Annotated in this window: 204 protein-coding genes, 13 tRNA genes and 7 pseudogenes (1 of these 224 running past the window's edge); 127 read left to right on the top strand and 97 right to left on the bottom strand. The window is 66.2% G+C overall.

The genetic code is table 11. The features are described from left to right. A pseudogene (locus tag PVZ77_RS20780) lies at positions 1-89 on the bottom strand (citrate/2-methylcitrate synthase); the annotation flags it as partial. Between the two features lie 71 nt (positions 90-160). Here PVZ77_RS20780 and csrA point away from each other — a divergent pair. From csrA to PVZ77_RS20840, 12 genes are all read left to right on the top strand, one after another. Beyond that, positions 161-346: a carbon storage regulator CsrA gene (gene csrA, locus PVZ77_RS20785; RefSeq protein WP_007159101.1), complete on the top strand. Its 186-nt coding sequence runs from the start codon at positions 161-163 to the stop codon at positions 344-346. 61 nt (positions 347-407) lie between these two features. Continuing rightward, a tRNA-Ser gene (locus tag PVZ77_RS20790) sits at positions 408-498 on the top strand. A gap of 106 nt (positions 499-604) precedes the next feature. Then, positions 605-681, top strand: a tRNA-Arg gene (locus PVZ77_RS20795). Positions 682-741: 60 nt separating this feature from the next. Next, positions 742-818, top strand: a tRNA-Arg gene (locus PVZ77_RS20800). Positions 819-960: 142 nt separating this feature from the next. Beyond that, on the top strand, positions 961-1,401 hold the full coding sequence (locus PVZ77_RS20805; protein WP_273809277.1) for an acyl-CoA thioesterase: 441 nt from the start codon (positions 961-963) through the stop codon (positions 1,399-1,401). Positions 1,402-1,403: 2 nt separating this feature from the next. Next, positions 1,404-2,402, top strand: coding sequence for a tRNA dihydrouridine synthase (locus PVZ77_RS20810; RefSeq protein ID WP_273809278.1), 999 nt, complete (start codon positions 1,404-1,406; stop codon positions 2,400-2,402). Between the two features lie 153 nt (positions 2,403-2,555). Beyond that, positions 2,556-4,559 (top strand): FUSC family protein, encoded by a 2,004-nt coding sequence (locus PVZ77_RS20815; protein WP_273809279.1) that lies wholly within the window; start codon positions 2,556-2,558, stop codon positions 4,557-4,559. After that, entirely contained in the window at positions 4,546-4,749 is a 204-nt protein-coding gene (locus tag PVZ77_RS20820) for a DUF1656 domain-containing protein (RefSeq protein ID WP_042135685.1), read from the top strand. Before PVZ77_RS20815 ends, PVZ77_RS20820 begins: the two co-directional genes overlap by 14 nt. Before the next feature lie 28 nt (positions 4,750-4,777). Then, positions 4,778-5,680 (top strand): efflux RND transporter periplasmic adaptor subunit, encoded by a 903-nt coding sequence (locus PVZ77_RS20825; RefSeq protein WP_273809281.1) that lies wholly within the window; start codon positions 4,778-4,780, stop codon positions 5,678-5,680. 96 nt (positions 5,681-5,776) lie between these two features. Further along, positions 5,777-6,088: a DUF485 domain-containing protein gene (locus PVZ77_RS20830; RefSeq protein ID WP_133859542.1), complete on the top strand. Its 312-nt coding sequence runs from the start codon at positions 5,777-5,779 to the stop codon at positions 6,086-6,088. Then, the gene (locus PVZ77_RS20835; protein WP_183630613.1) at positions 6,085-7,740 is read left to right on the top strand and encodes a cation acetate symporter; all 1,656 of its coding nucleotides are present in this window, start codon (positions 6,085-6,087) and stop codon (positions 7,738-7,740) included. The genes PVZ77_RS20830 and PVZ77_RS20835 overlap by 4 nt, the downstream gene beginning before the upstream one ends. Before the next feature lie 203 nt (positions 7,741-7,943). Next, on the top strand, positions 7,944-8,102 hold the full coding sequence (locus PVZ77_RS20840; RefSeq protein ID WP_007159093.1) for a DUF3309 family protein: 159 nt from the start codon (positions 7,944-7,946) through the stop codon (positions 8,100-8,102). Between the two features lie 157 nt (positions 8,103-8,259). On the opposite strand, the gene dacB is transcribed toward PVZ77_RS20840, so the two are convergent. The 4 genes from dacB to PVZ77_RS20860 form a co-directional block, all read right to left on the bottom strand. Beyond that, positions 8,260-9,723, bottom strand: coding sequence for a D-alanyl-D-alanine carboxypeptidase/D-alanyl-D-alanine endopeptidase (gene dacB, locus PVZ77_RS20845; RefSeq protein ID WP_273809282.1), 1,464 nt, complete (start codon positions 9,721-9,723; stop codon positions 8,260-8,262). A 169-nt stretch (positions 9,724-9,892) separates the two neighbouring features. Beyond that, entirely contained in the window at positions 9,893-10,042 is a 150-nt protein-coding gene (locus PVZ77_RS20850; RefSeq protein ID WP_017639713.1) for a hypothetical protein, read from the bottom strand. 26 nt (positions 10,043-10,068) lie between these two features. After that, the gene (locus tag PVZ77_RS20855; protein WP_273809283.1) at positions 10,069-10,725 is read right to left on the bottom strand and encodes a hypothetical protein; all 657 of its coding nucleotides are present in this window, start codon (positions 10,723-10,725) and stop codon (positions 10,069-10,071) included. A 106-nt stretch (positions 10,726-10,831) separates the two neighbouring features. After that, the gene (locus tag PVZ77_RS20860) at positions 10,832-11,041 is read right to left on the bottom strand and encodes a cold-shock protein (RefSeq protein WP_007159089.1); all 210 of its coding nucleotides are present in this window, start codon (positions 11,039-11,041) and stop codon (positions 10,832-10,834) included. A gap of 715 nt (positions 11,042-11,756) precedes the next feature. On the opposite strand from PVZ77_RS20860, the gene PVZ77_RS20865 reads away from it, so the two are divergent. Continuing rightward, positions 11,757-12,026, top strand: a complete 270-nt coding sequence (locus PVZ77_RS20865; RefSeq protein ID WP_273809285.1) for a hypothetical protein — start codon at positions 11,757-11,759, stop codon at positions 12,024-12,026. Positions 12,027-12,354: 328 nt separating this feature from the next. Continuing rightward, the gene (locus tag PVZ77_RS20870) at positions 12,355-13,206 is read left to right on the top strand and encodes a CvfB family protein (RefSeq protein WP_273809286.1); all 852 of its coding nucleotides are present in this window, start codon (positions 12,355-12,357) and stop codon (positions 13,204-13,206) included. Here the strand turns inward: PVZ77_RS20870 and PVZ77_RS20875 are convergent. The 6 genes from PVZ77_RS20875 to PVZ77_RS20900 form a co-directional block, all read right to left on the bottom strand. Then, the gene (locus tag PVZ77_RS20875) at positions 13,160-15,781 is read right to left on the bottom strand and encodes a ligase-associated DNA damage response DEXH box helicase (RefSeq protein ID WP_273809287.1); all 2,622 of its coding nucleotides are present in this window, start codon (positions 15,779-15,781) and stop codon (positions 13,160-13,162) included. The two genes, PVZ77_RS20870 and PVZ77_RS20875, sit on opposite strands and share 47 nt — an antisense overlap. An 11-nt stretch (positions 15,782-15,792) precedes the next feature. After that, positions 15,793-17,124 carry a deoxyguanosinetriphosphate triphosphohydrolase gene (locus tag PVZ77_RS20880; protein WP_273809288.1) on the bottom strand — a complete coding sequence of 444 codons (1,332 nt, stop codon included), beginning with the start codon at positions 17,122-17,124 and terminating at the stop codon, positions 15,793-15,795. Positions 17,125-17,218: 94 nt separating this feature from the next. Next, entirely contained in the window at positions 17,219-18,397 is a 1,179-nt protein-coding gene (locus tag PVZ77_RS20885) for an EAL domain-containing protein (RefSeq protein ID WP_273809290.1), read from the bottom strand. Between the two features lie 99 nt (positions 18,398-18,496). Beyond that, positions 18,497-18,838: a hypothetical protein gene (locus PVZ77_RS20890; RefSeq protein WP_187978890.1), complete on the bottom strand. Its 342-nt coding sequence runs from the start codon at positions 18,836-18,838 to the stop codon at positions 18,497-18,499. Further along, positions 18,835-19,227: a phage holin family protein gene (locus PVZ77_RS20895; protein ID WP_273809292.1), complete on the bottom strand. Its 393-nt coding sequence runs from the start codon at positions 19,225-19,227 to the stop codon at positions 18,835-18,837. The genes PVZ77_RS20890 and PVZ77_RS20895 overlap by 4 nt, the downstream gene beginning before the upstream one ends. Positions 19,228-19,242: 15 nt before the next feature. Next, a complete protein-coding gene (locus PVZ77_RS20900; protein ID WP_273809293.1) occupies positions 19,243-19,638 on the bottom strand; it encodes a DUF883 family protein in 396 nt (131 codons plus the stop codon). A 350-nt stretch (positions 19,639-19,988) separates the two neighbouring features. Here PVZ77_RS20900 and PVZ77_RS20905 point away from each other — a divergent pair, with 350 nt between their 5' ends. After that, a complete protein-coding gene (locus tag PVZ77_RS20905; RefSeq protein WP_007159080.1) occupies positions 19,989-20,276 on the top strand; it encodes a DUF3509 domain-containing protein in 288 nt (95 codons plus the stop codon). A 124-nt stretch (positions 20,277-20,400) separates the two neighbouring features. Here the strand turns inward: PVZ77_RS20905 and PVZ77_RS20910 are convergent, their stop codons facing one another. From PVZ77_RS20910 to PVZ77_RS20925, 4 genes are all read right to left on the bottom strand, one after another. Then, entirely contained in the window at positions 20,401-20,835 is a 435-nt protein-coding gene (locus PVZ77_RS20910) for a hypothetical protein (RefSeq protein ID WP_273809295.1), read from the bottom strand. Positions 20,836-20,850: 15 nt separating this feature from the next. Continuing rightward, positions 20,851-21,132 carry a DUF3509 domain-containing protein gene (locus tag PVZ77_RS20915; protein ID WP_064306571.1) on the bottom strand — a complete coding sequence of 94 codons (282 nt, stop codon included), beginning with the start codon at positions 21,130-21,132 and terminating at the stop codon, positions 20,851-20,853. 97 nt (positions 21,133-21,229) lie between these two features. After that, positions 21,230-22,108, bottom strand: a complete 879-nt coding sequence (gene rfbD, locus PVZ77_RS20920) for a dTDP-4-dehydrorhamnose reductase (protein ID WP_273809297.1) — start codon at positions 22,106-22,108, stop codon at positions 21,230-21,232. Positions 22,109-22,675: 567 nt separating this feature from the next. Further along, the gene (locus tag PVZ77_RS20925; protein ID WP_273809299.1) at positions 22,676-26,146 is read right to left on the bottom strand and encodes a hybrid sensor histidine kinase/response regulator; all 3,471 of its coding nucleotides are present in this window, start codon (positions 26,144-26,146) and stop codon (positions 22,676-22,678) included. A gap of 157 nt (positions 26,147-26,303) precedes the next feature. On the opposite strand from PVZ77_RS20925, the gene PVZ77_RS20930 reads away from it, so the two are divergent. Both PVZ77_RS20930 and PVZ77_RS20935 read left to right on the top strand, forming a co-directional pair. Beyond that, the gene (locus PVZ77_RS20930; RefSeq protein WP_027596845.1) at positions 26,304-26,870 is read left to right on the top strand and encodes a GNAT family N-acetyltransferase; all 567 of its coding nucleotides are present in this window, start codon (positions 26,304-26,306) and stop codon (positions 26,868-26,870) included. Positions 26,871-27,055: 185 nt separating this feature from the next. Beyond that, a complete protein-coding gene (locus PVZ77_RS20935) occupies positions 27,056-29,512 on the top strand; it encodes a putative bifunctional diguanylate cyclase/phosphodiesterase (RefSeq protein ID WP_273809301.1) in 2,457 nt (818 codons plus the stop codon). Here PVZ77_RS20935 and PVZ77_RS20940 read toward each other — a convergent pair. Both PVZ77_RS20940 and rdgC read right to left on the bottom strand, forming a co-directional pair. Continuing rightward, positions 29,462-30,403, bottom strand: a complete 942-nt coding sequence (locus PVZ77_RS20940) for a bile acid:sodium symporter family protein (protein WP_027602755.1) — start codon at positions 30,401-30,403, stop codon at positions 29,462-29,464. The genes PVZ77_RS20935 and PVZ77_RS20940 overlap by 51 nt on opposite strands. A 204-nt stretch (positions 30,404-30,607) precedes the next feature. Beyond that, positions 30,608-31,528, bottom strand: coding sequence for a recombination-associated protein RdgC (gene rdgC, locus PVZ77_RS20945; RefSeq protein ID WP_273809303.1), 921 nt, complete (start codon positions 31,526-31,528; stop codon positions 30,608-30,610). 211 nt (positions 31,529-31,739) lie between these two features. Between rdgC and PVZ77_RS20950 the strand changes: the two genes are divergently transcribed. Next, positions 31,740-31,815, top strand: a tRNA-Val gene (locus PVZ77_RS20950). A gap of 13 nt (positions 31,816-31,828) precedes the next feature. Next, positions 31,829-31,905, top strand: a tRNA-Asp gene (locus tag PVZ77_RS20955). A 303-nt stretch (positions 31,906-32,208) separates the two neighbouring features. On the opposite strand, the gene ydiJ is transcribed toward PVZ77_RS20955, so the two are convergent. After that, positions 32,209-35,238 carry a D-2-hydroxyglutarate dehydrogenase YdiJ gene (gene ydiJ, locus PVZ77_RS20960; protein WP_273809648.1) on the bottom strand — a complete coding sequence of 1,010 codons (3,030 nt, stop codon included), beginning with the start codon at positions 35,236-35,238 and terminating at the stop codon, positions 32,209-32,211. 151 nt (positions 35,239-35,389) lie between these two features. On the opposite strand from ydiJ, the gene PVZ77_RS20965 reads away from it, so the two are divergent. Together PVZ77_RS20965 and PVZ77_RS20970 are read left to right on the top strand one after the other, a co-directional pair. After that, positions 35,390-36,295 carry a LysR substrate-binding domain-containing protein gene (locus PVZ77_RS20965; protein ID WP_273809305.1) on the top strand — a complete coding sequence of 302 codons (906 nt, stop codon included), beginning with the start codon at positions 35,390-35,392 and terminating at the stop codon, positions 36,293-36,295. After that, positions 36,292-36,999 (top strand): GntR family transcriptional regulator, encoded by a 708-nt coding sequence (locus PVZ77_RS20970; RefSeq protein ID WP_273809307.1) that lies wholly within the window; start codon positions 36,292-36,294, stop codon positions 36,997-36,999. The genes PVZ77_RS20965 and PVZ77_RS20970 overlap by 4 nt, the downstream gene beginning before the upstream one ends. A gap of 62 nt (positions 37,000-37,061) precedes the next feature. Here the strand turns inward: PVZ77_RS20970 and PVZ77_RS20975 are convergent, their stop codons facing one another. Together PVZ77_RS20975 and PVZ77_RS20980 are read right to left on the bottom strand one after the other, a co-directional pair. Continuing rightward, entirely contained in the window at positions 37,062-38,015 is a 954-nt protein-coding gene (locus tag PVZ77_RS20975) for a PDR/VanB family oxidoreductase (protein ID WP_273809309.1), read from the bottom strand. Between the two features lie 10 nt (positions 38,016-38,025). Beyond that, the gene (locus tag PVZ77_RS20980) at positions 38,026-39,084 is read right to left on the bottom strand and encodes an aromatic ring-hydroxylating dioxygenase subunit alpha (protein ID WP_273809311.1); all 1,059 of its coding nucleotides are present in this window, start codon (positions 39,082-39,084) and stop codon (positions 38,026-38,028) included. Positions 39,085-39,350: 266 nt separating this feature from the next. On the opposite strand from PVZ77_RS20980, the gene PVZ77_RS20985 reads away from it, so the two are divergent. The 5 genes from PVZ77_RS20985 (at position 39,351) to PVZ77_RS21005 (ending at position 46,379) form a co-directional block, all read left to right on the top strand. Beyond that, positions 39,351-40,181, top strand: a complete 831-nt coding sequence (locus PVZ77_RS20985) for a p-hydroxycinnamoyl CoA hydratase/lyase (RefSeq protein WP_273809314.1) — start codon at positions 39,351-39,353, stop codon at positions 40,179-40,181. A gap of 40 nt (positions 40,182-40,221) precedes the next feature. Further along, positions 40,222-41,670, top strand: coding sequence for an aldehyde dehydrogenase (locus PVZ77_RS20990; protein WP_273809315.1), 1,449 nt, complete (start codon positions 40,222-40,224; stop codon positions 41,668-41,670). Positions 41,671-41,745: 75 nt separating this feature from the next. After that, a complete protein-coding gene (locus PVZ77_RS20995) occupies positions 41,746-43,614 on the top strand; it encodes a feruloyl-CoA synthase (protein ID WP_273809317.1) in 1,869 nt (622 codons plus the stop codon). A 433-nt stretch (positions 43,615-44,047) separates the two neighbouring features. Further along, positions 44,048-44,968 (top strand): SMP-30/gluconolactonase/LRE family protein, encoded by a 921-nt coding sequence (locus PVZ77_RS21000; protein ID WP_273809319.1) that lies wholly within the window; start codon positions 44,048-44,050, stop codon positions 44,966-44,968. 55 nt (positions 44,969-45,023) lie between these two features. Further along, positions 45,024-46,379: an MFS transporter gene (locus PVZ77_RS21005; protein ID WP_273809321.1), complete on the top strand. Its 1,356-nt coding sequence runs from the start codon at positions 45,024-45,026 to the stop codon at positions 46,377-46,379. A gap of 233 nt (positions 46,380-46,612) precedes the next feature. Here PVZ77_RS21005 and PVZ77_RS21010 read toward each other — a convergent pair whose 3' ends face one another. Continuing rightward, entirely contained in the window at positions 46,613-47,287 is a 675-nt protein-coding gene (locus PVZ77_RS21010) for an RraA family protein (protein WP_273809323.1), read from the bottom strand. 212 nt (positions 47,288-47,499) lie between these two features. Between PVZ77_RS21010 and PVZ77_RS21015 the strand changes: the two genes are divergently transcribed. The 3 genes from PVZ77_RS21015 to PVZ77_RS21025 all read left to right on the top strand — a co-directional run bounded on the left by PVZ77_RS21015 (position 47,500) and on the right by PVZ77_RS21025 (position 50,867). Beyond that, positions 47,500-48,477 carry a hydroxyacid dehydrogenase gene (locus PVZ77_RS21015; RefSeq protein ID WP_273809325.1) on the top strand — a complete coding sequence of 326 codons (978 nt, stop codon included), beginning with the start codon at positions 47,500-47,502 and terminating at the stop codon, positions 48,475-48,477. Positions 48,478-48,551: 74 nt separating this feature from the next. After that, a complete protein-coding gene (locus PVZ77_RS21020; RefSeq protein ID WP_273809326.1) occupies positions 48,552-49,883 on the top strand; it encodes an MFS transporter in 1,332 nt (443 codons plus the stop codon). A gap of 51 nt (positions 49,884-49,934) precedes the next feature. Further along, positions 49,935-50,867: an amidohydrolase family protein gene (locus tag PVZ77_RS21025; protein ID WP_273809327.1), complete on the top strand. Its 933-nt coding sequence runs from the start codon at positions 49,935-49,937 to the stop codon at positions 50,865-50,867. On the opposite strand, the gene PVZ77_RS21030 is transcribed toward PVZ77_RS21025, so the two are convergent. The 3 genes from PVZ77_RS21030 to PVZ77_RS21040 all read right to left on the bottom strand — a co-directional run bounded on the left by PVZ77_RS21030 (position 50,848) and on the right by PVZ77_RS21040 (position 54,127). After that, positions 50,848-51,570 carry an IclR family transcriptional regulator gene (locus PVZ77_RS21030; protein ID WP_273809328.1) on the bottom strand — a complete coding sequence of 241 codons (723 nt, stop codon included), beginning with the start codon at positions 51,568-51,570 and terminating at the stop codon, positions 50,848-50,850. The genes PVZ77_RS21025 and PVZ77_RS21030 overlap by 20 nt on opposite strands. A gap of 310 nt (positions 51,571-51,880) precedes the next feature. Beyond that, positions 51,881-52,345, bottom strand: a complete 465-nt coding sequence (locus PVZ77_RS21035; protein WP_187978910.1) for a MarR family winged helix-turn-helix transcriptional regulator — start codon at positions 52,343-52,345, stop codon at positions 51,881-51,883. A gap of 54 nt (positions 52,346-52,399) precedes the next feature. Then, positions 52,400-54,127 (bottom strand): sigma-54-dependent Fis family transcriptional regulator, encoded by a 1,728-nt coding sequence (locus PVZ77_RS21040; protein WP_273809330.1) that lies wholly within the window; start codon positions 54,125-54,127, stop codon positions 52,400-52,402. A 226-nt stretch (positions 54,128-54,353) separates the two neighbouring features. Between PVZ77_RS21040 and PVZ77_RS21045 the strand changes: the two genes are divergently transcribed. The 3 genes from PVZ77_RS21045 to PVZ77_RS21055 all read left to right on the top strand — a co-directional run bounded on the left by PVZ77_RS21045 (position 54,354) and on the right by PVZ77_RS21055 (position 57,826). Next, a complete protein-coding gene (locus tag PVZ77_RS21045) occupies positions 54,354-55,826 on the top strand; it encodes a benzaldehyde dehydrogenase (protein ID WP_273809332.1) in 1,473 nt (490 codons plus the stop codon). 215 nt (positions 55,827-56,041) lie between these two features. Beyond that, entirely contained in the window at positions 56,042-56,809 is a 768-nt protein-coding gene (locus tag PVZ77_RS21050; RefSeq protein WP_273809334.1) for a coniferyl-alcohol dehydrogenase, read from the top strand. Positions 56,810-56,881: 72 nt separating this feature from the next. After that, positions 56,882-57,826 (top strand): SphA family protein, encoded by a 945-nt coding sequence (locus PVZ77_RS21055; protein WP_273809335.1) that lies wholly within the window; start codon positions 56,882-56,884, stop codon positions 57,824-57,826. 181 nt (positions 57,827-58,007) lie between these two features. Here PVZ77_RS21055 and PVZ77_RS21060 read toward each other — a convergent pair whose 3' ends face one another. Further along, positions 58,008-58,493 (bottom strand): DUF4124 domain-containing protein, encoded by a 486-nt coding sequence (locus tag PVZ77_RS21060; protein WP_273809336.1) that lies wholly within the window; start codon positions 58,491-58,493, stop codon positions 58,008-58,010. Positions 58,494-58,935: 442 nt separating this feature from the next. Here PVZ77_RS21060 and imuA point away from each other — a divergent pair, with 442 nt between their 5' ends. From imuA to PVZ77_RS21075, 3 genes are read left to right on the top strand one after another with little or no spacing between them, the layout of a single operon-like run. After that, positions 58,936-59,550 (top strand): translesion DNA synthesis-associated protein ImuA, encoded by a 615-nt coding sequence (gene imuA / locus PVZ77_RS21065; RefSeq protein WP_263258725.1) that lies wholly within the window; start codon positions 58,936-58,938, stop codon positions 59,548-59,550. A 7-nt stretch (positions 59,551-59,557) separates the two neighbouring features. Then, positions 59,558-60,967 carry a Y-family DNA polymerase gene (locus tag PVZ77_RS21070; protein ID WP_273809338.1) on the top strand — a complete coding sequence of 470 codons (1,410 nt, stop codon included), beginning with the start codon at positions 59,558-59,560 and terminating at the stop codon, positions 60,965-60,967. After that, the gene (locus PVZ77_RS21075; RefSeq protein WP_273809649.1) at positions 60,964-64,038 is read left to right on the top strand and encodes an error-prone DNA polymerase; all 3,075 of its coding nucleotides are present in this window, start codon (positions 60,964-60,966) and stop codon (positions 64,036-64,038) included. Before PVZ77_RS21070 ends, PVZ77_RS21075 begins: the two co-directional genes overlap by 4 nt. 101 nt (positions 64,039-64,139) lie before the next feature. On the opposite strand, the gene PVZ77_RS21080 is transcribed toward PVZ77_RS21075, so the two are convergent. From PVZ77_RS21080 to PVZ77_RS21090, 3 genes are all read right to left on the bottom strand, one after another. Beyond that, positions 64,140-64,412: an HU family DNA-binding protein gene (locus PVZ77_RS21080; protein WP_007159052.1), complete on the bottom strand. Its 273-nt coding sequence runs from the start codon at positions 64,410-64,412 to the stop codon at positions 64,140-64,142. 412 nt (positions 64,413-64,824) lie between these two features. Beyond that, on the bottom strand, positions 64,825-65,196 hold the full coding sequence (locus PVZ77_RS21085; RefSeq protein WP_273809346.1) for a YkgJ family cysteine cluster protein: 372 nt from the start codon (positions 65,194-65,196) through the stop codon (positions 64,825-64,827). Between the two features lie 106 nt (positions 65,197-65,302). Beyond that, positions 65,303-66,211, bottom strand: a complete 909-nt coding sequence (locus tag PVZ77_RS21090) for a LysR family transcriptional regulator (protein WP_273809347.1) — start codon at positions 66,209-66,211, stop codon at positions 65,303-65,305. 102 nt (positions 66,212-66,313) lie between these two features. Here PVZ77_RS21090 and PVZ77_RS21095 point away from each other — a divergent pair, with 102 nt between their 5' ends. Both PVZ77_RS21095 and PVZ77_RS21100 read left to right on the top strand, forming a co-directional pair. Then, on the top strand, positions 66,314-66,712 hold the full coding sequence (locus tag PVZ77_RS21095) for a DoxX family protein (RefSeq protein ID WP_007159049.1): 399 nt from the start codon (positions 66,314-66,316) through the stop codon (positions 66,710-66,712). A 24-nt stretch (positions 66,713-66,736) separates the two neighbouring features. Then, positions 66,737-67,513: a DODA-type extradiol aromatic ring-opening family dioxygenase gene (locus PVZ77_RS21100; RefSeq protein WP_273809352.1), complete on the top strand. Its 777-nt coding sequence runs from the start codon at positions 66,737-66,739 to the stop codon at positions 67,511-67,513. 70 nt (positions 67,514-67,583) lie between these two features. Here the strand turns inward: PVZ77_RS21100 and PVZ77_RS21105 are convergent, their stop codons facing one another. Beyond that, positions 67,584-68,177, bottom strand: a complete 594-nt coding sequence (locus PVZ77_RS21105; RefSeq protein ID WP_273809353.1) for a Yip1 family protein — start codon at positions 68,175-68,177, stop codon at positions 67,584-67,586. 291 nt (positions 68,178-68,468) lie between these two features. Here PVZ77_RS21105 and hpxO point away from each other — a divergent pair, with 291 nt between their 5' ends. The 3 genes from hpxO to PVZ77_RS21120 all read left to right on the top strand — a co-directional run bounded on the left by hpxO (position 68,469) and on the right by PVZ77_RS21120 (position 71,545). Then, positions 68,469-69,626 (top strand): FAD-dependent urate hydroxylase HpxO, encoded by a 1,158-nt coding sequence (gene hpxO, locus PVZ77_RS21110; protein WP_273809355.1) that lies wholly within the window; start codon positions 68,469-68,471, stop codon positions 69,624-69,626. 75 nt (positions 69,627-69,701) lie between these two features. Then, a complete protein-coding gene (locus PVZ77_RS21115; protein WP_273809357.1) occupies positions 69,702-70,715 on the top strand; it encodes an ABC transporter substrate-binding protein in 1,014 nt (337 codons plus the stop codon). Between the two features lie 47 nt (positions 70,716-70,762). Beyond that, positions 70,763-71,545, top strand: coding sequence for a phosphate/phosphite/phosphonate ABC transporter substrate-binding protein (locus PVZ77_RS21120; protein ID WP_273809358.1), 783 nt, complete (start codon positions 70,763-70,765; stop codon positions 71,543-71,545). 201 nt (positions 71,546-71,746) lie between these two features. Here the strand turns inward: PVZ77_RS21120 and PVZ77_RS21125 are convergent, their stop codons facing one another. Next, positions 71,747-72,592 (bottom strand): MBL fold metallo-hydrolase, encoded by an 846-nt coding sequence (locus tag PVZ77_RS21125; RefSeq protein WP_273809360.1) that lies wholly within the window; start codon positions 72,590-72,592, stop codon positions 71,747-71,749. On the opposite strand from PVZ77_RS21125, the gene PVZ77_RS21130 reads away from it, so the two are divergent. The 6 genes from PVZ77_RS21130 (at position 72,591) to PVZ77_RS21155 (ending at position 77,279) form a co-directional block, all read left to right on the top strand. Continuing rightward, positions 72,591-73,346, top strand: a complete 756-nt coding sequence (locus PVZ77_RS21130) for a class I SAM-dependent methyltransferase (RefSeq protein WP_273809362.1) — start codon at positions 72,591-72,593, stop codon at positions 73,344-73,346. The two genes, PVZ77_RS21125 and PVZ77_RS21130, sit on opposite strands and share 2 nt — an antisense overlap. 87 nt (positions 73,347-73,433) lie before the next feature. Next, positions 73,434-74,393 (top strand): ABC transporter substrate-binding protein, encoded by a 960-nt coding sequence (locus PVZ77_RS21135; RefSeq protein ID WP_273809363.1) that lies wholly within the window; start codon positions 73,434-73,436, stop codon positions 74,391-74,393. A 1-nt stretch (position 74,394) separates the two neighbouring features. Beyond that, entirely contained in the window at positions 74,395-75,246 is an 852-nt protein-coding gene (locus PVZ77_RS21140; RefSeq protein ID WP_133859486.1) for an ABC transporter permease, read from the top strand. Then, positions 75,243-76,058 (top strand): quaternary amine ABC transporter ATP-binding protein, encoded by an 816-nt coding sequence (locus PVZ77_RS21145; protein WP_133859485.1) that lies wholly within the window; start codon positions 75,243-75,245, stop codon positions 76,056-76,058. Before PVZ77_RS21140 ends, PVZ77_RS21145 begins: the two co-directional genes overlap by 4 nt. 111 nt (positions 76,059-76,169) lie before the next feature. After that, entirely contained in the window at positions 76,170-76,922 is a 753-nt protein-coding gene (locus PVZ77_RS21150) for a TerC family protein (protein ID WP_007159038.1), read from the top strand. Between the two features lie 132 nt (positions 76,923-77,054). Continuing rightward, positions 77,055-77,279 carry a hypothetical protein gene (locus PVZ77_RS21155; protein ID WP_007159037.1) on the top strand — a complete coding sequence of 75 codons (225 nt, stop codon included), beginning with the start codon at positions 77,055-77,057 and terminating at the stop codon, positions 77,277-77,279. A 56-nt stretch (positions 77,280-77,335) separates the two neighbouring features. Here PVZ77_RS21155 and PVZ77_RS21160 read toward each other — a convergent pair whose 3' ends face one another. The 8 genes from PVZ77_RS21160 to PVZ77_RS21195 all read right to left on the bottom strand — a co-directional run bounded on the left by PVZ77_RS21160 (position 77,336) and on the right by PVZ77_RS21195 (position 86,330). Continuing rightward, the gene (locus PVZ77_RS21160; RefSeq protein ID WP_273809368.1) at positions 77,336-78,757 is read right to left on the bottom strand and encodes a short-chain fatty acid transporter; all 1,422 of its coding nucleotides are present in this window, start codon (positions 78,755-78,757) and stop codon (positions 77,336-77,338) included. Between the two features lie 154 nt (positions 78,758-78,911). After that, a complete protein-coding gene (locus PVZ77_RS21165; protein ID WP_273809369.1) occupies positions 78,912-80,093 on the bottom strand; it encodes an acetyl-CoA C-acetyltransferase in 1,182 nt (393 codons plus the stop codon). Between the two features lie 12 nt (positions 80,094-80,105). Continuing rightward, positions 80,106-80,732 (bottom strand): CoA transferase subunit B, encoded by a 627-nt coding sequence (locus PVZ77_RS21170; RefSeq protein ID WP_007162849.1) that lies wholly within the window; start codon positions 80,730-80,732, stop codon positions 80,106-80,108. Between the two features lies 1 nt (position 80,733). Beyond that, positions 80,734-81,435 carry a CoA transferase subunit A gene (locus PVZ77_RS21175; RefSeq protein ID WP_273809370.1) on the bottom strand — a complete coding sequence of 234 codons (702 nt, stop codon included), beginning with the start codon at positions 81,433-81,435 and terminating at the stop codon, positions 80,734-80,736. 19 nt (positions 81,436-81,454) lie between these two features. Beyond that, entirely contained in the window at positions 81,455-82,207 is a 753-nt protein-coding gene (locus tag PVZ77_RS21180) for a 3-hydroxybutyrate dehydrogenase (RefSeq protein WP_273809371.1), read from the bottom strand. Positions 82,208-82,217: 10 nt separating this feature from the next. Then, a complete protein-coding gene (locus tag PVZ77_RS21185) occupies positions 82,218-83,612 on the bottom strand; it encodes a GntP family permease (protein ID WP_158896688.1) in 1,395 nt (464 codons plus the stop codon). Positions 83,613-83,973: 361 nt separating this feature from the next. Next, on the bottom strand, positions 83,974-85,416 hold the full coding sequence (locus PVZ77_RS21190; protein ID WP_273809373.1) for a sigma-54 interaction domain-containing protein: 1,443 nt from the start codon (positions 85,414-85,416) through the stop codon (positions 83,974-83,976). Continuing rightward, complete coding sequence (locus PVZ77_RS21195) at positions 85,413-86,330, bottom strand: 3-hydroxyacyl-CoA dehydrogenase family protein (RefSeq protein ID WP_273809374.1); 918 nt, start codon at positions 86,328-86,330, stop codon at positions 85,413-85,415. Before PVZ77_RS21195 ends, PVZ77_RS21190 begins: the two co-directional genes overlap by 4 nt. A 198-nt stretch (positions 86,331-86,528) precedes the next feature. On the opposite strand from PVZ77_RS21195, the gene codB reads away from it, so the two are divergent. Then, positions 86,529-87,791, top strand: coding sequence for a cytosine permease (codB, locus tag PVZ77_RS21200; RefSeq protein WP_273809376.1), 1,263 nt, complete (start codon positions 86,529-86,531; stop codon positions 87,789-87,791). A gap of 10 nt (positions 87,792-87,801) precedes the next feature. Next, a complete protein-coding gene (gene codA / locus PVZ77_RS21205; protein ID WP_273809378.1) occupies positions 87,802-89,043 on the top strand; it encodes a cytosine deaminase in 1,242 nt (413 codons plus the stop codon). 247 nt (positions 89,044-89,290) lie between these two features. Here the strand turns inward: codA and PVZ77_RS21210 are convergent, their stop codons facing one another. From PVZ77_RS21210 to PVZ77_RS21225, 4 genes are all read right to left on the bottom strand, one after another. Continuing rightward, complete coding sequence (locus PVZ77_RS21210; protein ID WP_273809379.1) at positions 89,291-89,776, bottom strand: GNAT family N-acetyltransferase; 486 nt, start codon at positions 89,774-89,776, stop codon at positions 89,291-89,293. Positions 89,777-89,811: 35 nt separating this feature from the next. Beyond that, on the bottom strand, positions 89,812-91,914 hold the full coding sequence (locus PVZ77_RS21215; protein WP_273809381.1) for an ATP-binding protein: 2,103 nt from the start codon (positions 91,912-91,914) through the stop codon (positions 89,812-89,814). Then, complete coding sequence (locus tag PVZ77_RS21220; RefSeq protein WP_273809383.1) at positions 91,911-93,404, bottom strand: ATPase domain-containing protein; 1,494 nt, start codon at positions 93,402-93,404, stop codon at positions 91,911-91,913. The genes PVZ77_RS21215 and PVZ77_RS21220 overlap by 4 nt, the downstream gene beginning before the upstream one ends. A 256-nt stretch (positions 93,405-93,660) precedes the next feature. Continuing rightward, on the bottom strand, positions 93,661-95,274 hold the full coding sequence (locus PVZ77_RS21225; RefSeq protein ID WP_273809384.1) for a hybrid sensor histidine kinase/response regulator: 1,614 nt from the start codon (positions 95,272-95,274) through the stop codon (positions 93,661-93,663). A gap of 234 nt (positions 95,275-95,508) precedes the next feature. Here PVZ77_RS21225 and PVZ77_RS21230 point away from each other — a divergent pair, with 234 nt between their 5' ends. The 3 genes from PVZ77_RS21230 (at position 95,509) to PVZ77_RS21240 (ending at position 97,330) form a co-directional block, all read left to right on the top strand. Further along, a complete protein-coding gene (locus tag PVZ77_RS21230; protein ID WP_273809385.1) occupies positions 95,509-95,895 on the top strand; it encodes a response regulator in 387 nt (128 codons plus the stop codon). A gap of 217 nt (positions 95,896-96,112) precedes the next feature. Beyond that, complete coding sequence (locus PVZ77_RS21235) at positions 96,113-96,601, top strand: hypothetical protein (protein ID WP_273809387.1); 489 nt, start codon at positions 96,113-96,115, stop codon at positions 96,599-96,601. Positions 96,602-96,709: 108 nt separating this feature from the next. Further along, positions 96,710-97,330, top strand: coding sequence for a LysE family translocator (locus PVZ77_RS21240; RefSeq protein ID WP_273809388.1), 621 nt, complete (start codon positions 96,710-96,712; stop codon positions 97,328-97,330). A gap of 110 nt (positions 97,331-97,440) precedes the next feature. On the opposite strand, the gene PVZ77_RS21245 is transcribed toward PVZ77_RS21240, so the two are convergent. Further along, complete coding sequence (locus tag PVZ77_RS21245; protein ID WP_273809389.1) at positions 97,441-97,869, bottom strand: MerR family transcriptional regulator; 429 nt, start codon at positions 97,867-97,869, stop codon at positions 97,441-97,443. Between the two features lie 68 nt (positions 97,870-97,937). Between PVZ77_RS21245 and PVZ77_RS21250 the strand changes: the two genes are divergently transcribed. After that, entirely contained in the window at positions 97,938-98,714 is a 777-nt protein-coding gene (locus PVZ77_RS21250; RefSeq protein ID WP_273809390.1) for a cation transporter, read from the top strand. Between the two features lie 267 nt (positions 98,715-98,981). On the opposite strand, the gene PVZ77_RS21255 is transcribed toward PVZ77_RS21250, so the two are convergent. The 3 genes from PVZ77_RS21255 to mobA all read right to left on the bottom strand — a co-directional run bounded on the left by PVZ77_RS21255 (position 98,982) and on the right by mobA (position 100,041). Beyond that, positions 98,982-99,058, bottom strand: a tRNA-Pro gene (locus tag PVZ77_RS21255). Between the two features lie 76 nt (positions 99,059-99,134). Next, positions 99,135-99,356 carry a YgdI/YgdR family lipoprotein gene (locus tag PVZ77_RS21260; protein WP_059314378.1) on the bottom strand — a complete coding sequence of 74 codons (222 nt, stop codon included), beginning with the start codon at positions 99,354-99,356 and terminating at the stop codon, positions 99,135-99,137. A 109-nt stretch (positions 99,357-99,465) separates the two neighbouring features. Continuing rightward, positions 99,466-100,041, bottom strand: coding sequence for a molybdenum cofactor guanylyltransferase MobA (mobA, locus tag PVZ77_RS21265; RefSeq protein WP_273809393.1), 576 nt, complete (start codon positions 100,039-100,041; stop codon positions 99,466-99,468). A gap of 205 nt (positions 100,042-100,246) precedes the next feature. Between mobA and PVZ77_RS21270 the strand changes: the two genes are divergently transcribed. From PVZ77_RS21270 to PVZ77_RS21290, 5 genes are all read left to right on the top strand, one after another. Further along, a complete protein-coding gene (locus PVZ77_RS21270; RefSeq protein WP_273809394.1) occupies positions 100,247-100,738 on the top strand; it encodes a hypothetical protein in 492 nt (163 codons plus the stop codon). 233 nt (positions 100,739-100,971) lie between these two features. Then, positions 100,972-101,511 (top strand): molybdenum cofactor biosynthesis protein B, encoded by a 540-nt coding sequence (gene moaB / locus PVZ77_RS21275; RefSeq protein WP_007162868.1) that lies wholly within the window; start codon positions 100,972-100,974, stop codon positions 101,509-101,511. Beyond that, the gene (locus PVZ77_RS21280) at positions 101,508-102,704 is read left to right on the top strand and encodes a molybdopterin molybdotransferase MoeA (RefSeq protein ID WP_273809396.1); all 1,197 of its coding nucleotides are present in this window, start codon (positions 101,508-101,510) and stop codon (positions 102,702-102,704) included. The genes moaB and PVZ77_RS21280 overlap by 4 nt, the downstream gene beginning before the upstream one ends. 126 nt (positions 102,705-102,830) lie before the next feature. Then, entirely contained in the window at positions 102,831-103,775 is a 945-nt protein-coding gene (gene yegS, locus PVZ77_RS21285; protein ID WP_273809397.1) for a lipid kinase YegS, read from the top strand. 22 nt (positions 103,776-103,797) lie between these two features. After that, complete coding sequence (locus tag PVZ77_RS21290) at positions 103,798-104,325, top strand: sterol desaturase family protein (RefSeq protein ID WP_273809398.1); 528 nt, start codon at positions 103,798-103,800, stop codon at positions 104,323-104,325. Positions 104,326-104,364: 39 nt separating this feature from the next. Here the strand turns inward: PVZ77_RS21290 and PVZ77_RS21295 are convergent, their stop codons facing one another. The 6 genes from PVZ77_RS21295 to fni form a co-directional block, all read right to left on the bottom strand. Further along, positions 104,365-104,898, bottom strand: a complete 534-nt coding sequence (locus PVZ77_RS21295) for a gluconate 2-dehydrogenase subunit 3 family protein (protein ID WP_273809401.1) — start codon at positions 104,896-104,898, stop codon at positions 104,365-104,367. A gap of 172 nt (positions 104,899-105,070) precedes the next feature. Then, complete coding sequence (locus PVZ77_RS21300; protein WP_273809403.1) at positions 105,071-106,006, bottom strand: phytoene/squalene synthase family protein; 936 nt, start codon at positions 106,004-106,006, stop codon at positions 105,071-105,073. A gap of 2 nt (positions 106,007-106,008) precedes the next feature. After that, positions 106,009-107,505 (bottom strand): phytoene desaturase, encoded by a 1,497-nt coding sequence (locus tag PVZ77_RS21305; RefSeq protein WP_263258701.1) that lies wholly within the window; start codon positions 107,503-107,505, stop codon positions 106,009-106,011. Further along, entirely contained in the window at positions 107,502-108,695 is a 1,194-nt protein-coding gene (crtY, locus tag PVZ77_RS21310) for a lycopene beta-cyclase CrtY (RefSeq protein ID WP_273809406.1), read from the bottom strand. Before crtY ends, PVZ77_RS21305 begins: the two co-directional genes overlap by 4 nt. Beyond that, positions 108,658-109,953 carry a nucleotide disphospho-sugar-binding domain-containing protein gene (locus PVZ77_RS21315; RefSeq protein ID WP_273809408.1) on the bottom strand — a complete coding sequence of 432 codons (1,296 nt, stop codon included), beginning with the start codon at positions 109,951-109,953 and terminating at the stop codon, positions 108,658-108,660. The genes crtY and PVZ77_RS21315 overlap by 38 nt, the downstream gene beginning before the upstream one ends. Beyond that, the gene (gene fni, locus PVZ77_RS21320; RefSeq protein WP_273809410.1) at positions 109,953-111,002 is read right to left on the bottom strand and encodes a type 2 isopentenyl-diphosphate Delta-isomerase; all 1,050 of its coding nucleotides are present in this window, start codon (positions 111,000-111,002) and stop codon (positions 109,953-109,955) included. The genes PVZ77_RS21315 and fni overlap by 1 nt, the downstream gene beginning before the upstream one ends. 135 nt (positions 111,003-111,137) lie before the next feature. Here fni and PVZ77_RS21325 point away from each other — a divergent pair, with 135 nt between their 5' ends. Beyond that, positions 111,138-112,019: a polyprenyl synthetase family protein gene (locus PVZ77_RS21325; protein WP_273809411.1), complete on the top strand. Its 882-nt coding sequence runs from the start codon at positions 111,138-111,140 to the stop codon at positions 112,017-112,019. A gap of 67 nt (positions 112,020-112,086) precedes the next feature. After that, entirely contained in the window at positions 112,087-112,311 is a 225-nt protein-coding gene (locus PVZ77_RS21330) for a hypothetical protein (RefSeq protein WP_027602825.1), read from the top strand. An 18-nt stretch (positions 112,312-112,329) separates the two neighbouring features. On the opposite strand, the gene pdeM is transcribed toward PVZ77_RS21330, so the two are convergent. After that, positions 112,330-112,989, bottom strand: coding sequence for a ligase-associated DNA damage response endonuclease PdeM (gene pdeM / locus PVZ77_RS21335; RefSeq protein ID WP_273809412.1), 660 nt, complete (start codon positions 112,987-112,989; stop codon positions 112,330-112,332). Positions 112,990-113,330: 341 nt separating this feature from the next. Here pdeM and PVZ77_RS21340 point away from each other — a divergent pair, with 341 nt between their 5' ends. The 8 genes from PVZ77_RS21340 (at position 113,331) to PVZ77_RS21375 (ending at position 122,488) form a co-directional block, all read left to right on the top strand. Then, positions 113,331-113,594, top strand: a complete 264-nt coding sequence (locus PVZ77_RS21340) for a YeaC family protein (RefSeq protein ID WP_007162881.1) — start codon at positions 113,331-113,333, stop codon at positions 113,592-113,594. Between the two features lie 81 nt (positions 113,595-113,675). Continuing rightward, entirely contained in the window at positions 113,676-114,518 is an 843-nt protein-coding gene (locus tag PVZ77_RS21345) for a DUF2797 domain-containing protein (RefSeq protein WP_273809650.1), read from the top strand. Positions 114,519-114,529: 11 nt separating this feature from the next. After that, entirely contained in the window at positions 114,530-117,169 is a 2,640-nt protein-coding gene (gene pepN / locus PVZ77_RS21350) for an aminopeptidase N (RefSeq protein WP_273809415.1), read from the top strand. A gap of 316 nt (positions 117,170-117,485) precedes the next feature. After that, positions 117,486-118,094 carry a hypothetical protein gene (locus PVZ77_RS21355; protein WP_273809416.1) on the top strand — a complete coding sequence of 203 codons (609 nt, stop codon included), beginning with the start codon at positions 117,486-117,488 and terminating at the stop codon, positions 118,092-118,094. Positions 118,095-118,216: 122 nt separating this feature from the next. Beyond that, complete coding sequence (locus PVZ77_RS21360) at positions 118,217-118,804, top strand: LemA family protein (protein ID WP_273809417.1); 588 nt, start codon at positions 118,217-118,219, stop codon at positions 118,802-118,804. 4 nt (positions 118,805-118,808) lie between these two features. Beyond that, positions 118,809-120,668, top strand: a complete 1,860-nt coding sequence (locus PVZ77_RS21365) for a M48 family metalloprotease (RefSeq protein ID WP_273809419.1) — start codon at positions 118,809-118,811, stop codon at positions 120,666-120,668. A 68-nt stretch (positions 120,669-120,736) separates the two neighbouring features. Continuing rightward, the gene (locus PVZ77_RS21370) at positions 120,737-121,639 is read left to right on the top strand and encodes a response regulator (RefSeq protein WP_273809420.1); all 903 of its coding nucleotides are present in this window, start codon (positions 120,737-120,739) and stop codon (positions 121,637-121,639) included. Positions 121,640-121,642: 3 nt separating this feature from the next. After that, complete coding sequence (locus PVZ77_RS21375; RefSeq protein WP_273809421.1) at positions 121,643-122,488, top strand: hypothetical protein; 846 nt, start codon at positions 121,643-121,645, stop codon at positions 122,486-122,488. Here PVZ77_RS21375 and PVZ77_RS21380 read toward each other — a convergent pair. Further along, positions 122,476-123,666, bottom strand: coding sequence for a serine hydrolase domain-containing protein (locus PVZ77_RS21380; RefSeq protein WP_273809423.1), 1,191 nt, complete (start codon positions 123,664-123,666; stop codon positions 122,476-122,478). The genes PVZ77_RS21375 and PVZ77_RS21380 overlap by 13 nt on opposite strands. 59 nt (positions 123,667-123,725) lie before the next feature. On the opposite strand from PVZ77_RS21380, the gene PVZ77_RS21385 reads away from it, so the two are divergent. After that, on the top strand, positions 123,726-124,265 hold the full coding sequence (locus PVZ77_RS21385) for a peptide deformylase (RefSeq protein ID WP_273809424.1): 540 nt from the start codon (positions 123,726-123,728) through the stop codon (positions 124,263-124,265). Here PVZ77_RS21385 and PVZ77_RS21390 read toward each other — a convergent pair. Then, complete coding sequence (locus PVZ77_RS21390) at positions 124,262-124,900, bottom strand: DsbA family oxidoreductase (RefSeq protein WP_273809427.1); 639 nt, start codon at positions 124,898-124,900, stop codon at positions 124,262-124,264. The genes PVZ77_RS21385 and PVZ77_RS21390 overlap by 4 nt on opposite strands. Positions 124,901-125,184: 284 nt before the next feature. On the opposite strand from PVZ77_RS21390, the gene PVZ77_RS21395 reads away from it, so the two are divergent. Then, positions 125,185-126,123 (top strand): bestrophin family protein, encoded by a 939-nt coding sequence (locus tag PVZ77_RS21395; RefSeq protein WP_273809429.1) that lies wholly within the window; start codon positions 125,185-125,187, stop codon positions 126,121-126,123. Between the two features lie 42 nt (positions 126,124-126,165). Here PVZ77_RS21395 and cprA read toward each other — a convergent pair whose 3' ends face one another. After that, positions 126,166-127,317, bottom strand: a complete 1,152-nt coding sequence (gene cprA / locus PVZ77_RS21400) for a cationic peptide resistance protein CprA (RefSeq protein WP_273809431.1) — start codon at positions 127,315-127,317, stop codon at positions 126,166-126,168. A 139-nt stretch (positions 127,318-127,456) separates the two neighbouring features. Between cprA and PVZ77_RS21405 the strand changes: the two genes are divergently transcribed. The 13 genes from PVZ77_RS21405 to PVZ77_RS21465 all read left to right on the top strand — a co-directional run bounded on the left by PVZ77_RS21405 (position 127,457) and on the right by PVZ77_RS21465 (position 133,548). Further along, a complete protein-coding gene (locus PVZ77_RS21405; protein ID WP_273809433.1) occupies positions 127,457-127,696 on the top strand; it encodes a DUF2789 domain-containing protein in 240 nt (79 codons plus the stop codon). Between the two features lie 57 nt (positions 127,697-127,753). Further along, the gene (locus tag PVZ77_RS21410) at positions 127,754-127,885 is read left to right on the top strand and encodes a hypothetical protein (protein ID WP_007162893.1); all 132 of its coding nucleotides are present in this window, start codon (positions 127,754-127,756) and stop codon (positions 127,883-127,885) included. A gap of 187 nt (positions 127,886-128,072) precedes the next feature. Next, positions 128,073-129,062, top strand: coding sequence for a DctP family TRAP transporter solute-binding subunit (locus PVZ77_RS21415; RefSeq protein ID WP_273809436.1), 990 nt, complete (start codon positions 128,073-128,075; stop codon positions 129,060-129,062). A gap of 72 nt (positions 129,063-129,134) precedes the next feature. Next, the gene (locus tag PVZ77_RS21420; RefSeq protein WP_273809438.1) at positions 129,135-130,256 is read left to right on the top strand and encodes a beta-ketoacyl-ACP synthase III; all 1,122 of its coding nucleotides are present in this window, start codon (positions 129,135-129,137) and stop codon (positions 130,254-130,256) included. Positions 130,257-130,326: 70 nt separating this feature from the next. Continuing rightward, a complete protein-coding gene (locus PVZ77_RS21425) occupies positions 130,327-131,205 on the top strand; it encodes a ParB/Srx family N-terminal domain-containing protein (protein ID WP_273809440.1) in 879 nt (292 codons plus the stop codon). Between the two features lie 99 nt (positions 131,206-131,304). Next, positions 131,305-131,380 (top strand) — tRNA-Ala (locus tag PVZ77_RS21430). A 41-nt stretch (positions 131,381-131,421) separates the two neighbouring features. Continuing rightward, positions 131,422-131,497 (top strand) — tRNA-Glu (locus tag PVZ77_RS21435). Between the two features lie 39 nt (positions 131,498-131,536). After that, positions 131,537-131,612: transfer RNA gene (locus tag PVZ77_RS21440), tRNA-Ala, on the top strand. 34 nt (positions 131,613-131,646) lie between these two features. Next, positions 131,647-131,722, top strand: a tRNA-Glu gene (locus PVZ77_RS21445). A 40-nt stretch (positions 131,723-131,762) separates the two neighbouring features. After that, positions 131,763-131,838, top strand: a tRNA-Ala gene (locus PVZ77_RS21450). A 34-nt stretch (positions 131,839-131,872) separates the two neighbouring features. Next, positions 131,873-131,948 (top strand) — tRNA-Glu (locus tag PVZ77_RS21455). A 134-nt stretch (positions 131,949-132,082) separates the two neighbouring features. Further along, complete coding sequence (locus PVZ77_RS21460; protein WP_273809441.1) at positions 132,083-133,225, top strand: GNAT family N-acetyltransferase; 1,143 nt, start codon at positions 132,083-132,085, stop codon at positions 133,223-133,225. Beyond that, a complete protein-coding gene (locus PVZ77_RS21465; RefSeq protein WP_273809443.1) occupies positions 133,219-133,548 on the top strand; it encodes a YnfA family protein in 330 nt (109 codons plus the stop codon). The genes PVZ77_RS21460 and PVZ77_RS21465 overlap by 7 nt, the downstream gene beginning before the upstream one ends. Positions 133,549-133,563: 15 nt before the next feature. Here PVZ77_RS21465 and PVZ77_RS21470 read toward each other — a convergent pair whose 3' ends face one another. From PVZ77_RS21470 to PVZ77_RS21485, 4 genes are read right to left on the bottom strand one after another with little or no spacing between them, the layout of a single operon-like run. Further along, positions 133,564-133,794 carry a YheU family protein gene (locus PVZ77_RS21470; protein ID WP_273809445.1) on the bottom strand — a complete coding sequence of 77 codons (231 nt, stop codon included), beginning with the start codon at positions 133,792-133,794 and terminating at the stop codon, positions 133,564-133,566. 54 nt (positions 133,795-133,848) lie between these two features. Beyond that, on the bottom strand, positions 133,849-135,036 hold the full coding sequence (locus PVZ77_RS21475) for an osmoprotectant NAGGN system M42 family peptidase (RefSeq protein WP_017640298.1): 1,188 nt from the start codon (positions 135,034-135,036) through the stop codon (positions 133,849-133,851). Next, the gene (gene ngg, locus PVZ77_RS21480) at positions 135,033-136,772 is read right to left on the bottom strand and encodes an N-acetylglutaminylglutamine synthetase (protein ID WP_273809448.1); all 1,740 of its coding nucleotides are present in this window, start codon (positions 136,770-136,772) and stop codon (positions 135,033-135,035) included. The genes PVZ77_RS21475 and ngg overlap by 4 nt, the downstream gene beginning before the upstream one ends. Before the next feature lie 13 nt (positions 136,773-136,785). After that, entirely contained in the window at positions 136,786-138,558 is a 1,773-nt protein-coding gene (locus PVZ77_RS21485; RefSeq protein WP_273809450.1) for an N-acetylglutaminylglutamine amidotransferase, read from the bottom strand. Between the two features lie 397 nt (positions 138,559-138,955). Between PVZ77_RS21485 and PVZ77_RS21490 the strand changes: the two genes are divergently transcribed. Next, the gene (locus PVZ77_RS21490) at positions 138,956-139,216 is read left to right on the top strand and encodes a type B 50S ribosomal protein L31 (RefSeq protein ID WP_133859431.1); all 261 of its coding nucleotides are present in this window, start codon (positions 138,956-138,958) and stop codon (positions 139,214-139,216) included. A 24-nt stretch (positions 139,217-139,240) separates the two neighbouring features. Here the strand turns inward: PVZ77_RS21490 and metR are convergent, their stop codons facing one another. The 5 genes from metR to PVZ77_RS21515 form a co-directional block, all read right to left on the bottom strand. After that, the gene (gene metR, locus PVZ77_RS21495) at positions 139,241-140,158 is read right to left on the bottom strand and encodes a transcriptional regulator MetR (protein ID WP_273809453.1); all 918 of its coding nucleotides are present in this window, start codon (positions 140,156-140,158) and stop codon (positions 139,241-139,243) included. 150 nt (positions 140,159-140,308) lie between these two features. Next, positions 140,309-141,838 (bottom strand): glycerol-3-phosphate dehydrogenase, encoded by a 1,530-nt coding sequence (gene glpD, locus PVZ77_RS21500; protein WP_273809454.1) that lies wholly within the window; start codon positions 141,836-141,838, stop codon positions 140,309-140,311. 156 nt (positions 141,839-141,994) lie between these two features. Continuing rightward, positions 141,995-142,759: a DeoR/GlpR family DNA-binding transcription regulator gene (locus tag PVZ77_RS21505; RefSeq protein ID WP_273809455.1), complete on the bottom strand. Its 765-nt coding sequence runs from the start codon at positions 142,757-142,759 to the stop codon at positions 141,995-141,997. Between the two features lie 170 nt (positions 142,760-142,929). After that, entirely contained in the window at positions 142,930-144,438 is a 1,509-nt protein-coding gene (gene glpK, locus PVZ77_RS21510; RefSeq protein WP_027597604.1) for a glycerol kinase GlpK, read from the bottom strand. 30 nt (positions 144,439-144,468) lie between these two features. Next, positions 144,469-145,341 carry an MIP/aquaporin family protein gene (locus PVZ77_RS21515; RefSeq protein WP_273809456.1) on the bottom strand — a complete coding sequence of 291 codons (873 nt, stop codon included), beginning with the start codon at positions 145,339-145,341 and terminating at the stop codon, positions 144,469-144,471. Positions 145,342-145,637: 296 nt separating this feature from the next. Here PVZ77_RS21515 and PVZ77_RS21520 point away from each other — a divergent pair, with 296 nt between their 5' ends. Continuing rightward, positions 145,638-146,420, top strand: coding sequence for a PhzF family phenazine biosynthesis protein (locus PVZ77_RS21520; RefSeq protein ID WP_183630479.1), 783 nt, complete (start codon positions 145,638-145,640; stop codon positions 146,418-146,420). Between the two features lie 45 nt (positions 146,421-146,465). On the opposite strand, the gene argF is transcribed toward PVZ77_RS21520, so the two are convergent. Together argF and PVZ77_RS21530 are read right to left on the bottom strand one after the other, a co-directional pair. After that, positions 146,466-147,383: an ornithine carbamoyltransferase gene (gene argF / locus PVZ77_RS21525; protein ID WP_273809458.1), complete on the bottom strand. Its 918-nt coding sequence runs from the start codon at positions 147,381-147,383 to the stop codon at positions 146,466-146,468. A 191-nt stretch (positions 147,384-147,574) separates the two neighbouring features. Then, positions 147,575-147,979: a DUF3597 domain-containing protein gene (locus tag PVZ77_RS21530; protein ID WP_273809460.1), complete on the bottom strand. Its 405-nt coding sequence runs from the start codon at positions 147,977-147,979 to the stop codon at positions 147,575-147,577. 244 nt (positions 147,980-148,223) lie between these two features. Here PVZ77_RS21530 and grxD point away from each other — a divergent pair, with 244 nt between their 5' ends. Further along, a complete protein-coding gene (grxD, locus tag PVZ77_RS21535) occupies positions 148,224-148,550 on the top strand; it encodes a Grx4 family monothiol glutaredoxin (protein ID WP_017640308.1) in 327 nt (108 codons plus the stop codon). Positions 148,551-148,609: 59 nt separating this feature from the next. On the opposite strand, the gene bfr is transcribed toward grxD, so the two are convergent. From bfr to pyrC, 4 genes are all read right to left on the bottom strand, one after another. Beyond that, positions 148,610-149,089, bottom strand: a complete 480-nt coding sequence (gene bfr, locus PVZ77_RS21540) for a bacterioferritin (protein ID WP_133859422.1) — start codon at positions 149,087-149,089, stop codon at positions 148,610-148,612. 192 nt (positions 149,090-149,281) lie between these two features. Beyond that, a complete protein-coding gene (locus tag PVZ77_RS21545; protein WP_007162750.1) occupies positions 149,282-149,497 on the bottom strand; it encodes a bacterioferritin-associated ferredoxin in 216 nt (71 codons plus the stop codon). A 110-nt stretch (positions 149,498-149,607) separates the two neighbouring features. Continuing rightward, a complete protein-coding gene (gene rnt, locus PVZ77_RS21550; protein WP_405046278.1) occupies positions 149,608-150,279 on the bottom strand; it encodes a ribonuclease T in 672 nt (223 codons plus the stop codon). 2 nt (positions 150,280-150,281) lie between these two features. Beyond that, positions 150,282-151,325, bottom strand: coding sequence for a dihydroorotase (gene pyrC / locus PVZ77_RS21555; protein WP_273809462.1), 1,044 nt, complete (start codon positions 151,323-151,325; stop codon positions 150,282-150,284). Between the two features lie 141 nt (positions 151,326-151,466). Here pyrC and PVZ77_RS21560 point away from each other — a divergent pair, with 141 nt between their 5' ends. Beyond that, entirely contained in the window at positions 151,467-152,417 is a 951-nt protein-coding gene (locus tag PVZ77_RS21560; protein WP_273809464.1) for a flagellar protein MotY, read from the top strand. Between the two features lie 117 nt (positions 152,418-152,534). After that, the gene (locus tag PVZ77_RS21565) at positions 152,535-153,752 is read left to right on the top strand and encodes an argininosuccinate synthase (protein ID WP_273809466.1); all 1,218 of its coding nucleotides are present in this window, start codon (positions 152,535-152,537) and stop codon (positions 153,750-153,752) included. Positions 153,753-153,802: 50 nt separating this feature from the next. On the opposite strand, the gene PVZ77_RS21570 is transcribed toward PVZ77_RS21565, so the two are convergent. The 5 genes from PVZ77_RS21570 to PVZ77_RS21590 all read right to left on the bottom strand — a co-directional run bounded on the left by PVZ77_RS21570 (position 153,803) and on the right by PVZ77_RS21590 (position 159,340). After that, the gene (locus tag PVZ77_RS21570) at positions 153,803-153,985 is read right to left on the bottom strand and encodes a PA3496 family putative envelope integrity protein (RefSeq protein ID WP_273809468.1); all 183 of its coding nucleotides are present in this window, start codon (positions 153,983-153,985) and stop codon (positions 153,803-153,805) included. A gap of 141 nt (positions 153,986-154,126) precedes the next feature. Beyond that, complete coding sequence (nth, locus tag PVZ77_RS21575; RefSeq protein WP_133859417.1) at positions 154,127-154,765, bottom strand: endonuclease III; 639 nt, start codon at positions 154,763-154,765, stop codon at positions 154,127-154,129. Continuing rightward, positions 154,762-155,736 (bottom strand): RnfABCDGE type electron transport complex subunit B, encoded by a 975-nt coding sequence (locus PVZ77_RS21580; RefSeq protein ID WP_273809469.1) that lies wholly within the window; start codon positions 155,734-155,736, stop codon positions 154,762-154,764. The genes nth and PVZ77_RS21580 overlap by 4 nt, the downstream gene beginning before the upstream one ends. A gap of 192 nt (positions 155,737-155,928) precedes the next feature. Further along, positions 155,929-157,968, bottom strand: a complete 2,040-nt coding sequence (gene metG, locus PVZ77_RS21585) for a methionine--tRNA ligase (protein WP_273809471.1) — start codon at positions 157,966-157,968, stop codon at positions 155,929-155,931. 220 nt (positions 157,969-158,188) lie between these two features. Continuing rightward, positions 158,189-159,340 carry a M14 family metallopeptidase gene (locus tag PVZ77_RS21590; protein WP_273809472.1) on the bottom strand — a complete coding sequence of 384 codons (1,152 nt, stop codon included), beginning with the start codon at positions 159,338-159,340 and terminating at the stop codon, positions 158,189-158,191. A 122-nt stretch (positions 159,341-159,462) separates the two neighbouring features. Between PVZ77_RS21590 and apbC the strand changes: the two genes are divergently transcribed. From apbC to PVZ77_RS21615, 5 genes are all read left to right on the top strand, one after another. Next, a complete protein-coding gene (apbC, locus tag PVZ77_RS21595; RefSeq protein ID WP_093249286.1) occupies positions 159,463-160,557 on the top strand; it encodes an iron-sulfur cluster carrier protein ApbC in 1,095 nt (364 codons plus the stop codon). An 81-nt stretch (positions 160,558-160,638) separates the two neighbouring features. Continuing rightward, the gene (gene dcd, locus PVZ77_RS21600) at positions 160,639-161,205 is read left to right on the top strand and encodes a dCTP deaminase (protein ID WP_007162761.1); all 567 of its coding nucleotides are present in this window, start codon (positions 160,639-160,641) and stop codon (positions 161,203-161,205) included. 115 nt (positions 161,206-161,320) lie between these two features. Beyond that, positions 161,321-162,250: a chemotaxis protein CheV gene (locus PVZ77_RS21605; RefSeq protein WP_273809473.1), complete on the top strand. Its 930-nt coding sequence runs from the start codon at positions 161,321-161,323 to the stop codon at positions 162,248-162,250. Between the two features lie 72 nt (positions 162,251-162,322). Next, entirely contained in the window at positions 162,323-163,126 is an 804-nt protein-coding gene (locus PVZ77_RS21610; RefSeq protein WP_273809474.1) for an MOSC domain-containing protein, read from the top strand. Next, positions 163,123-164,013 carry a S66 peptidase family protein gene (locus PVZ77_RS21615; protein ID WP_273809475.1) on the top strand — a complete coding sequence of 297 codons (891 nt, stop codon included), beginning with the start codon at positions 163,123-163,125 and terminating at the stop codon, positions 164,011-164,013. The genes PVZ77_RS21610 and PVZ77_RS21615 overlap by 4 nt, the downstream gene beginning before the upstream one ends. 21 nt (positions 164,014-164,034) lie before the next feature. On the opposite strand, the gene PVZ77_RS21620 is transcribed toward PVZ77_RS21615, so the two are convergent. Beyond that, positions 164,035-165,888, bottom strand: a complete 1,854-nt coding sequence (locus PVZ77_RS21620; RefSeq protein WP_273809476.1) for a pyruvate kinase — start codon at positions 165,886-165,888, stop codon at positions 164,035-164,037. A gap of 212 nt (positions 165,889-166,100) precedes the next feature. On the opposite strand from PVZ77_RS21620, the gene nadA reads away from it, so the two are divergent. Beyond that, positions 166,101-167,159 carry a quinolinate synthase NadA gene (gene nadA / locus PVZ77_RS21625; RefSeq protein WP_273809651.1) on the top strand — a complete coding sequence of 353 codons (1,059 nt, stop codon included), beginning with the start codon at positions 166,101-166,103 and terminating at the stop codon, positions 167,157-167,159. Here the strand turns inward: nadA and PVZ77_RS21630 are convergent. Beyond that, positions 167,156-168,595: a M48 family metalloprotease gene (locus tag PVZ77_RS21630; RefSeq protein ID WP_273809477.1), complete on the bottom strand. Its 1,440-nt coding sequence runs from the start codon at positions 168,593-168,595 to the stop codon at positions 167,156-167,158. The two genes, nadA and PVZ77_RS21630, sit on opposite strands and share 4 nt — an antisense overlap. A 96-nt stretch (positions 168,596-168,691) precedes the next feature. On the opposite strand from PVZ77_RS21630, the gene PVZ77_RS21635 reads away from it, so the two are divergent. Next, complete coding sequence (locus PVZ77_RS21635) at positions 168,692-168,946, top strand: sulfurtransferase TusA family protein (RefSeq protein ID WP_273809478.1); 255 nt, start codon at positions 168,692-168,694, stop codon at positions 168,944-168,946. Here PVZ77_RS21635 and PVZ77_RS21640 read toward each other — a convergent pair whose 3' ends face one another. Both PVZ77_RS21640 and PVZ77_RS21645 read right to left on the bottom strand, forming a co-directional pair. Beyond that, on the bottom strand, positions 168,947-169,420 hold the full coding sequence (locus tag PVZ77_RS21640) for a peroxiredoxin (protein WP_273809479.1): 474 nt from the start codon (positions 169,418-169,420) through the stop codon (positions 168,947-168,949). It abuts the gene before it with no gap. A 22-nt stretch (positions 169,421-169,442) separates the two neighbouring features. Then, positions 169,443-170,003: a glycine cleavage system protein R gene (locus PVZ77_RS21645; protein WP_007162770.1), complete on the bottom strand. Its 561-nt coding sequence runs from the start codon at positions 170,001-170,003 to the stop codon at positions 169,443-169,445. Between the two features lie 245 nt (positions 170,004-170,248). On the opposite strand from PVZ77_RS21645, the gene dapA reads away from it, so the two are divergent. From dapA to PVZ77_RS21670, 5 genes are all read left to right on the top strand, one after another. Beyond that, positions 170,249-171,127, top strand: coding sequence for a 4-hydroxy-tetrahydrodipicolinate synthase (gene dapA / locus PVZ77_RS21650; RefSeq protein ID WP_017640330.1), 879 nt, complete (start codon positions 170,249-170,251; stop codon positions 171,125-171,127). Between the two features lie 14 nt (positions 171,128-171,141). Then, positions 171,142-172,326 carry an outer membrane protein assembly factor BamC gene (bamC, locus tag PVZ77_RS21655; protein ID WP_273809482.1) on the top strand — a complete coding sequence of 395 codons (1,185 nt, stop codon included), beginning with the start codon at positions 171,142-171,144 and terminating at the stop codon, positions 172,324-172,326. Next, positions 172,265-173,023 (top strand): MBL fold metallo-hydrolase, encoded by a 759-nt coding sequence (locus tag PVZ77_RS21660; RefSeq protein ID WP_273809483.1) that lies wholly within the window; start codon positions 172,265-172,267, stop codon positions 173,021-173,023. Before bamC ends, PVZ77_RS21660 begins: the two co-directional genes overlap by 62 nt. A gap of 157 nt (positions 173,024-173,180) precedes the next feature. After that, positions 173,181-173,891 carry a phosphoribosylaminoimidazolesuccinocarboxamide synthase gene (gene purC, locus PVZ77_RS21665; protein WP_273809484.1) on the top strand — a complete coding sequence of 237 codons (711 nt, stop codon included), beginning with the start codon at positions 173,181-173,183 and terminating at the stop codon, positions 173,889-173,891. An 80-nt stretch (positions 173,892-173,971) separates the two neighbouring features. Beyond that, positions 173,972-174,061, top strand: a tRNA-Ser gene (locus PVZ77_RS21670). A 59-nt stretch (positions 174,062-174,120) separates the two neighbouring features. Here the strand turns inward: PVZ77_RS21670 and PVZ77_RS21675 are convergent. After that, the gene (locus PVZ77_RS21675) at positions 174,121-174,396 is read right to left on the bottom strand and encodes a hypothetical protein (RefSeq protein ID WP_273809486.1); all 276 of its coding nucleotides are present in this window, start codon (positions 174,394-174,396) and stop codon (positions 174,121-174,123) included. A 547-nt stretch (positions 174,397-174,943) separates the two neighbouring features. Between PVZ77_RS21675 and PVZ77_RS21680 the strand changes: the two genes are divergently transcribed. Further along, positions 174,944-175,414 (top strand): hypothetical protein, encoded by a 471-nt coding sequence (locus PVZ77_RS21680; RefSeq protein WP_273809488.1) that lies wholly within the window; start codon positions 174,944-174,946, stop codon positions 175,412-175,414. 4 nt (positions 175,415-175,418) lie between these two features. On the opposite strand, the gene PVZ77_RS21685 is transcribed toward PVZ77_RS21680, so the two are convergent. From PVZ77_RS21685 to PVZ77_RS21700, 4 genes are all read right to left on the bottom strand, one after another. Beyond that, complete coding sequence (locus tag PVZ77_RS21685) at positions 175,419-175,625, bottom strand: carbon storage regulator (protein ID WP_178083868.1); 207 nt, start codon at positions 175,623-175,625, stop codon at positions 175,419-175,421. 113 nt (positions 175,626-175,738) lie between these two features. Continuing rightward, positions 175,739-175,975: a hypothetical protein gene (locus tag PVZ77_RS21690; protein ID WP_273809491.1), complete on the bottom strand. Its 237-nt coding sequence runs from the start codon at positions 175,973-175,975 to the stop codon at positions 175,739-175,741. Positions 175,976-176,416: 441 nt separating this feature from the next. Next, entirely contained in the window at positions 176,417-177,301 is an 885-nt protein-coding gene (rfbD, locus tag PVZ77_RS21695; RefSeq protein WP_273809493.1) for a dTDP-4-dehydrorhamnose reductase, read from the bottom strand. 253 nt (positions 177,302-177,554) lie between these two features. Then, a complete protein-coding gene (locus PVZ77_RS21700; RefSeq protein WP_273809495.1) occupies positions 177,555-178,379 on the bottom strand; it encodes a sigma-54-dependent transcriptional regulator in 825 nt (274 codons plus the stop codon). 246 nt (positions 178,380-178,625) lie between these two features. Here PVZ77_RS21700 and PVZ77_RS21705 point away from each other — a divergent pair, with 246 nt between their 5' ends. After that, a complete protein-coding gene (locus PVZ77_RS21705) occupies positions 178,626-179,018 on the top strand; it encodes a hypothetical protein (protein ID WP_273809497.1) in 393 nt (130 codons plus the stop codon). A 4-nt stretch (positions 179,019-179,022) separates the two neighbouring features. Here PVZ77_RS21705 and xth read toward each other — a convergent pair whose 3' ends face one another. Beyond that, the gene (gene xth, locus PVZ77_RS21710; RefSeq protein ID WP_273809499.1) at positions 179,023-179,811 is read right to left on the bottom strand and encodes an exodeoxyribonuclease III; all 789 of its coding nucleotides are present in this window, start codon (positions 179,809-179,811) and stop codon (positions 179,023-179,025) included. Between the two features lie 442 nt (positions 179,812-180,253). On the opposite strand from xth, the gene PVZ77_RS21715 reads away from it, so the two are divergent. Together PVZ77_RS21715 and PVZ77_RS21720 are read left to right on the top strand one after the other, a co-directional pair. After that, entirely contained in the window at positions 180,254-182,929 is a 2,676-nt protein-coding gene (locus PVZ77_RS21715) for a glycoside hydrolase family 5 protein (protein WP_273809501.1), read from the top strand. A 224-nt stretch (positions 182,930-183,153) separates the two neighbouring features. After that, on the top strand, positions 183,154-183,342 hold the full coding sequence (locus PVZ77_RS21720; RefSeq protein ID WP_273809502.1) for a hypothetical protein: 189 nt from the start codon (positions 183,154-183,156) through the stop codon (positions 183,340-183,342). Positions 183,343-183,355: 13 nt separating this feature from the next. Here PVZ77_RS21720 and PVZ77_RS21725 read toward each other — a convergent pair whose 3' ends face one another. From PVZ77_RS21725 to PVZ77_RS21740, 4 genes are all read right to left on the bottom strand, one after another. Continuing rightward, positions 183,356-183,697 carry an FKBP-type peptidyl-prolyl cis-trans isomerase gene (locus PVZ77_RS21725; RefSeq protein WP_027597627.1) on the bottom strand — a complete coding sequence of 114 codons (342 nt, stop codon included), beginning with the start codon at positions 183,695-183,697 and terminating at the stop codon, positions 183,356-183,358. 59 nt (positions 183,698-183,756) lie between these two features. Further along, the gene (locus PVZ77_RS21730; RefSeq protein WP_108581949.1) at positions 183,757-184,617 is read right to left on the bottom strand and encodes a pirin family protein; all 861 of its coding nucleotides are present in this window, start codon (positions 184,615-184,617) and stop codon (positions 183,757-183,759) included. 76 nt (positions 184,618-184,693) lie between these two features. Then, positions 184,694-185,779: a sigma-54 interaction domain-containing protein gene (locus tag PVZ77_RS21735; RefSeq protein ID WP_273809505.1), complete on the bottom strand. Its 1,086-nt coding sequence runs from the start codon at positions 185,777-185,779 to the stop codon at positions 184,694-184,696. A gap of 10 nt (positions 185,780-185,789) precedes the next feature. Then, the gene (locus PVZ77_RS21740; RefSeq protein ID WP_443218068.1) at positions 185,790-186,971 is read right to left on the bottom strand and encodes an acyl-CoA dehydrogenase family protein; all 1,182 of its coding nucleotides are present in this window, start codon (positions 186,969-186,971) and stop codon (positions 185,790-185,792) included. 286 nt (positions 186,972-187,257) lie between these two features. Between PVZ77_RS21740 and PVZ77_RS26185 the strand changes: the two are divergent. Further along, positions 187,258-187,944, top strand: a pseudogene (locus PVZ77_RS26185) (PAS domain-containing protein); the annotation flags it as partial. A gap of 144 nt (positions 187,945-188,088) precedes the next feature. Then, positions 188,089-188,484, top strand: a pseudogene (locus PVZ77_RS26190) (methyl-accepting chemotaxis protein); the annotation flags it as partial. A 57-nt stretch (positions 188,485-188,541) separates the two neighbouring features. Here the strand turns inward: PVZ77_RS26190 and PVZ77_RS21750 are convergent. Next, a complete protein-coding gene (locus PVZ77_RS21750) occupies positions 188,542-189,786 on the bottom strand; it encodes an acyl-CoA dehydrogenase family protein (protein ID WP_273809509.1) in 1,245 nt (414 codons plus the stop codon). Positions 189,787-189,972: 186 nt separating this feature from the next. Here PVZ77_RS21750 and PVZ77_RS21755 point away from each other — a divergent pair, with 186 nt between their 5' ends. The 3 genes from PVZ77_RS21755 to PVZ77_RS21765 all read left to right on the top strand — a co-directional run bounded on the left by PVZ77_RS21755 (position 189,973) and on the right by PVZ77_RS21765 (position 192,780). Beyond that, positions 189,973-190,977: a ribonuclease Z gene (locus tag PVZ77_RS21755; RefSeq protein WP_273809511.1), complete on the top strand. Its 1,005-nt coding sequence runs from the start codon at positions 189,973-189,975 to the stop codon at positions 190,975-190,977. A gap of 102 nt (positions 190,978-191,079) precedes the next feature. After that, on the top strand, positions 191,080-192,201 hold the full coding sequence (locus PVZ77_RS21760; protein WP_273809512.1) for a YncE family protein: 1,122 nt from the start codon (positions 191,080-191,082) through the stop codon (positions 192,199-192,201). A 108-nt stretch (positions 192,202-192,309) separates the two neighbouring features. Further along, positions 192,310-192,780 carry an MEKHLA domain-containing protein gene (locus tag PVZ77_RS21765; protein ID WP_273809514.1) on the top strand — a complete coding sequence of 157 codons (471 nt, stop codon included), beginning with the start codon at positions 192,310-192,312 and terminating at the stop codon, positions 192,778-192,780. Between the two features lie 176 nt (positions 192,781-192,956). On the opposite strand, the gene PVZ77_RS21770 is transcribed toward PVZ77_RS21765, so the two are convergent. From PVZ77_RS21770 to PVZ77_RS21785, 4 genes are all read right to left on the bottom strand, one after another. Continuing rightward, on the bottom strand, positions 192,957-193,625 hold the full coding sequence (locus PVZ77_RS21770) for a LutC/YkgG family protein (RefSeq protein WP_273809515.1): 669 nt from the start codon (positions 193,623-193,625) through the stop codon (positions 192,957-192,959). Continuing rightward, the gene (locus PVZ77_RS21775; protein WP_273809652.1) at positions 193,622-195,067 is read right to left on the bottom strand and encodes a LutB/LldF family L-lactate oxidation iron-sulfur protein; all 1,446 of its coding nucleotides are present in this window, start codon (positions 195,065-195,067) and stop codon (positions 193,622-193,624) included. The genes PVZ77_RS21770 and PVZ77_RS21775 overlap by 4 nt, the downstream gene beginning before the upstream one ends. A gap of 5 nt (positions 195,068-195,072) precedes the next feature. Continuing rightward, entirely contained in the window at positions 195,073-195,897 is an 825-nt protein-coding gene (locus tag PVZ77_RS21780; protein WP_273809516.1) for a (Fe-S)-binding protein, read from the bottom strand. 71 nt (positions 195,898-195,968) lie between these two features. After that, positions 195,969-197,663: a lactate permease LctP family transporter gene (locus PVZ77_RS21785; RefSeq protein WP_273809517.1), complete on the bottom strand. Its 1,695-nt coding sequence runs from the start codon at positions 197,661-197,663 to the stop codon at positions 195,969-195,971. 221 nt (positions 197,664-197,884) lie between these two features. Between PVZ77_RS21785 and PVZ77_RS21790 the strand changes: the two genes are divergently transcribed. The 16 genes and pseudogenes from PVZ77_RS21790 (at position 197,885) to PVZ77_RS21855 (ending at position 213,264) form a co-directional block, all read left to right on the top strand. After that, positions 197,885-198,652 (top strand): FCD domain-containing protein, encoded by a 768-nt coding sequence (locus tag PVZ77_RS21790; protein WP_187979011.1) that lies wholly within the window; start codon positions 197,885-197,887, stop codon positions 198,650-198,652. A 709-nt stretch (positions 198,653-199,361) separates the two neighbouring features. Beyond that, a pseudogene (locus tag PVZ77_RS26195) lies at positions 199,362-199,967 on the top strand (methyl-accepting chemotaxis protein); the annotation flags it as partial. 11 nt (positions 199,968-199,978) lie between these two features. Beyond that, positions 199,979-200,350, top strand: coding sequence for a response regulator (locus PVZ77_RS21800; RefSeq protein WP_133859381.1), 372 nt, complete (start codon positions 199,979-199,981; stop codon positions 200,348-200,350). A gap of 20 nt (positions 200,351-200,370) precedes the next feature. After that, positions 200,371-200,676, top strand: coding sequence for an STAS domain-containing protein (locus tag PVZ77_RS21805; RefSeq protein WP_058792877.1), 306 nt, complete (start codon positions 200,371-200,373; stop codon positions 200,674-200,676). Next, positions 200,673-202,844: a chemotaxis protein CheA gene (locus tag PVZ77_RS21810; protein WP_273809524.1), complete on the top strand. Its 2,172-nt coding sequence runs from the start codon at positions 200,673-200,675 to the stop codon at positions 202,842-202,844. The genes PVZ77_RS21805 and PVZ77_RS21810 overlap by 4 nt, the downstream gene beginning before the upstream one ends. A 21-nt stretch (positions 202,845-202,865) precedes the next feature. Then, positions 202,866-204,386: pseudogene (locus PVZ77_RS26200) on the top strand (MCP four helix bundle domain-containing protein); the annotation flags it as partial. A 57-nt stretch (positions 204,387-204,443) separates the two neighbouring features. After that, positions 204,444-205,301: pseudogene (locus PVZ77_RS26205) on the top strand (methyl-accepting chemotaxis protein); the annotation flags it as partial. A 47-nt stretch (positions 205,302-205,348) separates the two neighbouring features. After that, positions 205,349-206,599 (top strand): annotated as a pseudogene (locus PVZ77_RS26210) (MCP four helix bundle domain-containing protein); the annotation flags it as partial. Next, positions 206,591-207,523: a methyl-accepting chemotaxis protein gene (locus PVZ77_RS26215; protein ID WP_443218130.1), complete on the top strand. Its 933-nt coding sequence runs from the start codon at positions 206,591-206,593 to the stop codon at positions 207,521-207,523. The pseudogene PVZ77_RS26210 and the gene PVZ77_RS26215, both read left to right, overlap by 9 nt. Before the next feature lie 7 nt (positions 207,524-207,530). Next, positions 207,531-208,034, top strand: coding sequence for a chemotaxis protein CheW (locus PVZ77_RS21825; protein WP_133859377.1), 504 nt, complete (start codon positions 207,531-207,533; stop codon positions 208,032-208,034). 82 nt (positions 208,035-208,116) lie between these two features. After that, the gene (locus PVZ77_RS21830) at positions 208,117-209,772 is read left to right on the top strand and encodes a methyl-accepting chemotaxis protein (RefSeq protein ID WP_273809530.1); all 1,656 of its coding nucleotides are present in this window, start codon (positions 208,117-208,119) and stop codon (positions 209,770-209,772) included. Continuing rightward, positions 209,772-210,242, top strand: a complete 471-nt coding sequence (locus PVZ77_RS21835) for a chemotaxis protein CheW (protein ID WP_273809532.1) — start codon at positions 209,772-209,774, stop codon at positions 210,240-210,242. Before PVZ77_RS21830 ends, PVZ77_RS21835 begins: the two co-directional genes overlap by 1 nt. Before the next feature lie 10 nt (positions 210,243-210,252). Beyond that, on the top strand, positions 210,253-211,056 hold the full coding sequence (locus tag PVZ77_RS21840; protein WP_158889950.1) for a CheR family methyltransferase: 804 nt from the start codon (positions 210,253-210,255) through the stop codon (positions 211,054-211,056). A gap of 2 nt (positions 211,057-211,058) precedes the next feature. Beyond that, complete coding sequence (locus PVZ77_RS21845) at positions 211,059-211,568, top strand: chemotaxis protein CheD (RefSeq protein WP_273809535.1); 510 nt, start codon at positions 211,059-211,061, stop codon at positions 211,566-211,568. Further along, positions 211,565-212,635, top strand: a complete 1,071-nt coding sequence (locus PVZ77_RS21850) for a protein-glutamate methylesterase/protein-glutamine glutaminase (RefSeq protein WP_133859372.1) — start codon at positions 211,565-211,567, stop codon at positions 212,633-212,635. Before PVZ77_RS21845 ends, PVZ77_RS21850 begins: the two co-directional genes overlap by 4 nt. A 53-nt stretch (positions 212,636-212,688) precedes the next feature. Then, positions 212,689-213,264, top strand: a complete 576-nt coding sequence (locus tag PVZ77_RS21855) for a DUF1349 domain-containing protein (protein ID WP_273809537.1) — start codon at positions 212,689-212,691, stop codon at positions 213,262-213,264. Positions 213,265-213,279: 15 nt separating this feature from the next. On the opposite strand, the gene PVZ77_RS21860 is transcribed toward PVZ77_RS21855, so the two are convergent. Beyond that, positions 213,280-213,750: a MaoC family dehydratase gene (locus PVZ77_RS21860; protein WP_273809539.1), complete on the bottom strand. Its 471-nt coding sequence runs from the start codon at positions 213,748-213,750 to the stop codon at positions 213,280-213,282. 259 nt (positions 213,751-214,009) lie between these two features. On the opposite strand from PVZ77_RS21860, the gene PVZ77_RS21865 reads away from it, so the two are divergent. The 3 genes from PVZ77_RS21865 to hrpA all read left to right on the top strand — a co-directional run bounded on the left by PVZ77_RS21865 (position 214,010) and on the right by hrpA (position 220,933). Further along, positions 214,010-215,689 (top strand): long-chain fatty acid--CoA ligase, encoded by a 1,680-nt coding sequence (locus PVZ77_RS21865; RefSeq protein ID WP_273809541.1) that lies wholly within the window; start codon positions 214,010-214,012, stop codon positions 215,687-215,689. Between the two features lie 152 nt (positions 215,690-215,841). After that, positions 215,842-216,621: an SGNH/GDSL hydrolase family protein gene (locus PVZ77_RS21870; protein ID WP_273809543.1), complete on the top strand. Its 780-nt coding sequence runs from the start codon at positions 215,842-215,844 to the stop codon at positions 216,619-216,621. A gap of 286 nt (positions 216,622-216,907) precedes the next feature. Further along, a complete protein-coding gene (gene hrpA, locus PVZ77_RS21875; RefSeq protein WP_273809545.1) occupies positions 216,908-220,933 on the top strand; it encodes an ATP-dependent RNA helicase HrpA in 4,026 nt (1,341 codons plus the stop codon). Between the two features lie 234 nt (positions 220,934-221,167). Here the strand turns inward: hrpA and PVZ77_RS21880 are convergent, their stop codons facing one another. Then, a protein-coding gene (locus tag PVZ77_RS21880) for a DUF1206 domain-containing protein (RefSeq protein WP_273809547.1) crosses the window boundary here: on the bottom strand, positions 221,168-221,957 show its 3' portion. Its footprint extends 44 nt past the window's final position; the window shows 790 of its 834 coding nt (coding positions 45-834); its start codon lies beyond the right edge, outside the window; it ends in the stop codon at positions 221,168-221,170.

Consider the following 221,957-nt stretch of genomic DNA (forward strand, 5'->3'; position numbering starts at 1 on the left):
ATGGCGAAGATCACGGTGAACATGCTGGTCGGGATGCCGATCGCCTTGAGGATGATGCCGGAGTAGAAGTCCACGTTCGGGTAGAGGTTGTCTAGAGGGTCCATTCAGGGATCGTTTCGGTTCATACGTGCAGACTGAGTTAAAGCTTAAGGAGAATGGAATGCTTATTTTGACTCGTCGGGTTGGTGAGACCCTGATGGTGGGTGATGAAGTCACCGTGACGGTACTGGGAGTCAAGGGCAACCAGGTCCGCATCGGCGTCAATGCGCCCAAGGAAGTCGCGGTTCATCGCGAGGAAATCTACCAGCGCATCCAGAAGGAAAAGGACCAAGAACCAAACCACTGATTTTTTTTGAATTTTTCTCTTTGCAAACGGGCAAACCTTCGATATAGTTTCGCCCCGTTGCGGTGAGGTGGCCGAGTGGCCGAAGGCGCTCCCCTGCTAAGGGAGTACACCTCAAAAGGGTGTCGAGGGTTCGAATCCCTCCCTCACCGCCATTTGCTTCAAACTGGCTCCGCTGTACTGACCAATTGGTAAGTACCTGATAAACAAGCAAATTTGCTTGACACGTCAGAAACGGAAGCTAGAATACGCAGATTCAACGCACTCGTAGCTCAGCTGGATAGAGTACTCGGCTACGAACCGAGCGGTCGGAGGTTCGAATCCTCCCGAGTGCGCCAAATCGACGAAGCCTCTGGCTTCAGCAGTACCAGCGGTGTTCTGGCTAAACGCACCGAAACGCACTCGTAGCTCAGCTGGATAGAGTACTCGGCTACGAACCGAGCGGTCGGAGGTTCGAATCCTCCCGAGTGCGCCAAACATGAAGAAGGGCCTGCAGCGATGCAGGCCCTTTTTTATTGTCCGTGGATTCGTGCCAGTATCCGCGACCGATGACCTGACCAGTTTCGTATCCGGTCCGGCTTCCCGTCTTTCGACCTTGCCCGCGAGAGGGTCTTTTCATGCAGTGGGACAGACCGACTCCCCATCTCCTGCCGCTGCGCATCGGCGCCGAGCACATCGACGGCCTGGGCCATGCCAACAACGCCGTCTACGTCAGCTGGCTCGAACAGTGCGCCTGGCAGCACTCGGCGGCCCTGGGCCTGGATCTGGCCACCTTCCAGCGCCTGGATCGCGCCATGGCCGTGGTGCGCCACGAGATCGACTATCTCAGCAGCGGCTATCGAGACGATGAGCTGGTGCTGGGCACCTGGCTGGTGGATTGGGACCGCCGTCTGCGCATGACCCGGCAATTCCAGCTGCAGCGCCCCGCCGATGGTGTGACCCTGCTGCGCGCCCGGACGACCTTCGTCTGCATCGAGCTGTCCTCCGGCAAGCCCAGGCGCATGCCACCCGAATTCCTGGCCGGTTACGGCCAGGCGCTCCCCGGCGAGGACCTCTGACCATGGAGATCGCCCTGGCGCCCATGGAGGGCCTCGTCGACGGCATCCTGCGCGAACTGCTGACCGAGGTGGGTGGACTCGACTGGTGCGTGAGCGAATTCATCCGCGTCTGCGATCGCCTGCTGCCGGCGGCGGCCTTCGCCAAGCTGGCACCGGAACTGGAGGAGGGCGCGCGCACGCCATCCGGTACGCCCATGCGGGTGCAGCTGCTGGGCTCGGATCCGGCCTGCCTGGCCGATAACGCGGCCTTCGCCTGCACCCTGGGCGCGCCGGTGATCGATCTGAACTTCGGCTGCCCCGCCAAGACCGTCAACAAGTCCCGCGGCGGGGCGGTGCTGCTCAAGGAGCCGGAGCTGCTCAACCGGATCGTCGAGAGCGTGCGCCAGGCCGTTCCGGCGCACATTCCGGTCACCGCCAAGATGCGCCTGGGCTACGACAGCCCGAACAGCGCCCTGGCCTGCGCCGAGGCGCTGGCGGAGGGAGGCGCGGCGCAGCTGGTGGTCCATGCGCGGACCAAGGTCGAGGGCTATCGTCCGCCGGCGCACTGGGAGTGGGTGGCGCGGGTGGCTGACCGGGTGTCCGTGCCAGTGCTGGCCAATGGCGAGATCTGGACCCTGGACGACTACTGGCGCTGTCGCAGCGTCAGCGGTCAGGCCTCGGTCATGCTGGGGCGTGGTCTGGTTTCGCGGCCGGACCTGGCGCTGCAGATCGCCGCTGCCGTACGCGGAGAAGAGACCGTCCCGCAGAGCTGGGCCGAGATCCTGCCGCGGGTGCAGCGCTTCTGGAGCATGGCGCAACGCAAGCTGGCGCCGCGCTATGCCCCGGGCCGCCTCAAGCAGTGGCTCGGCATGCTGACGCGCAGCTATCCCGAGGCGGCGGCCCTGTTCGCCCAGGTGCGGCGCGAATCCGATTGCGCCCTGATCGACCGCTTGCTCGGCATGACCGGACAAAACCCGGCAAACCTTGATCTCGATCAAGAGCGGCGGCTGCAACTCGTCTAGTCTGCAGGCAGTGGTGACGACGGAGCGTCGTCGCTCGAGCACGCAAGGCACTTCAGGCGACCCCGGGTCGCCTTTTTTTCGTCCGGGATAACCGCTGGAACTTCGCCAGGGCCGCGCGGCCTATGCTGGATCTCCCGCAATCCAAGAGCCGACGTGCGTCTACCCTGGACGGTCTTTCTCGCTCCCACGCCGACGGCGCTCCTCTTTGCCGGCAAGACCCTGTTCGCCGCCGGACTGGCGCTCTGGCTGGCCTTTCGCTTCAGTCTCGAACAACCGGTCTGGGCCTGCATGACGGTGATGATCGTCTCCCAGCCGCTGTCCGGCATGGTGCTGGCCAAGGGATTGTTCCGCCTGCTCGGTACCCTCGTCGGCACCTGCATGGCGGTGGTGCTGATGGGCTTCTTCGCCCAGACGCCCTGGCTGTTCCTTCTCGCGCTGGCCGGCTGGATGGCGCTGTGCACGGCGGCCTCGACCCTGCTGCGCAATCACGTCGCCTATGGCTTCGTGCTGGCCGGCTATACGGTCGCCATCATCGGCCTGCCCGCCATCGCCCACCCGCTGACGGTGTTCGACCAGGCGGTGGCCCGCTGTACCGAGATCTGCCTGGGTATCGTCGTGGCCTCGGCGGTGAGTGCGCTGTTCTGGCCGCAACGAGTGGAGCAGAATCTGGCCGTCCAGGCACGCCGCACCTGGGAGCAGGGCGTGGCTGCCGCCCGGGCGGAACTGGCCGAGGCCCAGGATGCCACCCAGGGGCTGCTGGCCATGCTCGGTCAGGTGGTGGCGGTGGATGCCCAGCGCGATCACGCCTGGTTCGAAGGCCAGCGCGGCCGGCAGCGGGCCAGGGCGTTGCGGTTGCTGTCGCGGGACCTGCTCAGCCTGTTGCGCACCGCTCGCGGTGCCATGCGCCAGTGGCGTGGCCTCGACGAGCCGCGGAGGGCCGTCCTACAGCCCTGGCGCGACGAACTGCTGGTGACCCTGGCCGACCCCCAGACCCCGGCCCTGGAAGCCCTCCTGCAGCGTCTGCGAGAGGCTGCCGGCACCTCGCCGCAGCTCGACAACGACCAGCGCTACCTGCTGGCCCGTTTCGCCATCCTGCTGGACAAGATCCTGCTCGCCGGTCGCGCCCTGGACAGCGTCCATACGGCCCGGCTCAGCGCCGTGGCGCCCTCGGCGCTGGCCCGCCATCGCGATGTCCAGACCGCGCTGCTCTATGGCCTGCGCAGCGCCTGTGCGCTGCTGGCCGTGGGGGTGTTCTGGCTGGCCAGTGCCTGGCCGTCTGCCCCAGGCGCCATGCTGATGGCCGGCGTCATCTGCAGCCTGTTCGCCAATCGCGACAACGCCGCCGCCATCGGCCTCGGTTTCCTGCGGGGCATTCTCTATGCGGCGCCGGTCGCCATCCTGATCAGCCAGGTGCTGCTGCCGCAGATCAGCGGCTATCCGCTGCTGTGCCTGGTGCTGGGGGTGCCGCTGTTCTTTGCCGCCCTGGTGATGGCCGGGCCTCCGAGCGTGGTGGGGACAGCGACGGCCTTCGCCATCCATCTGCTGGTGCTGGTCTCGCCCAGCAACCACGGCCAGGTGGAGATGGGCGCCTTGCTCAACCAGCTGCAGAGTCTGCTGATCGGCGTCGGTTCGGCCGTGCTCATGTTCCGCCTGATCAGCCTGCGCACGCCACGGCGCACCAGTCGCCGGATCCTCGAGGCCACCACCTACGACCTGCAGCGGCTGACCACGGTCCCCTTGGCCAATGCCGAGACCTGGTTCGGCGGGCGGATGGCGGATCGCCTGCTGCTGCTGGCGCGGCATATCGAGCAGTTGTCGGCCAGCGAACGCGGCCGCTGGGAGCAGGGCCTGCTGGCGCTTGACCTGGGCAACGAGCTGCTGCACCTGCGTGCGTGCCTGGCAGGTGCGCAGGGCGAAGTGGCACGGGCGCGGGATGCCTTTCTCGGGCGCTTCGCCGAGCAACTGGCGGTGGGCTTCGGTGACCTGCAGCCGGGCGCGCTGGATACGGCGGCGGAGCGCCTGCGCCTGGCGCTGGGCCAGGCCCCCGACGATGAGCCGCATCGCCTGGCGCGCGGCGCCATCGGCCAGCTCCAGCAGACCTGGCGCAGCTGTTGTCTAGAGGCAGTAGTGGAGGAGGGCGCGGATGAATCTGCATGAATGGGCCATCGGCGGGGTCTATCTGGGGCCGCTGTTCGTCTATGGCGTGCTGGCGCTGCTGCTGACGGCGCTGTCGCTGTGGCTGCTGCAGCGCAGCGGCCTCGGCCGCCACCTGTGGCACAGCGCCCTGTTCGGCTGTGCGCTGTTCGTACTCTGGCTGGCCGGCCTTGTCGCTGTCCTGGCCACCTGAGCCCCCTGACAAGAGGATCCCCAAGGCGATGCACAAGACCCTGCGTGTGGCGATTACCCTGAGCGTGGTACTGCTCGCCATCCTGGCCGGTACCTGGCTGTGGCATTTCTATCTCTACACCCCCTGGACCCGCGATGCGCGGGTACGGGCGGATGTGGTGGTGGTGGCGCCCGACGTGTCGGGCTGGGTGACGCGCCTGGCGGTGGTGGACAACCAACTGGTGAAGCGCGGCGACCTGCTCCTGCAGATCGACCAGCAGCGCTATCAGGCCAATCTCGACCACGCCAAGGCGGTGGCCGAGACGCGCCAGCAGCAGTTGCGCCTGCGCGAAAGCGAGTCGGCGCGGCGCCAGCGGCTGGGTTCCAGTGCCATCAGCGCCGAGGATCGCGAGACCGCCCAGGTCAACGTGGCGGTCGCCCGCAGCCAGTACCAGGAAGCCCTGAGCGACGTGAACCTGGCCCAGATCAACCTGGATCGCAGCCGGGTGCTGGCGCCGCGGGAGGGGCGGATCACCAACCTCAGATTCGCCGAGGGCAACTTTGTGCAGACCGGCCAGGCGGTGATGGCGCTGGTGGATACCCGTTCCTTCTACGTCATGGCCTATTTCGAGGAAACCAAGATCCCCCATATCCATCCCGGCGCCGCGGTACGGGTGCGCCTGATGAACCAGGCAGCGCCGCTGCAGGGACGGGTGGCGAGCATCAGCAGCGGCATCACCGATCGCAATGCGGCCAATGATGCCCAGTTGCTGGCCACTGTCGAGCCGACCTTCAACTGGGTACGCCTGGCACAGCGCATTCCGGTGCGCATAGAACTGCTCGACGTACCGGCGGATATCCACCTCAGCGCCGGGATGACGGCGAGCGTTTCGGTGCTCGATGGCGAGGGCCATCACCCGCTGCAGGGCTGGCGTCGGCTCTGGGATTACTGAGGTCTGGAGGGGTACGACTAAAGTCGTCTGGAAGCCTTACCGGGCGGGCCTAGAGTAGAGCTCGACGCTCCCGTCATGCTGTAAGGAACAACAATAATGAATGACAGCACCTACCGGCGGATTGAAGCCAGTCCGCGTTTCCAGGAACTGGTGGCGAAACGCGGGCGATTCGCCTGGACGCTTTCGGCCATCATGCTCGGACTCTATTCCGCCTTCATCCTCCTGATCGCCTTCGCCCCCAAGGTCCTCGGCACCCGTATCCATGCGGAGACCGCCATGACCTGGGGCATTCCCCTGGGCGTCGGCCTGATCCTTTCGGCCTTCGTCCTGACCGGTATCTATGTACGCCGGGCCAATGGCGAATTCGATCGGCTCAACGCGGAAATCCTCCGGGAGGTGCAGCCATGAGACGTCTTTCCCTGGCCGCCGCGCTGCTGGCCCTGTCGCCTTCGCTCTGGGCCGCCGATGCCATCAGCGGCGCGGTCCAGCGCCAACCCCTGAACGTCTCCGCCATCCTGATGTTCGTGGCCTTCGTCGGGGCCACCCTGGGCATCACCTACTGGGCCTCCAAACGCAATCGCTCCGCCGCGGACTACTACGCCGCCGGTGGGCGCATCACCGGTTTCCAGAACGGCCTGGCGATCGCCGGTGACTACATGTCGGCCGCCTCCTTCCTGGGCATCTCCGCCCTGGTGTTCACCTCCGGCTACGATGGCCTGATCTACTCCATCGGCTTCCTGGTGGGCTGGCCGATCATCCTGTTCCTGATCGCCGAGCGCCTGCGCAACCTGGGCAAGTACACCTTCGCCGACGTGGCCTCCTATCGCCTCAAGCAAAAGGACATCCGTACCCTGTCCGCCTGCGGGTCGCTGGTGGTGGTCGCCCTCTACCTGATCGCCCAGATGGTTGGTGCCGGCAAGCTGATCCAGTTGCTGTTCGGCCTGGACTACAGCATCGCCGTGGTGCTGGTGGGTATCCTGATGGTGCTCTACGTGCTCTTCGGCGGCATGCTGGCCACCACCTGGGTACAGATCATCAAGGCGGTGCTGCTGCTGTCCGGTGCCAGCTTCATGGCCTTCATGGTGATGAAGCACGTCGGCTTCGACTTCAACCGCCTGTTCGCCGAAGCCATCGCCGTGCACCCGAAGGGCGAGGCCATCATGAGTCCCGGCGGCTTGGTGAAGGATCCGATCTCGGCCTTTTCCCTGGGTCTGGCGCTGATGTTCGGCACCGCCGGCCTGCCGCACATCCTGATGCGCTTCTTCACCGTCAGCGACGCCAAGGAAGCCCGCAAGAGCGTGTTCTACGCCACCGGCTTCATCGGCTACTTCTACATCCTGACCTTCATCATCGGCTTTGGCGCCATCCTGCTGGTCAGCACCAACCCGGCCTTCAAGGACGCCGCCGGCGCCCTGCTGGGTGGCAACAACATGGCCGCGGTGCACCTGGCCAACGCCGTGGGTGGCAGCATCTTCCTGGGCTTCATCTCGGCGGTGGCCTTCGCCACCATCCTGGCGGTGGTCGCCGGTCTGACCCTGGCCGGTGCTTCGGCGGTCTCCCATGACCTCTACGCCAGCGTGATCAAGAAGGGCAAGGCCAACGAGAAGGACGAGATCCGCGTCTCCAAGATGACCACCGTGGCGCTGGGCGTCGTCGCCATCGCCCTCGGCATCCTCTTCGAGAAGCAGAACATCGCCTTCATGGTGGGCCTGGCGTTCTCCATCGCCGCCAGCTGCAACTTCCCCATCCTGCTGCTTTCGATGTACTGGAAGCGGCTGACCACTCGCGGCGCCATGATCGGTGGCTGGCTCGGCCTGATCACCGCAGTGGCCCTGATGGTACTCGGCCCGACCATCTGGGTGACCATCCTCGGTCATGCCAAGCCGATCTACCCCTATGAATACCCGGCACTGTTCTCTATCGCGGTGGCCTTCATCGGTATCTGGTTCTTCTCCATCACCGACAAGTCGGCGGCTGCCGAAGAAGAGCGTGCGCGCTTCTACCCGCAGTTCGTGAGGTCCCAGACTGGTCTGGGTGCCAGCGGCGCCGTCTCGCACTGACAGATACCTGCGACAAGACCAAGCCCGGATCCCTGATCCGGGCTTTCTTTTGGGCGTGAAAACGCCGACTCGGGGTGGAAGGCAGGGTTACCTGACGACGTGGGGATTTTCCGTCGCTGGCGCGGGTCCATGGAATAGGCCCGTTGCTTCGTATCAAGCTGTTACGGCGACGGTCGACCCCTGGCCTTCATGGAGAATGGCAGATGACTCTCTCGACCATCCTGGTTCTGGTGCTGCTGGTCCTGCTCATCGGCGGACTTCCGGTATTCCCGCATTCGCGCAGCTGGGGCTATGGCCCGTCCGGTATCGTGGGCGCCATCCTGGTCGTCCTGCTGGTACTGCTCTTGCTCGGCATGATCTAGCCTGGCCAAGGCCTGAAAATGCCCCACAAGGGTGCGTAGGACAAAGTTCTTGCCCAATGCGGTGCAGCGCGGTAACGTCGGCTCTCCGGCCTGCCTTGCCGAGTGTGGTAAACAAAACCGGCGTCTGCGCGAGCAGACGCCGGTTTTGTTTTGCGCGTCAGTTGGCGACCGCACCGTCCTGGCGGCTGCGCTGATAGAGGTCCAGCACCACCTCGTCCAGGATCGACGAAGCCCCCCAGGGGCGGCTGCTGTTGAGGATGGCGACCACCACCCAGTTGCGCGCGTTGGCGTCCCGGACGAAGCCCGCCAGGGCCCGTACGTTGTTCAGGGTGCCGGTCTTCATGTGGGCCTGGCCGGTCAGCGGCGAATTCTTCATGCGCTTGCGCAGGGTGCCGTCCAGGCCGGCCAGCGGTAGCGAAGAGATGAACTCCGGGCCATAGGGACTCTGCCAGGCGGCGCGCAGGATCTCCGCCATCTCTCGGGCACTGACTCGCTCGGTCCGGGACAGACCGGAGCCGTTCTCCATGATCAGGTGACTGGCATTGATGCCCTTGCGCGCCAGCCACGAGCGGATGACCCGCAGCGCCGACTTGCTGTCGTCGGCATCCGCCGAGGTGCGGAATTGCGCCCCTATGGAGAGGAACAGCTGCTGGGCCATGGTGTTGTTGCTGTACTTGTTGATGTCGCGAATGATCTCCACCACATCGGGCGAGAAGGCCCGGGCGAGCAGCTCGGCATTGCGCGGCACGCTGCCCTCGCGGGTACGGCCCTTGATGCTGCCGCCCAGTTCCTGCCAGATGGCCCGCACCGCGCCGGCGGTATAGGCCGGGTGATCGAGCAGCGACAGATAGCTCTGGGCGTTGCAACCGTCCGGCAACTGGCCGCTGACGATGAGGCTGGTACTGCCATCGGCCTGGGGCACCGGATTGAAGCGCACTTCGGGCCAGGCCGGGCAACCGCTCTTGCCGGTGGCGCGCATCTGGTTGTCGATGTTGACGTTGGTCAGCGGCGGATCCATGGAGACGCTGACCCGGCCATCGGCCGAGCGGACCACCATGCGCACCGACTTGAGATTGACCAGCAGCGAGTCCGGACCGACCAGGAAGGTCTTGTTCTCGTCTTCGCCATCGTCGTTGAAGGCCGGCAGATTGGGCTTCACGAAGCGACCGCGATCCAGCACCAGGTCACCGGTGACTTCCAGCACGCCATTGGCGCGCAGATCACGCATGAGCAGCCACAGCCGCTCCATGTTCAGCTTGGGATCGCCGCCACCCTTGAGGTAGAGGTTGCCGTTGAGGATGCCGTCCTTGAGCGTGCCGTCGGTATAGAACTCGGTCTTCCACTGATAGGTGGGACCCAGCAGTTCCAGGGCGGCAAAGGTGGTGATCAGCTTCATGGTCGAAGCCGGATTCACCGAGACGTCGGCATTGTAGTAGTCGTTCTCGCCCGGGCCATCGAGGGGCAGCATCACCAGCGACAGGTCGCTGCCGGGAATCTTGTTGGTCTGCATCGCCTTTTCGATTCGCGGCGGCAGGTAGGAGGTATCGGCACTGACGGGCAGGGAAAAGCCCAGGGCGCAGCAGCTCAGCAGCAGGCCCAGAGATCGGAAGGTCTTTCGCATCGGGACACACACCTTGGCAGGGTATCGGCCTAGTTGAAGAGAAAAGGGGCCGATAGACGTCGGAGTGTGGGCATTATGCAGTAAGGAGGGAGGGACGAGCCAACCCCCAAGGGGCAGGGCGCGGATAAAGAAACGACCGCCGAGGCGGTCGTTGCTGGAAAGGGCGGGATCAGTTGTAGCCGGTGGCGTCCTTGGTACGGTCCGGACTGTTTGGCGAAGGCGGATCGCGCCCGTCGTCGGTCTTGGCGTGCTCGGTGCGCAGGGGCTTTTCGTCCTTGGGCAGTTCGCGTTCGTCGGCTTTGCGCTTTTCTTCGGCCATGGGATCCTCGTCTACGTGATTGCCGGTCAAGGTGTGACCGGTGCAGGCGTTTCGCCGTTCCCCTGGGGCGAGGAGTGGTCAGCGAACACGCCGGCGCTCTGCAACTGGCGCAGGGCATCGTTGACCTGGCGGGCGAAGGTTTCCTCGATGGCGGTCCCGGCCTGATGGCTGGGGGCCAGGGGCAGGAACCACACCCCCATCCAGGTGCGCACCGAGCTGGCGTTGCGCACGCGGGTGGACGGTCCGCTTCCCGGCGCGATCCATTCGGCGGTCAGCACATAGTCGTCCTTGGCGGTACCCGGGACGAGAAAGAAGGTGGCGCCGGTGATCAGGCCACTGGCGATGGCTGCGACGTAGGAGGTGCTGTTGTGGAGCTTGAGGCGCAGCAGGGCGTCATCGGGTCTGCCGGGTTCCGGCACCAGGGTGATGCGGTCGAACAGCCTGGAGCCTGCCAGGATCTCGCGCAGCCGGGGCTTCAGGCCTTCGCGGGCGACGGCGATCGACGTCGCGTCCTTGGCGTCCTCGACGGTGCCACGATAGAAATTGAATTCCACCAGCACATTGGGGCGCTGTGGTGGCGCGCTCAGGGGCGCGCGGAATGGCTGGGAAGAGAGTTCGTCACCGGGAAAGGCGGCGCAACCGGCGAGCAGAAGCAGGCAGAGCAGGGCAGCGAGAGTCTTCATGAAACGCACCTCATCCCTAAGTGGCGATAGCGAACGCTGGCAGGGGCCGACGTCCGCGCAAAAAAAAGCCCAACCGGGGGTTGGGCTTTTTCGAGAAGGCGGGTGATTAGATCACCTGCACCTCATCGGCCTGCAGGCCTTTCTGGCCTTGCACGACCAGGAAGGAAACAGCCTGGCCTTCTTGCAGGCTCTTGAAGCCGTTACCCTGAATGGAACGGTAGTGAACGAACACGTCCGGGCCGCTCTGGGGGGTGATGAAGCCGAAGCCTTTCTCGTCGTTGAACCACTTGACGGTGCCAGTTTGGCGAGTAGACATGGATTTCTCCTTGAATAAGATGACGTTGTTGTCCGAAGGACGACAGTTTTGAAACGAGGAGAAACCCATGCCGCGAAAGCTGGCCCTGATGTACTCCAGGTTCTCGACAGGTGAGCCGCTTTGTAGAGACAGCCTCACCTGACAGCGATGGATGGTCTCAGACTGGCTTGCGCAAAACAAGACCTTTGAGCTGCTCGATGTTGACTTTAGCGACCATGGTCGAAGCGGTAGCTGGAGCAGGTAAACGGCTGTTGGAGGAGGGAACGCCGAGCGCTGTCCTGGGCCTCGCCCCGTCGACTGCTGGCAGCGATTCGTGCTGAATCGTTTCCCGAACGAGGGTGCCGGGGAGCGAGACGCCGGGCAGTACGTCGAGTTCGGCAAGCGGTCGTGCGCACCTCATGGTTCTGCAGGTTTTTCAGGAGCCTGTGCACCCCCTGCATGCTCCTTTGAACCTCGTTGCCGATCGGTACCCTGGTCCTGAGCGTCGACACGTCACCCGTTGGCGTCCCAGCAGGGCTATTCCGTGGCCGGGAGGGCAGCACCTGGCCGGCCTGGGCGATGCCAAGCCGTTGCGGGCGAGGGCTTGGCCTGGCGTGGCGGATCTCATAGGCCAGTGGTGTCGAAACGGTGATGACCTGCTCAATTTGAATGGTGGCTAGGTGCTATTATTTCGCTCGAATCATTACCCCGGACCGCAAGGGTCCAAGGATCTACTGTGAAGAACGGACTGGAAAGCGCAGGACGCGCACTGGGCCATGGTCTCGCCGGATACCGCGTCGAGCTTCGTCGCCTGAACCTCGATGAGATACTGATAGCGGTTTACCACGCCCACCAGGCGATCAAGCTGACCCAGCGCATAGTGACCAACGAGCAGGCTACCAATCCGTTCCTGTTGAATACGGTCGTGGCGGCGATGCGCGTCGAGGCTGATACGGTTGGCCTCTTCATAGAGATTCCACTCGCAGCTGACTGCCTGACCGCCTGAGTCAGGCGGTCACTGGATTCGATCCGAAGCAGTGGGTGCGTGCCTCGCGCGCGCGGGCGGCTGCCCTTCAGCCAGCGGTTCCAGGCCGCAGGCAGCCGCTAATGACATGGTGCTCCGGCCCTACGGATGCGTCTTCGGCAACTCATGGCACCGAGCCATGCAGGGCTCGAGTCGGCTCAGGTCGAGGTTCGTCGCACGAGCCCTGCCGTGCCTCCATCTCACGCCGCACGTGACGCCGAGCGACCTTTTCGACGATGCAGGCCAGCGATCAAGCAGCGGCCTTGATGATCGCGGTAAAATGGACCGCTTTCTACAGGAGTCTCCGTTCATGGCCTTGCTGGGTCGCTTCAACAGCTTGCAGATTTTGCGCAACACCCCCATCGGTCTGTTCCTGGATGCCGGCAACGACGGCGAGGTGCTGCTGCCGCGTCGCTATGCGCCGCGGGACGAACCCTGCGCCGAAGGCGACTGGCTCAACGTCTTCCTCTATCTGGACAGCGAAGACCGCCTGATCGCCACCACCGAGAAGCCGAAGGTGCAGGTCGGCGGCTTCGCCAGCCTGCGTGTGGTGGAGGTCGGCCGGGTAGGGATCTTCCTCGACTGGGGCCTGCCCAAGGATCTGCTGCTGCCGCACTCGGAAGAGAAGCGTCCGCTGCAGGTGGGCGACCATTGCGTGGTACACGTGCACCTGGACGCCCGCACCCGGCGGATCGTCGCCACCGCACGCCTGGATCGCTACCTGGATCGCGATCCGCCGCGCTACAAGGTCGGCCAGCCGGTGCCGCTGCTGGTCGTCGAGCAGACCGACCTTGGCTACAAGGTGATCGTCGACAACAAGCACTGGGGCCTGGTGCATCGCAACGAGGCCTTCAAGCCGCTGCGCCTGGGGCAACGCGAGCGCGGCTTCATTCGCGAGATCCGAGCGGACGGCAAGATCAGCCTGACCCTGCAGGCCCAGGGAGCCGCGGCGGGCGTCGATCTCGCCGAGCAGATCATCGCCCTGGCCAAGGCGCGCGGCGGGGTGCTGGAGCTCAGCGACAGCAGTCCGCCAGCCCTGATCCACCAGCTGTTCGGTGTCAGCAAGGGCAACTTCAAGAAGGCCATCGGCCATCTTTACCGCCAGGGCCGGATCGTTATCGAGGACGACCGGATTTCTGTACGCGAGGACGCCGCGCAGTAGCGCCACGGCGGGGCGTCAGATCGCTGTCATGGCTGGGTTGGACCAGGGATTCGGGGTCGAAGGCGCGTGCTCGCTCGTCCGGCCCGGCTTCGCGTTCCAGATCGCCGACCAGGCGGGTGATGCGGTCGGCCAGCTTTTCCGAACTCAGACTCTCGCGCAACCGCTCGACCATGAGTGGCAGCGCGAAGGGCGATGGGTGGTCCAGGTTCACCAGGCGCAGGGGCAGGGCACCGGTCCGCGTCAGGGTCTGCTGCAGGCGATCGGCATCGAGTTCCTGGCGCAGGACTTCGGCCTGGGCCTGGCCGAGCAGCAGGTTGTCCGGGTCGTATTGGCGAAAGACCTGATAGAAGAGGCTACTACTGGCCTGCAGCTGGCGGTTGCTCTTGTGCGCCCCCGGATAGCCGGAAAAGATCAGCCCCGAGATGCGGGCGATCTCGCGAAACCGACGCTGGGCGAGTTCGGCGGCGTTGAGACTGGCGAGGGTATCGTTGACCAGGTTGTCGGTGGTGAAGAGGCTGGCATCAAGCAGTTCCTGCCAGTCCAGGCTGACCGGCGAGACCAGTTCCAGGCCGTAGTCGTTGACGGCGATGGAAAAGGTGCAGGGTCGCCTCTGCGCCAGGCGCCAGGCCAGCAGGCTGGCCAGCCCCAGATGGGCATGGCGGCCGGCGAAGGGATAGAGGAACAGGTGCGAGCCTTCGCGGGATTCCAGGGTTTCCGCGAGCAGGTAATGGGCGCTGGGCAGTGCCGACCACTGCCGCTGTACATCCAGCAACGGTTGCAGCAGGCGCATTTCCGGGCTTTCGTAACGCTGGGCCTCGGCATCTTCGAGCAGCGCCAGCACGTGCTGGGCGAGGGTGTCCGAGAGGGGCATGCGACTGCCGCTCCAGCGCGGGATGGCGGCCTTGCGCCCGCTGGCACGGCGCACGTACACCGTCATGTTCTCCACCCGTACCAGTTCCAGGGTACGACCGGCGAAGAGAAAGTGGTCGCCGGGTCGCAGCCGGGCGATGAAGCCTTCCTCGATATTGCCCAGGCGATTGCCACCGCCGCCCTTGGACCAGAACTGCACATTGAGGCTGGTCTCGCTGACGATGGTGCCGATGCCCAGCCGATGTCGCTTGGCCAGTTGCTTGTCGGGCACCCGCCAGATGCCCTCGGCATCGGGCTCGGCACGGCGATAGTCCGGATAGGCCGACAGCGAGGCGCCACCGTTGCGAACGAAGGCCAGCGCCCAGATCCATTCGCCTTCGCTAAGGTGGCGATAGGCCCAGGCGCTGCGGATCTCCGGTAGCAGGTCGTCCGGTTCGAAGCCGCCGCCCAGGGCGACGGTCACCAGATGCTGCACCAGGACGTCCAGGGGCTTGACCGGGGCGGTGCGCGCCTCGATCTCGCCCGCGGTGATCGCGCGGCGAGTGGCCGCCGCATCCAGCAGGTCGAGGCTGTAGGTGGGCACCAGGGTCGCCCGCGAGGCCCGGCCTGGGGCGTGACCACTGCGGCCGGCGCGTTGCAGCAGGCGGGCGATGCTCTTGGGCGAGCCGATCTGCAGCACCCGCTCCACCGGCAGGAAATCCACCCCGAGGTCGAGGCTGGAGGTGCAGATCACCGCCTTGAGCTGGCCATTCTTGAGACCGGCCTCCACCCACTCGCGCGCCTGCTTCTCGATGGAGCCATGGTGCAGGGCGATCAGGCCGGCCCAGTCGGGGCGCGCCTGCAATAGGGCCTGGTACCAGAGTTCGGTCTGGGCGCGGGTGTTGGTGAAGACCAGGGTGGTGGGGCTGTCTTCCAGTTCGCGGATCACCTGCTGCAGCAGCCGCATGCCCAGGTGCCCGGCCCAGGCGAAGCGTTCGACGCCGCCTTCGGGCAGCAGGGTGTCCACCTGCAGGCGCTTGTCCTGACGACCCTGGACGAGCTGGCCTGGGGCACCGGCCAGCAGTACGTCCAGCGCATGGGCCTGATTGCCGAGGGTGGCCGACAGGCCCCAGGTCTGCAGCCCGGGATTCCAGCGCCGCAGGCGGGCCAGGGCGAGTTGCGTCTGGGTGCCGCGCTTGTTGCCGAGCAATTCGTGCCATTCATCGATGACCACCAGGCGAACCTGGCCCAGGGCTTCCCGGGCGTCCTCCCGGGACAGTAACAGCGACAGGCTCTCCGGCGTGGTCACCAGGGCCGTCGGCAGGCGGCGATTCTGCCGGGCGCGCTCGCTGCTGCCGGTATCGCCGGTGCGCAGGCCCAGGGTCCACTCCAGTTCTTCGTCGAGCACCGGCCGCTCCAGGGCGCGCAGGGTGTCCGCCGCCAGGGCGCGCATGGGCGTCAGCCAGAGCACGGTGAGCGGCGGTGGCGCCTGTTTGCGCTTGCTGGGCAGGCCCTTGGCGGTGATCGGCCTGGGTGCGACGAAGGCATCCAGGGCGGCCAGCCAGACCGCGTAGGTCTTGCCCGAGCCGGTGGTGGCGTGCAGCAGGCCGGACTCCCCGGCGGCGATGGCCTTGGCCACCTCGCGCTGGAAGGGGAAGGCCTTCCAGCCCTGGGCGGCCAGCCAGCGACTGCCAGGGCCCTTGCGCGTGCGGGGTGCGGTGGCCATCGTGGCGCTCCTTAGACCGGGTTCGAACGCCCGGTCATCTCGGCCGCCATGGCGGTGGCGTAGCTGTCGGTCATGCCGGCGATGAAATCGATCACCCGCATGAAGGCCTGGTGCAGGGTCCAGGAAGGATCGGGCGCGCTGTTGCCCAGCAGGTCGAGGATGCGGCGGCTCTTGAACGACGGCTCGCGCCCGCGATGCTGCTCCAGGGCGGCGCCACAGAAGGCGTTGAGCAGGATTTCCAGGGTGGTGTAGGCGCCGATCTCGTGCAGCGTCTTGCGCTTGTCGTGGAAGATCTTTTCCCGGGCCAGCGCCTTGGCGCGCTGCACGCAGAGCTTGGCCGGGCCGGCCATGTGTTCGACCAGATCGTCGCCCAGGGTGCCGGCGAGCAGGGCGTCCTGCTGCTCGACGAAGGCGCGGGCGGTGGCGTTGGTCAGGTGTTCGATGGCCTTGCCGCGCAGGATGGCCAGCTTGCGCCGCCGCGAATCCTTGGGGCCGAGTTGCCGATAGGTTTCCGGCAGGTCGTCACCGACCAGGCCCAGCAGCAGCGCCTCGACCTCGGCATAGTCCAGCAGCTCCATCTCCAGGCCGTCTTCCAGATCGATCAGCCCGTAGCAGATGTCGTCCGCGGCCTCCATCAGGTAGACCAGCGGATGCCGTGCCCAGCGCTCCGGGCCCAGCAGCGGCAGTTCGAGTTTCTCAGCGATCTGTTCCAGCAGCGGCAGCTCGCTCTGGTAGCAGCCGAACTTGTGCTTCTTGTACCCAGGCGCTGCGGCATAGCGCGAGGTCCAGGGATACTTGAGATAGGTGCCGAGGGTAGCGTAGGTCAGGCGGGTGCCGCCGTCGAACTGGTGGTATTCGAGCTGGGTCAGCACCCGGAAACCCTGGGCGTTGCCCTCGAAGTGCAGGAAGTCTTGGCGCTCCGACTCGCTCATGTCGTCCAGCCAGCCACGGCCGGCGGCCTGGGTGAACCAGTAGCGGATGGCGTCTTCGCCGGAGTGGCCGAAGGGCGGATTGCCGATGTCATGGGCGAGGCAGGCCGACTGCACCACCATGCCGAGATCGCTCGGGTCGCACCAGTCGGGCAGGGCGCCTCTCAGGCTCTCGCCCACGCGCATGCCCAGGGAGCGCCCGACGCAGCTGACTTCCAGGCTGTGGGTCAGGCGGGTGTGGATGTGATCGTTGCTGGTGACCGGGTGAACCTGGGTCTTGCGCCCCAGCCGGCGGAAGGCGCCGGAAAAGATGATGCGGTCGTGGTCCTTGTGAAAGGGGCTGCGCCCCAGTTCATCCGGGCTGTGCAGGGGTTTGCCCAGCCGTTCGCGGATAAGAAGTGTCTGCCAGTCCAAGGCCGTCCTCGAGCTATCACCGATAAGGGGAGCGCCGACGGTTGCCGTGCGGCGCTTCTGCGTTCTGACCCCGGCAACATACGATCATCACCGCTCACTTGGCAAAGCCCGGCAATTGACTGGCATCCAGGTCGATCAGCAGCAGGCGCTGACCGCTTTCCAGGAACTGGCTGGCGGTCAGGCAGTACTGGTTGGTGGTGGCATCGCGATAGACCGTCGAGAGCGCCAGGCGGCGCTCGTTCCAGCCTTCGGCCAGCAGGGCATAGAAGTAGGGTCGCCAGGACCAGTTGTGATTGAGGTAGCGGCGATTCTCGCGCCAGAACATGCCGTTCCACTCCAGATTCGGGGTGATCTGGGTGCCGGTGCGGTCGCACTGGTAAATGCGCAGCAGCCCGGGAAAGGCCTGGGGATCGGGCAGCGCGCTCAGGGGGCCGCCGTGCTCGGCCCAGGGCCTGAGCCGGGTGACGAACTCGGTCAATTGCTGGCGCAGCTCCAGCAACCGCGTCTGCTGGGCCAGCTTGCCATCGACGAAGCGGCTGCGCAGGGCGGCGAAGCGTTGCTGATGGCTGTCGCTTGCGCCCAGTTCGGCGGTGGCCTCGGCGAAGAGGAAGCCCTGGACGTAGCGGGCGCCGCACTCCAGGGCGAAGTCGAGTTCGGTCTCGGTCTCGACGCCCTCGGCGATCAGCCAGCAACCGGTCTTTTCGGCCATCTGCGCCAGCGCCTTGACCGCGTCGCCGCGCGGGCCACCCCGCGCGGCGGCCTGGAATAGCCGCATGTCCAGCTTGAGGATATCCGGCTGCAGATCCAGCACCCGATCCAGTTGCGAATAGCCGGAACCGAAATCGTCGATGGCGATGCGGATGCCGAGTTCGCGGTAGCGGACGACGGCCTGGGTCAGGCTCGGCAGATCCCCGGCCGCCTCGGTGATCTCGTAGACGATCCGGGTCGGGTCGATACCGGAGCGCTGCAGCTGCGCCAGACTGGGTAACTCGACGCCATCGTCCAGCTGGCTGATCCAGCGCGGCGAGAGGTTGAGGCTGAGAAACCAGTCATCCGGTGCGCCGGCGAAGCGCCGCAGCGCATCGTCCCTGAGGGTGCGGTCGAGTTGCAGCAGTTCCGCGGTCGGGGTATCTGGATCGGCGAACAGGGGGCCGACGGAGGCGTGGCGGCCATCGGCCTGACGCAGACGGCCAAGGGCTTCGACGCCGGCGATGCGCCCGGTCGCGGTGTCGATGAAGGGTTGGAAGAAGGCAGTGGGCTGGCCAGAAAACACAGGGCTATCCTTATCATAGGCGGAGCGTTCGACTTAGCCATGCGATAAGGGTGCCAGATAAGAGAATGGCTCCCGTGGGAGCCATTCTTCACAACGCCGCTAGCGGGGCGGCGGCAGCGGCTGGTCAGCCTGCTCGCGATGGCGATTCTGCAACCGGTTGACGATCGGGTAGAGCGCCAGGCCGATGCGCGCCAGCCGACCCACCGCGCCCAGGCGTTTGCCGAACAGCGACAGGAACACCGTGGCACCCAGCATCAACGGCTTCTTCGCCGAGCTGGCGACCTTGTCCCGGTTCGGTCGCACCAGGTCACCGATGAGACTGATGGGATTGTGTAGGGGCTGGGCGTTGTAGATCAGCTGCTGGCGATACATCTCCATGCGCAACCGGACCAGTTCCTTGCGCTTCGCCTGGCTGGTGGCAGAGGTAAGCGGCTGGTTCATGGCAGTAGGCGCTCCCGGTTGCGGTTGAGTTCTTCCAGGGTGGCATGGAAGGGCGCCGCACCCTTGACCAGGCTCAGGGCCCGCAGGATGCAGATCATCAGCGCCACGGCATAGAAGGCGCACAGGCCCAGCGTTGCGGCCATGCGGTAGGTATCCCAGAAGGCGATGATGACCGCTGCCGAGACGCCGACCAGTACCAGCAAGCCGAAGATCAGGCTCAGGCCGGTAAACAGAAACAGCTGGAAGGTACGGACCTTCTCTTCCTGAACCTCGATGCCCAGCAGTTCCAGGTGACTCTGCAGCAGTCCTACCACTGCGCCGGCGAGGCGCTTGACCGATGGCTTGGGCGCCTCGTCAGGCAGCTCCCGTGGAGGAGAGGAGATGTCCATGGCAGTCCCCCAGGCTTAGCGGCGCGAGGCCAGCAGGCCGATCAGGAGGCCGACGCCAGCAGCGATGCCGAGGGCCTTGAAGGGATTGTCGACCACGTATTCCTCGGTGGTTTCCTTGGCCGCGACGCCCTGACGATAGAGATCGTCCTGCTTGGTCTTGAGCACATCGCGGGAGCGTTCCAGGCTGGAGCTCAACTTGGCGCGCAGTTCGTCTGCCTGCTCACCGGCCATGCTGGCGGTGTGCTTGAGCAGCTGCTCGGCATCTGCCAGCAGGGTGTGGAATTCGTCGGTCAGTGCCTGCTCGGCTTCGCCCAGATGACGACGGACCCGGTCAGCGTTCTGCTTATGTGCCTGCTCATCGATGTCAGCGGCAAGCTCGTCTTTGATCACGGGTGGGGTTTTGTCGTTCATGGCGCGCTCCTGATAGGCGATGGGTATCCGTTTCAGCCCTTTCGAGTGAGCGCCGGAAGCAAAGGTTCCACTGATTGGGGCGTCGATGGCGCTCTCCAGGCGCCTTCGCAGGGCTGGGAGGCAGGAGCCCAAACGACCGGCAAGGGGGACGAATGGTCATACCTTATCGACTTTGCCCCTCTGAAAGTTCCGCAGCAAAAGCCAATTAGAAGAGCTGGCTCACAAAATCGGGCACTAGCGCCATTGCTGGTCTTATTCAAGTAGAGCGCTAGAACTTTGCTGTTTCTATCACTGTCAGTTGCGTCGTATTTGATCGTCTATGCACTTCTAGACAAATAAGAGGGGGAAGAATGGAAAACGCCATAGATAGACTGACTGCCGCTTTCAGTACTTATAAATGCTCGGTCACGGCGCCTCGCCCTGATGGCAGTATTGTGCTGACGGTGCAGGATCAGCAGTGCGACGACGCGCGGGTGAACCGGGTGGTCAGCGCCCGGCAACTGGGCGAGAGCCAGCTGCTGAAGACGGTAATCGACGAGGTTCGCAAGGACGTATCGCTGCGGGCCGGCGCGCTGGCGCCGCAATCCATGGCGGTGCTACGGGCTACGGGCGCCAACATGCTGAGATATTCCGAGTAACGACTCGGCTCAGCAAGCTTCAGTGCGAGACTTGCAGTACGAATGCCCTGGCATTCGTTGGTCTCGAACGTTGAAGATTTAAATAAGACAAACAAGCAGTTAGCGTTTTATCCGCAACGCCCTTTCAGCTCTTGCACTTCAGCAGCCGGCATCCCGCACAGGGCAGTTGGGTGGCAGGCAGCTCATACATGGGGCAGGCGACGTCCACTACACCCCAGGACGGAAAGCCCTGTCCGGCTAGCACGGCAGCCAGCCGCGCACTGGCGATCACACCATTGAGCAGTTCCTCTTCCCGATACAGCGCCTGACGCAAGGTCGGCGAGCGGTAGAGGATGCGTCCGCAACGGTCCAGCAAGGTAAAGGAAAAGCGCCCGGTACGATCCGGTAGGGTCGGCCAGACCTTGAGCGGCGCCAGTTGCTCGTCGAGACGGGCGCAGGTGAGCTGGTACACCGAGGCGCGTGGGGTATGCAGCGGATCCGCCGGCTCCAGGCCATCGAGCAAGGTGACCGGGCCCGGGCCCTGTAGCAGGCCGTCGCTGATGCCTTCCATGGTGTGCATAGTGTTGTTTCCTGCTCAGTTCGCGACGGTCAGACGATTCACGGTGCCGCTGCCGCCGGCCAGCAAGGCCGTGACGCCATGACCTTCGTCGATGGCGATACCCAGCCGGATGCTGTCGATCAATCGCGCGAGGCGGGTGTGGTCATGCAATTGCTGCTTGCTGATCAACCGCTTGACCTTTACGCCGCTGTCGTCGGACAGCGTCAGGCTGACGCTGCCGTCGAGGCGCTCGATGCGGAAATTGACCCGGAAGTCATGCTCGAAAGCCGCGGCGATGAGTTGGAAAGGGTTGTCCATGACGTACCTGACTGGCGTGAGCGGGGTCAGTGCCATTGACTTCGAGAGGCTGGGGTAGTTCTGGAGCAGATCCCAGAAGTATGACCGACGGCCCGTTTCAGCCGCTCACCTGAAGTTCGCGCTCGCTCCAGCACTGGCCAAAAGCCGCTTGCCAGTCGGGTAGCGGCCCGCCCAGCACCGCTGCCAGCTTTTCGGTGGACAGCCGGGAATTGATGGGCCGATGGGCAGGGGTGGGATAGGAGCTGCTGGGGATGGGGTTGAGGCGGGCCTTCAGCTGACCGGTCTCGCGCAGGCGCCGGGCGATCTGCTCGGCGAATCCGAACCAGGAGGTGGTGCCGTTGGCGGTCAGGTGATAGGTGCCCCAGAGTGCGTCCCTGTCGCCGTGGGCGAGCAGCCGGTCGGTGGCGGCGGCGATGGTGCGGGTCCAGGTGGGGGCACCGATCTGGTCGTCGACGATGTTCAGTTCGTCGCGCTCGCTGAGCAGCCGCACCATGGTGCGCAGGAAGTTGTTGCCCTGCCAGGAATAGACCCAGCTGGTGCGCAGGATGAGATGGCGCTCGGCGTGTTCACGCACGGCGTTCTCGCCGGCCAGCTTGGTCCGACCATAGACATTGAGCGGGCAGGTCGGATCCTCTTCCTGATAACGGCCTTCCTTGCTGCCATCGAAAACGTAGTCGGTGGAGTAGTGGACCATCGGAATGCCGAGCTGCTGGGCGGCCCGGGCGAAGACCTCGGGCACCCGCTCGTTGATCAGGGCGGCGGTCTGGGGATCGCTCTCGGCGGCGTCCACGGCGGTGTAGGCGGCGGCATTGATGATGACGTCGGGCTTTGCGGCCAGGACGCGTTCATGGAGCGCCTCCAGCTGGGTGAAATCCACCTGGGCCCGGCCGATGACGGTTACCCGGGCCTTGGCGGCCAGCAGTTGTTGCAGCGCCTGAGAAAGTTGGCCGTGTTGACCCGCGATGAAGACGTTCATGTGACTGAGCTATTCCAGTAGGGCTGGCGCGTCCATGCCTGATTGACAGGTTGGGCGTCGCCACGACAGCCCTGAGCAAAAGCAGGCAGTCTACCCGATGACCGGCAGAGGACAAGGCTAGCCTTTGGCCTGCGTATGGCCGCAGCTGTTGGCTCTAGCCTGCGGCCCGCCTTCCGATACGGCCTCCCGGAAGGCTCGAAAAAATTCGTTTCACGAGTACTTGACAATTGTGCGATGGCTGCGGGGTATCCGTTGGTCATTTTTACCTAGAGTTGTGCACAAGTTGTGCTAGCGCTTGTCAAGCCCTGTCTGGACCGGAGTTTTCCCTGCCGAAAATCCTGCTTTTGAATTAAGTTGTTGATTATGTTGAACTTATTAAAGTGATTAAAAAATGACCAACTTGTTTGGGGGGCCCGCAGAGCAAGGCTCCGGGTTCTTTTCCACCATGTTTTCAACAAAGTTATCAACAGAAGCTGTGGATTGTTCCGTCTCTTTGGCCTCCAGCAACCTTAATCGCCGCTGAACGAACGGCCGTTCGGCGTCGTGACATGCCGTCCGTATGTTCCCTCAACCGGAGAGGGCCAGTTGCCGACTGAGCAAGGCGCGTAGCGAAGCTGGCTTGACCGGCTTGGGCAGGAAATCCAGGCGCGCTCGACGCACCCGGTCCAGGCATTCCGGGCGGCCGTCGGCACTGATGACGATGCCGGGGATGTCCTGGCCCAGGGCCTGGCGAATCCATTCGGCGACATCCGGACCGGTGTCGGCATCGCTCAGGTGATAGTCGACGATGAGCAGTCGCGGCACCACGCCCTGCGCGAGCAGGGCAGCGCATTCCTCGCGACTGCGTGCGGTCCAGACCTGGCAGCCCCAGCGTCCCAGCAGGCTGCGCAAGCCGAGCAGGATGCTGTCTTCGTTGTCGATGCACAGCACCGGATCGCCGGCCAGGGGCTGGGCGGTTTCGCTGGCCGTCGCCGCCTGGATGGCCAGAGCGGGTGCCAGGGGCACCTTGACGCTGAAGACGCTGCCATGACCCGGCCAGGAGCGCACCGAGAGTTCGTGACCCAGCACCCGGCAAAGACGATCGGCGATCGCCAGGCCCAGCCCCAGGCCCTTTTCCGCGCGAGTCTGGTGGCTGTCCAGTCGCTTGAATTCCTCGAAGATCAGCTCCAGCTTGTCCGCCGGGATGCCGGGGCCGCTGTCCCAGACCTCCAGGCTCACGCTCTGGCCCTGACGACGTACCCCGAGCAGTACCCGGCCGTGGGCATATCTCAGGGCATTGGTGAGGAAATTCTGTAGCACCCGCCGCAGCAACTTGCTGTCGCTGTTGACCACCAGCCGACTGCTGCGGATGCGCAGGCTGGTGCCCTGGTCCTGCGCCAGGGCCTTGAATTCCACGCCAAGGGCCTCGAACAGGGTGGCTAGGGAAAAGGGTGCCGGCGCGGCCAGGATGCGGCCGTTCTCCAGTCGCGAGATGTCCAGCAGGTCGGCGATCAGGTCTTCGCTGGATCTCAGGGCGCTGTCCATGTTGCGCACCAGTTCCTGGGCTTCCTGGGCCAGGCCGTCTTGGTGGGCGAGGGCGGCGGTGAACAGGCGAGCGGCGCTCAGCGGCTGCATGAGGTCGTGGCTGACCGCGGTTAGGAAGCGGCTCTTGGACTGGTTGGCCGCTTCCGCATGAGCTTTGGCTTCCTCTAGGGCCTGGTTGAGCTGGGACAGTTCGCGGGTACGTTCCTCGACGCGCTGCTCCAGGCCCTCGTTGGCTTCGCGCAGGGCGCGCTCGGCCTCGCGGAAGGCGGTGATGTCGGTAAAGCTCATCACGAAGCCGCGTCCGGGCATGGGGCTGCCGATCAGCTCGATCACCCGGCCATTGGGAAAGGTGCGTTCCGAGGTGTGGGGGATGCCCTGGCGCATCCGCTCCACCCGCCGGGCCACGTGCTCGTCGGGATCGCCCGGTCCGCAGAGACCGCGCAGGGCGTTGTAGCGGATGATCTCGGCGATGGGACGGCCGACCTGGATCATGCCGTCGGGATAGTCGAACAGCTCCAGGTAGCGCTGGTTCCAGGCCACCAGGCGCAGCGACTGGTCGACCACGCTGAGGCCCTGGGAGATGTTCTCGATGGCGCCCTGCAGCAGCGCCCGGTTGAATTCCAGCACCTCCGAGGCCTCGTCGGCGATCCGCACCACGTCGTCGACCTGCATGTCGCGGCCTTCGATGGCGGCCTTGACCACGGCGCGTGCCGAGGAGGCGCCGATAACCCCGGCCAGCAGCCGCTCGGTCTGGGCGATCCATTCGCTGTTGGCGTTCATCGCAGGGTGATAGGTCAGTCCGCTCTGCTCGGCGAAGCGACTGAAGCTCAGGCGGGCGCGCTCGTCGCCGACGAAGCGGGCGGCGAGCAGCCGCAGGTCTTCCAGCTTGACCGCCAGCAGGGCGCGATTGCGCGGTCGGGGCAGGGCGTACTGGGCGATGAAGCGTCCGGCTTGCCAGTATTCCGATACCCGGGTGCGCGAGAGCAGCGACACCAGGGCGAACAGCAGGAAGTTGCCGGCCAGGGAGACCAGGGCGCCGACCGTGGTCGGTTGCAGCGTCCGCTCCCCCGCGGGTTGCTCGAACCAGGCGAGGCCGGGAAAGGCGTGCAACGGCCACTGCAGACTGGTGGCCACCACCGGCAGCACCATCAGATAGCTCCAGAGCAGTGCCCCGGCGGTAAGGCCGGCGAAGACACCCCGGCGATTGGCGGCTTTCCAGAACAGCGCCCCGACCATGGCCGGTCCGAGCTGGGCGATGGCGGCGAAGGCGATCTGGCCGATGGTGGCCAGGCTGGCATTGGAGCCCAGCAGGCGATAGCTGCAATAGGCCAGGACCAGGATGACCACGATGCTGGCGCGGCGCACCGTGAGCATCCAGTGGCTGAACACCGCATGGGGACTCTCTACCTGGCCACGGCGCTTGAGCAGCCAGGGCAGGACGATGTCGTTGGAGATCATGGTGGAGAGCGCGACGCAGGCGACGATCACCATGCCGGTGGCGGCCGAGGCACCGCCCAGGAAGGCCAGCAAGGCCAGCCAGGGACGCTCCTGGGCCAGCGGCAGGCTGATGACGAAGGAGTCGGGCAGTACACCGCCGGGCAGGTGCAGCTGGCCGGCCAGGGCGATGGGGATGACGAACAGGGCGGCCAGCGCCAGGTAGAGCGGAAACACCCAGCGCGCCAGATTGACGTCCCGGGTATCGGTGTTCTCCACCACCGTGACATGGAACTGGCGCGGCAGGCACATCACGGCGATGAAGGCCACGCCGGTCTGGATCAGCAGGCCCGGCCAGTCCAGCGTCTCGCGCCAGTATTCCTGCAATTGCGGCGCCTGCTGCGAGCGGGCGAGCAGGTCGGAGAAGCCATCGTGCAGGCCATAGGTGACCCAGAGGCCGACGGCGATGAAGGCGGCGAGCTTGACCAAGGATTCGAAGGCGATCGCCAGCATCATGCCGCGATGGTGCTCGGTGACGTCCAAGTTGCGGGTACCGAAGAGAATGGCGAAGACCGCCAGCACCAGGGAGACGAACAGCGCGGTGTCCTGGGCGCGGGTGCTCAGGGACTCGGCATTGATGCCGGTCAGCAGGTTGACGCCGATGACGATGCCCTTGAGCTGCAGCGCCAGGTAGGGCAGGACGCCGACCAGGCAGATCAGCGCGACGACGATGGCCAGGGTCTGCGACTTGCCGTAGCGGGAGGCGATGAAGTCGGCGATGGAGGTGATGTTTTCCTTCTTGCTGATCAGCACCATCTTCTTGACCAGTTGCGGCGCCAGCAGCAGGAACAGGATGGGCCCTAGGTAGATGGGCAGAAAGGACCAGAGCTGATCGGCGGCCTGGCCGACCGCACCGAAGAAGGTCCAGCTGGTGCAGTAGACGGCCAGCGACAGGCTATAGACCCAGGCCCGCAGGCGCGGCCTGAGCGGTGGCCGGCGATCGCCGTAGAAGGCGATGGCGAACAGCAGGGCCAGATAGCCGAGGGTAACGGTGATGATCAGCCCGCTGGGCAGGGACATGGCGACTCCAGACGTTCCAGGCGCCCATCGCGCCCGGACAAAGTGTCGCACCTTGGGCCGCCAGACGTCAGTTCCGGCACGTGGAGGGACGCCGTGGGTTGAGCCGGACGGCTGGCCCTGTTAGGTTTGCGGGCTGATTCAAGCGAGAGAGACCGTCATGTTCCAAGCGCAGCCCATTTCCCTGCAACGTGGTGCGCTGCGCCTGGACCCCCTGGCGGAAGGTGACGTGCTGGAGCTAGTCAGCCTGGCCGAGCGCAATCGCGAAGCGCTGCACTACCTGAGCGGTCCTCTGCGTCCGGACTGGTATCGCCAGGCGCTGGCCGAGCAGCGCGAGGGGCGCGCCTTGCCCTTCGCCGTGCGCATCGCCGACCGGCTGGTGGGCACCACCCGGTTCGCCGACTTCCTGCCAGCACTCCCCGCCGCCGAGATCGGTTGGACCTGGCTCGACAGCGAGCAGCATGGCAGCGGGCTCAACGGCAACATCAAGTACCTGATGCTGCGCCATGCCTTCGAGCACTGGCAGCTGGTGCGCGTGCAGCTCAAGACTGCCGCGACCAATCTCAGATCCCAGGCGGCCATCGAGAAGCTGGGCGCGGTTCGCGAAGGGCTGCTGCGTCATCATCGCCGGCTGGCGGATGGCCGGCTCGACGACACCGTGATGTACAGCATCACCGATCGCGAATGGCCCGAGGTGAAGGCGCGGCTGGAGGCGTCCTTCAACTAGCCGTGGCTTCCGGCTTACCGTTCGTCGGCAGCCTTCGGCCGCGGCACGGCCAGAGCCCGTCTATGTCGCTTGTTTGGCGCCGGTAATCCAGCGCAGCAGTTTTCCATGGCAACAGTTTTCCGCGAAACGGCCGACATGCCTGCTCAATGGCAAGAATTCGCCTGTCTACTTTTGCGGATCGCTGTATGTCTTCACTATCGCCTTCCTCTGCGCTGCGTACGCTGCGGGTCGTCTGGCCCTTCGTCATCATCCTGTCCTGCCAAGCGCTGGTCGCCATCGTCAGCCTGCAACTGCTGTCGACGGTGCGTGCCTACGTTTCCGCGGAAAGCCTGTGGAGCAAGAGCCTCGGCAACGCCATGCTGTCGCTTGGCGCCTATCTGGATGAGGGGCGCTCGGAGTCCTATCAGGATTACCTTACGTCCATCAGCGTCAACGATCTTGACCGGGCGGCGCGGCAGGAGCTGGATACCGACGGCAATCCTGCCGAGGCGGCGCGCCTGCTGCGCCTGGCGGGCAACGACGCCGACGACATCGCGGGCCTCATCACGCTGTTTCGCCTGGCGCGGCATATAGAACCCTTCGAAGGGGTCATCGCCCGCTGGCAGGTCACCGATCCCTACATGGACGAATTCCAGGCCCTGGCGCGTACCGGCTTCGAGTTGATCAAGCTGCAGGGACCGGGACCGGCGCTGATCCCGCTGAAACGCCAGCTGCTGGATCTGCATGACCGGATGATGCCGGAAACGGTGGCCTTCTCGGAACGCCTCGGGACGGCCTCGCGCCAGTTGGTCGAGGCCTTGTTCATCGCCAACGTCCTGGTCGGCGCCCTGCTGGTGCTCCTGGCGCTCTGGCGCATGCACAGCCTGGTGCAGCAGCGCTGGCGCTCCGAGCAGGCGCTGCAGGCCGAAAAGGAACATATCCAGGTCATCCTGGCGTCCCTCGGCGATGCGGTGCTGGCGCTGAATGCCCAGGGGCGGCTGCTCTATCACAACCCGGCGGCGGAGCGCCTGCTGGCGCGGCCGGGGCTGGCCGCGGGCACGCCCGTCACCCACCTGTTCGACATCCAGACCGAGGATCAACCCGTGTCGACCCGGCCGCTGGCCGAGCGGTTGCGCAGCCAGGACTGGCTGGTGGGCGACGAGCCCCTGGCGCACCAGCTGGTGCGCGTCGACGGTACCCGGGTGCCCGTGGCCCTGACGGTGACCACGCTGCCGCGAGACGAATCCGGCACCGGGGTGGTGCTGGTCATGCACGACCAGACCCGCGAGCGCGCCTTCCTGCATGATCTGGCCTGGCAGGCCAGTCACGATACCCTCACCGGGCTGCTCAATCGCCGCGAATTCGAGACCCGGCTGGAGCGCCTGCTGGCGCGCGAGGACCTGGCCTGTGCCTCGCTGCTGTTCATCGATCTGGATCAATTCAAGATCGTCAACGACACCTCCGGTCATTTCCATGGCGATCGCCTGCTGCGCCAGCTGTGCGAATTGCTCGGCCAGCAGCTGGGCGAAGCCGACTGCCTGGCGCGCCTGGGCGGCGACGAATTCGGCGTGTTGCTGGAAAACCGTACGCCCGCCCAGGCCGAGGCGGTCGCCGAGCGGCTGCGCTGCTGCGTGGGTACCCTGCAATTCGAAGCGGCCGGGCAGGGCTTTCGGGTCGGTCTGAGCATCGGCGTGGTGCACCTCGGCGGTCAGGCCCTGGCGCCCGAGGAGGCGCTGCGCCTGGCGGACCTGGCCTGCTACGCGGCCAAGGACAAGGGGCGCAATCGCATCCAGGTCTTCGCTCCGGGCGATGTGGAGCTGGACCAGCGCCATGACGAGATGGCCTGGGTGCAGCGACTGCACCGGGCGCTGGCCGAGGACAGCTTTCGCCTGTACGTCCAGCCGATCCTGGGGCTGGGCCAGGAGACCGCCGCGGATCGCCACGTGGAGGTGCTGATGCGGCTGGAAGAGGGCGAGCGCCTGATCGCGCCGGGCGCCTTCATTCCGGCCGCCGAGCGCTATGGGCTGATGCCGGACCTGGATCGCTGGGTGATCGCCGCGGCGCTGGCCCGTTTCGCCGAGCTGCCCGACGGGTTGCTCGATACCCTGGCCATCAACCTGTCCGGGCATTCCCTGGGCGAGGCGGGGTTGGCGGATTTCGTCAGGCAGCAACTGCAGCGCTGGCAGATCGCGCCGGCGCGGATCTGCTTCGAGATCACCGAGACCAGTGCCGTGGCCAATCTGGATGCGGCGCGGCTGTTCATGGACGAGTTGCGCGGCCTGGGGGTGAGATTCTCCCTGGACGACTTCGGCGCCGGGATGTCGTCCTTCACCTATCTCAAGCACCTGCCGGTGGACTACCTGAAGATCGACGGCAGCTTCGTCCGCCATCTGCTGGAGGACGCTGTGGACAGCGCCATGGTCGAGGCGATCAACCAGCTCGGCCATCTCACCGGCAAGAAGACCATCGCCGAATTTGCCGAAAATGCAGCGGTGGTAGCGGCGCTGGCCACCCTGGGGGTCGACTATGCCCAGGGCTATGGCATCGCCCGGCCGCAACCCTTCACCGAGGACACCTGCCAGGCGCTGGTCCGGCAGGTGTGGCGCGAGGCCTCAGGGACGGGCGTCGTCGTCCTTGAAACGGCGGAAGAGGGTCGCCAGTAGCGCCCCGGAGATGTTGTGCCAGACACTGAACAGGGCACTGGGGACCGCGGCCAACGGCGAGAAATGCGCCGTGGCCAAGGCGGCGCCGAGTCCGGAATTCTGCATGCCGACTTCCAGCGCCAGGGACTTGCGCTGGGCCACCGGCAGCTTGCAGAACTTGCCGGTGAGATAGCCGAGCAGGAAGCCGAAGCCGTTGTGCAGGATCACCACCGCCATGATCAGCAGCCCGGATTCGGCGATGCGCGCCTGGCTGGCGGCCACCACCGCGGCGACGATCACCACGATGCTCACCACCGAGGCCAGCGGCAGCACCTCGACCAGGGCGCCGACGCGCTGGCCGAGCAGGCGCTGGGCGACCAGGCCTAGGGCGATGGGCAGCAGCACCACCTGCAGGATCGACCAGAACAGTCCGCCAAAGGAGATCGGCAGCCAGGTGGAGGCCAGCAGCCAGATCAGCGCCGGGGTCAGCAAGGGGGCGAGCAGGGTGGTCACCGCGGCGATGGCGACCGACAGCGCCAAGTCGCCCTTGGCCAGCCAGGTCATGACGTTGGACGCCGTGCCGCTGGGGCAGCAACCGACCAGGATGACGCCGACGGCGATTTCCGGTGGCAGGTGGAACAGCTGACAGAGCGCCCAGGCCACGCCCGGCATGATGACGAAGTGGGCTACCACGCCCAGCAGCACCCGCCAGGGGTGGCGCCCGACGGCGGCGAAATCCTCGACCTTGAGCGTCAGGCCCATGCCGAACATGATCACCCCCAGCAGCGGCACGATGGCCACGCTTAGCGGCTTGAACACCGCGGGGGCGAAGAACGCCAGCAGGGCGGCGAGCAGCACCCAGAAGGCGAAGGTATTGCCGACGAAACGGCTGAAGGCGGCCAGGGCACGCATGGCAAACTCCTTTTCAAGAGGGCAGAAAAAAGGCCGGTCTGCGCCGGCCTTGAGGTGAGCTTAGAACCTTTTTCAAAGTCTCGCGAGCTAGAGACAAACAAGGCAAAAATGGCTGAAGGAGCGGAGTTTACAGGGTGTAAATGAGCATCCAGCAGCCATTTTCAACACAGTTTGGCCGACGCGTAGCAGCCTTTGAACAGGCTCTTACAGTCCCTGGGGCAACTCTTCACCACCCAGGGCTTCGATCAGCTGCGGCAGGAATTCCGCCAGGGTCATCATCATCAGCACGAAGCTGGCGTCCTGCTGGCCGAGGGCGTCTTCGCCGCCGTCCTGTTCGGCCTGGTCCTGCAGCAGATCCTCGAACTTCAGGCGCTTGATGGTGACCTTGTCGTCCAGCAGCAGGGCGAGCTTGTCCTGCCAGGCCAGGGCCAGCTTGGTGACCAGCTTGCCGGCGCCCAAGTGGTTCTGGATCTCTTCGCTGGTGAGATCCTGACCCTTGCAGCGCACCACGCCGCCATCTTCGCCGGCATCGCGCAATTCGCACTCGTCGAGGATATAAAGGCCATGGGTGGCGTCACCGGCCTTGACCCAGTCGGTGAAGGTGGCCATCGGCGCCTGCTTGACGCCCAGCGGCCGGACCGGCAGCGAGCCCAGCGCATCGCGCAGGGTGGAGAGCAGGTCCTCGGCGCGCTTGGCGCTGGAGGCGTCGACCAGGATCCAGCCCTGCTTGGGATCGATGGCGGCATAGGTGGTCTGGCGACGGATGAAGGCGCGCGGCAGGAAGGCCTGGACGATCTCGTCCTTGATCTGCTCCTTCTCCTTCTTGTAGACCTTGCGCATCTGCTGGTTTTCGATCTCGTCGACCTTTTCCTGCACGGCTTCCTTGACCACGCTGCTGGGCAGGATGCGTTCTTCCTTGCGCGCGGCGATCAGGAAGAAGCCCTGGCTTTCGTGGACCAGCGGCAGGTCCGGGCCCTTGCCGAAGGGCGCGACGAATCCGTAGGTGGACAACTCCTGGCTGGCACAGGGGCGCGCCGGCTTGGCGGCGAGGGCGGCTTCGAGGGCTTCGATCTCGAAGGCGACTTCCTGGGTGAGACGGTAGACGAGCAGATTACGGAACCACATGGTGTCACTCCCAAAAACGAAGCGCGCATTATCCGCGTCGCCCGCCCCGGAGGCCAACCCCGGATCGCGGTGGTCGTCGGGAATGCGCGCTTTCTCCAGCTGCGCGGGTGGGTGGCGCTAAGCCTTTGGAAGTGCTGGGAAATTTTTTTTCAAAAAGGGGTTGCCAGGTCGGGAACCCCTCCGTAGAATGCGCCCCACTTCGAGAGCAAACGGGTGATTAGCTCAGCTGGGAGAGCATCTGCCTTACAAGCAGAGGGTCGGCGGTTCGATCCCGTCATCACCCACCACTCGAGGTAATGCGCAGCGGTAGTTCAGTCGGTTAGAATACCGGCCTGTCACGCCGGGGGTCGCGGGTTCGAGTCCCGTCCGCTGCGCCATTTAAAGGTTGTCTGGTCCTGAACGCCAGCAGCCATCGAAGAGCGGCCCTAGTGGCCGCTTTTTCGTTTGGGCGCGATTTTTCTGGTCGTGTCTTCTGGTGTCTTCCTTTCTTTCCTGGCGCTCCGGTCGAGCGATCTGCCAGCAGGCGGGTCGAGCGTGCGTGTGGATACGTGGAAAGCGCTGCGCGGTTTTCCACCCCATGGCTGTTGTTGGGCTTCGACGATGGCGCTGTCTCAACCCAACCTACGGCATGAGCGCGTCCTTGTAGGCTGGGTTGAGCACAGCGAAGTCCAACGAGGCGGTCAGCCCCGCACCGCATCCAACACCGCTTCCAGCGGATGGCGCAGGCGGCGGTCGTCGATGCGCTTGACCTGGCTGCGGCAGGAGTAGCCGGTGGCCAGGGCTTCGCCTTGTTCCGCCGGTACCGCCAGGGCGCGGGCCCAGGACTGGTCGTAGATCACCTTGGAGGTCGCCAGGTTGCGCGCCTCGTGGCCGTAGGTGCCGGACATGCCGCAGCATCCGGTGCTTTCCGGCTTGAGGCCCAGGCCCAGGCGTTCGAACACCTGCTGCCACTGGCTGACACTGGCCGGGGCGTTGGTCTTCTCGGTGCAATGACCGAGCAGGCGATAGACCTTGTCGCCGACCACCTTCTTGTCTCCCGGCAACACCTGCAGCAGCCACTCCTGGGGCAGGAGCACCTCAGGCATCCGGGCGATGCCGGGGACCTTGGGGTATTCCTGGCGATAGACCAGGGTCATGGCCGGATCCAGGCCCACCAGTTTGACGCCGAAACCGGCCAGGCTGGCGAGCCCCGCCGCGTTACGTCGCGCCGTGCGTTCGAAGGCGCCGAGGAAACCCTGTACTTGCAGCGGCTTGCCGTTGGCGCGATAGGGCGCGAGGAACACTCGCAGGCCGAAGCGGGCAGCCAGTTCGAGAAAGGCGGCGGTGAGCGGCGTCTCGAAATAGCGGGTGAAGGCGTCCTGCACCACCACGATGGTCTTGGTGCGTTCTTCATCGCTCAGGGCCAGCAGCCGCTCGGGGGTGGCGATCTGTACCTGCCATTGATGCATGACCGGTACCAGGTCGAAACGGCTGAGCAGGGGGCTGTCGACCATGCCGATGCGCTCGGCGAACAGTCGCTGGATCGGCGTGGCGCCCATGACGGCGTTGTAGAGACTCGGGGCGCGGGCGAACAGCGGCAGGCTGAATTCCAGCGAACCGATCAGGTAGTCGCGCAGGGGGCGCAGGTAGCGACGGTGATAGAGCTCGAGAAAGCGCGAGCGAAATTCCGGCACATTGACCTTGATCGGGCACTGGCCCGCGCAGGATTTGCACGCCAGGCAGCCGGCCATGGCGTCATAGACCTCGTGGGAGAAGTCCGCCTCGGCCTGGCGGCCATTGCGCCAGCGTTGCGGCAGGGCCTTGAGCCAGTTCAGGGCACCACGCGGGGCGGGGGCCAGGACATCGATGCCGGCCTGGCCCTGCAGGCGCAGCCATTCACGGATCAGGGCGGCCCGCCCCTTGGGCGAATGGATGCGCTGGCGGGTGGCCTTCCAGGACGGGCACATGGCGTCGTCGGGATCGTAGTTGTAGCAGGCGCCGTTGCCGTTGCAGTGCATGGCAGTGCCGTAGCTCTGCCAGACGCGCTCGTCGAGGGTGCGGTCCAGTTCGCCTCTCAGGGTCACGCCATCGACCTTGAGCAACTCGGCGCCACTGGCGAGCGGGGTGGCGATCTTGCCCGGATTGAGCTGGTTGTGCGGATCGAAGGCGCCCTTGAGCGCCTGTAGCGCGGGGTAGAGGTCGCCGAAGAAGGCCGGCGCGTATTCCGAGCGCACGCCCTTGCCGTGTTCGCCCCAGAGCAGGCCGCCGTATTTCTGCGTCAAGGCGGCCACCTGATCGGAGATCGGCCGCACCAGCGCCGCCTGGCGTGGGTCCTTGAGATCCAGCGCCGGACGCACGTGCAGCACTCCGGCGTCGACATGGCCGAACATGCCGTATTGCAGGTTGTGGCCATCGAGCAGGGCGCGGAATTCGGCGATGAAGTCGGCCAGGCGCTCGGGCGGCACCGCGGTGTCCTCGACGAAGGGCTGCGGACGGATCTCGCCCTGGACGTTGCCCAGCAGGCCCACGGCGCGCTTGCGCATGGTGTAGACGCGGGTCACGGCGTTGCGGCCGATGGCCAGGGTGTGGCCGAGGCGCTCGACGGTATCGTCCTGGCGCAGGTGGTCGAGGAAGCCCTGAACGCGGGCGTCCACTTCCTCGGGATCGTCGCCGCTGAATTCCACCAGGTTGATGCCCAGGGTGGGGCGCGCGACGTCCTCGGGGAAATACTCCGCCACGCTGTGCCAGACGATGTCCTGCATGGCCAGCAGGAGCACCTTGGAATCCACCGTCTCGATGGACAGCGGCTTGAGCTCGATCAAGGCGCGGGCGTCGTGCAGGGCGTCCATGAAGCTGGCGTAGCGGACGTTGACCAGCACCGAGTACTTGGGAATCGGCAGGACGTTGAGCTTGGCTTCGGCGATGAAGGCCAGGGAGCCTTCGGCGCCACAGAGCACGCTGTTGAGGTTGAAGCGGCCATCCGCCTCGATCAGGTGTGCCAGGTCATAGCCGGTCAGGCAGCGATTGAGCTTGGGGAAGCGCGCCTCGATCAGTTCGGCCTGGTTCTCGGCGATGTCGCGTGCGCTGCGGTAGACGGCGCCGGTGCGATCGTCGCGGGCGCAGAGGGCGTCCAGTTCGGCGCTGTCCACCGGGCGACTTTCCAGGCGCTCGCCACCGATCAGGTAGGCGTCCAGCTCCAGCACGTGGTTGCGGGTCTTGCCGTAGGTCACGCTGCCCTGGCCACTGGCGTCGGTGTTGATCATGCCGCCGATGGTGGCGCGGTTGGAGGTGGACAGTTCCGGGGCGAAGAACAGGCCGTGGGGCCGGAGCGCGGCGTTGAGCTGGTCCTTGACCACCCCGGCCTGGACCCGCACCCAGCCCTCCGCGACGTTGATCTCGAGGATCTTGTTCAGGTGGCGGGAGAGATCGACCACGATGCCGTCGGTAAGGGACTGGCCGTTGGTGCCGGTGCCGCCGCCGCGCGGGGTCAGGACCACGCCCTGGAAACGCGCCTCGCCCATCAGCCGGGCCAGGCGCTGGACGTCGGCGCTGTCCTTGGGAAACACCGCCGCCTGGGGCAGGCGCTGGTAGATGGAGTTGTCGGTGGCCATGACCGTGCGGCTGGCATGGTCCGGTGCGATCTCGCCCTGGAAGCCGCTGGCGGCGAGGGCGCTGAGGAAGTCGGTGTAGGCGGCGGCGAGGGGCGCCGGGGCCGGCAGGCGGGCGATCATGTTCATCAGGCGGGCTCTCTGGCGGCGGACGGCCGTCTCCTTCAGCGAGCGAAGGAATGGCGTCGACCTTTTCTGGCTATAGTGGGCATTCTCACCACAGCGCGGCGGAGCCACAACCGAAGATTCCGCCGCCTATGCCGGAAGATCCTGAATGAATCATCGTCGCCTGACGCCCTCCATGTCGCTGCTGCTGGCCTTCGAGGCGGCGGCGCGCCACGAGAGCTATACCCGGGCGGCCGAGGAGCTGTCGCTGACCCAGAGCGCCGTCGGCCGCCAGGTGCAGGCCTTGGAACAGTTGCTGGGGCTGACGCTGTTTCGCCGCGAGGGCCGGCAGATCGTGCTCACCGACGTGGGCCGCGCCTACAGTCGCGAGCTGGGCCTGGCCCTCGGGCAGATCCGCAGCGCCACCCTGCAGGCCATGGCCTTCGCCTCCGGGCAGGGCACCCTGCGCCTGGCGGTGCTGCCGACCTTTGGTTCCAAGTGGCTGCTGCCGCGCCTGGGCAGCTTCTATACCGCCCACCCCGGGATGCTGGTGCACCTGCATTCACGCATCCAGGCGGTGGACTTCGCCGCCAGCGAGATCGACGCCGCCATCAGCGTCGGCAGCGGCGACTGGCCGGGGCTGCGTGCCCATCCGCTGCAAGCCGAGCAGCTCGTCGTCATTGCCAGCCCGGCGACCCTGGCCGAGTTGCCGGACGCGCGCCCCGCGACCCTGGCCGGTCAGTTGCTGCTCGGGGTGGCCAACAATCCCCAGGCCTGGGGCGAGTGGTTCCGGCATCATGAATTGCCGCACCCGGCCATGCGACCGGGGCCGAGTTTCGAGCTGACCTCGCACCTGATCCAGGCGGTGCGCGCCGGCATCGGCATCGGCCTGGTGCCGCGGGTGCTGGTGGAAGACGAATTGGCCCAGGGCGAGTTGCTGGCCTGTGGACCGGCCCTGGTCAGTCGCCGCAGCTATTACCTGGTCTATCCGCCGCGCAACGAGGGGTTGCCGTCACTGCAGGCCTTTCGTCAGTGGCTGCTGGCCGAGATCAGAGAGGGAGAGGTACAGCCATGAGCAAGCCGGGACAGCGGGTGCTGGCCGCGCTGCGGCAGATGATCCTGTCCGGCGAGCTGGGCGCGGGCGAACGCCTGGCGGAGATCCCCACCGCCGAGCGCTTCGCCGTGTCGCGCATGCCGGTGCGCCTGGCCCTGCGCACCCTGGCCGAGGAAGGTCTGCTGGAGCGCAGCGGCGCCCGCGGCTATCAGGTGCGGGCGCTGACCGGTGCCGATCTGGAGGGCGCGGTGGAAGTGCGCGGGGTGCTGGAAGGCCTGGCCGCGCGCCAGGCCGCCGAGCGCGGCTTGGATGCCGCCACGCGCGCCACGCTGGAAGACTGCCTGCGCCGCGGCGATCTGCTGTTCGCCAAGGGCCATGTGCTGCTGGAGGACCTGGAGGACTACCACGATCTCAACCGGGCCTTTCACCAGGCCATCGTCGCGGCCAGCGGCAATTCGGCCATCGCCCTCGCCCTGGGGCGCCACGAGCATCTGCCCTTCGCCTCGGTGAGCGCCCTGGCGGTGGATGCCGGGAATCTCGAGCGCGAATACCGCCGCTTCAACTTCGCCCACCTGCAGCACCATGCGGTGTTCGACGCCCTGATGCGCGGCCAGGGCGCCAGGGCCGAGGGCATCATGCGCGAGCACGCCCAGGCGACGCTGGGGTATGCACGCTGGTTTGGTGGGGAAGAGGGTGAGGCGGGGGCGCTGCGGGTGCTGGTGTAGGGAGGGCCCTCACCCTGGCCCTCTCCCGAGGGAAGAGGGGAGGTAGGGTGGGCTTGGGGTCGTCAGAGATCCAGCACCAGCCGCTCGCCCTTGGCGCGGGAGCAGCAGGGGGTGAAGCGGTCGTTGGCGGCGTGTTCGGCCGCGGAGAGAAAGAGGTCGCGGTGCTCGGGCTCGCCGGCCAGCACCGGGGTTAGGCAGGTGCCGCAAAGACCCTGGCCACAGGATACCGGCAGGACGACACCCAGGTCCGCCAGAACCTCGACCACGCTGCGTTCGGCCGGTATCCGCACGCGGCGACCGCTGCGCGCCAGCTCCACCTCGAAGGGGCGTTGCTCGCCCTGGGCGGCGGGATCGGCGGCGAAGTATTCCCGATGGATCTGGCCGGGTTGCCAGCCCTGGGCCGCGGCGGCGTCCACCACCGCGGCCATGAAACCGGCCGGCCCGCAGACATAGAGGTGGTCGTCCGGTGCCGCCGGGCCGAGCAGGTGTTGGAAGTTGGGTCGCAGCGCCGGATCGTGCTGGTCGAAGTGCACCCTGACCTGCTCGGCGTAGGGCCGCGCCTTGAGCCAGGGGATGAAGGCCGCGTGTTCGCGGTCGCGTACCAGGTACCTCAGGGTGAAGCGCGCCCCCTGCTGATAGAGCTGTTCGGCCATGGCCAGGAGCGGGGTGATGCCGATGCCGCCGGCCAGCAGCTGGGTGCGGCGCGCGCTCGGCACCAGGGCGAACAGATTGCGGGGTTCGCTGGCCTGCAGGCGATCGCCCACCTGCAGTCGATGCATGGCCTGGGAGCCGCCGCGGGAGTCGGGGACGAGCAGCACGGCGATGCGATAGCGGATCGGTACCGGTTCCGGTGCGGTACAGAGCGAGTAGTGGCGCACCAGGCCATCGCCCAGGGTGATCTCCAGATGGGCGCCGGCGCTGAAGCCGGGGAGGGGGCCGCCGTCGGCGCGGGCCAGGTCGAAGGCCAGGATGGTAGGGGCCTCGCGCTGCACGGCGGTGACGATCAGATCGAGCATGAGAGATCTCCTAGGCGATCTGCCGGACCGGGATGCCGGTGGCGGCCTGTTCGGCGGCCAGCAGGCGGTCGATGATCTGCCGCGACTGCACGCCGCCGGCATCGATGTTGAGCTTGAGCAGGCCGCGCTCGGGATAGCGCAGCAGGTTCTGCTGCTGGCGTTCGAGCATCTCCAGGTCTTCGCCGAAGATCTTGCCCTGGCCTTCGCGGATGCTGGCGGTGAGCTCGGCATCGTCCGGCTTGAAGTTGCGCGCCATGCCCCAGAAGTACCAGATGGAGGTCTCGGTCTCGGGGGTGATGAAGTCCACCACCACGCTGGCGGCCTTGACCGCCGCCGGCGCGTCGTAGCCGCCATGGCCGGCATGGGCCACGCCCACCTCGATCATCACGTGGCTGGGTGGGGTGAACCGGCAGATCTGCCAGCGATCCACCGGGACGTCGTCGGCCAGGCCATTGCCGCGCAGGGCCATGCGCCAGAAGGGCGGGGCGGAGATGTTTTCCATGTGCCGGCTGGTGATGACCTCGTCACCGGCGACGCGGGTGGCCGGCGGCGCCTCGTCGATCTCCTTCTGGCCGATGCTGGAGGCGTGGACATAGGTCTCGTGGGTGAGATCCATGAGGTTGTCGATCATCAGCCGGTAGTCGCACTGGATGTGATAGAGGCCGCCGCCATAGGCCCAGTCGGGGCTCTCGGCCCATTCCAGGTGGGGGATCAGCGCCGCATCGGCCTTGGCCTGGTCGCCCGGCCAGACCCAGATGAAGCCGTGGCGCTCGACGGCGGCATAGGGGCGTACCGCGGGAAAGACGCCGACCCGCTGCCCCGGCATGCCCAGGGTCTTGCCACCGCAACCCATCTCCAGGCCGTGATAGCCGCAGACCAGGGTGCCGTCGCGGACGAAGCCCAGGGACAGCGGCGCACCGCGGTGCGGGCAGAAGTCTTCCAGGGCCACCACCTGGCCATTGGCATCACGATAGAAGACCAGGGGTTCGCCACAGATCTGGCGACCCAGGGGCTTGTCCTGCACTTCGTCGGGGGTACAGGCGACGTACCAGGCGTTCTTCGGGTACATGAGCGGAACCTCTTGTTGTTGTCTATTGGATCCAATGGTTATGACGGTTAACCATTCCTGTCAACGGCATTCGCCGTACGAGGCCTGTCTCAGGACGAATGGCGTTACCGATGTTGCACCCTATGCCGCTCGATTGGATCCTATCTGCCCGGGCGCCCCTGTCGTTCACCCGCCTCGTTCATAGCCAGGAAATTAGTTAATTGACGTAACTAATTTCCTGGCGTAGCTTCAGCTCCATACCCACCCGACAACAAGAGGCACACGCCATGGGCAGTTACGACGGACGCTGGCAGACGGTCAAAGTGGACATCGAGGACGGTATCGCCTGGGTGACGCTCAATCGTCCCGAAAAACGCAATGCCATGAGTCCCACCCTCAACCGCGAGATGGTCGAGGTGCTGGAGACCCTGGAGCAGGACGCCAGTGCCGGCGTGCTGGTGCTGACCGGTGCCGGCGATGCCTGGACCGCGGGCATGGACCTCAAGGAGTACTTCCGCGAGACCGACGCCGGCCCCGAGATCCTGCAGGAAAAGATTCGCCGCGAAGCCTCCCAGTGGCAGTGGAAGCTCCTGCGCATGTACGCCAAGCCGACCATCGCCATGGTCAACGGCTGGTGCTTTGGCGGCGGCTTCAGCCCGCTGGTGGCCTGCGACCTGGCCATCACCGCCGACGAGGCCACCTTCGGCCTGTCCGAGATCAACTGGGGCATTCCTCCGGGCAACCTGGTGAGCAAGGCCCTGGCCGATACCGTGGGCCATCGCACCGCCCTCTACTATGTGATGACCGGCAAGACCTTCACCGGTCCCGAGGCCGCAGTCATGGGCCTGGTCAACCAGAGCGTGCCGCGCGACCAGTTGCGCGAGGTGACCACCGCCCTGGCCCGCGAGCTGCTGGACAAGAATCCGGTGGTGCTGCGTGCCGCCAAGGTCGGCTTCAAGCGCTGCCGCGAACTCACCTGGGAGCAGAACGAGGACTACCTCTATGCCAAGCTCGACCAGTCGCGCCTGCAGGATCCGGAAGGCGGTCGCGAGCAGGGCATGAAGCAGTTCCTCGACGACAAGAGCATCAAGCCTGGGCTGCAGACCTACAAGCGCTAGATCGCCACCGCCCCCACGCACAACAACAAGAGGTAGCGTCATGGTCGAGGTATCCCTGCTCATCGGCGGCGCCAGCCGTCCGGCCGGCGACGGTCGCAGCTATCAGCGTTGCCACCCGGTGACCGGCGCGGTGGTCTCCACCGTGGCCGCCGCCACCCTGGACGATGCCGACGCCGCGGTGGCCGCGGCCCAGGCCGCCTTTCCCGCCTGGTCTGCGTTGCCGCCGGGCGAGCGCCGCCGGCGCCTGCTGGCTGCAGCCGATGGTCTGGCCGCGCGCAGTAGCGAATTCGTCGCCCTCGCCGGGGAGACCGGGGCCATGGCCAACTGGTACGGTTTCAACGTCCACCTGGCCGCCAACATGCTGCGCGAGGCGGCGGCCATGACCACCCAGATCCAGGGCGAGGTCATACCTTCCGATGTGCCCGGCAGCTTCGCCATGGCGCTGCGCCAGCCCTGCGGCGTGGTGCTGGGCATCGCGCCCTGGAACGCGCCGGTGATCCTGGGCACCCGCGCCCTGGCCATGCCCCTCGCCTGTGGCAACACCGTGGTGCTCAAGGCATCCGAACAAAGTCCTGGCGTGCACCGGCTGATCGGCCAGGTGCTGCAGGACGCCGGGCTGGGCGACGGTGTGGTCAACGTCGTCACCAATGCTCCGGAGGATGCCCCGGCCATCGTCGAACGGCTGATCGCCAACCCGGCGGTGCGGCGGGTCAACTTCACCGGCTCCACCCGCGTGGGTCGCATCGTCGGCGAGCTGGCGGCGCGCCACCTCAAGCCGGCGGTACTGGAACTGGGCGGCAAGGCGCCGCTGCTGGTGCTGGAGGATGCCGACCTGGACGCCGCCGTGGCGGCTGCAGCCTTTGGTGCCTACTTCAACCAGGGGCAGATCTGCATGTCCACCGAGCGCCTGCTGGTGGACAGCCGCATCGCCGACGCCTTCGTCGAGCGCCTGGCGGCCAAGGTGCGCACCCTCAAGGCCGGTGATCCGAGTGCAGCCGATTCGGTGCTGGGCTCGCTGATCGACGCCAGCGCCGGTACCCGCATCAAGGCGCTGATCGACGACGCTGTGGGCAAGGGCGCTCGCCTGGTCTGTGGTGGCGAACTCGACGGCAGCATCCTGCAACCGACTTTGCTGGATGGCGTCACCGCCGAGATGAAGCTCTATGCCGAGGAGTCCTTCGGACCGGTTGCCGTGGTGATTCGCGCCGAGGGCGACGAAGCCCTGCTGCGCCTGGCCAACGATTCCGAATTCGGCCTCTCGTCCGCCATCTTCAGCCGCGACACCGCCCGTGCCCTGGCGCTGGCGCAACGGGTGGAGAGCGGTATCTGCCACATCAACGGCCCGACGGTGCACGACGAGGCGCAGATGCCTTTCGGCGGCGTCAAGTCGAGCGGCTACGGCAGCTTCGGCTCGCGGGCTTCCATCGAGCATTTCACCCAGTTGCGCTGGGTGACGCTGCAGACGGGGCCACGCCACTACCCCATCTAGCGTCCGCCGTACCTAGCTCCTGTCGCGATAACAATAAGAGGCGCCTCCGGGCGCCAGCCCAGAGGAGAATTCAAGGTGAGTCACGTCACGCAAACCCGCGCGCCCGCCGATCAGCCGCTGCGCTATCGCCCGGTGACCCTGGGACAACCCGGCGTCACCGTGGAGGAGCGGGGTGGACTGCTCTACATGGCCTCCCAGGAAGCCCTGACCCCGCCGCCGCCGCGACTGCTGGACCGGCTGTTGCACTGGGCCGCGGTGGCACCGGACCGCACCTTCTTCGCCGCGCGAGAGGCCGGCGGCGCCTGGCGCGAATTTTCCTATGGCGAGATGCTGCACCGGGTTCGCCAACTGGCCGCCGCGCTGCTGGAATTCGGCCTCTGTGCCGAGCGCCCGCTGGCGATTCTCTCCGGCAACGACCCGGAGCACCTGCAACTGGCCATGGCGGCGCTCTATGCCGGCATTCCCTTCTGCCCGGTGTCGCCCGGCTATGCGCTGCTGTCCCAGGACCACGCCAAGCTGCGCCATGTCTGCGGCCTGCTACAGCCGGGGCTGGTGTTCGTCAGCGATGGCCCGGCCTTCCAGAAGGCGCTGGACGCCGTGCTGCCCGCCGACGTCCCGGTGATCGCGACCCGCGGTCAGGTACAGGGTCGCAGCAGCCTGGCCTTCGCGGCGCTGCTCGCCCGCGGTGAACTGGCCGCCGCCGAGCGCGCCTTTGCCGCGACCGGGCCGGACAGCATCGCCAAGTTTCTCTTCACCTCCGGCTCCACCAAGCTGCCCAAGGCGGTGACCACCACCCAGCGCATGCTCTGCGCCAACCAGCAGATGCTGTTGCAGACCTTTCCGGTGTTCGGCGAAGAGCCGCCGGTGCTGGTGGACTGGTTGCCCTGGAACCACACCTTTGGTGGCAGTCACAACCTGGGGATCGTGCTCTACAACGGCGGCACCTTCTATCTCGACGAAGGCAAGCCGACACCCCAGGGCCTCGGCGAGACCCTGCGCAATCTGCGTGAGGTGTCGCCCACCGCCTACCTGACGGTCCCGCGCGGCTGGGAAGAGCTGGCTAATGCCCTGGAGCGCGACGCCGAGTTGCGCGAGCGCTTCTTCGCCCGCATGCGGCTGTTCTTCTTTGCCGCGGCGGGGCTGTCGCAAAGCGTCTGGGATCGCCTGGATCGCATCGCCGAGGCCCATTGCGGCGAACGCATCCGCATGATGGCCGGCCTGGGCATGACCGAGGCCTCGCCCAGTTGCACCTTCACCACCGGACCGCTGTCAGTGGCCGGCTACGTCGGGGTGCCGGCGCCGGGGTGCGAACTCAAGCTGGTGCCGGTGGACGGCAAGCTGGAAGGGCGTTTCCGCGGCCCGCACATCATGCCCGGCTACTGGCGCGATACCGCCCAGACCGCCGCCTGCTTCGACGAGGAAGGCTTCTACTGCTCGGGCGATGCGCTCAAGCTGGTCGATTCGGCCAATCCGCAACTGGGCCTGATGTTCGACGGCCGTATCGCCGAGGACTTCAAGCTCTCGTCCGGGGTCTTCGTCAGCGTCGGTCCCCTGCGCAATCGCGCGGTACTGGAGGGCACGCCACTGGTGCAGGACGTGGTGGTGGCGGCGCCGGATCGCGAGTGTCTCGGACTGCTGGTCTTTCCGCGCCTGGCGGACTGCCGGCAACTGGCCGGGCTCGACGACGGCGTCGATGCCGTCACGGTGCTGGCCAGCGCCCCGGTGCAGGACTGGTTCGCCGCCTGGCTCAAGCGCCTCAATCGCGAGGCCTCGGGCAACGCTAGCCGCCTGGAATGGATCGCCCTGCAGGAGGAGCCGCCATCCGCCGACCGCGGCGAGATCACCGACAAGGGCTCACTCAACCAGCGCAGCGTCCTGACCCATCGCGCCGAGCGGCTGGACGCCTGCTATCAGGGAACGGCGCCGCTGTTGATCAGGGCGTGAGGCGCAGCGCCGGGATCAGGGTGCCCGGTGCAATGCCGGCCATCCCGGTCCTGGTGGCCCGCTTCGGCACCCCGTTGCCATCCTCGCACTCCCGGCTGCAGAGACGCCTGGCGCCCGGGAGGGCGTCGGGCGTTTTCCTGTTCGTCTGTCGCTGAACCAGGCGCCAGTCGCTCGCTGCATCCCTGTCTTGCTTCCCAGTAGCCGCTGACCGGACCTGGCTTTCCAGGTAGCTGGCCGCGTGCTGGCCCGTCAACCGGGTCTTTCCAGGGTTTCGTTCTGATTTCAGATTATGACTCTGTAATTTCCGCAAGGAATACAGGCTGCCAGGGCTTGCATTTGGCTATTCATGCTTTATTTTGAAATAGCGTTTCATAAATACAAGGGCAATCCCCCTCCGCTAGCCGGCCTACGTCGCCGCCAAAGGTCTCTGTGCATGAGCTTCTTCACTGCGCCTCCGACGCTGGAAACTGCTGTCTTCACCCGTCTGCCCGAACGTTATCGCCAGCCACGGCGTACCGCCTGGGCCGATGCCAACCGCCAGGGCCGCGCCATCGATTCCTTCCTGGAAGGACCGTCCTTCGATCGCCAGGGCAATCTCTACGTCACCGACATTCCTAATGGGCGCATCTTCCGCATCGATCCCCAGGGCGAGTGGGAGCTGGTCTGCGAATACGACGGCTGGCCCAACGGCTTGAAGATCCACCGCGACGGACGCATCTTCATCGCCGACTACAAGCGCGGCATCCTGCTGCTCGATCCGCTGCGCGGCGAGGTGGAAACGCTGCTGGGTAGCGCCGGCTCGGAGGGCTTCAAGGGCGTCAACGACCTGGTGTTCTCGCCTGCCGGTGATCTCTATTTCACCGACCAGGGGCAGACCGGTCTGCAGGATGCCAGCGGCCGGGTCTATCGACTGGGTGCCGATGGCCAGCTCAGCTGCCTGCTGGCGACGGTGCCCAGCCCCAACGGCATCGTCTTCGATCCGCGACTCAACCACCTGCTGGTGGCGGTGACCCGGGCGCAGCAGATCTGGCGTATCCCGCTGGGCAACGGCCCGCTGGTCGGCAAGGTCGGCGTCTTCGCCCAGCTGCATGGCGGCCTGGGCGGACCGGACGGCCTGGCGCTGGACGAGCAGAGCAATCTCTACATCGCCCATACCGGTTTCGGTTCGGTCTGGCAGCTCTCGCCGGTGGCCGAGCCGCTGGCCCGGTTGAAATCCTGCGCCGGCATCAGCAACACCAACCTGGCCTTTGGCGGTCCCGAAGGACGCAGCCTGTTCATCACCGAATCCGAGACCGGCAGCATCCTGCGCGCGGAGGCTCCGGTACGCGGCCTGCCGCTGTTTTCCCATCTCTGACCGGCGCTGCGGCGTCTCGCGCTTTACCCCACAACAACTACAAGAGAGGTTACCCATGAGCCAGACCCGTCCGGGCGAGCAGCCGCCCCTGACCGATGCCGAAGGCGAACAGCTCCTGCGGCGCGCCCTGTGGCGCATCCTGCCGTTCATCTTCGCCTGCTATGTGGTCAGCTACCTGGACCGCACCAATGTCGGCTTCGCCGCCATCAGCATGAACCAGGACCTTGGCCTCACCGCGACGATGTTCGGCTGGGCGGCGGGCCTGTTCTTCTTCGGCTACTTCCTGTTCGAAGTGCCGAGCAACCTGCTGTTGCAGCGCTTCGGCGCGCGGGTCTGGATCGCGCGGATCATGATCAGCTGGGGCCTGATCTCCATGGCCACGGCCTTCGCCACCGGGCCGGTCAGCTTCAGCATCCTGCGCTTCCTGCTGGGAGTGGCCGAGGCCGGTTTCACCCCGGGGGTCTACCTCTATTTCACCTACTGGTTTCCCGGCAAATGGCGCGCCAAGGCCACGGCGGCCTTCCTGCTGGGCATTCCCACCGCCAACATCATCGGCTCGCCGCTGTCGGGGATGCTGCTGGACGTGCACGATTTCATGGGGCTGAGGAACTGGCAATTCCTGCTGGTGGCGGAGGCCCTGCCGGCGGTGCTGCTCGGTATTCTCTGTCTGTTCGTGCTGGTGGATACGCCGGCCAAGGCGCGCTGGCTGTCGACCCGCGAGCGCACCTGGCTGATCGAACGCCTGGCCCGCGAGCAGCGCGAGATCGGTGCCACCCACGGTTCCACGCTGCGCCACGCCTTCACCAACTCGAGGGTGTTCATGCTGGCCGCCATCAACTTCTGCGGCATCGTCGGCTCCGTGGGGATCGGCATCTGGATGCCGCAGATCATCAAGAGCCTGGGCATGCAGAACACCACCGTGGGCCTGGTGGCGACCATTCCCTATGTGCTCGGCGCGGTGGCCATGACGCTCTGGGCGCGCCAGGCCAACCAGAGTGCCCAGCGGCTGCCCTATGTGGCCGGTGCCCTGGCGCTTGCCGCGCTGGGCCTGGTGGGCGCCGCGCTCTCGGCCGATCCGCTGCTGCGCATGACCTGCCTGAGCGTGGCGGTGGCGAGCATCCTGTCCTTCCAGGCGACCTTCTGGGCCATTCCCTCCACCTTCCTGACCGGTCGGGCCGCGGCAGGGGGACTGGCGCTGATCGTCTCCATCGGCAACCTGGGTGGCTTCGTCGGGCCCTTCGCCATCGGCCTGGTCAAGGATGCCACCCAGAGTTTCTCCGGGCCCTTCTATGTGGTGGCCTCGGTCTTGGCGCTGGGGGTCGTGCTGATGCTCTGGCTGGGTGATCCGAGTCGGCGGGTACCGGTGAAGCCGCTGGGCGCGACGGGCCTGGAAGGGGTAGGTCGTACCTGAGGCGAAAGGTTCTGGAGGAAAGAGGCGGCCTCGGCCGCCTCTTTCCTTTACAGGTCCCGTTGGTTGCACCTGCGCCAGACGCGAAGACTGGAGAAAGGCAGCGGGATGCATCTACCGGCAGCGGTCGGAAAGTACGGAGTCATTACCGGATTGATTTGCCGGGAGGCCTGGCAGAGGGTATCTCCATGAAAAAGGCAGCCAAGGGCTGCCTTTTTCATGCCGGCAAGAGGTTGCTAGGGCAGGGCGCAGCCCTTCTTCCTGAGCGATTCCAGGACCCAGCTGCGGTCGTTGGTACCTTCGGCGATCTGCCGCATCTGCTTTTCTTCGGCGGCGTGCTTGGCGGCGGCGCGGTCATAGACCTCGGCAACATGATCGTAGGGCACGCAGAGCAGGCCGTCGTCATCGCCGATGATCAGATCGCCCGGCTCGATGACCATGCCATCAAGGGCGATGGGTACGTTTATCTCGCCGGGGCCGTCCTTGTACGGACCGCGATGGGAGATGCCGGCGGCGAACAGCGGGAAGTCACTCGCGCCGATGTTGGCGGCATCGCGGATGGCGCCATTGATGACGATGCCGGCGACCCCACGCTTGACCGCATAGGCCACCATCATCTCGCCGATCAGGGCATTGCTCAGGTCGCCGCCGGCATCCACCACGATCACGTCACCCGGTTCGGCGATGTTCAGGGCGTAGTGCAGCATGAGGTTGTCGCCCGGACGCGCCTTGACGGTCAGGGCGGGGCCGGCGAGCACGCCCTGGCGATGCATGGGGCGCAGGCGAGAGCCGCCAGCGGTCATGCGGTGCATGGAGTCGCTGACGTTGGCGACCGGGATGTCGCGGTAACGCGCGACCCAGTCGGCCGCGACCTTGCGTTGGGCAGTGAGCACTCTGAAGCCGATGGTCATGGGCATTTCTCTTGTGGGAATTGTGGGATGCCGCCACGTATTGGTTGGCTATTTTCAGAATTGCATTTCGTTTTTAAGGTTTCAAGTCCTTTGATCGGGTCTTTTTAGGGGCATAAATATAAAATTTGCAATGCCATTTCATTATGCTAGGTTCTGAGGCAGATCGCTCGCCTTAGGCGCTGCGCCCGTTCATAACAACAAGGGGTACTTCGATGACCCGCAAGATCTTGCTCACCGGTCCGGCACTGGCTTCCGAAGCCATGGCCCTGGCCGCCGCCCATGACGTTCAGGTCATCCCGACCGAGCCCTACATGCCCCATGACGACCTGCTCGCCCTGATCCGCCAGGAGCAGCCTGACGCCATCATCGTCCGCCAGGGCAAGCTGACCCGGCCCATGATCGAGGCGTCAGCCAGGCTGGCGATCATCGCCAAGCACGGCGTGGGCTACGACACCATCGACCTGCAGGCGGCCGCCGATCGAAACATTCCGGTCACCATCGCCCTGGGCGCCAACGCCCAGTCGGTGGCCGAGCACGCCTTCGCCCTGATGTTCAGCGTCGCGCGGCAGACCCCCTGGCTGAATGCGCGGATGCACGCCGGCCACTGGGACAAGGCCCAGGCCAATGGCACCGAGCTGTTCGGCAAGACCCTGGGTCTGGTCGGGCTGGGCGCCATCGGCAGCGTGCTGATGGACCTGGTGGCGCCGCTGCGGATGCAGGTGCGGGTCTATGATCCCTATCTCAAGAACCTGCCCGTGCGCGATCATGTGCAGCGTGAAGAGAGCTTCGACAATCTGCTGGCCGAGTGCGATGTCATCAGCCTGCATTGCCCCCTGACCGAGGCCAATCGCCACCTGTTCGGCGCCGCCCAGTTCGCCCGCATGCGCCCCGGCAGCCTGCTGATCAACACCGCCCGTGGCGAGCTGATCGATACCCAGGCGCTGGTAACGGCGCTGCGTGAAGGCCAGATCGGCGGCGCCGGTCTGGATACCTTCCATCCCGAACCGCCGCCGGCGGACAGCGACCTCTGGGGGCTCGCCAACCTGGTGGCCACGCCGCACGTCGGCGCCAACACCACCGAGGCTCGGGACCGGGTCGGCCTGGTAGCGGTGCAGCAGGTGCTCGATTGCTGGCACGGCAAGACGGTGGAGTCGCGCGCGGTGGTCAATCGCCACCTGACGGCCGCCTAAGCGCGGCGGCGACGGGGCGGCCCCACCAGGCTGCCTGCCACGCTATCTCCACAACAATAAGACGGAGAGCTCTCATGACTACCCCGACGCCCCCGGTCAGCGAACTGGAACGCGCGACCATGCGCCGCGTTGCCTGGCGCATCCTCCCATTCCTGATGGTTTGCTACCTCATCGCCATCATCGATCGCGGCAACATCGGCATGGCCTCGCTGCAGATGAACAAGGATCTCGGCCTGACGCCGGCGATCTTCGGCTTCGCCAGCAGCCTGTTCTTCTTTTCCTATTTCCTGGTCGAGGTGCCGAGCAACCTGGCGCTGCAGCGCTTCGGCGCGCGGATCTGGATCGCCCGGATCATGATCACCTGGGGGCTGATCTCGGCCGGTACCGCCTTCGTCCAGGGTGCCAATTCGCTGTACGTGATGCGCTTCCTGCTGGGCGCCGCGGAAGCCGGCTTCTTTCCCGGGGTGCTGCTGTATCTCACCTACTGGCTGCCGTCCAACTACCGGGCGCGCATGGTCGCCCTTTTCATGGTGGCGATACCGGGGGCGAATTTCCTCGGTTCGCCGCTCTCCGGTTTGCTGCTGAGCCTGGACGGCTGGCTGGGCATCCGTGGCTGGCACTGGCTGTTCATCCTGGAAGGCATCCCGGCGGTGCTGCTGGGCATCGCCTGCCTGTTCGTGCTCACTGACCGCCCGGAGCAGGCCAAATGGCTGAGCGACGAGCAGCGCAACTGGCTGACGCTCAGGCTGGCCGAGGAGCGCGGTCGCAAGACCAGCATCGGCCATATCTCCCTGTGGCAACTGCTCAAGCACAAGGATATCTGGGTGATGGCGCTGATCTACTCGGGCGCCTCAGCGGCCGGCAGCACCATGAGCGTCTGGGCGCCGCAACTGCTCAAGTCCTTTGGCCTGTCCAACCTGGAAGTCGGCCTCACCAATGCCATTCCCTATGGCCTGGCCTCCGTGGCGATGGTCCTCTGGGGCCGCAGCTCGGATCGCACCGGCGAGCGTCGCTGGCATACCTCGCTCACCATGCTGTTGATCGCCGTGGGCCTGCTGGCGGGCATGTTCACCTCGTCGCTGGCGTCCACGGTGATCCTGCTGAGCTTGGTGCTGATCGGTGCCTATTCGATGAAGGGGCCGTTCTGGGCACTCGCCTCGGGCTGGCTGTCGTCGTCCACCGCCGCAGCCGGTCTGGCCGCCATCGGTGCCCTGGCCAACCTCATCGGTGGCGGGGTAATGGTCAACGTCTACGGTGCCATCCACGGCGCCACCCACAGCCATGCCCTGGCCGTGCTGCCGCTGGCCACCCTGTGCGCCATCAGCGGTCTGCTGGTGCTGATCATGGGTCGCAAGGCCATGCGCGCCAAGGCCGAAGCCCAGAGCGTAGCGACCAACGCCGGCTAGCACCGGTCACGGCCGGCCCGCTCGGTCGGCCGTCCCTTCGAGGAATCCTCCATGACCTTCAATCGTCGGCGCTTCCTGCAAGCGAGCGCCCAGACGGGTGCCGCCCTGTGCCTGTTCGACGCCCTGGGCGTCCAGGCCGCTACCCCCTTTTCCAGTATCCAGACGGCGCCCCGGCTCAAGCCACCGGCCGGCAGCGTCGACTGCCACATGCACCTCTACGACGACCGCTACCCAGCGGCGCCGGGCGCCAAGCTGCTCCCGCCCAATGCCTCCCTGGAGGATTATCACCAGCTGCAGGCCCTGCTGGGGCTGCAGCGAATGGTGATCGTAACGCCGTCCACCTATGGCACCGACAATGGCTGCCTGCTCGACGGTCTGGCGCGTAGCGGTGGCCAGGCCCGGGGCGTGGCGGTGATCGACCGAAGCATCACCGAGGCCGAGTTGCAGGACCTGCACAAGGCCGGGGTGCGCGGCATCCGCTTCAACCTCAGCTACGGCGGCACCGACCTGGCCGATCTGGAGCCCCTGGCCGCACGGGTCGACGAGCTGGGCTGGAACGTCCAGGTGGTCGCTCCGGGTAATCAGCTGCTGGAGCTGGAGAGTCGCCTGCAACGTCTGCCGGCGCGACTGGTGATCGACCACCTCGGCCATGTGCCCCAGCCGGAAGGCGTGCAGTCGCTGGCCTTCGCCGTGTTGGGACGGCTGCTGGACGGTGGCCGTACCTGGGTCAAGCTGTCGGGGCCCTACATCAGGTCGCGCAGTGGTCCGCCGGACTATGCCGACGTCGGCGCCGTGGCGCGGGAGCTGGTACGGCGCCATCCCGAACGACTGCTGTGGGGCAGCGACTGGCCACACCCCACGGTGGCGGCCGGCAACAAGCCGGACGACGGACATATCTTCGACCTGCTGGCCGACTGGGCACCCGACGCAAGGGTGCGTACCGCCATCCTGCGCGACAATCCGGTCAGTCTGTACGACTTATGACGGTCGAGCCGTAGAGCGGCTTGCCGCCCAGGCTGCGAGTCAGCTCGTCGGCGATGGCGCTCAGTATGCCGTGCAGGGCGCGGGCGCGTTCCTGGGTAAGGCGGTTGGCCGGACCGGAGATGACCAGGGCGCCGAGCAGCTCTTCCTGGGCGCCATAGATCGGCAAGGCCAGGGACGCGGCATGGGGATCGGTGGCGCCACGGGAGTAGAAGGGCGTCAGGCCGGCCCTGGCCACCAGATAGGGCGTCTGCAGGGCCTGGGCACTGGCCGCCTCGTCCATGGGGCGCATGTCGCCGGGTTGCAGGTGCAGCCGCAGGCTATGGGGCGAATTCACCCGGTACTGGCAGAGGCGATAGGCGCCGTGGCGCACATAGAAGGAGGCGGTCTCGCCGCTCTCTTCGGTCAGCTGATGCAGGCGCGGCATGATGTGGCGCTCCACATCGTGGGCGTCCTGGTAGATGGCGTTCAGTCGTACCACTTCGCTGGCCAGCATGTAGCGACCGTCGGCGAGGCGGGTGACCAGGCCAAAGGTCTCCAGCGAGACCAGCAGGCGCATGATGGTGCTCTTGATCAGCCCGGTGCGGGTGGTCAGCTCGGCGAGACTCAGGGCCGAATCGCCGATGCGAAAGGCGGTGAGCACGGTCAGGACGCGGTCGGCGGAGGCGACGCCGGCAACTTCCGGGCGTGGACGAGGGGTATTCAACCTGGATGTCTCCTGAGCGGATGGGGAGCCGCATTATCCGCGAGCGGACCGGAGGCGCCTAGGGTCAGGTTGACCCTCACTCCGGCCCTCGCCATGAGCGAGAGGGGGAGGTTGGGTGTAGTTGGGCTTCCGTAGGTTGCGGCTGAGCGCAGCGAAGCCCAACGGGGCGGTGCCTCGGGCGCTGCCGGTGTCCCTCACCCCGGCCCTCTCCCCAAAGGAGAGGGGGCGGTTGGGTGTAGGTTGGATTTCGTAGGTTGCGGTTGAGCGCAGCGAAGCCCAACAGGGAGCACCGCTATCCGCCCACGGCCCTTCAGCCCAACTCCCCATTGAGCTTGCGCAGCAGGCGCAGCAGCTCGGCCCGCTCGGCATCTTCCAGCGGCGCGCTGGCGGCGCGGTCGCTGGCGGCGGCGCGTTCCTTGAGTTCACCGACCAGGGCACGGCCCTGCTCGGTGAGGTGCAGGGCGTAGGCGCGACGATCCTGGGTGCCGCGCACCCGCTCGGCCAGGCCCTGGCGTTCCAGCTTGTTCAGCAGCAGCACCAGTTGCGGCGGCTCGATGGCCAGGCGCCGGGCCAGGTCGGCCTGCATCAGGCCGGGTTCCTGCTCGAGGATCACCAGGGCAGTGAACTGTGCGGGGCGCAGGTCGTAGGCGGCCAGGCTGTCCACCAGGTGCTGGAACATCTTCATCTGGGCGCGGCGCAGGGCATAGCCTACGGCGGTGTCCAGCCAGGGGGTGGCGGCAGGGTCCAGGGGCGTGGCGTCGTCGGGGGAACTCATCGGCGGGAAGGGCTTCCGTCGGAGATGGCGAGAGGAGGGTATCGAGGGGGCATTCTAGTCCAGATCCTGACGTGCGCGGCGATGGCGATAGGCGAACTGGGCACGACTCAGGCCCAGCAGTCGCGACGCGGCGGCCATGTTCCCCTCGCTGCGCGCCAGGGCTTCGTCGAGCAGCTCGGCTTCCAGCTGTCTCAGGTGCAGCGGGCGTTGGCCGTCCACGCCTAGGCGCTCCAGCCAGCTGGCTGTCTGCGGCGCTGGTTCCAGGAGGTCGGCCGGCAACGGCTCGCCACGAAACAGGTGGGGCAGGTCGATGAGTTCGCCCGGATCGCTGGCAATCACTCCGCGCTCCACCAGATTCTGCAATTCCCGCACGTTGCCGGGAAAGTCGTAGCGCAGCAGCGCCTTGAGGGCGCGCATGGTCAGGCCCACCGGCGGGCGTTCATAGGCGGCGCAAAAGCGCCGTAGGAACAGATCCACCAGCAGGGGCACGTCGTCGCGGCGGTCCCGCAACGGCGGGATGCCGATGGGATAGACGTTGAGCCGATAGAAGAGATCTTCGCGGAAATCGCCGCGGCGTACCGCGTCGCGCAGGTCCAGATTGGTGGCGGCGATCACCCTGACGTCCACCCTGAGGGTACGACTGCCGCCGACCCGTTCGATCTCGCGCTCCTGGAGCGCGCGCAGCAGCTTGCCCTGGCCGGGCAGACTCAGGCAGGCGATCTCGTCGAGGAACAGGGTGCCGCCCTGGGCGCGCTCGAAGCGCCCAGCGCGGGACTGGTTGGCGCCGGTGTAGGCACCGCGCTCCACGCCGAACAATTCGGCTTCGATGAGATTCTCGGGAATGGCCGCGCAGTTGAGGGCGACGAAGGGGCCGTCGGCGCGGCGACTGAGGCGGTGCAGGTGGCTGGCGAACAATTCCTTGCCCACCCCGGATTCACCGGTGAGCAGCACCGTGGCCGGGGTCGGGGCGACCCGCTGCAGGGCCTGGAAGGCGCTGTTGAAGGCCGCCGAGGCGCCCACCAGCGGTTGCTGGCCGTCGGCGGCGTTGGGCAGGGGCGCGGGCTGGCGCTCCGTGGCGGCTGTCTCGGGAGCGCCGTCGCCAGCGGCATTGAGATAGCGCAGGTCTTCTGCCACGTCGGGCCAGCGTTCGGCATTGCGGCCTTCGACCCGGCAGACGTGGTGGCCCATGGCACGGCATTCCACCTCGCGAAAGATCACCAGGCGGCCGAACAGGCTGCTGACGTAGCCGATCGCATAGCCGATCTCCATCCAGCAGGCCGGATCGCTGCCCTGACCGTGGGCGATCTGGTGCTCGTCGCATTCAGCCGAGTGATGCCAGAGAAATTCGCCGCCATAACGCCCCTGGTCGACATCGAATTCGAAATGCAGCGGCTCGACCCGCACCAGACCTTCCAGGCCATGCAGGCGGGTGCCGGCGGCGAAGATGGCCGCAGCGTCGGCCTGGGGCCAGCGCTTGCGCACCAGTTCGGCGTCCCTTACCCCGGAAAGATAGCCCACCCGGGTCAGCAGACCGCGGGCGCGCTCCTGACCCAGGGCGCCGATCAACTCGCGCCGCAGGGCACCAAAGGATGAGGCGTGCACCAGCAGCATGCGCTGGTCATTGAGCCAGATGCGGCCATCGCCGGGCGAGAAGAACAGGCACTCGGCCAGTTCCGCCTGGGTCGGGCTGGCGCTGCCATCCCAGGCGGCACTGTCGCCCCGGTGCAGGCCCGGCGCGACCTGCTGTAAGGCGTTGAGGGACAGGCGTTCGGACAGTGCCATCAGCGGACTCCCGGAAGAACTGCGCAAATGCGCAATCGAGAGAATGGTTATACCTCATAACTTTATCTTTTGAGCAAGACGTTTGCCGGATGAGCCTGGTGCACAGGCTCGCGCGCGATAGCAAGCCATTGATTGTGTTGCTCTTTTCGATGTCGGCCCAACCTGGGCACAGCCCTTGCTGTCTTGCCTGTGCCCACCGCGGCCCGATAACAACAAGGAGAAGGCTATGAGCAGACCATCCACGCCGTTCCTGGACGGCGCACCCTGGCGCGAGCGGATTTTTGATGGCGACTGGATCGCCGCCCAGGGCGGCCTCCTGGAGGTCACCGAGCCCGCCACCGGCCAGCCCCTGCACCGCACCGGCCTGGCCAGTGTCGCCGACATCGACCAGGCCTGCGCCAAGGCGGCCCAGGCGCAACCGGCCTGGGCCGGCTGGACCGCCCGGCAGAAGGCCGGGCTGTTCCTGGCCGCCGCCGCGCACCTGGAAATGAATCGCGCCGAACTGGCCCCCCTGATCGCCCGGGAGACCGGCGGCATCCTGCCCAAGGCCGAGCTGGAATTGCGCGAAGCCGGGGTCATCCTGCAGCAGGTCGCCGGTCAGTTGCTGCAGCCCCATGGCGTGGTCCTGCCCAGCGAGCGCGGGGCGCTGTCCTATGCCCGCCGCCTGCCCCATGGCGTGGTGGGGGTGATCTCGCCCTTCAATTTTCCCCTGATCCTCTCCTTGCGCGCCGTGGCGCCGGCGCTGGCCTGCGGCAATGCCGTGGTGCTCAAGCCGGATCACCAGACGCCGGTGAGCGGCGGTATCCTGATCGCCCGGCTGTTCGAGGCCATCGGCCTGCCCAAGGGCGTGCTGCAGGTGCTGCCCGGTCGCGCCGAGGCCGGGGCGGCGCTCTGCGCCCATCCCCAGGTGCGGATGATCGCCTTTACCGGCTCGACCCAGGCCGGGCGCCAGGTGGCGGAAAGCGCCGGGCGCCACCTGAAGAAGGTGGCCCTGGAGCTGGGCGGCAAGAATCCGCTGATTGTGCTCGACGACGCCGATCTCGACCGCGCCGTCGGTTGCGCCGCCTGGGGCAGCTTCCTGCACCAGGGCCAGATCTGCATGGCCACCGGCCTGATCCTGGTGCACCAGCGCCTCGCCGCCGCCTTCACCGAACGTCTGGTCGCCCGCGCCGCCGCCCTGCGCCTGGGTGATCCGCTGGAACCCACGACCCAGCTGGGTCCGCTGATCAACGCCCGGCAGCTGCAACGGGTACGGGGTATCGTCACCGACAGCCTCGCCGCCGGTGCCCGGCTGGAGCAGGGCGGCCGGCACGAAGGGCTGTTCTATGCCCCGACCGTACTGAGCGGTGTCCGTCCCGGCATGCGCGCCTTCGACGAAGAGATCTTTGGTCCGGTGGCCAGCGTGGTGACCTTCGCCAGCGAGGCCGAGGCCGTCGACCTGGCCAATCGCACCCCCTACGGCCTGGCGGCCGGCGTGCTCTCCGGCTCCCTGGCCCGCGCCCGCGCCCTGGGTGAACGCCTGGAGTGCGGAATGCTGCACCTCAACGACCAGACGGTGAACGACGAGGTGGTCAATCCCTTCGGCGGGCGTGGCCAGTCCGGCAATGGCGGCAGTGTCGGCGGCCTGTGCAACTGGGACGACTACAGCCAGTGGCAGTGGGTGACCGAGCATAGCGAGCCGCCACGCTATCCCTTCTGAGAGCCTGCTCAAAGGCTGCTGCGCGTCGGCCAAACCGCGTTGAACACGACCTGGGTCGCCAGTCCGATCGGAATGCTCATTTACCACTCGTAAACCCGAGCGCGGGTCCGATCCGCTTCCTCAGCCATGTTCGCCTTGTCTGGCTCTAGCTCGCGAGCCTTTGAACAGGCTCCAAGCCCCTGTTTCACCCCCAATAACAACAAGAGGAAAATCCCATGACCCTGTATGGCAAGACCCTGGTCGTCACTGGCGTGGCCTCTGGCATCGGCGCCGAACTGGCGCGTCTGGCGCGCTTTCAGGGCGCCTATGTGATAGGCGTCGACCGCAACCAGCCCCAGCTCAGCCTGGACGACTTCCACCAGGCCGACCTGGGCGATCCCGACAGCATCGCCGCCCTGGTCAGCCGCCTGCCGGAGCGCCTGCACGGTCTGTGCAATATCGCCGGGGTGCCGGGCACGGCGCCCCGGGAGGCAGTGGCGCAAGTCAACTATCTCGGCCTGCGCCTGCTCAGCCAGCAACTGGTCGCGCGGCTGGGGCAGGGAGGCGCCATCGTCAACGTCGCCTCCATCCTCGGCGCCGAATGGCCACAGCGCCTGGAGCAGCATCGCGCGCTGGCGCAGATCGTTGACTTCGTCCAGGCCCAGGCCTGGCTGGAAGCTCATCCGGTGGACCAGGCCACCTGCTACCAGTACTTCAAGGAAGCGCTCATCGTCTGGAGCTTCGTGCAGTCCCAGACCTGGTTTCGCGAATTCGGCGTGCGGCTGAATTGCGTGGCGCCCGGGCCGGTATTCACCCCCATCCTCGGCGACTTCGTCAGCATGCTCGGCGAAGAGCGCGTCGCCCGCGACAGCCAGCGCATGCCACGCCCGGCGCTGGCCGACGAGGTGGCTGCGGCCATTGCTTTCCTCTGCAGCGATGCCTCGCGCTGGATAAACGGCGTCAACCTGCCGGTGGATGGCGGTCTCGCCGCCAGTTACGTCTGACCCGGATCGCCGCGCCTGCCCGGGTGCGGTGATCGCGTTTTCCCACAACAAGAACAACTCCAGGACGACGTCATGCGCACACGTTTCGGATTCTGTCTGCTGGCCGCGGCCAGTCTCGCCTCCACCCTGGCCCAGGCCTACGATCTGCCCGGTCTCAATCTCGGCTCCACCAGCTTCTATGACGGCGCGCCGGCGCCGGATGGCCCCGGCTGGTACTGGGAGGAGTACCTGATCTATGGCAAGACCAGCCGCTTCAACGACCAGGACGGCCGCAAGCTGCCCTTGCCCAAGCAGGAGCTGACCACCTTCGCCCCGGTCAGCCAGATCATCTATGTCGGCCAGCCCCTGGCCAATGGCGCCATGCCCGGCTTCACCGCCATCCTGCCCTGGCTGGCCCACGCCGATGTCGATGACGGACTCGGCGGCCAGGCGCTGAGCGCCCGCGAAGGGGTCGGGGACCTGACCCTGGGCGCCTTCCTGCAATTGCCCACCACCACCCGCCCCGATGGCGGACCGCGCTGGGCACAGCGCATCGAGGCCGAGATCGTCGCCCCCATCGGTCGCTACGACCGCGACCGGGCGATCAATCCGGGCAGCAACTTCTGGTCCTTCAATCCCTACTACGCCACCACCTACTGGCTGACGCCGCAGTGGTCGGTCACCGGGCGCTTCTGGTACCTGTGGAATGGCAAGAACGACCAGCCGCTACGCAGCTTTGGCGAGGTGTCCGACACCCAGGCCGGCCAGGCGCTGCACGCCAACTTCGCCACCCAGTACGCGCTGAACGACCGGCTCAGCGTCGGCCTGAGCGGCTACTGGCTCCGGCAGATCACCGACACCCAGGTGGACGGCCATGACGTCAGCGGGCGGCGGGAAAAGGTCTGGGCCTGGGGCCCGGGTTTCACCTACGCCTTTTCCCGGGAGAACCTGGTCACCGTCAACAGCTACTTCGAGCAGGACGCCGAGAACCGCACCGAGGGGCGCAAGTTCGTCGTCAACTTCCTGCACAAGCTCTAGTGTGGTGTTTCAGACGTTCGCGCAAGAATTGGCGAGTGATTTTTTGACGGTTCGGCGCTCCGACTTGGGCTAGTCGCCGCGACGAGTCATAGCAGGGCTATGGCGAGGAGTGGCAACGCCACTCAAGCCGAAAAAGCGCCGCTAAAATTGTGCAGTTAACGTCTGAAACACCACACTGGCGCTAGCGATCGATGGGGATGCCCCGGTTCGGCGGCGGTGGAGGCGCCGGCGGCTGGGGTTGCTGGGCCTGGGGATGGGGCACCATGTGCCAGGTCTCGTTGCGTGGCCGGCGGTCGATGTAGACCGGCACCGGCTGGTAGATGATGCCGGAGCCGCGCACCTCGGTTTCCTGCCGCGAACTGGAAGAGGACGAAGAGCCGCCGACCACGGTGACGTCGTCGACCGGACGCTGGCGGCTGGAAGCGGGGGCGGGTACCACGGTGACCTCGCGCGGCGCACTGACCGGCGGAGGCGTGGCGGGCCTGGGCGGCGGCGTGAAGCCGTTGCTGTCGGGCAGGCTCTGCAGCGGAATGGTGGTGATCTGACTATTCGTCGGGCAGGCGCCTTGGGTATAGGTCGTCCGGCCCTGGTCGTCCACGCACTTGTAGACATCCTGAGCGGCCACGACGCCACTGGCGAGCAGCAGGCCATAGAGCAGCGAACGCATGATGAGGCCCTCCGGGCACTCGAAGTGTCATCAGCAGGATACAAGATGCCTGCCGCGGCTCCCAGTGGCGGCGCGCACCCGGGATGGATCCGGTGGCTGGACGACCGACGTCGGCGCAAGGACCCTGCGACCGTGCCGATGGCTGCCAAGCGTCTTCGTGTTCCTCATCCTGCGGGCATCCAGCGCCTCCTGGCCCACCCTCGAGTGCGTTGCCGGATGCCCGGCGCTACAGGTCAGTTGACAGCCTTATCGCCTCCGCCATGCCCTTGAACAATGGCGGTTGCCTGCGGCGTTGGTCGGCGACGTGATCTGGATCCGGGTGGCCCCCTTCATCGACCCAGACAGCGGTTCGACTTGACCCCGATGCGAATCGCCTCTAATACTGTATGCATATACAGATAGAGGCGATGGCCATGGACAACACCCCTGCAGGTCTGGCGGCATGAGCGGCGGCGCCAGCCTGGCCCGGCTGTTCGAGGAGCGGCGCCTGTGGAAGGGGCAGACCAGTCCCGAAGCCCGGCGCAGTGGTCAGCCCACCGGGGTCGCTGCCCTGGATGCCCATCTGCCTGGCGCCGGCTGGCCCGAGGCGGCCCTCACCGAATTGCTGCTCGCCGGCCCCGGCCATGGCGAGTTGCGGCTGCTCTGGCCGACCCTGGCCCGCCTGAGTCAGGCCGCCGAGCGCATCGCCCTGATCGCGCCGCCGCTGTTGCCCTATCCCCTGGCCTGGCAGGCGGCCGGCGTGGCGCTGGACTCCCTGGTGGTGATCCGCGCCCAGGGCGCCGAGGTGCTCTGGGCCGCCGAGCAATGCCTGCGTTCGGGTTGCTTTGGCGCGGTGCTCTGCTGGCCCGAGCGCGCCGATGATCGCCAGTTGCGCCGGTTGCAGGTCGCCGCCGAGAGCGGTCGTACCCTGGCCTTCGCCCTGCGTCCGGCCGCGGCCCTGGACAATCCCTCGCCAGCGGCCTTGCGCCTGGAACTCCGGGCCCCCCTGGAACGGCTGCACATCCGCAAATGTCGGGGCGGGCAACCCGGCGTGCTCGATCTGGCCGGCGGCGCTTGAGCTTGCCATGCGCTGGGCCTGCATCCTCTTTCCGCAGCTGGCGCTGGATGCCGTGCTGCGCCGTCATCCGCAGCCGGAGCAGCCGCTGGTGCTGCTCTCCGGACCACCACACCGGCGTCTGCTGCAGGCGGTCAATCCGGCCGCCCGGGCGCTGGGACTGCGCCCGGGCCTGACCCTGGCCGCCGCCCAGGCGCTGACCCGCGACTTCGAGCAGCAGGAGCACGATCCGGCGCTCATCGAGACGGCCGAGACGCTGCTGGCGGCCTGGGGGTATGGCTTCAGTTCCCAGGTCAGCCGCCACTACCCCCGGGCACTGCTGCTGGAGGTGCAGTCCAGCCTGCCGCTGCTGGGGCCGTGGCCGCGGCTGGAACGGCGCCTGCGCCAGGAGCTCCAGGGCCTGGGTTTTCGCCATCGGCTGGCCCTGGCGCCCAATCCGGTGGCGGCGCGAGTGCTGACCAATGTCGCCGACGGCCTGGTCGCCTCCGCCGATGAGCTGCCAGGTCTGCTCGATCGACTCCCGGTGGAACGGGCCGGTTTCGCCCCCCAGCAGGCCCAGGCACTGGCACGCATGGGCATCCGCCGCCTGGAGCAGCTCAAGGCCCTGCCCAGGGCCGCCCTGGCCCGCCGCTTCGCCCCGGAGCTCCTGCAGCAGCTGGATCTGCTGGGTGGCAGCCGCAGCCTGGCGCTGGAGTTCTATCGACCCCCCGATCGTTTCGTGACGCGGGTGGAGCTCAATTTCGAGGTGGAATCCCACCAGGCCCTGCTGTTCCCGCTGCGCCGCCTCACCGCTGACCTGGCCGCCTGGCTGGCCAGTCGCGACCGTGGCGTGCAGCGCTTCCTGCTCTGGCTGGAGCATCGCCAGGGTCCGGCCACTGCCCTGACCATCGGCCTGCTGGCGCCCGAGCGCGATGCCGCCCTGCTGTTCGAATTCGCCCGTGGTCGTCTCGAACAGCTGCAGGTGGTGGCGTCGGTGCTGGCGCTGCGCCTGGAAAGCGAGGAGTTGCCGCTCTTCGTGCCGGAACGCCATGGCCTGTTCGACGAACGCCCGGCCCAGGCCGTGGGCTGGGAGGCGCTGCGCGAGCGCCTGCGTGCCCGGCTGGGCGAAGAGGCGGTGCTGGGTCTCGGCATCCAGGCGGATCACCGTCCCGAGCGCGCCCTGGTCTGGCGCCAGGAACGACACCTGGAGACCGCGCTGCCCGGTCTGCGTCCGGGTTGGCTGCTGAGCGAACCGCGCCCCCTCGACGGCCAGCCACGCCGCGTCCTCGCGGGCCCTGAACGCATCGAAAGTGGCTGGTGGGACGGGGGCGACCAGCGCCGCGACTACTACCGCATCGAGGTGGCCGACGGACGCCAGGCCTGGGCCTTTCGCCGCTATGGCGAGGAGACACCCTGGTGGATCCAGGGCTGGTTCGCATGAGCGGCTATGCCGAGTTGCACTGCCTGTCGAATTTCAGTTTCCAGCGCGGTGCCTCCAGCGCCCTGGAGTTGTTCGAGCGGGCCAGGGCGCTGGGCTATGCGGCGCTGGCCATCACCGATGAAGGCACCCTGAGCGGTATCGTCCGCGCCTGGCAGGCGGCGCGCCAGGTCGGGCTGCCGCTGATCGTCGGCAGCGAGCTGACCCTCGACGACGGCCTGCGCCTGGTGCTGCTGGTGGAGGATCTGCCGGGTTACGAGACCCTCTGCGCCCTGATCACCCGGGCGCGCCGTCGTGCGCCCAAGGGCCGCTACCAGCTTGCTCGTGCGGATCTGCAGCCGCCACTGCCCGGGCTGCTGGCGATCTGGTTGCCGGGAGAAGAACCTGTGACCGAGGAGGGCGCCTGGCTCAAGCAGGTCTTCGCCGAGCGCCTCTGGCTCGGCGTCGAATTGCTGCGCGGCGCCGACGATACCGCCCGACTCCTGCAGTTGCAGGCCCTGGGCACCCAACTGGGCGTGCCGGCCGTGGCCTGTGGCGACGTGCACATGCACACCCGCGGGCGCCGGGCCCTGCAGGATGTGCTCACCGGCATCCGCCATCACCTGCCGGTCGCCGAAGCCGGCTATCGCCTGCATCCCAACGGCGAGCGCCATCTGCGCCCGCTGACGGTACTCGAGGGGCTCTATCCCGCGGCGCTGCGCGCCGAGACCCTGAGGATCGCCGCCCGCTGCCGCTTCGATCTGGGCGAGTTGCGCTATCGCTATCCCCAGGAGGTGATACCCGCCGGCGCGACGGCCGGCTCCTGGCTGGCCGAGCTGACCCGCCGCGGCCTGGCCTGGCGCTGGCCGGAGGGCGCGCCGGAACGGGTCACCGACCAGGTGGCCCGAGAGCTGACGCTGATAGCCGAAAAGGGCTACGAGAACTACTTTCTCACCGTGCACGACATCGTCGACTACGCCCGCCGCCAGCACATCCTCTGCCAGGGCCGCGGCTCGGCGGCGAACTCGGTGGTCTGCTATGTACTGGGCATCACCGAGCTGAATCCGCTCACCGGCAATCTGCTGTTCGAGCGCTTCATCTCCCGTGAGCGCGACGAGCCGCCCGATATCGACGTCGATTTCGAGCACGAGCGACGCGAAGAGGTCATCCAGTACGTCTTTCGCCGCTATGGGCGTGAGCGCGCCGCGCTCACCGCGGTGGTCAGCACCTATCACGCCGCCGGCGCCCTGCGCGATGTCGGCAAGGCCCTGGGCCTGCCGGGCGACCAGCTCGACGCCCTGTCCGGGTGCGCCGGGCGCTGGACCGACGAGATCCCCGGTCCGCAGCGCCTGCGCGAAGCGGGTTTCGACCCGGACAGCCCGCTGCTGCAGCGAGTGCTCATCCTCGCCGGCCAACTGATCGGCTTTCCCCGGCATCTTTCCCAGCATCCCGGTGGCTTCGTCATTTCCGCAGCGCCCCTGGCGACGCTGGTACCGGTGGAAAACGCCGCCATGCCCGAACGCACCCTGATCCAGTGGGACAAGGACGACCTCGATGCCGTGGGCCTGCTCAAGGTCGACATCCTCGCCCTGGGCATGCTCAGCGCCCTGCGCCGCTGCTTCGACCTGGTCGCCGGCTGGCGCGGCCAGCGCTGGACTCTGGCCAGCCTGCCCCAGGAAGACCCGCCCACCTACGCCATGATCTCCCGCGCCGATACGGTGGGGGTGTTCCAGATCGAATCCCGCGCCCAGATGGCCATGCTGCCGCGCCTCAGGCCGCAAACCCTCTACGACCTGGTGATCGAGGTGGCCATCGTCCGTCCCGGTCCCATCCAGGGCGACATGGTGCATCCCTACCTGCGCCGCCGAAACGGAGAAGAGGAGGCCGACTATCCCCATGACGAATTGCGTCCAGCCCTGGAGCGTACCCTGGGGGTGCCGCTGTTCCAGGAACAGGTGATGCAGATCGCCATAACCGCTGCCAAATACACCCCGGGCGAGGCCGATCAGTTGCGCCGCTCCATGGCCGCCTGGAAGCGCCATGGCGGGTTGGAGCCTCACCGCACGCGACTGCACGACAAGATGGTCGAGCGCGGCTATCGCCCGGAATTCGCCGCGCGCCTCTTCGAGCAGATCAAGGGTTTCGGCAGCTACGGCTTTCCCGAATCCCATGCCGCCAGCTTCGCCCTGCTGACCTATGCCAGCTCCTGGCTCAAGTGCCACGAGCCGGCCGCCTTCGCCTGTGCCCTGGTCAACAGCTGGCCGATGGGTTTCTACAGTCCGGATCAGGTGTTGCAGGACGCCCGGCGCCACGGCATCGAGGTGCGCGCGGTGACCGTGCAGGCCAGCGACTGGGATTGCCGGCTGGAGGCGAGTGCCGGCCATCAGCCGGCGATCCGCCTGGGCCTGCGCCTGGTGCAGGGGCTGGCGGAAGCGGCTGGCCAGCGCCTGGTAGCGGCACGGGGTACGCGGCCCTTTCGCGACGTCGAGGACCTCTGTCGCCGGGCCGAGCTGGACGCCCGGGCGCGCGGACAGCTGGCCGAGGCCGGCGCCCTGGCGGAGCTGGCCGGTGATCGTCATCAGGCACGCTGGGCCATGGCCGGCGTGGAGCGCCAGCTACCGCTGTTCGCGTCGGCGGACTATGCCCTGGAGGAACGCCCGGCCTTGCCCGTGCCCAGCGTCGCGGAGGACGTGCATGCCGACTACCGCATGCTGGGCACCACCCTGGGACCGCATCCGCTGATCCTGTTACGCGGCGAACTCCAGGCACGACGCTGCCGGGATTTCCGCCAGCTGGACGAGATCAGGTCGGGTGCCCTGGTGCGGGTGGCCGGACTGGTACGCGGACGACAGCGACCGGGCACGGCCAGCGGGGTGATCTTCGTGACCCTGGAAGACGAGCACGGCATGCTCAATGTGGTGGTCTGGCGCGCGGTGGGCGAACAGCAGCGACGACCGTTGTTGCAGGCACGACTGCTACAGGTCGAAGGGCATCTGGAACGGGAAGCGGGGGTGCAGCACCTGATCGCCGGTCGCTTGACCGACCTGAGTCCTTTGCTCGACGAACTCATGGTGTCAAGTCGGGATTTCCACTAGGGCGCAAGGGGGAGGTGAGGCGGGGAAGAGCGGGTGGAGCGGGGGACTGTCTTCCGAAGCGCTCTGAAGCGCCCGGAAGACAAGAATCGACCAACGCAGTCTTAGCTGACGGCGTCTTTGAGGCCTTTGCCGGGCTTGAAGCCGGGCAGCTTGGCAGCGGCGATCTTGATGGTGGCACCGGTCTGCGGGTTGCGGCCTTCGCGAGCAGCGCGCTCTTTTACTGCGAAAGTTCCGAAACCGACCAGGCTAACGCTGTCGCCTTGCTTCAGGGCGTCGGTCACCGCAGTGGTGAAGGCGTCCAGGGCTTTGGCAGCGGTGGCCTTGGGCAGGTCGGCAGACGCGGCAATGGCGTCGATCAGCTCAGCTTTATTCATGTAAAAACTCCATGTGTGAGTATTGGCCAGGCAGTATAGCGGCAGCTTTGCCTTGCGTAGAGCCTTTGTGAGCCTCTACGTGGCCGGTTGAAGCAGCCTTGTTGTTCGGCGCTACAGGATACGCATAGCGGGCGAAAGAACGATAGGGTATTCGATCTGGCAGGGGCGTGAAAACCTGATCCGCACTGCATTTTCCACGCTTCACAGCCCAACCGTCGCCTTTTTGGGCAGCGGCGATGGCCGTTTGGTTTCCTCTAGGCGCTGAACGAAAAGTCGCCGAGCGATGGTGAGGCGAGGCGAAAAACCTTGAGGAAGCGGAGTTTACAAGGGGTAAATGAGCATTCCGACCGGGCTGGCGACCCAGAGGTTTTCAACGAAGCATCACCGAGCGCAGGCAGTTTTCGTACAGTGCCTAAGCTACGCGGTCGGGTGATAGCTGCGGCTGCAACGGTGGCGTCAGGGGCGGCAGGCCATAGGCCGCACGGGCGGCATCGCAGTGCGGATTGGCTTCGCCGTTCTCCCAGGCGGCGGTGAACTCGCGGCAGGTGCTGGAACGGTTTTCATAGACGGTGCAGCGCGTACCGCAGCCCACCTCGCCGAGCAGGGCCGCACAGCGTACCGGCTTCTGCTCGGTGCCCTGCATGGCCACCAGGTGCGGGCTGATCGCGACGGTCAGGTAGTCGGGCACCAGGCCGCCTGCCGACTGGCATTCGCCCCAATAGAAAGACACGCGGAAATGGGCGCAGCAGGCGCCACAGCTGAGGCAAGGATTCTCGGTCGACATGGACGACAGCCATCGCAGGAACCGGCAGGGCCGGTGGGACAGGCACGGATTCTAGGCAAGCCCCGTGAGGTTGCGAAGCCCCCTCCAACGACCGTTCGGCGGCGACCTACGGCAGTCTTTTCAGGTGCTCGGGTGTGACCAGATGTCGCTGCAGCCAGGCAATGAACAGTCGCACCTTGGCCGGCACCAGGCGCCGATGGGGATAGAGGGCGTGGATGGCGATGGCCTGGGTGTGCCAGGGGGCGAACAGTCGCTCCAGGCGACCCGCCGCCAGGTCATCGCCCACCAGGAAATCCGGCTGGCGAATGATGCCGTGGCCGTCCAGCGCCGCCTGGTGGAGGACGCTGCCATTGTTGGCGCGCAGGGGCCCGCTGACCTTGACCTGCAGGCGCTCCCCCTCTCGCTGGAATTCCCAGAGATCGCCATCGCTGGCGTAGCTGTAGAGCAGGCAGCGATGCTCACGCAAGGCGGCGGGGTGCTCGGGGCGACCATGGCGCTGCAGATAGGCGGGTGCGGCGCAGATGAACAGCTCGACCGCGCCCAGGGGCTGCGCCACCAGACTGGAGTCGCTGAGGTCGCCGATGCGCACGGCCAGATCGAAGCCTTCCTCGACCAGGCGCACCTGGCGATCGCTCAGCTCCAGGTCGATGGCGACCGCGGGGTACTCATGCAGGAAGCTGCTCACCAGCGGTGCCAGATGACGTACGCCAAAGGTGAGGGGCGCACTGACCCTCAGCCGCCCCTGAGGCCGCTCGTGGCCTTCCTGCAGGCGCTGTTCGAGGGCCTCCAGATCACCCAGCAGCGGGACCAGCCCTTCATGCAGCGTACGCCCGGCCTCGGTCAGGCTCAGGGTGCGAGTGGTGCGTTGCAGCAGCCGGGTGCCGTAGTGTCGCTCCAGGGCCGCCAGGTGCTTGGTGAGCGCCGAGCGTGACAGTTCCAGCCGCTCCGCCGCGGCGGTCAGGCTGCCCAGTTCGACGATCTTGATAAAGGCCTGCAGGGCTCTCAGGGTGTCCAAGGATTGTTTCCATAGCGTGCACAGTTCATTCCCAGGGTGCGCCTTTATTCGCGTGCTGGAAACAGGACAATAGCGTCATCTTTCCTCCGTTCGAGAATCAGCATGACCGACCGTACTTCATCCTATGCCCCGCTGTTGCTGCGCCTGGCCCTGGGCGCCATGTTCCTGGCCCACGGCCTGACCAAGCTGCTGGTGTTCACCCTGCCGGGTACCGCGGGTTTCTTCGCCTCGGTAGGCTTTCCCGGCTGGCTGGCCTATCCGGTCACCTTCTTCGAACTGGGCGCGGGCGTGCTCCTGATCCTGGGCGCCTGGGTGCGTCCGGTCGCGGCAGTCGCCGCCGTCCAACTGTTCGCGGCCGCGACGGTCCATTTCGGCAATGGCTGGTCCTTCTCCAATCCCCATGGCGGCTGGGAATATCCGGTCTTTCTTGCCGTAACCGCCGCCGCCCTGGCGCTGCTGGGCGCAGGCCAGCTCTCCTGGGATGCCCGCAAGCGTTCCTGAACCCCTGCTCGAGAGGTCGCCACCATGTCGCTTCCCACCTTGTTCGTTTCTCACGGTTCGCCCATGGAGGCGCTCGACGCCGGCGCGGCGGGAACGGCCTGGCGCGCCCTGGGACGGTCGCTGCCGACGCCGGCCGCCATCGTTGTGGTCTCGGCGCACTTCGATACCCGGGTTCCGCTGTTCGGCAGCGCCAAGCGGCCGGCTACCGTCCATGACTTCTATGGCTTTCCCGAGGCCCTCTACCGGCTGGACTATCCCGCGCCTGGCGCTCCGGCCCTGGCCGAGCAGCTGGCGCAGGGGCTACGTGACCAGGGCTGGGAGGCCGAAACCGGCGAGCAGGGGCTGGATCATGGCGCCTGGGTGCCGCTGCGCTATCTCTATCCCGACGCTCGGATCCCCGTGGTACCGCTGTCGATGAGCGCTGCCCGCGGACCGGACTACCACCATGCCCTGGGCCAGGCGCTGGCGAGGGTGCTACCGGCGGACACCCTGCTGATCGGCTCGGGCAGCCTGACCCACAATCTCGGTGACTTCCGCCGTGGGGGCGTCGAGTCCCCAGGCTATGTGCGGGACTTCCAGCAATGGATGCAGACCCGCCTGCGCGAGCGGGACCTGGACGCCTTGCTCGATTACCGACGTCAGGCACCGCAGGCCCGTCAGGCCCATCCCACCGACGAGCACCTGTTGCCGCTGTTCGTCGCCCTGGGCGCGGCCGATCCCGAGGGCATCTTCAGCGTCCATCATGACGGCATCGCCCATCGCATCCTGGCCATGGATCTCTACGGCTTTTCCCGCCACTAGCCGCTTGCCAAGAAAAAGCCCGGATCGGTAACCAATCCGGGCTTTTCGCCAACTGCAAAACGCCGTTCGATCAGCCGAACAGCTTGGGACCATAGCCCCACATCAGAACCGTGGTGGCCATCAGCACCTCCAGCACCAGCACCCCGATGGCCAGGGTGGAACCGGACATGATGAAGCCCTCCCGCTGATCGATATTGAGGAAGGAGGGAATGCCGGTATAGAGCAGGTAGGCCGAATAGGCCAGGCCGACGATCCCGGCGATGGCGCATAGCCACACCAGCGGATAGAAGCCCACCAGGCCGCTCAGCAGCATGGGCGTGGCCACGTAGCCGGCGAACAGGATGCAGCGGTTGGCACTGGGTCGATCCGGATAGCGCCGCGCCAGCCAGTGGATCACATGCCCCATGGCCACGACGGCCGCCATGATCAGCGCATAGCTGATGACCGCCAGGACCACCGCCGTGGGCAGGTCCAGCACATGGGCTTCACCGCCGCCGAAGCGCCAGCCGAAGGTGGTGGTACCCACCAAGGAAGCGACGACGGGAATGGCTGCCAGCAAGGCGACATGATGGGCGAAGAAGTGCCCGACCGTTTCCCCTTCGCGACGGATCTGTTGCCACTCGCGATCGGGATGGGCCAGCAGGCCCCAGACATGATTGATCATGATTCTGCTCCTCACCCGCTCTGGTCGCCGCAAGCGGGCCTCTATGGATGGCGAACGCTGGGTACAACGCGACTGGCGACTACCTTAGGAGTATAGAAGAGGTCTGGAATGCGTCATGTGAGCCGACGAAGGGCCGTCTGCCTGCAAACGAAGCGACCAATGGTCACAGAGCACCAGGCTGGTGCGTTTCCGAGCCTCCGCTGTCCGGCCAACGCCCGGAAGGCAATACCTGACCACTTGGACAGGAAATTGCTTGTTCAAGGTATCTGTTACCGCCAAACGAGGCCTGTCATGCCATCTCTCGACATCATCATCGCCGGCGCCGGCATGGGCGGTCTCACCGCCGCCCTGGCGTTGCAGCAGGCCGGGCACCGGGTCCGCCTGTTCGAGCGGGCACAGGATCTGGCCCCCATCGGCGCGGCCCTCTCCATCTGGCCCAATGGCGTCAAGGTACTTGAGCAGCTGGGGCTCGGGTCCGCCATCGCCGCGGTCAGCGGCGACATGCAGACCATGAGCTATCGGGATCACGAGGGACGGTTGCTTACCCAGTTCAGCTTGCTGCCTCTCTATGCGGCCGTGGGCCGGCCAGCGCGCCCCATCGCCCGAGCCCACCTGCAGCGACTGCTGCTGGAAGCCGTGGGCGTCGAGCGGGTGACCCTGGGGGTCGGTTGCGACGGCTTCGAGCAGGATGCGACCGGGGTGACCGTGCTCCTTGGCGACGGTCGTCGCGAACGGGCCGATCTGCTGATCGCCGCCGATGGCACCCACTCGCGCCTGCGGGAGCGGGTGGTGGGCCAGGCCATCACCCGTGAGTATTGCGGCTACGTGAACTGGAACGGGCGGGTGAGGATCGCGCCGGAGCTGGCCGAGGCCCACGACTGGGCGCAATTCGTCGGGGCGCACCAACGTGTTTCCCTGATGCCCATGGGCGGTGACGAATTCTATTTCTTCTTCGACGTACCCCTGCCCAAGGGCACCCCCAACGACCGCGGCCGCTACCGCGCGGAGCTGGCCAAGCACTTCGCCGGCTGGGCGCCGCCGGTGCAGCGCCTCATCGAGCGGCTGGATCCCCAGGGTGTGGCCCGCGTGGAGATCCACGATACCCGGCCATTGCCGACCCTGGTACAGGGCCGGGTGGCGCTCCTGGGCGATTCCGCCCATGCCATGGCCCCGGACCTGGGTCAGGGCGGTTGCCAGGCCATGGAGGATGCCTGGGTGCTGGCACGCAGTCTGGACGCCGAGACCGATCCGTTCGCGGCCCTGCAAGCCTACGAGAAGGCGCGACTGGAGCGGGTCGCCGGCATCGTCGAGCGGGCGCGCAAGCGCTGCGAGATCACTCACGGTCACGAGCCCCTGGCCACCCGGGCCTGGTACGCCGAGCTGGCCCGGGAAACCGGCGAGACGGTGATCGCCGGCCTGCGCAAGACCGCCGAGGGCGGTCCGCTGTGAAATAGCCCTGGCCCGCGGAGACGAATGGCAGTGCCGGGGGTCGAAAGGCCCACGTCCTCGTCGGAGAGTTAGCCCATGCGCCTGCGTCTCGCCCTGACCCTTGCCAGCCTTGCCATCACCCCGCTGGCCTTTGCCGCCGACGGCGGCTGTCCCTATCCGCAGACTGTGAAGTTCGCCAGCCCCAACTGGGAGAGCGGCATGTTCACCACCGAGGTGCTGCGCCTGCTGGTGGAGAAGGGTTATGGCTGCCAGACCGACAGCGTGCCGGGCAACACCGTGACCCTGGAAAACGCCCTGGCGCAAAACGACATCCAGGTCACCGGCGAGCAGTGGGCCGGGCGCAGTCCGGCCTGGCGCGCGGCGGAGAAGGCCGGCAAGGTCTTTGCCGTCGGCGAGACGGTCAAGGGCGCCACCGAGGGCTGGTGGGTACCGGAATACCTGGTCAAGGGTGATCCCGCGCGAGGCATCCAGGCCAAGGCGCCGGACCTGAAGAGCGTCGCCGATCTGCCGCGCTACAAGGAGCTGTTCCGCGATCCGGAAGAGCCCGGCAAGGGTCGCTTCCTCAACTGCCCGACCGGCTGGACCTGCGAGATCGTCAACAGCCAGAAGCTCAAGGCCTACAAGCTGACCGACAGCTACACCAACTTCCGCACCGGTACCGGTCCCGCGCTGGACGCGGCCATCGCTACCGCCATGCGTCGTGGCGAACCGGTGCTCTTCTACTATTGGTCGCCGACCCCGCTGATGGGTCGTTACAAGCTGGTCCAGCTGGAAGAACCGCCGTTCAGCCAGAAGGCCTGGGATACCCTGTCGGATCCGAAGAATCCTGATCCGCTGCCGTCGCGCTCGCTGCCGGCCAAGATTACCATCGGCGTCTCCCGCGACCTGCACGACAAGGCGCCGGCCCTGGTGGAGCTGTTCGAGAAGGTCGAATTCCCCCTCGACCAGTTCAACGGCATCCTCGCCGGCATGGCCGAGAAACGCGAAGACGCCCAGGTCGTGGCCAGGCGTTTCCTCAAGGAGCATCCGGAGGTCTGGACATCCTGGCTGCCGGCGGAAAATGCCGAGCGGGTAAAGGCGGCGCTCTAGGCGCAGTGATTAGGGGATAATGGCGGTTTTCCGTGCTGGAGCCGCCCATGACCGTCGCCGCCCTCACCATGTACGTCGAGCCTGCCGAGGTGCGCGACGCCTATCGCCAACTGGCCGAGGCGGTGGCGCTGCGCCTGAACAAGACACTCGACCCCGCGCCCGAGGACCTGCCGGCGCTCTGGACGCATCCCGCGCTGCTGCTGGCCCAGACCTGCGGCTATCCTTGGGCGACCCGCCTGCGCGGCCAGGTGCGCCTGGTCGCGGCGCCGCGTTATCGCTTCGAGGGTTGCCACGCGGCCGAGCACTGCGCCTTCATCCTGGTGCCCGAGACGCTGGACGCGACCAGTCTGGCGGATCTGCGCGGCAAGCGTGTCGCCCTCAACGGCCTGGATTCCAATACCGGCATGAATCTGCTGCGCCACGCCGTGGCGCCCCTGGCCGAGCGTGCCCGCTTCTTCGGCGAGATGATCGTCAGCGAAAGCCACGCCAACAGCCTGGCACTGTTGCAGCAAGGGCACGCCGATGTGGCCGCGGTGGATGCCGTGACCTATGGCTATCTGCAACGCGCCCAGCCCGAACGGGTAACCGGTCTGCGCCTGCTGCAACGTACTCGCAGCAGTCCGGCCTTGCCCTTCATCACCGCCGCCAGTCGTTCGGATGCGGAGGTGGAAGCCTTGCGCACGGCCCTGAACGACAGCCTGGCCGCCGATCCTGCGTTGGCCGACATCCTTGCCCTCGACGGTGTCACGGCCGTGGATGAAGCGACCTATCTACCCCTGCTGGATTGGCGCCGGGAGGCGGTGGAGCAGGGCTACCCGGTGATTGCCTAGATTGGGTTGAGACGGCTTTACCGTCGAAGCCCAACACGAGGGATTCAGCCTGGTGGCGTTGGGCTTCGCTACGCTCAACCCAACCTACGGTGCATCGCGTCAGCGGGCCACGCGTAGGTTGGGTTGAGATGGCTTTATCGTCGAAGCCCAACACGAGGGGTTCGGCCTGGTGGCGTTGGGCTTCGCTGCGCTCGACCCAACCTACGACATCTCGGCTCCCGTACCTTCCTGCAAGCGCCGCAACTCCACCAGGTCATGGCTGCAGAACAGCGTCAGCCCCAGGTCCTGGCGCAGGGAGAGCTCGCGCAGACGCGCCTGGTTGTCCAGGCGACTGGCGCGGTCGGCTTCCATCAGGCGCTGGTAGAACCTCAGGCCCGGCGTGCAGTGACGTTCGGGCTGGCGCATCTCGTCGCGATAGAAATAGGCGTCGCCGGCGTGCAGCAACCAGCCTCCGTCGTGCTGGATGGCGATACCGGCATGACCCGCGGTATGGCCGGGCAGCGGGATCATCAGGATCTCCGGCGGTAGGCCGGGCAGGTCACGCACGCTGGCGAAGCCGTGCCAGGCCTCGCCCTGGGGTTCGTGGAAATGCCAGTGGCGAATGCCTTGCCATTGCGCCGGACTGTAGCGACGTCGACCGATGAAGCCATGGCGCTGCCGCTGCGCATCCCACTCCCGCTGCAGGACATGGACCTGGGCCTGGGGAAAGTCGTCCAGGCCGCCGGCATGGTCGAAATCCAGATGGGTCAGCACGATATGGCGGACGTCGCCCGGACGAAAACCCAGGCGGCGCAGCTGCGCCAGGGCGCTGAGTTCGGGATCGTACTGGATGCGATTCATCAGCCGGAAGAACGGACTGAGCCGCCGGCCGCGTTCCCTGAGATCGGCTTCGCCAAAGCCGGTATCCACCAGCACCAGGCCGTCCCGGTCGGTTTCCACCAGCAGGCAATGACAGGCGAGGTGGGCGGCAAGGCCATGGCTGAAGCCGTCGTACATCGCCCCGCCCAGGGGGCACATGCAGCCGCAGTTGAGGTGATGGATACGCATGATCGGCTCCGCGAGGGTGACCTTCGGTAGAAGAGGCGAGCGCACGCAAAGTTCGAGCGCAGCGGTCGTCCGCGCGGACTTCGAGGCTTGCCAGGCGGGCGCCGCCGTCTATTCGCCGCTGACCCTGCGCCTCTACGACGCCTGGGTTCTGGGCCTCTCCAATCGCTATGCCTGGGGCTGCCCGACCGCCGAGGTGCTGCTGCCGTTCTTTCGTCGGCAGGTCGGTCGGCGCCATCTCGAGGTGGGCGTGGGTACCGGCTACTACCTGGCCAAGGCGGAGCTGCCGGCCGATACCGAGGTCACCCTGCTGGATCTCAATCCGGTCAGTCTGGCCGCCGCGCAAGGGCGCTTCGGGCGGCCCGCCCGGACCCTGCGCCACGACGTGCTGGAACCGCTGGAGCCGACGGTCGGCCCCTTCGATTCCATCGCCCTGTACTACCTCTTGCACTGCCTGCCCGGCAGCCTGGCGCAGAAGGGGCGAGTGTTCGCTCAGCTGGCGCCAGTGCTGGCGCCTGGCGGCGTGCTGTTCGGCGCCACCATCCTGGGCGATACCGCGGGCCATAATCGCTTCGGCCAACGGCTGATGGCCCTGTACAACCGCAAGGGGATCTTCGGCAACGCCCACGACACCCTGGCGGATCTCGAGCGAGAGTTGCGTAGGCACTTCGCCCGGATCGAGCTGCGCCAGGTAGGCCGGGTCGCGCTTTTCAGCGCCCGCGAACCCCACGCAGGCGGCGCCAGGGCCCCTGGCTGAACCCTGAGCCCGCGGCGCTGACCAAGGTAGGATCGCCAGCGGAACGGCTCTGCCGCCCTGGCCCTCCCAGTGCAGACGGAGTCACCCATGCCCACAGCCTTCCCCCGCCGTTCCCTCCTGGCCGCCGGCCTCTCCCTTGGCCTGCTCGCCGCCGGCACCGCCCAGGCCGACAGCTGGTGCGCCAGCAAGCCGGTGAAGTTCGCCGGGGTGAACTGGGAGAGCGGCATGCTGCTCTCCGAATTGATGGGCTTCGTCCTGCAGCACGGCTATGACTGCAAGGTGGACAGCATTCCTGGTAACTCCATCACCCTGGAGCAGGCGCTGGGCAACAACGACATCCAGGTGTTCGCCGAGGAGTGGATCGGTCGCAGCGAGGCCTGGAACAAGGCCGCTGCGGCCGGCAAGGTGGTCGGTGTGGGCGCGCCCATCGAAGGCGCCACCGAAGGCTGGTATGTGCCGCGCTATCTGGTGGAAGGCGAGGGCGCCAAGGCACCCAAGCTGAAGAGCATCGCCGACCTGGCTCAGTACGCCGAGTTGTTTCGCGATCCGGAAGAACCGGGCAAGGGCCGCTTCTACAATTGCCCCGCCGGCTGGACCTGCGAACTGGAGAACACCCAGATGCTGCAGAGCTACGGCCTGAGCGACAAGTACACCAACTTCCGCCCCGGCACCGGACCGGCGCTGGATGCGGCCATCGTCTCCGCCACCCGGCGCAAGCAGCCGATCCTCACCTACTACTGGTCGCCAACGCCGCTGCTGGGTCGGGTCGACATGGTGCAGCTCACGCCGCGTGACGGCGAAGCCAAGCGCATCCAGGTGCAGGCCGGCCTCTCCAAGCCTTTCCACGACGGGGCCCCCGAGCTGGTGGCCGTGCTGAGTCGGGTCAATGTGCCCATCGAGCTGCTCAACCGCACCCTGGCCGAGCAGGCCGAAGCCAAGCAGGACGCCCCCGCTGCCGCCAAGGCGCTGCTCAAGGCCCATCCCGAACTGTGGCAGGCCTGGGTGACCGACGCCGCGGCGCGCAGCAAGATCCAGGCGGCGCTCTAGGATGTTTCCCGAAGGTCTGACCTTTTCCTTCGCCGACGCCGTCAATCGCGGTGTCGACTGGCTGGTGACTCGCTACGGCGACGTCTTCCGGACCATCTCCGACACCCTGCTGCAGGCCATCGTCTGGCTCGAAGGCCTGCTGCGCGGCACCCCCTGGTGGGCGCTGCTGCTGATCGTCGCGGCTCTGGCCGCCCATGCCACCCGGCGGGTGTTGCCGACCCTGCTGATCACCGGACTGCTGTTCCTGGTCGGCGCCCTGGGGCTGTGGGACAAGCTGATGCAGACCCTGGCCCTGGTGCTGGTCGCCACCGCCATCGCGGTGATCATTGGCATCCCCCTGGGCATCCTCTGCGCTCGTAGTGCCCGTCTGCGGCTGGTGCTGATGCCGCTATTGGACATCATGCAGACCATGCCCAGCTTCGTGTACCTGATCCCGGTGCTGATGCTGTTCGGCCTGGGCAAGGTGCCGGCGATCTTCGCCACCGTGATCTATGCCGCGCCGCCGCTGATCCGCCTCACCGACCTGGGCATCCGCCAGGTCGATCGCGAGGTCATGGAAGCGGTCAACGCCTTTGGCGCCAGTCGCTGGCAGCAGCTGTTCGGCGTGCAGCTGCCGCTGGCGCTGCCAAGCATCATGGCCGGCATCAACCAGACCACCATGATGGCGCTGTCCATGGTGGTGATCGCCTCCATGATCGGCGCCCGCGGTCTTGGTGAAGAGGTGCTGGTGGGTATCCAGACCCTGGACGTGGGCAAGGGGCTGCAGGCGGGTCTGGCCATCGTCATTCTCGCCGTGGTCATCGACCGCATCACCCAGGCCTATGGCCGCCAGCGCCACGAGGTGGAGCGATGAAGATCGTCGTCGAGCGGGTCTCCAAGATCTTCGGCAAACGCGAGCAGGCAGCCCTGGCCCTGCTTCGCGAGGGACACGACAAGGCCGACATCCTCGCCCGTACGGGTTGCGTGGTGGGGGTGGACGATCTGTCCCTGGAAATCGCCGAAGGCGAGATCTTCGTCATCATGGGCCTCTCCGGTTCCGGCAAGTCGACCTTGGTGCGTCACTTCAACCGGCTGATCGATCCAAGCAGCGGGCGCATCCTCATCGATGGCCAGGACATTCTGCAGCTGCCGCTGCCGGCGCTGCGCGAATTGCGCCGCCAGCGCATCAGCATGGTGTTCCAGAGCTTCGGCCTACTGCCCCATCGACGGGTGCTGGACAACGTCGCCTACGGACTCAAGGTGCGGGGCGAGCCCAAGGCGGTCTGTCGCGAACGGGCGCTGCACTGGCTCGAGGTGGTGGGTCTGGCCGGCTACGAGCGCAAGTGGCCGCACCAGCTCTCCGGCGGTATGCGCCAGCGGGTCGGCCTGGCCCGTGCCCTGGCGGCCGATACCGAGATCATCCTGATGGACGAGGCCTTTTCCGCCCTCGATCCACTGATCCGCGCCGAGATGCAGGAGCAACTGCTGGAGCTGCAACAGCGCCTGCACAAGACCATCGTCTTCATCACCCATGACCTGGACGAGGCCCTGCGCCTGGGCAATCGCATCGCCATCCTGCGTGACGGTCGGCTGGTGCAGGTGGGCACCCCGGCGGACATCCTCGGCCAGCCGGCCGACGACTATGTGGCGCGCTTCGTTCAGCGGCGTACCGCTGCGACAGTTTGAAACAATTGCGGCAGAGGCCTTCACGAGCATTTCACAGATGCGAAGCTCTGATGGTGAGACCTGCGGCCTGACCCTGTCAGGCCTTTCTCTTCCCACTGGAACCGCGCCGCAATGGACTATCTGCTACAACTCGCCGCCGACCCGACCGTCTGGGCTGCTCTCGCCACCTTGATCGTGATGGAAGTGGTGCTGGGCATCGACAACCTCATCTTCATCTCCATCCTGACCAACAAGCTGCCCGCGCACCAACAGCAGAAGGGCCGCCGCATCGGCATCAGCCTGGCGCTGATCCTGCGCCTGGGTCTGCTCGGTACCGTGGCCTGGATCGTCCAGCTCACCGAGCCCATCATCGAGGTGTTCGGCAAGAGCTTTTCCTGGAAGGACCTGATCCTCATCGCCGGTGGCCTGTTCCTGCTGTGGAAGGCGACCAAGGAGATCCATCACAACGTCGATCCCGAGCCCGACAGCGCCCTGAGCAAGGGCGGCGAGACGGCGACCCTCGCCTTCGGTTCGGCCATCGTGCAGATCCTCCTGCTGGACCTGGTGTTCTCGGTGGACAGCATCATCACCGCCGTCGGCATGACCGAGCACCTGCCGGTGATGGTGATCGCGGTGGTGGTGGCGGTGACCGTCATGTTGCTGGCGGCCGACCCCCTGGCCAGGTTCATCAACGACAACCCCACCGTCGTGATGCTGGCGCTGGGCTTCCTGATCATGATCGGCATGACCCTGATCGCCGAAGGTTTCGGCGCCCATGTGCCCAAGGGCTACATCTACGCGGCCATGGCCTTCTCGGCGCTGATCGAGGGCCTGAACATGCTGTCGCGGCGAGCCAAGCGTCGCCAGCAGGCTGCCGGCAAGTGAGGGCAGGGCGTGTCGGAAAAGGCCTTGTTACATTCCGGCACGCCTATTGCTAACAATAACTGGCAAGTCTAGGCACTATCGGTCAAGACCTTTGTCATAGCAGCGTCACACGTGAGGTTTACAACTGAAGTCATGAACATACAAGCCCAAGCCCAGAACGCCATGCATGCCCTCAGCGCCGCTTTCGCGCCGATGAGCTGCGTCATCGACGCGCCCAGCAAGCGTGGTTTTTCCTTCATCGTCGTCAACGAGCATGGCGTGGCCAAGCACACCCGCCGGATCTACCGCGACGAATACAGCAACCCGAGCCGCCTGCAGGCCATCATCGACAGCACCCGCCTGGCCATCGCCGGCTGAGATTCAGCCGGCTCCCGCTCCACCCCTCCCGCTTTACCGTCTGCGCCCCACCCGAGCTACGGGTGTACCGGCGGCAGATAGGCCAACGTTCCCCCCAACAGCCATAGCAGCACCAGCACCAGGGGTGCATGGACCAGCAGCTGCACGAAGGAAAAGCCGACCAGGTCGCGCGCCTTCAGCCCCAGCACGCCCAGCAGCGGCAGCATGTAGAAGGGATTGATCAGATTCGGCAATGCCTCGGCGGCGTTGTAGATCTGCACGGCCCAGCCCAGGTGATACTGCAGATCGTTGGCCACCTGCATCACATAGGGCGCCTCGATGATCCACTTGCCCCCGCCTGAGGGGATGAAGAACCCCAGCAGCGCCGAGTAGACGCCCATCAGCAGGGCGAAGGTGTCGTGGGTGGCGATCTGGGTGAAAAATGCTGCGATATGGTGCGCCAGGGTCTGGCCATCGCCGCCATTGACCTTGGTCAGGATGGCGGCGATGGAGCCGTACAGCGGAAACTGGATCAGCACCCCGGTGGTGGCCGGCACGGCGCGGGCCACGGCGTCGAGGAAATGCCGCGGCCGCCAGTGCAGCAGGGCGCCCAGGGAGATGAACAGCAGGTTGTAGGTGTTCAGCCCGGAAATGGCCTCGATGGCCGGCTTGCTGGCGAATTCCTGCACCAGCCAGCCCGCGGCCAGGAGCACCAGCAGGATGATCAGGATCGGGCTGTATTCCAGCCATTCGCCTGGACGGGTCGGCGTAGCGGCCGGCTTGGGCGCCGGGGTGACGTCGACGCCACAGGCACGGGCATCGCGCGCACTGTCCGGTCCGGGCGCGGTGACATAGGCGATCACCGCCGAGACCACCAGCAGCACCAGCAGCAGGGCGCCGGATTGCCAAAGGAACAGCGTCTGGCTGAAGGGAATCACCCCGGTGATGGCGAGGATCGAGGGCGGCAGGCTGGCCGGATTGGCCTGCAGCTGCGCCGCCGACGACGACAGCCCCAGCGCCCAGACCGCGCCCAGGCCCAGGTAGGCCGCGGCGCCGGCGGCGCGATAGTCCATCTTGAGTTCTTCGCGGCGGGCCAGGGCGCGCACCAGCAGGCCGCCGAACACCAGGCTCAGGCCCCAGTTGAGCAGGGAGGCGAGCATGGCCACCAGGGCCACCCAGCACACCGCGCCGCGTCCGGTACGGGGCACCCGCGCCAGGCGCTCGATCAGGCGCCCGGCCGGACCGGAACTGGCCACCACATAGCCGCCGATGACCACGAAGGCCATCTGCATGGTGAAGGGAATCAGACTCCAGAAACCGTCGCCAAAGGCCTTGGCGGTCTTGGCCGCCGGCGCGCCCATGCCGAGGGCGGCCAGGGCCACCACGGCCACGGCGAGCACGGCGAACACCCAGGAATCGGGAAACCAGCGCTCGGCCCAGTTGGAACAGGCCAGGGCGAACCGCGCGCTGCGCGAATCGCGGGAGGGGGTTGAACTCATGGGAGATCCTTTTGTTGTTGTTTTTCAGGGGAACATCAGGCGTAGCGTGGAAAACGGCGCAGCCTTTTCCACGCGGTTGGGGTCATATCGCGGCCATGGGCCGCTCCTACAGTGTGTCCGTATCTGTAGGAGCGGCCCACGGCCGCGATAGGGACTAGCGCCGCTCCACCGCCAGGGCCACGCCCTGGCCACCGCCGATGCACAGGGTCGCCAGGCCCCGCCGACCCTCGCGCCGACGCAATTCGTGCAGCAGGGTCACCAGCACCCGGCAACCCGAGGCGCCGATGGGATGGCCCAGGGCGATGGCGCCGCCGTTGACGTTGACCTTGTCGTCATCCCAACCCAGCTCCTGGCCCACGGCCAGGGCCTGGGCGGCGAAGGCTTCGTTGGCCTCGATCAGGTCCAGGTCGGCCAGTTGCCAGCCGGCCTTTTCCAGGGTTTTGCGGGTGGCCGAGACCGGGCCGATGCCCATGATCGCCGGGTCCACTCCGGCGCTGGCATAGGCGGCGATATGGGCCAGCGGCATCAGGCCAAGGGCGGCAGCCCTGGTCGCGCTCATTACCAGCACCGCGGCGGCTCCGTCGTTGAGGCTGGAGGCGTTGCCGGCGGTGACGCTGCCGTCCTTGGCGAAGGCCGGCCGCAGGCGGGCCAGGCCCTCGGCGCTGGTATCGGCGCGGATGCCTTCGTCGGTGTCGAACAGCAGCGGCTCGCCCTTGCGCTGGGGGATGGCCACCGGGGTGATCTCCTCGCGGAAACGCCCGGATTCCACCGCCGCCGCGGCGCGCTGCTGGGAGCGGGCAGCGAAGGCATCCTGGGCCTCGCGGCTGATCTGGTACTGCTGCACCAGATTCTCCGCGGTCTGGCCCATGTGGTAGTCGTTGAAGGCATCCCACAGCCCATCGCTGATCATGGAATCGACCAGCTCGGCATGCCCCAGGCGCAGGCCGCTGCGCACCTTGGGCAGCACATAGGGCGCAAGGCTCATGTTTTCCATGCCACCGGCGATGACGATCTCGGCGTCGCCGCAACGGATCGCCTGGACGGCCAGTTGCACCGCCTTGAGGCCGGAGCCGCAGACCTTGTTCAGGGTCAGGGCCGGCACCTCGTGGGGTAGGCCGGCTTTGACCGCCGCCTGGCGGGCGGGATTCTGGCCGGCGCCGGCGGTGAGTACCTGGCCGAGGATGACTTCATCCACCTCGGCTGGCACCACGCCGGTCTGTGCCAGCAGGGCGCGGATGACGGTGGCGCCGAGTTCGACCGCGGGTACGTTGGCCAGGGAGCCCTGGAAGCTGCCGACCGCGGTACGGGTGGCGGCGACGATGACGACGTCTTGCATGGCTGGGTCTCCTCAGGCCTGGATGGGGGCGCCGGTGGCGGCGCGCAGTTCATCGAGGCTGACGCCTTCGGCCAGTTCCACCAGCTTCAGACCGCCTTCGGTCACCTCCAGCACGGCCAGGTCGGTGATGATCAGGTCGACCACGCCGACTCCGGTCAGCGGCAGGTCGCAGGCCGGCAGGATCTTGTGGGCGCCCTTGGCGGTGTGCTCCATCAGCACCACCACGCGCTGTACGCCGGCCACCAGGTCCATGGCGCCGCCCATGCCCTTGACCATCTTGCCGGGGATCATCCAGTTGGCCAGATCGCCTTGTTCCGACACCTGCATGGCACCGAGGATAGCGAGGTTGACGTGGCCGCCGCGGATCATGCCGAAGCTCGCGGCGCTGTCGAAATAGCTGCTGCCGGGCAGGGCGGTGACGGTCTGCTTGCCGGCGTTGATGAGGTCCGGATCGACCGTCTCGGCGGTGGGGAAGGGGCCGATGCCCAGCAGGCCGTTTTCCGACTGCAGCCAGACGTCCATGCCGGCGGGAATGTAGTTGGCGACGAGGGTCGGCAAGCCGATGCCGAGGTTGACGTAGAAGCCGTCCTGCAGCTCCCGGGCGGCGCGTTGCGCCATCTGTTCGCGGGTCCAGGCCATCTTACTTCTCCTCGCTCAGGGTACGTTTCTCGATGCGTTTCTCGGGCTTGGCGTTGACCACCAGGCGCTGCACGAAGATGCCGGGCAGGTGGATCTGGTCGGGATCCAGCTCGCCGACTTCCACCAGCTCTTCCACCTCGGCGATGCAGACGCGACCGGCCATGGCGCACAGCGGATTGAAGTTGCGCGCGGTCTTGTTGAACACCAGGTTGCCGGCCTTGTCGGCGCGTTGCGCCTTGACCAGGGCCACGTCGGCGGTCAGCGCCAGTTCCATGACATGGGGCTGGCCGTTGAAGTCGCGTACCTCCTTGCCCTCGGCCACCAGGGTGCCGTAGCCGGTGCGGGTATAGAACGCCGGAATGCCCGCGCCGCCGGCGCGCAGCTTCTCGGCCAGGGTGCCCTGGGGAGTGAATTCCAGCTCCAGCTCGCCGGCCAGGTACTGGCGCTCGAATTCCTTGTTCTCGCCCACGTAGGAGGAAATCATCTTGCGGATCTGCCGGGTCTCCAGCAGCTGGCCGAGGCCGAAGCCATCCACCCCGGCGTTGTTGCTGATGGCGGTCAGCTCGCGGGCGCCGGTATCGCGCAGGGCGGCGATCAGCGCCTCGGGGATACCGCAGAGGCCGAAGCCGCCCACGGCCAGGGTGATGCCGTCGCTGACCAGCCCGTCGAGGGCGGCCGCGGCGTTGGGATAGAGCTTGTTCATGATGGAGATCCTCTTGTCGTTATTGGGCGGTCCAGCCGCCGTCCATGGTCCAGGCGGCGCCGCGCACCTGGGCCGCGGCCTCGCTGCACAGGAACAGTGCCAGCTCGCCCAGCTGGTCGGTGGTGACGAATTCCTGCGACGGCTGCTTTTCGCTGAGCAGGTCGCGCCGCGCCTGGTCCGGATCGCTGCCACGGCTGTCCAGCTGCTGCTGGATCAGCGGGGTGAGCACGAAGCCCGGGCACAGCGCGTTGCAGGTGATGCCGGTGCGTGCGGTCTCCAGGGCGGTGACCTTGGTCAGGCCCACCACGCCGTGCTTGGCGGCCACATAGGCCGCCTTGCCGGTGGAGGCGACCAGGCCGTGCACCGAGGAGATGTTGACGATGCGGCCCCAATCCCGTTCGCGCATGCCCGGCAGCGCCAGGCGGGTGGTGTGGAAGACCGCCGAGAGATTGAGCGCGATCACCGCGTCCCAGCGTTCCACCGGAAAGTCTTCCACCGGCGCCACGTGCTGGATGCCGGCGTTGTTGACCAGGATGTCGACGCCGCCGAAGTCGCGTTTGGCGTAGGCGAAGAGGTCTTCGATCTCTTCCGGCCTGGACAGGTCGGCGCCGTGGAAGCCACTGCGGGCGGCCAGGCTGGCCTGGGCCGCAGCGGGATCGCCGAAGCCGTTGAGAATGAGGGTGGCGCCGGCGGCGGCCAGGCGCTGGGCGATGCCCAGGCCGATGCCGCTGGTGGAGCCGGTGACCAAGGCGGTCTTGCCGGTGAGGTCCATGGTGGTCTCCTTAGACGAGGCCGGTCAGGTAGTAGAGGGCGATGACGAAGAACACCGCCACGGTCTTGATCAGGGTGATCTTGAACACCCCGCCGTAGGCTTCGCGGTGGGTCAGGCCGGTCACTGCCAGCAGGGTGATGACCGCGCCGTTGTGCGGCAGGGTGTCCATGCCGCCACTGGCCATGGCCGCCACCCGGTGGAGGACTTCCAGTGGGATGCCCGCGCCATTGGCGGCGGCGATGAAGGTGTCGCTCATGGCCGCCAGGGCGATGCTCATGCCGCCCGAGGCGGAACCGGTGATGCCGGCCAGCAGGGTCACGCTCACCGCCTCGTTGATCAGCGGGTCGGGGATGGCCTTGAGGCCCTGGGCGAACAGCACGAAGCCGGGCAGGGCGGCGATCACCGCGCCGAAGCCGTATTCCGACGCCGTGTTCATCCCGGCCAGCAGGGCGCCGGAGACGGCGGTCTTGCTGCCTTCGGCGAGCCGGCCGCGGATGGCGCCGAAACCGGTGGCCAGCACCAGCAGGATGCCCGCCAGCAGCGCGCCTTCCACCGCCCAGATGCCGGTCAGCTTGGCCACCTCCTGGGTCACCGGCTTGGCCATGCCGGGCAGGGCCAGGTTATGGGTGGCGCCGTACCAGTCGGGAATCCAGCGGGTCAGCAGCAGGTTGAGCACGCCCACCAGCACCAGCGGCGCCAGGGCCAGCCAGGGATTGGGCAACGGCAGGTCGGCGGCGGTCTCGGGCTCGTTGCGCAGCGGCACGCTGGCATAGCCTTCGCCGCTATTGCGGGCCTTGCGCCGGGCGCTGCCGAGGTAGGTGAGGCCCACGGCGATGACGAACAGCGAACCGGCCAAGCCCAGCCAGGGCGCGGCCCAGGCGGTGGTCTGGAAGAAGCTGGTGGGGATGATGTTCTGGATCTGCGGCGTGCCGGGCAGGGCGTCCATGGTGAAGGAGAAGGCGCCCAGGGCGATGGTCGCCGGGATCAGCCGCTTGGGGATGTCGCTCTGGCGAAACATCTCCGCAGCGAAGGGATAGACGGCGAAGACCACCACGAACAGCGAGACGCCGCCATAGGTCAGCAGGGCGCACACCGCGACGATCACCGGGATGGCCCGCTCGCGACCGAGCAGGCGGATGGCCGCGGCGACGATGGCGCGGGAAAAGCCCGACAGCTCGATCAGCTTGCCGAACAGGGCGCCCAGCATGAACACCGGGAAGTAGAGTTTGAGAAAGCCCACCATCTTGTCCATGAACACCCCGGTGAAGGCGGGCGCCACGGCGGACGGATCGGTGAGCAGCACGGCGCCGAGGGCGGCGAGCGGGGCGAAGAGGATGACACTGAAACCCCGGTAGGCGGCGAACATCAGCAGCGCCAGGGCGGCGAGTGCGATCAGGACACTCATGGCTTCTCCTAGGGCTTCGCCTGGGGCGAAGCGGTTTTTGTTGTTATAGGGGCGATGCGGAGATCGCCCGAACGCAGGAGCCAGAACCGTGCCAGTTTGTTAAGCCATTGTTTTATTTAGTTTTTTATTTCGAAGTCAGCTAGCTGCTCAAAATTTTTCTCAAAAAGTGGACGCCGTAGGTTGGGTTGAGCGAAGCGAAGCCCACCATCAGCCTACGGTCGGCAATGTTGAGCTTCGACGATAAAGCCGTCTCAACCCAACCTACGGCGTGACTCTGTAGGAGCAGCCCATGGCCGCGATTGATTAGCTATCGCGGCCATGGGCCGCTCCTACAGGTCGTGTCTCTATATATGGACATGTCTCATGCTTGAGACGTCAGTCCCAACGCCACCAGCTTCTTGTACAGCGTGGACCGCCCCAGGCCCAGGCGGCGCGCCGCTTCGTCCACCTTGCCACCGCAGGCGGCCAGGGCGCCCTGCAGCAGCTCGCGATCGAAGCGCTGGCGGGCTTCGGCGTAGGTTTCGCCGGTCCGGTAACTGATCGCCTCGCCCGTCGTCGAGGTGGCGGGGGCGATGCCCAGGGCCGCCGCCAGCGCGGCGGCATCCAGCTGGCTGTCGTCACCCAGTAGCACGGCGCGCTCCAGCACGTTGCGCAACTCGCGCACGTTGCCGGGCCAGGGTTGGCGCTGCAGCAGCGCCAGGCCGTCGGCAGTGAATTCGGGCATTGGCTGTCCGTTCAGCTTGCGCAGGTCAGCGAGGATGGCCTCGGCCAGCACCCTCAGGTCGTCGAGGCGTTCCCGCAGCGGCGGGATGCGGATCGGCAGTACGTTGAGCCGGTAATAGAGATCGGCGCGAAAGCGCCCCTCGGCCACGGCGACGTCCAGGTCGCGGGAGGTGGCGGCGATCATGCGCACGTCGCAGGCCAGCACCTCGTTGGAGCCCAGCGGCTCGTACTCCTTTTCCTGCAATACCCGCAGCAGCTTGGCCTGCAAGGCCAGCGGCATGTCGCCGATCTCGTCGAGAAACAGGGTACCGCCCTGGGCGATCTGCAGCTTGCCCGGTCGTGCGCGCCGTTCGGCCCCGGTAAAGGCGCCGGGCGCGGTACCGAAGAATTCCGCTTCCAGCAGGCTTTCCGGGATGGCCGCGGCATTGATGCTGACAAAGGGCCGCCCGGCGCGTGGAGAGGCGCCGTGGATGGCGTGGGCCAGCAACTCCTTGCCGGTACCGGTCTCGCCCAAGAGCAGCACCGCGGCCTCGCTGGCGGCGGCGCGGCGGGCGCGACGCTTGACTTCCAGGCTGGCCGGTCCGCTGCCGACGAAGTGGCCGAAGCCGTACTTGGCGGTGCGGGCATGCTGCAGCGAGCGCCGGGTGGTGGCCAGCTCCTCCTGGATGCGCAGGTAGCGGGTCACCAGCGGTGCCAGTTGCTGCAGCTGGTCGAACAGGGCGAAGCCGATGGCGCCGATCAACTCGCCCTCGTCGGTATGGATCGGCAGGCGCATCACCACCAGCGGTCCGTTGCGGGTCTCCAGCATGTCCAGCAGGATCGGCTGGCCATTGCGCGCCACCTCGCGCAGCAGGCTGTGGGGAATGATCTGTTCCACCGGCTGACCGATGGCGGCGGCGGCATCCGGCAGGCCGAAGTGCTGGGCGTATCTCTGGTTGATCCAGACGATACGCGCCTCGCGGTCGACGATCACCGTGCCGTTGCTGGTCTGCTCGATGATTTCGAACAGCGAGCGGATCGCCCGCTGGCGGATCTCGGCGTAGTCTTCCAGCCCGGGCAGACCCGGCGGGGTGCGACTCATGGCTTCAGCGCATGGCGCAGCTGGTGCAGGCGCCGCTGGACGATACGCTCGCGCCGCGCCGCGTCCCAATCATAGAAGCCCGCACCACTGCGCAGTCCGGTGCGGCCGGCGGCCACCTGATCCTCCAGCAGCTGCAGTGGGGCCTCGTCCCGCGCCAGGGTCGGCCAGAGGTGGCTGGCGATGTCGCGAAAGGTGTCCAGGCCGCCCATGTCCGCCGCCTCCAGCGGACCGACCATGGCATAGCGCCGACCCAGGGAGGCGCGCATCACCCGGTCCACCGTCTCGGCATCCGCCGCGCCGCTCTGCACGATGTGCAGGGCCTCGCGCAGCAGGGCGAATTGCAGGCGATTGCCGACGAAGCCGGGAATGGCGCGCTGCAGCACCACGGCTTCCAGGTCGGCGGCTTCCAGCAGTTGGCGTACGGCCTCCAGATGAGCGGGCAGGGTGGCCGTGCCAGGCACCAGCTCCACCAGAGGGATGAAGTGCGGCGGATTCCAGAAGTGGGCGATCAGCAGGCGCTCGGGATGGCGCAGGTGCGCGGCCAGCTCGTCCGGTGGCAGGCCGCTGGTGTTGCTGGCGATCAGGGCCTCGGGGCGCAGCACGGCTTCGAGCTGCGCATAGAGCTGGTGCTTGAGCTCCAGGCGCTCGGGCACGGCTTCGAACAGCAGGTCGCAGTCGGCGAGATCGGCCAGGTCGGTCGTAGTGGTCAGGCGGGCGATGATCGCCTCGGTGTCCACCGCGATGTCGGCTTCTTCCAGCTCGGCGAGCAGGGTGCGTGCGGTGGCGGCCACCTCGGCGAGGCGGGCGGGGTCGACGTCCTGCAGCCGCACGGCATGGCCGTGGCGCGCCAAGTGCACGGCGATGCCGATGCCCATGAGACCGGAACCCAGGACGGCGAGGCGTGGCGTGGTCATGATCTTTTCCTTGTGAGACGGCCGCGGCAACCGTCTCACACTTGACTGCCCCCGGCCAAGGCACGGCGCGCTGCCTTGCACCAAAGGCGGGCCCCGGTAATGGATTCGGTACAGGACCCCGGGCTCTGTCACGCCCCTTGGCAGGGTCTGGCATGGGCGCTGCTACAGGACAGGCACGTCCATCTCGAGGAGTCCCTTATGAGCAACGCCGGCAACGACTATCCCCTGAGCGAAGTCCCGCCCCACGCCCGCAAGGGGCTGGCCTCCCTGGCCATGGTGCTGCTGGGCTTCACCTTCTTCACCGCCACCATGTTCGCCGGTGGCAAGCTGGGGGTGGCCTTCGGTTTCGCGGACCTGCTGCTGGTGATCGCCCTCGGCAATCTGCTGCTGGGTCTCTATGCCGCGGCCCTTGGCCATATCGCCTGTCGCAGCGGCCTCAACTCGGTGCTGATGGGGCGCTTCGCCTTCGGCGAGCGCGGCAGCAAGCTGTGCGACCTCATCCTCGGCTTCACCCAGATCGGCTGGTACGCCTGGGGTACGGCCACCGCCGCCGTGGTGCTGGGCAAGTACTTCGGCCTGGAGCAGGGCGCGGTGCTGGCGCTGATGGCGGTGTTCGGCCTGGGCTTCTGCGCCACCGCCTACATCGGCTACCGGGGTCTGGAGATCCTCTCCTGGATCGCCGTGCCGGCCATGGCGCTGCTGCTGATCCTGTCCATGAGCGTGACCACCGCCAAGGCCGGTGGCCTGGCCGGCCTGCTGGCGATCCAGCCCAGCAGCAGCCTGGACCTGTCCACCGCCATCACCCTGGTATTCGGCACCTTCGTCAGTGGTGCCACCCAGGCCACCAACTGGACGCGCTTCGCCCGCTCCACCCGGGTGGCGGTACTGGCCAGCCTGATCGGCTTCTTCCTCGGCAACGGCCTGATGGTGCTGATCGGCGCCTATGGCGCCATCGTCTACCAGCAACCGGACGTGGTCGAGGTGCTGATGCTGCAGGGCTTCGCCACCGCCGCCCTGGCCATGCTGCTGCTCAACATCTGGAGCACCCAGGACAACACCATCTACAACTTCGCCGTGGCCGGCTGCAACCTGGTGCGCACCAGCCGCCGCAAGACGGTGACCCTGGCTGGCGCCCTGATCGGCACCGCCCTGGCGCTGCTGGGCATGTACGACCTGCTGGTGCCCTATCTGGTCCTGCTCGGCACGGTGATCCCGCCCATCGGCGGGGTGATCGTCGCCGACTTCTGGCTGCGCCACCGCGGCCGCTATCCGCTGCTCGCCGAGGCCCGCCTGCCGCACTACAACTGGCCGGGTCTGGCCGCCTATGGGCTGGGCACCGTCGCCGCCTTCGGCTCACCCTGGGTCGCGCCCCTGGTGGGCATCGGGGTGGCGGCGCTCGGCTATGGCGTGTTCAATGGCCTGAGTCGCGGTCGTCGTACCGCCGCCCCCGCTTCGCTCTAGGAGATCGACCATGCGCATCCTCAACGCCCGCCTGCGTGACCGCGAAGGCCTGTACGACATCCGCCTCGAAGGCGGACGCATCGCCGCCATCGCCGAGCAACTCATGCCTCCCGCGGTGGGGCCGGACGACCTCGACGCCGGCGGCAACCTGGTGGTGCCGCCCTTCGTCGAGCCGCATATCCACCTCGATGCCACCCTGACCGCCGGCGAGCCGCGCTGGAACATGAGCGGCACCCTGTTCGAAGGCATCGAATGCTGGGGCGAGCGCAAGGCCACCATCACCCAGGAAGACACCAAGACCCGCGCCACGCGCACCATCCGCGCCCTGGCCGCTCACGGCATCCAGCACGTGCGTACCCATGTCGATGTCACCGATCCCTCGCTCGCCGCGCTCAAGGCTATGCTGGAGGTGCGCGAGGAAACCAGCCACCTGATCGACCTGCAGATCGTCGCCTTTCCCCAGGAGGGCATCGAGTCCTTCAAGAACGGGCGCGAGCTGATGGAGGAGTCGATCCGCCTGGGCGCCGATGTGGTCGGCGGCATCCCGCACTTCGAATACACCCGCGACCAGGGCGTGAGCTCGGTGAAATTCCTCATGGACCTGGCCGAGCGCACCGGCTGCCTGGTGGACGTCCATTGCGACGAGACCGACGATCCCCACTCGCGCTTTCTCGAGGTACTGGCCGAAGAGGCGCGCAGCCGCGGTATGGGCGACCGGGTCACCGCCAGCCACACCACCGCCATGGGTTCCTACGACAACGCCTACTGCGCCAAGCTGTTCCGCCTGCTGACCCATGCCGGCATCAACTTCATCTCCTGCCCGACCGAGAGCATCCACCTGCAGGGCCGCTTTGACAGCTTTCCCAAGCGCCGTGGCGTGACCCGGGTCAATGAGTTGCTGGAGGCCGGCCTGAACGTCTGCTTCGCCCAGGATTCCATCGTCGATCCCTGGTATCCGCTGGGCAACGGCAACATCCTGCGCGTGCTGGAGGCGGGGCTGCACATCTGCCACATGCTCGGCTATCGCAACCTGCAATCGGCGCTGGACCTGGTCACGGTGAACAGTGCCAAGGCGCTGTGCCTGGGCGACCGCTATGGCCTGGAGGAGGGGCGGCCAGCCAACCTGCTGGTGCTGTCCGCCGACAGCGACTACGAGATGGTCCGCAGCCAGGGCCTGCCGCTGTATTCCATCCGTAACGGCAAGGTGCTGATGCAGCGCCGCCCGGCCCAGGTGGAGCTGGCGGATCGGTAACGGGTAACGGTCAGGGCGGTCCGGTGGTCCGCAGATGCGGACCGGCTTATGCCAGTCGCTGGCGATTTTTCAGGACCGGAAAAGACCTGATCCTCACTCGGACAACTCCCTCTCCCTCTGGGAGAGGGGGCCGGGCCTACGCAGGCGCGGTCGCGATCACCTTGGGTTGGGTTGAGACGGCGGTATCGTCGAAGCCCAAGGTTGGCGGTGTTGGGCTTCGCTGGCGCTCAACCCAACCTGCGAAAACCTACCGGCCGCTTTCCGCGAAATCCCGTAGCGCCGCACCGTCCAGGCGATAGCGCACCCACTCGCCCTGCGCCTCGGCGCCCAGGCTTTCATAGAAGTCGATGGCCGGGGTGTTCCAGTCCAGCACGCTCCATTCCAGGCGGCCGCAGTCGTTGGCCACCGCCTCCCGAGCCAGTTCGCGCAGCAGCCCCTTGCCCAGGCCGGTGCCGCGGGCGCTGGGGCTCACATAGAGGTCCTCCAGGTAGATGCCGTTGCGGCCCAGCCAGGTGGAATAGCTGTAGAAGTACACGGCATAGCCCACTACCGCGCCCTCGTGCTCGGCGACCAGCGCCCGGGTCGGAGTATCGGCGGCGAACAGCGTGGCCTCGATCTGGGCCGGGCTGGCCAGTACCTCGTGGACGGCCTTTTCATAGTCGGCCAGTTCGACGATCAGTTCGTGGATGCGGGTGGCGTCTTCGCGGTGGGCGGGGCGGATCTGGGTGGTCATGGGTGCCTTGGTCTGGTCGCGGGGCGGCGCCGACCTCAGGAGGGCACCACTGCCCGATTGGCGGACCCGGCCAGCATGGCGGCCACCTGCGCGGCCAACTGGTCCAGGGTGAAGGGCTTGGTCATCAACTCCATGTTACCACCCAGGAAGGAATTCCTACTGAGCGCACCTTCGGCGTAGCCGGTAAGGAACAGCACCGGCAGCCGCGGCCTGAGCTGCTGGATGACCTCCGCCAGCTGGCGACCGTTGAGACCCGGCAGACCGACATCGGTCACCAGCAGGTCCAGCTGGGGAATCTGATCCAGCAGCCGCAACGCGGCCTTGCCTTCGGCTGCGCTCCACACCCGATAACCCAGGGCTTCCAGGGCTTCCTGATTGACCAGCCGGACCGCGACGTCGTCCTCCACCAGGAGGATGGTCTGTCCGGCGCCCTGGGCGAGCTCCGCCGGTTCGGGCCGCTGCGGCTCTCGGCGCTGCTCGGCCGTCGGCAGAAAGACGCAGACCTGCGTCCCGCTGGCATCGCTGGCAAGGGTGAGACGGCCATTGCTCTGCCGGGCGAAGCCATAGACCATCGACAGCCCCAGGCCGGTACCCTGGCCCTGGGGCTTGGTAGTGAAGAAGGGTTCGAGCACCTTGTCCAGCAGTCGCTCCGGAATACCGGTGCCGGTGTCCCGCACCTCGATGCAGACATAGTCACCCGGCGCCAGGGCATCGTCTTCGATCCCTGGCTCGGTGACCGTCAGCAGCGAGGTCGTCAGGGTCACCACACCGCCATCCGGCATGGCATCCCGGGCGTTGATCACCAGGTTGAGCAGGGCATTCTCCAACTGGTTGGCATCGGCCAGGATCCAGGGCAGGTCATCGCCCAGCGCCAGCCTCACGGAGATCTGTTCGCTCACGGTGCGCTGCAGCAGTTCCTGCAGCGCCAGGATCAGCTCGTTGGCGGACATCGGCCGGGATTCCAGCGACTGCCGGCGGGAAAAGGCCAGCAGCCGCTGGGTAAGGGCTGCCGCCCGGTGCGCCGAGTACTGCGCGGCCTCCATGTACCGCTCCAGGCCTGCGAGCTGTCCCTTGTTCTTGATCTTCATCAAATCCAGGGCGCCCAGCACCCCGGTGAGCATGTTGTTGAAGTCATGGGCGATACCGCCCGTGAGCTGGCCGACCGCTTCCATCTTCAACGATTGGCGGAGCTGTTCCTCGGCGCGACTGCGTTCGGCGGTTTCCCGCTGCAATTCGCTGAGGGTGAGGGCCAGGGTGCGGGTGCGCTCCTCGACCTGGAGTTCCAGTTCCTCGTTGAAGCGACGCAACGCCAGTTCGGCGCGCTTCTCATCGCTGACATCGGCGATCACCGTGGTCGCCCCGATGATCTGCTGACCGGCGTCATGCAACGGCACCGCGCTCACCCGTAGCCAGGATTCCTCGCCGATTGTGCTGGTGTGATAGAAGTCCTGACCCTTGACCCGCTCACCACCCAGCGCCCGCGCGCCTGGAAAGCGCTCGGGTGGCAGCAATCGGCCACTGTCGTCGAGCGCGGTCCAGCGCACCACCTCCTCGGGCTGCCGGGAAGGAATGTGCTGACCCGGTACGTACTGATCATAGAGAGGATTGCTGACCAGGGTCCGACCCTCGGTATCCATGAAGCACACTCCGACTGGCAGATTCTCCAGGAGCGTCTGCAGGCGTTCGCGCTCCTGGGCGAGTTCGGCGAGGCGGTCGCGCATCTCGAACTGACGCAGGCGCGAGCGCCAGGCCGCCGCGACGCTGCTCAGGAGCGAGGCGCCACTCAGCGGCCGTTCGAGGATGACCAGGTTGGTGGTCGCCGCTGGCAATTGTCGGCGCAGGAGATCGTTGCCGCGCCCCGAACGCTTGGCGTCGGACGCCAGCAATACCAGCGGGATATCCGACCAGGCCCGCTGCTGCTCCAGCGCCGCCGCGAGGGAGGCCATGTCCTGACGCAGGGCTTCCTCGGTGAAGACGATGATGCCGGTGTCTTCGCCCATGGCAGCCGCGACCTCGTCCAGGGTGGACAGGTAACGGGTGAGATAGCCCTGGGTGAAAAGCCGCTGCAGGTTGGCCGCGTCACCGCGGAGCGGGGCGCAGATGATGAGCTCGCAGGCAGGCGTCTTGGACTCGGTCAATCGCGCTCTTCCATCAGGGGCTGCCTGGCACCGAAGTATTCCGGGGTGCCGGTCAGCACCCCGCGGAAGTCCACCAGCGGCTGACCCACCCGGATACCTCTAGTGTCGATGCGCAATTCCCGAATCGCGTCCTCGTGACCGCCACCGCGGTGCTTGAGGATAGAAATGGCCTTGCGCAGACGGCCATGCGCCTCGAAGAAGCGGACCAGCACCACCGTATCGGCGATGTAGGAGATATCCAGATTGGAGGTCATGGAGCCGACCAGACCATGCTGGGGATTGATGAGAAAGGTCACCACCCCGGACTGGCTCAGGTAGGCGAGCAATTCGTGCAACTGCAGGATCAACTGCTGCTCCTGCGGCATGGCGGCGAGGTAGCCATTGAGGCTGTCCAGCACCAGCATCCGGCAGTTGTTCTCCTCGACGTCCTGCCGTACGCGCCAGGCGAATTCGCCCGGAGACAACTCGGCGGGATGAATCTGATGGACCACCAGCAGACCTTCTTCGATATAGCGCAGCAACGGCATCCCCATGCTTTCCGCACGCTTGAGCAGGGTGCCGATACGCTCGTCGAATTCGTAGATGGCACATCTTTCCCCGCGGCCGCAGGCAGCCATCACAAACTGCAGGGCGAGCGTCGTCTTGCCGGCACCGGCCGGACCGGTGATCAGGGTGCTGGTGCCGCGCAAGGGCCCGCCGTGCAGCAGCGCGTCCAGATCCGCGATGTCGCTGGGGACGACCGCGCCGAGGAATTCCTCGTAGCGCCCTGCGGCGATCATCCGCGGATAGATCTCCAGCCCACCGCGGCGGATGGTGAAGTCGTGATAGCCGGCGATGAAATCCCGGCCACGCAACTTCTGCACCTGCAGGCGACGACGGGCGGCACCGAAGTCCAGGGTCAGGCGTTCCAGGGTCAGCACCCCGTGGCAAAGGCTGTGCAAGTGGTTGTCACGCCCCCCCGGGCTGGTGGTCAGGTCGTCCACCAGCAACACCGTGATGCCGCGCCCGGCGAAGAATTGCTTGAGCGCCAGGACCTGGCGCCGGTAGCGCAAGGCGTCCTGGGCCAGCAGGCGCATCTCGGAAAGGCTATCGAACACCAGCCGACTCGGCTTGAGTTCGTCCACTCGCGCCTGGATCAGCTCAATGGTGTCGCCTAGCTCGGATTCCCAGGGATGCAGGATGGTCTGCTCCTGCGCACCGCCTAGCACGGCATCGGCGGCGGATAGTTCGAACAGCGCTACGCCGTCCAGACTCCAGCCGTGGGATTCGGCCACGCTCTGCAATTCCTCGCTGGTTTCCGACAGGGTGATGTACAGCACCGACTCGCCCTGGCGCACGCCTTCGAAGAGGAACTGGAGGCCCAGGGTGGTCTTGCCCGATCCCGGTGTACCCTCGAGCAAATAGAGGCGATCGCGGGGCAAACCACCACGCAACACCTGATCCAGGCCGGTATTGCCTGTCGCGATAATAGACGGGCTAGGGGAATTCATGGGTAACCGGACCTCGAGGTGGCGGAAGCGAAAGGGACAGCATGAACGCGGCCCAGCCTGAGCTCCGGGCAAACCCGAGAATCTGGCGGCAAGGTGCAGGCAGTGATGACGTCACGCCGCGAGTCGACGGCGGGAGAAGGCGGATACAGGATCCGCACTGATTTGATTGTAAGTCTAATATCCTGGCTCGACTCCGGCCACTCCGATACAGCACAGCTGCGCCAGGCCGCCAGGCACTGGCGAGCCCAGCTGGGTATCAGGCTATCCCGTTGGGCCCATCCAGTACCCGGCGCACCTTGCGCGCCAGATCGTTGGGGATATAGGGCTTGGAGATCACGTCGAATTCCGAACCACCGATGTCGGTACGCTCCAGGGAATTTTCGGCGTAGCCGGTGGTGAGTAGCACCTTGATGCCTGGTAACAGCCGTTTCACCTCGCGTGCCAGCATCACGCCGTTCATGCCGCCGGGCATGATCAGGTCGGTGAACAGCAGATCGAACGGCTGCTCGCTTTCCCGCAGCACCCGCAGGGCTTCGCTGGCGTTGAAGGTGATCTGCGCCGTGTAGCCATAGTCCTCCAGCACCAGCTTGGCCAGCTCGGCGACATCGGGGCGGTCCTCCACTATGAGGATGCGTTCCGTGCCGTTGCGGCGCTCCGAGCGCTGCTCCTTTTGCTGATGGGTGATGAGGCTGTCATCCACCGGGAAGTACAGGCGCAGGGTGGTACCGACGTCCTCTTCCGAATAGATGCGTACCGTGCCACCGGATTGCTTGGCGAAGCCGTAGACCATCGACAGTCCGAGGCCCGAGCCCTTGCCTTCTTCCTTGGTGGTGAAGAAGGGATCCATCACCCGGTTGCGGATGCTGGCGGGCATGCCATGGCCGTTGTCGGTGATCGCCAGGCTGACATAGCGACCGGGCATGAGGCCGTCGTAGGACATGTTCGCCAGCTCGCGCACCTCGACGTTGCGCGTCTCGATACCCACGCTGGGCCGTGGCCGATCCGCGAGGGCATCGCGGGCGTTGATCAGGATGTTGAGCAGCGCTACCTCGGCCTGGGTAGGATCGATGCGGCAATTCCACAGCTCGGGGTCCAGCTGGGTGCGGATCTCCACGTCGCCCAGGGTCCGCTCGGCCAACTCGTGGGAGGATCGAATAAGGTTGTTCAGGTTGAGCACCCGGCCTTCGAGCTTCTGCTTGCGCGAGAAGGCCAGGAGTTGCTGGGTAAGGGTGCTGGCGCGTTCGGCCGCTGACTTGGCGTGGGTGGCGCTGCGGACGATGCGATCCTGATCGAAGCTGGTCTTCTCCGCAGTGCGCTGGATGATGTCGATATAGCCCATCATCACCTGCAGCAGGTTGTTGAAGTCGTGGGCGATCCCGCCGGTGAGCTGGCCGAGCGCTTCCATCTTCTGCGCCTGGCGCAGGGCGTCCTCGGCGTCGCGACGGCGACTGACATCCAGCTGGGAGGCAAAGTAGTAGGTCAGTTCGCCCGCATCGTTGTACACCGGCGAGACGAACAGCGCGTTCCAGAAGGTAGAGCCGTCCTTGCGATAGTTGATGATCTCCACCGAGATCTCGCGCTCCTGCTCCACCGCCTCACGAACCTGGGCGACCACCGAGCGATCCGTTTCCGGGCCCTGCAGGAAACGGCAGTTGCGCCCCAGCAGCTCGTCCACCTGGTAGCCGGTCATCTCGGTGAAGGCATTGTTGGCGAAGAGGATGGGGTTGTCCGGCTGGTTGGGATCGGTGATCAGCATCGGCATCCGCGTGGTTTCCACGGCGGCGAAGAAGATGTTCTTGCCTTCGTGCGAGACATCGCTCGTCGCGGAATTGTCGACCCGCGCCTTGCGGGGTGGGTGCTTCTGGCTCACGGGGGCGGAATCCTTGCGCAGGCAAAATTGGGCGTCTTGGCCCTCAGACAGCCAAGCGGCGGAAAAACTTCATTTGTGCCCCTCGCGAGGCCGTCTGGCATCACCGTTTTCGAGGCTGAAAGCCAGGCGTGGCGTGGCTTTGGCGGCCATTTGCCAGCGTACCGCTCACCTGCCTGGGGTGACCGTTAGGTAAGTTTCCGGAGAACCTCTCCAACCTCCGCTGTCTGACCTGCCATGAAGCCGAGAAGCCTTGAAATACAAAGACAAATTCTTGTTCTGGAAGATGATCCGGGGCAGCGCGAGCTGCTGACCGAAATCCTCACCGAACAGGGCCTGGATGTCGTGGCGGTCGCTTCCAGTGATGAGGCCCTGGCCCATATGGATACCCGCGGCAGCGATACCAAGATGGTCATCGCTGATGTCAACGTGCCGGGCATGCTGGACGGCCTGGCGTTCGCCCAGCTCGCCGCCGTCAGTTGGCCCACGGTGCCGTTTATCATCATCTCCGGCTACATCGACCAGGATCTCGCCATCCTGCCACGCCGCGCGGCCTTCCTGCCCAAGCCCTGGAGCGTGGCCGATCTCAGTCAACTGGTCGAGAGCCTGCTGCCGCGTCGCTAGGTTCCTGCTTCATGGGTGGCGCGACTTGCCCGTGCCGGCCTGCCGCCTTGGGCGGGTCATGCCTCCTTTCGTCCCCCGAATAGACGCGCTCGTCGGCAGTGCCCCGTTTCGAGTGGCCAAATGATATGACGTCCGTCGGCATGCCTGGGTTGCAGGGAACCAAAAGCGCTGAACGCTATCAATGTGCCATCTATTCCCGACTGGCAAGGAGCGCTTCATGGACGCAGTCATCACCCAGATTTCTCAGATCACCGATTGGGAATTTCTCATTGCGCTGGAGCGCAGCCTGGAAAGCCGCGGTCGCCTCGACCTAGTGGCCAGAGAAGCCCTCGAACGCCAGGGCAATCTGCTCTCGCGCCGCTACCTGATGCAGAAGGGCAAGCTTGGCAACGGTCCCTTCACCCCGGTGGAAAACGAGATCCTCGACGTCCTGGCCATGGCCACCGCCGCGCTGCGTCGTAGCCGTCGCCTGCCCCATAACATCGTCAAGAGCCTGCGTGCCGGTGGCCTGATCGAGGCGGTCGAGCGCAACGTCTGCCACGCCGGTGCCCTGCAGTGTCGCACCGACTTCGAGGCCGACGGCATCGCCCGCGGGACCCTGGAGCGCATCGTCGATCGCAATCCCCAGGCCTTCGAGCTGGAAGCCCGCCGCGCCGCCGCTCGCTACATTGCCGACCAGGAACCCGCCTTCCGCGCCGCCGGCTGAGCCTCGGCATGGCCGCCTGTGGGCGGCCATCGCGGTGCCGGAGCAGGCTGATCGCCGTTCCGGCCCGTGCTACCGTTTCCAGCCTATCCAGCCGGAACGAGTCCCATCATGCCCCTCGTTGACAACCTGCTGGCCTTCACCCTGGCCGCGTCTTTGCTCACCATCACTCCGGGCCTCGACACCGCGCTGATCCTGCGCACCGCCGCCGTCGAAGGCCGCGCCCAGGCCTGGCATGCCGCCCTGGGAATCAATGCCGGCTGCCTGCTCTGGGGCGCCGCCGTGGCCTTCGGCCTGGGCGCGCTGCTGGCGGTCTCGGAACTGGCCTATACGCTGCTGAAGTATTGTGGCGCTGCCTACCTCTGCTGGCTCGGCCTCAACCTGCTGCTGCGCCCCCGTGACGCCATCGCACCCGCGACAGGCGAGGGCGGCACAGGCTCCAACTGGTTTCTCAAGGGGATGCTGGGCAATGTGCTCAATCCCAAGGTCGGCATCTTCTATGTATCCTTCCTGCCCCAGTTCATTCCCCAGGGCCAACCCCTGATCGCCTGGACCTTCGGCCTGGTCGCTATCCATGTGGCGCTGGGCCTGCTCTGGTCCCTGACCCTGATCGGCGCCACTCGCACCCTCGGCGAAGCCTTGCGCAAGGCGGCGGTGATCCGCTGGCTGGACCGGGTGACGGGGGTGGTCTTTCTGTTGTTCGCCGCCAAGCTGGCGTTGAGTCGGCGGTAGAGCGGGGGAGGGCTGCGCTACTGCGGGGTGTAAAAGCCAACCCCGGAAACGACAAAGCCCGCGCTCGGCGGGCTTTGGGGCGTAAGCGCGCAGGTGGCTGCCCCTTTTGGCTAGGGCGCCAAAGCCCCATGCTTCGGCGTACCTGCCAATGACTCGATGATCCGGCATTCCGCTATGGTCCCGCCCTGGCAGCACGCCAACAGCCGCTGCAATTCGCCTTCCAAGGCGCGCAGATCGGCGAGCCGCTGCCGCACCTGCTGCAGGTGTCCTGCCACCAGACTATCCACGGCATCGCAAGGCGCCTGCCGCCGATCCGCCAGGCCGAGTAGCTCGCGGACTTCCTCCAGGCTGAAGCCCAGGCGGCGGGCACGTCTGACGAAAAGCAGCCGATCCCGCTCGGCTGGGCCGTACAGTCGGTAGCCGGACGCGGAGCGCGTCGAAGTCGGCAGCAAGCCTTCCTTTTCGTAGTAGCGGATGGTGACGGTCTTGGTATCCGTGGCCTTGGCTAGCTGACCGATGGTATAGGCAGATGCGTTCATGGCATTGACCCTATAGCGACTATAACCCTCAGCCTAAGCCAAATCTTGAGCGTTGCGGAGAGGGTGCCGTGGACAGTTGCTGCGAAAACAAGGCCGGTGAGCTGGCTCAGCTACGGAGTCGCCAGAGTCGCGTCCTCTACAGTGTGCTGGCGATTAATGCCGTGATGTTCCTGGTTGAGTTCGCCGCCGGTTGGCTTTCGGGTTCCACCGCGCTGCTGGGGGATTCTCTGGATATGTTCGGCGATGCCTCGGTCTATGCCTTGACGCTGTTCGTGCTGCATCGCAGCGATAGCGCCCGCGCCGGTGCTGCCTTGGTGAAAGGTGGGTTCATGCTGGTGTTCGGCGTGCTGGTGATCGCAGACGCCGTACACAAGGTGATGCTGCAGGAGGTGCCCCAGGCGGACTGGATGGGCACTGTGGGACTCGTCGCGCTTCTCGCCAACACCTACTGCTTCTATCTGCTGTATAGCCATCGCGCGGACGATCTGAACATGAGGTCCACCTGGATCTGTTCACGGAACGATCTGGTCGCCAATACCAGCGTGGTGCTGGCCGCCATCCTGGTGGCTGTCACGGGCAGCCTGTGGCCAGACGTCCTGGTCGGTCTGGCCATCGCCGCGCTGTTCCTGCACTCGGCCTGGCAGGTCAGTCGTGAGGCCTACCGCGCATGGCTGCTTGCTTCGGAAGGGCAGGGAAAGCCAGCGCAAGAGCGGCAAGCCGCGCCGTTGCAGGAGACGCCGGTGCCTTCCTGCTGCGGCGGTAAGGCGCCAGCTGTCATCGTGGAGCCTGGACAGCGCGTTCCGCCTGCTCCGTGCTGCGCTTCCGCTAGCAAGGGTGGCTCTTGAAGCCTTGAAATAGGGAGGCTGCCCGTAGGGGGTCTGTCGCTGTCCAGGCAGGGTCGGGCCAGCTGATCTTCTCGCCTCCTGGCGCACGGACGATCCACCACCATGGCATCCGTTTCCCGGTTTGGCATGCCGGAGACCAAGACCAGCGCCTGCCGGAGCCGTCGTGCAGGAGAGAAAAGAGGCGAGCGCCGCCAGAGCAAATAGCCAGACGCCAGAAACGACAAAGCCCGCACTGGGCGGGCCTTGGGTGATCCTTGCGGATCAGATTGGTCGGAGCGACTGGATTCGAACCAGCGACCTTCTCGTCCCGAACGAGACGCGCTACCAAGCTGCGCTACGCTCCGTAATGGATGGCGCGCATTCTACCTAAAACTCATGCAAGCACAAGGGGTTAGGTAAAAAAATCGCGCCGGGCAGGAATCAGAGCTCCTTGATGGTGCGAACCTGGTCCTTGTTGATGCGGGTCGGCTTGCCGTCGAGCTGCTTGAACGTATAGAAACCCGAGTCGTCATCGTACTTCGGCGTGTCGGTGGCCTGGATCTCGCGGCCATCGTTGAGGGTGATGACGCTGGGGGTGGAGCAGCCGGCGAGCAGGGCGCTGGCGACGACCAGCAGGGCGGCGGGGAGCAGGTGCTTGTTCATGTGACGGTCTCCTTTCTTGGCAACCAAGCGGGCTTAGGACCGCGGGTGCGGGGCCGAGTTCGTCCCGGAACCGCTGGGTCACGGCCTCTGGCCTGGTGGATCGCCGGGCTCAGAGCGCGTTTTCCAGGGCCGCGGGATCGTTGAAGTTGGCCAGACGACCATCGTCTTCGGCGAACTCCACGGCGGTCAGGCCCAGCGGCAGCAGGGCGCCGCGCGGGCTGCGTTCGCCGTCCGCCCAGGCCTGGCGCAAGGCGGGCAGCAGGCGCCTGGGCAGGGCGCTGAACAGCGGTTGCCAGTAGCCGCCCTGGCGCGCCATCACCGGGCCTTGGCTCGCCTGGGCTGCGGTCAGCAGCTGGCGGGCGAGGGCGGCATCGATTCGCGGCGCATCGCAGGGCAGCAGCAGCACCCAGTCATGCCGCGCCACGGCGAGCCCGGCGAGGATGCCGGCCAGGGGGCCGGGAAAGTCCGGTTCGGCATCGGCGACCAGCTGATCGGCCCACTGGGCATAGCGCTCTGCATTGCGATTGCAGGAGATCACCAGGTCATCGGTCAGGGCCCGTACCGCGGCCTGCACCTGGGCCACCAGCGGCTGGCCCTGCCACTCCACCAGGCCCTTGTCGCGCCCACCCATGCGCTGGCCGCGACCGCCGGCCAGGATGAGGATGGAAGAGGGGAGCAGTGGCATGCAGGAGGCCTCGGGCTTTCGGACGCCGGGATCGGGCGTCCATCCTAGCCTGGTTTCGCCGCCGGGGGCCGGCCAGGGCGGGCTTTATCCGGGCGGGACTGCTGGGCTAGACTCGAGCGCGTCCCGTGCAAAGGGGCGTGCTAGACACCTTTGATTCCTGCCGCGCGGTGGCGGGGAGTCCCTGCCCAGAAGGAGTTTGCAAACGATGAAGACGATGCTGCTTTCCGCGTTGGCCCTGGCTGCCTTGCCCGCCTTTGGCGCCGGCGGTGGTGAACCCCCATCGGTCAAGATCACCTTTGGCCAGCCGACCGTCCGGCAGAAGCTGTTCTACGACAAGCTCTACGAGAAGAAGCCCTATCCCGACGCCACCCTCTATTACTACAGCAACGGCGTCTACAAGATCATCTCGCCCGGCGAAGAGCACTATGGCGTCTACGTGGTGCACGGCAGGCTGACCGACGACCAGTACCAGGTGGATTTCATCTCCCTGCCATCCGCGGACTGGGGCGGGAAGACGGCCCGGCATTTCCTCACGTTCGATCGCAAGGCCGGCACCTTCACCCAGCAGGCGACCTGGGAAGAGGACCCGAACATCGCCCCGCAATACGGTCGTTTCAGTCAGGGTGCCAACGACATCGCCGATCCGCGTCCCATCACGTGGGAGACTCACGCCGAAGGCGAGCAACGCCAGCGCTAGGTCACGCCAGCGGCGCCCTCTCGGTTGAAGGGGCGTCGGCTTTTCCTCTAGGCTGTGACGATGCAGCCTTCCCGGACCTTCACGCCGATCGGGGTCAACAGTGACCCTCACTGTCGGAGCGGCCACCTTCCGGCCGCTGCCAGTCCAATGCTCACCCCATTTGGGAAACCCGTTGCCCGTCCAGCGGTCTTCCGCTGCACCCTTTCCTTCGCACTCTTCGGAAATCCAACCAGATGAGCCACAAAGCCGAGGCGGTTTTCGTACCGCTGAACATCGCTGTCCTGACGGTCAGCGACACCCGCACCTTCGAGACCGATACCTCGGGTCAGCTGTTCGTCGACCGCCTGGAGGCCGCCGGTCACTTCCTCGCCGACCGCGTGCTGCTCAAGGATGACCTCTACCGGATCCGCGCCCAGGTCGCCCACTGGATCGCCGAAGACCAGGTGCAGGTGGTGCTGATCACCGGCGGGACCGGCTTCACCGGTCGCGACAGCACCCCGGAAGCCGTCGCCTGCCTGCTGGACAAGCAGGTGGATGGCTTCGGCGAGCTGTTCCGCCAGATCTCCGTGGCCGACATCGGCACCTCCACCGTCCAGTCCCGGGCGCTGGCCGGTCTCGCCAATGGCACCCTGGTCTGCTGCCTGCCGGGTTCGACCAACGCCTGCCGTACCGCCTGGGACGGCATCCTCGCCGAACAACTGGACAACCGTCATCGCCCCTGCAACTTCGTGCCGCATCTCAAGCAGGCCGAGCCCTGCGGGCCGCGCGGATGAGCCTGCTGTCGCTGGAAGAGGCCCTGGCCCGGCTGCTGGCCCTGGCAGCCGAAGACGGTCCCTTGCCCCATGAGCAGGTGGCCCTGGAAAACGCCGACGGGCGCATCCTGGCCGCGCCCCTGGTGGCCGACCTGGACCTCCCGCCGTGGGACAACAGTGCCATGGACGGCTATGCCCTGCGCCTGGACGACTGGCAGGGCGAGCCGCTGCGGGTCTCCCAGCGCATCTTCGCCGGCCAGGCACCGGCGCCCCTGGAGCCGGGCACCTGTGCGCGCATCTTCACCGGCGCGCCCGTCCCGGCGGGTGCCGACTGCGTGGAGATGCAGGAAAACACCGAGGTGCTGGGCGACGGTCGGGTGCGCTTCGTCGAGCAGCTGCGGCCGGGTCGCAACATCCGCCGCCGCGGCAACGAGGTCCGGGTGGGTGACGAGGTGCTGTCGGCCGGTACCGCTCTGGGTCCGGCGGAGCTGGGGGTCGCCGCGTCCCTCGGGCGCGCCCAGCTGAACGTCTTTCGCCGCCTCAAGGTCGCGGTGCTGTCCACCGGCGATGAACTCGTGGCGCCCGGACAGCCGCTCGGTCCGGGGCAGATCTACAACAGCAATCGCGCCCTGCTCATCAGCTGGCTGCGGCGGCTGGGTTGCGAGGTGTCGGACCAGGGCATCCTGCCGGACGATCTCGCCGAGACCCGCAGGCGGCTGGGCGCGCTGCAGGCCGATCTGATCCTCTCCACCGGCGGTGTCTCCGTGGGTGAGGCCGACTATCTGGGCCAGGCCCTGCGCGAAGAAGGCGAGCTGACCCTGTGGAAGCTGGCGCTCAAGCCGGGCAAGCCGCTCACCTGCGGACGCTTTCGTGGTATCCCGCTGATCGGCCTGCCGGGCAATCCGGCGTCCACCCTGGTGACCTTCGGCCTGCTGGCACGCCCCTATCTGCTGCGCCGGGCCGGCAAGATCGACGTGGCACCGCTGAGCGTCGAGGTACCGGCAGGGTTCGACTGGCCGCGTGCCGGTGCGCGCCGCGAATACCAGCGGGCGCGCCTGGAAAATGGCCGGGCGGTACCCCATCGCAACCAGGGCTCCAATGTGCTGCAGACGGCGGCCTGGGCCCATGGGCTGGTGGAGATCCGTGAGGACCGTACCTTCGCCGTCGGTGGTCCGGTGCGCTTCATCCCCTTGGCCGAACTGCTCAAGGCCTAGACAACCGGCAGTCAGGACTGAACGTGGCCGTTGGGCCACAGTCCTAGTCTCCAGATTCGCTCGCCGGGCGCTGCCCGGTACCTGACGCGGCATCTCGCCGCGCAGAGCCAACCTTGGACGACAGACATGACGACGACAGGCACCCTGGCTGACGCAGCCCTGGTCATTCTCAATGGCAAGGAAACCGGTAACGAGGACGTTCGGGAGGCCATTCTCGAACGGCGTGCCGCCGGTCATCGCATCGATGTGCGGGTGACCTGGGAAGAAGACGATGCCGCGCGCTTCGTCGAGCAGGCGACCCGCGAAGGCTATGGCACCCTGGTGGCGGCCGGTGGCGACGGCACCCTGCGCGCCGTGGCCGAAGCCATGGCGCAGAATCACAGCCAGGCACGCCTCGGCCTGCTGCCGCTGGGCACCGCCAACGACTTCGCCCGGGCGGCGGGTGTGCCGGCGGAGCCTGCGGCGGCGCTGGCGCTGCTGGATGGCCCGACCAGTGCCATCGATCTGGTCGAAGCGGAAGGCCAGCTGTTTCTCAACATGGCTACCGGCGGCTTCGGCTCCCAGGTCACTGCCAATACCCCCGGCGAACTCAAGCGCCTGCTGGGTGGCGCGGCCTACTTCCTCACCGGCCTGACCCGCTTCGCCGAAGTGCATTCGGCCCATGGCCGCTTCCGCGGTCCCGGCTTCGAGTGGGAGGGTGAATTCCTTGCCCTGGGCATCGGCAACGGTCGCCAGGCCGGCGGTGGCCATGTGCTCTGTCCCACCGCCGTGGTCAACGATGGCCTGCTCGACGTGGGCATCCTGCCAGCGTCCCAGGACGTGCTCGGTACCCTTGGCGAATTCCTCAGCAAGGGCTTCAGCACCGAAGAGATGTTTGTCCGCGCGCGGCTGCCCTGGGTGGAGTTGGAAGCCGCAGAAGGTTTGGACATGAACCTCGACGGCGAACCGGTCAAGCGAGACCGGGTGAGATTCGAGGTGCGTCCGGGTATCCTGCAGGTCTGTCTACCGGTGGATTCGCCCCTGCTGGGCGCGACCGCCGGTACCCTGGCCGAACCGACGGCGACGTCCTGAGCAGGCGCCTGCGGAGGTAACGTTGGAGCTACTGATCAATGCGGGAATCGTGCTGGCCACCGTGGCGGGGATGGAAGTCTTCGCCTGGTGGTCGCACAAGTACATCATGCACGGCTGGGGATGGGGCTGGCATGAGTCCCACCACCGCCCGCGCACGGGCTGGTTCGAGAAGAACGATCTCTATGCGGTCGTCTTCGCCGGCCTGGCCATCCTGCTGATCGCCCTGGGTAATGCCGGCTACTGGCGCCTGCAGTGGATAGGGGCCGGCATGACTCTCTACGGTCTGCTGTACTTCATCGCCCACGATGGCCTGGTGCATCAGCGCTGGCCCTTCCGCTACATCCCGCGCACCGGCTATCTGAAGCGGCTCTATCAGGCGCATCGCATGCACCATGCGGTGGACGGCAAGGACGGCTGCGTGTCCTTCGGCTTCCTGTTGGCACCGACCACCCAGCAGCTCAAGCAGCAGTTGCGCGAGATACATGGCGGCGCCCTGGATTCCTCGCGCGAACGCAAGGCCCGGGATCAGGTGCAGGAAGAAGCGGACTAGGCAGGAGCGGAAGCGCCTCCAGGGAGGCGCTAGCCGGGGTCAGGCGACGGCGGGGGTGTCGTCGTAGGCAGCGAACAGCGAATGAGCGTACTGGCTGCGCTCGCTCTCGTTGCGCAGCAGATCGATGAATTCCTTGGCGGGCGGGTTCAGGGTGCCCGCTTCGGCGGCGGTGACCACCTGGGCCTGTTCACCAGCTGCCAGTTCGGCGAAACCGGCACCCAGGCGCTCGGTGCAGTAGCTGTTCACCACCGCCAGGCCGTCACGCAGCAGATCGCGCAGGTTGGCGCCCTGCTGCACCTGGGCCTGCTCGTCGAAGGGATCGACGATGTTGGAACGGTCGCCGTGAGCGTAGGGGGTCAGCATGTGGCGATCAATGAATTCGGGCAGGCGGGTATCGGCCTGTTCGCTGTCGGCCTGCAGGTGAGCGCAGAGGGCGACCAGGGTGCGCCACTGGATGGCGTTGAAGAATTCGGGCTTGTAGCCGGACTGCGCGTTAGCGGAAAGGCCAAGGGCAAGTAGTGACGAGGAGGCAGCGAAGCGATCGTGTGAAACAGCCGTTTCCGTCTTGTGCATGTGCAAATCCCATACTCGTAGGCTGACTACCGGATGCAGCGCTCTGGCTCAGGCATCCATCCATCCGCGGCCCGCGAGGGGTCGCTTTAATCCGACCCGTTTATCGCATAAAAGTTTGCTGTTGGGCATCCCCGAGATGCACGCAAATGTGACCGGCGCGCAATCACTGGCGTCAGCGCCGTGGCCGGGTCCAGAGCCTGGCCGGACGCGGCTCGTCGCGCTGGTGCCTGGAAAGCATGGCGCGCGCGGCGCCGCGGCAGACCAGGCGCAGCTTGTCGGCGGTGCTGGTGCTGACGCGCTGGTCCCAGGCATGGCTGCCCAGTTGCAGCACCTGGACGCCGATCTCGCGGTAGACGCCACGGGCGGTGGCGATGGCCCAGGCCGAGCGCAGGGGCAGGGCGGCGATGCCCTGGCGTGCCGAGTCATAGTAGGGCTCGGCCAGGCGCACCAGCCGCTCGGCCAGTTGGGCGACCGCTTCGCGATGGCGCGGCTCCGCTAGTTCACCCGCCGGCACGCCGACTTCGTCGAGCCACAGGCGTGGCAGGTAGATGCGCCCGATACGGGCGTCCTCGACGATGTCGCGGGCGATGTTGGTGAGCTGGAAGGCCATGCCCAGGTCGCAGGCGCGATCCAGGGTTTCCTCGTCTTCGGCGCCCATGATGCGCGCCATCATCACCCCGACCACCCCGGCGACGTGGTAGCAGTACTCCAGGGTGTCTTCGAGTTCCACATAGATGCGTTCCTCGACATCCATGCGAAAGCCGGCGAGGTGATCCAGCGGCAGCGCCAGGGGAATGCCATGGCGCCTGACCACCCGCTGAAAGGCGGCGAAGGCCGGATCCTGCAGCGGCTCATCGCCGTAGGCGGCGCGGGTCAGGCGTTCCAGTTCGGCCAGGCGTTCGCGCCCGGCGCGGCGATCGCCGTCGACCTGGCCATGGCCCAGTTCCTGGCCATCGATGACGTCGTCGCAATGGCGGCACCAGGCATAGAGCAGCACGGCGCTCTCGCGGGTCTCGGGAGCGAACAGCTTGGCGGCTGCGGCAAAGCTCTTGGAACCGACGGCGATGCTCTGCTCGGCGTGGTCGACGACGTCATGGGTGGCTGGCATGGCTAACCGTGCTCCTCGAGGATGACGCTGGCGGTGGCCTTGGCCGAGCCGACCACGCCCGGGACGCCGGCCCCGGGATGGGTGCCCGCGCCGACCAGGTAGAGGTTGGGGATGACACTATCGCGATTGTGCGGCCGGAACCAGGCGCTCTGGGTGAGGATGGGCTCCAGGGAGAAGGCCGAGCCAAGGTGGGCATTGAGCTCCTGGCGGAAATCGGCCGGGGTGAAGATGCGCGAGGTGACCAAATGCTCGCGCAGGCCGGGCATGTAGCGCTCCTCCAGGTAGGCGAGGATCTTGTCGCGCAGGCGCGGACCCTCCACGCTCCAGTCGACGTCGGCATTGCCCAGGTGCGGCACCGGCGCCAGCACGTAGTGAGAACTGTGCCCGGGGGGTGCCAGCGACGGATCGGTGACGCAGGGGGAGTGCAGGTAAAGCGAGAAGTCGTCCGGTACACCCGGGCCCTTGAACAGTTCGTCGATCAGGCCGCGATAGCGCTGGCCGAAGCAGACCATGTGGTGTTCGAGGCCCACCGGCGGCTGGCTCAGGCCGAAGTGGATGACGAACAGCGACATGCTGTGTCGCTTGCGCTTGAGGCGGTTGCTCTCGACCACGCCATGGGTGTGGTGACCGAGCAGCTTGCGATAGGTATGCACCACGTCGGCGTTGGAGGCCACCAGGTCGGCCTCGAGCTGGCTGCCATCGGCCAGGCAGACGCCGGTGGCCCTATTGCCTTCGGTGAGGATGCGCTCCACCGGCGTGTTCAGGCGCACTTCGCCGCCGAGGTCGGTAAAGAGCTTCAGTAGGCCCAGGACCAGCTGATGGGTGCCACCCTTGGCGAACCAGACGCCCCACTTGCGTTCCAGCGCATGGATCAGCGCATAGATCGAGGAGGTGGCGAAGGGATTGCCGCCCACCAGCAGGGTGTGGAAGGACAGCGTCTGGCGCAGCTTCTCGCTCTTCACGAAGCGCGACACCTGGGTGTAGACGCTGCGCCAGGCCGTGAGCTTGGCCAGCTTGGGACCCGCGGCGAGCATGTCGCCGACCTTGAGGAAGGGCTTGGCGCCGAGGCGGATGTAGCCTTCTTCGAACACCGCCTGGGAATAGGCCAGGAAGCGCTGGTAGCCGGCCACGTCGTCTGGCTCCAGGGCACGGATCTGCTCGTCCAGCCGGGCCTGGTCGTTGACGTAGTCGAAGCGGGTGCCGTCTTCCCAGCACAGCTGGTAGAAGGGGCTGACCGGCAAGAGCTCCACATAGTCGCTCATCTGCCGGCCGCTCAGGGCGAACAGCTCTTCCAGTGCCGAGGGATCGGTGAGGACCGTGGGGCCGGCGTCGAAGGTGAAGCCCGCCTCCTCATAGACGTAGGCACGGCCGCCAGGCTTGTCGCGGCCCTCGATGAGGGTGGTGGCGATGCCGGCCGACTGCAGGCGGATCGCCAGGGCGATACCGCCGAAGCCGGCGCCGATGACGATGGCCCGCTTGGGCCCGTTACCTTGGGTCATGGTGCTTCCTTGGACTGAGGGGGACGAGCCAGCGCGGCATCCAGGGCTGGTTTCAGCGGCACCGGCGGTTTGCCGGAGAGGATGCGCAGCCGATCGAAGGCGGTGAGGCGGCCGGCGTAGAAACGCTGGATCAGCGGTTCGCCGAGGCCGTAGAACCTTTGCATGACGCGCACCCGGTGCTCGGGACGGCCAGCGAGAAACAGCATGCGATTGAGCAGGCGGAAAAAGCCCTGTTGCTGCCAGCGCCCCTGGGCGTACTGCCGCAGGGAGTCGCGCAGCCTGGCGCTGGAGGTCAAGGGTTGCGCGGCCAGATGCTCCGCCAGGCGCACCGCCTCCGGCAGCGAGTAACCGGTGGTGGGGTGGAACAGCCCCGCGGCCAGGCCGATGGGCGCGCCGGCGCTGACGTTGTCCCAATAGCGGTCGAGATCGCCGCCCAGGGTGATGGGCAGCACGCCCTGTTCTTCGCGCAGTACCTCGGCGATTTCCCAGCCCTGCTGCCGGGCATAGTCGGTCAGGTGCTGGCGCAGGCGTTCCGCGGGGAGGCTTTCGCCGTCCGCATAGTAGGTGTCTTCGATCAGCAGCCGGTCGGGTGTCAGTGGCAGGCTGTAGACGAAGCGATAGCCGTCCAGCTGATCGACGGTGGCGTCCATCACGATGGGTTCGGCCAGGCCATGGGGGCGAACCAGGCGCACCTCCTGGCCGAGAAATTTCTGATAGCCGAGCCAGAGCGCCGGATCGGGTCGCGGGCCGCGGGCGTCGATCACCGCGCCGGCGGCCAGGGTGTAGCCGTCGGCGAACACCACGCCATCGTCCTGCAGGCGCAGCACCTCGCGGCCCAGCAGCAGGCGCTCGGCCGGCAGCCGAGCGCTCAATACCTCATGGAAGCGTTCTGCGCTGATGCTGGCATAGCCGCTGCCGAGGTGCCGCTGGCGCGTGGGGAAGCGCACCTCGTAGCCCGGCCAGCGATGGGCGACCAGGGGCTCGATCCAGGCATGCTGCGGCGCGGTGAGGTCCGGCTCGTGGAAGGACCAGGTGTGGTTGCCGCCCAGCCGCGGACCGGCTTCCACCAGGCGCCAGTCCAGCTCCGGACGGGTTTCCGCCAGGCGCAGGGCGAGCAGGCCGCCGGCCAGGCCGCCGCCGACGATCAGCAGGTCAGGACGCACGTTCGAGTCCTCGCCCGGCCAGGCCATCCACCAGGCGGGCGGCAGCCGCGACCCCGCCGGCCGCCTGGGTAATGGGCACGAAGCGTTCGGCCGCCCGGCGATAGGCCGGGTCGGCCAGCACGGCGCCCAGGGCCTGGGTCAGGCGGGCCTTGCTGGCCAGGCGCGGTGCCAGGCAGATGCCGGCGCCGACCCGTTCCAGGCGGCGGGCGATGCCGGGCTGGTCGAACACCATGGGCAGGGCGAGCATAGGTTTGCCAGCCGCCAGGGCGTCCAGCACGGTATTGAAGCCACCATGGGTGATGACTGCATCGGCGCGGGCGATGGCCGCCTCCTGGGGCGCGAAGTCGGTGACCCAGGTGGCGCCGTCGTCCAGCAGACGGCGTTCGGCACTGGCCTCCAGACGTCCGCAGTGGGCGATCAGCACCTGGACGCCGAGGTGGCGACAGGCTTGGGCGATGCGGCGGAACAGCGGTAGCCGGCCACCCTGCAGGGTGCCGAAGGAGGCGAAGACGAAGGGCCGGCGCGGATCGATTTCCAGTTCCAGCCGTTGCTCACGCACCGCCGGCGAGCGCAGCGGCCCGACCTCGTGAAAGTGCGGCGGCGGGGCATGACGCGGAAAGTCGAAGCCCGGCAGGCACTGGCTCAGCTGCAGGTACGGCGAAAAGCAGTCGTCGAGGGTCCGCCGCTCGCCGAGGCCGAAGGCCTGGGCCTGGCGCTGGATGACCTTGCCCTGGCCGCGCATCATCAGGTCGAACACCTGGGTGGCGCCCTGGACGATCTGCTGCTCCCGCTCGGTGCCGGGGTAGGCGAAGGGCAGGGTGGGCAACGGCAGGTGGGGCTCACGATTCATCGGCACGGCGCAGGCCAGCGACGCATAGGGCAGGCCCAGGTGGTCGCCGAGCAGTCCACCGGCCGGTTCCATCTGGTCGGCGATCAGGCAGTCGACCTTGAGGTCGCGCAGGGCGGCCGGGCCTTCGCGGCAGAACAATTCGGTATTGCGCGCCATGTCGGCGATCACGCCGAATACCGACCAGGGCTTGCTGCTGGCGGTACGCGCCAGCAGGGGCGCCAGGCTGCCGCGCGGATGGCTGGTCGCGCCCAGGGCCTGGAACTGGATACCTGCCGGCAACGCACGATCGCCCACGTCCACCTGGTGCAGCAGGGTGACCCGGTGGCCAAGCGCGACCAGCGCCTCGCCCAGCACCAGATGGGTGGACAGGTGGCTCGGCAGCGGCGGCGAGATCAGGGCGACATGCATGGCGGCGTCCGGTCGGGTGTCGGCCACTATGGGCACCGCCGCGGCGCGGCGTCCAGCAGCTCGGCCTGGCGCAAGCCGGCCAGATCCGCCGAGCCGGTACAGAAGCAGGCGATGCGCAGCTGTTCGATCACCACCCGGAAATGCGCGATCACCGCCTCGGTGGATTCGGTGGCGCCGGGCAGGGCCGCGGCGGCCTGGCCGGCCAGGTCCGCGCCGAGACGGATGGCCTTGGCCACGTCGATACCATCGCGGATGCCGCCCGAGGCAATCACCGTCGCGTGGGGGCAGGCGGTGCGCACCTGGCGCAGGCTCTCGGCGGTGGGGATACCCCAGTCGGTGAAGGCACGGGCGATGGCGTGCTGCTGCTCGTCACGGGCACGTTCGGCTTCCACCGCGGCCCAACTGGTGCCACCGGTTCCGGCGACATCCAGCACCGCCACGCCGGCCTCCAGCAGTTGCCTGGCGACCCGGCCCGACAGACCGGCGCCGACTTCCTTGACGACCACTGGCACGGGCAGTTGTGTAACCAGATTTTCCAAGGCTGCCAGAATGCCGCGCCAGCGGCGATCGCCCCCCGCCTGCACGGCTTCCTGCAGGGGATTGAGATGCACGATCAGGGCGTCTGCCTCGATCATCTCCACCGCGCGCCGCGCCTCGTCGAGGCCGTAGCCGGCCACCAGCTGCGCGGCGCCGAAGTTGGCCAGCAGCGGCACATCCGGCGCCAGGCGGCGCAATTCGCCGGTCAGGCCCTGATCGCCACCCTGCTGCAGGGCGATGCGCTGGGAACCGACCGCCAGGGCGATGCCCAGGGTCTGGGCCGCTTCGGCGAGGTGGCGATTGATCTGCGCCGCCCGCTCTGGCCCGCCGGTCATGGAGCTAATCAGCAGCGGCGCGGCCAGGGGACGACCGAACAGGCGGGTGCCCAGGTCGACCTCGTCGAGATTCAGCTCGGGCAGGGCGCAGTGCGTGAAGCGGTAGGCGTCGAAGCCCGTGGTGACGGCGCTACGGGCCTTGTGGGGATCCAGCACGATGTCCAGATGATCGTTCTTGCGGCTTGCCAGTTCCCAATCCACCATGTCTTCTAGAGTCCGCCCTGAATGACCTTTCGTCGGTCGTTGTGGTCTGGTAGGGGACGACGGGTTCGCTTTGCGAAGACCTAATCCACCGAGGTGCGACCGTTCGTCGGTTCCACATATGGAGTATCTCGACTCATGGCGACCGTATTAGTGCCGAACGCGACAGACAATTTTGCCGCTGCGCTGCAGTGGCAGCGTACCCGTATCGACGAGCGTCTGGCAGTACTGTTACCGCCCGGTGGCGATCCGGTCGCCGCAGCGATCCGCAGTGGGGTCATGACACCGGGCAAGCGGCTGCGTCCGCTGCTGATGGTGCTGGCCGCCGAGGACCTGGGTCAGTCCGACGAAGCCGTCCTCGACCTGGGCTGCGCCGTGGAAATGGTCCACGCCGCCTCGCTGTTCCTCGATGATATGCCCTGCATGGACGATGCCCGCCTGCGTCGCGGTCGGCCGACGCTGCACGTCGAATTCGGCGAAGACGTCGCCATGCTGGCCGCGGTCGCCCTGCTCAGCCATGCCCTGCGCCTGGTCGCGGGCCTCTCGGGCGTACCGGCGGAAACCCGTACCCAGATGGTCTGCCAACTGGCCGATGCGGTCGGCACTGCCGGTCTGGTCTGTGGCCAGTACCACGACCTGCACGGCGGTCGCCAGACGCGTCCGGCCGATGCCATCGCGCTGACCAACCAGCTCAAGACCGGTGCGCTGTTTTCCGCGGCCATGGGCATGGCCGGTGTCACCCTGGTCACCACCGCCACGCAGCGTGAAGCCTTCCACGTCTTCGCCTGCCAGCTCGGCCTGGCCTTCCAGCTGCTCGATGATCTCGACGACGGCAAGGGCCTGGGCAAGGACGCCGGCAAGGATGGCGACAAGTCCACGCTGGTCAGCCTGCTCGGCCGTGACCATGCTCAACGCCAGTTACAAATTCACCTCAGGCAGGCCCGCGAGGCTCTGGCCGCGGCCGGTTGCGCCAAGGGCGCCCTGGCCGGACTGCTGGATATCGTCTTTCGTCCGCGTTAGGGCGAATTACTGGGCATCCGGCCCTCTAATCTCTCGATAGCCCCGTTTTCGTGTGAGGAGTCCTGAGATGTCGAAGTGGAAAATTGCTTACAGCAACGTTGATGGCAATACCTCGGTGGTCACCACCGATGCTGACCAGAAGCCGGACATGGAGCGGGTCGCCCAGATCGTCCGTGACGATGCCCTGGAAGAGTACGATGACAGCGAAGTGCCACGGGATTACGACGAGCCCACGGTAGCCCTGCTGGAGCGCCACGGCATCACCATCACCGGGATCACCGAGGAAGGCTGATCTCCAGGGTATCTGGCGCTAGCGCAAGGGCCAGATACCGCCATCCCCCACTACGAAGATCCGTCGCGCCGGATCGGGTGCCAGCAGGTGCCCGCCGGTGAAATCGCCGAAGGCCGGCAGGATCAGCACCTCGTCATTTTCCAGGCAGAAGCAGGGCAGGCGCAGCGCCTGGCGCCCGCGGCCCTGCAGGCGAAAGGCCGGATGGATATGACCGGCCAACACCGGCAATCGCGAGTGCGGATCGGGTTCGTGCTGCAACGACAGACCATCCAGTTCCAGCGGTTCGCCCACCACGTCGATGCCCAGGGCGGCGGGCGGATCTCCGGCACGGCGATCGTGGTTGCCACGGATCAACAGCAGCCGCAGATGGGCCTGGTGTTCCCGCCAGCGCTCCAGGGTGTCCAGGGTCAGGGGCGCGCGGGATTCCGGAGCGTGCAGGAAGTCACCGAGAAAGATGATCTCCTGGCAGTCGTACCGAGCCAGCAGGCCATCCAGTCGGGCGATGTTGCCCGCGGTGGTGCCGTGGGGCACCGGTTGGCCCAGGGCCCGGAAGGCCGCCGCCTTGCCGAAATGGATGTCCGCCACCAGCAACGCCCGGCGTGCCGGCCAGTAGATGGCCTTTTCCGCGAGCAGCCAGAGTTCGACACCGGCGAGGATGAGGGAGTGGTAGGCAGGCATGGGGTCTCCAGAAAGCGCTTCCTGCTCTGATGGCGGCCAGGTGCCAGGGTTCAGACCTGTTGGAGGGTAGGCCTTACCTCGGATGACTCGGGGATAGAGGCTGTGTCGTTTTCCACGCTACGGGATACGCACCCGCGTAGGTTGGGTTGAGCGCAGCGAAGCCCAACGGCCCAATCGGCATCGTCACCCTTGGGCTTCGACGAGGGAGCCGTCTCAACCCGACCTACCGCGACCCTGGGCCTGGAGCCCAGAAACAACCTATGACCACCATTGAACCAGGCCAGGTGCACCGTCGCTGGCAGCCCGGTAAACTGACGGTTCACTAGAGTCCGGAGCGACCCATGTCGACATCCTTCGCCCAGATGCTGGAAAACATCACCCCCGATATCTACGAGGGCCTGAAGCTGGCCGTGGAGATCGGCAAGTGGCCGGACGGCCGCAAGCTCAGTCGCGACCAGGTCGAGCTCTGCCTGCAGGCGGTGATCGCCTACGAGGCCAAGCACCTACCCGAAGACCAGCGGACCGGCTACATGGGTCCCCAGGAGTGCGCCTCCAAGTCGGTGCCCATCGAGAACATCCTGTTCAAGTCCGACGCCATTCACTGATCCCGCCGAGCCAACGATGAGGCGCCCTTCGTCGCGAAGAGGCGCCTCGCGTCTTTTAGAAACAGAGAAATTCCCACCGTGATGACCGAACTGGGCCGTGGCGCCCTGCGCAAGATGGCCGTGACCCTGGCCGACCCCGTCAACTATGCCTTTCGCCTCGATGAGCGCGAGGTGCCGGTCAATCCGCTGATCGGCCGTCGCGTGCGGCTCGAATACCTGGGTGCCATCCATTGCACCCATTGCGGACGCAAGACCCGCAAGAGCTTCAGCCAGGGCTATTGCTATCCCTGCTTCACCGCCCTGGCCCAGTGCGACAGCTGCATCGTCAGCCCCGAGAAGTGCCACTACGAACACGGCACCTGCCGCCAGCCAGAGTGGGGCGAGGCCTATTGCATGGTGCCCCACATCGTCTACCTGGCCAATTCTTCGGGCCTCAAGGTCGGCATCACCCGCGCCACCCAGCTGCCCACCCGCTGGATCGACCAGGGCGCCTACCAGGCGCTGCCGATCCTGAGGGTCGCCACCCGCCAGCAGTCCGGCCTGGTGGAAGACGTGCTGCGCAGCCAGGTAGGCGATCGCACCAACTGGCGGGCCATGCTCAAGGGCGTGGCCGCGCCGGAAGACCTGGTCGCGGTGCGCGAGCGGATCTTCGATGCCTGTGCCCAGGGCCTGGACGATCTCCAGGGTCGCTTCGGCCTGCAGGCGATCCAGCCGGTGGTCGACATGGCGCCCATCGAGATCCATTATCCGGTGACGGTCTATCCCACCAAGGTGGTCAGCCATGACCTGGAAAAGACCCCCGTGGTGGAAGGCACGCTGCTGGGCATCAAGGGTCAATACCTGATGTTCGATACCGGCGTGATCAACATTCGCAAGTACACGGCCTATCAGCTGGCCGTGTCCGCCTCCGCAGCAGAGATGTAAGGACGTAAGCCATGCGCACCGACCAGCCCCAGACCATCTACCTGAAGGATTACCAGGCACCCGAGTACCTCATCGAGGAAACCCGCCTCCGCTTCGAGCTGCATGACGACCAGACCCTGGTGCATGCCGAGCTGCGCCTGCAGCGCAACCCGACGCGTGGCGCGGGCTTGCCGCCGTTGGTGCTGCATGGCGAGGAACTGGAACTGCTGACGGTGGCGCTGGACGACCAGACCCTGGCGGCGAGCGACTACCAGGTCGAGGCGGGCAGCCTGACCCTGCAGCCGCAGGGCGAGGCCTTCGTGCTCAAGACTGCGGTGCGCATCCATCCGGAAAGCAATACCGCTCTCGAAGGGCTGTACGTCTCCGGCACCATGTTCTGCACCCAGTGCGAGGCCGAGGGCTTCCGCAAGATCACCTACTACCTGGATCGGCCGGACGTGATGAGCGTCTTCACCACCACGGTGGAGGCCGACAAGGCCAGGTACCCGATCCTGCTCTCCAACGGCAATCCCGTGGCCAGCGGCGACGCCGAGGGCGGACGTCACTGGGCGACCTGGGAAGATCCCTTCCCCAAGCCGGCCTATCTGTTCGCCCTGGTGGCCGGTGACCTCCGGTCCGTGGAAGACAGCTATCGCACGGGTAGCGGTCGCGACGTGGCCCTGCGCATCTATGTGGAACCGGAAAACATCGGCAAGCTGCAGCACGCCATGGACAGCCTGAAGAAGTCCATGCGCTGGGACGAGGAGGTCTACGGCCGCGAATACGATCTGGACATCTTCATGATCGTCGCGGTGAACGACTTCAACATGGGCGCCATGGAAAACAAGGGGCTCAACATCTTCAACTCCAGCGCCGTGCTGGCCAGTCCGCGCACCGCCACCGACGCCGCCCACCAGCGCGTCGAGGCCATCGTCGCCCACGAGTACTTCCACAACTGGTCGGGCAACCGCGTGACCTGTCGCGACTGGTTCCAGCTGTCGCTCAAGGAAGGCTTCACCGTGTTCCGCGACGCCGGCTTCAGCTCCGACATGAATTCGCCCACGGTCAAGCGCATCGAGGACGTGGCCTTCCTGCGCACCAACCAGTTCGCCGAGGACGCCGGCCCCATGGCCCACCCGGTGCGCCCGGATCACTTCATCGAGATCTCCAACTTCTACACCCTGACGGTGTACGAGAAGGGGGCCGAGGTGGTGCGGATGCTGCACACCCTGCTGGGGCCGGAGGGCTTCCGCAAGGGCACCGATCTCTACTTCGAGCGCCACGATGGCCAGGCCGTGACCTGCGACGACTTCATCAAGGCCCTGGAAGACGCCAACGGCGCCGACTTCAGCCAGTTCAAGCGCTGGTACAGCCAGTCGGGCACCCCACGCCTGGCGGTCAGCGAGCAGTACGATGCGGCGGCCAGGACCTATCGCCTGACCTTCCGCCAGAACTGCCCGCCGACCCCGGGCCAGCCGACCAAGGAGCCCTTCGTCATCCCGGTCCAGCTGGGACTGCTGGACGGCCAGGGCCGCGACCTGCCGCTGCGCCTGGACGGTGAGAGCTCCGCCCAGGGTACCGACCGGGTGCTGTCGGTCACCCAGGCCGAGCAGACCTTCACCTTCGTCGATGTGCCCGAGCAACCGCTGCCTTCGCTGCTGCGGGGCTTCTCCGCCCCGGTCAAGCTCAGCTTCCCCTACAGTCGCGAGCAGCTGACCTTCCTCATGCAGCACGACAGCGACGGCTTCAATCGCTGGGACGCCGGCCAGCAGCTGGCGGTACAGGTGCTGCAGGGCATGATCGCTGGCGAGCCGCTGGACACGCGGCTGGTGGAGGCCCTGCGTACGGTGGCCGCGGACGAGTCCCTCGACCCGGCCATGGTCGCCGAGATGCTGTCGCTGCCGTCCGAGGCCTACCTGGTGGAGCTGTCCGAGCAGGCCGATCCGGGTGCCATCCACGGTGCTCGTCGCCAGGCGCGGCGAGCCATCGCCGAGTCCCTGCGCGACGTGCTCTGGCAGCGTTATCGCCGTGCCCGCGAAGCCTCGCGCGCCACGCCCTACCAGGCCAGCGCCGACCATATCGCTCGCCGCAGCCTGCAGAACGCCGCCCTGGGCTATCTGATGCTGCTGGAAGAGCCGGAGGCGCGCGACGCCGCCCTGGAGCAATTCGAGCACGCCGACAACATGACCGAGCGCCTGGCCGCGCTGGGCGCGCTGGTCAACTCCGGCTTCGAGCAGGAAAAGGCCGAGGTGCTGGCGCGCTTCTTCGAGGAATTCAAGGCCGATCCGCTGGTGATGGACACCTGGCTCAGCGTCCAGGCCTCCAGCCCCTTGCCGGGCGGTCTGGCGCGCGTCCAGGCACTCATGGAGAACCCGGTCTTCACCCTGAAGAACCCCAACAAGGTGCGGGCGCTGATCGGTGCCTTCGCCAACGCCAACCTGGTCAACTTCCACGCCGAAGATGGCAGCGGCTATCGCTTCCTGGCCGACCAGATCATCACCCTCAACCGGCTCAATCCGCAGATCGCCTCGCGCCTGCTCACGCCCCTGACCCGCTGGAAGAAATACGGTCCCGCGCGCCAGGCACTGATGCGCGCCGAGCTGGAGCGCATCCTGGCCAGCGGCGAGCTGTCCAGCGACGTCTACGAGGTGGTGAGCAAGAGCCTGGCGTAGGACCATCCGTAGGTTGGGTTGAGCCCTGCGAAGCCCGACCTCGCTCGCCTCTGCAAAGCCTGACGCCCAGCGTCAGGCTTTTTTTCGTCCAGCTGTTCTCCGCAGCCAAAGCTCCCGGCTCCGCCCGCGAAAAGGCAGCGCATGCTCCGTGCCTGACAGCTCGTCTCCGCTCTGAAGCCGCTGGGCTGATAGAGATGCTTTAGGCTGCCAGCTGTATTCAAATCAGCTGCAGAACGAGGCGCCGCCGCCGACAGGGTGGGCAGGGCGTTTCGAACGGCACCCAGGCCCTAATCACCGAAAGAGCGCGGAGCGGCAGATGAGTCATGCACAGCTGATGGATTGGGGATTCGTCCTGATAACCCTGTGCAATATCCTGCTGATCGCCCTGGTGGTGTTTCTCCTGTGGCAGCGCTATGTCGCCAACGACGCGGCATCCAGGGTCGAGGTCGCCAGCGACGAGCAGGCACCGCCGGTTTCCGAAGCGGTCGACAGTCTGCCTGCCGTTGCCCAGCCACCAGCGGTCCCCGCTAGCAGCGGCCCGGCGGCGAACTGTAACGTCGATCTCTTCGACGAGGGGCCGGAAGAGGTGTACGACGCCAACTATCCCGAGTGGAAGAAAAGCGACGACCCCTATGTCGAGGAATTGCTGTCGCACCGCGAAGCCCTGGAGCTCAAGGTGGACAATATGGTCATGCGGCTGACCCGGGCGCACAAGGTGGTGACCGGCCTGCGCGCGCAGAATCGCGAACTGCGCGCCTCGGAGGCTCACGCCCAGCGGCTGCAGGAAGAGCTGACCCGGACCCAGACCAGCCTTGCCCAGGTGCGCCAGGAGCGTGACGCCCTTTTGCTGGAGCTACAGCCCGGTCGCAAGGCGGACTCGATGCCGCGCCATCCGACTGACGCGGGTGCGCCTTCCTCCTCCTGAGCGGTGGTGTAGGACGCCTGATCACCAGCCATCCCCTCAACCGTCACCTCCGTCGCGCTGCGCAACCGTCGGCGCTGCTTGTCCCTAGACTGGGGATTCTCAGCACCTTCAAGGACGATTCGATGAAACTGCTGCTCCTGCTGGCTGCCCTGGTCGCCATTGGTCTATTCGCGATCAGCCTCTACAACGCCCTGATCACGGCGCGTAACGCCTATCGCAACGCCTTCGCCCAGATCGATGTCCAGCTCACCCGCCGGCACGAACTTATCCCCAATCTGGTGGAGGCGGTGAAGGGCTATCTGCAGCACGAGCGCGAGACGCTGCAGGCGGTGATGGCGGCGCGGCAGCAGGCGCAGTTAGGTCTGCACCAGGCCAAGACCCGACCGGAAGATCCCGTTGCGCTGGCCGCTCTGGAGCAGGGCGAGCAGGGGCTGGGCAGCGCCCTCGGGCGGTTGTTCGCCGTCAGCGAAGCCTATCCGGAGCTCAAGGCCAACGAGACCGTCCTGCAGCTGATGGAAGAGCTGAGCTCCACGGAAAATCGCCTGGCCTGTGCGCGCCAGGCCCATAACGATGCGGTGATGGACTACAACAATCGCTGCGAGACCTTTCCCGGCTCGCTGGTCGCCAAGCGCTTCGGCTTCCGCCTGGCGCAACCTTTGGCCCTGCCGGACGGAGGCGCCCGCCCGGCACCGCGGATCAGCCTGAGCTGAGCGCGTGCGCTTTCTCGAAGACCAGGCCGCGGCGCGTCGGCGCACGCGGCTCTGTCTCGCCTTGCTGGCCCTGGTGGTGCTGCTCATGGCGCTGGCCAGCGCCGGCCTGGCCCTGGTGTTCCTGCCACGGGAGGTGATCGACTATCTGGGTGGGCGCGAGGCGACGCTGGTCAAGACCGGGCTGGTGTTCACCGCCATCATCGCCGCGGCCTCCTGCTGGAAGGTCCGGCAACTCGCCCGCCTGGGCGGAGAGGCCGTGGTCAGGCGGCTGGGCGCGCTGCCCCTGGACGATCAGGCCGACCCCGGGACCTGCCAGTTGCACAATGTGGTGGCGGAGATGGCCCTGGCCGCCGGCATCCCGGTGCCGCGCCTCTACCTGTTGCCGGACGAACCGGCCATCAATGCCTTCATCAGCGGCTACGGACCGGCCGATGCGACCCTGTGCCTGACCCGCGGCGCCCTTAAACAGCTGACCCGCGATGAATTGCAGGGGGTGGTCGCCCACGAATTCAGTCATCTGCTCAACGGCGACATGCGCCTGAATCTGCGTCTGCTGGGCTGGTTGCATGGCATCAGCCTGATCGCCGACCTGGGGCGGGAACTGTTCTCCGATCGCAGCTCGGCCACCGGCCGGGGCACTGGCAACCACCTGCTGGGCTGGTTGCTGGGCATCCTGCTGCTGGTGATCGGCGGCTGCGGGCTGTTTTTCGCCAATCTGATCCAGGCCGCGGCGGCGCGCTCGCGCGAGCGCCTGGCGGATGCCTCCGCCGTGCAGTTCACCCGCCAGCCCCAGGGGCTGGCCAATGCCCTGAAGAAGATCGCGGCCCATCCGCTGCAGGGGCGGCTCTATCACCGCCGGGCGCGCAGCGTCGCCCACATGGTGCTGGGCGATTCGGAGGCCTCCTGGTTCGCCACCCATCCCCCGGTCCTGGAACGGATCCGGCAGCTGGAACCAGGATTCGACGAATGGCAGCTCGAGCGACTCCGGGCCGAGGCCCTGCTGCCCATGGGTGTTGCCCATGTCGCGGGCAATCCGGCATCCGACGTGGCGCCGCCGGTGTCCGCCGCGCCCCCGCTCGCGGCGGAAGCGATCGCCGCGCCCTGGCGGGACATTCCCGCGACCCTGCAGGCTTTCGTGCGGCAACCCCGGCAGGCGGCGGAGTTGCTGCTGGCGCTGGCTGCCAGCCCGTCGGCAACCGACGGCGGGGCAGGGCAGCAGTGGGCCGACAGCCTGCATCCGTCGCTGCGCTTGCCGGTTGCCCAGCTGACCTTTCCGGCCATCCGCCAACTGCCGCGGCCAGCCCTGCGCCAGGTGCTCGTCGACCTCAAGACAGGCTTCGCCGCTGCGCCTGAACTGGATCTTTCCCGCTACTGCCTGGCGCGCATCATCCAGCGCCAGCTGATCGGCAGTCTGGCGCCCGGGCGTCAGCGGCTGTCGGGGCGGGGAACGCTTGCCCAGGCCCAGGCCGCGGTGCTCACCCTCTATGCGGTGGCCGCCGAACAGAACCACAGGGACGTCCAGGCCGCTCGGCGAGCCTTTCTGCTGGCCGTCGCCAGCACCTTTCCCAGCCTGCATCGTGCCTACGAGCCCCCGCATCCCTGGCGTCCAGCGCTGGATGGTGCCCTGGCGCAGCTCGGCCTGCTGAGCGTCGCGGCGCGCACCCTGGTGCTGGAGGGGCTGCTGTGCCTGATCAAGGCGGACGAGCGCGTCCAGACCTCGGAGCTAGAGCTGTTGAGGTTATATTGTACGGTCCTCGAATTGCCGTATCCTGCGTTGGACGAATACCTTTCAGTTGCCGATGACAAGCCGTCGCAAAAAGGTCGCCGTTCAGCTGATACTGGCCATGTGATATCTGATGTGTGATCCATACTGGCGCCCGAGGTGGGCAATCACCGAGGGATAACGCGGCGTTCATTATTCAGGGATGGAACATGAAGTTCCTCGTGGTAGACGATAGTCGAGCGGTCCAGACCATCATCAAGCGGATTCTGGCGAATACCGGCTACAGGGATATCGAATTGCGCGTGGCGTCCACCGGCGAGGAAGCCGTGACGCTGCTGGAGAGTTGGACCCCCAACCTGGTGCTCACCGACTGGCACATGCCCGGGATGACCGGTCTGGAGTTGCTCCAGGCGATCCGCCAGCGGGTGGGCGCCGATATCCATGTGGGCTTTGTCACCACCGAGTCCTCGGCGCGCAACATCGAGGCGGCCTACCGCAATGGCGCGGCCTTTGTCGTGACCAAGCCCTTCGCTCAGGAAACCCTGCAGCAGGCGGTGCTCACCGTGCTGCAGGACGGCGCCAGTGCCGAACAGGCCATCGAATCCTCCGGTCGCGAGAGCCTGCCGATCCCGACCCGCTTCAATCCCGATCCACAGCGTATTCGCCAGTTGCTTGGCCTCTCGTCCATCGTCTGCCAGATCGAGCCCATGGCGCCGATCCCGGTCGATCGGCTGGCCTTGCCCTATGTGATCGGCATCTATGGCCATCCGCAGAGCAAGGCACTGGAAGCCGTCTGCCTGCTGGACCTCAATGCGGCCTGCATTCTCGGTGGCGCTCTGGCCGGATTCTCGCCGGCGGCCATCCATGCGGCCATCGCCAGCGCGACCCTGAGCCGCGAGATCTACGAGAACGCCACCGCCTTCCTCGCCGACCTCAGCGGCATGATCTCCGCCGGCAAGGGCGGGGCGCCGCTGGTGCTGAGCACCAGTCACCTGGTGCAGAAGCCCTTCGAGAAGCTCTACAGCCTCTGGCGGCAGAACAATGGACGCGCCGATTTCAGCCTGTCCTTTCCCGGGCTCGGCGACGGCTTCATCGCCTTCCTGTTGAGCTAGGGAATGAACGACTCGCGCTTCGTCGAATGGGGCTTCTTGCTGGTCACCCTGTCCAACGTGCTGCTCATCGCCCTGGTCCTGGCGCTGCTCTGGCAGCGGCTCTTTCCGCGTCCTGAAGCGGCGAGCGAAGAGCGCGAGACTCTCGAGCCCGGCGAGGCGGTGCCGCTCGCCAGTCAGGCCGAGACCGCGGCCAGCCTGATCGACGCGGCGCGGCAGGCGGATGTCGAACCCCTGGGCCGGGCCATGAGCGACAGCCTGGACTTGGTGGGCCGTCTCGACGGGGTCGAGGGCGACGACTATCCGGACTGGAAGAAGACCAACCAGCCCTATATCGACGACCTGCTGGCCCACCGCGAGCATCTCGAATTCAAGCTGGACGATCTCAAGTCCAAGCTGGACCGGGCGCACAAGCTGGTCACCAATCTGCACGTGCAGAATCGCGAGATGCGCGGCGCGGAGGCGAAGCTGCAGCGCCTGAGTCTCGAGCATGACCGGGTCCAGGGCACGCTGCTGGAAACGCGCCACGAGCGCGATCAGCTCAAGGCAACGGTCCAGCGACTCGGCGACGACCTGCAACGGCTGCGACAGCAGCCGATTACCTCGGCCGCCGCGGCCTCGCCCGAGGGGGAAGGGCAATTGCAGGAGGAGCTGGAGACCCTGCGCGAAAGCCTCGAAGCAGAACGGGCGAAACTGTCGCGGACCCTGGTGGAAAAGGAATTCATCGAGCAGGTGTTCATCGATACCGATGCCGTCACCGACAGCTACCAGGCCCTGCAGCACGAGCATGCCGCGCTGCAGGAGCAGCTGCAGGCGCTCCAGGCGCGCCTGGAGTCCGCTCAGTCGCGGTAGAGGGCGGCGAGGATGGCCTCGGGGAAGGGCCCGCTCATGCCGGCGATCGCGGTGTTGGTCAGGATCACCACGCTCAGCTCTCGCGCCGGATCGATGAACCAGGCATTGCCGTAGACGCCGCCCCACTGCAGGGTGCCGGGCGCCTGCGGGGTCCTGGCCACCCGCGCATCGCGCAGTACCGCCGCGCCCAGGCTGAAGCCCCAGCCCGGCGCATCGTCGCGTTGCAGCCCCGGGATCTGGTCTTCCATGATCAGGCGCTGGCTGGCCGGCTTGAGCAGCTTGCCCTGGCGGAGCGCTTCCAGAAAGGCGAGATAGTCGCCCGCGCTGCCCTGCATGCCACCACCGCCCGAGGCGAAGGCCTGCGCCGAAAGGGCGCGCGCCGGCGAATAGAGGATGCCACCCTTGGGCATGGGCAGCAGATAGGGCTCGCTCATGGGCTCGGGGCGCGGATAGCCGTCGCGATAGGCCGTGGCCAGGCGCCCGGCGTCGCTGACGTGGAAGCTCAGATCGTGCAGGTCCAGCGGCGCGGCCACCTCCTGCTGGACGACCTCGGGCAGGGGTCGCCCGGTCGCGGCCGCCAGCACGCCGCCCATCACGTCCAGCCCGAGGGAGTAGCGCCACTGGGTGCCCGGCTTGAAGTCCAGCGGCACACCCGCCAGGCGCCGCAGATTCTCTTCCAGGGTCAGCGGAGCCCCATCCAGGCCGTCGGAGACCCCGGCGCGATGATAGGGACCGTTCGAGTCTTCGCCAAAGCCGTAGTGCAGGCCGGCGGTATGACTGAGGAGCTGCACCAGGGTGGGTACGGCCGGGGTGCCGTCGGCCAGCCGCGGGGTGAAGTAGGGCAGGTAGCGACTCACCGGGGCCTGCAGATCCAGGCGCCCCTGGTCCGCCAGGCGCAGGGCCGTCACCGCCACCAGCGGCTTGGTCAGGGAGGCGAAGCGAAACAGCTGGTCCTCGCGCATCGGCCGCTGCGCTTCGCGATCGGCGAAACCGGCCGCGCGGCGATACACCACCTGGCCCTGACGAGCGACCATGACCACCGTGCCGACGATACGCTGCTGGGCGACGGCGCGTTCCAGGATCGGATCCAGGCGGGCGGCGAGGGTGGCGTCCTCGGCCTGGGCGAGGTTTGTACTCAGGCCGAGGCCGAGTGCGCTGGCGAGCAGTAGGGAAGACATCTGGTTTAAGCTCCTGGCGAAACGCCGGCGGCTGGACCGGCCAAGGGAGGAATCCTCGCATGATTCGCGACATTTTGAAGATGGGCGATCCGCGCCTGCTGCGGGTGGCACCGCCGGTGGCGGCCGAGCGCTTCGGCTCGGCCGAGCTGCACGGTTTGATCCAGGACCTGTTCGACACCATGGCCGCCGCCGGTGGCGTGGGCCTCGCGGCGCCCCAGATCGGCGAGGACCTGCAGCTGATGGTCTTTGGCTTCGAGCGCAATGCCCGCTATCCCGACGCGGCGCCGGTGCCGCTGCAGGTGCTGATCAACCCGCGGATCGAGGTGCTGGACGCCCGCGAAGAACTGGGCTGGGAAGGCTGCCTGTCGATTCCCGGACTGCGTGGCGAGGTGCCGCGGCCACGGCGGATCCGCTATCGCGGCGTGGATGGCGACGGCCGCGCCGTCGACCAGGACGCCGAGGGCTTTCATGCCAGGGTGGTGCTGCACGAATACGATCACCTCATAGGGCGCCTCTATCCCTCGCGGATCCAGGATTTCGCCCGCTTCGGCTTTACCGAGGTGCTCTTCCCCGAGCTGATGCCGGACGCGCAGCGCTAGGCGCCGGCCGCCTCCAGCTGCGCCCGGACGGCCGCCGCCAATTGGGCGAAGGGCACCGCGCCATCCAGCGCCCGAGCCGCTTCGACGGGCGCCCCGGCGGAGCGCAACAGCAGCGTCGGTACCGCGGTGATGCCCAGGGCTTCGGCGCGATCCTCGGCATGCAGCACCAGGTCGGTGTGATCGCCACGGGCAAGGCTGGCCTTCAAGGCGTCGCTATCCAGACCACTGCGCCGCGCCAGCTCGAGCAGCACGTCCAGTTCGCCGATATCGCGGCCCTCCTCGAAGAAGGCCTGGAAGACCGCCAGATGGAAGGCATCGAAGCGATCGTGTTCGCGGGCGAACTCCGCCGCCTCTAGCGCCAGGCGACTGCGCGGTTGCACGGGGGGCAAGCGCAGCACCATGCCGTACTCCGTCGCTATGGGGTAGACGGCGCGATCCCAGGTCCGGCGCAGGTAGTCGCCGGCGGGATCGAGAGTGGGCGTGGGCTCGGGGCGCAATTCGAAGGCATGCCACTCGATGGCCAACTGGTCGCCGAATTCCTCCTGCAGACGCACCAGCTGGGGCAGTTCCAGGTAGCAGAAGGGGCAGACGTAATCGCTCCAGACATCCAGACGAACGCGCGGGGTGGCGGTCATGGCAGTGCTCCGGAAGGGCATGGTGTGCGTCGGACCGCACCCGGGCGCGGATGTTCGGTGCCGGTGTGGATATCCCTGGGCGTTCCGGCGCCCGGTCAGGTCCCGCCGCCTCGATGGGCGTCAGGCCGCGACCGGATGGCCGTTCATATCCGGAAATGGAATGGCCACCGGTCAATTACGTGAATTGGGCGGCGATCCGCGCTCCAGACGCTTGCCTTGAACCTGCGTCCGACCCCAGGTTCCTATGGCGGCACCCCTTCTTTCACGCGCTAAGGACTATCACCTTGGGCTATTTCCACCGCATCCTGACATTCCTTCGGCAAACCTTCACCTACGTCGGCTGGTCGGTCTTCTGGCTGTTGCTGTGGGACATCGCCGTTACCGCCGACTACATGCTGCTGGTCGAGCAACGGGCGCAGTTGCCCAATATTCCGCTGACGCTGATCGGCTCGGCGTTGATCGTGCTGACCAGCTTTCGCAACACCAGTGCCTATCAGCGTTGGTGGGAGGCACGCACGCTCTGGGGCGGCATGGTCAACAGCTCGCGCAGCTTCACCCGCCAGGTGCTGACGCTCATCGACGATGGCGACGAGCATTTCAATGCGATCAAGACGGTGCTCATCGAGCGCCACCTGGCCTATGTCCGCTGCCTGGCCTGCCAGCTCAGCGGCGATCCGCTGCCCAAGGAAGTCCGTACCTACTTGGGCAAGGAGGAGTGGGCCATGCGCAAGGAGACCAACAACTTCGCCAATGCCATCCTCAGCGGCTCCTCCAGCCTGATCGCCCTGGAATACCGCGCGGGTCGGCTGGACAGCATTCGCCTGGAGCGACTGGAGGCCACCTTCGTCGACATGTCCAACTGGCAAGGCGGCATGGAGCGCATCGCCAACACGCCCTTGCCCTATCCCTATGTGAACTTCCCGCGGCTGTTCATCTTCCTGTTCTGCGTGCTCATGCCCATCGGCCTGGTGGAAAGCCTGCAGTGGTACACGCCACTGGCCTCCACGGTGGTGGGCTTCATCTTCCTGGCCATGGAGAAGGTCGGTACCGACCTGCAGAATCCCTTCCAGCGCAGTCGGCACCAGATCACCATGGGCACCATCTGCAACACGATCGAAGGCAACCTGCGCACCATGCTGCGCGATGCCCGCGGGGGTTATGCCTCGGTCAGCGACATCGTGCGGGATTCGCGGTTGAATTCACCGGAGAAGGATACCGTCTGAGCAGGGCCCGGTGCCGGCAGTTGCCAGCACCGGGCACGCGCCTCATTTGAAATCCCACTGCATCTGCGCCGGAATGCTGATGTCCCGCGAGGAATGCACGCAGACATCCAGGTAGTCGGTAAAGCGCGGCGGGGCGGCGATGCCTTCGTCGAGCAGGCGCTGGTTGTCGAACAGGTAGTTGAGGTCGGCGAATCCGCCGTACAGCTTGAGCGCCCGCAGTACCAGGCGCGGATTGGCCGGGCCGATGCGCTCGTTGAAGTCGGCGGCCAGCTCCTTGAGGTCGGCGCTGTCCACCTGGCGATAGCGCTCGCCGACCGGGGCGTCGCCCATGGCACCGGCATAGGCTTCGTCGATTTCGCCGAAGGTGCAGGCGCCGGCGTTGCCCGCGGAGATGTGGTACAGGCTGTAGTTCAGCTTGGGCTTGAGCGCCAGTTCCACCAGGGCTTCGGCGCAGTAGTCCACCGGGATGACATCGATCTGCTCATCGAGCCCGCAGGTGAAGCGCTCCAGGGCGAAGCCCATGCGGAACACCCAGAAGATGCTGCCCGACGCCTTGCAGCCCGAACGACGATGACCCACCACGATCGAGGGGCGCGCCACCACCAGGGGCAGCAGCGGCAGCTCGTTGCGCAGCTTGAGCTCGATGGCGGCCTTGGAGGCGGTGTAGTCCACCAGCTGCTGGTCCGGTTCGGGGAAGTCCCAGGTCTCGGCGACCGGCGATTGGCGCTGCGGGCCGCAGGCCATGGCGGTGCTGACATGCAGGAAGCGCTTCAGGCGCCGCGACTGGGCGCACGCCTCGGCCAGGGCGAAGGTGCCTTCGACGTTGACCGGCCAGATCTTCGGATTGCGCGAGAAAGAGGCCACCGCCGCGCAGTTGATGACCTCGTCCAGCGTCTGCAGCAGCGGCTTGGCGGCGTCGATCCAGTGGGTGTCGAGCAGGTCGCCACAGAGGATCTGTTCGGGCTTGAGCAGGGCTGCCAGGCGCTCGTCGACGTCATGGACGCGCAGATTCTGCAGCAGGCGCTCCAGGCCTTCCGCCGGGGTAGCGGCACGGACCAGGAACCTCAGCCCTTCGACATGGCCCAGCTCCAGCAGGCGCAGGGTGACGGCGCCGCCGAGAAAGCCGGTGGCCCCGGTAACTAGGATGCGACGCGGCGCGGCGGTGAATTGAATGGAAGAGACGGGAAGCGACATGGCGGAGGCCCTAGTTGGCGGAACGTGGGCGTACCTTAAGGTTCGACGCTGAAGGATTTATTAAGGCGGGGGAACCCCTTGAGGCTGGCGTCTTTCTAGATACCTGAGCGTAACGACCGATAACCGCCTGGAGACCCCCATGGAACTTCCCGTTCACGATCTGACGACCCTCTTCGAGCAACTGGGCCTGGACTCCGATCCGGCTGCCATCGATGATTTCATCGCCAGCCATTCCCCGCTGCCCGACGCGGTCAAGGTATCCGAAGCCGACTTCTGGTCGCCGGCGCAGAAGTCCTTTCTCAAGGACGAGATCATGGGCGACGCCGACTGGGCACCGATCGTCGACGAGCTGAACGTCCGTCTGCATAGTCATGACTAACGCTACAGGGCTGGAAGCATTCAGCCCTGCAGACCCTTCCCTTTCCGGAGACTTGCCATGAATGCCGTCCATGCCCAGCAGCAGCCGAACGATCCGCCCGTCGCCGACGATGAAGACGAGGTGAGCGAGGAACAGCTCGACGAATCCGTCGAGGAAACCTTCCCCGCAAGCGATCCCATTTCGCCCTGATGGTTTCCTGGCGCCGTTTCGGCGGCGCTGTCCCTACCCCTGATCCGCCTTTCTTGCACACTCGTCGTGCCGTTTTCCTCCGTTGACCAGCCTTTCCCGCCGCGACTGCTAAGGTGATTGCGTCGCGCACGCATCGCGACCGGGGTCGCGCGGGCGATCCGATGGATCGTTCAACGCAGGGAATCCCATGATCAAGACCTTCTTCGCCACCGTGGCCGGCTCACTCTTTGCCCTGTCCATGCCCTTTGCCGTGGCCGAGCCCATCGTCATCAAGTTCGCCCATGTGGTGACGGACGATACGCCCAAGGGCCGCGGAGCCCTGCAGGTGCAGAAGCTGGTGCAGGAGCGGCTGGCCGGCAAGGTCCGGATCGAGGTCTATCCCAATTCCAGCCTGGTGGGCGATGCCGACGAGCTGGAGGCCCTGCGCAGCAATCGGGTCCAGCTGCTGGCGCCCTCGGTTTCCAAGCTCAACGCCCTGGCCAAGCCGCTCAGGGTCTACGATCTGCCCTTTCTGTTCGACAACATCGAGGCGGTCAAGCGCTTCCAGCGCCGCGACAAGAGCCGCGAACTGCTGGGCAGCCTGGTCCCCCACGGCATCACCGGGCTGGCCTACTGGAACAACGGTGGCCGGCAGCTCTCGGCCACGCGGGAAATCCACGTCCCCGCCGACCTCAAGGGCCTGACCTTCCGCGTCGAGTCCTCCGAGGTGCTGGCGGCCTACTACCAGCAATTGGGCGCCCAGGCGGTCAAGCTGCCCTTCGCCCAGGTCTACGACGCCCTGCGCGCCGGCAAGGTGCAGGGGGCGGAGAATCCCTGGTCGAATCTGCTGGGGCAGAAGATCAATACCGTGCAGCCCTATATCGTCGAGGACAACCACAGCTTTCTCACCTATATGCTCATCACCAACACCGCCTTCTGGAGCGGGCTGCCCTTCGAGATCCGCAGCGAGCTGGAGGCCATCCTCGAAGAGGTGTCCCAATCGGTGAATCGCGATGCCGAAGCCATCAACGCCAGGGCCCGCGAGCGGGTAGCGGCGGCCAATACCAGCAAGATCCTGGTGCCGACGGCTGCCGAGCGCGAGGCCTGGCGCGCGGCGGTGGCGCCCCTGATCAAGCGGTATGAAAGCGAAGTGGGCAGCGACGTCCTGCGCGCCGCCGAGGCCGCCAATCGGCGCTGAGATTGCACGGGCGTCCACCCCGGATTTGCGGCAAACTGGCACGGCGTCATCCCGACAACAAGAGGAATAGCCGTGCAGCACGCGGTCATCAGCGGTAGTGGGCTCTATACGCCGCCCGAAAGCATTTCCAACGACGAGCTGGTTGCGTCCTTCAACCAGTGGGCTGGCCAGTGGAATGCCGAGCATGCCGAAGCCATCGCCCAGGGCAGCCTGGCGCCCCAGCCGGAATCCAGCGCCGCCTTCATCGAGAAGGCCTCCGGCATCCGCAGCCGCCATGTGGTCGACAAGGCCGGCATCCTCGATCCGGCGCGCATGGTCCCGCATATCCCCGAGCGTTCCAACGACGAGCCCTCGATCCTCTGCGAGATGGGTGTCGCTGCCGCACGCGAGGCCCTGGAACGCGCCGGGCGAACGGCCGCCGACATCGACGGCGTCATCGTCGCCTGTTCCAACCTCCAGCGTCCCTATCCAGCGGTAGCCATCGAGGTCCAGGCCGCACTGGGGATCCAGGGCTACGGCTTCGACATGAACGTCGCCTGCTCCTCGGCGACCTTCGGTCTGCAGACCGCGGCCAACGCCGTGCAACTGGGCCAGGCGCGGGCGGTACTGGTGATAGATCCGGAGATCTGCACCGGCCATTTGAATTTCCGCGACCGCGACAGCCATTTCATCTTTGGCGATGCGGCCACCGCGCTGGTGGTGGAGCGCGCCGACCAGGCGACCTCGGCGCACCGCTTCGAGATCCTCGGGACCCGGCTGTTCACCCAATTCTCCAACAACATCCGCAACAACTTCGGCTTCCTCAACCGCGCGGCGGAGGAGGGCATGACCCATCCGGACAAGCTGTTCGTCCAGGAAGGGCGCAAGGTGTTCAAGGAGGTCTGCCCGCTGGTGGCCGAATTGATCGCCAATCACCTGGCCGAGTTGGATATTCCCGTCGCGCGGGTTTCGCGCTTCTGGCTGCATCAGGCCAACCTGGCGATGAATCAGCTCATCGTCAAGCGCCTGCTGGGCCGCGAACCCGAGTCCGGCGAGGCGCCGGTGATTCTCGACACCTACGGCAATACCAGTTCGGCCGGTTCGGTCATTGCCATGCATCTGCACCACGAGGACCTGGCCAGTGGCAGCCTGGGCGTGCTCAGCTCCTTTGGCGCCGGCTATTCCATCGGCAGCGTGGTGCTGCGCAAGGTCTGATCGACGGCAGGAGTCTTCCCGGGATGACCGTTGTCGGACCTGGGAAGACATCTTGAAATAGGGAAACCCCGTGCCGCCAGGAAGCCTGCTCCAGGTCCAGCTGCGTCAGCTGCGCCCCACCCAGCCCGCGATCGGCCATGACCAGGTGCTGTACAAGCTTGGCAAGTACGCTTGCGACCGGCGCAAGCTGTTCGACGACTACTGCGAAGCCAACGGCCAGCACCTGAGTGGTGGCGGCCAGCCGAGCACCAGCCTGCGCTCGGCCGGTGACGCCCTTGGTGTGCGGCCGCCGGGTACCTGCCCGGACGAGATGAAGACCGTCGTCATAGGGCCGGGACGGCAGCTCTATCTCACCGATGGCCACCACACCTTTTCCGCTTTCTGGGAGCATCCCGGTGGCGGCCCGGAGACCCCGGTATGGGTCAGGGTCACCGACGACTTCAGTGGCGCTGCGAGCATGGCGGAGTTCTGGATTCGGCTGCTCGACGAGCGCAAGGCCTGGCTCAAGGACCCCCAGGGCCGCCCGATCCTGCCCGAGCAGCTCCCGGAAACCCTGGGCCTCACCGCCATGGCCGACGATCCCTACCGCGCGCTGGTGTATTTCACCCGCCAGATCGGCTACGACAAGCCGCGTACCCCGGACGGTCGGGTGCTGCCGTCGGAATTCCTCGAGTTCTACTGGGCCGAGTGGCTGCGCATGCTGCTGCCCCTGCAGGGCTACGATCTCGACGAGCGCAAGAGCTACGCCAAGGCCGTGGAGCAGGCCGCCAAGCTGATGGTGGCCAACCCCGGCATGCTGATCGGCAGCTCGGGGCGCACGGCCCTGGAGATGGGGGGTTATCGCGCCCTGGACAAGAAGGTGCTGCGCAAGCTTTCCGCCAGCGACGGCAAGTTCACCTACCTGCTGGCCGCCCGCGCCCAGCGTGCGGCCCTGGCGCGGGCGATCTAGTCGTTTTCCGGCTTAAGTGCCTGTTACTAGCAGGTTTTTTTCTTATTGGTGTTGACAGGGGAGGCCGGGCCTCTTAACATGCGCCCCGTCCTGACCGACGGGGCTATAGCTCAGCTGGGAGAGCGCTTGCATGGCATGCAAGAGGTCGACGGTTCGATCCCGTCTAGCTCCACCAAATTTCGGTTCCGCCTGCGGGGGGGATCGGTAGAAGGTTTCGTCCCCTTCGTCTAGTGGCCTAGGACACCGCCCTTTCACGGCGGTAACAGGGGTTCGAGTCCCCTAGGGGACGCCATATCTGTCACGTATCCCAGACGTGGCGAGCGTTGTACGCGGGGCTATAGCTCAGCTGGGAGAGCGCTTGCATGGCATGCAAGAGGTCGACGGTTCGATCCCGTCTAGCTCCACCAAATTCGTGATTCGCAAGGATCGCACCAGGGTAACGTCCCCTTCGTCTAGTGGCCTAGGACACCGCCCTTTCACGGCGGTAACAGGGGTTCGAGTCCCCTAGGGGACGCCATATCGGTCACGCATCCCAGGCGTGGCAAGATGCTGTACTTGGGGCTATAGCTCAGCTGGGAGAGCGCTTGCATGGCATGCAAGAGGTCGACGGTTCGATCCCGTCTAGCTCCACCAATTTCGTGATCCGCAAGGATCGCACCCGGGTAACGTCCCCTTCGTCTAGTGGCCTAGGACACCGCCCTTTCACGGCGGTAACAGGGGTTCGAGTCCCCTAGGGGACGCCACACTAGAAAGAAACCGCCTCCTGGCGGTTTTTTTTCGTCCGCACGAAAGCCAGCCGCCAGAGTCTTTCACAGGTGCCCGTCCGGGTACCGATCTGTGTTAGACCTGTCGGCCGAGTTCAAGCAAGGGGAGTGGCATGACCGTCGAGTATCTCTACAGCCTGGCCCAGGTACCTGCCGCCCAGTGGAACGCGCTGCTGGCGGACGACCAGCCCTTTCTGCGGCATGAATTCCTCGCCACCCTGGAAGACAGCGGCAGCCTGGGGCAGGGAACCGGGTGGCAGCCGGCGCACCAGATCCTCAAGGATGACCAGGGGCAGCTACGGGCCGCGATGCCGGCCTATCTGAAGATGCACTCCTATGGCGAATACGTCTTCGACTGGGCCTGGGCTGACGCCTGCCGCCGTGCCGGGATCGACTACTATCCCAAGCTGCTGGCCGCCGTGCCCTTTTCACCGGTGCAGGGCGCGCGCCTGCTGGGCGATCCGGCTGCCTGCGCGACGCTGCTCGACGCCACCACGGGCAGCCTGGCCGATCTGGAGCTCTCCAGCCTGCATGTGAACTTCACCGATCCCAAGGCCGATGCCCTGCTCCAGGATCGCGAAGGCTGGCTGGCGCGTCTTGGCTGCCAGTTCCACTGGCATAACCGCGGCTATCGCGACTATGGCGACTTCCTCGCGGCCCTGACCTCGCGCAAGCGCAAGCAGCTGCGCAAGGAGCGTGACCAGGTGGCCGGCCTGGGGGTGAGTTTCGAGTGGCGTAAGGGCGCCGAGCTGAGCGAAGCCGAGTGGGACTTCGTCTATGCCTGCTACGCCAACACCTACGAGGTGCGTGGCCAGGATCCCTATCTGACCCGCGCCTTCTTCAGCCTGCTGGCCGAACGGCTGCCCGAGGCGATTCGGGTGGTGCTGGTCCGCCAGGGCAGTCGGCCGGTGGCCATGGCTTTCTACCTCAGGGACGGCGACACCCTCTATGGCCGTTACTGGGGCTGCCTGCAGGAGTTCGACCAGCTGCATTTCGAGACCTGTTTCTACCAGGGCATCGAATACGCCATCGCCGAAGGGCTGCAGCGCTTCGATGCCGGCGCCCAGGGCGAGCACAAGCTGATCCGCGGCTTCGAGCCGACCCTGACCCGTTCCTGGCACTACCTGGTGCATCCGGGCCTGAGAGCGGCGGTGGCGGAGTTTCTCGATCAGGAGCGCGACGGTGTCCAGGCCTATGCGCAGCGGGCCGCGGAGGCCTTGCCCTATCGCCAGGACGATGGCGCGGCGCCATGCTGAACTATCTCTGGTTCCTGCTGGCCGCGCTGTTCGAGATCGCCGGCTGCTATGCCTTCTGGCTCTGGCTGCGGCTGGATCGCAGCCCCTGGTGGATAGCGCCCGGGCTTGCCAGCCTGGTGCTCTTCGTCCTGCTGCTGACCCGTATCGAGTCGGCCTATGCCGGACGCGCCTATGCGGCCTATGGCGGTATCTATGTGGTGGCTTCGCTGGGGTGGCTGGCCCTGGTCGAGCGCACCCGGCCGACCTGGACGGATCTGGCGGGCGGTCTGCTGTGCATGGCCGGGGCGCTGGTGATCCTGCTGGCGCCGCGCGGCAGTGCCTGACAGACGCGAGACGCGCTAGTCGTTCAGCAGTTCGGGCGACACGTCGCGGCGCAGCACCAGTTGGCACAGCGCGCTGTCCGGATCGAAGAGGATGACGGCTTCACCAGTCTCCAGGGCACGCCGGGCGCGCTGGGTACGGGTCGCCAGCGGCGTCTCGTCACCGTTGTCGGTGCCGTCGCGGGTAACGAAGTCTTCCAGCAGGTTGTCGAGGGTGGCGGCAGCGAGCTGGTCGTGGGGAATGATCATGGAGAAGGACCTGGAAAAAGGCGCCCAGGATACCCCAGGCGCGATATTCGAACGCTATTTGCTGCCGTCGCCGACGACCTCCTCCAGCGGCGGCAGGTGCGTCTGGTTGTCCATCTGGGTGTCTTCCGGCAGCAGCTGGTGACCGAAGCGATCCAGTGAGCTGTCGGCCGGCTGGGCATCGCTGTCGAACACCGGGGGGCTGAGCATGTAGCCGGTCAGCAGCTGGCTGAGCGCCGCCAGGCTGACGATATGGGTGCGCTCGTAGCCATGCGTGGCATCGCAGCCGAAGGCGAGCAGGGCGACCCGCACGTCCTGGCCGGAGCTGATCGCCGAGTGGGCGTCGCTGTAGTAGTAGCGGAACAGGTCGCGGCGCACCGGTATGTCGTTGCGTTGCGCCAGGCGCAGCAGGTGCCGCGACAGGTGATAGTCGTAGGGGCCGGCGGAATCCTGCATGGCGACGCTCACGCGGTGCTCGTCGGATCGCTGTCCGGGGGCCACGGGAGCGATGTCGATGCCGACGAATTCGCTGACGTCCCAGGGCAGGGCACCGGCGGCGCCCGAGCCCACCTCCTCGGTGATGGTGAACAGCGGGTGGCAATCGATCGGCGGGGTCTGGCCGGTTTCCTTGAGCATCTTCAAGGCGGTGAGCAGGGCGGCGACGCCGGCCTTGTCGTCCAGATGGCGCGAACTGATGTAGCCGCTGTCGGTGAACTCCGGCAGCGGATCGAAGGCGACGAAGTCGCCGACCTGCACGCCCAGCTGCTCGGTCTCGTGGCGACTCTTGGTCACGGCGTCCAGGCGCAGCTCGATGTGGTCCCAGGTCACCGGCATCTTGTCGATCTCGGTGTTGAAGGCGTGGCCGGAGGCCAGCAGCGGCAGCACGCTGCCTCTCAGGGTACCGTCATCGGTGAACAGGCTGACGCGGCTGCCTTCGGCGAAGCGGCTCGACCAGTGGCCCACGGCCGCCAGGCCCAGGCGACCGTTGTCCTTGATCTCGCGGACGATGGCGCCAATGGTGTCCAGGTGCGCGGAGACGGCGCGATCCGGACTCTCCTTGTGGCCCTTGATGGTGGCGCGGATGGTGCCGCGGCGGGTCAGTTCGAAGGGGATGTCCAGTTCGTTGAGCCGTTCGGCGACGTACATGACGATGGTGTCGGTGAAGCCCGTGGGGCTGGGGATCGCCAGCATGTCCAGCAGGACCTTGCGCAGGTAATCCAGATCGGGTTCGGGCAAGCGATTCATAGCGGAACCTCCCGGGACAGCGGGAACAGCAGGTCGATGAAGCGTTCGGCGGTGGGGCGTGGCTCGTGGTTGGCCAGGCCCGGTCGCTCGTTGGCTTCGATGATGACGTAGTCGGGCGAATCGGCGGCGGGCACCAGCAGGTCCATGCCGGTGACCGGGATGTCCAGCGCCCGGGCCGCCTGGACCGCTGCGTCGGCCAGCACCGGATGGAGGCTGTCGGTGACGTCCTCCAGAATGCCGCCGGTGTGCAGGTTGGCGGTCTTGCGCACGGCCAGGTGGGTGCCGGCGGGCAGCACGCTGTCCCACTCGTAACCGGCACCGCGGATGGCGCGTTCGGTTTCCTCGTCCACCGGGATGCGCGACTCGCCGCCGGTGGCGGCCTGACGGCGACGGCTCTGGGCTTCGATCAGGTCCCGGACGCTGTGCTGGCCATCGCCGACGATTTCCGCCGGCCGGCGAATGGCCGCGGCCACCACCTCGTAGCCAATGACCACCACCCGCAGGTCGAGGCCCTGGTGAAAGCTCTCCAGCAGCACGCGATCGTCATGGCGCTGCGCCGCCTGGATGGCGGTGGCGAGGTGTTCGGCGTCGCTGATATCCACGGCCACGCCCTTGCCCTGCTCGCCATTGACCGGCTTGACCACCAGGGCGCCATGCTTCTCCAGAAAGGCGGCGTTGTCTTCGTCGCTGCCAGCCAGTTGCTGCTCCGGTACCTTCAGCCCGGCACGGGCCAGGGTGCGACTGGTCAGCACCTTGTCGGCGCAGAGGGTCATGGTCACGGCGGAGGTGAGATCGGTGAGGGATTCGCGGCAACGAATGCGCCTGTTGCCCTGGATCAGGGTGAAAAGACCCCCTTCGGCATCGTCCACCTGCACCTCGATGCCACGCCGCAGGGCTTCGTCGACGATGATCCGGGCATAGGGATTCAGCTCGGCGGCAGGGCCGGGGCCGAGGAACAGCGTCTGGTTGATGCCGTTCTTGCACTTGATGGCGAAGGTCTGCAGCTGACGGAAACCCAGCTTGTCGTAGAGTCGCTTTGCCTGCAGGTTGTCATGCAGCACCGACAGGTCCAGGTAGGCCAGGCCGCGGCTGGCGTAGTGCTCGATCAGGTGGCGAACCAGCGCCTCGCCGACACCGGGCCGGCTGCACTCGGGCGAGACCGCCAGGCACCACAGCGAAGAGCCGCCGTCGGGATCCCGGAAGGCCTTGACGTGATTGAGGCCCATCACCGAGCCGATGATGGCGCCGCTGTCGTCGTCTTCCGCCAGCCAATAGACCGGACCACCTTTGTGCCGCGGCGTCAGCCGCTCGGTGTCGACGGGCAGCATATGGCGCTGCTGATAGAGCCGGTTGATCTCGCTCCAGTCTTGCGCGGAGCAGGCGCGGCGGATACGGAAGCCGCGATAGATCCGGCGAGCCGGGCGATAGTCGCTGAACCAGACCCGCAGGGTATCGCTAGGATCGAGAAACAGCTGTTGTGGCGCCTGGGCCAGTACCTGGTGCGGTGCGGCCACGTAGAGCGCGATGTCGCGCTCGCCCGGCGTTTCGGTGAGCAGTTCCTTGGCCAGACTGGCGGCATCGGGATAGGTGTGGCCGACGAGCAGCCGCCCCCAGCCGCAATGGAGGCAGAGCGGCTGGGAAGTCGGATGGTCGCCTTCCGCCAGGCGCGCCTGCAGCCGTTCGTAGGAGGGCGTCTGGGCACGCTGGAGGCGCTGGTTGTAGCTGGTCGCTTTCATGGGTGGTGCACCCTCACAGTCCGTGTTCGCTCATCCAGAGGTTGAGCGCGGCGAGTTGCCAGAGCTTGGAACCGCGCAGGGGCGTGATTCGATCGGCCGGATTGGTCAGCAGGCGATCGATCTCGGCGGTGTCGAACAGACCGCGATCCTGACTGGGGTCCAGCAGCAGCTCGCGTACCCAGGTCAGAGTATTGCCTTCCAGGTGCTTGAGACCCGGCACCGGGAAATACCCCTTGGGCCGGTCGATAACCTCCTGAGGAATGACCTTGCGCGCGGCGGCCTTGAGTACCTGCTTGCCACCATCGCCCAGTTTGAACTCGGCGGGAATGCGCGCCGAGAGTTCGGCGAGGCGATAGTCGAGGAAGGGTACCCGGGCTTCCAGGCCCCAGGCCATGGTCATGTTGTCGACCCGCTTAACCGGGTCATCCACCAGCATCACGGTGCTGTCCAGGCGCAGGGCCTTGTCGACCCCGGCGCTGGCGCCCGGCTTGGCGAAGTGCTGACGGACGAAGGCTTCGGCGGCATCTTCCTCCAGGCGTACACCTGCCTGCACGGTGGCGGCGTACTGGGCGTAGTCGCGGTCGAAAAAGGCGGCGCGGTAGGCGGCGAAGGGATCGGCGGCGCCATGCACCTGGGGATACCAGTGGTAGCCGGCGAAGAGTTCGTCCGCGCCCTGACCGCTCTGGACCACCTTGCAGTGCTTGGAGACCTCACGGGAGAGCAGGTAGAAGGCGATGCAATCGTGGCTCACCATGGGCTCGCTCATGGCCGAGAAGGCACGCGGCAGCTGCTGGATGATTTCGTCTTCGGCGATGCGCAGTTGATGGTGGCAAGTGCCGTAGTGATTGGCGATCAGGTCGGAATACTGGAATTCGTCACCGCGCTCGCCGCCCGCATCCTCGAAACCGATGGAGAAGGTCAGCAGGTCCTTGACCCCCGAATCGTGCAGCAGGCCCACCAGCAGGCTGGAATCCACGCCACCCGACAGCAATACGCCCACCTCGCGCGCGGCGCGCTGGCGGATCGCGACGGCACCCTTGAGGCCGTGCAGGACCCGCTCGGCCCAGTCGTCCAGGGTGTAGCGGCGCTCGTCTTCACGGGGGCCGTAGTCCAGATTCCACCAGGTCTCCTGGTGCTGCTGGCCCGAGGCATCCACGGTCATCCAGGTCGCTGGCGGCAGCTTCTGCACGCCCTGCAGGATGGTGCGCGGCGCCGGTACCACGGCATGGAAGTTCAGGTAGTGGTTGAGCGCGACCGGGTCGATGCGGGTGTCGATGTCACCGGCTTCCAGCAGGGCGGGCAGGCTGGAAGCGAATCTCAGGCGCTTGTCGGTGAACGAGAGATACAGCGGCTTGATCCCCAGGCGATCCCGGGCGATGAACAACCGGCCGCTGTCCCGCTCCCAGATGGCGAAGGCGAACATGCCATTGAGCTTGGGCAGCATGTCCTTGCCCCAGGCGTGATAAGCCTTGAGCAGGATCTCGGTGTCGCCCCCGGAATAAAAGCTATACCCCTTGGCTTCCAGCTCGGTACGCAGTTCCGGATAGTTGTAGATGGCGCCGTTGAACACCATGGAAAGACCCAGTTCCGGCTCGATCATGGGTTGGCCCGAAGCTTCCGCCAGATCCATGATCTTCAGCCGGCGATGGCCCAGGGCGACCGGTCCCTGGCTATGGAAGCCCCAGGCATCGGGTCCGCGCTGTTCGAGGCGGTGGGTAATGCGCTCCACCACGCTGATGGCTGCGGGTTGTTGATCGAAACGAAGCTCTCCGGCGATGCCGCACATGGTTCTGTGCCTCTTGAATCCTTGGGATGCGGCGCGGTGAGTTCAATCCCGAACCCGGCGTGCGCATCCAATGCGTGTGGACTTCTCGCGATCCTTGAGAAGCCAATGCAGGGGCGCTGTGCGTGTGGGAGGCGTGGAGCGGACAGGTCGTCTGTCTGGCGCTCCAGGTCTGAACGCACGCATTGGCCGGCAGCAGGTCTCAGAGAGGGTGGGGTGCCGCCGGTCAGGGCCTCAGGTTACGAGCCCCAGGCGCGGCGGATGGTTCCATCGAAAAGCCCGTGGCTGCCGCCACCGTCACAGGTGCGGCTGTCAAAATGGCTTGCTTATGTTATAATGTATCTTTATTGGGCCTAGCGATGACCTGTCGTCGTCGACGCCCCAGACCAGGAGACGCCTCATGAGACCCGGTATCCATCCCAACTACCGTCCCGTGCTGTTCCACGACACCACCTCGGACACCTACTTCCTGATCCGCTCCACCGCCGAGAGCGATCGCACCCAGGAATACGAAGGGGAGACCTATCCCTACATCAGCCTCGACGTGTCCAGCGCCTCGCACCCGATCTACACTGGCGAGCAGCGCCAGATGAAGGTCGAGGGCCGCGTCTCGAGCTTCAACAAGAAGTTCGCCGGCTTCCCGGGTGGCAACAGCAAGTAAGCCCCTCGCGAGCAGCGCGCCGGCTCAGCGCGCGCTGCTGACCCCTTCGAGGGTGGCGAAGGAGGTGTCCTTGGCGGTCAGCAGGAAATCCTGCATGAAGGGCGCCTCCAGCATGTCTTCGCGGATCGCCGCATATAGCGTCGCATAGAGGCCTTTCTCGCCCAGTCGGCGCGCGGTGACATAGCCGCGTGAGCTGTATTCGTGGATCGCCCAGTTGGGCAGGCAGCAGACGCCACGCCCCGAGGCCACCAGTTGCAGCATCATCACCGTCATCTCCGCCGTGCGAATCGACAAGGGCTCGACGTCGGCCGGATCGAGAAAACGGGTGAAGATGTCCAGCCGATCGCGCTCCACCGGATAGGTGATCTGGGTTTCCTGGGCAAGGTCCGCAGGGACGATATAGGGCCGCTGCGCCAGCGGATGCTGGTTGGCTACCGCCAGCAGGGCTTCGTAGGTGAACAGTGGCACGTAGGTGACGCCCGAAAGATCCACGGGATCGGCTGTCACCACCAGATCCAGATCGCCTCGGGCCAAGGCCGGCAGGGGGGCGAAGGAGAAACCGGAGGCCAGGTCCAGCTCCACTTCCGGCCAGGAATCGCGAAACTGATCGATGGTGGGCATCAGCCACTGGAAACAGCTGTGGCATTCGATGGCCATGTGCAGCCGTCCCGCCGTTCCGCCCACGAGCCGTGCCAGGTCCCGCTCGGCACTGCGCAGGTGGGGCAACACCGCATCCGCGGTCTGCAGCAGCCGGAGGCCGGCACTGGTGAAGCGGATGGGCTTGGTCTTGCGGATGAACAGCGGGGTACCCAGGCGCTCCTCCAGTTCCTTGAACTGATGGGAGAGGGCGGATTGGGTCAGGTGCAGACGTTCCGCCGCTTCCACCAGGCTGGAGGATTCGCGGAGTGCATGCAGGGTTTTCAGGTGACGGAGTTCGAACATGGCGCTGGCACTGGAGATAAAGCCGCATCATGAAGACTTTTCATGGTGCTGACCATCCTTCGCCACGCCAGCTACTGCTGAACCAAATGCGATTGATCAATCGATTGTCCCCGAGCAGGTTGCCCGCTCGGGAACAGGTCAGCACCGCTCTCAGGCCGCGTTGCTGTCCTTGCTGGCCTGGGCGGGTTCCGAATGCGCCAGGAAGTCTTCCAGCGCAGCCCGTTCGGCGGTGGTGAATACCAGGCCCAGCTTGGTCCGCCGCCAGAGCACGTCATCCGCACTGGTGACCCACTCGTATCGCTGCAGGTATTCGACTTCCCGCGCGTACAGGTCGGCACCGATCACCTTGCCCAACGTCTCCACCGAGCGCCCGTCACCCAGCAGGGTCCAGACCCGGCTGCCATAGGTGGTCGCCCAACGCTGCGCCAATGCCGGCGTCAGGCCACTGACCTTGTCCAGCAATTCGCGAGTCAGCGCCTGGGGCGTGGTCATGTTCTCGCCCCCGGGCAGCGGTGCCGATCCGGTCCAGCTGTTGCCCAGCTGCGGGAAGAAGGGCTGCAGCTGCGCCATCGCCGACTCGGCGAGCTTGCGGTAGGTGGTCAGCTTGCCCCCGAACACCGACAGCAACGGGGCACCCTGCTCCTCGGCCAGCGACAGGGTGTAGTCGCGGGTGATGGCGGAAGGGTTGTCCGATTCGTCGTCGCACAGCGGGCGTACACCGGAGAAGGTATGCAGGACATCGTCGCGGCTGAGTTGCTTGCGGAAGTGGGCATTGGCCACGCCCAGGACGTAGTCGATTTCCTGGTCGGTGATGGTCACCTTGGCCGGATCGCCTTGGTACTCGCGATCCGTTGTGCCAACCATGGTGTACTGGCCAAGATAGGGAATGGCGAAGACGATGCGGCGGTCTTCGTTCTGCATGATGTAGGCCTGTTCGCCTTCGTACAGCTTGGGCACGATGACGTGACTGCCCTGGATCAGGCGGATCCCGTAGGGCGACTTCTGCTGCAGGTCCTGGCGAATGAAGCTGGCGACCCAGGGGCCGGCGGCATTGACCAGGCCCTTGGCACGGATCTGCTGGCGACCCTGGGGACCTTCGACCTCGACCTCCCAGTGACCCTCGACGCGACGGGCGCTGACGCAGCGGGTGCGGGTCACGATGTCGGCACCCTTGTCACGCGCCTGCATGGCGTTGAGCACCACCAGGCGGGCATCGTCCACCCAGCAGTCGGAATATTCGAAGCCACGCTTGATCTCGGCCTTGAGCGGCCCTTGCGCATCGAACTTGAGACCACGGGAGCCCGGCAGCTTTTCCCGCTTGCCCAGGTGGTCATAGAGGAAGAGGCCGGCACGGATCATCCAGGCCGGCCGCAGGTGCGGGCGGTGGGGCAGGACGAAGCGCATCGGCTTGACGATATGGGGCGCCTTGGCCAGCAGCACCTCACGCTCGGCGAGGGCTTCGCGTACCAGGCGGAATTCATGATGCTCCAGGTAGCGCAGGCCGCCGTGGATAAGCTTGCTGCTGGCGGACGAGGTATGGCTCGCCAGGTCGTCGCGTTCACAGAGAAACACCGACAGACCCCGACCGGCTGCATCGGCCGCGATGCCTACGCCGTTGATGCCACCGCCGATGACGGCGAGATCGTAAGTCCGGGGAGTTGCAGTGGGTGCCTGGGCCATGGTGCCTCCTGTGAAACGAACATAATTATTCGGTTTCGAACATAATAGCCCAGCAAAAACTCAGGTTCTAGCCAGGCCTGTGTCTTCAGACCGCCAAAACGAAAAAAAACGAATATAGAGAGAAGGCAGGCGACGAATGGTCGTCGCCTCGGAGGGTCAGCGCGGGCGCGCCACTTCCACCTTGACCTGCCATTCCTGCAGGCAGCGGGCGAAGGCGGGTGAAGGCTCGCGCTCGGTGAAGAGCTGGTCGATCTGTTCCAGGCTGCCCAGGCGGATCATGGCGTTGCGGCCGAACTTGCTGGAATCGGCGGCGAGAAACACCTGGCGGGCGTTATGGATGATGGCCTGGGAGACGCAGACCTCCTGGTAGTCGAAGTCCAGCAGGGTGCCATCCTCGTCGATGCCGCTGATGCCGACCAGGGCAAAGTCGACCTTGAACTGCTTGATGAAGTCGGCGGTCGCTTGGCCCACCACGCCGCCGTCGCTGCGCACCTTGCCGCTGGCGATCAGGACGTCGAAGTCGTCCTTGGCGCTGAGAATGTTGGCCACGTGCAGGTTGTTGGTGATGACCTTGAGGCTGCGATGCCCGAGCAGGGCATGGGCGATGGCCTCGGTGGTGGTGCCGATGTTGATGAACAGCGAGGCGTGGTCGGGTACGGCGGCAGCCACGGCTTCGGCGATCAGGCGCTTTTCCTCGCGCATCTGGCCGGCCCTCATGCTGTATTCGGTGTTCTCCACGCTGGAGTCATGGGCGGCACCCCCATGGTAGCGCCGCAGCAGGCCGGCCTCGGCGAGCTGGTTGATGTCGCGACGGATCGTCTGCGGGGTGACGGAGAAATGCTGGGCCAGCTCTTCGATGCTGACGTAGCCGCGCTCACGGACCAGTTCGAGAATCTGCTGTTGGCGAGGCGCCAGGCTCATTGCGGCTTCCTTGAGGTGATCGAGTAAATTCACAGAGGATGCCGTAGGTCTTTCCGGGTGGAAAGCGCTTGTCGCGCAAAGCAAGACCGGCGTCGGAAGACGCCGGCCTCATGGGGGAGCCGTCCGGAAGGCCGCCGAGCAACCACCAGCGGCCTGCGGAACGGAGTCACTCAGTCCAGAGCCCAGCCGCGGGTACGCTCGACGGCCTTTTTCCAGCCCTTGTACAGGGTGTCTCTCTTGGTCGGGTCGCAGGCCGGCTCGAAGACCCGTTCGATGGTGCTCTTGCTGCGCAACTCGTCCAGGCTGCTCCAGAAGCCGGTGGCGAGACCGGCCAGATAGGCCGCGCCGAGGGCGGTGGTCTCCTTCATTTCCGGGCGCTCGACGCGGGTGCCGAGCACGTCCGACTGGAACTGCATGAGGAAGTTGTTGGCGGTGGCGCCGCCGTCCACCCGCAGGGACTTCAGGGCTTCGCCGGCGTCCTGCTGCATGGCATCCAGCACATCGCGGGTCTGGAAGGCGATGGATTCCAAGGTGGCGCGGATGATGTGGTCCACCTTGACACCACGGGTCAGGCCGAACAGCGCGCCGCGGGCATAGGGATCCCAGTAGGGCGCGCCCAGGCCGGTGAAGGCCGGGACCAGGTAGACGCCGTTGCTGTCGGTTACCTTGGTCGCGAAATACTCGGAGTCCAGGGAATCGTTGATCACCTTGAGTTCGTCACGCAGCCACTGGACGGTGGAGCCACCGTTGAAGATGGCGCCTTCCAGGGCGTAGTTGACCTCGCCGCGGGGACCGCAGGCGATGGTGGTCAGCAGGCCATGCTGGGACTGCACCGCCTTCTCGCCGGTGTTCATCAGCAGGAAGCAACCGGTGCCGTAGGTATTCTTGGCCTGGCCGGGCTCCACGCACATCTGGCCGAACAGCGCTGCCTGCTGGTCGCCGGCGATACCGGCGATGGGGATGCCGGTGGTCTGGCCGCTGCCCAGGTGCGCCTGGCCATAGACCTCGGAGGAGGACTTCACTTCTGGCAGCATCTCGCGCGGGATGTCCAGCACCTCGAGCATGGTGGCGTCCCACTCGCGCTTGTGGATATCGAACAGCAGGGTGCGCGAAGCGTTGGTGTAGTCGGTCACGTGGGCCTGACCCTGGGTCATCTTCCAGATCAGCCAGGTATCGACGGTGCCGAACAGCAGCTCGCCGCGGCGTGCGCGTTCACGGCTGCCTTCGACATGGTCGAGGATCCACTTGATCTTGGTGCCCGAGAAATAGGGATCGATCACCAGGCCGGTGGTCTTGCGGATATGGTCTTCCATGCCATCGCGCTTGAGCTGGTCGCAGATCGCGGTGCTCTGGCGGCTCTGCCAGACGATGGCGTTGTAGATGGGACGACCGGTGGTCTTGTCCCAGACGATGGCGGTTTCGCGCTGGTTGGTGATGCCGATGGCGGCGATCTGCTCGTTGCTGATGCTGGCCTGGGCCAGCGCCTCGACGAATACCGCGCTCTGGGTGGCCCAGATCTCCATGGGGTCATGCTCGACCCAGCCGGCCTGCGGGTAGATCTGCGCGAATTCGCGCTGGGCGATGGTCACCACGTTGGCATTGCGGTCCAGCACGATGGCGCGCGAGCTGGTGGTGCCCTGGTCGAGCGCGACGATGTACTGCTTGTTCTGGTCGGTCATGGTCTTGTTCCTTATTGTGATTCGCGGCGATCAGGACGCTTTGGAGGCGGAGGTCACTTCGGTGCGGGCACTGTCCTCGGCCTTGGCCGGGACGTCGCAGGCACCCGAAGCCAGGCCGGGCAGGTGGCGGCAGATCAGCGCCTTGTAACCGGCGGCGCCCAGGCAGGCACCGACGATGGGGCCGAAGATGGGCACCAAGAAGTAGGGGATGTCACGGCCACCGGTGAAGGCGATCTCGCCCCAGCCGGCGAAGAAGGTCATCAGCTTGGGTCCGAAATCGCGGGCCGGGTTCATGGCGAAGCCGGTCAGCGGGCCCATGGAGCCACCGATCACGGCGATCAGCAGGCCGATCAGCAGGGGCGCGAGCGGGCCACGGGGCAGACCGTTGCCGTCGTCGGTGAGGGCCATGATCATGGCCAGCAGGATGGCGGTGATGACGGCTTCGACCAAGAAGGCCTGGCCAACCGACAGGGACGGATGGGGATAGGTGGAGAAGACGCCGGCCAGCTCCAGGCTCGCCTGGCTGCCGCGGACCATGTTATGGGCCTGTTCATAATCGAAAAACAGGCTGCTGTAGAGGCCGTAGACCAGCGCCGCACCGCAGAAGGCGCCGGCCACCTGGGCCAGGATGTAGGCCGGGACCTTGCGTTTTTCGAAACCACCGAACAGCCAGAGGGCGATGGTGACGGCCGGACTGAGATGCGCGCCGGAGACGCCGGCGGACAGGTAGACCGCCATGCTCACGCCGACGCCCCAGATGATACTGATCTCCCATAGGCCGAGAGTAGCGCCGCCGACCTTCGCGGCCGCCACGCAACCGGTACCGAAAAAGATGAGGAGGGCTGTGCCGAGGAATTCGGCGATGCATTGACCGCGTAGCGTTGGAGCCGGAAGAGTACTCATGGAGGAGCCTCGTGGTTGTTGTATTTATAGGTGGCCGGAGAGCCATTTGTTCGCAACCGAAAATCTAATTTCAAATATGAAAACTGTCAAAGCTCCTGAGCGCAAAAACAGTGACGACGTTCGACAATTCATTGCCGATGCGACGCCGCCTGCTATTTTGGTCATAGGACTTCTGGCGACAACCGGCCGGTTGGCAGGTCTCAAGGTATAGCCATTGCTGCCGGGGATCATCAGAGGCCGGGTGCCCGTGCGACGTCGATGCTTGCTGTTTCTCTTCTTCTGCTCAGGTAGCGCGCATGCCCCTAGAATTCCATCAGGTCGATGCCTTCACCGATCAGCCCTTCCGTGGCAATCCCGCCGCGGTCTACCGCCTGGACAGCTGGCCGGCCGACGAGCTGCTGCAGCGGATCGCCACCGAGCACAATCTTTCGGAAACCGCCTTCGTAGTGTGGGAAGGGGACACCTGGCGCATCCGCTGGTTTACGCCGCGGACCGAGGTGCCCCTGTGCGGCCATGCCACCCTGGCTGCAGCGCACATCCTGTTCGAGGTCTATGGCGAAGTGGGTGATCGCCTGGAGTTCATCAGTCAGGCGGGTGTCCTGCGCGTGTTTCGCGAAGCCGATGGACTCCTGGCGCTGGATTTCCCCGCGCTGGTGCCCACGGAGCAGGGGGTGACTCCCGAGCTGGAACGGGCCCTGCGGGTCTCGCCGGTGGATGCCCTGGCGGCGGACAAGCTGCTGGTACTGCTGGAGTCGGAGCAGGCAGTGCGTGACTGCAAGCCGGATCTGGCGGCCATCGCCCGGCTCCCCTGGCAAGGCGTCATCGTGACCGCGCGGGGGCAGGAGGTAGACTTCGTTTCGCGCTTCTTCGCCCCGGCAGTGGGCGTGGATGAGGATCCCGTCACCGGTTCCGCGCATTGCAGCCTGATTCCCTACTGGTCGCGACGACTGGCCAAGCGGATGCTCACTGCCCAGCAGCTTTCGGCCCGGGGCGGGCAGCTCAGGTGTCGCCTGGAGGGCGACCGGGTCAGTATCGCCGGGCGGGCGGTGACGGTGCTGCGTGGGCAGCTGTTGCTGTAGCGAAAAGGCCTCGACTGTCTGGCGCAGCCGAGGCTTCTGCCGGACTCAGGCGTGCAGCGGCGGCTTGATGAGGAATTCGAGCAGCGCCTTTTGGGCATGCAGGCGATTTTCGGCTTCGTCCCAGACCACGGCGCGGGGATCGTCCAGCAGGGTGTGGCTGATCTCTTCCCCGCGATGGGCCGGCAGGCAGTGCATGAACAGCACTTCGGGCGCGGCGCCATCGAGCAGTGCGGCGGTGACCTGGTAGGGCTTGAAGGCCGCCAGGCGCAGGCGGGTTTCCTCTTCCTGGCCCATGGAGGTCCAGACGTCGGTGCTGACCAGGTGGGCCTGGGCCACCGCCTCGCGGGGATCCCGAGTCAGCTGCACGCGGTCACCGGCGCGTTCGAGGAAGCGCGGATTGGGCTCATAGCCTTCCGGGCAGGCGATGCGCAGGTTGAAGTCGAGCTGCTCGGCCGCCTCGATGTAGCTGTTGCACATGTTGTTGCCATCGCCGATCCAGGCCACGGTCTTGCCGCGGATATCGCCCCGGTGTTCGAAGAAGGTCTGCATGTCGGCGAGCAGCTGACAGGGGTGCAGATCATCCGACAGGCCATTGATCACCGGCACCCTGGAATTGGCGGCGAAGGTGGTGAGCATCTCGTGGGCATAGGTACGGATCATCACGCCATCGAGCATGCTCGACATGACGCGGGCGCTGTCCGGGACAGGTTCGCCGCGACCGAGTTGGGTATCACGGGACGAGAGGAAGATCGCCTGGCCGCCGAGCTGGATCATGCCGGCCTCGAAGGAGAGGCGGGTACGGGTCGAGGCCTTTTCGAAGATCATGCCCAGGACGCGATTGCGCAGGGGCTCGTGCAGGACGCCCCGGTTGCGCAGGGCCTTGAGCTCGATGCCGCGTGCGATGAGTTGCCGGAGTTCCTCGGGGGAACAGTCCATGAAAGAGAGAAAGTGGCGAACCGTCATTTCGTTACCCTAGCGTCCCGTCCCGGTAACGGCCGTCCATGGAGGGCGCGGCGAACCTGAGAGCATGCCGTTTCAAACGGCGGAAAGACCAAAGGCGAAATGGTATAAGTTCATGTCGCATTTTACCACCATCGCAGGCCAGGCCCTTCATGCAGGGCGGCTGGCCTGAGACGGATCAGCGGGCGGTAGCCTTACAGCAGTTCGGCGGGAACGTTGCCGCCGTTGTCAGCCAGCTTCTGCAGGACGGCCTTGTGCAGCCACATGTTCATCTGGGCGGAGTCGCTCAGCTTGTCGGCCGGGCAGTTCAGTTCCTTGGCCAGTTCCTGGCGTGCGGTCAGGCTGCTGTCCAGGTCGAGGAGCTTGAGCAGGTCGACGATGGAGGTCTTCCAGTTGAGTTGCTCGCCTTTCTGAGCGGCCAGGCCGTCCAGCTTGGCGGCGACGTCCACCTGGCTCATGTGGCTGCCAGCACCTGCGGGAGCGGTGCTACCGGCGGGCGTGGTGGTCTCGGTGGCACCGGTAGTGGGCGCGGCGGCAGGGGTGTCCGCGTGGGCTTCACCGATGCCAAGCTTGGATAGGATGGTGCTGAACAGGCTCATGGAGTTCTCCTGGGGTCTTGGATCAGGCGCACCGAGCGGCGCCTACCCTTAACCTGACCACGGCCGCGTCCGCAAAGTTTGCTCGGCGGCGCGCCGGATCGTCGTCATGGCGGCGAACGGTGGTGCCGGAGCGTGGTCGATTTGCAGGTCGAGCCGCGCCTGTCATGGGCTGGACGTCGCGGAAATCCCGGCGTTCCACCGGCCTTTCCGTTACAATCGTCCCACCGTATTAGCGAGGTGCATCGTGGAAATCATCGATACCATCAAAGACCAGATTGCCAACAATCCCGTGCTGCTCTACATGAAGGGTTCGCCGAACGCGCCTCAGTGCGGCTTCTCTTCCCGCGCCGCTCAGGTGCTGATGGCCTGTGGCGAAAAATTCGCCTATGTCGACATCCTGCAGAATCCGGAAATCCGCGCCAACCTGCCCAAGTACGCCAACTGGCCGACCTTCCCCCAGCTGTGGGTCGGCGGTGAGCTGGTCGGCGGCAGCGACATCCTGGCCGAGCTGTATGAGAAGGGCGAGTTGCAGACCCTGATCAAGCAAGCCGTGGAAACCAAGGACGCTTGAGTCCCTGGTTCATAAAAAAGCCCGCAGTGTGCGGGCTTTTTTTATGGGCGGCTGCCTGATCAATCGTCGTCGTCGTGCATCTGCGACTGGATGTAGTTCTCGATCCCGACGCTGGCGATCAGGCTCAGCTGGGTCTCCAGCCAGTCGATATGCTCTTCCTCGGATTCGAGGATGCTCTTGAGCATGTCGCGACTCACGTAGTCCCGCACGCTCTCGCAGTAGGTGATGGCTTCACGCAGATCGGCCACGGCGCTGATTTCCAGGCGCAGGTCGCACTGGATCATCTCCTGGGTATTCTCGCCGATCATCAGCTTGCCCAGGTCCTGCAGGTTGGGCAGGCCTTCCAGGAACAGGATGCGCTCGATCAGGCGATCGGCGTGCTTCATCTCGTCGATGGATTCCTTGTACTCGTGATGACCCAGCTTGCGGATACCCCAGTCGTTGTACATCCGCGAGTGCAGGAAATACTGGTTGATGGCCACCAGTTCGTTGCCGAGGATCTTGTTCAAATGCTGGATGACGGTGATATCGCCTTTCATGGCCGGACCTGCAAATCGGGTGGGATTGCCGGCAGTCTGAGCGTGGGAGGGCCCTTTGTCAAAAGCTTAAGTTGTTGAAAAATCGACGAAAATCGAACGGTAATCGAAAGCTTTTCCATCCTTTCCGTAAGCGTTTGATTAGACAATAAAAAAGCCGGACGCAAGGTCCGGCTTTTTTTGCAGGGGTATCGCTCAGGCGCGCGGGACGTCCAGCGCATAGGCGAGCTGCTGGGCGCCGTGCAGCTCACCGAGGGTTTCCTTGACCACCTGTTTGGCGAGGCAGGCGCACTTGCCGCACTGGGTGGCGCAACCCGTGCTTTCCCGGACTTCCCGATAACTGCAGCAGCCTTCATAGATGGCTTCGCGAATCTGCTTGTCGGTCACGCCACGGCAAAGACACACGTACATGGATCGCCTGCTGTATGAGTGGAGGTGCCGCCAAAGCTAATGACAATGAGAATGATTGTCAAAGTTGTAGGCGGCAAAATCTCATTAACGGCAGGGCGGGCGACGGACGGTCAGTCCAGATCGACCCAGCCGCCCATCTCCCGCCAGCGATTGACGATGCCGCAGAACAGTTCGGCGGTCTTCTCGGTGTCGTAGCGGGCCGAGTGGGCTTCGCGATTGTCGAATTCGATACCGGCGGCCTGGCAGGCCTTGGCCAGCACCGTCTGACCATAGGCCAGGCCGGCAAGGGTGGCGGTATCGAAGCTGGAGAAGGGATGGAAGGGATTGCGCTTCAGGCCGCAGCGCAGCACCGCGGCATTGAGAAAACCCAGGTCGAAGCTGCTGTTGTGGCCGACCAAGATGGCTCTCTTGCAGCCATTGGCCTTGAGCGACTTGCGCACGCCCTTGAAGATCTCGCTGAGCGCCTGCTCTTCGCCCACCGCCATGCGCAGCGGATGGTCGAGCTTGATGCCGGTGAACTCCAGCGCCGCCGGCTCGATATTGGCGCCGGCGAAGGGTTCGACGCGGAAGAAGTAGGTGTGGTCCGGATAGAGCACCCCGTCCTCGTCCATGGCCACCGTGGTGGCGGCGATTTCCAGCAGGGCATCGGTGGCGGCATTGAAGCCGCCGGTCTCGACATCCACCACCACCGGCAGGTAGCCGCGGAAGCGGCGCGCCATGGGGATGCGCGAGTCGGACATCGGCTGGCTGGCGTCCAGTTCGTCGCTGAAGGTCTCGTCCATGCTCATGCGCCCACCTCCAGACGCCAGCGCAGGGTCTCGCCGGCGCGCAGCGGAATCACCTCGTGGTCACCGAAGGGCAGGGAGGCGGGGGCCTGCCAGTCCTCGCGGACCAGGGTGACGGTCTCGGTATTGCGCGGCAGGCCGTAGAAATCGGCGCCGAAATGGCTGGCGAAGCCTTCCAGGCGGTCGAGGGCATTGCGGCTCTCGAAAGCCTCGGCATAGAGCTCCAGGGCGCCGTAGGCGGTGTAGCAGCCGGCGCAGCCGCAGGCTGCCTCCTTGGCGTGGCGGGCATGGGGTGCCGAATCGGTGCCGAGGAAGAACTTGGGACTGCCGCTGGTGGCGGCGTCCAGCAGGGCGCTCTGGTGGGTGTTGCGCTTGAGGATCGGCAGGCAATAGAAATGCGGCCGGATCCCGCCCACCAGCATGTGGTTGCGGTTGTACAGCAGGTGGTGGACGGTGATGGTGGCGCCGACGTTGGCCGGGGCCTCGCGGACGAAGGCAGCGGCATCACCGGTGGTGATGTGCTCGAACACCACCTTCAGCGTCGGGAAGCGCTGGACGATACGCACCAGGTGCTCGTCGATGAATTTCTTCTCGCGGTCGAAGACGTCCACCTCGGCATGGGTGACCTCGCCGTGCACCAGCAGCGGCAGGCCGATCTCGGCCATGGCTTCCAGCGTGGGAAAGAGGTTGTCCAGCGAGGTCACGCCGGAATCGGAATTGGTGGTGGCGCCGGCCGGATAGAGCTTGGCGGCGTGCACGAAGCCGCTGGCCTTGGCGCTGCGTACCTCTTCCGGGCTGGTGCGATCGGTGAGATAGAGCACCATCAGCGGTTCGAAGCGGCTGCCGGCCGGGCGCGCGGCGAGGATACGCGCGCGGTAGGCGGCGGCCTGCTCGGCATTGCGCACCGGTGGCACCAGGTTGGGCATGACGATGGCGCGACCGAATTCCCGGGCAGCGTCGGCGACGGTCTGCTGCAGGGCGGCGCCGTCGCGCAGGTGAATGTGCCAGTCATCGGGACGGGCAAGGGTGATCCGGTCGGTCATGCGGGATTCCAGGCTGCGGGAAAGTGGGGAAATGCTACCGGAAAAGGGGGTGGCCGGCATCCGTGCGGCGGGACCGTACTCAAGTTTTCCATGCCTTCGACCGATAAGAAGCCCAGGTACTTTTTCTTTCCGGAGTCCGACGTGCGCCCGCGTTACCTCTTCCTTTCCTCTCTGCTGCTTGCCGTGCCGGCCTGGGGGATGACCTTCCAGAGCCGGCTCGAGAGCGTGGAATGGAAGGTCGAGGGCGACATCTTCGCCTGTCGCCTGCTGCAGCCCATTCCTCGTTTCGGCAGTGGCGGCTTCCTGCGCCGCGCGGGCGAGTCCACGGTCTTCGAGTTGCGACCCAATGGTCAGTGGCTGCCGGCGGGCAGTGCCAGCCTGAAAGCGGCGGCGGTGCCCTGGAAGCCGGGGCTGGGCGATATCAGCCTCGGCTCGGTCAAGGTCGTCGAGGGCGAGCAGGCGCTGGCCACCAGCGCGCAGCAGGCGCAGCGGCTGCTGGCGGGGTTGATGGAAGGGCGCATGCCCCAGGTCAGTCGCGCGGGCGCCCTGGACGACCGGGTCGAGGTTCGGCTGCTGCCGGTGCGCTTCGAACCGGCCTACCAGCAATTCCAGGCCTGTACCCAGAAGCTGCTGTCGGTCAACTTCGAGCAGATCCGCCATTCCCAGGTCAGTTTTCCGGGCGGCGGGGATACCCTCGACGATCTGGCCAAGGCCAAGCTCGATCTCATCGACGAGTACCTGAAGGCCGATCCGACGGTCAATCACGTCATCGTCTCGGGCTACAGCGACAACCAGGGCACGCGCCTGGATAACCGCCAGGAGTCACGGCTGCGCGCCATCGCGGTGATGGAGTACCTCAAGAGCAAGGGCTTCGCCGCGGAGCAGATCGAATTGCGCTTCTTTGGCGAGCAGTACCCCGTGGCGCCGAACAGCAACAAGGCCAATCGCGCGCTCAATCGCCGGGTGACCCTGGTGTTCTCGCGGGTGTCGCCGAGCGCCGAGCCCCCGGCTGCGGCAACCACCAGCACCGCGGCCAATCCGGCCGAACCGCCGGCGCCCACCCCGGCACCGCCGGCCAAGCCCAAGGGCTGATCCGCCCCGACCGCATGTCGCCCAGACATCAGAGTGCGTCGCGCCCCTGTAAAAGCAGCGAGGCGACCAGTAGAATTGTCGCTTTCCGACTCAACGCAACACACGGGAGCGAACGGCATGGCGGATGTGAAGAAGGTAGTCCTGGCGTATTCCGGCGGCCTGGACACCTCGGTGATCCTCAAGTGGCTGCAGGATACCTATAACTGCGAAGTGGTGACCTTCACCGCTGACCTCGGCCAGGGCGAGGAAGTCGAGCCGGCGCGCGCCAAGGCCAAGGCCATGGGCGTCAAGGAAATCTACATCGACGACCTGCGCGAAGAGTTCGTCCGCGACTTCGTCTACCCGATGTTCCGTGCCAACACCGTCTACGAAGGCGAGTACCTGCTGGGTACCTCCATTGCCCGTCCGCTGATCGCCAAACGCCTGATCGAGATCGCCAACGAGACCGGCGCCGACGCCATCTCCCACGGCGCCACCGGCAAGGGCAACGACCAGGTGCGTTTCGAGCTGGGCGCCTACGCGCTCAAGCCGGGCGTCAAGGTGATCGCGCCCTGGCGCGAGTGGGACCTGCTGTCCCGCGAGAAGCTGATGGACTACGCCGAAAAGCACCAGATCCCGATCGAGCGCCACGGCAAGAAGAAGTCGCCGTACTCCATGGACGCCAACCTGCTGCATATCTCCTACGAGGGCGGCGTGCTGGAAGACACCTGGACCGAGCACGAAGAAGACATGTGGCGCTGGACCAAGTCCCCGGAAGCCGCGCCGGACACCCCGACCTACCTCGAGCTGACCTACCGCAATGGTGACATCGTCGCCATCGACGGCCAGGAGCTGAGCCCGGCCACCGTGCTGGCCGAGCTGAACCGCATCGGCGGCGAGAACGGCATCGGTCGCCTGGACATCGTCGAGAACCGCTACGTCGGCATGAAGTCCCGTGGCTGCTACGAGACGCCCGGCGGCACCATCATGCTCAAGGCCCACCGCGCCATCGAGTCCATCACCCTCGACCGCGAGGTGGCTCACCTCAAGGACGAGCTGATGCCCAAGTACGCCAGCCTGATCTATACCGGCTACTGGTGGAGCCCCGAGCGGCTGATGCTGCAGAAGATGATCGACGCCTCCCAGGCCAGCGTGAACGGCGTGGTACGCCTGAAGCTGTACAAGGGCAACGTCATGGTCGTCGGCCGCAAGTCCGACGAGTCGCTGTTCGATGCCAACATCGCCACCTTCGAAGAAGACGGCGGCGCCTACAACCAGGCCGACGCGGCGGGCTTCATCAAGCTCAACGCCCTGCGCATGCGCATCGCCGCGGGCAAGGGCCGCACCCTGCTGTAAGGGTCGCCATGCAACGCAAAACCCCAGCCTCGGCTGGGGTTTTTCATGGGCTACAGATCGAAGTCGTACTCGGAGATCTGCCGCTTCAGGCGACGCTCTTCGAGCATGTCGTCGATCAGGCGCCGCTTGGTCAGATTGGTCTTGCTGACGACGATAGGCTCGACGGTTTCGGGCGTCTCGCCATCGGTCTCGAAATCCTCGTCCACATCGATGTCGCTTTTGTCTTCGGCCATGGGTAACTCCGGCAAGGCTGGACAGGGTCACACGCCCGTCATCGACGGGGCTGCGGACCTTTTCGCGCACCTTATAGCGACAAAGCAGGGGCCGGTAAAAAAGATTTTTTCAATCGCCAAAGGGCTTTGGTGCGCCCTTTTTCAATCGTCAGAGGTTTTTGCCTTGTATTCGCAGAGATCCTCGATGCGGCAGCTGCCGCAGCGGGGCTTGCGCGCCTGGCAGACATAGCGGCCGTGCAGGATCAGCCAGTGGTGGGCATCCAGCAGGAAATCCTTCGGCACCACCTTGAGCAGCTTGAGCTCGACCTCCACCACGTTCTTGCCCGGTGCCAGATTGGTTCTGTTGCTGACCCGGAAGATATGGGTATCCACCGCCATGGCGAGCTGACGGAAGGCGGTGTTGAGCACCACGTTGGCGGTCTTGCGCCCCACGCCGGGCAGGGCCTCCAGTTCCTCGCGGGTCTCGGGTACCGCGCCGCCATGGCGCTCCAGCAACAGCCGGCAGGTCTCGATGACGTTCTTGGCCTTGCTGTTGTAGAGCCCGATGGTCTTGATGTACTCCGACAATCCTGCCACACCCAGGTCCAGGATGGCCTGGGGGGTGTTGGCCACCGGATAGAGGCGGGCGGTGGCCTTGTTGACGCTGACGTCGGTGGCCTGGGCCGAGAGGATCACCGCTATCAGCAGCTCGAACGGTGAGGCGTAGGCCAGTTCCGTCCTGGGATCGGGATTGTCCTCGTGCAGCCGGCGAAAGATCTCCAGGCGTTTGGCGGCATTCATGGGTCGGTTCGCTCTTCCAGGGCCGTGAGGTGCTGAGCCGCCTGCTGAGCGGCGCTGCGCAGGGTTTCCAGCTGGCCGCGCTGCGTGGATGTGGGCTCGCTACCGAAGGCCCGCTCGGCCTTGGTCAGCTGGGCGCGTGCCAGGGTGGCAGCGATCCGCGCCTGCCTGAGCGCAGCGGGGGCGGCGACCGGCTGCGCCAGGGCCGGCGCAGTGGCGCTGGCGGGCCCCTGCTGCGCCCTGTCGAGGGCCGTCTGCGCCTGTTGTGCGGCTTCACGCAACTGCTGCACCTGGGTTTCCAGCGCGGGCGTACCGTATTGGACCAATTGCCGTTCGGCCTTCTGCAGCGCGACACGCGCCATGGCGGCGGCGATCTTCAGCGGCTTGAGCGAGGATTCTGCCGTGGCGGGGGGCTCCGCAGCCGTGGCGGTCACAGGCGGCGCCTGACGGCGCTGGCGCTCGGCGTCCAGCCGTTCGCGGTCCCGTTGCAGGCGTGACTGGCGGGCATCGAAGCGGCGCCGATAGTACTGCGCGCGCTGGCGCTCCGCCTGGCGGTCGATCGGCGCAGGTACCGGCACCAGATCGATGCAGTCCACCGGGCAGGGCGCCAGGCACAGCTCGCAACCGCTGCATTCGTTCTCGATCACCGTGTGCATCAGCTTGGCCGCGCCCAGGATGGCATCGGTGGGGCAGACCTGGATGCACTTGGTGCAGCCGATGCACTCGGCTTCGCGGATCACCGCGCGCTGGCTGGGCGTCACCGGATAAGGCGAGTCCAGGGGCAGTGTCGGGCGCTGCAGCAGGGCAGCAAGCTCGACGATGGTCGCCGTACCGCCCGGTGGGCACTTGTTGTGCGCTTCACCCGCGGCGATGCCGGCCGCATAGGGCTGGCAACCGGGGTGGCCGCACTTGCCGCACTGGGTCTGGGGCAGCAGGGCGTCGATGGCGCTGATGAGGGTGGCGTGAGCGTTCATGATCGGGGTCGGGGCTGGAGGAGGAACGGCGCCCTGAGAGCCTGCTCAAAGTCGGCTGCGCGTCGGCCAAACTGCGTTGAAAATGGCTTCGGAATGCTCATTTACGCTTTGTAAACTCCGCTTCCTCAGCCATGTTCGCCTTGTTTGTCGCTAACTCGCTCGCCTTTGAGCAGGCTCTCGGCGCCGTCGCTGTCACATCACCCGCTGGCCGGGCTTGGCGCCGCTGTCGGGGCTGAGCAGGTGGATCTCGGTGCCGCCGGGGCCGGCGGCCAGGACCATGCCCTCGGACACGCCGAACTTCATCTTGCGCGGCGCCAGGTTGGCGACGTACAGGGTCAGGCGGCCTTCGAGCTGGCTCGGCTCGGGGTAGGCGCTCTTGATGCCGGAGAAGACGTTGCGCTTGGCATCGCCGATGTCCAGGGTCAGGCGCAAGAGCTTGTCGGCGCCTTCGACGAATTCGGCTTTCTCGATCAGCGCGATGCGCAGATCGACCTTGGAGAAGGTATCGAAGTCGATGGTCTCGGCCAGCGGGGCCTTGCTCAGTTCGCCATTGCCGGCCGGCTGGGGGGCGGCCTGGGCGGCCAGGTCTTCCTTGGAAGCGTCGATCATGGTCTGCACCTTGGCGGGTTCGATGCGGGTGAGCAGGGGCTGGAAGGCGTTGAGCTGATGATTGGCCAGGCGGATGTCGAGGTCGGCCCAGGTCAGGGGGGCGACGTTGAGGAAGGCCTCGGCGGCGGCGGTCAGGTTGGGCAGTACCGGCTTGAGCAGGATCGCCAGCTGGCGGAACAGCTCGATGCCCTGGGCGCAGATGGCCTGGACTTCGTCGGCCTTGCCGTCCTGCTTGGCCAGGCTCCAGGGCGCCTTGTCGGCGATCCAGGCGTTGGCGCGGTCGGCCAGGGCCATGATCTCGCGCATGGCACGGCCGAAGTCACGGGTCTCGTAGGCCTCGGCGATGCTGGGCGTGGCCGCGCGGAAGGCGGCTTCCAGCTCGGGTGCGGCCTGGGCGTCCACCAGCAGGCCGGCGTTGCCCTTGTGGATGAAGCCGGCGCAGCGGCTGGCGATGTTGACCACCTTGCCCACCAGGTCGGAATTGACCTTCTGCACGAAGTCCTCGAGGTTCAGGTCGATGTCCTCGACGTGGCGCGAGAGCTTGGCGGCGAAGTAGTAGCGCAGGTATTCGGGATTCAGGTGATCCAGGTAGGTGCGCGCCTTGATGAAGGTGCCGCGGGACTTGGACATCTTCTGGCCGTCGACGGTGAGGAAGCCATGAACGCTCAGCGCCGTCGGCTTGCGGTAGCCGGCGCCTTCGAGCATGGCCGGCCAGAACAGCGCATGGAAGTTGACGATGTCCTTGCCGATGAAGTGGTACAGCTCGGCGGTGCTGTCCTTGTTCCAGTAGGCGTCGAAATCCAGGTCGTCACGGCGGTCGCAGAGGTTCTTGAAGCTGGCCATGTAGCCGATGGGCGCGTCCAGCCAGACATAGAAGTACTTGCCTGGCGCATCGGGGATCTCGAAGCCGAAGTAGGGCGCGTCACGGGAGATGTCCCATTCCTGCAGCCCGGCGTCCAGCCATTCGGCGATCTTGTTGGCCACCGATTCCTGCAGGGCGCCGCTGCGGGTCCAGCCCTTGAGCATCTCGGCGAAGTCGGGAAGCTTGAAGAAGAAGTGCTCGGATTCGCGCAGCACCGGGGTCGCGCCGGAGATGGCCGACTTGGGATCCTTCAACTCGGTGGGCGCATAGGTGGCGCCGCACTTCTCGCAGTTGTCGCCGTACTGGTCGGCGCTGCCGCACTTGGGGCAGGTGCCCTTGATGAAACGGTCGGCCAGGAACATCTGCTTGTCCGGGTCGAAATACTGGGTGACCGGACGGGTGGCGATGTGGCCGTTCTCGCGCAGCTTCAGGTAGATCGCGCGCGACAGCTCGCGATTCTCTTCCGCGTGGGTGGAGTGGAAGTTGTCGAAGGCCACGCCGAAGTCGGCGAAGTCGGCGCTGTGCTCGCGTTTGACGTTGTCGATCAGCTGTTCGGGCGTGATGCCCTCGCGCTCGGCGCGCAGCATGATGGCCGAGCCGTGGGCGTCGTCGGCGCAGACATAGATGCACTGGTTGCCGCGCAGCCGCTGGAAGCGGGCCCAGATGTCGGTCTGGATGTACTCGACCATGTGGCCGAGATGGATGGAGCCATTGGCGTAGGGCAGGGCGCTGGTGACGAGAATCTTGCGGGGCTCGGTCATGGTCTTGGCTGGATCGCGGCGCTGATAAGTTGACCGACCATCATAGCGAAATGGCCGGTCGGTTTCATCCGTGGGGATGGGCGTTAAAAAGCGCGAAGTCCTGCGGGCTAGCGCCAGGCAAGGCGGAAATTGCCGAGGAAGCACAGTTTACGACGGGTAAATGAGCATTCTGAGGCAGTTTCCAAGGCAGTCTGGCCGACGCGCAGCAGACTTCGAGCATTCAGAGATCCGCCAGCTGCCAGTACAGGGCGCTGACCATGGCCGCGCCCAGGGCGGCGCTGCGGGCACCGTTCCAGCCCACATCGGGGCGGGGATCGTTGGCGTTGTCCTTGAACGGCAGCTCCAGGGTCAGGGCCAGGCAGCCATGGGTATGGCCGACATACTTGGTGGCGAGCTTCAGGGTTTCGCTGCCGAAGTGACCACGGGGATAGCCGTACCGGGTCTGGAAGTCGGGGCTGGCACGCTGGAAGCGCTGCAGGAAGGCCTGCTGCTCGGCCTCTTCGCGCTCACCGAAGTTGGGCAGGCCATTGCAGCCGTCGACGAAGACATAGGGCAGGGCCTCATCGCCGTGGATGTCGAGGAACAGATCGCAGCCGCTCGCGGCGATGGCGCGGCGTACCGCCAGAATCTCGGGGCTGCGCTCCTCGTCCGGCTCCAGCCATTCGCGGTTGAGGTTGGCGCCGGCGGCGTTGGTTCTCAGATTGCCCAGGGCGGAGCCGTCGGGATTCATGTTCGGCACCACGTGCAGTACCGCATGCTCCAGCAGCTTGCCGCCGACCGGATCGCCCTGCTGTTCGCCGAGGCCCAGCAGTCGGCGCAGCAGGCCTTCGACGAACCACTCGGCCATGGGCTCGCCGGGGTGCTGGCGGGCAATGATCCAGATGTTCTTCTTGCCGGCGCCCGGCGTGCCGATGCGCAGCAGGTCCAGCGAGCGCCCGAGCAGCGAGCGGCCGACGGTTTCCAGACGGACGGCGGGATGGCGCTGGGCCTCGCCCATGAAGGCCAGGTGGCGACTCTCCGGATAGGGCTCGAAGTAGGCGAAGAACAGGCTGTCGTGTTCCGGGGTGACGGTCCAGCTCAGGGTCTTGCCGTCATAGCGGCTGGGAATGCGGAACCACTGCTGGCCGCAATAGCTGGCGACCACGCCATAGTCGCGCCAACCTTCGGGGTAGGCGCACTCGCCGGCATTGTCGAAGCTCAGCTGGCAGGGCAGGCCGCGGGCGCCTTCGAGACGGAAATGGAACCACTGGGTGAAGGGCGACGCGGTGTCCGGGCGGATGCGCAGGCGGATGTCGGTGGGGTCGGCCAGGGACAGCACCTCGACGGCGCCGCTGTCGAAGGTGGAACTGATGTGCAGGGAAGAGGCGTTCACGCAGGGCTCCACGGGCAAGGGCAAAGCCGGGAGTGTAGCGCCGCGTGGATAGGCTTTAGCAAGGACAGTGGGTAGCATAGGCCGCAGCTTCTCTTTCCTATCCGCTGTTTCCGGGAGTCTGCATGACCGCTCCGACTCGCGAGGCCATCGAGGCCGCGCTGCGCCAGTATCACGATCCCTATCTCGAACAGGACCTGCTCAGCGCCGGCGCCCTGCGCGACCTCGCGCTGGACGGTGGCCGGGTGCGCGCCCGCTTCGAGCTGGGCTATGCCGCCGGACTGTTCAAGGGTGGCCTGGCCCAGGTGCTCAAGACCGCGTTGGAGAACGTGCCCGGGGTCGAGACCGCCGAGATCCAGGTCGATTGCACCATCGCGCCTCACGCCGCCCAGCCGCAGCTGGAGGCCATGGGCAACGTCAAGAACATCATCGCCGTGGCCTCGGGCAAGGGCGGGGTGGGCAAGTCCACCACCGCCGCCAACCTGGCCCTGGCGCTGGCCCGCGAAGGGGCCCGGGTCGGCGTGCTGGACGCCGACATCTATGGCCCCAGCCAGGGCATCATGTTCGGCTTCGCCGAGGGCACCCGTCCCGAGGTGCGCGACGAGAAGTGGTTTATCCCGTTGCAGGCCCATGGCGTCGAGGTCATGTCCATGGCCTTCCTGACCAACGACAAGACGCCGGTGGCCTGGCGTGGCCCGATGGTCTCCGGCGCCCTGATCCAGCTGATCACCCAGACCGCCTGGAACGACCTCGACTACCTGGTGATCGACATGCCGCCCGGTACTGGCGATATCCAGCTGACCCTGGCGCAGAAGGTACCGGTGGCCGGCGCGGTGATCGTCACCACACCCCAGGACCTGGCCCTGCTGGACGCCAGGAAGGGCGTGGAAATGTTCCAGAAGGTCAACATCCCGGTGCTCGGGGTGGTGGAGAACATGGCCGTGCACATCTGCTCCAACTGCGGCCATGCCGAACACCTGTTCGGCGAAGGCGGCGGCAGCAAGCTGGCCGAGCAATACGGCGTGGACCTGCTGGCCTCGCTGCCGCTGGCCATGGCCATCCGCGAGCAGGCCGACGCCGGACGGCCCACCGCCATCGCCGATCCGGACAGCCAGATCGCGCTGATCTACCAGGAACTGGCGCGCAAGGTCGGCGCCCGTATCGCCCAGGGCGGTCAGGCCGGCGGCGGCATGCCGACCATCACCGTCAGCGACGACTGATTTCGTTCGTTCGCCTTTGAGACCGCGCGGCTATCCAATACAATGCGCGGTCAATTTTTTCGCCCCGGAGCTAGACCTGCCATGAGCATCAAATCGGACAAGTGGATTCGCCGCATGGCCCAGGAACACGGCATGATCGAGCCCTTCGTCGAGCGCCAGATGCGCGGCGCGGACGACAGCCGGGTGATCTCCTACGGGGTGTCCAGCTACGGCTACGACGTGCGCTGCGCCAACGAATTCAAGGTGTTCACCAACATCCATTCGGCGGTGGTGGACCCGAAGAACTTCGACGACAAGAGCTTCGTCGACGTGGTCAGCGATGTCTGCATCATTCCGCCGAACTCCTTCGCCCTGGCGCGCACCGTGGAATACTTCCGCATCCCGCGCGACGTCCTGACCATCTGCCTGGGCAAGAGCACCTATGCCCGCTGCGGCATCATCGTCAACGTCACCCCGCTGGAGCCCGAGTGGGAAGGCCACGTGACCCTGGAGTTCTCCAACACCACGACCCTGCCGGCCAAGATCTACGCCAACGAGGGCGTGGCGCAGATGCTGTTCCTGCAGTCCGACGAGGCCTGCGAGGTCTCCTACAAGGATCGCGGTGGCAAGTACCAGGGCCAGCGTGGCGTGACCCTGCCACGCGCCTGAGCGCAGGTGTTCGAGCGAAGCCGCCTGTCGGGCGGCTTCGCTGTTTCCGGGCCTCAAGAATCGACCGCTGCCGCCGATAGCCTGTGAACTGACTTATCTTTGGAGTGGACTTTCCATGGCCGGCATTCTCGACACCGTCGATCAACGCACCCAGCTGGTTGGCGAGAACCGTCTGGAAATTCTCATGTTCCAGCTGTCCAGCCGGCAGATGTTCGCCATCAACGTGTTCAAGGTGCAGGAGGTGCTCAAGCTGCCGCGCCTGACCCAGATGCCCAAGCGCCATCCGATGATCTGCGGCGTCGTCCACCTGCGTGGCCAGACCCTGCCGGTGATCGACCTGGCGGCGGCCATCGGCATGCGACCCATCACGCCCGACGAGAACAGCACCATCATCGTTACCGAGTACAACCGCTCGGTGCAGGCTTTCCTGGTCGGCAGCGTCGATCGCATCATCAACCTCAACTGGGACAGCATCCAGGCCCCGCCCGGCGGCGCCGGACGCCAGCACTACCTGACCGCCATCACCCGCATCGAAGACCGCCTGGTGGAGGTGATCGACGTGGAAAAGGTGCTGGCCGAGATCGCTCCCTACAACGTCAAGGTTTCCCAGGAACGTCTGGCCGATCCGCTGCTGGCCAAGGCCCGCGGTCGCGAGGTGCTGCTGGTGGATGACTCCAGCACCGCCATCGGCCAGCTGCGCGACACCCTGGTGCAGCTGGACCTGAAATTCCACGTCGCCACCGATGGCCTGCAGGCGCTGCGCAAGCTCAAGGCCTGGGCCGACGAGGGCGTGGTGCTGACCGACAAGCTGCTGATGGTGCTCACCGATGCCGAGATGCCGGAAATGGACGGCTACCGCCTGACCACCGAGATCCGCCAGGACCCGCGTCTCGCCGATCTCTATGTGGTGTTGCACACCTCGCTGTCGGGCAGCTTCAACGAAGCCATGGTGAAAAAGGTGGGCTGCAACGCCTTCCTCTCCAAGTTCCAGCCCGATCAGCTGGTCGAGGAAGTGCGCCGGCGCCTGGCGCTGGCCGAGGAGTGATCCTCGCGGTTTCGCCGCTCCGGCGCCTCCCTTACACTGGCGGCCCTTGTCCGCCGCCAGGAAGCCGCGCCCATGTCGCACCTCAGTGCCCTCTATCGTTATCCCGTCAAGTCGACGGCCGTGGAATCCCTCGTCCAGGCCGAGGTGGATGCCCTGGGCCTGGTGGGTGACCGCCGCTGGATGGTGGTGGATGCCGACACCGGCCGCTTCCTGACCCTGCGCCAGCTGGCGCAGATGAATCACATCGAGGCGCGCTGGCTGGCTGCCGACCGGCTGCGCCTGAGCGCGCGCGGCCGGACGCCGCTCGACGTGACGGTGCCGGATACCACCGGCGAACAACTGGGCGTGACCATCTGGCGCGACACCCTGCAGGCGCCGGTCGCCGCCGCGGCGGATGCCTGGCTGAGCGACTTCCTCGGTCGCCGCTGCCGCCTGGTGCACATCACGGAAAGCCATGCCCGCCAGATCAACACCGATTTCGCCGAGCCGGGGCAAAAGGTGCATTTCGCCGACGGCTTCCCCTTGCTGCTGACCAGCGAGGCCTCGCTGGCCGATCTGGTGGCGCGGGTAGGCAAGCCGCTGGAGATGCTGCGCTTCCGGCCGAATCTGGTGGTGGAAGGCACGCCCGCATACGCCGAAGACGGCTGGAAGCGCCTGCGCATCGGCGCGGTGGACTTCGCCGTCGCCTGTCCCTGCGCGCGCTGCATCGTCATCACCCAGGATCCGGTGACCGGTGAAAAGGACCCGGATCGGCAGCCGCTCACTGCCTTGCGCGAATATCGCTTCCAGGACAATCGCATGCTGTTCGGCATGAACGTCATCCCCCTGGGGCGCGGTACCATCGAAGCCGGCATGCCGGTGGAGGTGCTGGAATGAATCCCGTGCGGCGTGTGGCGCTGGTCAGTCCGGCAGGTGCGGTCAAGGAAGAGCTGGTCACGGCGGCGATCGAGCAACTGCAGGCCGCCGGCATCGAAGCGGTCCTGGGCGAGCAGGCGCTCAAGCGCCATCGCTATCTCGCCGGTACCGCCGAGGAGCGCGCCGCGGATCTGCACTGGGCCTTCAGCCAGGCGGACGTGGATGCGGTCTGGTGCCTGCGCGGCGGTTACGGATCCGCCCAGTTGCTGCCCTGGCTGGACTGGTCGCGGCTGTCCAGCAGCAAGGGCCGGCCGCTGATCGGCTATTCCGACCTGACGGTGCTGCTGGAGGCCTTTCACCGCCGCGGTCTCACCGCCATCCACGGCCCGGGCGCCCTGGATTGGGGGCGTCGTGACGAGGATCCGGCTACCCAGGCGGCCCGTACCCGCTCGCTGGAATCGGTCCTGGAACTGTGCGCGGGCAGCCGTCCGGCCTGGCAGCTGGAGCGCCTGGCCGGTCCGGCCCAGGTGCCTGCCGGCGAACTGATCGGCGGCAACCTGACCACCCTGGCCAGCGTGGTCGGGACCGCCGCCGCCCTGCGCCCCCACGACGGCGCCATCCTCATGCTGGAAGACGTCGGCGAGCCCTTCTATCGTCTGGAGCGCAGCCTCTGCCAGTTGCTCGGCAACCTCACCGAGCACCGCATCGGTGCGGTCTGCCTGGGCACCTTCACCGACTGCCCGCCGCGTAACGTCGAGCAGTCGCTGGAGGAAATCTTCGCCGAGTGGCTGGCGCCGCGTGGCATCGCCCTCTATCGCGGCCTGCCCAGCGGCCATGGGTCGGAAAACCAGGCCTGGCCCTATGGCGCTCGCGTGCGCCTGGAAGCGGGTCGCCTGCAGGTGCTCTAGGCCTGCCCAGCCCCGGGCGGGTCAGTCCGCCCAGGGCGAAGCCAGTTCCAGCTTGCACAGCAGCTGGCGCTTCTTGCTGTTGTAGCCCTGCATCCGCACCAGCAGTTCATCCAGGGTGGCGACCGCCTTGAGGATGTGCGGGCCCTTGTTGAGCATCACGCATTCGGCGCGGACCCCGGTCGCCGCATCGGTGATCTCGGCGCGCGAAGACGAACCCTTCTTGGCCAGGTTTTCCAGCACCTGGGTCGCCCAGATCACCGGCACGTGGGCCGCTTCGCACAGACAGAGAATGTCTTCCTGCAGCGCCGCCAGGCGCTCGAAGCCGCCTTCCACGGCCAGATCGCCGCGGGCGATCATCACGCCGAATCCGCCGCGCTGCATGCCCGCCAGCAACAGTGCGGGAAGATTGTCGAAGCCCCGGCGCGTTTCTATCTTCAGCACCACGCCCAGGTGCTCGGCCCGCAGGCGCGCCAGCTCAGCGAGCAGCGCGCGGACATCGTCCGCGCTGTTGACGAAGGACATCTCGATACCGTCCGCATGCTCGGCGGCAAAGGCCAGGGCCGCGAGGTCCTGTTCGCCCAGCGCTGCCAGCCGCAGGGTGCTCTGGGGAAAGTTGATGCCCTTGTCGCCCTTGAGCTTGGCGCCGCCCGGCGCCTGGGTGATGCGGATCTGCAGCGCGTCCTGATCGGCGCGTTCGATCAGCCCGCCGATCTTGCCATCATCGAACCAGACCGGCTCGCCGCTACGGACGTCGGCGAACACCTGGGGCAGGGTGCAGCCCAGGGTGGCGGGTGTCAGCAGGCGCCCGCCGCTGTCCTGGCTGGCGGGCCGACCGGGCGTCTGGTCGGCGGTCAGGATCAGCAGATCGTCCTCGGCCAGCCGCAGAGCGCCCGGTTGCGGGGCGAAATCGCCGATGCGGCTGTGCCTCCTGCGTCCATCGCGCTCGACGCTCAGGCGCAGGCCGGGCGTGAGGTAGGTGGTCTTGGTCGCCTCCGCCCAGCAGCCGCGGTCTCCGACCTCGACGACCGTCCAGCGACGCTGCGCCTGGCGCGTGTCCCTCAGCTGGATCCGCTCGCCCGCCTGCAGGCCAGCTAGCCAGCGTTCGCCCACCTGGATGCTGGCAGCCGCCGGGGAGGGCGCCGGTCGCGGCCGGCGGCGGCCGGTAAGCCAGATCCGCGCCGGCTGGCGGACGCGGCCCTGGGCGTCGCGCTCGGGCTTCACCTTCTTTACCGCCATGCCCGTGGCGATGGGCCCTGTGCGCAACTTGGGGCCCGGCAGGTCCATGAATACCTTGCAGGGCTGGTCCAGCTCCGCGCTGGCCCGCCGCACGTGGTCGATCATGCGCGTCCAGGTGGCCGGTTCGTCGTGGGCGCAGTTGATGCGCGCGCAATCCATATGTCCCGCCAGCAGGTCGCGTACCAGCGCATAATCGTCGGCGGCTTCGCTTGGCAAGGTGACCATGATGCGTACCTCCCGCGCGGAGGCGGGCGTGCCGAACAGTGCCCGTGCATGGTCTGCCAGGGGGTTGGCCGCCCTGGTCGTCGGCCGCGTCGCCGGGCTGCCACCGAGCAGGCGCTCCAGGGTGTTGATGAGGGTCGCCACGGTCGGCAGCACGGCGGCTTCGGAACGCCCCAGGGACAATAGCCCCAGGGCGGAGAGTTGCAGCTGCAGGCCCTGCAGATCGCCGTCGCGCAGCGCCAGATAGGCGAGCAGATTCCGGGCACTGGCCCGGTAGGCGGGATTGAGCGCCTGCCGATCCAGCCGCGGCTCCGCGGCGGCCTGTTCCAGGGCACCCTGCAGGGCGCGCAGTTTATCCAGCAGGGTGGCGAGAGCCTGATCGGGGGTTCGGGAACGCGAGGTCGAACGGGGCGGCACGCGAGATCTCCAGCAGAGGGCCCAGGCGAGACGCTCACCGGGCGTTCCTGTCTCGGACCCATGGCCGCCGCAGAAGTGAAAAGCCAAGTGTTGCCAGACATTAGCGGCAGATGGCCACTCCTCGCGAAGGCGGCCGCTGGCGCCCATAGGGAGTCGGCGAGGATGCTGCTATGATGCGCGGCCTTGACGACCCCCGTTTTCAGGTACCCGCCATGGTGCAGATTTCCGAACGTCTCCTGGTCCAGGCCCATCTGGCCGCCAAGCAGCCCAAGGCGCTCGGGCCGGACGAGATCGCCGCCTACAAGACCGCCATCGCCCGCGAGCTCAAGGCGCAGAACGCGGTGCTGCTCGCCCATTACTACACCGATCCGCTGATCCAGGCCCTGGCCGAGGAGACCGGCGGTTGCGTCGCCGATTCCCTGGAGATGGCCCGCTTCGGCAATCGCCACCCGGCGTCCACCGTGGTGGTGGCCGGGGTCAAGTTCATGGGCGAGACGGCCAAGATCCTCAACCCGGAAAAGCGCGTGCTGATGCCGACCCTGGAGGCCACCTGCTCCCTGGACCTGGGGTGCCCGGTGGAGGAGTTCTCCGCCTTCTGCGACCAGCATCCCGAGCGCACCGTGGTGGTCTACGCCAACACCTCGGCCGCAGTGAAGGCCCGCGCGGACTGGGTGGTGACGTCCGGCTGCGCGCTGGACATCGTCGAGCACCTGATGGACAACGACGAGACCATCCTCTGGGCTCCCGATCGCCACCTGGGTCGCTATATCCAGCGCGAAACCGGTGCCGACATGCTGCTGTGGGAAGGCGCCTGCATCGTCCACGAGGAGTTCAAGGCCAGCCAGCTGGAAGACCTCAAGCGGCTCTACCCGGAAGCGGCCATCCTGGTGCATCCGGAGTCGCCCGAGGCGGTGATCGAGCTGGCCGACCATGTCGGCTCCACCAGCCAGATGATCAAGGCGGCCCAGACGCTGCCCAATCGCCAGTTCATCGTCGCCACCGATCGCGGCATCTTCTACAAGATGCAGCAGGCCTGCCCCGACAAGACCTTCATCGAGGCACCCACCGCCGGCAACGGCGCCGCCTGTCGCAGCTGCGCCCACTGTCCCTGGATGGCGATGAACACCCTGGAGCGCACCCTCAACTGCCTGCTCGACGGCTCCGGCGAGGTGCTGGTCGATCCGGCGCTCATCCCCCGTGCGGTCAAGCCGCTCAAGCGCATGCTCGACTTCACCCAGGCGCTGCAGCTGCAGGCCAAGGGTAACGCCTAGCGCAGGATCTCTTCGCTCAGCTTGCGCTGGGCGATCATTTCCTGCTGGCGGGCGTCGATCCGCGCGGCCAGCTGATAGTTGCTGGCGGCGCGCTGCTTGGCGAAGCCCAGTTGCTGGATCGCCTGGTTGTAGTCACCGGTCAGGGCGAAGTACTCGGCTCTTGCCTGGTGCACCCCGACCAGATCACCGGCCTGGCCGCGAACGTCCGCCGCCTGATTCCACAGATCCGGATCGATCGGCCGCTGTTTGATCAGTTTGTCGAGCAACTGGCTGGCGGCCTTGGCCTGCTTGGTGCGGCCGAGCATGTCCACCTGGGCCAGACTCACGGCCAGATCGTCCGGATAGAGGTCCAGCAGTCGCTGCACGCGTTTCTGGGCGTCGGGCAGGCGATTGGCGGTGATGTCCAGATCGACCTGGGCGAGGTTGTAGCTGATGTCGTCCGGCGCCTTGCGCAGCAGCGGCGCGAGGGTGTCGCGCGCCTCGTTGAGCTGGCCCTGCTTGGTCAGTCCCATGGCCAGGCCATAGCGCACCGGATCGTTGTCCGGCGCCTCCTGCAACTGGGCGCGATAGCGCTTCACCAGCAGGCCGGCGGTCTCCTCGAAGTACATCTGGGTGCGCACCTTCATCAGCTGGAAGCGCTTGCTGTCCTCGACGCCTCCCTTGGGAAAACGCTCGGCGCGCGCCTGGGTATCGGCGATCCGGCTGTCCGTGACCGGGTGAGTCAACAGAAATTCCGGTGGGGTACGGTCATAGCGATACTGGCGGGCGAGCCGACCGAACATCTCCGGCATGGCGCGCGGATCGTAGCCGGCGCGCTCAAGATTGACGATGCCGACGCGGTCGGCCTCCTGCTCGTTGAGTCGGGAAAAGCGCAACTGGCTCTGGATCGCCGCCGCCTGGGTCGAGGCGATGGCGGCGATTCCCACATCGCCACCGCCTGCCGCGGCCGCAACGATCCCGGCGAGCAGGGCCGCCATCAGCGGCAGCTGCATGCGTTGCTGGTTTTCCACCCCGCGGGCGAAGTGGCGCTGGATCAGGTGACCCAGCTCATGGGCCATGACCGCCGCGTACTCGGCTTCGGTTTCCGATTTGAGGAACAGCCCACCATTCACCCCGATCACCCCACCGGGCGCGGCGAAGGCGTTGATCTCGGGGTCCTTGATCAGGATGAAGACCAGGCGGTGGTCCTGCAGGTCGCTGGTCTCGGCCAGCTTGTAGACGGTCTGTTCGACGAATTGCTTGAGCTGCGGATCGTTGATGGTCGGTACCTGGCCGCGCAGCATGCTCAGCCAGGCGCGGCCCATCTGAAACTCCTGCTCGGGCGAGACGATCGAAGAGCTGGCATCGCCCAGCGACGGCAGATCGTTCGCGCCCTGCGCCAGATGGGGCGCGGCGAGCAGCGCCAGGGACAGCAGGGCGGGGCGCAGGACGTTCATGGCAAGACTCGTGGCCGCAAAAGGGCTACTTTAGCGGCCCGCCGTCTGGGTGCCTAGCAAACCCGGGCACTGACGCAGCCCCCAATGGAGAATCCCATGGCCGATCTGAGCCAACCCTACACCGGCACCGTGACCGCCCAGCTGGACGCCAGCGGCCTGAGCTGCCCCTTGCCGCTGCTCAAGGCGAAGCTGGAACTCAATCGCCTGTCCTCCGGCGAGGTACTGGCCGTGGTGGCGACCGATGCCGGCTCGCAACGCGACTTCCGCACCTTCGCCAAGCTGTCGGGGCATGCCCTGGTGGGCGAAGAGGTGGCGGGAGAGACCTTCCGCTACTGGCTGCGCAAGGCCTGATCAGGCCTGGTTGAGTGCCTGGGCGGCGGCCAGCACCTCGGCGACATGCCCGGGGACCTTCACGCCGCGCCAGATCCGGCGTACCACGCCTTCCCGGTCGATGAGGAAGGTACTGCGATCCACGCCGATGTAGTCCCTGCCATAGAGCTTCTTCTGCCGCATCACGTCGAACAGCTGACAGAGGGTCTCGTCCTTGTCGCTGATCAGCTCGAAGGGAAAGCCCTGCTTGGTGCGGAAGTTCTCATGGGTGCGCAGGCTGTCACGGCTGACGCCCAGGATCAGGGTATCGGCCGCCTGGAACTGCTCGTGCAGATCGCGAAAGCCCTGGCCCTGGGTGGTGCAGCCGGGGGTGTTGTCCTTGGGATAGAAGTACAGCACCGCCTGGCGACCGCGCAGGCTGGCGGGCGAGACCTCGAGGCCGCTGGTGGCCTGGGCCTGAAAATCCGGAAGCGGTTGGTCGAGGGTCGCGCTCATGGGCAGCTCCTTGCGGGTTCTGTCAGTTGCTCTGCGGCCGCCAGGGCTCGATCAGGGCATCCAGATTGAGGGCGTCGGCGAAATCCAGGAACTGATCGCGCAGCCAGCTGATCTGGGTCCCGGCTGGCAGGGTCACGGTGATGGTGGCGTTGAGCATGGTGCCACCGGTCTGGGGCGCCTGGTAGGAATCGCAGACCAGGTTCTCCACTTCGATCTTGTGGTCGGCGAAGAACTGGCAGAGTTCGTTAAGGATGTCCGGGCGATAGGCGGCGCTGACATAGACGACGTACGGCAGGGCCTGGGGACGATTCTCCAGGGCGGCGCTGCGGGTGACGCCGACGGTGAAGCCGTGGCGCTTGCCAAGGCCGGCGAGGCCGCCTTCGAGGCGCGCCAGGCCGTCCCAGTTGCCGGAGACCTGCAGGATCAGCGCGCTGTATTCCCCGTGTCGGCTCAGCCGGCTGCTGACTACCGCACAGCGATTGTCCATGCAGCTGCGGTAGAGCACGTTGGTCAGCTCCATGGGATTGGCGCCCAGCGCACTGATGACGAGAAATTGTTCGCGAATCGGGGGGGTAGCGGACATTAGGGTTCCTGGCAGGGGGAGATACAGACTGGGTTCTGTAGGAAAAGCGTCTGCGCTCGGTGATGCTTCGTTGAAAAAGGCTTCGCCTGACCTTCGCTCGCCAACTTTTCGTACAGAACCTGGCAAAGGCGAAAGGGTAGCGAAAAGCGCTCGCGGGGGGAATGCCCGTTGGGGGGCACGTTGCTTGTGCTGGGGCAGAGGCGTCAGTACCATTACCGCTCTCTTTTTCCGGCAGGAGCGGTTGCATGATTGCGGGGAGCATGGTGGCGCTGGTCACCCCTATGGACGCCCAGGGGCGTATCGACTGGGACAACCTGACCAAGCTGGTGGACTTCCATCTCGCCGAAGGCACCGACGCCATCGTCGCGGTGGGCACCTCGGGTGAATCCGCCACGGTCGACGTTGACGAGCACGTAGCCGTGATCCGTCATGTGGTCGAGCAGGTCAAGGGCCGCATCCCGGTGATCGCAGGCACCGGTGGCAATTCCACCCGTGAGGCCATCGACCTGACCCGCGCCGCCAAGGACGCGGGCGCCGACGCCTGTCTGCTGGTCGTGCCCTACTACAACAAGCCGACTCAGGAAGGGCTGTACCAGCACTTCCGCATGATCGCCGAAACCGTCGCCATTCCGCAGATCCTCTACAACGTGCCGGGGCGCACCGCCTGCGACATGCTGGCCGAGACCGTCGAGCGCCTGGCCAAGGTGCCGAACATCATCGGCATCAAGGAAGCCACCGGCGACCTGGCTCGCGCCCGCGACATCCTCTCCCGGGTCAGCAAGGATTTCCTGGTCTACTCGGGCGATGACGCCACCGCTGCCGAACTCATGCTGCTGGGCGGCAAGGGCAACATCTCGGTGACCGCCAATGTCGCGCCGCGCGCCATGAGCGAACTCTGCGCCGCCGCCATGCGCGGCGATGCCGACACCGCACGCGCGCTCAACGAAAAGCTGATGCCGCTGCACAAGAATCTGTTCATCGAATCGAATCCGATCCCGGTGAAGTGGGCCCTGCATGAAATGGGCATGATCGACGCCGGTATCCGTCTGCCGCTGACCTGGCTCAGCTCGCGCTGCCACGAAGTGGTACGTCAGGCCCTGCGTCAGGCGGGAGTGCTGGCGTGATTAGGAAGCAGTCGATGAAACGTGTTCTGGGTTTGACGACGCTGGGTCTGGCCGTGGCCACCGCCAGTGGCTGCAGCTGGGTGTGGGGCGAGCATGGCTATTTCCGCGATCGCGGCAACGACTATCTCGAATCCCGCGAGACCGGCCCCATGCAGGTGCCGACGGATGTCCAGGCCAAGCCCATGGATCCGCTGTTGCCGATCCCGGCCAATGTGGCCGATACCCAGAATCGCTCCTATGGCTTCGAAGTGCCGAAACCCCAGGCGCTGGCCGTCCAGGGCAGTGGCAACGAGCAGTTCAGCGTGCAGCGCAGCGGCAATGCCCGCTGGCTGGCCGCCCAGAAGGTCCCGGCCAACGTCTGGCCGGTGGCTCGTCAGTACCTGACGGACAATGGCTTCCGCATTGCCGAAGAGCGCCCGCAGACCGGTGAGATCATTACCGCCTGGCAGGCGCCCACCGAGCTGTCGACGCCGCTGGCGCGCAGCCTGAGCACCAACGGCCGCCTGCAACCGGGCAACGAGCTGCGCACCCGCCTGCGCATCGAGCCGGGCGTGCAGTCGGGCAGCAGCGAGATCTTCATCCAGACCCAGACCCGCAGCCAGGGCAGCTCCAGCGAGCCGTCCTGGTCCAGCAGCCAGAACAGCTCGGCGCTCGATGACGCCCTGCTGAATCAGGTGCTGGCCGGCCTGGACCGCAGCGAGCAGGGCAGTGGGTCGGTCTCGCTGCTGGCCGCCGGTGGCTACGACACCCCGGAGCGCGTGACCTACGAGGTCGACGGCAGCGGCGTGCCCATGCTGGTGCTGGAAAGCGATCTGAATCGCGCCTGGTCCAGCGTGGGTCGCGCCATCGAAGGCGCCGACATCCGTGTCGACGACATGGATCGCAGCCTGGGCGTCTACTACGTGAACATCGCCGAAGGCGCGCAGAAGCCGGAAGACCGCAAGCCGGGCTTCTTCGGCCGCCTGTTCGGCAAGGGCGAGACCAAGGAAGAGGAAGACGCCCGCGCACGGCGCTTCCAGGTGCGCCTCACCTCGGTGGGCAACACCGTCCAGGTCACCCTGGACAAGACCATCAACACCGCAGCACCCCAGGACATCGCCGAAGGCGTGCTGAAAAAGCTTCAGACGAGCATGCAATATGCGCTTCGCAATCCTGGGCAGCGGCAGTCGGGGCAACTCGACCCTGGTGCACAGCCATAACAGCTATGTGCTGATCGACTGCGGCTTCTCCCTGCGGGAAGCCGAACGTCGCCTGGCCCGGCTGGGTGTGGTACCTGCCCAGCTGGACGCCGTCCTGGTCACCCACGAACACTCCGATCACGTGCAGGGCGTCGAGCTGCTGGCGCGCAAGCACGGGGTGCCGGTCTATTACAGCGCCGGTACCGGGCGTGGCCTGCGCAAGCCGGTGGCGGCCCAGGGGCTGCTGGCGGACGGCGAACGGCTGGTGCTGGATGCGCTGGAGGTGACGGTGGTGCAGGTGTCCCACGACGCCCTGGAGCCGACCCAGTTCGTCTTCGACGACGGCCGTAAGCGCCTGGGCGTGCTCACCGATCTCGGCGAGGCGACCCCTGGGGTGCTGGCGCATTACCGCGGCCTGGATGCCCTGGTGATCGAAGCCAACCACGACAGCAACATGCTTGCCGCGGGGCCCTATCCCTATCACCTCAAGGCACGGGTCGGCGGGGTGCGCGGGCATCTCAACAACCGGCAATCGGCCGACCTGGTGATGGAGCTGGCCTGTCCGGGCCTGCAGCATCTGGTGCTCGCTCACCTGAGCGAGAAGAACAACAACCCCTGGCTCGCCCGCGCCTGCTTCACCAACGTGCTGGGCTGCGACGCGGACTGGCTGCAGATCGCCGATCAGCAGCTGGGGCTGGAATGGCAGGCCATCGCCTGAGGCGCTGACCAGGTTTTCTTTGGCGGCCGGGCGCTGCTGCACGGCCAAAAGATCCACGATCCTATGTAAACTGCGCTTCCCGGCTGTACTCGTTCCGAACCGGTCGTCTCACCTGCGTTCGTCCACAGCCTGCAAGCCATTCGAACCGGAGTCCAAGATGGAAAAACGCGCAGAACTCTACCGTGGCAAGGCCAAGTCGGTATTCACCACCGACGATCCCGATCGCCTGGTCCTGTTGTTCCGCAACGACACCTCTGCCTTCGATGGCGAGCGCATCGAGCAGCTCGAGCGCAAGGGCATGGTGAACAACAGGTTCAATGCCTTCGTCATGCAGAAGCTGGAAGCCGCCGGGATCCCCACCCAGTTCGAGCAACTGCTGGGCGACAACGAATGCCTGGTCAAGAAGCTCGAGATGATTCCGGTGGAGTGCGTGGTGCGCAACTTCGCCGCCGGCAGCCTGGTGCGCCGCCTTGGCGTGGAAGAGGGCCTGGAGCTGACGCCGCCGACCTTCGAACTCTTCCTGAAGAACGATGCGCTGCACGATCCGATGGTCAACGAAAGCCACGTCCAGGCCTTTGGCTGGGCCACCCTCGACCAGCTGGCCGAGATGAAGGCGCTGACCTTCCGCATCAACGACATCCTCAAGCAGCTGTTCGACGACGCCGGCCTGCTGCTGGTGGACTTCAAGCTGGAATTCGGTCTGTTCCACGGCAAGGTGGTGCTGGGCGACGAATTCAGTCCGGATGGCAGCCGCCTGTGGGACAAGGAAACCCGCAAGAAGATGGACAAGGATCGCTTCCGCCAGGGGCTGGGCGGCGTGATCGAGGCCTACGAAGAGGTCGCCCAGCGCCTGGGCGTCCCGCTCTAAACGCAAGCCGCTGATACCAGAGCTTTTTTTGCAATTGCTTGTTCGCTTTTGCCCGTATCGCTGGTATCATGCGCCGCGTTGGAGAGATGCCGGAGTGGTCGAACGGGACGGATTCGAAATCCGTTGAGTCAGCAATGGCTCCTAGGGTTCAAATCCCTATCTCTCCGCCAAATACGAAAAACCCCGAGCGTGCCAGGCACCTCGGGGTTTTTTATTGGCCGGATTTCGGCTAGCCGGCCGTGTTCCTGTCCGAGGCGGCCAAGAGGTTCGCGCCCCTATCCGCCGGGCGTTGGCCGGAGAATTCCTGCAGGCGCTGGAAACGGTCCAGCCAGAAGCCCAGTTCCAGAGCCAGGGTCTTGCGCTCCAGCGGGGAGAGCGCGTCCGGCCCCTGACGGATGACCTTCTCGGCAGCGTGAATGGCCGCCCGTTGTCCGGTCGTGCGGGCAGGGCAGTTGCTGATGGCATAGCGGAGCGCTTCATTGAAGTCGCTATCCAGGCCCGACATAAAAGATCCTTGAGTGGTTGAGGGCTTCTTCGAACAGCGGTGTCTCGATCACGGTCCTGGCGGCAAGACCCCTTCAAAACGTTTGCTCCGGCAGGCGCCGAGCGTGCCTTGCAAGTCCTTGCCAAGACAGCCTTTTCAGGTGATCAAGATGCTGACGTTGCTGAATACTAGTCCGCTGCAGAGGCCGGAAGCGGGCGATATCGGGTCGCCTGCTAGGCGGTAGCAAAAGCTGTACCTGCCTTGTATTCGGCTCTGGACCGGTGATTTGCTCCGGTCTGACGCGGATTATTTGCGAAGCAGGACCGCCGGCATCTTGTATCGAAGTTGGACGAAGCCGCGGCGGGTTCGGCAGCCAACGCCGCGATGTCCGTGGCAGCCGCATGCCGTCGAGCGGTAGGGATCAGCGGCCGGGAATGGCTGGACGCCTCGGACAAATGGAGCGATGCTGGAAACGTACGCCACAGAGCGTGCGATCTCCTATGGCCGAGCAGCAGGCGGCGGCCGTTGGACGATGGCTTCGGCGCATAACAATAAGAGGAGTCGAGCGATGTTCTACAAGGTCAGCGTGTATTCCCGGCCTGAAGATCGTGGGCTGCTGGTGTGGCGGTGGAAGAAGCAGTTTCTCGGTGAGTGGGTGGAGTCGCGTCGGGAATTCGAGGATTGCGACCACTGCGTTCATCACGCCTTGCAGGACGCGAAGGGGCAGAGCGTTCACCTCGAAACCGATCGCTGCACCCTCTATCGTTACCGCTTCGAAAGCATGCTGCACCAATACGGCAGCTGCTATTGCCTGAGCGGCGGACGCTCGTCCGAAGCCGTTCTGGACCTCATCGCCCAGATCGAGGAGCGCCACAACGTCATCGTGCTGCGCAATGGCCAGCCGTTCTTTGCCCACTACCGTGCGGATCTGCAGGCCGAAGGGACGCTGGCTCCCGAACTCTGGCAGGGTGTGGAATGGCGGGGGCTGGAGGGGCGCTTCGAGTATGTACGCAATCGCCATTCGCCCTGGTCCAGGTAGCAACCTAGAAGGGTAGCAACTCCTGACGCATGATGCTGATGTCGGCAGGCGCCTGGACGCCTACCTGCACGCGATCGCCCTGCACCTTGAGGATGCGGATGTTGATTCCACCATTGAACAGCAGATCCAGCAGCTGTTCTTCATCGGCTCCCGGTTTGAGGGATAGATTGATGATTTCGTCGGTGCGACGCGTCAGGACCAGATAAGACATGAGCATCCCTGCCATGATTTCAGGGCGCCGATGATAACCAGTTCCGCCGTGTGTGAGAATCAGTAGGCAGATTGTTGGCGCTGCACCAGGGGCCTGGCGCAGGTCAATGGCCGCTATCGACGCCCCAGTTGCCAGCGGCGTCCCACGAATCCCAGACCCCCCGAGACCATCACCGACAGGTTGATGGTATTGGTCGCCCCACTGCCGTGATAGCCCGCGATGACGGCGATCAGGGTGGCCAGCGCCCAGACGGAGATGGCGGCGGCAACGGCGGCGGCCATTTCATTGAAATCGGATTTCCGCGCCGATCTCGAATAGGGACGGATGGCGCTTTCGTATTCTTCTGGCATGGGAGGCTCCGGCTGCTGTTCTTGTTGGAGAGTATCGCCATGGATCTTATCGACTGCTGATGAACAGTCTGGATGGGATCGATAGCGCGATCAGCTTTTTTTTCCGCTGAACGGACAAGAGGTATTGGCTGGAGCCCTGGGTGGTCGGCGGACGCGGTGGGGCGCGCCGTCTGATCTCGGGCCGGATCGTCCGAAGGCCCGACAACGGCCGCAGCCAGGCCCGGTCCCCTTTGTATCCGACGTGACCCGCCTGGAGACCATCACGGGTGACGGCGGGATCACCCTCACGACCTGCCAGGATCATCCGGGAAGGGACAAGCGACGACGTTGCTGAGCCTACCCGCGAGAGTGGCGAACGGGAGCGACAGTGGGGGAAGGCGCCCCTCCGGATCTTCGACCGGGGGCGACCCGGCGGACAGCATCCGCCGGGGTCCTGCACGCTCAGTTCAGCTGTCTGTCGCGCTCGAACAACGCCCAGCAGCGGTCGAAGTCGGCCTGCCAGTGCGGCAAGGCGGCCGGCAGGACCGCCTCGACCTTGCGGCAGTCCAGGCAGGAATAGAGCGGTCGCGTGGCCGGCGTGGGGTAGTGTTCGGTTGTCGTGGGATAGAGGCGGGCGCGCAGCTCGCCACGTTGCTCCAGGCGCTCGGCGATGGCGGCGGCGAAGCCGTACCAGGAGGTCTGGCCGGCATTGGTCAGGTGATAGAGGCCGCCGACATCGCCCTGCTCCAGCAGGCGTTCGACCAGCTGGCGCGTGGCGGTGGCAATGGTGGGTGCCCAGGTGGGGGCGCCGAGCTGATCCTCGACCACATGGAGTTCATCGCGCTCGGCCAGCAGTTGGCGCATGGTATTGAAGAAGCACTGGCCGTCATGGGAGTAGACCCAGGAGGTGCGCAGCACCAGCGCGCGACCTCCGGCTGCCAGCACCGCCTCTTCACCCGCCAGCTTGGAACGACCATAGGCGCTCAGGGGCGCCGGGTTGCAGGCCTCGGTATAGGGGCGACGACGGCTGCCGTCGAAGACGTAGTCGGATGAGTAGTGCACGAAGGGAATATCCCGCTCGCGCGCCAGCTCGGCCAGGACCTGCGGCGCGCGGGCGTTGATGGCCTCGGCGCGCTCGCTGTCCTCTTCAGCCTGATCCACGGCGGTATAGGCGGCGGCGTTGAGGATGAGGTCGGGTTCCAGGCGGTCGAAAGCCGCACGCAGTTGTCCGGTCTGGGCGAGGTCCAGATCCGCCTGACCGAGCACGGTCAATTGATGGGTGCTGCCGAACTCGCGCTGCAAGGCGCGCGAAACCTGGCCGGAGCGGCCAGTGATCACAATATTCATGAAACCATGCCTGAACGCCTTCTGCTGAAGGCGTAATCCAAAGTAGTCGATCACGGAAAAGCCGTGGGCTTTTCCCGCACGAACCGAAACCTGCCGCATGAGGCGACAAATCGAGGTTTCCGGTCACCTTTACGGAGAAAGGTGGCAGCCGCAGGCTATGGCGGAGTGGGCATCGACTGATTGGACAGGAAGGTCATGGTAGGACTCGAGCAAAATGGCGTACGCGGCTAGGACTGCCGTCTGTCGGCGGAGTTCAGCGCCACGCGGAGGATGAAGGCAGCAGCTTGCCAAGCTGGAGCCCTGACGTCGAGGCAGTTAGCAGGGCGGTATGGAGAACCTGTTCAAGTTCGCGGACGTTTCCCGGCCAGGGATAGGCGAGCAGCGCCGTTTCGTCATGGGCGGTCAGCTCGGGCGCAGTGCGGTCAAGGCGGTCGGCGTGCTGCTGGAGGAAATGCCGGGCCAGGGGTAGCAGGTCGGCCGGGCGCTCGCGCAGTGGCGGCACGGGCACCAGGCCCGCCGCGAGAAGCGCCCAGAGGCGCGCAGAGAAGTTGCCAGCCTCGACCGCCCGTTCCAGGTCCACACTGGAGCCGGCGATCAGGCGGACATCCACGGGCGTGCGCACGCTACTGCCCAGGCGCAGGATGCTGCCATCCCGTAGCACCTCCACCAGCTCGTCCTGCAATGCGCCAGGCAGGTCGGCGATCTCGTCGAGATAGAGGCTGCCTCCATGGGCGGTACCGAACCAGCCCACGCGACTGCCAGAGGTGCCGGCATAGGCGCGGGGAACATAGCCGAACAGTTCGGCAGCCCCATGGCGACGACTGAGCGCGGCGCAATTCAGACTGCTGAACAGCCCGGTCCTGCCGCTGCGCTCGTGTAGCCGGCGTGCCAGCAGCTCACGACCGGTTCCCCATTCGCCCACCAGCACCACGGGATCGGGCTGCGGCGCCCGCTCATCCAGGTGTTCGAGCAGCTCTCGGGAGCGCGGATCGGCGAAGGCCAGTGCCTTGGCGCGGATGGTCAGGGCGCTTTGCTGATCCGCAGGAACGATTAGGAGGTCGGGCGAGAGCGTGGGCATGGCTAAGTCGCAGGCAGTCAAAGCACCATCCTAGCCTTTGAATGGTTATGCCAAAAAATAAGATTTTGCTATGCATTTAGCGCTTTTGGTTATCATTGGGAGGTGATTTTGTTTGTCGGCGATAAGCCCAGGAATCCGCGCATTGGTCAGCGGGTCTGCCCAAAGGCTGGGGTACAACTGCCACTATCGCCAGTGTGGAGCGGCCAAAAGGTCGCTTTCGCCCTGAAGAAGAGGAATCGAATTCAAATGCCTTCCCTGCGTGCGCCCTGTCCCGCTGGCGTCTGCACCTGCGAGCGTGAAGCCGTGCTGGCGGATCCCGCCGCTGATGCACGGGCGCTCCTGCTCAATCGCCAGGAAGAGCAGCGTCTGCTGGAACGGCTGGAAAACGTCGCCAGCGTTGCCGATTTGCAACGCCTGCAGCAGCGCCTGCAGGAGCAGCTCGGCATCCGGCTGGACATCGAGCCGGGACCCGGGGAGGTGCGCAGCGCGCGTGGCATGCTCATCGAGCTGCAGCCACGACCGGGACTGTGCCGGAAACTCAAGCAGTCGATACCGGCGGCCGTGCGCCGCGGCCTCAACCAGCGCCCGGAAATCCTCATCGCCCTGCTCAACGCCAGCGACCTGCTGCGCGACGCCTGAGCGCTCAGCGAGGTGCCTTGAAGCGAATCCAGGTGGGGGCATGGTCGCTGGTCTTTTCCAGGTCGCGTACCCAGCGATGCACCCCGGCTTCCTGCAAGGCGTCCTGCAGCGTCGGACTCAACAGCAGGTGGTCGATGCGCAGTCCCGAATTGCGCTGCCAGCGTTGGCGGAAGTAGTCCCAGTAGGTGTAGATCGCCTCATCCGGATGGCAGGCACGCAGGGCGTCCAGCCATCCCTGACCCAGCAGGCGTTCGAAACAGGCACGACTCTCGGGTTGCAGCAGGGCGTCCTTGCGCCAGGACTTGGGATCGTAGATGTCCCTATCGGTCGGCACCACGTTGTAGTCACCCGCCAGCACTACGGGATGGCCACTTTCGCTCAGCCCCCGGGCATGCTCGATGAAGCGCTCGAACCAGGTCAGCTTGTAGTCGAACTTGGGGCCCGGCCAGGGATTGCCGTTGGGTAGATAGAGGCTGGCCACCACCACGCCTTTCACCGCCGCCTCCAGATAGCGGCGTTGCGGGTCGTCGGCCATTCCCGGCAGGCCCCGGCGAATCTCCAGTGGCTGGTCGTCGCGCGCCAGGATGGCGACCCCGTTCCAGGAAGGCTGACCGTCCCACAGTGAACCATACCCCGCAGCTTCCAGTTCCGCCTGCGGGAAGTCGGCAGACTTCGCCTTCAGTTCCTGCAGGCAGACGATGTCGGGCTGCTCCCGCTCCAGCCATTGCAGGAGGATAGGGAGCCGGGCACGAATGCCGTTGACGTTGTAGGTCGCAAGGGTAAGGGAGGACATGGACTGCTCCGGCAAGGGTTATAGCCATGACCCGAGCGAGATATGGGCAGTTCCTTACGTGTGAATATGTGATCTATTTCACATTTATTTGCGACTTACTTTTTTTGGCACCTTCGGGAACTTTTCGTCGGTTGCTCGATAGTTGAAGAAATAAATTTGACGGCGAGCTGGAGTTGACTTGCTGGCAACTTGAGGTGAAAGGATTCATCTGTCGGCGACGATGAGCGGTTGATTCAAAAAATCATTACAAATCAAATGCTTGTATTTGCGATAAATGATGTCTAAATAGTGGCCATAGTCATTGGCTATGAAGTTGGCATGTGGCTTGTATAGGTCAAGGTGCCTGGAGGCAACGTCGCGTCAGGCATGACTGCGCGACTCTTCTCTCACTTCATATCGGCCAGTGTTCAGGGAGCGCGCTGTCGATTTAGCGCAGTTGGTGATGATGAATCCATCCTTCCTGAAGTTTTCCCTCAGGGCCGCCCAGATGCTGCCCTTCGTTGCCGCCCTGACCCTGGCTACCGGTGCCAAGGCCGAGCAGGTCAATCTGGTCGGCCTCAATCTGTCCGGGGCCGGTTTCGCAGGTCAGGTACTGCCGGGCGTCAACGGCACCCACTACATCTTTCCCGTCGAGGCCTACTTCAAGCAGTGGAGTGGCAAGGGCATCAAGCTGATCCGCTTCCCGGTCATCTGGGAGCGCCTGCAACCGGTGCTGGGCGGTCCGCTGGACCCGACCTATGCGGCGCTGGTGGACCAGACCTTCGCCAATGCGCAGAAGTACGGCATGCGCATCATCCTCGACCTGCACAACTACACCTTCTATCGCGGGTCGGTGATCGGCAGTGCGGCGGTTCCCTATGACCGCTACCAGGAGATCATGACCCGGATCGCACAGCGCTGGAGCAGTCAGCCGTCGCTGTACGCCTACGACATCATGAACGAGCCGCACGACTCCATGGCCCAGTGGCCGATCGCCGCCCAGTACGGCATCAACGGGGTACGCGCGGTCGACAAGACCAAGCCCATCATGATCGAGGGCAATGGCTGGTCGGAGGCAACCCGCTGGCCGCTGTGGAACGACTCCCTGCTGGCGCTCAAGGATCCGTCCGACAATCTGATCTTTCAGGCGCATTCCTATTTCGACGAGAGCGCCGGCGGCAACTACACCGGCATCGATGTCGGCAAGCTGAGCCAGGACTACGGCGTGGAGCGCGTGCGCCCCTTCGTCGAGTGGCTGAAGAAGAACAAGAAGAAGGGCATGATCGGCGAATTCGGCGTGCCGGATAACGATCCCCGCTGGCTGCCGCTGATGGACCGGATGCTGGCCTATCTCAAGCAGAACTGCATTCCCGCCACCTACTGGGCCGCCGGCCCGGGTTGGGGCAACTATTTCCTGTCGGTAGAGCCGATCAATGGCGTCGACCGGCCGCAGTGGCCGACCCTGAATAAGTACATCGATGACAGCAGCTGCACCTCCATCGGCCCGCTGGCCAGTGGTTCCGGCAGCACGCCAGCCAGCGGCACCGGTGCCTCGGGCGGCTCCAGCGGCTCCACCGGCAGCAGCGGTGGCTCCACCAGCGGCAATACCGGCTCGAACAGCGGTGGCAGCTCGGGCACCGGCGCCTCCACGGGCACCGGCAACACCGGCGGTTCGACCACGACCGGGGTGACCACCTCGATCAACGATTTCACCAACGAGGACTGGCTGCACGGCGTCTATCGCAAGGCGGCCGGCTTCTCCATTCCGGCGTCGGCGGCCAACGTGGGCGCCTTCAAGGTGGGCGCGCAGATCACGCCGGCCGATGGCAAGAGCTACAAGGTGACCTATGCCCAGGTCGTCGGCAGCAACATGAGTGTCTTCATCGAGAGCCCGCAGCTCGATGGCAATGCCTACGGCTATCCCAAGACCCTGAAGACCGGGACCACCACCTCCGGCACGTCGACGACGGTGCCGGGGACCACGACGGGCTCTACGGGCAGCACCGGCAGCGCCAGTTCGGGCAGCAACTCGGGCAGTGCGACGCCGGCCGTGACGACGCCAGTGGCCGAGGTGAAGCCTGCGACCGGCACCGGCAGCACGGGCTCCTCGGGTGCCACCACACCCGCCACCGGTTCGACGACCACACCCACGGGATCGACCGGCACACCCGCCAACAGCGCCAAGCTCAACCTGGTGGGGCTGAATTTCTCGGGTGCCGCCTTTGCACCCCAGACGCTGCCCGGGGTTCTCAACGTCAACTACATCATGCCGGGCGAGGCGAATTTCCAGCAGTGGAGCGCCAAGGGCGTGCGGCTGATCCGCTTCCCGGTGATCTGGGAGCGCCTGCAGACCCGCTTCTTCGGTAGCCTGGAAGGGGCCTACACCCAGCAGGTCACCCAGGTGCTGGAGCTGGCCAAGAAGTACAACATGAAGGTGATCCTGGCTCTGGACAACGGCGGCCGCTACAAGGGCACCCTGATCGGCACCGGTACCGTCACCAACTTCAACTACTGGGATCTGATGTACCGCCTGGCCTACCAGTGGGGCAACCATGCCGCGCTCTATGGCTATGACATCATGGGCAAGCCCAATGGCGCCGACAGCAGCTGGCCGGTGACGGCCCAGTCCGGCATCGACGGCGTCCGCACCATGGACCGCACCCACCCGGTGATCGTCCAGGGCAATGCCTGGGGTAGCGCGGCCAACTGGCCCGGGGTGAGCAATGCCTTGCTCAATCTGAAGGATCCGGCCAACAACATCGTCTACGCGGCCAATGTCTACCTCGATGAGGACGGCAGTGGCACCTATGCCACCCAGAATCCGAGCACCATCGATCCGCAGGTCGGGGTCAATCGGGTCAAGCCTTTCGTCGAATGGCTCAAGCGCAATGGCAAGCGGGGCATGATCGCCGAGTTCGGCGTACCCGCAGGCGACAGCCGCTGGCTGACCGCCACCGACAATATGCTGGCCTATCTGCAGCAGAACTGCATGCCGCTGACCTACTGGGCGGCCGGTCCGGGCTGGGGTGCTTCCGCGCTGGCGGTGGAGCCGGTCAATGGCGTGGAGCGTCCGCAGTGGCCGACGCTGAAGAAATACGTCGATGCCAGCAACAGCTGCACGGCGGTAGGCCCGCGGTAGCTTTTACCGCGTGTGTCCTGAAGGCGACGAACCTCCTCGGGTTCGTCGCCTTTTTTCTTGATCGTTCGGTGAGGAAAGATGCGCTTTTCACGCCTTGCACTGATGCATTCGCGAGACGAAACGGCTCTGCAGCGGTGGTCTAAGGGACGACGAACGGCTATAGCTCGACTTGTCGGGGCACGGTTAGAGTCCATTTGACACCCCAAGCACAAGGAGTAGGTGCCATGACGCAAACCACCCAGCAGCGGCTGCAGACGCTTGAAGAGCAGATCCGCAGTCATCGACAGGACCTTGCCCGGAGCCGACAGCGCTTTCAGGAGCAATTCGTCATCTACACCCGCCAGTTCGCCCGGCTGAGCGTGCTCGAAGCCCAGCTCGAGTTGGTGCGCCGCAATACCAAGACGCCGAGCTGAAGTCGGCCAGACCTCAATCGTCGCGTGTCAGGACTTCCAGCAATTCGATTTCGAACCTCAGGTTGGCATGTGGCTTGATCAGCGCTCCGACCTGGCGTTCGCCATAGGCGAGGGCCGCTGGTACCTCCAGGCGCCGCTTGCCGCCGACCCGCATGCCCATCAGGCCCTGATCCCAGCCCTTGATCACCCGGCCAGTACCGATGACGCACTGGAAGGGCCGTCCCTTGGCCCGGGAGGAATCGAACAGGGTGCCGTCGTCCAGCCAGCCCTCGTAGTGGGTGGTGATCAGGGCGCCCTTGACCACCGCCTTGCCGTCGCCCACCACCAGATCCTCGATCCGCAATTCGTCACTCATCGCCATGCTCCAGGCAAAAGCCGGATTCTAGCCTGGGCGCGGCGTCCTGGCGGGGCGACTTACTCCGGTACGTCACCGAACAGGCCGGCCTGGTAGTCGCGGATCGCCTGACGGATTTCTTCGGCGCTGTTCATCACGAAGGGGCCGTGGGCGACGATGGGCTCGGCGAAGGGCGCCGCATGGCCATAGAGCAGCACGGCGCCGTCGCGGCTGGAGACGTCGATGTGGTCGCCGTCATCGGCGAATTCGAACAGCTGCCATGGCGCTTCGTCCTGGCCGGCGATCTGCACGGTGCCGCGTACGCCATAGCAGAACACCGAGTTGCCGGCCGGGGCGGGCAGGGTAACGCGGCCACCCGGGGCGATCTCGACGGTCATCAGGGTGATGGGTGTCGGGGTGGCCACGGCGCCCTGGATACCCTCATGGCTACCCGATGCCAGGTGCAGGCGTACCCGGCCGCTATCGGCCTCGATCAGGGGCAGGTCCGCGGCGGAAACGCCGTGGTAGGCCGGCGGCGTGAACTTGAGGCGGGCGGGAAGATTGACCCACAGCTGCAGGATCTCCAGGTCACCACCATCGCGCTTGAAGGCGGCGGGCGACAGCTCGGCATGCACCAGGCCGCTGCCCGCGGTCATCCACTGGATGCCCCCGGCTTCGATGACGCTCTCATGGCCGCCGCTGTCGCGGTGGGCGAGCGAACCGGAGAGGATGAAGGTCACCGTCTCGAAGCCGCGATGGGGATGAGGACCAAAGGGCAGACCGGCATTGTGCGGCGGATAGACCTGGGGACCGTGGTGATTGAGGAACAGGAAGGGGTCCAGATGGGGCAGGCCGGGGCCGGGTAGCGGCCGGCGTGTCTGGAGGTCGCCGATGTCGTCACGCCGGGCGGGATGGCGGTGCAGCAGGGTACGGGCGGTCATGCGGAGGCCTCGCGGAGCAAAACTCCAGTGTAAGGCGCTCCATGGTCTGTCGGTACCCCGTCGGGTAGGACACCCTTCAGATGGAGAAGCGGACCTCGCGTTCCGGCCGGGGCGCGAGCGGCCGACGGTGATTGACCACCAGCTCGCCGATACGGATCAGGTGGGCACGGGTGACGTTGCGGCTCAGCCCCAGCAGGCGGGCGGTGTGGACCTGGTTGCGATGGCAGAAGCGGTAGGCGGCGCGGACCAGGGCATCTTCGACGCGCTCGTGCAGGGCCTCCGGTTGCTCTTCGAACAACTGGGCGAAGGCGTCGGTCAGCAGGCTGTCCACCGGTGCCGCCTCGGTCGGGTGCGGCGCCGCCGGGACCAGGCTGGGACGCTGGACGAACGACAGGTCACCGGCATCCAGCAGGCCCTGGGGCTTGAGCAGCAGGGCGTGCTGCAGAGTGTTTTCCAGTTCGCGGATATTGCCCGGCCAGGGGTGCTCCAGCAGGCGTCGCTCCGCCGCCGGGGTCAGGGCGACCGGCGCCTGGGCATAGGCGTGGAGGAAGTGCCGGGCCAGCGGCAGGATATCGCCCTGGCGCTGGCGCAGCGGCAACAGCGGCAGGCTGACCACATTGAGGCGGTACCAGAGGTCTTCGCGAAAGGTGCCTTCGGCCACCGCCCGCTCCAGCGGGACATTGGTGGCGGCGATGATCCGCACGTTCAGCGGCACGCTGCGGCGAGAGCCGAGCCGCACCACCTCGCGCTCCTGCAGGACGCGCAGCAGCTTCACCTGCACCGACAGCGGCAGGTCGCCGATCTCGTCGAGAAACAGGGTGCCGCCGTTGGCCTCCTCGAACCAGCCGGCGCGCGCGGCCAGGGCGCCGGTGAAGGCGCCCTTTTCATGACCGAACAACTCCGCCTCGACCAGGCTCTCGGCGAAGGCGCCGCAATTGACGGCGACGAAGGGGCCGGCATGGCGGTGACTGAGCGCATGGATATGCCGGGCGATCAGTTCCTTGCCGGTACCGGTTTCGCCGATCACCAGCACGCTGGCGTCGCTCGGGGCGATCTTTTCCAGGTGGGCGAGCAGGTCGCGCGACTTGGGATCGGCGAACACCTGGGCCGTTGCCCGGTAGCGGGGCACCTCGGGTGTGCGCGTCAGGGTCAGCAGGGTCATCGCGGGCTCCTCAGGAGTAGAAACTGGGGGTGGGCAGGGTGTCGTTGAGGGCCCAGTCGCCCAGCTCGTGCAGCTTGTAATCGACCGGATCGTGCAGGGTCTGGGTGCGCAGGTTGCGCCAGTAGCGATCCAGGCGCAGCGCGCCGGCGGTGGCGCGGGCCCCGCCCACCTCGAACAGACGGCTGGCGAGATCGAGACCGTGACGACTGGCGGCGACCTTGGCCGTGGCGATGGCGATGGCCAGTTCGCCCCGTGCCGCGGCGGTCAGCGCGGGGCCCTGCTGCCAGGCCTGGGCGAAGGCGCCGTTGGCGCGCTCCACCAGCAGCCGGCTGCTCTCCAGGGCCACCCAGAATTCTCCGTAGTGGCGCAGGATGTAGGGGTCTTCGCTGGCGCTGGCGGCGGGGGACTTGAACCAGGGACGCGCCTGGGTGGTGGTGTAGCGGCGCGCCTCGGCAAAGGCGCCTTCGGCCAGGCCGAGAAAGATGTTGGCGAAGATCAGCTGGGCCAGCAGCGGCCGCAGGCAGGCGAAGGGGGTGCTCAGCGGACCGGGATCGAGCAGCCATTCCTGTTGTTCGACCCGTACGCCGTCGAAGCGCGCGCTGCCGCTGTCGGTCTGACGCTGGCCGTTGTTGTCCCAGTCGTCGAACAGCTGGATGCCGGCACGGCCGGTGGGTACCACGGCGATCAGCAGGCGTCCGCTGTCATCGTTTTCCAGCGCGGAAAGCAGCAACAGATCCGAATCCAGGGCGCCACTACAAAAGCTCTTCTGGCCATCCACCTGCCAGGCATCGCCGCTGCGGCGGGCGAGGGTACGGCGATCCAGGGGATTGAGGGCATTGCCCCAGAACAGACCATCGCGCGCGGTGCCCTCCAGCCAGGGTCGCCACTGCGCGGGCTGGCCGAACAGCTGGGCGGTGGCCAGCAGCAGGTGATGGAAGCCGAAGACGTGGGCCAGGGAGCTGTCGACCCGGGCCAGTCGCCGCACCGCCTCCAGCGTCTGTTCCCAAGAGGCGCCGAGGCCGCCCAGTTCCGTAGGAATGCTCAGTGCCAGGAGACCGCTCTGGCGCAGGGCATCGCGCTCGGCCTTGGGCGTGCCGCCCTTACGATCACGTTCCGCCGCGGTGGCAGCGAAGCGCTCCAGCAGGGGAGGGAGGGGGTCCAGCAGGGAATCGGACATGGGGGACTCTTGCAATGGAGAGAGCAGACAAGCGTTAGAACGTAATGCCGGCCAAACCCTGAGTTGAAATATTTTTTTGTTATTAGTTAATGGCCCGCCGCCATCCATCTTGCATTCCGGACATCTGGTCACTGTCCTGCTGACGGCATTAAAGGCCTGACTAATCCCGGTCGATACAGCGGTAACCTAATCTCCCAACCAGGGGCGTGTCATGTTCAACAAAGGCCTAAAACAAGAACTGCAGCGCCTCCGCGAGCAGGTGGACTCCTTCAAGCGGCTGAAGGCCGAGCTCGACGTGGAAATGCTGGGCCTGGAACTGGATGGCCGCGGGTGCATCTCCGCGGTGAACGCCAACTTCGAAAAGGAGATGGGCGTGCGCGCCGCAGATGTGCTGGGACGCCCCCTGGCGGACCTCATTCCGGCGCACGTCCGCAACCAGGAATACAGCCGCCGACTGCAGCAGGCCCTGAGCCGCGGCGAGCCCTACAGCGGTGCCCTGCATCTCTTGCGTGGCGACGGTCAGGAAGCCTGGTTGCGCGGCATCCTGCACCCCTTCCATGACAGCCAGGGCCAGGTGACGCGCTTCCGACTGTTCTGCAACAACCTGACGCGAACCATCGAGACCTCGCGCGAGCACGAAAGCCTGCTCAAGGCGCTGCGCCGTTCCACGGCCGTCATCGAATTCAACCTCCAGGGCGAGGTGCTCGATGCCAACGACAGATTCCTGCAGGCCATGGGTTATTCCCTGGCGCAGATCAAGGGCAAGCACCACCGGCTGTTCTGCGAGCCGGCCGAAGCCAATTCCGAGGCCTACGAGCAATTCTGGGCGCGCCTGCGTCGCGGCGAATTCGTCGTGGATCGCTTCAAGCGCCTGGATGCCCATGGCCGCGATGTCTGGCTGGAAGCCTCCTACAACCCGGTGATCGATGCCCATGACCGGCTGTACAAGGTGGTCAAGTTCGCCACCGTGATCACCGACCAGGTCCAGCAGGAGCAGGCAGTGTCCGAAGCCGCCAGCGTGGCCTTCGAGACCTCCCAGCATACCGACGACACGGCCCGCAAAGGCGCGGCGGTGGCGCAGCAGACGGTGGAAGTGATGCGCGCCCTGGCCACCCAGATGCAGGAAGCGGTGAAGGGCATCGAGGCGCTGGACAACCAGTCCCAGGTGATCGGGACCATCATCAAGACCATCAGCGGCATCGCCGAACAGACCAACCTGCTGGCGCTCAACGCGGCCATCGAGGCGGCCCGGGCCGGTGAGCAGGGTCGTGGTTTCGCCGTGGTGGCCGATGAGGTCAGGCAATTGGCCTCGCGCACCAGCAAGGCGACCGAGGAGATCGTCGGAGTGGTGCAGCAAAACCAGCAACTGGCCGGCGAGGCGGTGACGGTGATCGAGAACGGTCGGCGCCAGGCCGAGCAGGGCCTGGAACTGGCGGGGCAGGCCGGCCAGGTGATCGTGGAGATCCAGGATGGCGCCCAGCGAGTGGTCGGCGCCGTGGGGCGTTTCGCCCGCCAGCTGTCGAACTGATCCGGCGCGCTGAATGCACAACGGCAACCCCAGGGTTGCCGTTGTGCATTCTGGTGGTCAGCCCTGCTTGCTGCCGCCGCCGATCTGCCAGACGAAGGGCGGTTCGCTGCCGTCGATCGCCCAGGCGCCGACGATGCGCTCCTTGTAGATCAGCGGATTGTGCGAGGCGGCGGTACGGGCGTTGCGCCAGTGTCGATCGAGCCCCTTGCGGGTGCTGGTGGCCGACGCGCCCAAGGCATTGAACAGGTCACTGGTGGCCCGCAGCACCAGCTCGGCGACCGCCGACTGCGCCTGGGCCGATTCCAGCTCCGCCGCCACGTTGGCCCTGTGCTCGGCGGCGGCATCCCCGGCATAGCGGGCCTCGAAGGCGGCCTGGGCCGCCGCGGCGGCGGCCAGGGTCGCGGCTTCGGCGGCATAGACGAAGGCCGAGGCCTTGCCCACCACCTGCTGCACCTGGGGATCGGCACTGGCCGCGCTGGCATTGCCATGGCTGTAGACCCGCGTGCGCCCGCGCACTTCGCCGGCGAAATCGCGCGCGGCGGCCTGGCCGCTGCCGGTGATCACGGCCAGCAGCACCAGCTGATAGAAGGCGGTCTGGTACTTGAAGCGGGTGGCGAAGTCGATGAGATTCTCGGGCGCCACCCGCACGTCTTCGAACACCGAGGTGCCGCTGGCGGTGGTGCGCTGGCCGAAGCCGTCCCAGTCGTCGGACTGGCGCACGCCCGGCTGGTCGGTGCGGATGGCGGCGATGACGTCGCCGCCGGTGTCGTCGCGCTGGGCGTAGACGTCGATCCAGTCGGCGAACAGGCTGCCGGTGCTGTAGTACTTGGTGCCGTTGAGGCGCCATTCGCAGTCCCGCTGGCTGACCCGGGTGATGACCTCGCCGAGCTTGACCGTGCCGATCTCGGTCCAGGCGTTGCCCACCAGGTCGCCGGCGACGAAGCGCTCGAACCAGACCCGCTGGGAGGTGCTGGCATGGGCGTTGAGGCGGTCCTCGACAAAGGCGAAGTGGCCGCGCAGGGCCTGGGGCAGATTGCTGTCGGCGGCCGCCAGCTCGATCAGCAGCCGAACCAGTTGCGGCAGGCTGGCGCCGCTGCCGCCGAATTCCACCGGCACCCGCACGGCGCCGAAGCCGGCGTCCTTGAGCCAGGCGACGGGCGCATAGGGCAGGGTGCGGTTGCGTTCGCGTTCCAGGGCGCCTTCGGCGATGCGCGCAAAGAGCGGACGGAAGCGGGCGGCCAGTTGTTCGTAGTCGGGGCTGGGCGCAGGGCTGGGCGGCAGATGGCGGGCGGGCAGATTCATGGTGATCCTCGGCGATTGAAAGGTCGACGCCAGAGGCTTTGCAAGAGCGCTGCCAGGGCCTGAAAGGCCGTTTTCTCGGGGTTTGCGGGGCCCGGGCTGCCTGGCCAGCAGCAGGGGTGCCTGGCCACTGTTGCCCGGGCGACAGTGGGGCGGCCGCGCTAGACTGAGCTTTTGCCCGGAGCCCCCATGGACCTCCTGTTTCTCGGCACCTCGGCCGGGGTGCCCACTCGGCGGCGCAATGTCTCGGCCCTGGCCCTGATCGAGGACCAGGGCAAAGACTGGTTTCTCGTCGATTGCGGCGAGGCGACCCAGCACCAGCTGCTGCGTACCCCCTTGTCGGCCGCGGATCTGCGCGCCATCTGCATCACCCATGTCCATGGCGACCACTGCTATGGCCTGCCGGGGCTGTTGGCCAGCGCCGCCATGACCGGACGCAGCCAGCCGTTGGTGCTGATCGCGCCCCAGGCGGTAGCGGACTGGCTCGCCGCCACCCAGGCGCTGACCGCGCTGCACCTGCCCTTCGAACTGCGCTTCCACGCCCTGGAAGACTTCGCGGGCGTCTCCGTCGGGGCCTGGGATATCGACGCCTTCGCGCTTTCCCACCGGGTGCCCAGTCACGCTTTTCGCTTCCGCGAAACCCACCGACCGCAGCGCCTCGATCCCGCGGCCCTGGCGGCGGCCGGGGTACCGCGTGGCCCGCTGTGGGGCCGGCTGCATGGCGGCGAGGATGTGCTGCACGAAGGCCGCCTGCTGCGCAGCGCCGACTTCCTGCAGGCGGCCCATGGCGAACGACGGCTGGTGGTGGCGGGGGACAACGACGCGCCCGCCTTGCTGACGGAGGCCTGCCGGGGCGCTCAGCTGCTGGTCCATGAAGCCACCTATGCCCAGGCGCAGATCGACAAGACCGGGCAGAGCTGGGGCCACAGCAGCGCGGCGGGTGTCGCCCGTTTCGCCGAGGCGCAGGCGCTGCCGGCCCTGCTGCTCACCCATTTCAGTCCGCGCTACCAGGCCGAGGCGGGGCGTTCGCCGTCCATCGACGACCTGCGCCAGGAAGCCGCGGCCTGTTACCGCGGCAACCTGCAGCTGGCCGAGGATTTCGCGCGCTTTCGCCTGGATCGCCAGGGCCGGCTGAAAGCCTTGGAACAGAGCGGCCGGGCAGAGGCTGGCGACCGGCACCCGATAGGAGTTTGAACTCTTTCGGTCTTGTCTGACCTTTGCGCCTTGGGCATAGTGCGAACGTTTATCATTCCAGGATCAATTCGATCCCTCGCACCTCGTCCCTAGGAGAAGCAAATGGCGGTGTCTTTCAACAAGGTCTCGACGCTGGGCGCCATGGCGCTGCTGTCCCTGGCAGTGGCAGCCTGTTCCAATCGCCCGGAGGCACCGACGCCACCGCCACCCGCGCCGGCGCCCGTCGCCGCGCAACCCGCCGCGCCCCAGGCACCGGCCGAACTCAAGCGCATCGAACTGGGCTACGGCGTCTATGAGCTGGCCTACAGCCCGGCCAAGCAGTCGGTCTATGCAGCGACCGCCCAGTTGACCAAGGGCGTCACCGGTGGGGTGATCTATCAGCTGGATCCGGCCACCCTCGCGATCACCGGCCAGATCCACACCGATCTGAAGAACTTCGCCCTGACCACCGATGCCAGTGGCGAGACGCTGTTCGTCACCAACTCCCTGGACGGCGGCCTCAGCCGTATCGACCTGCGCACCGGCAAGGTGGAGAAGCGGCTGAAATTCAACGAGATGGGCCGTGACGGCCATCCGGTCAATCCGCGCCAGGTCATTCTCCACGACGGCTTGCTGTACGTCGGCGGGGTCGGCGATCCGGGCGTGATCTGGGTGGTGGACGCCAAGACCCTGACCCTCAAGGCGCGCATTCCCAATGCCGGCAAGTGGGTGACCGGCCTGCTGTACTCCGAGGACACCGGGCGCCTCTATGCGGCCAACGGCAGCGGCGAAGTGCTGGTGATCAATCCGCGCACCCGCAAGATCGAGCACCGCTGGACGCCGGGCGATGGCGGCAAGTACCTCTTGCTGAACCTGGCCGAGGATCGCGCGAACCACCAGCTGTTCGTGACCGACAACTCCGAAGCCAAGACCGTGCTGGTCTTCGATATTCGCAGCGGCAAGGTGATCAAGCGCCTGCCGGTGGGCGACGCCCTGGCCATCAAGCTCAACACCACCCGCAACGAGCTGTACATCACCCAGCGCGAGACCGGTCGGTTGCTGATCCTCGACGCCAGCACCTACGCCGAGAAGAAGGCCTACGACCTCAAGCCCAATCCCAACAGCCTGCTGGTCAGTCCGGATGGCCAGACACTGTATGCGACGGTGAAGACGCCCTTCGACAAGGAATACATGAACACCGCGCCGGAAAGCGTGGTGCGCATCGACCTCTCCGCGGTGAAGTAGACCGCGCCGCCTTGGCCACCGCAGCGTCCTGCTGCGGTGGGCCTGGGCTTCCCAAGCCCGCCGGCTTGCTCTTGAATGCGTGGATCCCACCACCCAGGAGCCGCCGCCTTGTCCGCGACCGATCTCAGTCTGCTTCCGCTGCTGGAAGCCTCCTACCGTCACTGGCTCGGCCAGCCGCTGCCGCGTCCCGCAGGATTACCTGAGGCCGACGTCCCTGCCTGGCTGCATGAGCGGGCACCCTATGCCCTGCTGGCGCACGGTACCGAAGGCGATCCGCTGTTCTGCTACGCCAACGGCCAGGCGCTGAGCTGCTTCGGCTATCCGCGCGCCGAATTCATCGGCATGCCCTCAAGGTTCAGCGCCTCACCCAAGGACCGGGACGAGCGTCAGCGCCTGATGGAGGCGGTGGGGCACCAGGGTTATGCCACGGGCTATGAGGGCTGGCGGGTCGACAAGGCGGGAGAGGCCTTCCGGATCCATGCCGGCGTGGTCTGGAATCTGCTCGATGTCGACGGACAGCGGTTGGGGCAGGCGGCGTTGTTCTGGCCGGATCCGCAGCGGATCAGCCAGGTGGAGTGAGGCCGGATTGTTGGGCTCGGCTGCGCGCGGAAGAACGAATTCGTGGACAAGGCTGCGCCGTTGTCCACCCTACGCATGCCCCCGCCGTAGGGTGGAAAACCGCGTAGCGTTTTCCACGCGGGTTAACTGCCCCCTCTCCCTGAGGGAGAGGGTTGGGGTGAGGGGGACCACAACCCTCATTCGTCCTCGACGATCAGCACCACCAGATCCTTGGGCCCGTGGGCGCCATAGGCCAGTACCTGCTCGATGTCGGCGGTCTTGGACGGTCCGGAGATCAGCAGGGCATTGGTCGGCATGCCGTCCTGCCAGCGGTGCTGTTGCTGCAACTCGTAGAAGTTGTCCACCACGGTGCTGGCCCTGAGCAGGGCGATGTGCAGCGGGGGCACCAGGCTCATCAGGCGCGGTTCCTGACGATCCGGCCAGAGCACCAGGCTGCCAGTGGAGGCCAGGGCGCCGAGGGTGCCGGTGAGGCTGGCCGGGGTGTCGTTGAACAGTTCGGCCTTCCACTCTTCCACGGGGCGATCATAGGCCTTCCAGCGCGGCTGGCCGTCGCCCTGCCAGCGCTCCACCAGGCGCGCCCCATGAGGCGTGCCGGGGGCGATCAGTAACAGCTCCAGACCCCGTTCGGCAAGGACGCGCTCGACCAGCGCCGGCCAATCCGCCGCGGTGGTCAGGTGGGTTTCGGTATGCACCGTCTCCATCAGGGTACGCAGGCGGGCGACGCGCTCTTCGGGTGGATAGCGCCAGGGTTCGGTCACCAGGGCTTCGTCGAAGGTGTCCGCCAGCGGCTGGGTGCCTTGCAGACTGCCGCGCAGCTTGGCGAGGATGTTGTCGCGGGCGCTCATGGGCGTTTCTCCAGGTGGTCGCGGGCCAGTTCGTGCAGCGAGCGCGATGCCGGCCTGGGCGCGCTGTGATGCTCCGTCCAGGGGCCGAGCTGGCCGGGGGTGAAGCGGCCGAAGCGGGTGGCCAGGTAGCTGAAGCCGCGATAGAGCAGGGGCGAGGTGTAGAGATTCTGCCAGGCATGCCAGGTCCAGCGCTCACGGGCGGAGAACTTGCTGCCCTGGCCGCGCAGCAGGTGCGGCTCGGCATTGGGCGCCTTGACGTTCTCTTCGCGCAGGCGCCGCAAGAGCGCCGGAATCGGGATCTTGACCGGGCAGACTTCACCGCAGGCGCCGCACAGCGAGGAGGCGCTTGGGTGGTCGGGCGCCTGCTCCAGGCCGACCAGGTGCGGGGTGATGATGGCGCCGATGGGGCCTGGATAGACTTCGCCATAGGCATGGCCGCCGATGCGGGTATAGACCGGGCAGTGGTTCATGCAGGCGCCGCAGCGGATGCAGTTGAGGGTCTGGCGCAATTCGCTGTCGGCGAAGGCCTGGCTGCGGCCGTTGTCCAGCAGCACCAGGTGCACCTCGCGCGGTCCGTCCAGTTCCTCGGCCTTGCGCGGCCCGGAGATCATGTTGACGTAGGTGGTTATCGGCTGGCCCAGGGCCGAACGGGTCAGCAGCGACAGCAGCGGCACCACGTCGCGCAGGTTCTCCACCACCTTCTCGATGCCGGTCACGGCGATGTGCACCGGCGGTACCGTGGTGGACATCCGCCCGTTGCCCTCGTTTTCCACCAGCAGCAGGGTGCCGGTCTCGGCCACGGCGAAGTTGACCCCGGAGATGCCGATGTCGGCCTCGAAGAATTTCTGCCGCAGCACCCGCCGACCGGTCTGGATGAGTTCGTCGACGTCGGTGGTGTAGGGCTCGGCGAGGTGCTCGTGGAAGAGGGTGCCCACCTGCTGCCGGTTGAGGTGGATGGCCGGCATGATGATGTGCGACGGCTTCTCGCCGGCGAGCTGGATGATGTACTCGCCCATGTCCGATTCCAGGCAGTCGATGCCCTGGGCGCCGAGGACGTGGTTCATGTCCATCTCTTCGCTGACCATGGACTTGCCCTTGATCAGCAGTTTGGCCGCATGGCGCTCGGCGATCTGCTGGACGATGGCGTTGGCCTCGGCCGTGGTCTCGGCCCAGTGCACCTGGACGCCATTGCGTGTGAGGTTGGCTTCCAGTCGTTCCAGCAGCTCCGGCAGCTTGGACAGCGCCCGGGCGCGAGTGCGATTGCCCAGTTCGCGCAGGCGCTCGCGCTCGTCGGCATCGCTCATGCTGGCCAGGCGCTTGGTCATCAGCGAATCCATGGCCGTGCGGAAGTTGCGCCGGAGTTGGTCGTCGCCCAGGGCCTGGCGGGCCCGCGTCTTGAACGGCGGCGCCGCGCTGACGTCGGAGAGGGGGATCTTCAGCATCTCGTTCACGCTGCACCTCCGATACGGCGCCAGAGAAAGCTCGCCAGGTGTTCGCCACGCAGGGCGGCGCGCTGCTTTTCCAGGGCGCCGTTGATGTTCATCAGGCAACCGCAGTCGGCGGTGAGCACCTGGGCCGCGCCGCTGTCCTGCAGGGCGCGGGTCTTGTCCGCCACCATGGCGCCGGAGATGTCCGGCATTCTCACCGAGAAGGTGCCGCCAAAACCGCAGCATTCGCTCTCGTGGTCATGGTCGACCCGCTCCACGGCCTGCAGCTGGCCGAGCAGGGCGCGGCCGTGCAGGTGGGTCTGCATCTCGCGGCGGGCGCTGCAGGAGGTGTGCAGCGCCACCTTGGTCGGGGCGCCGCGATCCTGGTAGTCGACCTGGCAGACGTGCAGCAGGAATTCCGCCAGTTCGTAGGTGCGCTCGGCTAGATCCCTTACCTGACGCAGGGTCTCGGGTTCGTCGGCGAACAGCTCGGCATAGTGATGGCGCAGCATGCCGGCGCAGGAGCCGGAGGGCACCACCACCGGCCAGGGCTCGGCGAACAGCGCCAGCTGGGTGCGCGCCACGGCGCGGGCTTCCTCGGTGTAGCCCGAGGTATAGGCGGGCTGGCCGCAGCAGCTCTGCGCCTGGGGGAAATGCACGCGGAGGCCTTCGCGCTCCAGCAGGCGGATGCTGTCCATGCCGGCTTCGGGATAGAAGAGGTCCACCACGCAGGTGCCGAACAGATAGACCTGGGTCGGTTTCTGCGGCGGATAGGTCCGCGGCGGCGCCAGGGGCGGCGCGGTGCGAGTGGCGTTGGGGGCGGCGTCGTGGAAGAGGTCGGTCATCAGGATACTCCGGGTTGGCCCGGTTGAAGGAGAGCCGGCGGCGACCGGGGTCGCCGCCGGGAACCGCACGATCAGTGCACCAGCATGCCGGTGAACACATAGGCTTGCGCCAGGGTGATCAAGCCGACCAGCACGGCGAAGCCGATGCTGTGCCGTACGGTGAAACGGAACAGGTCGGATTCCTTGCCCACCAGGCCGGTGGCGGCGCAGGCCACGGCGATGGATTGCGGCGAGATCATCTTGCCGGTCACGCCGCCGGAGCTGTTGGCCGCCACTAGCAGGGTGTCGGAAACGCCGATCTGGTGCGCGGTGGTCGCCTGCAACGAGCCGAACAGGGCGTTGGACGAGGTGTCCGAACCGGTCAGGAACACCCCCAGCCAGCCCAGCAGCGGCGAGAAGAAGGGGAACAGCGCGCCGGTACCGGCCAGCAGCAGGGCCAGGGTGGTGGACATGCCCGAGTAGTTGACGACGAAGGCGAAGGCCAGCACCAGTCCGATCGACAGGATCGGCTTGCGCAGCTCCACCAGGGTCTCCTTGAACACGCCCAGGGCGGTCGCGGGCTTGATGCGGAAGATGGCCATGGAGATCAGGGCGGAGATCAGGATGGCGGTGCCGGAGGCCGACAGCAGGTCGAGCTTGTAGACCGCCGGCATGGGCGTCGGCGTGGCCACGATCGGCAGTGTCTTGAGCACCAGCTTGTCCAGGTAGGGCACCGGCACGTTGATCACCAGGGCATAGAGGGCACCGCCGGTGGCGAACAGCGCCTTGAAGGCCTTGGTGGTCCAGATCGTGACGACCACGGTCAGGATCAGGAACGGCGACCAGGCCTTGATCACGGTACCCAGGGAGTGCTCCGGAGGCAGCCGGCCGCCGCTGCCGAAGCCGGCGCCGCCGCCCAGCATGGCGGCGCCGCCGCCACCGACCACGGCAGTGGCGCCCGCGGTGGCCTGCTGCGGCTGACGCAGCTTGAGGTAGCTGGTGAGGGCGATCATGGCGGCCAGCGACGAGGTGATGTCGGGCAGTTCCGGACCGATGAAATTGGAGGTCAGGTACTGGAACACGGCGAAGGTGCCGCCACAGATCAGCGCCGGCTTCCAGGTTTCCCGCAGGCCGCGCATGCCGTCCATCATGAACATCAGCCACAGCGGCACCAGCAGCGACAGCAGCGGCAGCTGGCGACCGGTCATGGCGCCGATCTTGAAAGCGTCGATGCCGGTCACCTGGCCGGCGACGATGGTCGGGATGCCCAGGGCGCCAAAGGCCACCGGCGCAGTGTTGGCGATCAGGCAGAGCCCGGCCGCCTTCAGCGGATTGTGGCCCAGGCCAACCAGCAGGGCAGCGGTGATGGCCACCGGGGCGCCGAAACCCGCCGCACCCTCCAGGAAGGCGCCGAAGCAGAAGCCGATCAGCAGCACCTGCAGGCGTTGATCGTCGGTGATGGACAGCACCGAGCTGCGGATGATGTCGAACTGGCCGCACTTGACCGTCAGCTTGTAGAGGAACACCGCCGTGACGATGATCCAGGCGATGGGCCAGAGGCCATAGAGGAAACCGTAGCCGGCCGAGGCCAGCGCCTTGTCCACCGGCATGCGATAGACGAACAGCGCGATGAGCAGGGCGATCGCCAGGGTGATGGCGCCTGCCACGTGCCCCTTGAGTCTCAGACCGGCGAGCGCGACGAAGAAGAACAGAATGGGCAAGGCGGCGACGAAGGCCGAAAGGCCCAGGCTGCCAAGGGGGAGATAGATCTGTTGCCAGGTTTCCATCGGGTGCTCCTTGATTGTTTTTGTAGGGAAGCGGCGGGACGGGGTTGCACAAGATCGCGACCTGTGGCAAAAATTGGTAAGACCAATTTACAAGGGCGACTTCACGCACGTTAAGCGGGGTCTTTGCCTCTGTCAAACCCCTCGATGTGCGACTTTCGTCGGCCAGCACTGCCTGGCTGGTGGACGTCCGTCACTGTCCGCGACGTTTTTCGAGGTTTTTCATGGGGTTCGAACCGGTCAAGCAACGTCGTCTGTCGGACGACATCGTCAAGCACCTGGAGGCGTTGATCGCCGAGGGCTCCCTGAGACCTGGCGAGCGCCTGCCGGCCGAGCGGGTGCTGGCCGAGCGCTTCGGCGTGTCGCGACCCTCGCTGCGCGAGGCCATCCAGAAGCTGATCGCGCGCGGCCTGCTGCTCAGCCGGCAGGGCGGTGGCACCTATGTCACCGAGGCGCTCAACAGTGCCTTCACCGATCCCCTGCTGCCGTTGCTGGAAAGCCGCGAGGAAACCCGCCGCGATCTGCTGGAGTTTCGCCACACCCTGGAAAGCGCCTGTGCCTATTACGCCGCCCAGCGCGCCACCGAGCCGGACCTAGCGCGGCTGACCCTGGCCTGGGAACGCCTGGAAGACTGCTACCGCCGGCGCGAGACCCTGACCCGGGAAGAGGAGGGCGAGGCCGATGCGGCCTTTCACCTGGCCATCGCCGAGGCCAGTCACAACGCCGTCTACCTGCACAGCATCCGCAGCCTGTTCGAACTGCTGCGCCATCACATGGTGACCAACATCGGCGGCATGCAGGCGCAACGGGGCGAAACCCGCGAGCGCCTGCTGGAACAGCACCGCTCGCTCTATCAGGCGATCGTCGCGGGTGAAGCGGAAACGGCGCGCGAGGCGGCGAGTCGTCATCTGGGCTATGTGCGGGAGGTGCTGGAGGAGGCCGGCGCCATGGCAGGCCGTCTAGCACGGGCCAAACGGCGCGATGAACTCTGAAAAAAACTGGCGATGAAACGGATGATGGCACTATGCTATCGCAATAAGTTATCCGTCCGTGGCTAAAGTTTAGCGTTCCAGAGCTGATAACCCGGTCACACCTTCCCGCCTTCGCTGGCGTCTAGACCGGTACATTCCTGTGGAACACGCCCCTGCTTCGCCCTCCCTCCTGGATTTTACCTTCACCCCTGCATTGCTCGGTGCCTGCGGTACCGGGGCGATCCTGTTCGCAGGCGGCGTGACACCGACCACCCTGGCCCTGAGTGCCACCCAGGTGGTGCTGGCCGCTGGCCTGGGCGTCTGGCAGCTGCGTCGCGCCCAGGCGCGCCAGGCCGAGCGCTCAGCCAACCGCGCCGTGAGCCAGAGTCCGGCCAGCGGTCGCGACGAAGCCCTCGAAGCCCTCTGCGTGGCGGTGCTGCCGGTATGGTCCGAGCAGATCGAAGCGGCGCGCGCCCACACCGAGCAGGAAATCGTCAGCCTGACCAGTCGCTTCGCCGAACTGGCCGACCGCATCCACAGCGTCGCCGGCGCCGATCACGGCAGCGGCGATCGCCTGGTCAACCTCATGGCCAGCAGCCAGAACCAGCTGGACGGCATCCTGCACTCGCTGCGCGAGGCGCTGTCGAGCAAGGGCGCGCTGCTGGACGAGGTCAACGGCCTCGCCGGTCTGACCGAACAACTCAAGAGCATGGCCAAGGACGTCGGCGACGTGGCGCGCCAGACCAACCTGCTGGCCCTCAATGCCGCCATCGAAGCCGCCCGTGCCGGCGAAGCCGGGCGCGGCTTCGCGGTGGTCGCGGACGAGGTGCGCAAGCTCTCCACCCTGTCCGGCGATACCGGGCAGAAGATCGGCGAAACCGTGGAAACGGTGAACGGCGCCATCGCCCGCACCCTGGAACTGTCGCAGCTCCACGCCGAACGCGACACCGGCACCCTGAACCAGTCCGGCGAGACCATCGAGCAGGTCATCGGCACCTTTGGCGGCACCACCCGTGACGTGGTCGAGCGCAGCGATGCCCTGGCGAACAATGCCGCGGCCGTGGGCAGCGCCATCGCCGAGGTGCTGGTCGCCCTGCAATTCCAGGATCGCGTCAGCCAGATGCTCGGCCACATCCGTGACGACCAGGCGCGCCTCGAGCGCCTGGTGATCGACCGTCGCGCGCTGGCCGCCAGCGGTCAGCCGCTGCCGGCCCTCGACACCCGCGGCTGGCTCGCCGAGCTGGCCCGCACCTACACCATGGCCGAGCAGGTCGCCGTGCACCACGGCAAGCGACCGGCCGCCGCCGCTGCCGAATCCGATATCACGTTCTTTTAAGGAAAGCTGTCATGAGCAACAAGACCATTCTGATCGTCGACGACTCCATCTCCATCCGCCAGGTGGTGTCCATGACCCTGAAAAGCGCGGGCTATGACGTCATCGAAGGCTGCGACGGCCGCGATGCCCTGACCAAGCTGGACGGTCGCAAGGTGCACCTGATCATCAGCGACGTGAACATGCCCAACATGGACGGCATCACCTTCGTCACCGCGGCCAAGAAGCTGCCGGCCTACAGGTTCACCCCGGTGATCATGCTCACCACCGAATCCGATGCCGCCAAGAAGGCCGCCGGCCAGGCCGCCGGAGCCAAGGCCTGGATGGTCAAGCCGTTCCAGCCGGCGCAGATGCTGGCGGCGGTTTCCAAGCTGATCATGCCCTGATGGCCCTGGAGGCTGCCCCCATGAACGATGTCGTTCGTACCCGCCTGCCCCTCACCGGGCCGCTGACCATCTACACCGCGGCCGACAGCAAGCCGCTGCTGATGGAGCCCCTGACCGCCGGGGTCACCGTGGCGCTGGAACTGGCCGAGGTCGATGAATTCGACTCCGCCGGTCTGCAGCTGCTGCTGCTGGCCCACCGGGAGGCGCAGCGTCTGGGCGGCAGCCTGGAACTGGTCGACCCCAGCCCCGCCGTCACCGAACTGCTGGAACTGGCAGGTCTTGCCGACTTCTTTACCGCGGCTGCCGCGGAAGGTGTTGCCGCATGAACATGGACGAGATCCTCAAGACGTTCATCGCCGAGAGCGAGGAATTGCTGCAGCAGATGGAAGCCGCGCTGCTGCAGATCGAGCAGGCGCCGGACGATGTCGAGCTGATCAATGCCATCTTCCGCGCCGCCCACACCATCAAGGGTTCGGCCGGCCTGTTCGGTCTGGACCATGTGGTGGCCTTCACCCATGTCGCCGAAAGCGTGCTCGACCGGATCCGCAGCAACGAGCTGGCGTTCGACGAGACCCTGTCGGCGCTGTTCCTGGAGGTCTGCGACCACCTCAACGGCCTGATCGCCCGGGTATCGTCCGGCAGCGAGCCGGAGCCCGACTTCCAGGCCGCCGGCGCCGTGCTGGTGCAGCGCCTGGAGCACTATCTGCAGCCGAGCGCCAAGGCCGCCCAGCCGGCCGCCGCGGCCCGTAGCCTGGTGGCACCGGTCGACGGCGTGGCCGCCGGCCACTGGCACCTGTCGCTGCGCTTCGGTCCGGACATGCTGCGCAACGGCATGGACCCGCTGGCCTTCGTGCGCTACCTCAACAGCTTTGGCCGCATCGTCAACATCGTCACTCTGACCGATGCCATCCCGGCCGCGGCGGACATGGATCCGGAGACCTGCTACCTGGGCTTCGAGGTCGCCTTCGACAGCGACGCCGACAAGGCGACCATCGAGGCCGCCTTCGAATTCGTCCGCGAAGACAGCCAGATCCGCATCCTGCCGCCGCACAGCCGCAGCAGCGACTACTGCCAGCTGATCGACGACCTGGCCGAGGAAGACCTGCGCCTGGGCGAGATCCTGGTGCGCTGCGGCACCCTGACCGCCACCGAACTGGACGAGGTGCTGCGCCGCCAGGCCGATCCGGCCACCCCGCGCCAGCCTATCGGCGAAGCCCTGGTGGAAGCCCAGCTGGTCAATCCGCCGGTGGTGGATGCGGCCCTGAACAAGCAGCGCAAGATCAAGGAGCAGCGCGCGCCGGCGGGCGAAGGCCAGCTGATCCGCATCGACGCGACCAAGCTCGACCAGCTGATCGACCTCATCGGTGAGCTGATCATCGCCGGTGCCGGGACCCAGCTGATCGCCCAGCAGAGCGGCCTGGCGGCCCTGGTGGAATCCACCGGGGTGCTGTCGCGCCTGGTGGAGGAGGTCCGCGACACCGCCCTGACCCTGCGCATGGTGCAGATCGGTACCACCTTCAATCGCTTCCAGCGCGTGGTCCGCGACGTCTCCAAGGAGATCGGCAAGGACATCGCCCTGCGCATCAGCGGTGGCGAGACCGAACTGGACAAGACCGTGGTGGAAAAGATCGGCGATCCGCTGACCCACCTGATCCGCAACGCCATGGACCACGGCATCGAATCCGCCGAGCTGCGCCTGGCGCGCGGCAAGCCGGCCCAGGGCACCGTGGGGCTGAACGCCTATCACGAGGCGAGCAGCATCGTCATCCAGGTCACCGACGACGGTGGCGGCCTGTCGCGCGAGCGCATCCTGCGCAAGGCGACCGAGCGCGGCCTGATCGCCGAAGGCCAGGTGCTGGCCGACAAGGACGTGTTCAACCTGATCTTCGAGCCGGGTTTCTCCACCGCCGAGCAGATCAGCAACCTGTCCGGTCGCGGCGTCGGCATGGACGTGGTGAAAAAGAACATCACCGCCCTGCGCGGCAGCGTCGACCTCACCAGCGAGGAAGGCCGCGGCACCACGGTGACCATCCGCCTGCCCCTGACCCTGGCGATCATCGATGGCTTCCTCATCGGTGTCGGCAAGGCCACCTATGTGGTGCCCCTCGAGGCGGTGGAGGAGTGCATAGAGCTGACCGAGGCAGCCAGTGTCCAGGCCAATGGCAACGACTACCTCGACCTGCGCGGCGAGGTGCTGCCGGTGCTGCGCCTGCGTCAGCTGTTCGCCATCGAGGAAGCGCCGCCGCGGCGACAGAACGTGGTGGTGGTGCGCTATGCCGGCCAGCGCGCCGGCCTGGTGGTCGATCAGTTGCTCGGCGAATTCCAGACCGTGATCAAACCGCTCGGCCCGCTGTTCGGACACAACCGCAGTCTCGGCGGTTTCACCATCCTGGGTACCGGCGCCGTGGCGCTGATCCTCAACGTGCCCGGCCTGATTGGCGAGGCCGCGTCCACCGGCGCCACTGCCCCAGTCCACGCTCCCGTGCTGACCTGACCGACAAGGAATTAGACGTCCATGACCGTTACCAAACGCATGTCCCTGCTGGTCCTCTCCGCATTACTGGGGATCATCCTCCTCGCTGGTATCGCCTACCAGCAACTCAGCCAGGTGTACGAGCGCGCCAATTACGGCAACGACAACACCGTCCCTTCGATTCTGGGAATCGATGCCATCGACGCCCACTCGGCCGACATCATCACCGGCATCTACCGCCATCTGGCCGCGGATGGCGACGTGGCCACCCGTGAGGCCGAGAAGGAGCTGACCGAGGCCCAGCAACTGACCGAGAAGGCGCTCAAGGACTATGAGCCGCTCATTTCCGACGACACCGATCGGCGCATGCTCCAGGACGATCGCCAGGCGATCGCTCAACTGAACGATCTCGTCGCCATCGTGCTGCCGCTGTCACGCGCCAGCCAGGACGAGGATGTCAAACGCATCCTCGGCGAGAAGCGCAAGATCATCGACCATGTCGGCGATACCCTCGATGCGCACCGCGCCTACAACCAGAAACTGGGCAGCGAGCAGGCGCAGATCGCCGGCCACACCATGAGTCAGGCCACCGTCCTCTCGATCGGCATCGCCCTGGCGACCCTGCTGGTGGTCGGCCTGCTTGGTTTCTTCATCACCCGCAACCTGCTGCGCCAGCTGGGCGGCGAGCCGGCCGACGTGGCCAAGGTCGCCAACCGCACCGCCGCAGGCGACCTGCCCGACGACCTGCAGCTGCGCCCCGGCGATGATTCCAGCCTGATGGCCGCCATGCAGCGCATGGTGGTGACCCTGCGCGGTCTGGTGCAGGAAATGAGCACCATGGCCAGCGAGCACGATCGCGGCGAGACCGAGGCGCGCATTCCGCTGGAGCGCTTCCAGGGCACCTTCCGCAACGTCGCCGATGGCGTCAACGCCATGGTCGCCGGCCACCTGAGCGATTCTGCCAAGGCCATGACCTGCGTCAAAAGCTTCGGCGAGGGCGATCTGGCCGCGCCGCTGGAGCGTTTCCCCGGCAAGAAGGCGGTGATCAACGACAACCTCGAACAGGTCCGCGACAACATCCAGCTGCTGGTGGCGGAGATGGTGCAGCTGTCCGCCGCCCACGATCGAGGCGACACCGACGCCCGCATCCCCGTGGAGCGCTTCCAGGGCACCTTCCGTGGCATGGCCGAAGGCGTCAACGCCATGGTCGCCGGCCACCTGAGCGATTCGGCCAAGGCCATGGCCTGCGTCAAGCGCTTCGGCGAAGGCGATCTGTCGGTGGCGCTGGAGCGCTTCCCTGGGCAGAAGGCGGTCATCAACGACAATCTCGAACAGGTCCGCGGCAACATCCAGCGCCTGGTCGAAGACGCCAATCAGCTGAGCCAGGCGGCCATGGCCGGCCGGCTGGATACCCGCGCCGATGCCAGCGCCCACCAGGGCGATTTCCGCCGTATCGTCGCCGGCATCAACGGCACCCTCGACGCCATCGTCGCCCCGGTCAACGAGGCCCTGGGCGTGATGGCCGGCCTTTCCCAGGGCGACCTCAGCCGCACCGTGCGCGGTGACTACCAGGGGCAGTTGCTGGAACTCAAGGAGTCGATCAACGGCACCGTCGGCAAGCTGAACCAGATCATCGGCGACGTGCGCCTGTCGGCCGACTCCCTGGCCAGCGCCTCGGAAGAGATCTCCGCCACCGCCCAGAGCATGAGCCAGGCCAGCACCGAGCAGGCCGCCTCGGTCGAGGAGACCAGCGCCAGCGTCGAGCAGATGTCGTCGTCCATCGCCCAGAACACCGAGAACGCCAAGATCACCGACGGCATGGCCGGCAAGGCCGCCCGTGAAGCCGGCGAGGGCGGTCAGGCGGTCGGCGAGACCCTGGTGGCCATGAAGACCATCGCCGACAAGATCGGCATCGTCGACGACATCGCCTACCAGACCAACCTGCTGGCGCTCAACGCCGCCATCGAAGCGGCCCGCGCCGGCGAGCACGGCAAGGGCTTCGCCGTGGTCGCCGCCGAGGTGCGCAAGCTGGCCGAACGCAGCCAGGTCGCCGCCCAAGAAATCGGCACCGTGGCCAAGAGCAGCGTGGCCCTGGCCGAGCGCGCCGGCACCCTGCTGGACCAGATGGTGCCCTCCATCAGCAAGACCTCCGACCTGGTGCAGGAAATCGCCGCCGCCAGCGAAGAGCAGAGCAGCGGGGTGAGCCAGATCAACGGCGCCATGCTGCAGCTGAGCCAGATCACCCAGCAGAACGCCTCGGCGTCCGAAGAGCTGGCCGCGACCGCCGAGGAAATGAGTACCCAGGCCGAGCAGCTGCAGCGGCTGATGGGCTTCTTCAACACCGGTGAAGGCCGGGTGGTGCAGGACCTGGAGCGTGCGCTGGAGGCTTCGCGGCCCCGGGCCACCCGGGTCCCGGGCAAGGCCCTGCGCACGGGTACCTCGGGCGTGCCTGACGGTTACGTCCCCTTCGAATCCTGACCCCTATCCAACGGCCACCTGCGGGTGGCCTTTTTGAGATCATCGACATGACCGTCATCAAGAAAATGCTGCTGCTTGTGCTGTCCGCGCTATTGGGCATCCTGGTGCTGGCCGGCACCGGGCAATACGAGATCGACCAGGTGTTCCAGGCGGCCAACTACGGCAACGACAACACCGTCCCCAGCCTCAAGGCGCTCGGCGAGGTCAATGACAGCCGCTCCGACTACGTGGTGGGCATCTATCGCCACGTGCTGTCGACCAGTCCCGAGGCGATGACCACGGTGGAGCAGGACCTGGCCGCGGCCAAGGAGCGTATCGGCCAGAATCTCGGCAAGTACGAAGCGCTGGTCTCGGACGACCGTGATCGTGGGCTGCTGGCCGCCGATCGCGCCGCCTTCAATGCGCTGTTCAGCCTCGGCGACCAGGTCATCGCCCTGTCGCGGCAGAATCGCAACGACGATGCCCAGACCCTGATGCGCAGCCGCACCGACGTGATGCTGGCCATCAACAAGGCCCTCGACGAGCACGTCGCCTACAACCAGACCCTGGCAACGCAGGGCGTGCAGGTCGCCCAGAAGACCAAGGTCGAGGCCACCTGGCTGGCCCTGTCCATCGCCCTGGCGACCCTGCTGGCGGTGGCTCTGCTGGGCTTCTTCATCACCCGCAACCTGCTGCGTCAGCTGGGCGGTGAGCCCGCGGCCGTGGCGACCCTGGCCGGCCGCGTGGCCGCTGGCGATCTGCCCGACGACATCAGGCTGCGCGGCGACGACAAGACCAGCCTGATGGCGGCCATGCAGAACATGGTCACCACCCTGCGCGGCCTGATCGGCGAAATGAGCAGCATGTCCGCTGCCCACGACCGCGGCGAAACCGTGGTACGCATCCCGGCCGAGCGCTTCCAGGGCGCGTATCGCAACATGGCCGAAGGGGTCAACGGCATGGTCGCCGGCCACCTGAGCGATTCTGCCAAGGCCATGGCCTGCGTCAAGAGCTTCGGTGAAGGTGATCTGTCGGTGACGCTGGAGCGCTTCCCCGGCCAGAAGGCGGTCATCAACGACAACCTCGAACAGGTCCGCGGCAACATCCAGCGCCTGGTCGAAGACGCCAACCAGCTGAGCCAGGCCGCCATGGCCGGTCGTCTCGATACCCGCGCCGATGCCAGTGCCCACCAGGGCGATTTCCGCCGTATCGTCGCCGGTATCAATGGCACCCTCGACGCCATCGTCGCCCCGGTCAACGAAGCCATGGGTGTCATGGCCGGGCTCTCCCAGGGCGACCTCAGCCGTACCGTGCGCGGTGACTACCAGGGGCAGTTGCTGGAGCTCAAGGAGTCGATCAACGGCACCGTCGGCAAGCTGAACCAGATCATCGGCGACGTGCGCCTGTCGGCCGATGCCCTGGCCAGCGCCTCGGAAGAGATCTCCGCCACCGCCCAGAGCATGAGCCAGGCCAGCACCGAGCAGGCCGCCTCGGTCGAGGAGACCAGCGCCAGCGTCGAACAGATGTCCGCCTCCATCGCCCAGAACACCGAGAACGCCAAGGTTACCGACGGCATGGCCGGCAAGGCCGCGCGCGAGGCCAACGAAGGCGGCGAAGCGGTGGGTGAGACGCTGGTGGCCATGAAGACCATCGCCGAGAAGATCGGCATCGTCGACGACATCGCCTACCAGACCAACCTGCTGGCGCTCAACGCCGCCATCGAAGCGGCCCGCGCCGGCGAGCACGGCAAGGGTTTCGCCGTGGTGGCCGCCGAGGTGCGTAAGCTGGCCGAACGCAGCCAGGTCGCTGCCCAGGAAATCGGCACCGTGGCCAAGAGCAGCGTGGCCCTGGCCGAGCGCGCCGGGTCACTGCTCGACGAAATGGTACCGTCCATCAGCAAGACCTCCGATCTGGTACAGGAAATCGCCGCGGCGTCCGAAGAACAGAGTAGCGGAGTCACTCAGATCAATAGCGCCATGCTGCAACTCAACCAGATCACCCAGCAAAACGCCTCGGCCTCGGAAGAGCTGGCCGCGACCGCCGAAGAAATGAGCGGTCAGGCCGAGCAGCTGCAGCGCCTGATGGGCTTCTTCCACACCGGCGACGGGCGTGCGGTCCAGGACCTGGAGCGTGCCATCGAGCAGACGCGCCCGGCCGCGAGTCGCGCGGCCCAGCCGACCCTGCGTCGTCCCCAGATGGCCGCGGGCGGCCTGCCGGACGGTTACGTCCGCTTCCCGGAGTAATGGCTTCATGACTGCCCTGACCCTTGGCGACATCGCCCACGAACACCTCGGCCATCAGCACCTGACCTTCGTGGTCGACGGCGAGACCTATGCGGTGGATACCCTCGCGGTGCGCGAGATCATCGAGTTCGGCCAGCTGACCCAGGTCCCGCTGATGCCGGCCTGCATTCGCGGCGTGATCAACCTGCGCGGCGCGGTGGTCCCGGTGGTGGATCTGGAAGCCCGCTTCGGCGGCCGACCGACCCGGGTCGGCCCGCGGACCTGCATCGTGATCCTGGAAGTCTGCGCCGACGAAGACACCCAGGTGCTGGGCGTGGTGGTGGATGCGGTGAGCGAGGTGCTGGAAATCGCCGCGGCGGACATCCGTCCGGCGCCGGCCTTTGGCAGTCGCCTGGCGCCGCACTTCATCGCCGGCATGGTCAAGTCCGAAGACGGCTTCCTGACCCTGCTCGACGTGGCCCAGGTACTGGACGTACAGGAGCTGGCGAACCTGGCCCAGGCCGCCAGCTGAAAGACCCCGCATTGCCATGGGCGACGCTAACCGGCGCCTCTTAAACGAAGCAGTTCTAACCGGCGCCGGAGGCGCTTCCACCATGCTGAATACACTTCGCGTCTCGACCAAGCTGGCGATCGGCTTCGGGGCTGCCATCTTCATGCTCTTGCTGACGATCGGCGTGGCGATCCTGAACATGGATAAAATGAAGGAAGCTGCTGACACCATGTCCCAGCGCAACTTCCCTCTCACCGTGCTGGCCAATACCCTGTCGCGGAACACCCTGGACTCCGGCCGGCTGATGCGTAATCTGCTGCTGCAGGACACCGTCGAGGCGCGCGCCAAGACCCTGGAAGACATCAAGCGGGTTCGCGCGGAAAACGCGGAAATCCTGGCTGACCTGGGCCGTCGAGTACAGAGCGATGAAGGCAAGCGCAAGCTGAATGCCATTGTCGAGAGCCGTCAGCGCCTGCAGGACAAGTACGGCGAGTTCTTCCGGCTTCTGGAAACGGATCGTACCCAGGCCCGGGACTTCCTGCTCAATGTCTTCGCGCCCAACAACAACGAACTCGTTGCCGCCGCCAGCGCCCTGAATGAGCATCAGGCCCAGCGCATGGTCTCCTCGGGTGAAGAAGCCACCGCCGCTTATCTGGACGCCCGCAACCTGATGATAGTGATCGGGGTCATCGCGGTATTCGTGTCCATCCTGCTCGGCTACCTGATCGCCCGCAGCCTGATCCGGCAGCTGGGTGGCGAGCCGGCCTATGCCGCCGAGGTGGTGCAGCGCGTCGCCCGCGGCGATCTGAGCGTCGAGGTGGCGACCCGCGAGGGCGACACCACCAGCATGTTGGCCTCCGTGCGCACCATGACCACCACCCTGGCGCAGATCATCAGCGACGTGCGCAGCTCGGCCGATGGCCTGGCCAGCGCCTCGGAAGAGGTCTCCGCCACCGCCCAGAGCATGAGCCAGGCCAGCACCGAGCAGGCGGCCTCGGTCGAGGAAACCAGCGCCAGCATCGAACAGATGTCGGCTTCCATCGCCCAGAACACCGAGAACGCCAAGGTCACCGACGGCATGGCCGGCAAGGCCGCGCGGGAGGCGGACGAGGGCGGCCAGGCCGTGCGCGAGACGCTGGTGGCCATGAAGACCATCGCCGAGAAGATCGGCATCGTCGACGACATCGCCTACCAGACCAACCTGCTGGCGCTCAACGCCGCCATCGAGGCCGCCCGCGCCGGCGAGCACGGCAAGGGCTTCGCCGTGGTGGCCGCCGAGGTGCGCAAGCTGGCCGAGCGCAGCCAGGTCGCCGCCCAGGAAATCGGCACCGTGGCCAAGAGCAGCGTGGCCCTGGCCGAGCGCGCAGGATCGCTGCTGGGCGAGATGGTGCCCTCCATCAACAAGACCTCCGACCTGGTGCAGGAAATCACCGCGGCCTCCGAAGAGCAGAGCGCCGGGGTCGAGCAGATCAATGGCGCCATGCTGCAACTGAGCCAGATCACCCAGCAGAACGCCTCGGCGTCCGAAGAGCTGGCCGCCACCGCGGAAGAGATGAGCGGCCAGGCCGAGCAGCTCCAGCAGATGATGGAATACTTCACCCTGAGCGGTTCGCCGGTGGCGCAGCAGGTCGCCCGTCCCGGTCCCAAGCGCTCGGGTCCGAGCCTGGCCGAGCGCACCTCGGCGCTGATCGACTCGCCCCGTCGCGCGCCCCGTGGCAGCGTGCCGGCCGGTTTCGCCCGTTTCGAGGAGCACGCCTGATGCTATTGCGCCAGTTTCTGACCTTTCAGCTCGCCGGTGATCTCTACGGCGTGAACACCGGCTGCGTGCGCGAGATCATCGAATACGGCGCGGTCACCACGGTGCCCATGCTGCCGCCGGCGATCCGTGGCGTCATCAACCTGCGCGGCGCCGCCGTGCCAGTCATGGACCTCGGCGTGCGCTTTCGCAACGAGGTGACCGAGACCTCCCGCCGCAGCTGCATCGTGGTGCTGGAGATCCAGGTCGACGGCGGGCCCCAGGTGTTCGGCATCGTGGTGGACGCGGTCTGCGAGGTGCTGGAGATCGCCGCCGACGGCATCGAGCCGGCGCCGCGCTTCGGCGCCTCGATCCGCACCGATTTCATGCTCGGCATGGCCAAGCAGGGGGCCGGTTTCGTCATCCTGCTCGACATGGATCGGGTGCTGGGCGCAGACGATCTCGCCCAGCTCGCCGCCATGACGGCTGCCTGAGTCGCGGAGTATGGAACTTCCTGCGCTGACCGACAGCGAATTCCGCCAGTTTCGCAGCTTCATCTTCCGGGTCGCCGGCATCAGCATGTCCGATGCCAAGCGCCCGCTGGTGAGCGGGCGCCTGGCCAAGCGCGTGCGCCAGCGTGGCACGCCCAGCTACGACGCCTATTTCCAGCTGATCCAGCGCGACCAGGCGGAATGCCAGATGGCGGTCGATCTGCTGACCACCAACGAGACCTACTTCTTTCGCGAGCCCAAGCACTTCGACTTCCTGCGCGAGCAGGTGCTGCCGAACTGGGACAGACGCCAGCCGCTGCGGCTGTGGAGCGGCGCCTGCTCCTCGGGTGAGGAGCCCTATACGCTGGCCATGACCCTGGCCGAAGGGCTGGGCGAGCGGCCCTGGGAGATCGTCGCCTCCGACCTCAGCACCCGGGTGCTGGCCAAGGCGCGCAACGCCCAGTATCCGCTCGCCGAAGCCGAGAACATCCCGCCGGCGCTGTTGCGGCGCTATTGCTTCAAGGGCGTGGGCGACAACGACGGCACCTTTCTGGTGGATCCGCGCCTGACTGCGCGGATCGCCTTCCGCCAGATCAATCTGAACAATTCTCTGCCGGAGCTGGGCACCTTCGACATCATCTTCCTGCGCAACGTGATGATCTACTTCGACGTGCCCACCAAGCGCCAGGTGGTGGCCCGTCTGGTCCGCCACCTGCGACCCGGGGGCTACTTCTTCGTCAGTCATTCCGAGAGCCTCAACGGGGTGACCGACGCCCTGAAAATGGTCAGTCCTTCCATCTATCAACGTCCGCTCTAGCCATGGCAGCCGCGCCGGAGCTGTTTCTGCGTCCAGGCGAATGGTATTTCGGCCAGGGCGAGGTGCGGATCCGGACCATCCTGGGCTCCTGCGTGTCCTTCGTCTTCTGGCACCCGCGGCGCCGTCTCGGCGGCATGACCCATGCGCTGTTGCCTACGCGCCAGCGCGCCGCGCCCGGCGCGCCCGCCGACGGCCACTATGTCGACGAATCCCTGCAGTTGCTGCTGGGGGCGATCGCCCGCCATGGCGGCGATCTGCCCGGTTACCAGGTGCACCTCTACGGCGGCGGCAACATGTTTCCCCAGCTCCTGCGCGAGCGCGTCCGCAACATCGGCGACGTCAACGTCGAGGCGGCGCTGGCGCAGCTGAAACAGGCCGGTATCCACGCGGTGCGGACCCATGTCCGCGGCGCCGGCCATCGCAAACTGTCCCTGGACCTCGTCGACGGCCGGGTGCTCATGCAACAGGTGGAGCTACCCTACGTTCCGCCGCTTACGAGACTTACTCCATGAACAAGATCAAGGTCCTTATCGTCGACGACTCCGCCGTGGTGCGGCAGGTGCTCGCCCAGAGTCTCGCGGAGGATCCGGCCATCGAGGTGCTGGGGGTCGCCGCCGACCCGGTGTTCGCCCAGGACAAGATGCGCAAGCAGTGGCCCGACGTCATCGTGCTGGACGTGGAGATGCCGCGCATGGACGGCATCACCTTTCTCAAGAAGATCATGGCCGAGCGCCCGACCCCGGTGGTGATCTGCTCGACCCTGACCGAGAAGGGCGCCGCTACCACCCTGCAGGCCATGGCCGCCGGGGCGGTCAGCATCGTCACCAAGCCCCAGGCCAATCTCAAGCAGTTCCTCAAGGATGCCTCGGACGACCTCACCAGCGCGGTCAAGGCCGCCGCCCGGGCCAATCTCAAGCGCCTGGCGCCCCGCGGCGTGCCGGTGGTGCCGACGCCCAAGCTCAGCGCCGACGCCATCCTGCCAGCGGGCGGCAGCCCGGCCATGGCGCGCACCACCGAGCGCATCGTCGCCCTGGGTACCTCCACCGGTGGGACCCAGGCCCTGGAAGCGGTGCTGACCTCGCTGCCGCGGGTCTGTCCGGGCATCGTGGTGGTCCAGCACATGCCCGAGCGCTTCACCGCCGCCTTCGCCGAGCGTCTGGATCGCCTCTGCGAGCTGGAGGTGCGCGAAGCCCGGCATGGCGATCGGGTCCTGCCGGGGCGGGTGCTGATCGCCCCGGGCGGTCGCCACATGCTGCTCAAGCGCAGTGGCGCCCAGTATCAGGTGGACGTGGTCGACGGTCCGCCGGTGAGTCGTCATCGCCCCTCGGTGGATGTACTGTTCCGCTCGGTGGCGCGGGCCGCCGGCAGCAATGCCCTCGGTATCATCATGACCGGCATGGGCGACGACGGCGCTCGCGGCCTCAAGGAGTTGCGTGACGTCGGCGGCCGTACCCTTGGCCAGGACGAGGACAGCTGCGTGGTCTACGGCATGCCCAAGGAAGCCATGAAGCTCGGCGCGGTGGAGCAGGAAATCGGCCTCGGCCAGATCGCCGCCGCCATTCTCAAAGGTGGGGTCTAGACGAACTTGCGGGGCAGGCGGGACTCCAAGCGCGAGCACGCGAGGAGAGCCCCATGTTCGACATCTGCCAATGGATCAATGAACCCGAGACCTGGCTGGCCGAGCCCGAGCGGCTCCGGGTCATTACCGATCGTCACAGTGACTTCTGGCGTCAGACCCACGACGGCGCCGAGCGCCACAGCGGCCACTTTTTCGGCGCCCGGGTCACCAGTGGCTTCACCGCCCAGCTGCGGGTGGCGGCGCGCTGCAAGAACCAGGGCGACCACGCCGGGCTGATGGTGCGGCTCGATGAGCGGCAGTGGCTGCGCGTCGGCATCGGCTACTTCGACGACACCCCCCAGCTGCTCAGCGTCCTGACCCTGGGACGCTCGGATCTGGCCGTGGGCGCCGCCCTGGGTGAGCGCGAGGAGGTGTGGCTGAGGGTCACCCTGACCCAGGGTACCCTGCGCGTCCAGGCCTCGTTCGACGGTCAGCGCTGGCCGCTGCTGCGCCTGGCCAGCCTGCCAGCCGCCGCGGAATACCGGGTCGGCCCGGTCTGTGGCACCCCGGAGCGGGGCGGCATGGAAGTGGCGTTCAGCGAGTTCAGTCTGCAAGCCCCGCTGCAACGAGGCCTGGCCGATCTGAGTTGAAGCGGAGAGGGTGGCTCAGCCGACGGTGACGGGGGGCAGTTCGACCTGTTGCACCTGCACCGGCTTGCGCGGCGCGACCACCTTGGCGACGCCGTCGACGACCTTGTCACCGTGCTGGTTGAACACCCGGGTAGCCAGATTCACGCGAAACTTCGGCAGTTTCTCCAGCACCTCGATTTCCACCGTCAGGGTATCGCCCAGCTTGACCGGCTTTTCGAAGGTCATGGTCTGGTCGACATAGAGGGTGCCTGGTCCCGGCAGGTTGCAGGCCACCGCGGCGCTGATCAGGGCGCCACTGAGCATGCCGTGGGCGATGGGCTCGCGAAACAGCGTCTTGGCGGCGAAATCGGCGTCCAAGTGCAGCGGGTTGCAGTCGCCGGAGACGGCGGCGAACAGCAGCACATCGCGCTCCTCGATGGTGCGGGTCACGGTCACCTTCTGGCCGATTTCGAGGGCTTCATAAGGGATGTTTTCGGTCAGGCTCATGAAGCGCTCCGGCAGCTGTGACAGGGCGGCGGACGCCGCGAAGCCGGGCATTCTACCCAGCCTCGCCGCCGGAGGCTAATCGCCTCCCGGAAAAGCCGGCGGAGAGAGTGACCATAAGTGACTATTTGGTCATTAGGTGACGTTCAGGGCGGATATTGATGCTGTTGCGGGCTAGGCAAAGCTGCTAGGCTCGCAGGGCCGGTTCAGCGCTGATCACGGCACGCCAACGAACAATAACCATAGAGCGGGAGCGGGCTGCATGATGCCGAATTTCTGGAGTGACAAATATCCCGAGGGCATCCAGACAGACATAGACCTGGACCGTTATCGCAACGTCCTGGCGGTGTTCCGCGAGGCCTGCCAGACCTACGCCGAGCGCCCGGCGTTCAGCAATCTGGGTCGCACGCTGAGCTACCGCGAACTCTATGAATTGTCCGGCCAGTTCGCCGCCTATCTGCAAAAGCACACCGACCTGCAGCCCGGCGATCGCATCGCCGTGCAGATGCCCAACGTGCTGCAGTACCCGGTGGTGGTCTTTGGCGCCATGCGCGCCGGTCTGGTAGTGGTCAACACCAACCCGCTGTACACCGCCCGCGAGATGCAGCACCAGTTCAAGGATTCCGGTGCCCGGGCCCTGGTCTGCCTGGCCAACATGGCGCACCTGGCCGAACAGGTGCTGCCGCAGACCGATATCCGGCACGTCATCATCACCGAGGTCGGCGACCTGCTGCCGACCTTCAAGCGTCTGCTGGTCAATACCGTGGTCCGCCACGTCAAGAAGATGGTGCCGGCCTATCGCATTCCCCATTCCATCCGCTTCGTCGATGCCATGACCAAGGGCGAGCACGTCGATTTTGTCGACGCCGACCCGGCGGCGGAAGACGTCGCCGTGCTGCAGTACACCGGCGGCACCACCGGCATCGCCAAGGGCGCCATGCTGACCCACCGCAATCTGGTGGCCAACATGCTGCAGTGCCAGGTGCTGATGACCAAATACCTGGGCGGCGGCGCCCAGGTGATGATCGCGCCGCTGCCGCTCTACCACATCTATGCCTTCACCATTCACTGCATGGCCATGCTGATCCAGGGCAACCACAACGTCCTGATCACCAATCCGCGCGATCTGCCGGCGCTGGTCAAGGAACTCAGGCAGTGGCGCTTCAACGGCTTCGTTGGTCTCAACACCCTGTTCGCCGCCCTGTGCAACAGCGAGGACTTCCGCCAGCTGGATTTCTCCCAGCTCAAGGTGACCTTCTCCGGTGGCATGGCGCTGCAGCAATCCGTAGCCCTGCGCTGGGAAGAGGTCACCGGCTGCGGCATCTGCGAAGGCTACGGCATGACCGAGACCAGTCCGGTGGTGAGCTTCAATCCGCTGGAGCGTCGTCGGCTGGGTACTATCGGTATGCCGGTGCCGGGCACCGACTGCAAGGTGGTGGATGCCGATGGCGTGGCCCAGGGCTTCGACACCCCCGGCGAGTTGTGCGTCAAGGGCCCCCAGGTCATGAAGGGCTACTGGCTGCGCCCCGAGGCCACTGCCGAGGTGCTCGATGCCGAGGGCTGGCTGCGTACCGGCGATATCGCGGTGATCGAGCCGGACGGCTATCTGCGCATTGTCGATCGCAAGAAGGACATGATCCTGGTGTCCGGCTTCAACGTCTATCCCAACGAGCTGGAAGAGGTGCTCTCTCAGCTGCCCGGGGTGCTGCAGTGCGCCGCCATCGGCATCCCCGACGAGGTGGCGGGGGAGAAGATCAAGGTGTTCGTGGTGCCCAAGCCTGGTGCGTCCCTCACCACCGAGCAGGTGCTCAAGCACATGCACGACAACGTCACCGGCTACAAGCGACCCAAGCTGGTGGAATTCCGCGACAGCCTGCCGACCACCAACGTCGGCAAGATCCTGCGTCGCGAACTGCGTGACGCCGAACTCAAGAAGGCGTAACAGGACGCCACTACGTCCCCTGCGTCGCTACCTCTCGTCGACTGGTAGCGGTGCCGCTGGCTTCCAAGCATGGTTTTCGCAAGAGGTTCGGGTATAAACCGCAGGCGGCATTTTGCCGTCATCTCTCCGACCTCTTTCCTTGAGGACACACCATGCGAATTAGCGTACGCCAGACCGTGCTGGGCCTCTTCCTGCTGGGCTCCAGCGTGCTCGGTCAGGTCCAGGCCGGTGAACCCATCCGCGTCCTGTTCGTGGGCAACAGCTACACCTTCGTCAACGATCTGCCGGCGATGGTCCGTCAAATGTCCGTCGAGGCCGGTCAGTCGCGCCCGCTGGACGTCAAGCATGTGACCTTCAGCGGCGCCAGCCTCGAGGAACACTGGAAGCGCCACGACGTGCAGGACGAGCTGGCCAAGGCCAACTACGACTACGTGGTGATCCAGGATCACAGCATGATGCCGGTGAAGAATCCGGACCTCACCCGTCAGTACGTACGCCTGATCGCCGACCTGGCGCGCAAGGACGGCGCCCAGCCGATCCTCTACCTGACCTGGGCCCGGCAGAACAACCCGACCATGCAGGCGCAGCTGGACAGCGTCTACACCCCCCTGGCCAAGGAGACCGGCGCACTGCTGGCCCCGGTGGGTCAGGCCTGGCAGAAGGCCCTGGCCGATCAGCCGCAGCCCGGGCTGTTCCTGCCCGACGGCAGCCACCCGTCCTTTACCGGCACCTACCTGACCGCCTCGGTCTTCTATGCGCTGATCTACGGCACCCGTCCGCCACTGCCGGCCGCTGGCGAAAAGATCAAGTTCGATCACGCCGACCCCGCCGATCTGCAACAGGACGCCTGGAAGGCCCTGCAGTCCCTGGACATGGCCCTGCGCACGCCGCCGGCCAAGCTGAACGTAGCCAGCGTCCAGGCCAAGCGCTGAGAGACTGCTCAAAGACTGCTGCGCGTCGGCCAAACGGCGTTGAAAGTGGCTTCGGAATGCTCATCTACTGATTGTAGACTCCGCTTCCTCAGCCACTTTCGCCTTGTTTGTCTCTAGCTCGCTAGCCTTTGAACAGCCTCTGACCCCGTGTTGCCCCTGCGTGACCAGACGTCGCGCAGGGGCGGGCAACCCGGCGGTTTTCCACCCGCCGTTCTTGTAAAGCCCCGCCGTACCCCCCAACTCTTTTACACTTACCGGTCCAAGCGACCGCCGTCGAAAGAGTTTCATGACCGATACCCCCTCCGTTGCCCGTCTCGCCGCCAACCTGGATCAGGCCTTCAACGCCGATCGCCATCGCCTGCGGCGCCAGCTCCAGGCCCTGCAGAAACAACCTGATCCCGTCCGCGAAGCCCAGTGGCTGGAGCGTTTCCAGGCGTCCTGCGCCAAGGTCGAGGCGCGGCGTGCCAGCGTGCCGCGCATCCGCTACGACGACGCCCTGCCGATCGCCGCCAAACGCGAGGAGATCAAGCGCGCCATCGCCGGCCATCAGGTGGTGGTGATCGCCGGCGAGACCGGTTCCGGCAAGACCACCCAGCTGCCCAAGATCTGTCTGGAACTGGGCAGGGGTGTGCAGGGGCTGATCGGCCACACCCAGCCGCGCCGCCTGGCGGCGCGCAGCGTGGGCGCCCGGGTGGCGGAGGAACTGGGTTCGCCGCTGGGCGAACTGGTCGGCTATCAGGTGCGGTTCGAGGATCAGAGCACCGATGCCACCCTGATCAAGCTGATGACCGATGGCATCCTGCTGGCCGAAACCCAGCACGACCGCTTTCTCGAGCGCTACGACACGATCATCGTCGACGAGGCCCACGAGCGCAGTCTCAACATCGACTTCCTGCTGGGCTTTCTCAAGACCCTGCTGCCGCGTCGCCCCGATCTCAAGCTGATCATCACCTCGGCCACCATCGACCTTGAGCGCTTCTCCAGGCACTTCGACGGTGCCCCCATCGTCGAGGTGTCCGGGCGGACCTATCCCGTGGAGACCTGGTACCGCCCGCTCAGCGCCGAGGTGGATGAAGACGGCGAACGGCTGGTGGACGATCTCTCGGTGGACCAGGGCATCCTCCAGGCGCTGGACGAGATCGAGGCGCACGAGCGCAGCGTCGGTCAGCGCCCGGGCGATGTGCTGGTGTTTCTCCCCGGCGAGCGCGAGATCCGCGACTGCGCCGAGGTCCTGCGCAAGGCCCAGCTGAAATTCACCGAGGTGCTGCCGCTCTATGCGCGACTGACACCGGCCGAGCAGCAGAAGATCTTCCAGCCGCGTCCCGGGCGCAAGATCGTGCTGGCCACCAACGTCGCCGAGACCTCGCTGACCGTGCCGGGCATCCGCTACGTGATCGATAGCGGTACGGCGCGCATCAGTCGCTACAGCTACCGTGCCAAGGTCCAGCGACTGCCCATCGAAGCCATCTCCCAGGCCAGCGCCAACCAGCGCAAGGGGCGTTGCGGCCGGGTCGAGCCAGGCATCTGCATTCGCCTCTTCAGTGAAGAGGACTTCCTCGGTCGACCGACCTTTACCGATCCGGAGATCCTGCGCACCAATCTGGCGGCGGTGATCCTGCAGATGCTGCATCTGCGCCTGGGGCGCATCGAGGATTTCCCCTTCATCGAGCCGCCGGATGGCAAGGCGATCAAGGACGGCTTCACCCTGTTGCAGGAACTCTCGGCGGTCGATGTCGAAGGCAGCCTGCTGCCCCTGGGGCGGCAACTGGCGCGCCTGCCCGTCGATCCGCGTCTGGGGCGCATGCTGCTGGAGGCGACCGAGCAGGGCAGTCTCGCCGAGGTGCTGATCGTCACCAGCGCCCTGTCCGTGCAGGACCCGCGCGAGCGCCCGGCCGATCGCCAGACCCAGGCCGATCAGGCCCATGCCCAGTGGAAGGACCCGGATTCGGACTTCGCCGCCCTGGTCAATCTCTGGCACGGCTTCGAAGAGCAGCGCCAGGCGCTGGGTTCCAACGCCCTGCGCAGCTGGTGCCGCAAGCACTTCCTCAACTACCTGCGGCTGCGCGAATGGCGCGATGCCCATCGCCAGCTGACCCTGCTGTGCCGCGAACTGGGGCTCCAGGTGCGCAAGGCCGAAAGTGCCGCGCCAGCCGCCGCGGAGGGCACCCACAAACCCGCGCCGACCACCGACAAGCACGTCAACGCCAAGGCCCAGCAACAGGCCGAGGCCAGCGAGGCGGCGGTGCGTGCCCGCGGTTACGCGGCGCTGCACAAGGCCATTCTGGCCGGCCTGCTCAGCCAGATCGGCCAGAAGAGCGAGGACGGCGATTACCTGGGGGCGCGCCAGCGGCGCTTCTGGATCCATCCCAGCAGCGTCATCGGCCGCAAGAAACCCACCTGGATCATGGCCGCGGAGCTGGTGGAGACCACCAAGCTGTTCGCCCGCATGGTGGCCAAGATCGAGCCGGACTGGATCGAGCCGGTGGCGGGCCACCTGGTCAAGAAGACCCACCTCGAACCCCACTGGGAGAAGAAGCGCGGCCAAGTGGTGGCCTATGAGCAGGTCACCCTCTATGGCCTGATCGTGGTCGGCCGTCGCCCGGTGCATTTCGGTCCCATCGATCCGCCTGCCGCCCGCGAGCTGTTCATCCGCGAAGGCCTGGTACGCGGCGAGATCAACAGCCGCGCCAAGTGCCTGGCCGCCAACCGGGCGCTGCTGGAGCGACTGGACGAACTGGAAGCCAAGGCCCGCCGCCGCGATATCCTCGCCGACGAGGAAACGCTATTCGACTACTATGCCGCGCGTCTGCCGGCGGACGTCTACCAGACCGCCACCTTCGACAGCTGGTACCGCCGCGAAAGCGCCAGGCAGCCCGATCTGCTGATCATGCGCGAGGAAGACGTTCTCGCCCGGGAAGCCAGCGAGGTCACGGCTGCCCAGTATCCGGACACCCTGCGCCTGGGCGAGTTGACCCTGCCGCTGTCCTACGAATTCGATCCGACTCATCCGCGTGACGGCGTCACCCTGCGGGTGCCGGCGCCGCTATTGCCACAGCTGCCGCCCCAGCGCCTCGATTGGCTGGTGCCGGGGTTGCTGTATGACCGCTGCGTGGCCCTGGTGCGCAACCTGCCCAAGGCGCTGCGCAAGAACTTCGTGCCGGTGCCGGATTTCGTTCGCGCGGCGCTGGACAAGATCCCCTTCGGCGAGGGCTCGTTGCACGAGGCCCTGGGGCGCGAATTGCAGCGCATGACCGGCGCCCGTATTCCCGACGACGCCTGGCCGGAGGCCGAAGCCGGCCTGGATCCGCACCTGCGCATGAATCTCGAGGTGGTCGATGCCCAGGGCAAGCCGCTGGGCGAGGGCCGCGACCTCGCCGAGGTGACTGCGCGCTTCGCCCAGGAAAGCCAGGCGGCCCTGGCGCTGCCGACGCAGAAGCGCCAGGAGCAGCGTCCGGTGGAGGCCAGGGCCTTCGCCGAGGTGGCGGCCAAGACCCAGCAGCAGGTGGCGGGGCTGTCGATGACGGTCTATCCGGCCCTGGTGGATGAGCAGGGCACGGTGCGCGAAGGCCGCTTCGCCACCCAGGCCGAAGCCCGTTACCAGCACCGCCGCGCGCTGCAGCGATTGCTGCTGCAGCAACTGGCGGAACAGGCCAAGTTCCTGCGCGGCAAGTTGCCGGGGCTCACCGAGCTGGGCCTGCTGCACCGCGAACTGGGACGACCGGAAGCCCTGGTGGAAGACATCCTGCTGGCCAGCCTGGATGCGGCCATCCTCGCCGATGATGCCGAGCTGCCGCGCGATGGCGCCGGCCTGGCCTCGCTGGCCGAACGGCGCAAGGCGGGCTGGACCGAGCAGGCCGAACGGATCGCGCGCCTGACCCTGGAGATCCTCAAGCTCTGGCATGGCCTGCAGAAGAAATTCAAGGGCCGCATCGACCTGGCCCAGGCGGTGGCCTTGAACGATATCAAGGCGCAACTGGCCAGCCTGGTCTATCCCGGTTTCGTCCGCGACACGCCGCTGGAATGGCTTAAGGAATACCCGCGCTACCTCAAGGCCATCGAGCAGCGTTTCGACAAGCTCGGCGGCCAGGTACAGCGCGATCGCGTCTGGAGTGGCGAGCTGGCCGGACTCTGGGAGCAGTACCGCGCTCGCGCTGCCAAGCATGGCCAGGAGGGCAAGCGCGACGCCAACCTGGAGCTCTATCGCTGGATGCTGGAAGAGTATCGGGTATCGCTCTGGGCCCAGCAGCTGGGCACGCGCATGCCGGTGTCGGACAAGCGGCTGAACAAGCAGTGGAGTCTGGTGGAGGCCTAGCTGGCCATCCATCGGCGGCGCCGCCTGGAAGATATTCGAGCGACCGTCCGTAAACCGCTGGGCCGCGCTGTCTAGTCGGCAATGAGATGTTGCCGCTGGGCGCGGCTGAGCGTCTCCCGGTGTGGACTGGCGCTCGCCAACCGTCTTTCGATCCCCGTCCGGACGATTACTACGTGGTCCGGACGGGCAGCCACCCAGCCACTGGCGCGCGCTGTACGAACGTCCGGCGCGGGTCTAGCGCGGCAGCACCTGGCGCAGCGATCCGCCCACATCCGGCAGGTCCATCTCGATGCGCCGCCACCAGGCTTCCGCGAAGCTGTAGAGGGCAAAGGCGATCAGGCCCAGACCTACCACCGACAGGACCAGTCCGCCGAAGGGCAGATTCTGCAGGCCGTTCAGGGCGTCCTTCATGCCCGGCGGGTGCAGCGCCTGGTAGCGCGAGCCGCTGACTACCAGCAGGACGGCAATCTCGACGAACGCCACGCCCCGAGCGATCAGGCCGAAGCGACCGATGGGCCGGATCAGGCGCAGCTGTTCCGGACTGGCTTCCAGATAACGCTCGAAGCTGGCCTTCCAGCCTTTCACGAAATGGGCGAGGCCTACGCCCAGGGGGATCAGTGCGGCGACGTAGACCAGCAGATTGGAATAGCGCCAGCCGAGGATCGTCTGCAGCAGGTCGTTGGTTTCCCCACCTGAGCTACCGCTCTGGCGCAGACCGCTGATAAGCAGGCCCAGGGCGAAGAAGGCCAGGGCGCCGTAGGTGATGCCGCCCACCAGCAGGCCGGCGCGGATCACCAGCCCCTTGGGCTTGCTGCCATGATCGTCGACATCGCGGATAGCCTGGAGGATGCGCCAGGCGGCGAAGGCGACCAGTCCGACCACCACCAGGCCGACCAGGAAATGCCCGAAGGGCTGGGCGAGCAGGGCCTCCAGGCTGTCGTGGCTGTCCGCCGGTTGGCCGGAGCCGCGAGCGGCCAGCAGCGCCAGGACGCCGATGATGAGGTAGACGAGACCGCGGGCGGCA

This window comes from Pseudomonas sp. SHLD1, assembly GCF_028640935.1.
Lineage (GTDB): Bacteria > Pseudomonadota > Gammaproteobacteria > Pseudomonadales > Pseudomonadaceae > Chryseomonas > Chryseomonas aestiva.

What these genes read in the sequence shown, in the direction of transcription:
- csrA (WP_007159101.1), top strand. Translation starts at nt 161, where the DNA reads ATGCTTATTTTGACTCGTCGGGTTGGTGAGACCCTGATGGTGGGTGAT.
- PVZ77_RS20805 (WP_273809277.1), top strand. Translation starts at nt 961, where the DNA reads ATGCAGTGGGACAGACCGACTCCCCATCTCCTGCCGCTGCGCATCGGC.
- PVZ77_RS20810 (WP_273809278.1), top strand. Translation starts at nt 1,404, where the DNA reads ATGGAGATCGCCCTGGCGCCCATGGAGGGCCTCGTCGACGGCATCCTG.
- PVZ77_RS20820 (WP_042135685.1), top strand. Translation starts at nt 4,546, where the DNA reads ATGAATCTGCATGAATGGGCCATCGGCGGGGTCTATCTGGGGCCGCTG.
- PVZ77_RS20825 (WP_273809281.1), top strand. Translation starts at nt 4,778, where the DNA reads ATGCACAAGACCCTGCGTGTGGCGATTACCCTGAGCGTGGTACTGCTC.
- PVZ77_RS20830 (WP_133859542.1), top strand. Translation starts at nt 5,777, where the DNA reads ATGAATGACAGCACCTACCGGCGGATTGAAGCCAGTCCGCGTTTCCAG.
- PVZ77_RS20835 (WP_183630613.1), top strand. Translation starts at nt 6,085, where the DNA reads ATGAGACGTCTTTCCCTGGCCGCCGCGCTGCTGGCCCTGTCGCCTTCG.
- PVZ77_RS20840 (WP_007159093.1), top strand. Translation starts at nt 7,944, where the DNA reads ATGACTCTCTCGACCATCCTGGTTCTGGTGCTGCTGGTCCTGCTCATC.
- dacB (WP_273809282.1), bottom strand. Translation starts at nt 9,723, where the DNA reads ATGCGAAAGACCTTCCGATCTCTGGGCCTGCTGCTGAGCTGCTGCGCC.
- PVZ77_RS20850 (WP_017639713.1), bottom strand. Translation starts at nt 10,042, where the DNA reads ATGGCCGAAGAAAAGCGCAAAGCCGACGAACGCGAACTGCCCAAGGAC.
- PVZ77_RS20855 (WP_273809283.1), bottom strand. Translation starts at nt 10,725, where the DNA reads ATGAAGACTCTCGCTGCCCTGCTCTGCCTGCTTCTGCTCGCCGGTTGC.
- PVZ77_RS20860 (WP_007159089.1), bottom strand. Translation starts at nt 11,041, where the DNA reads ATGTCTACTCGCCAAACTGGCACCGTCAAGTGGTTCAACGACGAGAAA.
- PVZ77_RS20870 (WP_273809286.1), top strand. Translation starts at nt 12,355, where the DNA reads ATGGCCTTGCTGGGTCGCTTCAACAGCTTGCAGATTTTGCGCAACACC.
- PVZ77_RS20875 (WP_273809287.1), bottom strand. Translation starts at nt 15,781, where the DNA reads ATGGCCACCGCACCCCGCACGCGCAAGGGCCCTGGCAGTCGCTGGCTG.
- PVZ77_RS20890 (WP_187978890.1), bottom strand. Translation starts at nt 18,838, where the DNA reads ATGAACCAGCCGCTTACCTCTGCCACCAGCCAGGCGAAGCGCAAGGAA.
- PVZ77_RS20895 (WP_273809292.1), bottom strand. Translation starts at nt 19,227, where the DNA reads ATGGACATCTCCTCTCCTCCACGGGAGCTGCCTGACGAGGCGCCCAAG.
- PVZ77_RS20900 (WP_273809293.1), bottom strand. Translation starts at nt 19,638, where the DNA reads ATGAACGACAAAACCCCACCCGTGATCAAAGACGAGCTTGCCGCTGAC.
- PVZ77_RS20905 (WP_007159080.1), top strand. Translation starts at nt 19,989, where the DNA reads ATGGAAAACGCCATAGATAGACTGACTGCCGCTTTCAGTACTTATAAA.
- PVZ77_RS20910 (WP_273809295.1), bottom strand. Translation starts at nt 20,835, where the DNA reads ATGCACACCATGGAAGGCATCAGCGACGGCCTGCTACAGGGCCCGGGC.
- PVZ77_RS20915 (WP_064306571.1), bottom strand. Translation starts at nt 21,132, where the DNA reads ATGGACAACCCTTTCCAACTCATCGCCGCGGCTTTCGAGCATGACTTC.
- rfbD (WP_273809297.1), bottom strand. Translation starts at nt 22,108, where the DNA reads ATGAACGTCTTCATCGCGGGTCAACACGGCCAACTTTCTCAGGCGCTG.
- PVZ77_RS20925 (WP_273809299.1), bottom strand. Translation starts at nt 26,146, where the DNA reads ATGTCCCTGCCCAGCGGGCTGATCATCACCGTTACCCTCGGCTATCTG.
- PVZ77_RS20930 (WP_027596845.1), top strand. Translation starts at nt 26,304, where the DNA reads ATGTTCCAAGCGCAGCCCATTTCCCTGCAACGTGGTGCGCTGCGCCTG.
- PVZ77_RS20935 (WP_273809301.1), top strand. Translation starts at nt 27,056, where the DNA reads ATGTCTTCACTATCGCCTTCCTCTGCGCTGCGTACGCTGCGGGTCGTC.
- PVZ77_RS20940 (WP_027602755.1), bottom strand. Translation starts at nt 30,403, where the DNA reads ATGCGTGCCCTGGCCGCCTTCAGCCGTTTCGTCGGCAATACCTTCGCC.
- rdgC (WP_273809303.1), bottom strand. Translation starts at nt 31,528, where the DNA reads ATGTGGTTCCGTAATCTGCTCGTCTACCGTCTCACCCAGGAAGTCGCC.
- ydiJ (WP_273809648.1), bottom strand. Translation starts at nt 35,238, where the DNA reads ATGATCGCCCGCCTGCCGGCCCCGGCGCCCCTCGCCGCCGCCTACACC.
- PVZ77_RS20965 (WP_273809305.1), top strand. Translation starts at nt 35,390, where the DNA reads ATGAATCATCGTCGCCTGACGCCCTCCATGTCGCTGCTGCTGGCCTTC.
- PVZ77_RS20970 (WP_273809307.1), top strand. Translation starts at nt 36,292, where the DNA reads ATGAGCAAGCCGGGACAGCGGGTGCTGGCCGCGCTGCGGCAGATGATC.
- PVZ77_RS20975 (WP_273809309.1), bottom strand. Translation starts at nt 38,015, where the DNA reads ATGCTCGATCTGATCGTCACCGCCGTGCAGCGCGAGGCCCCTACCATC.
- PVZ77_RS20980 (WP_273809311.1), bottom strand. Translation starts at nt 39,084, where the DNA reads ATGTACCCGAAGAACGCCTGGTACGTCGCCTGTACCCCCGACGAAGTG.
- PVZ77_RS20985 (WP_273809314.1), top strand. Translation starts at nt 39,351, where the DNA reads ATGGGCAGTTACGACGGACGCTGGCAGACGGTCAAAGTGGACATCGAG.
- PVZ77_RS20990 (WP_273809315.1), top strand. Translation starts at nt 40,222, where the DNA reads ATGGTCGAGGTATCCCTGCTCATCGGCGGCGCCAGCCGTCCGGCCGGC.
- PVZ77_RS21000 (WP_273809319.1), top strand. Translation starts at nt 44,048, where the DNA reads ATGAGCTTCTTCACTGCGCCTCCGACGCTGGAAACTGCTGTCTTCACC.
- PVZ77_RS21005 (WP_273809321.1), top strand. Translation starts at nt 45,024, where the DNA reads ATGAGCCAGACCCGTCCGGGCGAGCAGCCGCCCCTGACCGATGCCGAA.
- PVZ77_RS21010 (WP_273809323.1), bottom strand. Translation starts at nt 47,287, where the DNA reads ATGACCATCGGCTTCAGAGTGCTCACTGCCCAACGCAAGGTCGCGGCC.
- PVZ77_RS21015 (WP_273809325.1), top strand. Translation starts at nt 47,500, where the DNA reads ATGACCCGCAAGATCTTGCTCACCGGTCCGGCACTGGCTTCCGAAGCC.
- PVZ77_RS21020 (WP_273809326.1), top strand. Translation starts at nt 48,552, where the DNA reads ATGACTACCCCGACGCCCCCGGTCAGCGAACTGGAACGCGCGACCATG.
- PVZ77_RS21025 (WP_273809327.1), top strand. Translation starts at nt 49,935, where the DNA reads ATGACCTTCAATCGTCGGCGCTTCCTGCAAGCGAGCGCCCAGACGGGT.
- PVZ77_RS21035 (WP_187978910.1), bottom strand. Translation starts at nt 52,345, where the DNA reads ATGAGTTCCCCCGACGACGCCACGCCCCTGGACCCTGCCGCCACCCCC.
- PVZ77_RS21040 (WP_273809330.1), bottom strand. Translation starts at nt 54,127, where the DNA reads ATGGCACTGTCCGAACGCCTGTCCCTCAACGCCTTACAGCAGGTCGCG.
- PVZ77_RS21045 (WP_273809332.1), top strand. Translation starts at nt 54,354, where the DNA reads ATGAGCAGACCATCCACGCCGTTCCTGGACGGCGCACCCTGGCGCGAG.
- PVZ77_RS21050 (WP_273809334.1), top strand. Translation starts at nt 56,042, where the DNA reads ATGACCCTGTATGGCAAGACCCTGGTCGTCACTGGCGTGGCCTCTGGC.
- PVZ77_RS21055 (WP_273809335.1), top strand. Translation starts at nt 56,882, where the DNA reads ATGCGCACACGTTTCGGATTCTGTCTGCTGGCCGCGGCCAGTCTCGCC.
- PVZ77_RS21060 (WP_273809336.1), bottom strand. Translation starts at nt 58,493, where the DNA reads ATGCGTTCGCTGCTCTATGGCCTGCTGCTCGCCAGTGGCGTCGTGGCC.
- imuA (WP_263258725.1), top strand. Translation starts at nt 58,936, where the DNA reads ATGAGCGGCGGCGCCAGCCTGGCCCGGCTGTTCGAGGAGCGGCGCCTG.
- PVZ77_RS21070 (WP_273809338.1), top strand. Translation starts at nt 59,558, where the DNA reads ATGCGCTGGGCCTGCATCCTCTTTCCGCAGCTGGCGCTGGATGCCGTG.
- PVZ77_RS21075 (WP_273809649.1), top strand. Translation starts at nt 60,964, where the DNA reads ATGAGCGGCTATGCCGAGTTGCACTGCCTGTCGAATTTCAGTTTCCAG.
- PVZ77_RS21080 (WP_007159052.1), bottom strand. Translation starts at nt 64,412, where the DNA reads ATGAATAAAGCTGAGCTGATCGACGCCATTGCCGCGTCTGCCGACCTG.
- PVZ77_RS21085 (WP_273809346.1), bottom strand. Translation starts at nt 65,196, where the DNA reads ATGTCGACCGAGAATCCTTGCCTCAGCTGTGGCGCCTGCTGCGCCCAT.
- PVZ77_RS21095 (WP_007159049.1), top strand. Translation starts at nt 66,314, where the DNA reads ATGACCGACCGTACTTCATCCTATGCCCCGCTGTTGCTGCGCCTGGCC.
- PVZ77_RS21100 (WP_273809352.1), top strand. Translation starts at nt 66,737, where the DNA reads ATGTCGCTTCCCACCTTGTTCGTTTCTCACGGTTCGCCCATGGAGGCG.
- PVZ77_RS21105 (WP_273809353.1), bottom strand. Translation starts at nt 68,177, where the DNA reads ATGATCAATCATGTCTGGGGCCTGCTGGCCCATCCCGATCGCGAGTGG.
- hpxO (WP_273809355.1), top strand. Translation starts at nt 68,469, where the DNA reads ATGCCATCTCTCGACATCATCATCGCCGGCGCCGGCATGGGCGGTCTC.
- PVZ77_RS21115 (WP_273809357.1), top strand. Translation starts at nt 69,702, where the DNA reads ATGCGCCTGCGTCTCGCCCTGACCCTTGCCAGCCTTGCCATCACCCCG.
- PVZ77_RS21120 (WP_273809358.1), top strand. Translation starts at nt 70,763, where the DNA reads ATGACCGTCGCCGCCCTCACCATGTACGTCGAGCCTGCCGAGGTGCGC.
- PVZ77_RS21130 (WP_273809362.1), top strand. Translation starts at nt 72,591, where the DNA reads ATGATCGGCTCCGCGAGGGTGACCTTCGGTAGAAGAGGCGAGCGCACG.
- PVZ77_RS21125 (WP_273809360.1), bottom strand. Translation starts at nt 72,592, where the DNA reads ATGCGTATCCATCACCTCAACTGCGGCTGCATGTGCCCCCTGGGCGGG.
- PVZ77_RS21135 (WP_273809363.1), top strand. Translation starts at nt 73,434, where the DNA reads ATGCCCACAGCCTTCCCCCGCCGTTCCCTCCTGGCCGCCGGCCTCTCC.
- PVZ77_RS21140 (WP_133859486.1), top strand. Translation starts at nt 74,395, where the DNA reads ATGTTTCCCGAAGGTCTGACCTTTTCCTTCGCCGACGCCGTCAATCGC.
- PVZ77_RS21145 (WP_133859485.1), top strand. Translation starts at nt 75,243, where the DNA reads ATGAAGATCGTCGTCGAGCGGGTCTCCAAGATCTTCGGCAAACGCGAG.
- PVZ77_RS21150 (WP_007159038.1), top strand. Translation starts at nt 76,170, where the DNA reads ATGGACTATCTGCTACAACTCGCCGCCGACCCGACCGTCTGGGCTGCT.
- PVZ77_RS21155 (WP_007159037.1), top strand. Translation starts at nt 77,055, where the DNA reads ATGAACATACAAGCCCAAGCCCAGAACGCCATGCATGCCCTCAGCGCC.
- PVZ77_RS21160 (WP_273809368.1), bottom strand. Translation starts at nt 78,757, where the DNA reads ATGAGTTCAACCCCCTCCCGCGATTCGCGCAGCGCGCGGTTCGCCCTG.
- PVZ77_RS21165 (WP_273809369.1), bottom strand. Translation starts at nt 80,093, where the DNA reads ATGCAAGACGTCGTCATCGTCGCCGCCACCCGTACCGCGGTCGGCAGC.
- PVZ77_RS21170 (WP_007162849.1), bottom strand. Translation starts at nt 80,732, where the DNA reads ATGGCCTGGACCCGCGAACAGATGGCGCAACGCGCCGCCCGGGAGCTG.
- PVZ77_RS21175 (WP_273809370.1), bottom strand. Translation starts at nt 81,435, where the DNA reads ATGAACAAGCTCTATCCCAACGCCGCGGCCGCCCTCGACGGGCTGGTC.
- PVZ77_RS21180 (WP_273809371.1), bottom strand. Translation starts at nt 82,207, where the DNA reads ATGGACCTCACCGGCAAGACCGCCTTGGTCACCGGCTCCACCAGCGGC.
- PVZ77_RS21185 (WP_158896688.1), bottom strand. Translation starts at nt 83,612, where the DNA reads ATGAGTGTCCTGATCGCACTCGCCGCCCTGGCGCTGCTGATGTTCGCC.
- PVZ77_RS21190 (WP_273809373.1), bottom strand. Translation starts at nt 85,416, where the DNA reads ATGAGTCGCACCCCGCCGGGTCTGCCCGGGCTGGAAGACTACGCCGAG.
- PVZ77_RS21195 (WP_273809374.1), bottom strand. Translation starts at nt 86,330, where the DNA reads ATGACCACGCCACGCCTCGCCGTCCTGGGTTCCGGTCTCATGGGCATC.
- codB (WP_273809376.1), top strand. Translation starts at nt 86,529, where the DNA reads ATGAGCAACGCCGGCAACGACTATCCCCTGAGCGAAGTCCCGCCCCAC.
- codA (WP_273809378.1), top strand. Translation starts at nt 87,802, where the DNA reads ATGCGCATCCTCAACGCCCGCCTGCGTGACCGCGAAGGCCTGTACGAC.
- PVZ77_RS21210 (WP_273809379.1), bottom strand. Translation starts at nt 89,776, where the DNA reads ATGACCACCCAGATCCGCCCCGCCCACCGCGAAGACGCCACCCGCATC.
- PVZ77_RS21220 (WP_273809383.1), bottom strand. Translation starts at nt 93,404, where the DNA reads ATGAATTCCCCTAGCCCGTCTATTATCGCGACAGGCAATACCGGCCTG.
- PVZ77_RS21230 (WP_273809385.1), top strand. Translation starts at nt 95,509, where the DNA reads ATGAAGCCGAGAAGCCTTGAAATACAAAGACAAATTCTTGTTCTGGAA.
- PVZ77_RS21235 (WP_273809387.1), top strand. Translation starts at nt 96,113, where the DNA reads ATGGACGCAGTCATCACCCAGATTTCTCAGATCACCGATTGGGAATTT.
- PVZ77_RS21240 (WP_273809388.1), top strand. Translation starts at nt 96,710, where the DNA reads ATGCCCCTCGTTGACAACCTGCTGGCCTTCACCCTGGCCGCGTCTTTG.
- PVZ77_RS21245 (WP_273809389.1), bottom strand. Translation starts at nt 97,869, where the DNA reads ATGAACGCATCTGCCTATACCATCGGTCAGCTAGCCAAGGCCACGGAT.
- PVZ77_RS21260 (WP_059314378.1), bottom strand. Translation starts at nt 99,356, where the DNA reads ATGAACAAGCACCTGCTCCCCGCCGCCCTGCTGGTCGTCGCCAGCGCC.
- mobA (WP_273809393.1), bottom strand. Translation starts at nt 100,041, where the DNA reads ATGCCACTGCTCCCCTCTTCCATCCTCATCCTGGCCGGCGGTCGCGGC.
- PVZ77_RS21270 (WP_273809394.1), top strand. Translation starts at nt 100,247, where the DNA reads ATGAAGACGATGCTGCTTTCCGCGTTGGCCCTGGCTGCCTTGCCCGCC.
- moaB (WP_007162868.1), top strand. Translation starts at nt 100,972, where the DNA reads ATGAGCCACAAAGCCGAGGCGGTTTTCGTACCGCTGAACATCGCTGTC.
- PVZ77_RS21280 (WP_273809396.1), top strand. Translation starts at nt 101,508, where the DNA reads ATGAGCCTGCTGTCGCTGGAAGAGGCCCTGGCCCGGCTGCTGGCCCTG.
- yegS (WP_273809397.1), top strand. Translation starts at nt 102,831, where the DNA reads ATGACGACGACAGGCACCCTGGCTGACGCAGCCCTGGTCATTCTCAAT.
- PVZ77_RS21295 (WP_273809401.1), bottom strand. Translation starts at nt 104,898, where the DNA reads ATGCACAAGACGGAAACGGCTGTTTCACACGATCGCTTCGCTGCCTCC.
- PVZ77_RS21300 (WP_273809403.1), bottom strand. Translation starts at nt 106,006, where the DNA reads ATGCCAGCCACCCATGACGTCGTCGACCACGCCGAGCAGAGCATCGCC.
- PVZ77_RS21305 (WP_263258701.1), bottom strand. Translation starts at nt 107,505, where the DNA reads ATGACCCAAGGTAACGGGCCCAAGCGGGCCATCGTCATCGGCGCCGGC.
- crtY (WP_273809406.1), bottom strand. Translation starts at nt 108,695, where the DNA reads ATGGCCTGGCCGGGCGAGGACTCGAACGTGCGTCCTGACCTGCTGATC.
- fni (WP_273809410.1), bottom strand. Translation starts at nt 111,002, where the DNA reads ATGGTGGATTGGGAACTGGCAAGCCGCAAGAACGATCATCTGGACATC.
- PVZ77_RS21325 (WP_273809411.1), top strand. Translation starts at nt 111,138, where the DNA reads ATGGCGACCGTATTAGTGCCGAACGCGACAGACAATTTTGCCGCTGCG.
- PVZ77_RS21330 (WP_027602825.1), top strand. Translation starts at nt 112,087, where the DNA reads ATGTCGAAGTGGAAAATTGCTTACAGCAACGTTGATGGCAATACCTCG.
- pdeM (WP_273809412.1), bottom strand. Translation starts at nt 112,989, where the DNA reads ATGCCTGCCTACCACTCCCTCATCCTCGCCGGTGTCGAACTCTGGCTG.
- PVZ77_RS21340 (WP_007162881.1), top strand. Translation starts at nt 113,331, where the DNA reads ATGTCGACATCCTTCGCCCAGATGCTGGAAAACATCACCCCCGATATC.
- PVZ77_RS21345 (WP_273809650.1), top strand. Translation starts at nt 113,676, where the DNA reads ATGACCGAACTGGGCCGTGGCGCCCTGCGCAAGATGGCCGTGACCCTG.
- pepN (WP_273809415.1), top strand. Translation starts at nt 114,530, where the DNA reads ATGCGCACCGACCAGCCCCAGACCATCTACCTGAAGGATTACCAGGCA.
- PVZ77_RS21355 (WP_273809416.1), top strand. Translation starts at nt 117,486, where the DNA reads ATGAGTCATGCACAGCTGATGGATTGGGGATTCGTCCTGATAACCCTG.
- PVZ77_RS21360 (WP_273809417.1), top strand. Translation starts at nt 118,217, where the DNA reads ATGAAACTGCTGCTCCTGCTGGCTGCCCTGGTCGCCATTGGTCTATTC.
- PVZ77_RS21370 (WP_273809420.1), top strand. Translation starts at nt 120,737, where the DNA reads ATGAAGTTCCTCGTGGTAGACGATAGTCGAGCGGTCCAGACCATCATC.
- PVZ77_RS21375 (WP_273809421.1), top strand. Translation starts at nt 121,643, where the DNA reads ATGAACGACTCGCGCTTCGTCGAATGGGGCTTCTTGCTGGTCACCCTG.
- PVZ77_RS21380 (WP_273809423.1), bottom strand. Translation starts at nt 123,666, where the DNA reads ATGTCTTCCCTACTGCTCGCCAGCGCACTCGGCCTCGGCCTGAGTACA.
- PVZ77_RS21385 (WP_273809424.1), top strand. Translation starts at nt 123,726, where the DNA reads ATGATTCGCGACATTTTGAAGATGGGCGATCCGCGCCTGCTGCGGGTG.
- PVZ77_RS21390 (WP_273809427.1), bottom strand. Translation starts at nt 124,900, where the DNA reads ATGACCGCCACCCCGCGCGTTCGTCTGGATGTCTGGAGCGATTACGTC.
- cprA (WP_273809431.1), bottom strand. Translation starts at nt 127,317, where the DNA reads ATGTCGCTTCCCGTCTCTTCCATTCAATTCACCGCCGCGCCGCGTCGC.
- PVZ77_RS21405 (WP_273809433.1), top strand. Translation starts at nt 127,457, where the DNA reads ATGGAACTTCCCGTTCACGATCTGACGACCCTCTTCGAGCAACTGGGC.
- PVZ77_RS21410 (WP_007162893.1), top strand. Translation starts at nt 127,754, where the DNA reads ATGAATGCCGTCCATGCCCAGCAGCAGCCGAACGATCCGCCCGTCGCC.
- PVZ77_RS21415 (WP_273809436.1), top strand. Translation starts at nt 128,073, where the DNA reads ATGATCAAGACCTTCTTCGCCACCGTGGCCGGCTCACTCTTTGCCCTG.
- PVZ77_RS21460 (WP_273809441.1), top strand. Translation starts at nt 132,083, where the DNA reads ATGACCGTCGAGTATCTCTACAGCCTGGCCCAGGTACCTGCCGCCCAG.
- PVZ77_RS21465 (WP_273809443.1), top strand. Translation starts at nt 133,219, where the DNA reads ATGCTGAACTATCTCTGGTTCCTGCTGGCCGCGCTGTTCGAGATCGCC.
- PVZ77_RS21470 (WP_273809445.1), bottom strand. Translation starts at nt 133,794, where the DNA reads ATGATCATTCCCCACGACCAGCTCGCTGCCGCCACCCTCGACAACCTG.
- PVZ77_RS21475 (WP_017640298.1), bottom strand. Translation starts at nt 135,036, where the DNA reads ATGAATCGCTTGCCCGAACCCGATCTGGATTACCTGCGCAAGGTCCTG.
- ngg (WP_273809448.1), bottom strand. Translation starts at nt 136,772, where the DNA reads ATGAAAGCGACCAGCTACAACCAGCGCCTCCAGCGTGCCCAGACGCCC.
- PVZ77_RS21485 (WP_273809450.1), bottom strand. Translation starts at nt 138,558, where the DNA reads ATGTGCGGCATCGCCGGAGAGCTTCGTTTCGATCAACAACCCGCAGCC.
- PVZ77_RS21490 (WP_133859431.1), top strand. Translation starts at nt 138,956, where the DNA reads ATGAGACCCGGTATCCATCCCAACTACCGTCCCGTGCTGTTCCACGAC.
- metR (WP_273809453.1), bottom strand. Translation starts at nt 140,158, where the DNA reads ATGTTCGAACTCCGTCACCTGAAAACCCTGCATGCACTCCGCGAATCC.
- glpD (WP_273809454.1), bottom strand. Translation starts at nt 141,838, where the DNA reads ATGGCCCAGGCACCCACTGCAACTCCCCGGACTTACGATCTCGCCGTC.
- PVZ77_RS21505 (WP_273809455.1), bottom strand. Translation starts at nt 142,759, where the DNA reads ATGAGCCTGGCGCCTCGCCAACAGCAGATTCTCGAACTGGTCCGTGAG.
- glpK (WP_027597604.1), bottom strand. Translation starts at nt 144,438, where the DNA reads ATGACCGACCAGAACAAGCAGTACATCGTCGCGCTCGACCAGGGCACC.
- PVZ77_RS21515 (WP_273809456.1), bottom strand. Translation starts at nt 145,341, where the DNA reads ATGAGTACTCTTCCGGCTCCAACGCTACGCGGTCAATGCATCGCCGAA.
- PVZ77_RS21520 (WP_183630479.1), top strand. Translation starts at nt 145,638, where the DNA reads ATGCCCCTAGAATTCCATCAGGTCGATGCCTTCACCGATCAGCCCTTC.
- argF (WP_273809458.1), bottom strand. Translation starts at nt 147,383, where the DNA reads ATGACGGTTCGCCACTTTCTCTCTTTCATGGACTGTTCCCCCGAGGAA.
- PVZ77_RS21530 (WP_273809460.1), bottom strand. Translation starts at nt 147,979, where the DNA reads ATGAGCCTGTTCAGCACCATCCTATCCAAGCTTGGCATCGGTGAAGCC.
- bfr (WP_133859422.1), bottom strand. Translation starts at nt 149,089, where the DNA reads ATGAAAGGCGATATCACCGTCATCCAGCATTTGAACAAGATCCTCGGC.
- PVZ77_RS21545 (WP_007162750.1), bottom strand. Translation starts at nt 149,497, where the DNA reads ATGTACGTGTGTCTTTGCCGTGGCGTGACCGACAAGCAGATTCGCGAA.
- rnt (WP_405046278.1), bottom strand. Translation starts at nt 150,279, where the DNA reads ATGGACGAGACCTTCAGCGACGAACTGGACGCCAGCCAGCCGATGTCC.
- pyrC (WP_273809462.1), bottom strand. Translation starts at nt 151,325, where the DNA reads ATGACCGACCGGATCACCCTTGCCCGTCCCGATGACTGGCACATTCAC.
- PVZ77_RS21565 (WP_273809466.1), top strand. Translation starts at nt 152,535, where the DNA reads ATGGCGGATGTGAAGAAGGTAGTCCTGGCGTATTCCGGCGGCCTGGAC.
- PVZ77_RS21570 (WP_273809468.1), bottom strand. Translation starts at nt 153,985, where the DNA reads ATGGCCGAAGACAAAAGCGACATCGATGTGGACGAGGATTTCGAGACC.
- nth (WP_133859417.1), bottom strand. Translation starts at nt 154,765, where the DNA reads ATGAATGCCGCCAAACGCCTGGAGATCTTTCGCCGGCTGCACGAGGAC.
- PVZ77_RS21580 (WP_273809469.1), bottom strand. Translation starts at nt 155,736, where the DNA reads ATGAACGCTCACGCCACCCTCATCAGCGCCATCGACGCCCTGCTGCCC.
- metG (WP_273809471.1), bottom strand. Translation starts at nt 157,968, where the DNA reads ATGACCGAGCCCCGCAAGATTCTCGTCACCAGCGCCCTGCCCTACGCC.
- apbC (WP_093249286.1), top strand. Translation starts at nt 159,463, where the DNA reads ATGACCGCTCCGACTCGCGAGGCCATCGAGGCCGCGCTGCGCCAGTAT.
- dcd (WP_007162761.1), top strand. Translation starts at nt 160,639, where the DNA reads ATGAGCATCAAATCGGACAAGTGGATTCGCCGCATGGCCCAGGAACAC.
- PVZ77_RS21605 (WP_273809473.1), top strand. Translation starts at nt 161,321, where the DNA reads ATGGCCGGCATTCTCGACACCGTCGATCAACGCACCCAGCTGGTTGGC.
- PVZ77_RS21610 (WP_273809474.1), top strand. Translation starts at nt 162,323, where the DNA reads ATGTCGCACCTCAGTGCCCTCTATCGTTATCCCGTCAAGTCGACGGCC.
- PVZ77_RS21615 (WP_273809475.1), top strand. Translation starts at nt 163,123, where the DNA reads ATGAATCCCGTGCGGCGTGTGGCGCTGGTCAGTCCGGCAGGTGCGGTC.
- nadA (WP_273809651.1), top strand. Translation starts at nt 166,101, where the DNA reads ATGGTGCAGATTTCCGAACGTCTCCTGGTCCAGGCCCATCTGGCCGCC.
- PVZ77_RS21630 (WP_273809477.1), bottom strand. Translation starts at nt 168,595, where the DNA reads ATGAACGTCCTGCGCCCCGCCCTGCTGTCCCTGGCGCTGCTCGCCGCG.
- PVZ77_RS21635 (WP_273809478.1), top strand. Translation starts at nt 168,692, where the DNA reads ATGGCCGATCTGAGCCAACCCTACACCGGCACCGTGACCGCCCAGCTG.
- PVZ77_RS21640 (WP_273809479.1), bottom strand. Translation starts at nt 169,420, where the DNA reads ATGAGCGCGACCCTCGACCAACCGCTTCCGGATTTTCAGGCCCAGGCC.
- PVZ77_RS21645 (WP_007162770.1), bottom strand. Translation starts at nt 170,003, where the DNA reads ATGTCCGCTACCCCCCCGATTCGCGAACAATTTCTCGTCATCAGTGCG.
- dapA (WP_017640330.1), top strand. Translation starts at nt 170,249, where the DNA reads ATGATTGCGGGGAGCATGGTGGCGCTGGTCACCCCTATGGACGCCCAG.
- bamC (WP_273809482.1), top strand. Translation starts at nt 171,142, where the DNA reads ATGAAACGTGTTCTGGGTTTGACGACGCTGGGTCTGGCCGTGGCCACC.
- PVZ77_RS21660 (WP_273809483.1), top strand. Translation starts at nt 172,265, where the DNA reads ATGCGCTTCGCAATCCTGGGCAGCGGCAGTCGGGGCAACTCGACCCTG.
- purC (WP_273809484.1), top strand. Translation starts at nt 173,181, where the DNA reads ATGGAAAAACGCGCAGAACTCTACCGTGGCAAGGCCAAGTCGGTATTC.
- PVZ77_RS21675 (WP_273809486.1), bottom strand. Translation starts at nt 174,396, where the DNA reads ATGTCGGGCCTGGATAGCGACTTCAATGAAGCGCTCCGCTATGCCATC.
- PVZ77_RS21680 (WP_273809488.1), top strand. Translation starts at nt 174,944, where the DNA reads ATGTTCTACAAGGTCAGCGTGTATTCCCGGCCTGAAGATCGTGGGCTG.
- PVZ77_RS21685 (WP_178083868.1), bottom strand. Translation starts at nt 175,625, where the DNA reads ATGTCTTATCTGGTCCTGACGCGTCGCACCGACGAAATCATCAATCTA.
- PVZ77_RS21690 (WP_273809491.1), bottom strand. Translation starts at nt 175,975, where the DNA reads ATGCCAGAAGAATACGAAAGCGCCATCCGTCCCTATTCGAGATCGGCG.
- rfbD (WP_273809493.1), bottom strand. Translation starts at nt 177,301, where the DNA reads ATGAATATTGTGATCACTGGCCGCTCCGGCCAGGTTTCGCGCGCCTTG.
- PVZ77_RS21700 (WP_273809495.1), bottom strand. Translation starts at nt 178,379, where the DNA reads ATGCCCACGCTCTCGCCCGACCTCCTAATCGTTCCTGCGGATCAGCAA.
- PVZ77_RS21705 (WP_273809497.1), top strand. Translation starts at nt 178,626, where the DNA reads ATGCCTTCCCTGCGTGCGCCCTGTCCCGCTGGCGTCTGCACCTGCGAG.
- xth (WP_273809499.1), bottom strand. Translation starts at nt 179,811, where the DNA reads ATGTCCTCCCTTACCCTTGCGACCTACAACGTCAACGGCATTCGTGCC.
- PVZ77_RS21715 (WP_273809501.1), top strand. Translation starts at nt 180,254, where the DNA reads ATGATGAATCCATCCTTCCTGAAGTTTTCCCTCAGGGCCGCCCAGATG.
- PVZ77_RS21720 (WP_273809502.1), top strand. Translation starts at nt 183,154, where the DNA reads ATGACGCAAACCACCCAGCAGCGGCTGCAGACGCTTGAAGAGCAGATC.
- PVZ77_RS21725 (WP_027597627.1), bottom strand. Translation starts at nt 183,697, where the DNA reads ATGAGTGACGAATTGCGGATCGAGGATCTGGTGGTGGGCGACGGCAAG.
- PVZ77_RS21730 (WP_108581949.1), bottom strand. Translation starts at nt 184,617, where the DNA reads ATGACCGCCCGTACCCTGCTGCACCGCCATCCCGCCCGGCGTGACGAC.
- PVZ77_RS21735 (WP_273809505.1), bottom strand. Translation starts at nt 185,779, where the DNA reads ATGACCCTGCTGACCCTGACGCGCACACCCGAGGTGCCCCGCTACCGG.
- PVZ77_RS21750 (WP_273809509.1), bottom strand. Translation starts at nt 189,786, where the DNA reads ATGAATCTGCCCGCCCGCCATCTGCCGCCCAGCCCTGCGCCCAGCCCC.
- PVZ77_RS21755 (WP_273809511.1), top strand. Translation starts at nt 189,973, where the DNA reads ATGGACCTCCTGTTTCTCGGCACCTCGGCCGGGGTGCCCACTCGGCGG.
- PVZ77_RS21760 (WP_273809512.1), top strand. Translation starts at nt 191,080, where the DNA reads ATGGCGGTGTCTTTCAACAAGGTCTCGACGCTGGGCGCCATGGCGCTG.
- PVZ77_RS21770 (WP_273809515.1), bottom strand. Translation starts at nt 193,625, where the DNA reads ATGAGCGCCCGCGACAACATCCTCGCCAAGCTGCGCGGCAGTCTGCAA.
- PVZ77_RS21775 (WP_273809652.1), bottom strand. Translation starts at nt 195,067, where the DNA reads ATGCTGAAGATCCCCCTCTCCGACGTCAGCGCGGCGCCGCCGTTCAAG.
- PVZ77_RS21780 (WP_273809516.1), bottom strand. Translation starts at nt 195,897, where the DNA reads ATGACCGACCTCTTCCACGACGCCGCCCCCAACGCCACTCGCACCGCG.
- PVZ77_RS21785 (WP_273809517.1), bottom strand. Translation starts at nt 197,663, where the DNA reads ATGGAAACCTGGCAACAGATCTATCTCCCCCTTGGCAGCCTGGGCCTT.
- PVZ77_RS21790 (WP_187979011.1), top strand. Translation starts at nt 197,885, where the DNA reads ATGGGGTTCGAACCGGTCAAGCAACGTCGTCTGTCGGACGACATCGTC.
- PVZ77_RS21800 (WP_133859381.1), top strand. Translation starts at nt 199,979, where the DNA reads ATGAGCAACAAGACCATTCTGATCGTCGACGACTCCATCTCCATCCGC.
- PVZ77_RS21805 (WP_058792877.1), top strand. Translation starts at nt 200,371, where the DNA reads ATGAACGATGTCGTTCGTACCCGCCTGCCCCTCACCGGGCCGCTGACC.
- PVZ77_RS21810 (WP_273809524.1), top strand. Translation starts at nt 200,673, where the DNA reads ATGAACATGGACGAGATCCTCAAGACGTTCATCGCCGAGAGCGAGGAA.
- PVZ77_RS21825 (WP_133859377.1), top strand. Translation starts at nt 207,531, where the DNA reads ATGACTGCCCTGACCCTTGGCGACATCGCCCACGAACACCTCGGCCAT.
- PVZ77_RS21830 (WP_273809530.1), top strand. Translation starts at nt 208,117, where the DNA reads ATGCTGAATACACTTCGCGTCTCGACCAAGCTGGCGATCGGCTTCGGG.
- PVZ77_RS21835 (WP_273809532.1), top strand. Translation starts at nt 209,772, where the DNA reads ATGCTATTGCGCCAGTTTCTGACCTTTCAGCTCGCCGGTGATCTCTAC.
- PVZ77_RS21840 (WP_158889950.1), top strand. Translation starts at nt 210,253, where the DNA reads ATGGAACTTCCTGCGCTGACCGACAGCGAATTCCGCCAGTTTCGCAGC.
- PVZ77_RS21845 (WP_273809535.1), top strand. Translation starts at nt 211,059, where the DNA reads ATGGCAGCCGCGCCGGAGCTGTTTCTGCGTCCAGGCGAATGGTATTTC.
- PVZ77_RS21850 (WP_133859372.1), top strand. Translation starts at nt 211,565, where the DNA reads ATGAACAAGATCAAGGTCCTTATCGTCGACGACTCCGCCGTGGTGCGG.
- PVZ77_RS21855 (WP_273809537.1), top strand. Translation starts at nt 212,689, where the DNA reads ATGTTCGACATCTGCCAATGGATCAATGAACCCGAGACCTGGCTGGCC.
- PVZ77_RS21860 (WP_273809539.1), bottom strand. Translation starts at nt 213,750, where the DNA reads ATGAGCCTGACCGAAAACATCCCTTATGAAGCCCTCGAAATCGGCCAG.
- PVZ77_RS21865 (WP_273809541.1), top strand. Translation starts at nt 214,010, where the DNA reads ATGATGCCGAATTTCTGGAGTGACAAATATCCCGAGGGCATCCAGACA.
- PVZ77_RS21870 (WP_273809543.1), top strand. Translation starts at nt 215,842, where the DNA reads ATGCGAATTAGCGTACGCCAGACCGTGCTGGGCCTCTTCCTGCTGGGC.
- hrpA (WP_273809545.1), top strand. Translation starts at nt 216,908, where the DNA reads ATGACCGATACCCCCTCCGTTGCCCGTCTCGCCGCCAACCTGGATCAG.